A 222,763-nucleotide genomic window follows, 5' to 3' on the forward strand; every position below is an offset into this window, starting at 1 on the left:
CGAGCCGGGCCTCGACCAGCTGGTGGGCAGCAATGCGGCGGCCGGCCGCCTGACCTTCACCACCGATCTGGCAACCGGCGTCAAGGGCGCGGACGCGATCTTCATCGCCGTCGGCACGCCCTCGCGCCGGGGCGATGGCCATGCCGATCTGTCCTACGTCTATGCTGCAGCGCGGGAGATCGTCGAGGCGCTCGACGGCCCGGCGGTGATCGTCACCAAGTCGACCGTGCCCGTGGGCACTGGCGACGAGGTCGAGCGGATCGCCCGCGACCTGCGCCCCGATCTCGACATCCAGTGCGTGTCGAACCCTGAATTCCTGCGCGAAGGCGCGGCGATCGGCGACTTCAAGCGGCCCGACCGCGTCGTCGTGGGCACCACCGGCTCGGAACGCGCGATCGCGGTGATGAGCCAGGTCTACCGGCCGCTCAACCTCAACCAGGCGCCGCTCATGTTCACCGGCCGTCGCACCGCCGAGCTGATCAAATATGCCGCCAACGCCTTCCTGGCGACCAAGATCACCTTCATCAACGAGATGGCCGACCTGTGCGAAGCGGTCGGCGCCGAGGTGCAGGACGTGTCGCGCGGCATCGGCCTCGACAATCGCATCGGCTCCAAATTCCTGCACGCAGGGCCGGGCTATGGCGGCTCCTGCTTCCCCAAGGACACGCTGGCGCTGGTCAAGACCGGCCAGGATCATGACGCCCCCAGCCGCATCGTCGAGACGGTGGTGCAGGTCAACGACCTGCGCAAGCGGGCCATGGGCCGCAAGATCGTCAAGGCGCTGGGCGGCGACGCCCGCGGCAAGACGGTCGCGCTGCTCGGCCTCACCTTCAAGCCCAACACCGACGACATGCGCGACGCGCCCAGCATCGCCATCGTCCAGGCGCTCGAGGATGCCGGCGCGAAGATCGTCGCCTATGATCCCGAAGGCATGGAGGTCGCCGCGCCGATGATGCCCGGCGTCACCATGGCGAAGGACGCCTATGAGGCCGCCAGGGATGCCGACGCCCTCGTCCTCGTCACCGAATGGGATATCTTCCGCGCCCTCGATCTGAAGCGCCTCGCCGGTTCGATGAACGGCAACGCCCTCGTCGACCTGCGCAACATCTACCCCGTCGCCGAAGCCGCAGAGGCCGGCTTCTCCCTCTCCCGCGTCGGTGGCGCGGGGATTTGATCTGGCCATGGGAGGAAGGGTGCGGCCATGAACGCGCCCTTCCCCGCATCCGTCACTGGATGATGTCGGCGGCGATCCTTCTCATCATGGGGATCGCCGTTCCCCTTTTCGCGGGCTTCGCCTGACAAACAGGGACGGCAGGACGATGTCCGCCGTCCCCTTTCGGCCTATTGCGCGGCGACCGGCTGAGCCTGCGCCTCGGCCGCTGCGTTCGCCTCTGCAAGGACATCGGTGTAGAGCTGGCAATAATCGACATAGGCTGCCTTGTTCTTCTCCCACAGGCGCCGGATATTGTCGGTCAGCTGGTAATTTTCGATCGTCATCGCCCGGATCGCGACCGCCGGCTTGAGGCCATGGAAATGGACCATGCTCGCCGCCTCGTTCACGCCCCAATAGGGCTTCCAGTTCATCTCCAGCGGCAGGCGATCATATTTGTCGCCGAAAAAGTCGTTGAAGCTTTTCTGGTCATGTGGCGGCGTCTGGAAATTATTGGTCAGCCGATGCCGGATATTCTCGCGAAATTCCGAATGGATCGCCCGCATGTTCGCGACATTGATGACCATCACGCCGGAATTGAAATAGGACCAGTTGTCCTTCGAAAATTCCGGGGCCACCGCGATATAGGTGGGATAGTCCGCGACACTGATTTCCTTGCGGAACAGCACGTCGCAATCGGCATAGAGGACATATTCATCCTCCGTCTCGATCAGCGGAATATCCACCCGCAGCCAGTGCCCCAGGAATTTCCTGTACCGGTCGCCATAGCCGATCTGCAATTCCTTCTCGAACGAGACCTGGTGATGGACGATCGTGGCGCCCAGCCTTTCCAATATTTCCAGTTCGGGAACCGGATCGCCGGCATAGAGCAGGATGGGCTGGAGCCCGGCATAGCTGTAGCAACTGTGAATCGCGACCTTGAGCAGATCGAGATTGGCGCTGATGCCGCTTTGGTTGATGGAGAGATAGCATTTCCTGATCGTCATCTGCTGACCCTGTGCTGCCGCGATGGCGCTGCCCGAAGGGACATGGCCCGTCCAACGGCCGATCGACCGCAAGGCAGGCTTGAGCACCATGGTGAAGGGAAGCCCGCTCGATGGATCGCTACAGGCAGACGAAACGCTAACAGGCGCGCGCCATCTTTGCAAATCTGATCAGTAGAGAATATATTTCATGGAGAGCCGGCGCAGGCGAACCGCCGCCGGCCCCTCGACGGGATCAGGCCTTGATCTTCCAGCCCCGGCGCAACAGCGTGTAGCACAGGCCGCCAAGGACCAGGTTGAGCGCCAGCAGCACGATGCTGCCCGTCACGACATTGGTATCCGCCGCCGCGACGAAGCCGTAACGAAAGCCGGAGATGATGTAGAAGAAGGGGTTGGCGTGGCTGATCCCCTGAAAGAAAGACGGCAACCGATCGATCGAATAGAAGGTGCCCGACAGCAGGGCGAGCGGGCCGATCACGAAATTGGTGATCGCCGCGCCATGGTCGAACTTGTCCGCCCAGATCGACGTCAGGACACCGAGGAACGCAATGAAGCTGGTGCCGAGCAGGCCGAACCAGACCACCGCCCACAGATGCGCCGGGGCCACATGCACGCCCGGCCAGGCGGCCATGGCCAGCCACAGGGCGCAGCCCACCAACACCGCGCGCGTCACCGAGGACGCCGCCAGCGCGAACAGCAATTCGCCGACCGAGATGGGCGGCATCAGATAGTCGACCAGCGTGCCCTGCACCTTGCCCACCATCAGCGAGAAGCTGGCATTGGCGAAGCAGGCGTTGATCATCCCCATGATGATGAGGCCGGGCGCAATAAAGTCGGCAAAGGGCACCGCCTCGCCCCGCAGCGTCACGGTGCGCCCGCTGCCGCCCAGCGCGACGATGAAGATGATGAGAAACATCAGCGTCGTGATCGCGGGCGCCCAGACGGTCTGGAGCTGCACCTTCATGAAGCGGCGCACTTCCTTGCGGTAGAGCGCCCAGGTGCCGGCCCAGTTCACGTTGCGGATCTGCGGCACCCCCGGTTCGGCAAACAGCGATTCGGCGGCAATTTTGGGCTGGTCGTTCATGGGCAGATCGACTATCGGCTGGTCCGTTATGCTGCAAGGGGTCAGGTCCAAGGATTTGAACCTGCGTGGCGAGCTTCCCATATAGGAAGCCATAGACGAATTGTGAGGAGTTTTTCATTGTCCTGGACCGACGAGCGTATCGACCAGCTCAAGGCGATGTGGGAACGCGGCCTGACCGCCAGCCAGATTGCGGACGAACTGGGCGGCGTCAGCCGTAATGCGGTGATCGGCAAGGCGCATCGCCTGGGCCTGCAATCTCGCCCTTCGCCGGTGAAGGCGAACGAAGCGCCCAAGAAGCCCGCACCGCCGCGCAAGCCCGCCCCCGAAGCCGACACCCCCCGCGCCGCCGCGCCGATCGCGCCACCGCCAGCGCCGCCGCGTCCCGCCGCGCCCGTCGCGCCGGCTGCGCCCGCCGCGCCTGTCGCCGCAGCATCGGCCGATGCCCCCCCGCCACCGCCGCAGCCGCGCATCGTTTCGGTCGGCCCCGGCGGCTTCCTGCGCCAGGGTCCGGGCGACCAGCAGGCCCCGATTCCGCCCGCACCGCCGCGCCGCCTGGTTCCAGCCAAGCCCAGCCCGGAAATCGCCGACAAGACCAGCCTGCTCGACCTGACCGAGCGGATCTGCAAATGGCCGATGGGGCATCCGGGCGAGCCGGATTTCCATTTCTGCGGCGAGCAAGTGAATCCCGGCTTCCCTTATTGCGTCGAACATTGCGGCCGTGCCTATCAGGCGCAACTGCCGCGCGGCACGCGCCGCCCGCCCCCGCCGATGCCCTTCGGCGGCCCGCGCGTCCGCTGACGCCGTCCCCCGATCCAACAAAAAGGCCCGGCTTCCTATCGGAAGCCGAGCCTTTTTGTCGTACTTGATTTCGATCAGAAGCGGTAGCTGGTGGTAACCATCACGCTCTGCGTGTCGAACTTGTCGCCACGATTGATGCTCGCGCCGCCCGAGGGGGTGATGCGGAACGGATTGGTCGCTGCAGCCGTGCCTGCACCGACATCGACGCGATAATCGCCGACATTGTAGCGGGTCCACAGATAGCGCGCGCCGATCGAGAAGTGGTCCGAAACCTTGGCTTCGACACCGCCGCCCATGTTCCAGCCCCAACCATCTTCTTCCGCATTGTTGCGCGTGAAGCTGTTGGCGGTGTTGCTGGTGCGGAAATAATTCTGGACGCGGGCGTAGGACAGGCCGCCGGTGATGTAGGGCATGATGCCGCCGGGCGTGGTGTAACCCAGACGTGCGCGCAGATTGGCGTTCCAGTCGATCGAACGACGCATCGTATAATAGGCCGGCGTGGTCGAAAACTCGCTGACCTTGTCGTCGATAAAGGCGCGGCCGCCTTCTGCGACGACACCGGCGACGATGTTGCCGAACTGCTTGTCATAACCCACATGACCCATCCAGCCGATGGCGTTCTTGTCGGAATCGCAGCCGCTGGCCGGGGTGACGCCCCGTGCTGCACCGCCGCAGGTTCCCGGCGAAAAGGCGTTGGCGCCGCTCCCCGTGCGAACAACATCGTCAAATTCGCCATCCGCGTCCGTATCGAAACGCAGATGTTCGCCGCCATCCTTCTTTTGCCAGGTCTTGCCAAACGACACCCCGACATAGGGGCCGGTCCAGTCCACCCCTCCATTGTCCTGGGCAAGGGCCGGCGTCGCCAGGGCGAACGCCAGCGTGGCGCCAAGCGGCGCGATTGCGATCAACTTCATGGAAAATTCTCCTCACCTGCGCGGTCATTCATCCCGCAATCGGCAGGCCAACGACCCACGTCACAAATTTGTTGCAAACCAATTTGTTAGTTTTCATTGCCGGTGTAGTTTTCGCGCAACGCTTGCGCCTGCTGCACGCCCGCTTATAGCTTGGTTCCATGTCCGAAGACCTGTTCGCCGCCAACACCCCGCCCGCGCAGCAATATGACGCTTCCACCATCGAGGTGCTGGAGGGGCTGGAGCCGGTTCGCCGCCGCCCCGGCATGTATATCGGCGGCACCGACGAGCGCGCGCTGCATCACCTTGCCAGCGAAGTGCTGGACAACAGCATGGACGAAGCGGTCGCCGGCCATGCCACCCGGATCGAGGTGACGCTGGAAGCGGGCAATCGCCTGACCATCACCGACAATGGCCGCGGCATCCCGGTCGACCCGCACCCCAAATTTCCCGACAAGTCGGCGCTGGAAGTGATCCTCACCACCCTCCATTCGGGCGGCAAGTTCGAAGGCAAGGCCTATGCCACGTCGGGCGGCCTGCATGGCGTCGGCATTTCTGTAGTCAACGCCCTGTCGACCAGCACGATCGTTGAAGTCGCGCGCAACAAGGAACTGTTCCGCCAGAGCTTCAGTCAGGGTCTGCCGCAGACGGCGCTGGAGAAAGTCGGCGCCGCCCCCAACCGGCGCGGCACCTCCGTCGCCTTCGTCCCCGACATCGAAATTTTCGGCGAACAGAAGTTCAAGCCAGCCCGCCTCTACCGCCTTGCCCGGTCGAAAGCCTATCTGTTCGCCGGCGTCGAAATACGCTGGAAATGCGACCCCTCGCTGATCGGCGACGATACGCCGGCCGAGGCCGTGTTCCAGTTTCCGGGCGGCCTTGCCGATCACCTCAAGGAACAGGTTGGCGATCGCGACTGCGCGACCACGCAATTTTTTGCGGGCAGTCAGGATTTCCCCGGCATTGCCGGTCGCGTCGAATGGGCGGTCGCCTGGCCGCTCTGGTCGGACGGCTCCTACAGCTGGTATTGCAACACCATCCCGACCCCTGACGGCGGCACCCATGAAGCCGGCCTGCGCGCCGCCCTGGTCAAGGGTATCCGCGCCTTCGGCGATCTGGTCGGCCAGAAGAAGGCGAAGGACATCACCGCCGACGACATCATGACGTCGTCGGAGATCATGCTGTCGGTCTTCATCCGCGATCCTCAGTTCCAGAGCCAGACCAAGGATCGCCTGACCAGCCCGGACGCCGCGCGACTGGTCGAAAATGCCGTGCGCGATCATTTCGACCATTTCCTGACCGACCATATGGACCGGGGCAAGGCGCTGCTCGCCTATGTGCTCGACCGCATGGACGAGCGCCTCAAGCGCAAGCAGGAGAAGGAGGTCAAGCGCAAGACGGCCACGAACAGCCGCAAGCTGCGCCTACCCGGCAAGCTGACCGACTGCTCCAACGACGATCCCGAAGGCGCTGAAATCTTTCTGGTCGAAGGTGACTCGGCGGGCGGCTCGGCCAAACAGGCGCGCGACCGCAAAACGCAGGCGATCCTGCCATTGCGCGGCAAGATCCTGAACGTCGCGTCGGCGAACACGGCGAAGATCCTCGCCAATCAGGAAATCGCCGACATGATCCTGGCGCTGGGCTGCGGCACCCGAAAGGACTGCAATCCCGACAATCTACGCTATGAACGCATCGTCATCATGACCGACGCCGACGTCGATGGCGCGCATATCGCCACGCTGCTGATGACCTTCTTCTTTCAGGAAATGCCCGAACTGGTGCGGCGCGGCCATCTCTACCTCGCCCAGCCGCCGCTCTATCGCCTCGTCGCCGGCGGCAAGAGCCTCTATGCCAAGGACGACGCCCATCGCGAGCAACTGATGGCCAAGGAGTTCAAGGGCAAGAAGGTCGACGTCAGCCGCTTCAAGGGGCTGGGCGAAATGAACCCGATGCAGTTGCGCGAAACCACTATGGACCCCAAGACGCGGATGCTGATCCGCATCACCCTGCCCGACGATATCGAGGACCGGCAGCAGGTGCGCGACCTGGTCGACCGGCTGATGGGCACCAACCCGGCCCACCGCTTCGCCTTCATCCAGGAAAATGCCGCGGCGGTGGACGGAGAAGCGATCGACGCGTGAGGATAGCGGGCGCCCCCGTCCCTGGCGGCTTTGAGGGCGTTTAGCCTTGGCGCTCCGCTTCCTGGCCATGCTGCTGTTGGCTATGGCCTTCTTGCCTGCCCCTTCGCGCGCGACCTCAACGCCCGCCTACCAGAGCCGCGCCGAACAGTTGCTCCGCATCCTCGGCGGCCCGGGTGGCGAGGAAGACTTCTTCGCCCCGTTGTTTCTTGACGCCGTTCCCATCGACCGCTGGCGCGCCATCGCAGCGGGCCTGCGCACCGAACATGGCCGGCCCGTTGCCTTGGGCGCCGTTCGCACCGAGAGCGCAACCGCCGGCCAGGTCGAAATCCGCTACGAGCGCGCCACGATCGGCTTCACCCTGGTCGTCGCTCCCCAATCGCCCCATCGCGTGATCGGCCTGCACATTGTCGGGGCGCGCACCGCCAACGACAGTCTGGACAAGGTCATGGCCGACATCGTGGCCCTGCCCGGCACGGCCGCTTTCGCCGCCGCCCGACTCACCGACGCCGGGCCGCAATGGCTGCGCACCCATCGCCCCGATGCGCAGATGGCGACCGGCTCCAGCTTCAAGCTATTCATCCTCGCCGAACTGGCACGTGCCGTCACCGCGCGCGAACGACGATGGAACGACGTCATCCCGCTCGGCCCCAAGAGCTTTTCCGGCCGCCTGCTCACCTGGCCGGACAAGGCGCCCATGACCCTCCACAGCCTGGCCACCGCCATGATCGCCGAAAGCGACAACAGCGCCAGCGACACGCTGCTGCGCGCGCTGGGACGCGACAGGGTGGATGCGATGCTGGCCACGACCGGCCATGCCGATGCGAACAAGGCCTTGCCGCTGCTGGCCACCGCGGAAGCCTTCGCACTCAAGATGCCTGCCAATGCAGACCTGCGCCAGCGCTACGAAGCCGCTTCGCCGGAGGCGCGCCGCGTCCTGCTGCGCGAGGCTGAATCCCGTCTCACGGCAGCCAGCGTGGACGTGGGCAGCGTCGCCGAAGTGCCGACGGCAATCGACAGCATCGAATGGTTCGCCTCGCCGCAGGATATGGTCGGCCTGCTCGACTGGCTGCGCTTCCATGGCGGCGATGCGCTACCCATCCTTGCCGTCAATCCCGGTATCGCCCCGGCCGATGCGAAGCGCTGGCGCTATCTGGGCTACAAGGGCGGCAGCGAGCCGGGCGTCATGGCGATGAATTTCCTGCTACAGGCCCGGAACGGCGGCTGGTACGCTGTCAGCGGAAGCTGGAACAACCCGGCGGCGCGGGTCGACGAGGCTCGGTTCGTCGCCCTGATGACGCGGGCGCTCAATCTGCTGGCGGACTGACGCCCGCGATTGCGACCGCTCTGGCAAAGACGGCGTCGAACATCGCCGCCGTCAGTCGGCCGACATTCTGATTGTAGCGGGAGCAATGATAGCTATCGATCAGCATCCGCCCGTCGGGCATCCGATGTTCGGCCAGATGAGCGAAACGAGCCTTGGGCAGCTTGCCGCCCAGCACCTTCACCGCCGACTGATGCGCAATCTCGCCCAGGGCGATGAAGGTGCGCGCCCGCGGCAGGGCCGCCACCGCCTGCGCCAGGAAAGGCCGGCAGCTATGAACCTCCTGCGGAACCGGCTTGTTGTGCGGCGGCAGGCATTTGACGGCATTGAGGATGATGGCGTCCCGCAACCGCAGCCCGTCATCCGGCCGCCCCTCATATTGCCCCTCGGCCAGCCCGTGCCGGGCCAGCGTTGAGAAGAGCAACTCGCCGGCTTGATCCCCGGTAAAAGGTCGCCCGGTGCGGTTGGCGCCCTGCCGTCCGGGCGCGAGGCCGATGATGGCGATCCGTGCTTCCGGATCGCCGAAGGCCGGCACTGGCGCATTCCACCAGTCGGGATGCTCGACGCGGCAAGCCGTTCGCAAATCGACCAGGCGTGGGCAATGCGGGCAGTCGCGGGGCGGCTCGGTTTCGGGCAAGGGGCTTTCCAGGATCATCGGGAGCAGATAAGCGCTTGAGCATGGCGGACACAACCCATCTCTATGCGCTGACGCTCGGATCGAACCGCCCCCTTTCCGCGCGCCGCGCGCCCGCCAGACTGCTCGACGAAGCCGCGACGCTGATCGGCGAGCAGGCGCGGGTGATGGCGATATCGCCCACGATCCTGACGCCGCCGCTCGGTCCGTCGCTACGCGTCTTCGCCAATGGCGCAATGCTGATCGAGAGCGTGCTGCCCCCGCTCGCCATGCTGGCATTCCTCCAGTCGATCGAGAGACGGCTCGGGCGCCGCCGCCATCGCCGCTGGGGCGCACGCAGCATCGATATCGACATCATCCTCTGGTCGGGCGGGACCTGGCGCGATCGGGCGCTAACGATCCCCCATGCGGCGTGCCGCGACCGCAGCTTCGTCCTGACCCCGCTGATAGCCATTGCACCGGGCTGGCGCGATCCCGTTACCGGCCTTGCCGTGCGCCATCTTCATGCCCGTCTGCAAAAAGCGACACCAAAGCGCGCGACAAGAGGTTGACCATCCGCCCCGCCCCCTTTAGGGCGACCTCCACCTCCTCGGGGGCCCTTAGCTCAGTCGGTAGAGCAACTGACTTTTAATCAGTAGGTCGCTGGTTCGAATCCAGCAGGGCTCACCATCCATGGCAACATATGGCGTTGCCCTTGCGTGATGGATGGCGACTTCGGAAAATCGATACCAGGTGCGGCCCTATATTCGTAGGGGCTGGCCGTGGCGATTCGCTTGTTCCACTGAACGACTGGCCTATTTTGATCGCTTGCGTGACAGGAAGAAGCGCAGCATTTCGCGTGACGCATCCGGCCCTGCGGGATCGGCATGCGATCCGGCCGCACTGCCGCCAGACCAGCGATGGCCGCCGCCATGAATGGTCCAGTCTTCCAGCAGGGTTTCTCCCGCGGGATTGCGGTAGATCCGGCGCGTGTAATGGCGGCCTCCCTGCGACAGGCCGCTTTGGGTGCGCGACAGGAGCGGCCCTGCCGTCGAGCGTTCGAGATTAGTCAGGAAGCCCGTGGCATTGGAAGGATGGACGACCCGATCATTGTCGCCATGAAAGACGATCGTGGGCAGCTGGCGCGGCAGTTTGCCGGTGGGACCGGGACCATTCCTGCCCCGCATCGCGGCGATGGCGCCGCTGAGCGAGCGGACATTGCCCCTGGGCACGCCGGAATGGACACCGACTGCGACATAGAGGTCAGGATAGGCGGCGCCGATGATCGCCGCCGCTGCGCCGCCTGCGGAGATGCCCGCTATATAGACGCGCGCCGGATTTGCCCTACCCAGAGCAATGGCATGGCGGGTCAGCGCGGCAATGATGGCCGGCTCGCCCCGGCCGCGCTCCTGATTGGCGGGGTCGTGCCAGTTCCAGCAACGCCCGAAATTCGCGGCAGTCGATTGTTGCGGATAGAGTATGAGGACGCCCAATTCATCCGCCAGCCGGTTCATGTCGGTCCCCGCCGCAAAATCCGTCGCGGTCTGCGAACAGCCATGGAGCATCACGATGAGCGGCATCCGGCGTCGCGCCGACCCTCTGGGCGTATAAAATCGATAGCTGAGGGCGCCTTGGCGGCAGTTAAATTCCTCATCCAGAAATGTTCCGGGTGCGGGCCGTGGGAGAGTTTTCGACGAAGCCCTGACGCGGCCGGACGAACTCGCTGTCTTGGACCGTTTCGCGCTCGTCCTGGCCGGGGAAGGCACCAATGCCTTCTGCAGAGCAAGAGCGGCCGAGAGGGGACGCCGCTTTTTGACCAGTTTGCCGGCCTTGATCATCGCCCCGAACAGATCAGCCATTCATGCTCCATTGCCAAGACGACATCATGCACCACCAACGACCGCAAAACAGGATCGATCCGGAGAGGATCGCTGGAACGCGCAGCCGACAGCCGGAGGTTCGATAGCCCCCCGCCCATCGGTATCGCCTGATCCCGCCGGCAATGGGCGCCTTCGCTTCTTCGCGGCCCACTGCATGAAACTTGCCCGGCTTCATGACAATATCATGTCCTGCCCACACCGGGCGAATGGATTCCAGCTGCAACGGACGCACTGTGAATCGTGCGCGAGACGATCGGTCTGGGGAATTGCCTGTCCTGCCCTGCCCGGTTTATGCCCGAACCATCGATCCTTTTCAGACTGGAGGCCTTTATCCATCCGCTCGATCATCCCGTTTGGCACGCGCTTCAGTCCGGCTGGTCCGCATTGGCGCAAGGCGGCGACCAGGCCATGCGCCTTGACCCGCGCTACGGCCCCTTTGCTGCAACCGCCGAAGGCAATGGGGCGGCGTTGCACGCCCTTGTTCCGCAGGATGGCGAATTGTGGCTGGTCGGGCGGGATGCGGAGATCGCTCCGTCGCCGGCCCTGCATGTCGCGCGAACCGCATTGCTGGCGCAGATGGTCGCGCCCCGACCGGCGCCCGCCAGCGGCCCCGCCCCTGACTGGCATCCTCTTGGCGAGGAGGATGCGGTGGCAATGCAGGAACTGGCGCTGCTGACCAGGCCCGGTCCCTTTCGCCAACTCACCCATCGGCTCGGCCGATTCATCGGCGTTCGCGAGGGCGGCCAGCTGGTGGCGATGGCGGGAGAGCGGATGCGGATGCCGGGCTATACGGAGGTCAGCGGCGTGTGCACGCATCCCGACTGGCGCGGACGAGGGCTGGCAGGCACCCTGATGCGTATCGTGATGCAGGCCATGCTGGAGCGGGGCGAAACCCCTTTCCTTCACGCCTACGCGGCGCATGACAAGACGATCGCGCTCTACCGGACGCTCGGGTTCGAAGTTCGGGCGGAACTGCCGATGATTGTCATCACCCATCCCCCCACAGCCTGATACCAGCTGCCCCCGGATGGGCGGCACGCCACGATCCGGGGATGCTATCGCGCCGTGGGACAGAATAAAAAAGCCGGCGGATCGCTCCGCCGGCCTCTTCATTCCGATATGGAAGGCGAAGGATTTAGAAATCCATGCCGCCCATGCCACCCATGCCACCCGGCATCGCGGGCATAGCAGCCTTGTCTTCCGGCAGTTCCGAAACGGCGGCTTCGGTGGTGATCAGCAGACCAGCAACCGAGGCAGCGTTCTGGAGCGCGGTGCGCACGACCTTGGTCGGGTCGATGACGCCGGCGGCGACCAGGTTTTCATAGGTGTCGGTCGCAGCGTTGAAGCCGAACGAGGTGTCGTCCTGATCCAGCAGCTTGCCCGAAACGACGGCGCCGTCCTGGCCCGCATTGCTGGCGATCTGGCGAACCAGAGCGGTCAGCGACTTGCGGACGATGTCGATGCCGCGAGTCTGGTCGTCATTCTCGCCCTTCAGGCCGTCCAGGGCCTTGGTGGCATAGAGCAGAGCCGTGCCGCCGCCGGGGACGATGCCTTCTTCGACAGCCGCGCGGGTCGCGTGGAGAGCGTCGTCGACGCGGTCCTTGCGCTCCTTGACTTCGACTTCGGTCGCGCCGCCGACCTTGATGACGGCCACGCCGCCAGCCAGCTTCGCCAGACGCTCCTGGAGCTTCTCGCGGTCATAGTCCGACGTGGTGACTTCGATCTGCGCACGGATCTGCTCGGTGCGGCCCTTGATCGAGTCATGGTCGCCAGCGCCGTCGACGATGACGGTGTTGTCCTTGTCGATGGTGACGCGCTTGGCGGTGCCGAGCATCGCGAGCGTGACGTTTTCGAGCTTGATGCCGAGGTCTTCCGAGATCACTTCGCCCTTGGTCAGGACGGCGATGTCTTCCAGCATGGCCTTGCGGCGGTCGCCGAAGCCAGGCGCCTTGACCGCAGCAACCTTCAGGCCGCCGCGCAGCTTGTTGACGACCAGGGTCGCCAGCGCTTCGCCTTCGATGTCCTCGGCGATGATGAGCAGCGGACGGCCCGACTGCACCACGGCTTCGAGGATCGGCAGGATCGACTGCAGGTTCGACAGCTTCTTCTCATGGATCAGGATGAATGGATCGGCCAGTTCGACCGCCATCTTTTCCGGATTGGTGATGAAGTAGGGCGACAGGTAGCCGCGGTCGAACTGCATGCCCTCGACGACGTCCAGCTCGAATTCGAGACCCTTTGCCTCTTCGACGGTGATGACGCCTTCCTTGCCGACCTTTTCCATGGCTTCGGCGATCTTTTCGCCGACTTCACGGTCGCCATTGGCGGAGATGATGCCGACCTGGGCGACTTCGTTCGAACCCGAAACCGGCTTCGAGCGGCCCTTGATGTCCTCGACGACCTTGCCGACGGCGATGTCGATGCCGCGCTTCAGGTCCATCGGGTTCATGCCGGCGGCAACCGACTTCATGCCTTCGCGCACGATGGCCTGGGCCAGGACGGTCGCGGTGGTGGTGCCGTCACCGGCGATGTCGTTGGTCTTCGAAGCAACTTCGCGGACCATCTGGGCGCCCATATTCTCGAACTTATCCTTCAGTTCGATTTCCTTGGCGACCGAAACACCGTCCTTGGTGATGCGGGGCGCGCCGAAGCTCTTGTCGATGACGACGTTGCGGCCCTTCGGCCCCAGCGTCACCTTGACCGCGTCGGCCAGGATGTCGACGCCGCGCAGGATGCGCTCACGAGCGTCACGCGAAAACTTTACGTCCTTCGCTGCCATGATCTTTACCTCTCTTGAGAATTGCAAAACTTGCGAAGTTCACACCGTTGCAGGTGTTGAAAATCCGCCGAAATCTGGAATGGATACCCGGTTCGCAGCTTGGCCGATCAGGCCGAGCCGGCTGGCGTCAGCCAACGATGCCGAGGATATCCGATTCCTTCATGATGAGCAGGTCTTCACCGTCGACCTTGACTTCGGTGCCCGACCACTTGCCGAACAGCACGCGATCGCCGGCCTTGACGTCCAGCGGCGTGACCTTGCCGTCTTCGGCCTTCAGGCCGGTGCCGACGGAGACGATTTCGCCTTCCTGCGGCTTTTCCTTGGCGGTGTCGGGGATGATGATGCCACCGGCGGTCTTCTCTTCAGCCTCTACGCGGCGGACGAGAACACGGTCGTGCAACGGACGAAATGCCATGTTGATTGCCTTTCCCTTGGCGTTTGGGATCAGAGTGAGCGCATGGGAAGCCGGGATCCTGTCCCGAAATGCCCTGTCCGCCCGTCCTTCTCCCGATGAACCCTTCTCTGTTAGCACTCACTGACCGTGAGTGCTAGCGGCATGCATATGGAAAAGTCATTCCGCTGGTCAAGAGCGCAGGCGCGGAAAATTTTCAAGCTCCTGTGCCCGAATGCGACATGGCCAGCGGTGCGGCGCCATATAGGCATTTTCGTCCCCATGGTCATCGCCTGCGCGACGGGTTGCGCGGATATTGCGGTTGGTCCTGATAGAGGTCGTATGAAGAAGCCTTGATGACAACGACGCCGCGCGCTGCCGGCAAAGGCGTCATGACGGACGGAGTCGAGAGGATGCCCCACGCCGCGATCGCCGGGAGAAATAATCATCGATAGTTGAGGATGGCTCGGTTGCGGGTGGCGGAGCCGCTTCCTACCTGCGGGCGAGATTTCACCATCGGAGCCAGCCCGCATGACCGACAGCTATACACCGCCCAAAGTCTGGACCTGGGACAAGGAGAGCGGCGGCGCCTTCGCCAATATCAACCGTCCGATCGCCGGGCCGACCCATGACAAGGTGCTGCAGGTCGGCAAGCATGCGCTCCAGCTCTATTCGCTCGCCACGCCCAACGGGCAGAAGGTGACGATCCTGCTGGAGGAATTGCTGGAGGCCGGCATCAAGGATGCCGACTATGACGCCTGGCTGATCCGCATCAGCGACGGCGACCAGTTCGGCAGCGGCTTTGTCGACGTGAACCCCAACAGCAAGATTCCCGCGCTGATGGATCACAGCGTCTCGCCGCCGCAGCGCGTGTTCGAATCCGGCGCGATCCTGCTCTATCTGGCCGAGAAGTTCGGCAAGTTCCTCCCTACCGATCCGGCGAAACGGACCGCCGTGCTGAGCTGGCTGTTCTGGCAGATGGGCGCCGGCCCTCTGCTGGGCGGCGGCTTCGGCCATTTCTTTGCCTATGCGCCGGAAAAATATGAATATCCGATCAACCGCTACACGATGGAAGTGAAGCGGCAGCTCGATGTGCTCGACCGGCATCTGGCCGAGAATGACTATATGGCGGGCGACGAATATTCGATCGCCGACATGGCGATCTGGCCCTGGTATGGCGGCGTCGTGCTGGGCCGCGCCTATGACGCGGCGGAGTTCCTGGATGCGCAGAGCTATAAGCATGTGCTGCGCTGGGCGAACCAGATCGACGCGCGCCCGGCGGTGAAGCGCGGGCGCATGGTCAACAAGGCGAACGGGCCGCTGGAGTTGCAGTTGCACGAACGCCATGACGCCGGCGATTTCGAAACGAAGACGCAGGACAAGCTGGAAGGGGCGGCTTAAGACCATATTTGACTGCAAGATCCAACGTCATTCCGGCCTTGAGCCGGGATCCCGCTTCTTCCTTTTACGCCCCGAAGAAAAGCGAGACCCCGGCTCAAGGCCGGGGTGACGACATCGGATTACCGCCTCTCAATAGCCCACGGTGAACCGGGCGCGGCTGTGCCGGGACTGCTCGATCTCGTCGACGAGCGCGATGGCATAGTCGGCATAGGAGATGCTGCTGTTGCCATCCGCATCGACCAGCAATTCGTCCTTGCCGAGGCGGAAGCTGCCCTTGCGGTCGCCGACGAAGAAATAGGCGGAGGGAGAGAGGAAGGTCCAGTCGATATCCTCCACCCCGCGCAGATAGTCGAGGAAGGCCGCGCCCTTGCCCGCTTCGGCCTTGTAGGCATCGGGAAAGTCCGGCGTGGTGATGAGGGCGACGCCCGGCGCGACCTCAAGACTGCCGGCGCCGCCGACCACCAGATAACGGGACACGCCCGAGTCCCGCACCACGCCGACCAGCGACGCCGGGTCGGTGTCGGAGAACATGACAGCGCTCACCACGGCATCATGGCCGCGGAGGGTGTCAGCCAGCGCCGCCGGTTCGTTGACATCGCCCGCGACGGCCGTGACGCCTTCGACCGCGCTGGCATTTCCAGGATGGCGCGAAATGGCCGTCACCTGATGGCCGCGCCGGGCCAGTTCCGCGCCGATTTCCTTGCCCGCGCGGCCGCTGCCGCCGATGATCGCTACCTTCATGACTATGTTCCTTAGTGGTTACTGATGGAAACCAGATAGCGATTACGATATCAGGGTCGCAAGAAGGCACCTTGCCATCACCTGGTTACGCCGAGGATACCGCATCATGACCGCTCCCCAGTCGCTTCGCACGGGCGACGCCTATAATCCCGACTGTCCGACGCGGCAGATTCTCGACCGGATCGGCGACAAATGGGCGGTGCTGGTGCTGCTGACGCTGAAGGACGGGCCAGTACGGTTCAACGATCTGCGGCGGCGGATCGGCGCGATCTCGCAAAAGATGCTGTCCCAGACGCTGAAAAGCCTGGAGCGCGACGGACTGGTCAGCCGCGCCGCCTTCCCGACGGTTCCTGTGACGGTGGAATATGCGTTGACGCCGCTGGCGGGCGGGCTGATCGGCATATTGGACCAGATCACCCGCTGGGCCGAGGCGCATGTGGGGGATATCATGGCGGCACGGCGCGCGCATGATGGCGAGGATGCGCTGGCGGCATAACCCTGCTCCAAGACGCTGGACGAAGCGTTTCAAGGGCTTAAGACAGTGCGCGGTCAAGACATAAGGGAGTCGCCACCATGGACCGCCGCCAGTTTCTCTCCACCGCCGGGGCCGCCGCGATCGCCGGTGCTGCCCCCCGCGCCTTCGCGCAGGTCGCGGGCAATGACGATGCGCGCCTGTCGGCCGCCTTCGCCGCCATCTTCGAGCGCGCGTTGGACCTGTCGCCGGGCATGGTCACGAGCCTTGGCCTGGACAAGGGCGCGCGCGCCGGGGCGAAGAGCCTGCTCGACGACAACAGCAAGTCGGGCATGATGAAGAAGCTGGCCGCGACGCAGGCGGCGATCAAGGAATTGCAGGGCTATGAGGCGGCCAGCCTGTCCGACGCGCAGCGGCTGAACCTGGAGGTGGTGCTCTATTCGCTGGGCCAGCAGGCGATCGCGCCAGCGACCTTCGGCCTCAACAGCGTGCAGCGGCCCTATCGCATCTTCCAGCAGGGCGGCAGCTATTTCCAGACGCCCGATTTCCTGAACACCGCGCATGTGATCAACGCAGCCGCCGATTGCGAGGCCTATGTCGCGCGGCTCGACGCTTTTGCGCGCAACCTGCGGACTGACACTGCGCTCCAGCGGGACGAGGCGGCGCGCGGCTATCTGGCGCCGGGCTGGTCGCTGGACCTGACACTGGGGCAATTGAAGAAGCTGCGCGGACAGCCCGCAGCGGACAGTTCGATCGTTCAGTCGCTGGTAAAGCGCGCCGCCGCCAAGGCCATCGCGGGCGACTGGCAGGGTCAGGCGACGGGGATCGTCGAGAAGGCCATCTATCCCGCGCTGGACGAACAGATCGCGGCGATCGAGGCGCTGAAGGGCAAGACGGCGGCGGGCGACGGCGTATGGCGGACGCCGCGCGGTGACGAGATTTACGCCGCTGCGCTCAGCCAGGCGACCACCACCAACCTCAGCCCCGATCAGGTCCATGCCATGGGGCTGGAGCAGGTCGCGGACCTGAGCGAGCAGCTTGACGTGATCCTGAAAGGTGCGGGCCGCGCCAATGGGACGATCGGCGAGCGGCTGGCGGCGCTCAATGTCGATCCGGCGCAGCTTTATGCCGACAGCGCCAAAGGGCGCGCGGAATTGCTGGCGCAGCTCAATCGCGACCTCGATGCAATGAAAGCCAGGCTTCCCAATGCCTTCACTACCATTCCTGACACCGTGCTGGAAATCCGTGCGGTGCCGGTGGAGATTCAGGATGGCGCGTCGAACGGCTATTATAACCGGGCGGCGCTGGATGGATCGCGACCGGCCATCTACTTCATAAACCTCAAGGATGTCGGCGACTGGCCGAAATATGGCCTGCCGTCATTGACCTATCATGAGGGCGTGCCGGGGCATCATCTCCAGATCTCGACCGCGCAGAATGCAGGCGACGTGCCGATGCTGCGCAAGACCGCCTTCATGAGCGCCTATACCGAGGGCTGGGCGCTGTATGCCGAGCAGCTGGCCGACGAACTGGGCGGCTATGCGACGCCGATCGACCGGGCGGGCTATCTCCAGTCCTTCCTGTTCCGCGCGGCGCGCCTGGTGGTCGATACCGGCATTCATGCCAAGAAGTGGAGCCGCGCGCAGGCGACCGACTATATGGTCGAGAAGACCGGCTTCGCCCGCCCCCGTTGCCAGCGCGAGGTCGAGCGTTATTGCACCCAGCCGGGGCAGGCGACTAGCTACAAGGTCGGCCATGGCGTCTGGAGCAAAGCCCGCGCGGCGGCGCAGGCGGAGCTGGGCGATGCCTTCGATATCAAGCAGTTCCACGCCATTCTTGAGGAAGGCGCCATGCCGCTGTCGATGCTGGAGAAGCGGGTCGCCGCTCGGGCGAAGGCGGTGAAGGGCGCCTGATCGCACAACCACCGTTCGCTTCGAGCGAACGGTGGTCAAGTGGTCGGATTATTCGTAATCCAGATCCTGATAGCTGTCGTCCGCAATGTCGGAGAAGCGGGTGATCTTGGCGTCGAACTTCATGCGGATGCGGCCGGTGGAGCCATGGCGCTGCTTGGCGACGATCACTTCGGCCAGGCCGTAGATCCGCTCCATATTTTCCTTCCACGTGGCATAGGCAGCTTCGTCGTCGGGCTTGGGTTCCTTGGCGGCTTCGTAATAATCCTCGCGGAACACGAACCATACCATGTCCGCGTCCTGCTCGATCGAGCCGGATTCGCGAAGGTCGGACAATTGGGGGCGCTTGTCTTCGCGCTGTTCGACCGCACGGCTGAGCTGCGACAGGGCCAGAACCGGGACATGAAGTTCCTTAGCCAAGGTCTTCAAACCACGGGAAATTTCGGAGATTTCATTGACGCGATTCTCGTTTCCGCGCCCGGTGCCCTGAAGCAACTGAAGATAGTCGACCACGATGAAGCCGATGTCGTGGCGACGCTTCAGACGACGCGCCCGTGTGCGCAGCGCCGCGATGGTCAGGCCCGGCGTATCGTCGATGAAGAGCGGCAGTTCCTGAAGGTCGCGGGCGGCGCGGGACAGGTTCTGGAAATCCGCCCGGCTGATCTTGCCCATGCGGAGCGCTTCGCCCGAAATGCCCGACTGTTCGGCCAGAACGCGGGTTGCGAGCTGGTCGGCTGACATTTCGAGCGAGAAGAAGGCGGTCTTGGCGCCCATATTCTTTTCCGCCGGAATGCCGTCGGCATTGTCGCGCAGCCAGCGCGACGCGGCATTATAGGCGATGTTGGTGGCGAGCGACGTCTTGCCCATGCCAGGACGGCCAGCGAGGATCATCAAGTCGGAATTGTGAAGACCACCTATCTTGGCGTTCAGGCTGTTGATGCCGGTGGTGATACCCGACACATGGCCGCCGCTGTTGAGCGCGCGTTCGGCCACCTGCACGGCAGCGGTGGATGCGGTGAGGAAACTCTTGACCGAACCCGTCTCACCCTCGCCCTCGGACACCTTGTAAAGCGCGACTTCGGCCGCTTCAATCTGTTCGCGGGGATTAACATCCTCGCTGGTGTCCATTGCATTTTCAACAAGTTCACGTCCAACGCTGACAAGCTGTCGCAGCAACGCAAGGTCGTAGATCTGGCTCGCGAAATCGCGCGCCCCGATCAGCGCCGCGCCATTGCCGGTCAGCTGCGCCAGATAGGCCGCGCCGCCAAGTTCCTTGAGCGCCGGATCCTGCTCCAGCATCGGTTTCAGCGTCACCGGGTTGGCGACCATGTCCTTGTCCAGCAGGCGCATGATCGCGTCGTAAATGCGTCCATGGAGCGGCTCGAAATAATGTTCCGACTTGAGTTTGAGCTGCACGTCCTCGGCAATGCGGTTGTCGATCATGATCGCGCCCAGAAGCGCGGCTTCGGCCTCGACATTGCGCGGCAGTTCGGTTCCGCCGGTTTCGGCGGCATTGAGTTTCAACAGTTCGACCATGCGCCCTCTTTCCTCTCCCGCATCGTTCCATGCAAGGGGCCAATCCGAACCATCTGTGGATAAGTCCCCCTTGCATTTCAGCGCGCGCCGCCGCACTGACTGTTCGCTCCATCATGGCTGATCCGCGCATCATAGACATCCAGCTCGACCAGCGCACGATATTGTGGCGCAATGCCGACGTGGAGCAGGAACGACGCATCGCGATCTTCGACCTGCTGGAGGATAATCACTTCGCTCCGCAGCGCGAGCATGGCGACGGCTACGACGGCCCCTACAAGGTGCTGCTGCGGGTCGAGGAAGGCCGGCTGGTGATCGAGATCAACCGGGAGGATGACAGCCCGCTGGAAGCGATCATCCTGGGTCTGGGCCGGTTCCGTCGTCCGATCCGCGACTATTTCGCGATCTGCGACAGCTATTATCAGGCGATCAGCAATGCGTCGCCCCAGCAGATCGAGACGGTCGACATGGCCCGCCGCGCCATCCACAATGACGCTGCCGAAGTTCTGAAGGAACGGCTGGAAGGCAAGATCGAGGTCGATTTCGACACGGCACGGCGACTTTTCACGCTTATCTGCGTGCTGCATATCAAGGGGTAAGACGATCAGGGTTGTGACTTTGGGGGGCCTGCTGTTCCGTATCGGGGCGGGACTGGCGGTGATTGCGGCGCTTGCTTTGGGGCTTTGGCTCTACGCGCGCGCCTGGGCGCCGAGCCGCGACCAATTTCCGGTGCAGGGTGTCGCGATCTCCTCAGATAATGGCACGGTCGAATGGGGTACGCTGGCGGCGCAGGGGACCGATTTCGCCTATATCCGCGCGGCTTTCAACGGCACGCAGCGCGACCCCGCCTTTGCCGCCAACCTGCGCGGCGTTCGCACGGCTGGCATGCGCTATGGCGCGCTCATCGATTTCAGCCTCTGCCGTCGTCCGAGCGACCAGGCGACCGCCTTCATGACCACGGTGCCGCGCGACAATGCCGCCCTGCCCCCGGTCATCCGCCTCGCCTTTGAGCCGGGATGCAAAGCGCGGCCGGGGCGCGACCAGCTGCTGTCCGATCTCAATACGCTCATCAACCTGATCGAGGGTCAGGCCGGCAAGCCCGCGCTGCTGAACCTGACCGAGGATTTCGACAAGGCCTATGATATCGGGTCGGGCATCAACCGCACGCTCTGGCTGGATGGCAATTTCTTCCCGCCCGATTATGCCACCAAGCCCTGGGTGATGTGGACAGCCAGCGACATGCGGCATATCGACGGCGTCGATGGTCCGGTACGATGGAATGTGGTGACGCCCTGATGCCCGAAGACAATGACGTTCAGCAGCTGATCGCCGCCGCGCGCGCGGCGATGGCGAACGCCCATGCGCCCTATAGCCGCTTTGCGGTGGGTGCGGCGGTGCGGCTGACCGACGGCAGCATCGTCACCGGCTGCAATTTCGAAAATGCCAGCTACGGCCTGTCGCTGTGCGCGGAAACCGTGGCGCTGGCGAGCGTCAACGCGCAAGGGCGTTTTGCCGACGTGGCCGAGATCGCCGTCGTGGGCGGCGCGATGGACGCCGGCGAAGAGGCGCTCGTTACGCCCTGCGGCCGGTGCCGCCAGATCATGAACGAGGCGGAGCAGATGGCGGGGCGCACGCTCTCCATCTATTGCGCCACCCCCAGCGGCGACCGGGTGCTCGACCTGCGCGTAGCCGATCTCCTTCCCCATGCCTTCGGTCCGGCGGACCTGGGCATCGGCCCCACCCAGAAAAGCTGAGACCCATGGCCATTCTTTCCGACAAGTGGATTCGCGAGCAGGCGCAAAAGACGGGCATGATCGAGCCGTTCGTGGAGAGCCAGCGGCGCGAAGGCTGCATCAGCTACGGCCTGTCCTCCTATGGCTATGACGCGCGGGTGGCGGACGAGTTCAAGATCTTCACCAATGTCGACAGCACGATCGTCGATCCGAAGGATTTCGATCCTAAGAATTTCGTCGACCGCAAGACCGACTGCTGCATCATCCCGCCCAACAGCTTCGCACTGGCCCGCACGGTCGAATATTTCCGGGTGCCGCGCGACGTGCTGGTGATCTGCCTTGGCAAGTCCACCTATGCGCGGTGCGGCATCATCGTCAATGTGACGCCGCTGGAGCCGGGCTGGGAAGGCCATGTGACGCTGGAATTTTCCAACACCACGCCGCTGCCCGCCAAAATCTACGCCAATGAGGGCGCCTGCCAGTTCCTGTTCCTTCAGGGCAATGAGCCGTGCGAGGTCAGCTATGCTGACCGCGCCGGCAAATATATGGGGCAGCAGGGGGTGACACTGCCCCGCCTGTAAGTAACATAGGCGGAATGAGTTTCTGGCGCATTGGCAAATGGCTTGAGGCCGAGCCTGATGACCGCCCCCCGCCCCATGCGGGCGAGGATGTGCGCCTTTACGCCATAGGTGATATTCATGGCCGGCTGGACCTGCTGGAGCAGTTGCTGGGCCTGATCGCAGTCGACTGCCTGACACGCGGGCCGATGAAATCGCGTCTCATCCTGCTGGGCGATCTGGTCGATCGCGGCCCGGCTTCACGCCAGGTGGTCGAGCGGGTGATGGCGCTCGTCCGACAGGAAGACGCGCTCTGCCTCAAGGGCAATCACGAGGAACTGTTCCTCCATGCCGCCTATGGCGATGAGCGCGTGATCCCGACCTTCCGCCGCGCCGGCGGCGCACAGACGCTGGCCAGCTACGGTCTGGCGCAGCACCGGTTCGAGGAGATGGCGGATGTGGAGGTCGCCCAGTGGATGCTGGCCAATATCCCCCGCGCGCATGTCGATTTCCTGGACGACCTGCCCGATAGCCAGGTAATCGGCGACTATCTGTTCGTGCATGCCGGCATCCGCCCCGGCGTGGCGATCGCCGACCAGAGCGCGGCCGATTTGCGCTGGATCCGGCGCGAGTTTCTGGACCATTCGCGGCCCCATCCCAAGATGGTGGTCCATGGCCACAGCATCACCCAGGACGTCGATGAGCGATCGAACCGGATCGGCATCGATACCGGCGCCTATTTTTCCGGACGCCTGACCGCGATCGGGCTGGAAGGCAGCGCCCGCTGGTTCCTTCATACGGGCGACTGACGACGGCATGACGCCGGGCCGGCATGTTCTGACAATAGGCCTATTTCTCATAACAATATCAGTAATATTTTATGTCGCGATACTGTCATCTTGAGTAGCGGAATGTCGAACAAGCTTCGTTCGGAGCAATAGAGCGGCACCAACGCCGCCAGTTCAGGGGAACAGACAATGCGTATTCGCCATGCCGTGGCGGGGGCCGCCCTCGCCATATGCCTTGTTTCGCCTACTCAACTTGTTGCCGCGACGACAACAGACGCCTCATTAGTTCAGCGCCACAAGTTCGACATCCATGTCCAGCCGCTGAGCGGCGCGCTCCGGCAATTGTCCACCCAGTCAGGCGTGCGCATTCTCTTCCCCTATGACGAGGTCGCGGCGATCCGCAGCCGACGCATTCAGGGCTGGATGTCCACGCAGGAGGCGCTGGCCCGCCTGCTGGCCGGCACCGACCTCAAATCCTCCGAAGCGGGCGCGGGCGTGATCGCGCTGGCATCCCCCGCCAGTCGCAGCGCCGCGCGCCGCAGCCCCCTGGCCCTGCAATATGCGCAGGCGAGCATTCCGGGCGCGGGCGCCGACGCGCTGGCCATGGCGCCTGCGCCCGAACCGGTGGAAGACGCCACCCCGATCATCGTCACCGGCACCCGCACCACGACGCGGACGGTCGCCGAAAGCCTGGCGCCGATCGACGTGCTCGGCGCGAAGGATCTGGAAACCAGCGGCAAGCAGTCGGTGCGCGACCTGCTGGGCACGCTCGTTCCTTCCATCAACGTGTCGAACAATGGCGCGGGCGCCAGTTGGGCAGTGCGCACCCTGTCGCTTCGCGGCCTGGGCGGCGACCAGTTGCTGGTGCTGGTCAACGGCAAGCGGCGGCACAATACGGCGACGCTCTTCATCAACGGGTCGGTCCAGAACGGCCAGTCGCCGCCCGATCTCGACCTGATCCCCGGCAACGCGATCCAGCGTATCGAAGTGCTGCGCGATGGCGCATCGGCGCAATATGGGTCGGACGCGATCGCCGGCGTCGTCAACATCATCCTGAAGAACGACACGGCGGGCGGCGCGGCGCTGACCATGGGCAGCAGCGCCGACAATGGCGGCTGGCAGGGGCGCTGGCAGGTCGACAAGGGTTTTGCGATCGGGCCGGATGGCGGCTATATCCACCTGTCAGCCGACGGCGTGCTGCAGGACAACACGATCGTCGCGAGCAGCCCAATCACCTCCAGCCCCTTCTACCCGACCGGCGACCCGCGCAACGCGGACCCGAACCGCATCCGCGCCAAATATGGCCAGCCGCAGGTGATCGGCGGCAATCTGGGCTATGACGCGATGATGCCGGTCGGCAGCGGCGGACTGGAACTCTACAGCTTCGGCACTTACTCCAAGCGCCACGCCGCAGGCTGGCTGACCTATCGCAATCCGGCTGCGCTCAACAATATCTATGAGATATACCCTGAGGGCTATATTCCGCGCATCCATGTCTATGACGAGGATTTCCAGGTCGCGGGCGGCCTGCGCGGCGAGATTGGCGGCGGCGTCAAGTTCGACCTGTCCACCAGCTATGCGCAGGACGAGGTCAAATATTCGCAGACGACCTCGCTCAACCCGTCCATGGGCACGGCCAGCCCGACGCGCTTCTATCTGGGCAAGATCCGCTTCGACGAATGGACCAGCAATCTGGACCTCAGCAAGGCGTTCGACATTGGCCTGAGCGAGCCGATCGCGCTGGCGGTGGGCGCCGAATATAAGAAGAACTGGTTCCTGATCGGCGCGGGCGACCCGGAATCCTATATCGATGGCGGCTATCGGTCGCCCGCCGGCAGTTGGCTGGCCGGCGTGACCCGCACCGGCGTCGGGTCGCAGGGCGTCACCGGCTTCCTGCCCGAAGGGTCGGGCAAGTGGAGCCGCGACAACTGGAGCGCCTATGTGAACGTGGAAGGCGCGATCATCGACGGCGTCGAGTTCGGCCTGGCCGGGCGGCATGAGGATTATTCGGACTTCGGCACGACCGACACCGGCAAGGCATCGATCCGCATCGAGCCGACGCGCGGCTTCGCCATCCGCGGGACCGCCAGCACCGGCTTCCGAGCGCCGACGCTGCAACAGCAGCATTATGCGTCATCCTCGACCATCAATGTGCCGGTCAATGGCGTGAACCAGCTGCTGCCGGTACAGGCGCTGCCGGTCGATGGCGTGGCGGCGCGGGCGCTGGGCGCGGTGTCGCTGAAGCCCGAAAAATCGACCAACTTCTCCGCCGGTATCGTGCTGACACCCGCGTCAAACCTCAACATCACGGTCGATGCCTATCAGGTCAAGATCAAGGATCGCATCCTGCTGTCCGAGACGCTGAGCGGCGCCGTGGTCATGAACGCGCTGGCGGCGGCGGGCATTCAGGGCGTCGCAGGCGGCCTGATCTTCTCCAACGCGGCCGACACGCGGACGCGCGGCCTGGATATCGTCAGCACCTATCGTGCGGGGCTGGGCGACATGGGCACCGCGACGTTCAGCCTGTCGGCCAATTTCAACAAGACGGTCTTCACCCATATCGACCCGGTGCCCGCCGTGATCGCCGCATCGGGTCTGGCGCTGATCGGCCGCGCCAAGCAGGGCGACCTGTCCGAAGGCACGCCGCGCAACAAGTTCATCGCGAATGTCCTGTGGGAGAAGGACGCGTTCAACCTGAACCTGCGCGCCACCCGCTTCGGCAAGCTGTACCAGCGGGCCAGCGCAGCGGTCTATCACACCAGCGATTATGTGGCCTGCACCGCCGGCAGCGCGGGTTGTACGCTGGGGTTCGTCGACGAAAAGCTGACGCCCAAGATCATTCTCGATCTGGAGATCGGCTACAAGCTGGCGCAGGGCGTAAAGCTGTCGGTGGGCGCGAACAACCTTCTGAACACCTATCCTGACAAGCTGAAGCCGGTGAACCGGGCGGCGGGCAGCCTTTACAACGCCTATGCCCCCTACGGCATCAGCGGCGGTTTCTATTATGGGCGGTTCAATCTGGAGTTCTGATAGCAGGGCATAGCCGATCTCCGTTCGCGTCAAACGAACGGAGATCGCGCGTTTACCGCCAGCCCCCGGCCTGTGCCGCCTTTTCTCCAGCGGCATCGGCCGGGGCGCCTTCGATCAGCGCATCGACCGTGGCCATCACCCGCGCATCCGCCGAGGAAGCCTGCCGATATTCGGTTCCCGGCCACATCCCCGGAAGCGCCTGCTGCACCTGCCAGCCTTCGCCATGTCGGCAGGCGACGCCCGCCACCGCCCCATCGAAGCTGCGGCACCAGCCGCCGCCCTTGCGCTGGAAGCTGAGGCCGATGCGGATGGCTGCGCCCTGCTGCGCTGACGCCAATTGGGTGTCGAGCGCTTTCGCCAACGGCCCCTGCGCCACCATGACGCCATTGCGCATCCCGATCGGACCGGCATCGCCGCCCGACATGCGGCCGATGCCGAGGCCCAGCACGAGACTAGCCGCGATCGCGCCGCCCATCGCCCAGTTGCGCCAGCGCGGCGCGGGACGGGCGATCGGCACCACCGTCTCGCTTTCCTCCAGCAGCGCGCGAAGTCGATCCGGGACAGGCTCTTCCGCCACAAGCGCATAATGGCCCGTCAGGCGCGCGCGCAGGCTGCGATGCATCTCCAGCCGCTCGGCGAGCGCGGGATCGTCGGCCACGACCCGTTCGACCCGGCGGCGGTTCACCTCGTCCAGTTCGCCGTCGACCAGCGCGATCAGCATGGCTTCATCAATCTGGCTCATGCCGCTTCTCCCATCAGTTCGAGGAGCGCGCCGCGTCCGCGCACAAGCCGTGAGGTCAGTGTTCCCATCGGTACGCCCAAAATCTCCGCTGCTTCCCTGTAGGACAGCCCCTCCACCAGCACGAGGGCGATGGCCTCCCGCTGCTCATCCGGCAAGGCCTGCATCGCCCGGTCGACGTCAGACAGGGCCATATGCGCCTCCACGTCGCGATCACCGGCATGGCCCACATTCTCCCCGGCCTCTTCGGAGGCGAAGGTCTTCGCCGCACGCTGGCGCGCGCGAGCCTCGTCGATCCAGAGATTGCGCATGATCCGATACATCCAGCTGTCGAGACGGGTGCCCGGTTGCCACTGGTCGCGCGCCTTGAGCGCCCGCTCCACCGTCGCCTGGCACAGATCGTCGCCATCGGCGCGATCCCGCGACAGGCTGACGGCGAAGCGCCGCAGCCGGGGCAGGATTGCAAGCAGGTCACGCTCGAAGGACATCCAGTCTCCGTTTCTTGTTCGGGGATGAAACGTCCCATGTCGGTCGTTTCATCCCACATCAGTTGAAGACAGACGGAAATTTTTTCGCAATGGATGATTTTGCAGGCGAAAGGACCGGTGGGACCGACATGAAACTGACACGCCCGTGGATGATCGCCGGGCTGATCCTGATCGCACCGGGCGCACAGGCGCAATTGCTGCCCGGCGGTGGCGGCCTGAACGGCGTCGGACAGGTGGCGCCCGACCTGCTGGGCCGGGTCGACGGCGCGGTCGATGCGGCTGGTCTGGATCGTCTCTCCCCTGCCCGGCTGGCAGACCGACTGGCGGTGGCACGAGCGGCTCGCCTGTCCGGGCTGCTGCGTGCGCATGGCGACCGGATCGAACTGGACGACCGGCGCGAACCGGCGCGACGCGGCGTCATCATGCTGACCGGCGCGGATGCTGCCGCCATCGATGCCTTGCGAGCCGCAGGCTATGGCGTGGACAGCGAGGCCGTGGAAGGACTGGACCTGACCGTCGCGCAACTGACCCCGCCCAGGGGCCGCAGCCTGGCCAAGGCCCTGCGCGAGGTGCGCCGGATCGCGCCGCGTGCGCAGGCCAGCGCGGACAATCTCTATTTTCCGAGCGGACCCGTGTTGGCGCTGTCCACCGCCGCGCTGGCCGGTGGGCGGGCCGAAGGGCGTGTCGCCGGTCTGATCGACGGCGGGGTCGCGCGCCATCCCTCGCTGACCGCGCCGGTCGAACAGCGCGGCTTTGCCGAGGGTGCGCCGCGTGCGAGCGCGCATGGCACGGCGGTTGCTTCGCTCATCAGCGGCGACGGCGCGGTGAAGGGGGCGGCGCCCGGCACGCCTTTGCTGGTTGCCGATGTCTATGGCAGCGATCCGGCGGGCGGTGGCGCCTTCTCCATCGTGCGTGCGCTGGGCTGGATGGCGGCGCGCGGCGTGCGGGTGGTGACGGTCAGCCTGGTGGGGCCGGCCAATCCGCTGCTCGACGGCGCGATCCGGCTGGCGCGGGACAAGGGCGTGACGGTCGTGGCGGCGGTCGGCAATGATGGACCGGCGGCTCCCCCCGCCTATCCCGCTTCCTACCCCGGCGTCATTGCCGTCACCGGCGTGGACGGACGCGGTCGATTGCTGCCGGAGGCTGGGCGCGCGCTCCATGTCGATTTCGCGGCCCCCGGCGCGGACATGCAGGCGGCCGATGCGGACGGTGGCAGGAGCGCGGTGCGGGGCACCAGCTTTGCCGCGCCGCTGGTCGCGGGGCGGTTGTTCGTGCGCGGCAGCCTGGAGGCGCTGAAGGTCGAGGCGGCCAGGGGGAAGCCGCCGATCCTGTGCGGATCGTGCAGGAATCTGAATTGACTCTCAGTGGTTTGAAAAATTTTTCGCACCTTCGGGATTAAAGCGGCAGCGGCTCCCGTTCTCCTTGCATCACATCGACAAGCATCAAGGAGATGAGCTATGAAAACGAAGTTTCTGATTGCCGCCACCTGTTTCGCCGCGCTTACCGTAGCGCCCGCTTCGGCCCAATTGCTGGGCGGCGGAGGCGGCGGCGGCCTGGGCGGATCGCTCGGCGGCGCTCTGGGCGGTTCGGGTGGCCTGGGTGGATCGCTGGGCGGGACGTTTGGCGGTTCGGGCAGCCTCGATCGCAGCCTCGACCTCGACAATGGACGGGTGAGCGCCAGCGGATCGCGCCAGGGCCGCGCTTCGGGCGAAGGGTCGGCGACGCGCAAGGGCAAGACCCGCAGCGCATCAGGTTCGGCGGAAGGATCGGCCAGCGGCAGCCTGGGGGTGGACACGCTGGGCGTGAATGATGCCCGCAACGCGGCAAACGGGGCGCAGAGCGCGGCCGGCAATGTGCGTGACCGGGCGACCGACACGGCAGGTGCGGCCCGCGATCGCGCCACCGAAACGGCTGGGGCCGTCCGGGATCGCGCGGACACGACCGTCGCCAGCGCCCGCGATCGGGCCGGTACGGCGGTCAGTAGCGGTCGCGACCGTGCCTCCGCGATTGCCGGGCGGGCGGGCGGCGCTGCGGGCAATGCAGCCGGGACCGCATCGGGGGCGCTCGACAATGCCGCCTCGATCAATGCGAGCGGCCAGATTTCGGGAAGCGGCCAGGGTTCTGCATCCAGCGGTTCGGCCACACCCGGCTCCGATCAGGCGGGCAACTGACCAAGCAGGGCCGTAACGCACCCCGCCGTCGCGGTCCGGCCGTCTGACCCCAATTGCTGCATAGGGCCGGCGATCCTTCCCCAGGATCGCCGGCCCGTTTCATATCGCGCTGCCGACCATGGCGCGGGCGCGATCGGTTGCCGAGCGCGTGTCGCCCGCCAGTTTCTTGACCTCCGCAGCGACGACGGCGAAGCCACGCCCCGCCTCGCCAGCCCGCGCCGCCTCGATCGCCGCGTTGAGCGCCAGCAAATTGGTCTGGTTGGCGATCAGGCCGATCCCGTCGACGATGTCGACAAGACCATCGACCATAGTCTTCAGTTCGGCCCGCAGGGTTTTGGACGGCGTCGTGTCGGTCGCGATCTTCAGGATGCGCTGCACGCGCCCGTCCGCATCGAACACCGGATTATAGGTCGCCTGCAACCAGACTTCCCGGCCGGCCTTTCCAAAACGCTTATATTCGCCCGCATCAAAGTCTCCCGCCCCCAGCTTGCGCCAGAATTCGGCATAGACATGGCTCTGCGCATGGACCTCGTCGCAAAAGATGCGATGATGGCGGCCGGCAATCTCCTCCAGCCGATAGCCCATGGTTTCGAGGAACAGGTCGTTCGCCCACAGGATCACGCCCGTCGGATCGAATTCGATCACCGCCTGCGATCGACAGATCGCATCCCATGCGGCGTCCAGGCTATGTGCGGCTTGACCCAAGATAATGCTCCTTTCCCAACAGGATAGGCGCAATCGGTAAACACAGCTTTAAGGATGATGTCATTTCCCTTACGGAAAATGAGAAGGCCGGTGTTCTTGCGAACCCCGGCCTCCTCACATCCTTCGAAACATGCGTGGATCAGGCGACCTTGGCCTGTTCCTCCAGCACTTCGTCCGGATCGCGCAGCACATAGCCGCGGCCCCAGACCGTCTCGATATAATTGTCGCCGCCACAGGCCAGCGCCAGCTTCTTGCGTAGCTTGCAGATGAAGACGTCGATGATCTTGAGTTCCGGCTCGTCCATGCCGCCGTAGAGATGGTTCAGGAACATCTCCTTGGTCAGGGTCGTGCCCTTGCGGAGCGAGAGCAGCTCCAGCATCGAATATTCCTTGCCGGTCAGGTGAACGCGGTTGCCGTCCACTTCCACCGTCTTGGCGTCGAGATTGACCGACAGCTTGCCGGTGCGGATGACCGACTGCGAATGACCTTTCGACCGGCGCACCACGGCGTGGATGCGGGCGATCAGTTCCTCGCGATGGAAGGGCTTGGTCACATAGTCGTCGGCGCCGAAGCCGAACGACCGGACCTTGCTGTCCATTTCGCTGATGCCTGACAGGATCAGGACCGGGGTCTGCACCTTGGCCGCGCGCAGCTTCTTCAGCACGTCATAGCCATGCATGTCGGGCAGGTTCAGGTCGAGGCAGATGATGTCGTAATCATACAGCTTGCCGAGATCCAGGCCTTCCTCGCCCAGGTCGGTGGTGTAGACATTGAACCCCTCGGTCGTAAGCATCAGCTCAATCGCCTTGGCAGTGGTCGGTTCGTCCTCAATCAGCAGCACGCGCATGTGAAGCCCCTTGTGTTCGCAGTCCCGTTCACCCCACCAGAACGGCTTCCGCTTCAATTCATTAACCAAAAAACTTCTGAAGGACAAAGGTTAATTTTTCGCTAACCGGCGGAAATCCACGAGTCGCGGGAAACGAATCTGTTTACAAAGGGTTGAGGCCGCGGCGGCTGACAGCGAGTCAAGCTGGATTCGCCTGCGAAACGAGGCGGCAGACCGCGCCGACAGCCAAGCTTCGGAGGCGCTGGAAGAATTTTTTTACCGAGGTTGACGAGCGCGGTTAACAGCCATGATGGCGGGTCAGGAAGTCGAGCAGCGCGTCGACCCGCGCGGGCCGCAGGCGCGAAGGCGGCGTCACCAGATGCAGGCCGAAGGGCGCGGGGCGCCAGTCGGTCAATATCTCCTCCACCTCCCCCTTCGCCAGCGCTTCGCCCACGATGAAGTCGGGCAGGCGCGCAATGCCGACGCCCAGACGGAGCGCGGGCAGCATCGCTTCCCCGCTGTTGACGGTGATGCGGCTGCGCACCTGCACCACGACATTCTGCTGCCCTGGCCCCGAGAAACGCCACACGTCGGGCGTGGGAACGTTGGAATAGCAGAGGCAGTCATGGGCGCCGAGGTCGGAGGGATGCTGTGGCCGCCCGCGTGCGTCGAGATATCCGGGCGAGGCGATGACATGCATCGTCACATCCGCCAGCCTGCGCGCGCGCAAGCTGCTGTCGGGCATGTCCGCGATGCGGATGGTCGCATCCAGCCCCATTTCGACAATGTCGATCTTCGCATCGGACAGATGCAGGTCAACATCGACCAGCGGATGCTCCTTGGTGAATTGCGCCACCAGCGGCGCGACGCGCAGCAGGCCGAAGGTCATGGGCGCGCCCAGCCGGACGACGCCGGACAATTCCGCCGTCTCGTCGCGCGCAGCCTCCTCCGCCGCCTGCCCCTCGACCAGGATGCGCTGCGCATGATCGGCCAGCCGCTTGCCGCTTTCGGTGAGCGCAAGGCGGCGGCTGGTGCGGTTGAACAGGCTGGTGTCGAGATGCTCCTCCAGCCGCGTCACCGCCTTCGACACGGTCGCCTTCGACACGCTCAGCGCCTTGGCCGCGTCGGTGAAACTGCGATGTTCCACCACGGCGGCGAACATCGCCCAAGCCTCGAAATCAGGTAGTCGCATCGGGAAACAATCCGTTTCAAAGCTGCCGGTTTAAGAAACGACACTGATGGCTAGATTATCGGAAAGCAAGCGGAAGCATCCGCCTCCGCAACGAAAGACCCCTCGAACCTTCAGGTTCGAAAACCCAAAGGTAAGAATCATGACCACGACCACAGCGAGCCGCATCGAGCGCCGCCCTTTCGCGTCGCTTGGCCATGCCGACCATGGCTGGCTCAATGCACGCCACCATTTTTCCTTCGCCGAATATCATGACGAAGAGCGCATGAACTGGGGCGCGATCCGGGTGTGGAACGACGACGAAATCGGCCCGCGTTCGGGCTTTCCGCCGCATCCGCACAGCGACATGGAAATCATCACCTATGTCCGCACCGGCGCGATCACCCACCAGGACAGCCTGGGCAACAAGGGCCGCACCGAAGCGGGCGACGTTCAGGTCATGTCGGCCGGCACGGGTATCCGTCACGCCGAATATAATCTGGAGGATGAAACCACCACCCTGTTCCAGATCTGGGTCATTCCCCGCGCTCGCGGCGGCCAGCCCAGCTGGGGGGCCAAGCCCTTCCCCAAGGGCGACAGGTCCGACAGGCTGGTGGTGCTCGCCAGCGGCTATGACGGGGACAAGGAAGCGCTGCGCATCCGCGCCGACGCCCGCCTTCTGGGCGGCACGATCAGGGCGGGGACAAGCGTGACCTATGACAGCGGGGAAGGCCGCCACCTCTATCTGGTCCCGGCGACGGGCCGGATCGAGATTAACGGCCAGCCTTTCGAGGCCCGCGACGGTGCGGCGATAATGGGCGGCACGCCCATCACCATCACCGCCCTGGAGGACGCCGAAATCGTCCTGGTGGACAGCATCTGACCCAGAGCGCGCTGCGTTAAACCGGACGCATGTTGCGCGCTCCAACTTCTTGTTGTCGCATCGCCTATTGCGCAAAGCCGGCACCCACTTTTGCGCGCAAGGCTTTAATTGGCCCGTCCTTTCCCCTCCCCTCGGACGGGCCGGGCCGCCTGCATACCCTCTCTTGCAGGCGGCCACTCCCTCTTTCTTTCAGCTTTCAGGTAAGGAGACTTCGCAATGGCTAAGGTTCTGGTTCTCTATTATTCGTCCTACGGTCATATCGAAACCATGGCGAAGGCCATGGCCGAGGGCGCGGCGGCTGCCGGCGCTCAGGTCGACATCAAGCGCGTGCCCGAAACCGCGCCGCTGGAAGTCGCGAAGAACGCGCATTTCAAGCTGGATCAGGACGCGCCGATCGCGACCGTCGCCGAACTGGCGGATTATGACGCGATCATCATCGGTACCGGCACGCGCTTTGGCCGCATGTCCAGCCAGATGGCGACGTTCCTCGATCAGGCCGGCGGCCTGTGGGCGCGCGGCGCGCTCAACGGCAAGGTTGGCGGCGCCTTCACCTCGACCGCGTCGCAGCATGGCGGCCAGGAAGTCACGCTCTTTTCGATCATCACCAACCTGCTGCATTTCGGCATGACCATCGTCGGCCTGGACTATGGCTTTGCCGGGCAGATGGGCGTGGACAAGGTGCGCGGCGGTTCGCCCTATGGCGCGACCACGCTGGCCGACAGCGACGGCAGCCGCAGCCCAAGCGACGAAGAACTGGACGGCGCGCGCTATCAGGGTCGCCGCATCGCCGAAACCGCGATCAAGCTGCACGGCTGATCGCTTCGCGCGACGTCTTCATCGCGAGCAGCATGGAGACGGCCTTCGGGTCGCATGAAGGCACGAACACATGCTGCGGGGCCGGTGCATCGGGACTATGCGCCGGCCCCATAGCGTTCCGTAAAGCCTAGTCGGTCGGGATGTCGCCCTGCAATTGGTAGAGCAGGCGGCCTAGGCGCGCGAGCATCCGGTCGCGATCGGCCAGCAACGGCGCGGAGTTTGTCGCGCGTTCCCGCTGCGCCTCAGCCACGGCATCCCAGCATTGCTTCGCCGCAACCGGCCGATGGGGAGCGAATGCGTCCTCCGCCATGCCATAGCGCGCGGCGAAGGCCCGATTCTGGGGCCATAGCAGCGTGTCGACGCAGGCCTTCAGCATCGCCAGCAGAGGCTGATCCCTGCTCTCCGCCTTTCCGAGCAAGGCGCTCGCGCGTTCAAGATGGTCATTGTCCCGGTGCGGCGGGGGCGCGAATCCTTCCGCCAGCACCGCCATATGGACGGCCTCGATCAGGTCCATGTCGAATTGCCGGTTGGATGCCCGGCGCCCGGCCATGTCCGGCGGCAGGGCGATGGCGCTCCGCTTCAGAAAGTCTTCCATCAGCGAGAAGGGACGCTCCGCCGTCGGCAGCGTACCGACCGACAGGCGCGCGCCCAGCGGCCTGATCCGCGCCTCGATATCGTCATAGACCGGCGCCCATTTCAGGATGAGGCGGCCCGACAATTGCCGCGCTGAATGGAAATCGGTCGCGATGGCGGCGATGAAATGACGCTCCAGCCCGCTGAAAAGCGATGGGTCCAGGCCGCGCAACAGGGCGGCGTCCCAATTTTCCTGCGCCCGGTCCGGTGAGCGGAATATCCACTGGCAGAAGGCCGATTGCAGGAAGGCCGACGGCCGTCGCGAATAGCCGATGACGGCGATGTCGTCCGCTCGCTCCGCCGCCAGCCGAACCATCGCCGCGATCCCGGCAGGGCGCTGGAAGAACATTTCATGGCTATAGACAGCGACGGCATGACGGCGAAGATCATGGTCCAGCAGGGCCGAGAATTTGGTGCGGGCGGCATGGTCGTCCGGTTCCTCCAGCGCGCGCACCAGATGCGGATCGACCATGCGATAGGAAAGCGGGTTGCCCGCGTCGACCAGCGCCGACAGACCATGCTGGATCGAGGATGATCCGCATTTGCCCGGCCCGATATGGAAGATGACCTTCTTCATTCCGCCTTCCTGACAGAAGCCCATGCCCGATCAAGACCTGTTGTCGCGGCGTCCATATGGAGGTGGCGAAAAAGAATTTTTGTTTTTTCCGCCCGCCATGTCACATCCGGCACGGCCGTCTCGTCATGTCTGCAATACCAACCCAAGGAGTTGCATCATGACCGACAAGATCAATCCCTACGCCGCCGCGCCGCAACTGATGAAGAGCTGGACCGCGTTGTCCACCGCCATTGCCGACAGCCTGGAACCGAGCCTGATCGAACTGGTGAAAATCCGTTCGTCGCAGATCAACGGCTGCGCCAACTGCATCAACATGCACACCTACGAGGCCCGCGAAAAGGGCGAGACGGAGCAGCGCATTTACCTGTTGTCCGCCTGGCGCGAAGCCCCCTGCTATACCGATCGTGAGCGCGCCGCGCTGGCCTGGACCGAGGCGCTGACGGAAATCGCCAAGGGTCACCATCATGAAGCCGCCAAGGAAGCGCTGAACTGGGAGTTTACCGAGGAAGAGCAGGTGAAGCTGACGCTGATGATCAACATCATCAACGGCTGGAACCGGATCGCGGTCGGCTTCAACCTCTGGTACGACATGCCGATGAAGGCAGCGGCCTGATGGAGCGGGGGACGCAGATGGACGCGGCGGCGAGCTTCGACCCGCTGCGTCCCCGCCTGATCCGCGTCGCCTATCGCATGCTCGGATCGGTCGCCGATGCCGAGGATGTGGTGCAGGAGGCCTTCATCCGCTGGATGGGGACGGATCGCGGCGACGTGCGCGAACCGGAGGCTTTCCTGCGCCGCACGGTCACGCGCCTCTGCCTCGACCAGCTCAAATCCGCGCGGGTCCAGCGCGAAACCTATGTCGGCCCCTGGCTGCCCGAACCGATGGTCGAGGAAGAGGAGGAAGTGGATGACGTCGCGTTGCCACTGATGCTCGCCCTCGAACGGCTTTCCCCGCTGGAGCGGGCCGCCTTCCTGTTGCACGACGTGTTCGGGCTGGGTTTCGAGGAGGTCGCCGCGACGGTGGGACGCGATCCCGCCGCTTGCCGCCAGTTGGCCGCACGCGCCCGCACCCATGTGCGCGACGCCCGTCCGCGCTACAGGCTAGAGAAAGCGCGCGGCATGGAGATAGCCTCTGCCTTCTTCGCCGCCTCGCGCAGCGGAGACATGACCGCGCTGGGCGCGATGCTGGCGGCCGATGTCAGCTTCCACAGCGATGGCGGCGGCAAGCGGCCTGCGGCGATACGGCCGGCGATCGGCTTCGGCCAGGTCATGCAAGTGCACAAGGCGCTGGCGGTGCTGTTCGGCAAATATGGGTCGACCTTGCTGCGCACCTGCATCATCAACGGCCTGCCCGGCTTCGTCACCCGCGAGGCCGATGGCGAGGTCCAGACCACGGCGCTCGACATCGAGGATGGCAAGGTCACGGCCATCTACATCATGCGCAACCCCGACAAGCTGCGCCACCTGCATTGAGGATGTTGGGTGGCCGGTGCGCACCAGAAGCGGACCTAATTTCTCCCCTCCCTTTCAAGTGAGGGGCTTTTGTCTCCTACCCACCCATTCCCCCGATCCCTCAGCCTATAGAAATATCCGCCGCAGCGGCGTTGCGCGGATCAGGTGGAAGGCGAGGAACGGCAGCAGCAAGGCCAGCGCGAGCAGCGCCGCCTTGCCGATATAGGGCGTCAGATAATGGATCACCGCGACATGGAGATACATGATCGCCAGCGATGCCCGGCCGATCGCCGCCACCGGCCCGGCAAAGGGCGCGATCAGGGCTGACAGGCGGAAGATCAGGAGCAACGTCGCCACCGCCGCGCCGATCGACAGCAGCGGCCAGCCATAATGCGCGACCTTCATGTTGAGCGTGGGAACGCCTCCCGACAACCCCAGCAGCGCCAGCAAGCCGAGCGGCAGGAGCATGGCATTGTGCCAACGGACGCGCGGCCAGATCGCCCCGACCCAGAGCAGCACGAAGGCCATCGGGACACTTAGCAGCCCCAGCGGCGACGCCTCCGTCCACCATCCCAGCGCATAAGCGATAAACAGCATGGGCAGCAGGATCAGCCCCCAGCGCGCGTCGGCCGGATCGGGCCAGCGGTGCAGCATCCAATTGAACAATATCCGCGCCATCATCAGGCAGGGCACGAACCAGAAGATGGTGAACGGCCCGCGCAGCCAGAAGCCGCCGAGCAGGATCGGCACCATATCCTCCGGCCATTGGTGGAAGATCGGCAGATGCCCTTTCGCCCGCTCGATGATCTGGTCGGCGACGATCAGCAGGATCAGGAAGGCGGCATAGGGCCGCATCTGGCTGACAAGCTGACGCCGGGTGAACGCGCCCACGTGATGCGGCCGCGACAACAGGCCCGACAGCAGGAAGAAAAGCGGCATATGGAAGCTGTACATGGCGTCGCGCAGCGGCCCGCGCGTCCAGACATGGCCGACCACGACGGCGATGATGCCGATCCCGCGCGCCACATCGACCCAGTCGAGCCGATATTGCGCCTGTGGCTGCCCCCTTTTATCCATCGTCCTCACGCCCTATAGGATGCGGCGCGCGCGTCAATCGCCCCCCCATTTTACTTCGATCGGATTTCTCCACTTGGCCCTGCTCACCGACCATGTCCTGTTCCTCGATGGCGAGGCGCTGATCCTCGACAAGCCCGCCGGCCTGCCGGTGGACGCGCCGCGCGACGGGTCGATCGCGCTGGAAAATCATCTCGCCTCGCTGACCTTCGGCTTCCAGCGCTGGCCGTTGCCGGTGCACCGGCTGGACCGGGACACCAGCGGCTGCCTGCTGCTGGCGCGCAACCCCAAGGCGCACAAGCGCTTCGCCGCCGCATTCGAGGCGGGGACGGTCACGAAACGCTATGTCGCGGTACTGGAAGGCGTACCGGCCGAAGATGAGGGCACGATCGAATTGTCGCTCAAGAAGGTCAGCACCGCCGCGCAGGGATGGCGCATGATCGCGGCCAAAGCGGGCAAGCCCGCCGTCACCCACTGGCGCAAGCTGGCGGAAAAGGATGGCCGCGCGCTGATCGCCTTCACCCCCGAAACCGGCCGCACCCATCAGATTCGCGTTCATGCCCAGCATGGTCTTGGCTTCGGCATCGTCGGCGATCCGGTCTATGGCGATGGCGTCGGCGCGATGCTGCTCCACAGCCGTTTCCTGAGCGTGCCGCGTGGCGACAAGCCGCCGGCGGAAGCGACCGCTCCGCTGCCCGCCACCTTCGTCGCGGCCGGCTTCGGGCCGGAGATACTGGACGATGCCGGACTTTGAGATTCCCGATGACGCGCTGGAAGAGCGTTTCATCACCGGCGGCGGCCCCGGCGGCCAGAATGTGAACAAGGTCGCGACCGCGGTGCAACTGCGCGTCAACCTGTTCCGGCTCGGCCTGCCGGTCCATGCCTATCGCAAGATCAAGGAACTGGCCGGATCTCGGCTGACATCGGCGAATGAGATACTGATCCAGGCCAATCGCTTCCGCACGCAGGAGGCGAACCGGCAGGATGCGCGCGAACGGCTCATGGAACTGATCGCCAGGGCGCATGAACGCGACGCCCGCCGCATCGCCACCAAGCCCGGCAAGGCCGCCAAGGCCCGCCGCGTCGACGCCAAGAAGGCGCGCAGTTCGGTGAAGCAGGGGCGCGGCAAGGTGCAGATGGATTGACGCGGTTCCTCTGGTCAGAACCGTACCGAGCGCCTACATCGCGCCCATGTACGACTTTACCCCCGCTGCCGACGCCGACAAGGCGACCCTTTATGCCGATCTGCTGTCCGCCGCCGATGCGCTGACGCGCGACGAGCCGGACGGAATCGCCAATATGGCGAACCTGTCCGCGCTGATCTGGCAATATCTGCCCGATCTCAACTGGGCCGGATTCTATCGCATGGTCGATGGCGAACTGGTGCTCGGGCCGTTTCAGGGCAAGGCCGCCTGCATCCGCATTCCGCTGGGCCGAGGCGTGTGCGGAACGGCAGCGCAGACCGGGGAAACCCAGCTCGTTCCCGACGTGCATGCCTTTCCGGGCCATATCGCCTGCGATGCAGCAAGCGCGTCCGAGATCGTCGTGCCGCTGATCGTCGAGGGCCGCGTCGTCGGCGTTCTGGATCTCGACAGCCCGCGCATCGCCCGCTTCGACGCCGAGGATGCCGAAGGTCTGGAAGCCTTCGCCACGCGGATCGCCAGCCGGATCGCCTGACGCCCCATCCCCGCCGCCGCCCACCCGCCTTGCCCGCCCCGTTTCGGGACAGGGCAAGGCGGCCGGACGCGTGGATGCAGGCGGATCATCATGCTAAACAGCGCGTTAGCTTTTTGATTGCGCCCTTCCATGGGGCGTTCTGTGGCAACGGGGAGACAGGATATGCGGATGCCGACTCTGGCCTTGATCGGCGCCGGTCTGGCGCTGATCGGTGCGGGCACGCCGGCCTTTGCGGGTGGCCGGCCGGGCATGCAGGGGCCGCGCCCCGGCATGAGTTGGAACGGCACCCATCGCTGGGGACCGCGCCACAATGGCCGCTGGTATGCCGGCTGGCGTGCGCCCGGCGGCTGGGCCGCCTATCGGCGTCCCGTCCATGGCTATGTCCTGCCGCGCTACTGGATCAGCCCCAGCTATTATATCGCCAATTACGGCGCATACGGCCTGCCGGCGCCCACCTATGGCTATGGCTGGTCGCGCTATTATGACGATGCGGTCATGACCGACCGGTACGGCCGGGTCTATGACTATCGCAGCGATGTCGACTGGGGCCGCTATGAGGGCGGCTATGACGATCGCCATGACGCGCCTCGACGCGACGATGGCGTCGGCGGCGCGGCGATCGGCTCGGTCGTGGGCGGCGTCGCGGGCAATCGCATCGCCGGACGCGGCAACCGGACCGCCGGCACGCTGGTCGGTGCCGGGGTCGGGGCGGTCGCCGGCATGGCGATCGACAAGGCGGAGGATGCGCCGCGCCATGCCCCGCCGCCGCGTCGCCCCGGCGTGGGCTATGACGACGGCTATGGGTATGAAGACGATGTCGTGACCAGCCGTGACGCATATGGCCGTGACGCATATGGCAGCAACGAATATGATGGCCGCTGGACCGGCACCTGGACCACCGACGACGGCCGCAAGGTCAGCGGCACCTATGAAGGGCGGTTCGAGGGCGATGTCCGCGGCGCCGGCGTCGATTATGATGCGCCGCCTTATGGCGGCCCGCATTGGGGATATGGACCGGGACCGATGCCGGGTCCGGCCGGCGGCTATATTTCGGGCGGCTATTATTATCCGGCGCCGACCGTGACCACCGTGACGGTACAACCGGCCGTGACCACCACGACGACAACGACATATGTGACCGAGAAGGTCGCTTACCGGAAACCGGTGCGCCGGGTCCGGCCCGCCTGCCGCTGCAAATGACCGTGGCTGAAGGCCTGGACGTCCAGGCCTTCAGCGGTGCGGAAGGATCGAGGAAAAGGGTTGTGGTCGCCCGAGGTGGAAGCCCTGGCCGATGATGCAGCCCCGGCGGAGCAGCAATTGCGCCTGCTCTTCCGTTTCCACTCCCTCGGCGACCACTTCCATGCCGAAATTCTTTCCCAGCCGGACGATGGCGTCGACGATGGCCGCGTCGCCCTCATCCTCGACGATATTGCTGACGAAGCTCCGGTCGATCTTGAGCACATCCACCGGATAATGTTTCAAATGGCTGAGCGAGGCATAGCCGGTGCCGAAATCATCCAGCGCGACCCGGACGCCCGCCATCGCGAACTGGCGCAGCGCACTTTCCACCTGATCCGCGCCACGGCCCAGAAATACCGTTTCCGTGACCTCAATCTCGATATGCACGGTGGGAATGGCGAAGCGCCTCAACTGCTCCAGCACGCCCTCGGCAAAGCCAGCCTGGGTGAAGTCGGCAGCGGACGCATTGATCGCGACCCGCCCCGGATCATATCCCTGCTCCAGCCATTGCCGCACATCGTGCAAGACGGTGTCGAGCATCCGCTGGGTCAACGCCACGGCGATCTCGCCATGGTCGAACGCGGCCGCGATGCTGCCGGGCAATTGCACGCCCAGACGCGGGTGGCGCCAGCGCAGCAGGGCTTCATAGCCCAGCACCCTGCGGCTGCGCAGGTCGACCTTGGGCTGATAATAGGGCATCACCAAATCGTCGGCGATCACCTGCCGCGCCATGCGGATCATCGAACCGCGCTGCTGCGCCTCGGCGCGCAGGTTGGAATGGAACAGCGTCAGCCGCCCCCGCCCCGCCGCCTTTGAGGCATAAAGGGCCAGGTCCGCAGCCTTGAACAGTTCGTCAGCGGCATCCCCGTCCCGTCCGAACAGGGCTGCCCCCATGCTGACGCCGCAATCGAGCGAGCGCCCCTCATGCATGTGCGGCTTGCGTAACTGTTCGGCCAGCTCATTGCCCCAGCGTTCGAGCGCCGGCCCGTCATTGAGCGACGGCGCGATCAGCCCGAACTCGTCACCGCCCAGCCGACCGATCACCGCGTCGGCCGGCGCCACGGTCGCCAGCCGCACCGCGAAGGCACGAAGCAAGGCATCCCCGGCATCATGGCCGAGCGAATCATTGGTGCGTTTCAGATCGTCTATGTCGAGCAGCAGCATGCCGAAGCGCATGTCTCGCTGGATCGCATCGGCCGCCATTTCCTCCAGCCGGGCCTGCCAGCGCGCGCGGTTGGGCAGGAGCGTCATCGGATCATGCGTCGCTGCCCAGCGGATCCGCTCCTCGGCATCATGTTGTTCGGTGACGTCCAGAAAGGTGACGATGATCCGCTGTGGCCGGGCCGCCTCGTAGCGGGTGGTCCAGCCCGTGCTCTTGATCCAGCGCAATGCCCCGTCATTCGCGCGGTGGATCCGCAGCGTCGCCTCGAAATGCGGCGGCACCGTGCCCGCCGCCACCGCCTCCAGCATGGCGCGCAGATCGTCCCGGTCCTCCGGATGCACGAGGGAAAGCGCGAGGGTGTTGGTGGCGGGCGCATCGTCCGGCACGCCCAGCATCGCACGCAGTTCCGGCGACCAGTTGCGCGTGCCGGTGGCCGCATCGAAATCCCAGATGCCCAGCCGCGCCGACTGGACCGCGAGCCGGAACCGCTCTTCGCTGTCGGCCAGGTCACGCTGCGCCAGGCGGCGCGCATGCACATCCTCCAGCGTCCCGTACCAGCGGATGATCTTTCCCTTCGAATCGCGTCGCGCCGCTGCGCGGGCGCGCATCCAGTGGAAATTGCCGTCTCGCAACCGGATGCGATAATCGACATCGACCGGCTCCCCGCTGGCAAGCCGGTCGGCCCAGAGCGCGCCCACCCGCTCGACATCCTCTGCATGCAGGGCAGCCATCCACCCCGTCCCGCGCGCATCGTCCACCGCCATGCCGGTCAGATCCTCGAAGCGCGGCCCCACTTCCTCGATGCCGCCGTCCGGCGCCGCGGTCCAGGGCACCTGGGGGCTGAGATCGACCGACCAGCGATAATGTTCGCGGCTTTCCGCCAGCGCGGATTCCAGCGCGAGCGCGTCGGATTCATGGCAATCTTGGATGTCCTCGACCGTTCCGAAGACAAATATCCGGCCGTCGGTCGCGCGGGTCCGGCGCAGGCGCAGACGGCACCAGCGCCGGCCGCCATCGGCACAGTGCAAGTGCACCGTCAGGGGATCAGGGCGATCCAGCGCCGCCGCCGCCAGCAATCTGCGCACATCCGCCCGGTCGAAGGCCTCTCGCCAGGACAAGCCGGAGGGCTGCCCGGCGAATCGCAGCGGAGGACGACCGGCTTCCGCACGCCAGGCCAGCATGCGGCCACGATGATCGGCTATCCAGCGAAACAGGGCAGGCGAAAGCGGATCGAAAAGCGACGAAGACAGGAGGTCATTCTGGAAGGAGAGCAGGTAGCGCGCAGCATGATCCCACCAGGGGATCAGCCGCGCGTCGTCGAAACGGTGATCAGCAAAGCGATCCACCGCCCCCCCCTGGTCCAGCTGCCTTCATCATGTCCATGAAAAGCGGCTACCAAGAAAAGTTAAAGAATTGGCCCACTCGCCCGCCATGACGGAGCGAGCAAATCGCTTCCGATAGAATTATTTGCGCAGGATCGCCGCCAGTTCGACCGGCAAGGGCGGCTCGTCGCGGCGCGGCACATCCCGCATGGCCTGCTCCTGCTCGTCGGGATCGAAACGGACCCAGCCGTTGCGCCCCAGCTTTTCGAGCGGGCGATAGCGGACCTTATATTGCATCCGCGCCGACCCGTTCACCCAATAGCCGAGATAGACATAGGCCAGCCCAGCGCGCGCCGCGCGCAGGATATGGTCCATGATGATATAATTGCCCAGCCCCTGACGATGCGGCAATTCGGTGTCGAAGAAGCTGTAGATCATCGACAGACCGTCGCCCTGCCGGTCGGTCAGGCAGGCGCCCACGAGCTTGCCGACGCGCCCGTCGATGCCCGGTTCGCGATATTCGATGACATGGCTGTCGACCGGGGTCTGTTCGACCATGTCGGCAAAGTCCATCTCGTCCATTTCGGTCATGCCGCCGCCGGGATGACGGGCATTGAGATAGCGCTGCAGCAGCGCGAACTGCTCCTCGGTGGACCAGGGCTTGCAGGCCGTGGCGATCAGGTCGTTGTTGCGGCGGATCAGCTTGCGCTGGGTCGCGTTGGGCTGAAATTCATTGGCGACGACGCGGACGGACACGCAGGCGGTGCAATCGGCGCAGCTCGGCCGATAGGCGACATTTTGGCTGCGGCGGAACCCGATCCGGCCCAGGGCATCATTGAGTTCGGCCGCATTTTCGCCGCTTAGTTCGGTAAACACCTTCCGCTCACTCTTGCCCGGCAGATAGGGGCAAGGGCTGGGATTGGTGACAAAGAAGCGAGGGAATCGAAAGGCCGCCGTCATGTTGCCCCCCCTGGTCCCACGCTGTACCGTTGCTGGTTCATGAATGAATTATGCCGCGACGCTGCCCGCCTGAAAAGGGCATTTACTACGAATTTTCGGGGGCGGCACGTCCCATTATGCGACCTCGATCGGTGCGACCTCATAGCCTGCTTCACGCAGCGCCGCTATCAGCCGTTCGAGATGCGCGCCGTCGCGCGTCTCGCACTCGACGTCGAGGCTGAGTCCCTTGGCCGGCAGGTTGGTGAAGATGCGCTGGTGCGACAGTTCGAGGATGTTGACCGCTTCCTGGTCGAAGATGCGGGCGACATGGAACAGCGCGCCGGGACGATCCTGAAGGATGATGCGCAGGCGCGCGAGTCGCCCCGACCGGGCCAGATCGCGCAGCAGCACATTCGCCAGCAAGCGCGTGTCGATATTGCCTCCGGTCAGGATCAGGCCGACATTGCGGCCGGCAAACTGTTCGCGATGGCTCAGCAGCGCGGCAAGGCCGGCGGCGCCCGCTCCCTCGACCACGGTCTTCTCGATCTGCAGCAGCAGGCTCACCGCCTCTTCCAGACGACGCTCGTTGACCAGCACGACATCGTCCGCCAGCCGCTCGACGAAGCGGCGGGTAAGTTCGCCCGGCTGCTTGACCGCGATGCCCTCGGCCAGCGTATCGCCGTCGCAGGCAAGGTCCGCGCCCTTGATGAAGTCATACATGGACGGATAGAGTTCGGCCTGCACGCCGATCAGCCGGATATCGGGCTTCATCGCGCGCGCCGCCGTCGCCATGCCGGAAAACAGGCCGCCACCGCCGATCGGAATGACCAGCGTATCGATTTCCGGCGCATCCTCCAGCATTTCGAGCGCGACCGTGCCCTGCCCGGCCATGATGTCGGGTTCGTCGAAGGGGTGGATGAAGGTCAGCCCCTGCTCCACCTCCAGCTTGCGGGCGTGGGCATAGGCGTCGTCGAACTTTTCGCCATATTGCACGACGGTCGCGCCATGGCCGCGCGTCTGCGTCACCTTCACGATCGGAGTCGTGGTCGGCATGACGATCGTCACCGGCACGCCCAGACGCTTGCCATGATAGGCAAGGCCCTGTGCGTGATTGCCGGCGGACGCGCCGATCACGCCCTTCGCCTTCGATGCTTCATCCAGTTGCAGCAGACGATTGAGCGCGCCACGTTCCTTATAGGCGGCGGTGAATTGCAGATTTTCGAACTTCAGATAGACCTTGCAACCAAGCATGTCGGAAAACGTCTGGCTAATCAGCGTTGGCGTCTTGACGATCGCGCCCGAAATTCGGGTGCGCGCGGCAAGGATATCGTCGACGGTGACAGGCAGCGGCAGTGCGCTTTCGATCTTGGCTAGCGTGTTCATGGCCACGCCCCCTAAACGAAAATTGCGGGTGAAGAAACTGGCACTGTCGGAAAACTGGCCTTATGGCGGGGGTGCACGCACGAAATGTACGAGGCTTGATGGCTAGGATCGCGTTTATCGGCTTGGGAATCATGGGTGGACCGATTGCGGGCCATCTGGCGCGGGCAGGCCATGATCTGACGGTCTACAACCGCTCCATCGGCAAGGCGAAGAGCTGGGCGGAGGCCTATGGCGGGCAGGTGGCGATCAACCCGGCGAAGGCGGCCGAGGATGCCGAGATCGTCATCAGTTGCGTCGGCACCGACGATGATCTGGCGCAGATCGCTTTGGGCCGGGAAGGCGCGTTCCGCGCCATGCAGCCGGGCACTCTGTTCATCGACCATACCACCGTGTCGGCGCGGATCGCCCGGCAATTGTTCGTCGAGGGTGAGAGCCGGGGCATCCACAGCGTCGATGCGCCGGTATCCGGCGGGCAGGCCGGTGCGGAAAATGGCCGCCTCTCCATCATGTGCGGCGGCAGCGAACCCGCCGTCGCGGCGGCCAATCTGGTGATGCAGGCCTATGCCGCGCGCATCGTCCATGTAGGCGGCGCGGGCGCGGGGCAAACCACCAAGATGGTGAACCAGATCTGCATCGCCGGCGTGATCCAGGGTCTGGCGGAGGCGATGCGCTTCGCGCAGGCGGCGGACCTCGACCTCGACGTCGTGTTTCAGGCGATATCGGGCGGTGCGGCGCAAAGTTGGCAGATGGACAATCGCTGGAAGACGATGGCGCAGGACGAGTTCGACTTCGGTTTCGCCGTCGACTGGATGCGCAAGGATCTGGGCTTGGCGCTGGAGGAAGCGCGGGCCAATGGCTCCACCCTGCCGGTGACGGCACTGATCGATCAATATTATGCCGATGTGCAGGCCATGGGCGGCCATCGACAGGACACCAGCGCACTGGTGCGGAGAATTACCCGAGCATGACCCGATTTCTGTCTTCGAGCGCGCTGAAGAGCGCCGCCCTAGCTCTTGCGCTGGCGCCCCTGCCCGCGCTTGCGTCGGGCGTGATCGACAATGTGAACGGCATCGCGCTCGATGCGAATGGCAGGATCGTCCATTTCGGCGCGCTGATGATCGACGATGACGGCAAGGTCGAGAAGCTGCTCCCCGGCCGCTACGAAGAACCCGAATACAAGCCCAAAAAGCCCAAGCGCGGCCAGCCCTGGCCCGAACGGCCCAAGGGACCGACGTTCAAGCTGGACGCGGGTGGCAAGACGCTGATCCCCGGCCTGATCGACGCGCATGGCCATGTCATGGGCTACGGCCTGTCGCTCATCACGCTGGACCTGTCGGACACGACGTCGCTAGCGCAGGCGCAGGAGAAGATCCGCACCTATGTCGCCGCTAATCCGGGGCGCAAATGGATCATCGGCACCGGCTGGAACCAGGAATCCTGGGGATTGGGCCGCTTTCCCACCGCCGCCGAACTGGATGCGGCCGTCAGCGACATTCCGGTCTGGCTGGAGCGAATAGACGGCCATGCCGGCTGGGCCAACAGCGCCGCCATCCGCGCGGCGGGCGTCACTGCCGCGACCAAGGCGCCGGCGGGCGGCCGGGTCGAGATGGCCGCGGGCAAGCCTTCGGGCGTTTTCGTGGACAAGGCGATGGACCTGATCCAGAAATTCGTGCCGCCGCCTGCGCCGAAGGATCGCGACCTCGCGCTGGAAAAGGCGCAGCGAGCACTGCTGTCGATGGGCATCACCGGCATCGCCGACATGGGCACCAGCATCGATGACTGGCAGGCGTTCCGCCGGTCGGCCGATCGCGGCGCGCTCCGTGTGCGGATCATGTCCTACGCCTATGGCCTGGACAATATGGTGCTGATCGCCGGGCCGGAGCCGACCCCTTGGCTCTATGACGATCATCTGCGCATGGGTGGGATCAAGCTGCTGCTCGACGGCGCGCTGGGATCGCGCGGGGCGTGGCTGAAGGCTGACTATGCCGACGCGCCCGGCCAGCGCGGCCTCACCATGATTCCCGGCACGCAGTTGCGCAACATCATGAGCCGCGCGGCGATGGACAATTTCCAGGTCGCGGTCCATGCTATCGGCGACGCGGCCAATGGCGAAATACTGGACGCAATTCAGGAACTGAACGACACCTATAAGGGCGACCGGCGCTGGCGCGTCGAGCACGCGCAGATCGTCGACCCTATCGATCTGCCGCGCTTCGGCCCGCTGGGCGCGATCGCGTCGATGCAGCCGGTGCATGAGGCGTCGGACTGGCGCATGGCGACCGCGCGCATGGGCGAGGCGCGGCTGAAGGGCGCCTATGCGTGGAAGTCGATGCTCGACAATCGCGTGCCGCTGGCCTTCGGCTCGGACGTGCCGGTGGAAAGCCCCAACCCCTTCCCCGGCATCGCCGTCGCCATGAGCCGCGAGGATGCGAAAGGCGAACCGTTCGGCGGCTGGATGTCCGAACAGCGCGTGAGTTTCGAGGCCGCGCTGGACGGCTTCACCCGGCAGGCGGCCTATGCGGGCTTTGCCGAGAAGAAGTTCGGCAGCCTGATCCCCGGCCAGCGCGCCGACTTCCTGCTGATCGACCGCGACATCAGCGCCGCGCGCCCGGCGGATATCCGCCAGACCCAGGTGCTGGAAACCTGGATCGGCGGCAAGCGGGTCTATGTGAAGGGGCAATGAGCATCGTGCGGAAAAGTGGGCACCGGTTTTCCGCCTAAAACGATGCGATCACAAAAACTTGGAGCACGCTACATCCGAGCAGATAGAGCGTGCTCCAACCCTTCGCTTACATCGCATTATCCGCCGCGTTCAAAGCGTCCTCGAACGTTTCGGGCAACGGCGGCTGGACCGGCTTGTCGCAGCCCGCTTCCTTCATATGGGCGCGCAGCGTGTCCATACGACTGAGGTTCCAGCGCGCCAGCGGCACGCCCAGCGGACGGAATTCGGCACGGTCGAACAGTTCGACCACATAGGAGCCACAGAGCATATCGACCTGATCCAGCGTCAACATGCCAAGGTTCATCACCATCGGCTTGCCCGGCACGCCATTGCGGCCGCGCACCAGATCGGTGACGTAGAGGCCGCCGCGCGGATCGATCAGCACGACGTCCGCCTGGCTCGAGTCGATCAGCTTGTGGCTCGCCGCATAGGGCGCGACGAACTCATGCGTCCGCCAGACGAGGAAGGCGCTCGACAGTGCGGTGATGACGAGGCCAATGAAGATCGGTCGCATCGCACCTTCGGGCCGGAAACGCGCCCAGCCTAACCCCGCAAGCAGGCAGAAGGGCCCGATGAAACCATGGGCGTAGCGGAAGCCCCAGCCATAGCCCTGCGCCAATGCCAGCACGCACCCCGCCAGACAGCCGAGCGCCAGCGGCAACGCTATTTCCTGTCCCCGGATCATGGCGCGGAATCGCATCGCCGCCATGCCCAGCACCGCCAGCGGCACCATCAGGATGTTGTTCCAGGCGACATAGCGGCTGATGTTCACCAGCGGCTGCCAGCGATCGCCAAGTCGCTCGAACAGGCTGCCCACCTTGTCGGCGACGCCTGCCGAAGGACGCACGTCGGCCGGCGCGCCCAGCGCGTGGAGCAGGAAGCCCGGCCACAGCTTGGCCCAGACGATAACGATCGCGACCAGGGTCAGCGCATGGAAGGCCGCCACCGTCCAGCGCCGCGCCAGCAGCATCCACAGGATAAAGGGCGCGATGAAGATGGGCGGGAAATGCCATTGATGCAGCCCCGCCGCGATCAGCGCGACGACGCCCGCGCTCAGATGCCCGACCACGCCGCCGCGCAGCACCAGCGCCAGCCAGATCATGTTGAGCGCGAAATGGCCGGTCATGGCATAGGGGGTCATGGCCGTGACCCAGAGCTGGCTGGACGAGAAGCCAAGCAGCACCGTCACCCATACCGCATCCGGCCGGTCGGGCATCAGGTGCAGCGCCACGCGCCACAGCGCGAACAGGCCCGCCATCAGCAGCACCGGCCCGGCCAGATTGGGATCGCCCAATTGCCAGAAGATCGCCTGGATCGCGCTGTTCACCGGCAGATAGGCCGCCGTCCAGTAATCCGCCGCGCCGAAGGGCGAGAAGAATTCCGGCATGATCGCCCGCCGATAGGGTTCCCATTCGATCGGGATCGGCCGCGCGAACAAGCCTTCGCGCATATAGGCGGCGGCGAAGCGCGCCACTTCCTCGTCTCGGCTGATCGCATAATCCTGGAACAGCGCATAATGGCCGGCCCAGGCAGCCATGCCGAGCAGCAGGATCAGCGGCACCACGATCCGCGCGGTTGGTCGGGGCAACGCAAAGCCCTTTCCTTCCGCCCATGGCGCGGCCAGAGCCAGCAGCAGCAGCGATCCGAGCAGCGCCGGGAAATCCTGGTCCAGCAGCAGGATGACGGCAAGGCTGACCCCCTGCCGATAGGTCACATGCCAGAGGAAGGTCGCCCCCAGCCACAGCGCCAGACCGATCGCCCCCGCCAGAAACAGGCGGCGCGCGGAAACATGGCGGGCGAGCGTGGTCACGCTCAATCCTCGACCAGTGTCCGGTTGACGAAAATACCGTCCATTTCGACCAGCCGCGGGAAATGCCCCTTATTATTGGCGAAGAAGGCGGAGGGCACGAAGCCGCGCACCTCCAGCCAGTCGATCATCGCGCGATAGCCGGTGCCGCCTTCATAGATGGGGCGGACGCCCAGTTCCGTCTGCACGCCCAGCATCTTGCCCAGCACATCGCCCGCGCCTTCGCAGACCGACAGGTCATGGCCCTGCGTGTCCATCTTCAGGAAAGGCCGGGCAAAGCCATGCTGCGCCGCCAGTTCGGGCAGCATGCTGTCGAGGCGGCGGCACTGCATCTCCACCGTCTTCGTCACCTTGTTGCGATCGGCGAAGATGGCGTCCTGTTCGCCGGACGGCTTTTTCAGCGAACTGAACTGGTCTGCGGCCATGATATTGAAGCTGGCGGTACCGTCGAAGTCGGACAGAGCCATATTGAACACATGCCAGTTGCGGTCGGACGCGGCGGCTTTCTGCAATTCGGCGAACACGTCCGGGTTCGGCTCGAACGACAGGATCAGCCCCTTATAGCCCGCATCCTTGCGCACCATCGTCGCATATTGGCCGCGATTGGCGCCGACGTCGAACAGGCAGTCGACCGCGAAGGCCGACAGGAAGCGCTTCAATGCCTGCACTTCGGGATATTGATGGACGCGGCCCGAAAGGGCGAGGCGCACCGCCAGCCTGCGGTCGGCGAGTTCGCGCAGATAGCGGTTCATGCGCGCCCGGCCAGCACATGTTCGTAGATGCCGATCGTCGCCACCGCCATATCCTTCCAAGACCCCATTTCGTCACCATAGGCCCGCGCCCGCGCGCCATGCTCCTGCCTGATGGCCGCGCTTTCGATCAGCGGCAAGAGGGCTTGGGCAAGGGCGGGCGCATTTCCCGCCGCCGCGCGCACCGCGACGCCGTCGGGCAACTGGCCGAACATGCCGGCGTCGGACGTCACCATCGCCTTGCCATGGTGGAGCGCCGACAGGAATGCGCCGCTCGAATCAATATGGCGATAGGGGAAGACCAGCATGTCGGCACGCGTCATATGCGCGTCGAGCCGGCCTTCGGTCAGGAAGCCGAAATCGGTGATGAGCCGGTCGGCAAAACCGGCTTGCGCAACGGCGTCGGTCAGCGGCGCAACATCCATGAAGGGCTTGCCCGCCAGCGCCAGTTCAAAACGATAGCCCGCACGCCAGAGCTGGAGGCAGGCCTCGATGAGCAGGTCGACGCCCTTATAGGGGCGGATCGTGCCGAAGAAAAGCAGGCGCGGCAGGGTCGGCGTGGCGATGGCCGCGAGGTCTTGCGAGGATGCGGACGCAAGACGCATCGGCGGGTGCGGCGTCACATGGATGCGCGCCGGATCGACGCCCTGCCCGACCAGCGCATCGCGGGTCGTGTCGCCATGCACGACCAGCGCGTCGAACAGATCGAGCAGTGCGCGATAGCCCCGGCCCTGAAGCCCTGCATCGGCATGATAGGCGTCGGCATTATGGACGGTGTGGACCAGCGCAGTCCGGCCCTTCAACCGCTGGAGCATCAGGCGATCGGCGGGCGCGAGCGGGAGCCACTGGACATGGACCAGATCGGCGGAGAGCAGCGGACGGATGTCGCCCAGCGCGCAGGCCAGCCCATATTCCGCCGCCTTGGCGAGGCGGAAGGCGCGGCCCTCGCCCAGTCTGTCGCGCAGCGCTTCACTATGGCGGAAAAAGTGCGGGAGATAGGCATAGCCCTGCGGTGTGATGGCGTCGGTTGCGCGCATCGGGCGGCCAAGCAATGTCACCTCAGCCCCCTGCCCGGCCAGCGCCGCGCAAAGGCTGTCGTCATAGCGCCCGGTGAAGAGCGACGGATCGAGCATCGCGACCTTCATGCGCGCAGCAGCCGCTTGAGCGACAGGAGATGCAGCCCCGCCACGCCCAGCAGCGTCAGGGCGTAGAGCGCAAGGAAAGCGAGGTCGAAGCGGTCGGGCCAGAGCAGCAGCGCCAGCGGCGCACTCGCCAGCGACCCGGCGAGGAAGGGCAGCGAGCGCGCCAGCAACTGACTGAACCGTCCCAGCGCCGCCTGCACATAGACCGAGACGCAGAGAATGGTGAGCGCCGCCAGCGCAAGGATGATGAGGCCGATATCCGCCCGGTCGACCGCCGCGCGCCCGTCGAACAGGATCGCGAACAGCCGGTCGCCTGCCACCAGCAGCACCCCCGCGAGGGCTACCGCGAAGACCATCGCCGCGCCCAGTGCCCGCCGCAGCAATTGCCGGAGCCTTACCCGGTCCCCGGCATGAAAGGCGCGGGTGATGCGCGGCAGCGCGGCCTCGACCATCGCGCGCACCAGCATGGACAGCGATCTGGACATCTTGAAGAAGAAATCGAACACCAGCATCGGCCGCGCATCCGACGTCATCGCCGCGATGGTGAAATAGGGCGCATTATAGGCGATGATGTCCGACACGGTGAACGCCGCCGACGCGCCGATATCGCGCAGATAATGGGCGCGAACATGACCTCCCCCGACCCGGAAGGCGAGCCAGTGGCGGTGGGTCATGTTCAGCCGCCGATGAACATGGGCGATGGCATAGCCGATCACCACGATGCTCGCGATGAGTTGCAGCGCCACCGACAGGCGCGGGTCAAGTCCCGCCAGGATCGCCAGCAGCAGCCCGATCGTCACGACGCGGCGCGCGCAGTCCAGCCCTTCCCACAGGAAATTGCCATCCACCGCCGCCAGCGCCCGCTTGGCGAGCAGGCCCGGCAGGTTGAGGCAGGCCGACAGGAAGAAGAGCAGGAATAGCAGGGGCATCCCCGTCGCCAGCCATCCCATCAGGAGAGCGGCGATCAGGATCAGCGTTCCGCCTGCGACCAGCAGGCCGAGGAAGAGGAACAGCACGCCCATCTCCTCCAGCCGGAAGCCACCATCGGTCGCGCCTTCGCCGCTGTCACCGTCTCTGGCCAGCCAATGCTGGCGCAGCCGGGCGTAGATGATGCTGGTCAGGCCGAACTCGGCCGAAATGGTGAAATTGCCGAAGGCGACCAGTAGCAGGAAGGCCTGAAACTCGGCGATCGGCAGGACGCGCACGAAGACGAAGGTGACGGCAAAGCCCCAGATCAGCACCAGCCCGACATTGGCGAGCTTCACCAGGGCCAGGATGCGGGCGCTGCCCTCCATCCGTGCGAGACGGTTCATGCGGGCTTGCGCGCCCTGAACAGCCGATCGTCGAGGGCGTAGAAATGGCGGGTGGCGACGTCGATCGAGGCGGCGTCGATCTCCTCCAGTTCGAAACCGGCAGCGCGGATACGGTCGGCGAAATCAGGGCCGTACTGGCGGACATGGTCCCACTGGCCGAAGCGGCGTTCGCGTTCGCGCGGCGGGATGTCGAAGCTGCCATCCTCGGTCGGCTTGCCCCACAGCGGCACGATCAGCCACGCCTCGCCGCCGGGCTTGAGCGCCCGGAGGATGTTGCGCAGCACGGCCATGTCGTCTGGCACATGCTCCATCACATGGCTGGCGTAGAACAGGTCGTACCGGTCCGCGTCGTTGAGGTCCATCAGGTCGACGCGGTGCATGTTCGGCACGGTATAGCGCGCGGGGTCGAGATCGGCGGGCGCATAGTCGGCGGCGGCGGAGAAGCGCTTCACTAGGCTGCCCTCATTGGGCGCCATGTGCAGGATCGCGCCCTGCGCCGGTACGGTCAATGTCCCTTGCTGGATCAGCCAGTTCATCAGTCGCTCGCGCGGGGAGGCGCCGCATTGCGGGCATCCCCATTCGCCATTGTCGCCATAGCGGAAGAAACCGACCACGGTTGCGCCGCAGGCCGGGCAGCCGCGTGTTGCGCGCGCGCCCAGCGCCTTGCGGACTTTGAGCGCCGCCTTGGTCAGATGCTTGCCGGCGGCCTTGGCCACCCGCTGGACAGTAATCACGTCATTCTCCGCTTGGGGTCAGGATCGGCCTATACAATATCGCGCGGCCTTGGCGAGAGGGTCAGCGCGACTTGGCAGGGTTCCATGTCGTGACGGTGCGTCCGCTCATCGCCTTGAGTACGCCCTGCAGGGTGGCGGCATAGGCGATCAGCACGTCGACCAGCGCCGCGAGCGGGCCGCTTTTTGAGCGGACGCCGATCCAGACAGCGAAGACGACAATCAGCGCACCGGCCATGTAGAGCATGGGCGAGATGCGCAGCGCCAGCGCGCCAGCCGCCACCGCGCCGGTCAGGATGAAGACCCCGCCGAACCAGCGGACGATCTTCCGCGAGGCATATTTGAAACGGTCGATCGCCGCCATCTGCCGCAGTTGCGGGCGCAGGTGGTTGTGCGTGTGCCAGGCGCGCGCGGCGATCCGCACCTTGCGGCGATATTCGTCCTTGCGCGCCGTCACCAGCCGTTCGCGGGCGATGACGTCCTTCGCCTTGACCAGCCGCCTGCCCGCAAAGACCACCGCCATCGACACGGTGAGATCGTCCAGGACGCTGTCGGGAAAATCGGGATAGAGGCTGCGCCGGATCGAGAAGATGGAGCCATCCGCCCCCAGCACATTGCCGGTGCGCGATTCCTCGTCCTTCAGCTTCTCTTCCAGCCGCCAGTAGAGCGACCCGACCGAGGCGGTGGCGCTTTCGTCCGCGCCGATATAGTGGAGCGAGCCGAGTACGCCGCCGATCTGCGGATCGGCATAGCGGGCCAGCAGCCGCTCGACCGCTTCCTCATCCAGCAGCACATTGGCGTCCGTGAAGATCAGCACGTCGCCCCGCGCCCGCGCAGCGAGTTGCTTCATGCCGTGCGCCTTGCCGCTGCGACCGGGGCCGCGCAGCAGCGTGACGAGGTCGCCCTGTGCCGCGATCAGGTCTCCGGTGCCGTCGGACGATCCATCGTCGAAGGCGAGAAACTCCAGCGTAGGATAGCGACGCTTCAGCATCGCCAGATTGGCGAGCTTTTCCGGCATGGCGTCGGCTTCGTTATAGGCGCAGAAGAGCAGCGACGCGCTGGGCAGCGACCCCGCGACCGGCTGCTCCGGCCGTGTGGACAGCACGCGCAGGATCAGCGGGTAGAAGAGGAAGGGCCAGACCACCGCAATCAGGCAGCACAGCAGGACCGCGGCGAGGATCAGGTTGGTCGCCATCGGCTCAATAGGCCTTGTGGTGGACGAGCACGCCCAAGGTCGCCACGATGATCCGCATGTCGCGCCAGATCGACCAGTCGCTGACATATTCAAGGTCGGAGCGCAGGCGGTCGATCAGATCCTGATGATGGTCGGTCGCCCCGCGATGGCCGCGCACCTGCGCCAGTCCGGTCATGCCCGGCTTGATGCAATGCCGTTCCCAATAGCGGGCATCGACCTCCCAATAGAGGCTGTCGCCCGCCTTGGCGGCGGCGGCGTGGGGGCGCGGGCCGACGATGCTCATCTCGCCCTTCAGCACGTTGAACAGCTGCGGCAGTTCATCGATGCTGGTCTTGCGCAGGAAGGCGCCGACGCGGGTCACGCGATCATCGTCGCGCTTCGTGAGCGTCGCCGCCTTGTGATCGCTCGCCTCGGTGCGCATCGACCGGAACTTGTAGATGGAGAAGGGCCGCGCATCCTTACCGATGCGGGGCTGGCGGAACAGGATCGGACCGGGGCTGGTCAGCTTCACCGCAAGCGCGGCACCGATCAGGATCGGCGACAGGGCGATGGTGGCGATACTGGCGACGATCAGGTCGAACAGCCGCTTGATCAGGCGCGCACGGAACTGAAGCGGGCCTCCGGCGACGATTATGGTGGGCTGGCCGTCGAATTCGTCCACCCGCGCCGGGGCGAAGCGCAGCAGTTCGGGCACGACGATCTCGCCACGGGCGGAGAGCGACTTGAGCGCCGCCGACCAGTCGTCCATCCGTTCGAGCGGACAGGCGACGATCACCCGCTCCGCCATGCCGACCGCCGCCGCCAGCCGCGCGGCCATGTCGGCGTCATGCCGTTCGGGATGGAGATTGGCGTCATCGGCCTGGATGATGTCCATATGCGGGCCGGTCTCGATCGCGACCCCGTCCATGATGACGGCGGTCAAATGCGGCACATCGCCCAGCAGGCTGACCGCCAGCCGCGCGACGGCGATGCGGACGATCGCCAGCGTCGCCGCGCCCAGCAGGAGGCCGGTCAGGAAGGTCAGACGCGACAGCTGCTCGGCGATCTTGCCCAGATAGACGATCAGCAGCATCAGCAGCGCCGCCTGCGCCAATGCCAGCAGCGCGCGGGAAATGCCGCGCCGGACATGGTCCAGCGTGTTTATGCCATAGGCGCCGCCCTGCACCGCCAGCAGCGCGTAGAGCGGCGCGACCATGGCGAACATCACCAAGCCATGCGGCTTGCCTGGCTCACCCCAAAGCGCGCCCAGCACGAACCAGTTGGCGGCGAGAAAGGCGCAGAACAGCCCCGCCATGTCCCCCGCTAGGCACAGCGCATAGAGCCGCAGCCGCACGATTTCCTTGGAGACTGTCACTGATGCGCCCTGATTGTCGTCATGCGTCCCGTTGGCACCGGCGCGCGCGGGTTGCAAGGGGGCACGCTTATGCGGGCTGTGCCTAGACCCCGAACAATCGCGTCAGCGCCTTGTCCAGCATCAGCAATTGCCAGAGCAGCCGGCCATGATCGGACAGGCCGGCGCGATGATCGGCCGCGACCTTCGCCAGCATCTTCGTGTCGAACCAGCCGGTCTTCGCCAGCGCGGAGCCGCCCGCGATCGCGGTCGCCTCGCCCGCCAGCGCGCCGCGGAACCAGGCGCTGATGGGGGTCACGAAACCCATCTTCTGGCGATAGAGTATGTCCTGCGGCAGGAACGGCTCCATCGCCTTCTTCATGAGATATTTGCCGCTATTGCCGCGAATGCGCTGGGCGACGGGCAGACGCGCGGCGAACTCGACCAGCCGATAATCCAGCAGCGGCTCGCGCGCTTCCAGGCTGACGGCCATGCTCATCCGGTCGGTCTTGGTCAGGATGTCGCCGGGCAGCCAGATGCGGATATCGGCATATTGCGCCTGGTCGAGCGCGTCGCGCGCGGGTGCATCCGCCATCGCCTTGATATAGCGATCCTCGGCCCGATAGGCGCCAAGGCGGCTCTTCATCTCCTGGCTGAACAGGCGCTGGCGCAGGGCTGGCGGCGTCACGCCAACCGAGGCGGCATAGGCCTCGCCGCCCTCGCCCGCCAGTTCGAGGAAGGTCGATTTGGCGCGCAGGAAGCGCGGCGCCCAGTCGGCCTTGGGATAGTGGCGGCCGAGCGTGCCGAACAGCGGCTGGCGGACTGACGCCGGGATCATCGACCGCAGCCGTTCCCCCTGCATCTGGAAACGGTGGCGGCGATAACCGGCGAACGCCTCATCGGCGCCGTCGCCGGACAGGGCCACCGTCACCTGCTCGCGCGCCAGTTCGCAGACGCGATAGGTGGGCAGCGCGGAGGCATCGGCGAAAGGCTCGTCGAAATGGAAGGCCAGCGTGTCGATCAGCCCGTAATCGTCAGGCGACACGACCCGGCTGCGATGATCGGTGGCGAAGCGGCGGGCGACGCGATCGGCATAGGCCGTTTCGTCCAGGCTGGCGACGTCGAAGCCGATGGTGCAGGTCTTGACCGCGCGGGTCGAGGCTTCGGCCATCAGCGCGACGACGCTGCTGCTGTCGACACCGCCCGACAGGAAGGCGCCGAGCGGCACGTCCGACACCATGCGGGAACGCACCGCCTGCCGCATCAGCGCGACCAGTTCCTCCTCCAGCGCTTCGGGCCTGGCCTTGCTGCGGTCGGCGAAACTGACGTCCCAATAGCGTTGCGGCTGCGGCAGGGGGCGACCGCGCACCAGCCGCAGAGTCTCGCCCGCGCCCAGCTTGCGCACGCCCGCGACCAGGCAGGCGTCGTCGGGCACATAGCCGTAGGCCATATAGTCCTCGACCGCCGACAGGTCCGGCGCGCGGCGCAGCAGCGGATGGGCAAGCAGGCTTTTCAGTTCCGATCCGAAGATCAGGCTGCCATCGGACAGCAGGGCATAATGAAGCGGCTTCACCCCCAGCCGGTCGCGCGCCAGCCAGAGCGATTGCGCGCGCGCGTCGAACAGGGCGAAGGCGAACATGCCGTTGAAGCGGCTGACGCATTCCTCGCCCCATTGGCGATAGCCATGCAGGATGACTTCGGTGTCGCTGCTGGTGCGGAAGACATGGCCCTTCGCCTCCAGATCGGCGCGCACCTCCGCGAAATTGTAGATTTCACCGTTGAAGACGACCGCGAGGCTCTCGTCCTCGGTCAGCATCGGCTGCGCGCCGCCGGCCAGATCGATGATCGACAGGCGCAGATGGCCAAGGCCGACGCCCGGCGCGGTCCAGATGCCGCTGCCGTCCGGGCCGCGATGCGGCATCACGTCCAGCATGGCGCGGACCCGCGCGGGATCGACCGGCTTGGCCGTTTCGAGGTGGAAGATGCCCGCTATGCCGCACATGCGAAAGACCTCTAGCGGATACTGATGCTGCGGTCAGCCAAAACCCGCACGTCGCCCAGATCGGTCAGGAAGGCGGATATGGCCTTGTCGGAGGGGCGGCCTTCCACCTCTTCTGCCGATACGAGGATGGCGACGGCGCGCTGGTCCTGTCCCAGCAGGCGAGCCTTCATCGTTTCCAGCTTGACCGTCGGTTTGCTGCCGGTCGGCATACCGTCGCCCACGACATAGAAGCTCACCACATGGCGGACCACCGGGCCGGGCGCGGTGATCTGCTCGCCGCGCGCTTCGACGGGCGCGCGAGCGGGCGAAGACCAGACCCATTCGCTGTCGGGATCGGCCGCCCCCTGACCGAAGCCGACCAGTTCGCGCTGATCCTCCTGCCGGTCATAGGTGGCGATGGCGAGGTCCACCACCTGCCCATTACTGTTGGTGTAGCGGCCGCTGACGAAATGATCCGCCCCGTCGAAGCGAGGTTTCCACGGATAGGCCTGCGGCGCGCCGGTGCGGCTCCAGCCCTCGACCGACGGCATTTCCAGCACCGGCGGCAAGGGATCGGCGGCGGCGGCGGTGGCGGCGAGCCAGAGCGGCGCGGCGATGACCAGCGTCAGTGCGCCGCCCACGACCTTGCCCACCGGGCCGCCACCCTCGTCTTCCCGCTGGAGCGCACGCGGGTCGAACCAGGGATCGCCGGGCTTGCGGTCGAAAAAGGGCCAGGCGGTCGCCATGACGACGATCATGATGATCGCGAAGAAAACCCAGCCATAGACGACATGGTCGAAGCCGACCGCTGCGTCGACCGTTGTCAGATGCGCGACGAGGATGGTGGCGAAGGCGCGGACGCCATTGGCCAGCACCGACAGGCCGAGCGCACCGGCCATGAAGAGGATGCGGCGCGACCAGCGGGTGAAACAGACATTGCAGACCAGCGCACCATAGGCGGTCATGGCGATCAGGAATTTCGCGCCGGAACAGGCTTCGGCCACCTCGAAATAGCCGGTCGGCGTGGTGATGAAGATGCCCTCCATATGCGCCGGCACGCCCGACAGGTCGAGCAGCAGCATGGCGAGCCGCGCCGTCACCAGTTGCAGCGGCGGCACGATCTCCTCGCCGAAGGGGACCATGAAGAAGGCGTAGAAGAGCGGAAAGAGCAGCGCGCGGGCGACCGCCGGGCCGAGCAATGCAATGGTCGCGCCCTGAAGCATGACGATCAGCGCGCCATGCCGGATCATCGCCACGCCCGCCGCCGCGCCCAGCAGCCAGGCAAAGGCGCCCGCGCCCAGCCAGAGCAGCCCCGGCGCCCAGGCCATCGGTTGCAAGGCGCGCAGCCCCTGCAGGCGCTGCTGCACCAGCCAGGCGATGAGAAAGGGAATGAAGAGGCAATGGCCGAAGGTGGAAGCGTTCCACCAGATCGACAGCATCGTCCCGACATCGTCGAGGAAGAGCGACAATATGACGAACGCAACGACGCCCAGTGCCGTCAGATGACCGCGCCAGCCGGTCAGGTCGATGAGCGGCAGGCGATCGGGTGCGATGGCGCGATCGGTCATGCGACCAGCGCCTCACCCAACAGCAGGTCGGGCAGACGATCGAGCGTCGCCGACCAGCGATAGCGCTGCTCCATCCGCGCCCGCGCTGCCCGCCCCAGCGCTGCCGCGCGGGTCGGGTCGGCGAGCAGGGCGATGATCTTTTCCGCTTCCTGCGCGGGGTCGTTGGCGACCAACAGATGCGCGTCGTGGCTGGCGTCAATGCCTTCGGCGGCCTGCGACGAGGCCACCACCGGACGCGCCATCGCCATCGCTTCCAGCACCTTGTTCTGGATGCCGCGCGCGATCCGCAGCGGCGCGACAACCACGTCCGCTGCCGCCAGCCAGCCGCGCACGTCGGGCACGCCGCCAGTCACGATCACGCCGGGCAGGTCTGCCAGCGCCCCCACCGATTTGACCGGGTTGCGACCGACGATGGCGAAGCGGGCTTCGGGATGGGCGGCGCGGATCGCAGGCAAGGTGTCGCGGGCGAAGCTCTCTACCGCCTCGACATTGGGGCGATAATCCATCTGCCCGGTGAAGACGAGTAACGGCCCCTGTCCCAAATCAAGCTCCGCATCGACCGGCGCGAAATCGGCGGCGGCATCGAAATAGTCGAGCGCAACGCCATTTTCGATCGCGACCACGCGGCGCGCATCAAGGCCGGTGGCGGCGCGAAACATCTGTGCTTCGGCCTCGCTCACGAAACTGGAGACGGCGGCGCGATCGGCGATGCGCCGTTCGAAATCGAACAGCAGCCGTCCCTCGCGCCGGTTGATCCAGGCCATGGGACCGCTGCCCTGCGCGCCATAGGTCGCATATTTGGCCGAATCGAAGTCGACGAAATCCATCATGAAGCGGATGTCGCGCGGGAGTATGGGCACGAAATGCGCCATCTGCGCCGAATAGGCGAAAACCGCGCGGATCGGCCGATCCGCGAGCGTGCGGGCGACCCACTGATGCAGGCCGGGATGATCGAACAGCGAAATCAGCAACGACTGGTGTTTTGCAAGGCCGGTAAGGCCGGCGACGATCTTCGACCGATCGCGCATCAGCACGCACTGGCTGGCGGCGACCTGCGCCAGTTCGCCGGCAAAGCCCATGTCGCGATCGTCGTCCGCGAAGCAGCCGACATGAACCGGCGCCACCTCCGCCAGCCTTTTCAGGATATGGCAGGAGCGGATCTTGTCGCCACGATCCGGCGGGAAGGGGATGCGGTGGCAGAGGAAGAGTATCTCGCCCGTCACCCCAGCCCTCGCGCGATATGCGGGCCGATCAGGTTGGCGATCGGCTCGGGCAGCTTCTTCCACAGCTCGACCTTGCGCCGATATTGAGGCGAGAGCGGATTGACGTCGCGCGTCTCATGTCCCGGCGCGGTGCGGAGGTGATAGCCGAGCGGTTCGCCTTCGAAACCCCATGTCTTCTTCCACGCCGCGGGACCGGTGCCGACCTTCGACCGGCCGAAATCGAATGTCGTGCAGCCGCGTTCCCGCGCGCTGCCCATCAGCTGGAAATAGAGCGCCTCATTCGATCGCATCGTCCGCGCGCCTTCCGCCGCACCGTGCCAATAGGGCATGCAGGCGCCGCGATGATAGAGGCTGATGACGGCCGAGAGCGGCTTTCCGTCCTTCGACACCATGGCGATGTCTGCGCCATCGCCAAACCGATCCAGCACAGCTTCGAACAGGCCGCGCGGGAAGACCGGGGTGCCCAGATTGTGCACGCTATGGGCGTAGAGCCGATAGTGGATGTCGCGAAGCCTCCTGTCGCGGCCGATCTCGAACGACAGATCATTGGCCAGCCCCTTGCGGATTTCCGCGCGGTGCCGCTTGGGCACGCCCTTGAGTTCCGCTTCGTCATCGACAGCGAGCGGTCGGGAAAAGCCGAGATAGGCATCGGCCTTGTTTTGCCAGACGGCGTCGCCGGGCGCTTCGCCGCCGCGCAGTTCCAGGGTGGTGCAACCCAGCTTTTCCGCCAGCGTCCAGGCGGCATCAGCCAGCGCCGTCCCGGCCCGGCGATGATCGGTCAGCAGGCCGCCGTCGACGGCGAAGCCGCTGCTTACCAGCGCCCGGCCGAACAAAGCCGACCGGATATGGGTGAGCGGCAAAATGCCCGCGATCGCGCCATAGGGCTTGCGCGCGACCAGCATCTTCGCCTTCTGCCCGGTCCCTGCTTCGACGCCCATGATCCAGCCGGGGCGATGAAAGGGCGTCGATTGCGGATGCGCCAGCACCCATCGATCAATCTCCCCGACCACCACCGGATCGGACAGACGGGCTTCTTCGACGATGACGGACAGGTCAACTATGGCGTTCATGCGCAGTCCCTCCCCTCAACCAAGGCCGCGGGCGATCAGGGGACCGACCAGATTCGCGACCGGCAGAGGCAATTTCTTCCAATATTCGATTCGACGTTGATATTTGGTGCTGCCGGGGTCGATGTCGCGCTCGCGGCCATCCGCCGACCAGCTATGATAGACGATGGGGCGCGGTTCGAAGCCGAAGCTCTTCTTCCAGCCCGCCTGCCCGCTGCCAGCCTTTGACCGGCCGAAATCGAACAGGGTCATACCACGCGCCCGGCCATGTTCCATCAGCCGGAAATACATGAGTTCATTGGATCGCAACCGCCGCGCATCGCCGATACCACCGCCCCAATAGGGCATGACCCGCCCGTTATGATACAGGCTCAGCACCGCCGAAACCGGTCTTTCCCCTTCCCGCACGACCAATATGTCGGCATCCGCCGCGAACCTGTCGAGCACGGCACGGAACAGCCGCGCCGGAAAGACCGGCGTGCCGAGGTTACGGACGCTGGTCGCATAGACATGATGATGGTCGCGCAGGTGGCGCGCTTCACGGCCGACATCGACCGTCAGGTCCGGATTGGCCAGCGCCTTGCGCAGTTCGGCGCGATGCTTGCGCGGTACGGCCAGCAATTCCGCTTCCGTATCGCTGGCGATCGGGCGGGTGAAGCCCACATGCTGGCCTTCCCGGCGTTGCCAGCCCGCGCCGGGATCCGCGCCGCCGCGTAATTCCAGCGACAGCTTGCCCCGCGTGCGCGCCAGTTCCTGCGCCGCCACGGCGAGCGCCGCCACGACATTCTCATCATCCGCCAATATGCCGCCATCGACCGCGAAACCGGTCGATACCAGCGCCTGCCCGAACAAGGCGCTTTTGATATGATGCAGCGGCAGAAAGCCGATGATCCTACCCGAAGGCCCGATCGCCGCCAGCGGCAAAGCCCGGTTCCCGGTCGCTTCCTCGATCGCGCCGAGCCAGGCGGGACGGTGGAAGGGGGTTCCGGCGGCCTGGCCCATCACATAGGCATCGACCGCCCGCGCCTGCACCGGGTCGCGCAGGTCGAGCATGGTTATCGACAGGTCGCCGCCATTGCCTCCGCTCATGCAGTGCGCGCCGCTTCGGCATCGGCCAGCGCATCGACCCGCGTCCAGGCGAAATCCTGTGTCAGGCGGCGCAGCTTGGCCGCCATCACCGACAGATTGCTGTAATGGCGCAGGCGCGACCGCAGCGGCGCATCGGCGACGCGCGGCTGATCGGGATCGATCTCCCAGGGATGGAAATAGATGATCGCGGGTCGCCCTGCCTGCTGATTGACCTGCCGGATCGCCCAACGCGAAAAGCCATAGGGCAACAGGCGGAAAAATCCGCCGCCGCCCGCCGCCAGCGTGCGCCTGCCCCATTTGGCGGTCGTCACGGGCAATTCCACCAGCGGCGAATCCTTCACCGGCTTCCAGGCGAAGCGCGGGGAATCGGGCCAGCCATAATGATCGTGCCGGATCGGCGCGACGCTGGAGGAATAGCGATAGCCCTCCTCCGCCAGAACCATGTGCGCCCAGGGCGTGCGCGGATCGATGGAGAAGCTGGGCGCGCGATAGCCGGTTACGGCCTGCCCGCTCGCATCCTCCAGGATAGCGCGGGCCTTGCGCAGGTCGGCGCGGAACTGGTCGGCGGTGAAGGTGAAGACGCGGGCATGATCATAGCCATGGCTCGCCACCTCATGCCCGGCCTCGGCAATGCGCCGCATCAGCGCGGGATAGCGTTCCGCCACCCAGCCCAGCGTGAAGAAGGTCGCCTTCACGCCCGCCTGCGCGAACAGGTCGAGCACGGCATCGGTATTGCCTTCGACCCGATGGATCAGCCCGTCCCAGTCGACGCGATCGATCGTACGCTCGAATGCGCCGACCTGGAACCAGTCTTCCACATCGACGGACAGGGCATTTTGCATGCTTGCCTCGCTCAGCGTCGATCAGTGGGCGCGGGCGACGGCCGCGTCCTGATCGGCATCGGCCATCCGGTCTTCGCGCTCGACCCATTCGACCAGCATGGTCAACACCCGCCGCAACGCCGTATCCTGCTCCTCGGCCCGGAATTCCAGGGTGGACAGGCGTTCCTCTACCAGGGTGAAACAGTCCTTGAGCGCTTCCGGATCAACCGTCGGGACCGGCGCGCCAAAAGGCACATGGGACTGCATCGCCCGCAGCGAAGCGATTTCGGCACGGAGCGCGGCGATTTCATCCTGCATGTCACGACGAAGGGCATCGAGCGTTTCCTGCGGTTGCATATCATCGACAGGTTCGACCGGCGCATCGAAGGCGTCGACGACGTCCATGGTCGGCGCGGCGGGCTCCGCTGCGGCAAGCGTTTCGGCCTCCTCCGGCGCGTCAGTGTCCGTGCCCGTATCCGTCTCGACGAACTCCTCCGTCACATCCTGATCTGCGACTGCATGGTCGGTGGCAGGTTCGGCGAAAGGCGCCGCGAACCGCGCGAACGGGACCACCCGCTCGTCTCCCGCTTCTTCCACGCTGTCAACGGCGCTGGCGAAGCGTGCACTGGAAAGGAAGCGTGGCGCATGGTCCGGCTCTTCCAGGGCCAGCGGCTCGTCCTCATCCTGATCCACGACCGGCCAAGGCGCCGGCGAATCGGCGACCGTTTCGGATTGCTCTGCTTCGGCCGCTTCCAACGTCCCGTCGGCTTCCGTAGCCTCGAGCGGCACAGCCTCGACAAGCACAGTCTCTTCCGACGCAGCCTCTTCAGGCCCAGTCTCTGCAAGACCAGTCTCTTGCAGTTCCGCCGGCTCATCGACCCGGTCCAGCACGGACGGCTCGATCGGTTCGGGGAGCGCATCGACATCCAGTCCCATGTCGGCGACCACGGCCGCCACGACATCGGCATCGATCTCCTGCAGTTGCTCGATCGCGCCGAGCAGCAGCACGCGGCTGACCAATGCGTTGAGACGCCGCGGCACACCGCCCGTCGCGGCATAGAGGGCGGCAAAGGCCGCAGGGGTGAAGGACGGATTGCCGGTCCAGCCCGCCACGCCCAGACGGTGCAGGATATAGGGTTCGACCTCGCGCGGCATCATCGGTTCCAGATGATGGGTGGCGATGACGCGCTGGCGCAGCTGTTCCAGTTCGGGCGACTTGAGCAGGTCGCGAAATTCGGGCTGGCCTAGCAGGAAGATCTGCAGCAACGACTGCCCGCCCAGCTGGAAATTGGACAGCATCCGCAGTTCCTCGATCGCCGAGATGCCGAGATTCTGGCCTTCGTCGACGATCAGCAGGCTGCGCCGTCCGGCGCGGGCCTGCGTGTGCAGGAAGCTTTCGATCCGCTGAAGCGTCGCGGCCTTGGTAAGGCCTTCCGTTTCAAGCCCGAAGCTTTGCGCGGCGAGGCGCAGCATGTCGTCGCCCTCGACCTGGGTCGATACGATCTTGACTGCGGTCAGGCGCGAGGGATCGATCGTCTGCATCAGATGGCCGACCAGGGTGGTCTTGCCCGCGCCGATATCGCCGGTGATGACGATGAAGCCTTCCCCCTGCGCCAGGCCATAGCCGAGATAGGACAGCGCCTTGCGGTGCGTCGCGCTCTCGAAATAATAATGCGGGTCGGGCGTCAGCTGGAACGGGCGGCCCTGCAATCCGTAGAATTGATCGTACATTTCTTCGTCTCCCGGGTGCCAGCTAGAAGCTGTAGCGCAGGCCGACCTGCCCCATGGCGCTGATGACAGTGTCGAGATCGTCGGCTTTGGCCCCGTCGATGCCGACGGAGGCCGATGCCGACAGGCGGCGGCTCAAACCCTTGAAATAGCTGGTGAACGCACCGTAGTTCAGGATATCTGGCCGGGCGTCGCTGGCGTCGAAATAATTGACGTAGACGACCGTATCGAGGCTGTCGCTGTCGCTGAATCTGTAGTTCGCCGACGCATTGCCGAACCAGTTCTCGTCCCTTGAGCCACGGATGAACACGGCCTGCCCCTGCGGCGTGATGAACTTGCGCTGCGAATAGCCTGCGCCGAGGCCCCAGCCCCATGGGCCGCGCTGCAACGCATATTGGGCCGACACGCCGCGATAGCGGAAATTATTGCCGGTTATGCCCGACAGCGCATCGTTGAAGCATTGCCCCCCGCCGGTCGCCGAGAAGGCGCAGCCGGTCAGGTCGCCGGTGAAGGGATTGCGCACGACGTTGAGGTTGCTACCCGACAGGGCGGCGACGTCGCCCATGATCATCCGGCCGAAACTGTCGATGCCATCGAACACGACCAGCGAGAAATTGCTGTCGCGGCCCTGCCAGAGGAAGCTGCCCTGATAGGTCATGCCGCCATAGCGTTCGCCGACCCGCGCCTGAAGCGAGGTGCGGTGGCTGGGCCGCCAGAGCACGCCCACATCCCAGATGATGTCGTCAAATTCGTAGACCAGCGCGCGCGGCGAGCTTTTGTCGGTGACATAGCGGCCATTGCGGACGACAGGCACGCCGGTCGTGTCGAGCACCGGCGAGCGCTGGCTGATCTCGATATTCTCATAGCCGATGCCGCCGAGCAGCGCGACGGTGCGCGACACGGGCAGCGTGGCGTCCAGCCTGCCCCAGCCATCCTCGAACCGCTGGTCGAGCTGGCTCGCATCCTCCCGGTCGTAGCCGGCGCTGGCGGTGAGGCCCGCCGGCAGCACCGTGCCGGGCGCGAAGCCGACCGAGCCGAGCAGGTTGTGGCTCCAGCTGTCAGCGAAGGAGCCGCTGGGCAGCGCACCGGGGATATCCGAATTGACGTCATCCTCGACCCGCGCATAGCCGAGGCGATAGGAGCCGTTGACGGTGAAGTCGCCGAGCTGCGTCGTATAGGATGGCCCGACATAGCCGGCATAGACCTGGCTGGTGAAGCTGTCGTTGAGCGCGGTGGCGCCCGACAGGCCATCGGTCCGCACCCGCGTCGCGAGGCCGCCGGCATTGAGCGACAGGCCGCGCGCGACATTGACGCGCGTGCTCAATATGCCGCTGATGACGTCCTGATCGGTTGCCTGACTGCCCCAGCCGAAACTGTGATTATATTGGGCGTCGATGGTCGCTTCGACCCGGCGATTGCGCACCTCCGCCGTCACGCCTGCCGTGACATTGGTATAGGTCAGGACGTCGCCATCCCCCTTGAGCGGCGCCATGACGACCTGATCGATGCCCAGATAGGGCACGACGTTGAGGCGCTGGTCCTGACGCGACGATTGGGCGAGCGCCGGCATGGTCATGGTCGCCAGCGCAATAAAGGACGTACCCGAAATCCAGTGGCGCACGCTCATGGCTGCGCTTCCCCCTTGGTATAATAGCTGCCGAAACGACGGCCGCCGGTAAAGCGGACGGCGTTGAGCAGCAGTTGCACCTGCGCGCCGCCCTTCAGCATCGAAGCGGCTTCGCGCACGGCGCTCTCACTCGTCCTGTCGGCGCGCACGACCAGCAGCGCGATCGCGGCATGGCTGGCGAGCACGGCGGCGGGCGACGCCGCAAGCAACGGCGGCGAATCGAAGATCAGGATGCGGTCGGGCCGCCCCTCGGTCAGACGCGCGAGCAGTTGCTGGGTGCGGGCCGAAGCCAGATATTCGGTATCGTTGTTGCTGCGTTCGCCGGCAGGCAGGACCGACAGCGACGGCAAGTCGGTGCGGATGATGATATCCTCGATCGCGATCGAGGGATCGGCCAGCGCATCCATCAGCCCCGGCCCGCCGGTCAGCCCCAGCTTCGCCGGAATGCCGGGCTTGCCGAAGTCGGCGTCGACCAGCAGGATCTCCCGGTCCTTTTCCGCCGCAAGGCTGAGCGCCAGATTGATCGCGCAGAAGCTCTTGCCGTCGCCGCTATGCGCGGAACAGACGAGGATGCGGTTGCCGCGCGGATTGGCCTGCAACTGGGACAGAAGGTCACGCTTGAGCAGGCGGAACTCTTCGCTCATCGCGGTCACGGGGCCGTCAGGTTGCAGATAGCCCGCCTCGCTGAGCGCCGCACGGTCGATCGGCTGGACCGGGCCGGTCCAGGCGGGCGCACGGAAGGCCGGTGCAGGAGCAGGGGTTGCAGGCACAGCCGGCTCGACCGGCGCAGCTGGCGCCGGTGGCAGGTCCGCCGACACATCGACCTTCGGCGCGGCGCGGCCTTTCAGCGCGGCGCCGAAATCATAGATTTCGGTCGCGCGCTCGATCAGCGATCCGCGGCCCTTCATGGAACTATGCTGGTTCATGGGGTCGCGCTCCTTCACGCCATGCCACGCTGGACAAATTCGACGACGATCAGCAGCAGGCAGACGGCCGCCAGACCGCCGCTTGCGCCCGCAAACCATTTGAGCCGCTGCTTTTCCACCGCGGTCTGCGCGGCGTTGCGCATCTGGCTGATTGATCCGGCGACGGGCAGGCCCACCGCCTTTTCCAGCCGCGCGGCGGTCGGGAACGTGCCCTTGAGCTGGCCAAGGGCAAAGGCGACGCCGATCCCCGCGCCGATGCCGACGATCAGCACGCCCAGCAGCAGCAGCGGCCGATTGGGTGCGGACGGCGCGGTCGGGGCGCTGGGCGGCTGGATAACGCGGAATTGGACGGAGCCGGTTTCGGTCTTCACCTCGCCGCGCAGGCGGATTTCCTCGCGATCGCTTGCCAGCTTGTCATATTGGGTCTTGAGCGCCGCATAATCGCTTTCGATCTTTTCCTGCTCGGACGCGATGCCCGGTTCGTCGACCTGCTTCGACATCATGATGTTGAGGTCGCTCTGCAACTGCGCCTTGCGGGTCTGGAGCGCCTGCACGGTCGCGGCGCGCTCCGCCTGCATCGACTTGATCGACAGGTAGGCGGGATTGGGCGTGCCGCCCGCTCCGCCCGCACTGCCACCACCGGCCCGGCGCAGGGCGTCGACCTCGCGCTGGGCGGCGATCACGTCGGGATGGCTCGCGGTCCAGCCGCGTGCGCGCATGGAGGCGAGATTGGCCTGCGCCTGCGCCAGCGGCGAAGCGCCGCCCGATGCGCTGACGCCCGGCAGCGATTGCGGCGTGCCGGCCAGCTGGCCATTCATCGCCGACAGCGCGCTCTGCGCCTGTACAAGCTGCGAATCGATATTGCTGATTTCCGCACGCGCCGCGTCCATGCGCTGGCTGATCGATCCCGCGCCCGGCAACAGGCCGATATAGCGCTGGGTAAATTCGACACGGCGCTGGTCGGCCGCTTCCAGTTGCTTGCCACGTGCGGCGATCTGCTGGTCGAGGAAAGCGAGGCTCTGCTTCGTCTCGTTACGATCGCCCGACAGATTTTCTTCCTGGAAGATGTCGATCAGCTTCTGCACCACCTGCTGGGCGATGCGCGCGTTGGCGCCGTCCGACAGGCCCGAATCGGCCGACACGGCGCTGATGTCGATCATGCTGGGATCGGCCTGCGCCATGACGGTGATATTCTCGCGCAGGGTCGTGATCTTCGCGGCGATGTCGCGAGGGCCGGACACGCTCTGCGACAGATCGGTTTCGCGCACGACCTTTTCGAGATTTTCCGCGCTGGCCAGCGTGCTGCGCACCCGGTCCAGATCCTGCTGCGACTGGACCTGGGTGATGCCCATCTTGTCTTCCAGCAGCGACTGGGTGTTCACATAGACCCGCGCCTTGGACTGGTAGCTGTTGGGGATCAGCGCCACGCCCAGCCAGCCGAGCATGCACAGGCCCCAGGCCACGCCCAGCGCGATCCAGCGCCGGCTCCAGATGCCGTGCAGCAGCACCAGCAATTCGTCGTACAGTCCCGCCATGGTCAGAACATGCTTTCCGGAATGATGATGACGTCGCCGGGCGCCAGCATGACGTTGGCCTTGGTGTCGCCCTTCTTGAGCAGATCGTTCAGGCGAACCTGATATTCCTTCTGCTTGCCGCTATCCTTGTCGAAGCGGACCAGACGCGCACGATTGCCCGCAGCATATTCGCTGAGCCCGCCGACGGAGATCATCGCGTCGAGCAGCGTCATGTTCGCGCGATAGGGAATGGAGGCCGGCTTTTCCGTCGCCCCCACGATCCGCACCTGCTGGCTGAACGTGCCGCTGAAATTGTTGACGATCACCGATACCAGCGGATTTTCGATATATTGGGTCAGCGCCAGCTTGATATCGTCGGCCAGCATCTTGGGCGTCTTGCCCACGGCCGGCATGTCGGTGATCAGCGGCGTGGTGATGCGTCCGTCGGGGCGCACCTGTACTTTCGCGCCCAGTTCGGGATTGCGCCAGACGAAGATGGTGAGATCGTCGAGCGGGCCGATAATATATTCCTCGCCCGGCCCCTCCTGCGTCGACACGAAGGATGCGGGGGGCAATTGCGGCCCGGACGGCGCGGAAGCGCAGCCCGACAAGGCCAAAGCGGGCAATGACGCACCGATCAGAAGCCTGGAAACCGACACGAAACGCATAATCTCACCCCTTATCGTCGCCCCGAACGACCCACCGCCAAGGAGGTGCAGGCGGTCGATCGTCACGGTGCTTTGGGGTCTTCTTTGCCGTGAAAGGGTAAAAATAGCGTTAGGAGTCAAGTCGCGCGTAAATCAGCCAAGTAAAACTTCCCTTGGCGCTGGATGACCGAGAAAGGCCGCAGGGCTGGCGGATGCGCCATAGGCGCCGGCCTGGAAGATGGCGATCAGGTCGCCTTCCTCCACCGATGGTAATGCCACCTTGTCGCCCAGCCGGTCGATCGGGGTGCAAAGGCATCCCACCACCGTCACCGGATCGGCGATCGGCTGAGAGCCGAAGCGGTTGGCGACTGCGATCGGATAGTTGCGCCGCACGACCGTGCCGAAATTGCCGCTGGCGGCGAGCTGATGATGCAGGCCGCCATCGACCACGACGAAGGTTTCGCCCTGACTGACTTTCACATCGATGACGCGAGTCAGGTAGACGCCCGCTTCGCCGACCAGCCAGCGGCCGAGTTCGATCGCGAAGTCGCTGCCACGCAAAATGTCGGGGCGTTCCTCCAGCGCGGTGTCTAGCGCCATGCCGATCGAGCGGATGTCGAGCGGGACGTCGCCGGGGAAGTAGGGGATGCCGAAACCGCCGCCAAGGTTGACCAGCGGCGGAGTCGCGCCGACCTCATCCGACAGCCGCGCGGCGAGCGCAATCGTGGCTGCCTGCGTCTCGATGATCGCCGCGGCGTCCAGATTCTGGCTGCCTGCAAAGATATGCCAGCCCTGCCATGACGCCCCGGCGTCGATCACCATCCGCGCCAGCGCGCCAGCCCTGTCGGCATCGACGCCGAAGGGCTTCGCCCCGCCGCCCATGCGCATGCCGGAGCCTTTGAGGTCGAAGTCCGGATTGACCCGGACCGCGAGGCGCGGCGTCTTGCCGATCGCCTCGGCCACCGCCAGTGCGCGACGCGCCTCCCCTTCCGATTCGAGGTTAATGGTCACGCCCGCGAAGATGGCGGCGGACAGTTCGTCATTGCGCTTGCCCGGCCCGGCAAAGCTGATCCGGTCGGGCGCCATGCCGGATTCCAGCGCCATCTCAAGCTCGCCACCCGATGCGATATCGAAACCGTCGACCTGATGCGCCATGCGCGCCAGCAGCGGCGCATAGGGGTTTGCCTTCACCGCATAATGAAGGTGGAGCGCAGCGGGCATGGCTTCGCGGAAGCGCCTGACCTGCGCCGCGACGATATCCATGTCGTAGACGAAGAGCGGCGTGTCGCCTGCCTCGTCGACCAGGCTCTCCGCACCGCAGCCGCCGATCAGCAGCATCTCTTCCTCGCCCGTGGCCCAGGACGGTATCGGCCCCATTGGTTTCATGCGCCATACTCCCCGGCAAGCGCCACCCGATCGATCTTGCCATTGGGATTGCGAGGAAATTCGGGGAGCACGATGATATCCTTGGGCTGCATGAAATTGGGCAATTCGGTCTTGAGATGGGCCGCGACAGTGTCTGCGACGGCGGGATCGTCGGCGCGCAGCAGCAGGCGCACCGCCTGCCCCAACCGATCGTCCTTGACCCCCAGCGCCACCGCTTCGGCGATGCCCGGCACGGCGACGGCGGCTTCCTCAATTTCGGTCGGGCTGATGCGGTTGCCCGCGGACTTGATCATCGCATCGTCGCGGCCGACGAAATAGAGCAGCCCTTCCCCATCGCGCCGCACTGTATCGCCGGACCAGACCGCCATGCCGCCATAGCGCGACGCAGCGGGTGCGGGCTTGAAGCGTTCGGCAGTGCGGGCCGGGTCGCGCCAATAGCCCTGCGCCACCAGCGGGCCGCAATGGACCAGTTCGCCCGGCTCGTCGGCATCGGTCAGGCTGCCGTCCGGGCGCACAACTAATATCTCCGCAAAGGGAATGGCGCCGCCCATCGAATCGGGATGGCTGTCGACCAGCGCGGGCGGCAGATAGGTGGAGCGAAACGCCTCGGTCAGGCCATACATGGGGTAGAGGTTGGCCTGCGGGAATAGCGCGCGCAGCTTCGCCACCAGCGGACGCGTCAGCGCGCCGCCGCTGTTGGTCAGACGCCGGAGCTTCGCCGCGACCTCTTCCGGCCAGTCCAGCTCGGTCAGTTGCACCCAGAGCGGGGGCACGCCGGCCAGCGTCGTGATGTCCCGCCGATCAACCAGCTTCATGACGTCACGCGGCGTCAGATAGTCGAGCGGATAGACGCAGCCGCCGGCATACCAGGTGGAAAGCAGCTGATTCTGGCCGTAGTCGAAGCTGAAGGGCAGGACGCAGGCGGTGCGGTCCTGCGGCGTCAGCCTGAGATAATCCGCGACCGCCACCGCGCCCAGCCAGAGATTGGCATGGGTCAGCACCACCCCCTTGGGTCGGCCAGTCGAACCGCTGGTATAGAGGATCGCCGCCAGATCATCAGGCTGCGCGCTCGATGGGCCGATCGCCTGCCCGCCGCTCATGGCGCAGGCGGCGTCATCCTCGCGGAGCAGGCGACAGGACGCAGGCACATCGCCGGGCTGAAGACTATCGAGCCGCGCCGATGTGCCGATCAGCAGCATCGCCCCACTGTCCGACAGGATATGAGCGACCTGGCGATGTTTCAGCAGCGGATTGATCGGCACATGGACGAGACCGGCGCGCGGCGCGGCGAGCGGCATCAGCGCGGCGACCGGCCCCTTGGCCATCCAGCTGGCGACGCGCGCGCCCGGCTCCAGCCCGAACCCCGCCAGCCAGCCGGCAAGGCGGCCCAGCGTTTCTTCCAGTTCGGCATAGCTGTAGCTGCCCGCACGCCCGTCCAGCGCCGGGTGTGCGGGATCGCCGCGCAGCAGCAGATGATCGAGCGGTCGCACCTGCGCTCCGTCGATCATGGGGAAATTTTCAGTCACGGCCGCTTAACTCCATATGCAGATTCTTCCCCTATGCGTATCGTGACGGACGCGGAGATAGTCGGTTGCGGGCGCCAAGGGAATATCACAGCCTCAAGGAAGTGCGGCAGGCGCTCGCCGGTCGGCTGGATCGCGCCCATGTGCCTGCCCTGTTCGACCGTCTCGACTGGTTCGACGCGCTGCATCGCTATTGCTTTTCCGATGGGTCCGTCCATGTCGTCGCGGCGGATGATGACGGCGCGGAGGCGTGGCTGTTCCTGCTGTCCCCTGCTCCGCGAAGGGTCGGTTCGCTGGCCAACTGGTACAGTTTCTCCTGGGCGCCGGTTTTTCTGGGCGCACCCGATAGCGCCGTTCAGCAACGTTTGCTGGAGGCGATCACCGGTACCTTGCTCACCCATTATGCGCAGATCGACCTCTATCCGCTGGAGGATAGCGCGCCGCTCGCCGCTGCCTTGCGGCGCATGGGCTGGTTCACGGTGCAGCGACCCATGGGTGGTCGCCACCTGCTGCCCGTGGAAGGCCGCAGTTTCGCCGATTATTGGACCGCCCGCCCCGGTCGCCTGCGCAGTCTGATCCGGCGCAAGGGGCGGAACAGTCCCTATTTCCTGTCGATCAGCCACGCTCTCACCGACGATCTGTGGTGCGACTATGTCGATGTCCATGCGCGCAGCTGGAAGGATGCGGAGCCGGCGAACGGCCTCGATTTCCTGCACGATCTCGCCGAACGGGAGAGCGCGGCGGGCACGCTGCGCCTGGGCTTTGCCCGGCTGGATGGACGTGCCGTGGCGACCCAGTTCTGGACGATCGAAAATGGGACCGCCCTGATCCACAAGCTCAGCCATGACAGCGCTCATGACGGCGGATCGCCGGGCACGCTGCTGAGCCATGCCATGTTCGCGCAGGCGATTGATGGGGATCGGGTCGCGTTGATCGACTATGGCACGGGCGACAATGGCTACAAGACCGACTGGATGGAACGGCGCATTCCGCTCCACCGGATCGACGCCTTCAACCCGCGCTTTGCGTCGGCCTGGCTGCCTGCGGCACGGACCGCCATTTCCGCGCTTGTAGGTTAGGCCGCACCCCTCTATTTAGGCGCGCATCATGCGGGCGCAAAATTCTCAGCCGGTCGACCGGACCATCGATGTGGAAAGCCAGATGCGGGCGCTGCTGCGCGACGTGCTCGGCCTGTCTCAAGACCGTGTCGATGCCTTCGACGCCGACACGCTGCTGTTCGGCGCGCTGCCGGAACTGGACTCCATGGCCGTTGCCGGCCTGCTCACCGAGATCGAGGATCGCTTCGACATATTGATCGAGGATGACGATATCGACGGCGACACGTTCGAGACGTTCGGATCGCTCGTGGCGTTCGCGCGGGGGAAGATCGGCTAAAAGCCGACCTTCGCAGCGGAGGCTCAAGCCTCCACCAGTTCCTCGAAATCCACCTCGGCCAGGAACTTCTCGACGTCGAGCGCGGCCATGCAGCCCATGCCGGCGGCGGTCACGGCTTGGCGATAGATCTTGTCGGTGACATCGCCCGCCGCGAAGACGCCGGGGATGGCGGTGCGGGTCGTGCCCTTTTCCACCAGGATATAGCCCTCGTCGAGCGGCAGCTTGCCTTCGAACAGCTCGGTCGCGGGGTGATGGCCGATCGCGACGAAGCCGCCATCGGTCGGCACATGCGACTTTTCGCCCGTGACCGTGTCGATCAGGTCGACGCCGACCAGACCTTCCGGCGCGCCGCCACCGACAAACCTGTCGACGGCCTTGTTCCACAACACCTTGATGTTCGGATGCGCGTGTAGACGCTGCTGAAGGATCTTCTCCGCGCGCAGCGTGTCGCGACGGTGGATCAGCGTCACGTCATGGCTGTGGTTGGTTAGGTAGAGCGCTTCCTCCACCGCGGTGTTGCCGCCGCCGATCACCACGACCTTCTTCCCGCGATAGAAGAAGCCGTCGCAGGTCGCGCAAGCGCTGACACCCTTGCCCTGAAGATGTTCCTCGCCCTCGACGCCCAGCCACTTGGCCTGGGCACCGGTGCAGATCACCAGCGTGTCGGCGACATAGAGCGTGCCGCTGTCGCCGGTCAGCAGGAACGGACGCTCCGACAGATCGATGTCGACGATCTGGTCATACATCATCTGCGCGCCGACATGCTCGGCCTGCGCCTGCATCTGCTCCATCAGCCACGGCCCCTGGATCACGTCCTTGAAGCCGGGATAATTTTCCACGTCGGTGGTGATGGTCAGCTGCCCGCCCGGCTGCATGCCCTGCACGACGATCGGCGCCAGACCCGCGCGCGCGCCATAGATGGCGGCGGACAGGCCGGCCGGGCCGGAACCGAGAATGAGCATACGGGTGCTGTGGGTGGCGGTCATATCAGGCTTTCAGCTGTGATTCGTGTTGGCGACAGAGATAGGCGGCGAGGCAGCGCGTGCAAGCGAAGGATTTGCTTGGGCGGGAGGAAGTCAGGCTGCGGGCGCCTCATGGGAAAATAGGAAATGGGTCGCTTAACTTCGCATATGTCCCGCACATTCTGACATTTTATTGCCGGCTGACGATCCTATCGAAAAGTCGCGGCGCAAACGAGACCATGGCCTCTCCCGACCGATAAAGGTCAGTATCGCATGATCGGACGGTGTAGGACAGGCGGACGGATCGCGGATCGCCCGCTCAATCCAGGACGTTGGGCAGATCCTCGAAACTCTTGCGCAGCGCTGCGCTCCAGCCCTGGGAGATCAGGGCGAACTCCTCATTGTCCGTCTCGATCCGGGTGCGGACGCGGAAGTCGTAGGCGTCGGTCGGGATCACCGTCAGGTCCAGCGGCATGCCGACCGACAGGTTGGAGCGAAGGGTCGAATCCATCGACAACAGCACCGCCTTAGCCGCATCCTCCAGGCTGGTTTCGCGGGTGATGATGCGGTCGAGGATCGGCTTGCCATATTTATGCTCGCCGATCTGGAAGAAGGGCGTGTCCTCGGTCGCCTCGATGAAATTGCCGGCGGAATAGATGAGATAGAGGCGCGGCTTGCCGCCCTTGCGCTGGCCCGCGACCATGATCGAGGCGCCGGAGCCGGAGCCGCCCATCTCGATATTCTCGCGATAGCGATGCTGCATCTTCTGCATCGCTTCCCCGACGATCTGCGCCACCCGGTGCATCGTGTCGCAGTTGCAGATCGTCTCGATATCCGGGTTGAGCTGCGATTCCTTGATCGCCTTGCTCAATACCGCCTTCACCCCCTGGGTGATGGACAGATTGCCCGAACAGAGCAGCGTGATCGCCCGCTCACCGGGGACATGATAGGTGAAGCTCTTCCGAAAGCGCGCAATATTGTCCATGCCCGCATTGGTGCGGGTGTCGGACAGCATGACCAGTCCCTGGTCGACGCGCACGGCCACACAATAAGTCACGGCCCCCCGGCCTCCTGCTTTTTCTCTGTCGCGATGCCCGAGTCGTCCGGTGGGCAGTCGCGTTGTTCAACCCGCAGAGCCGGGCGGCGGGGTGCTTTGCTGTTGCTGCTTTTGCAGCTGCCGTTCCTCAACTCCATCCTCCGCCTGCGCGATCCGGACGTCGGCGTCAATCCATATGTCGCCCGCCACCGTGACCGAGCCACGGATCGGCGCGGCTTCATCTGCATCAAGTCCGCTGGCGACGCGGAGATAGCGTTCGGTCACGCAGACGCGGTTGGACGGGTCGAAACCGATCCAGCCAAGGCTGGGCACATAGGCTTCGGCCCAGCCATGGGTTTCGTGGAGCGCATCCCCGTCCCCCGCGAGCAGATAGCCCGAAACATAGCGGGCGGGAACACCGATCGTGCGCGCGGCGGCGATGAACACCTGCGCATGGTCCTGACAGACGCCGGCGCCGAGCGCGAAGGATTCGGCGGCGGTCGTTTCGGATGTGGTGACGCCGGCGCGATACTGGACCGCGTCGCTGACGGCGGCGGACAGGGCGTGGAGCGTGGCGAGGGGGCCGTCCTGCGGCGGCAGGTCGCGCGCCAGGGCGGCGATCCCGTCCGACGCGCGGGTCAGGCGGGTATCGCGCAGGAAATAGCGCGGATCGACGCTGTTTCGCAGATGGCCGACCACGCCATGGCTCTCCCGCGTCTCGACCAGCCCTTCCGCCACGATTACCGCATTGTCGAGCCGGTCGTGGCGAATCCAGATCGCCTCCCTCTCGCCATAGCTGTTGGGACGGAAACAGGTGAGCGGCTCGTCATTGATGCTCACCTGCCATTCCAGCACCTTCTGCGCGGGCGTATCGACCGGCATCAGCTTCAGGCGCATCGCGACCCGGCCGGCGGACGCGGCATAGCGGTAGACGGTCTGGTGGCGAACGAGCAGCTTCATGGCTTCAGCCTCCCCTCCCCGCCTCAGCCGAAATGATAGGTCTGGGCGATTTCCGCCCCCAGCCTATTGGTCATCATCAGGCCGTTCTGGACGGTTTCGTGAAGGCCGCGCCGGAAGATTTCGCCGCTGTCCTGGCTTTCGAGGCCGGCGACCAGTTCCTGCACCGTGTCATGGCAGGCGCCGCGCGCGTCATGCCAGCCCGCGAGCCGGTTCAGGCGGTAGGCCAGCTGATCGTAGCAATAGGCGACGCTGCGCGGGAAAAGCCGGTTCAGCATCAGGAAGTCGGTGATCTGCCAGGGCGTATAGGTGCCGCCATAGACATGATGATAGGCGCGCGCACCCGACAGGGCGTAGAGCACCGAGGTCCATTGATAATGGTCGCGATTGCCGCCGATCACTTCGGTTTCGGGCAGCAGGACATAATATTTGACGTCGAGCAGGCGCAGGGTCATCTGCGCCCGCTCCAGCGCGGAGCCGGTGCGCAGGAAATCGTGCCCCTCATTGCGCAGCTGACCCGAATGGGCGGCGCCGCGGAAGGTCATCACGCGGGTCTTGACCCAGTCGATCAGGGTCGGAAGCTGCTGCCGCGCCTCGCCGACATCATAGCTGTCGAGCTTGCGCCAGCCTTCGTTCAGCGCTTCCCACATGTCCTGCGTCAGCATGGTGCGCGCCGACTTGGCGTTGGCGCGGGCCTTCAGCAGGCAGGAGCGGATCGAACTGGGATTATCCGCATCCAGCATCAGATAGGCGACGGCGTCGCTTTCGGTGACGATCGTGCCTTCGGGAAACTGGTGCCCCGCGCCGGTGGCGCGCACGACCGAGCGCCATTCGTCGCGGTGATGCGCGCCGGGCAGGATCGCCATGCGCTGCCCCATGGTGAGGAGACGTGCAGTGGCCTCGGCCCGCTCCATATAGCGCGCCATCCAGTAGAGATTTTCGGCGGTCCGGCTCAGCATGGGTTGGCCTCAATATTCGTCATTCCCGCGGAGGCGGAGATCCATCTCCCACCCCTTCCGCTTGGTGAAATGGCAGGAGATGGATTCCCGCCTGCGCGGGAATGACGACAAAAGGGATGAGAGTGCGCGCGCATCAATCCTGCAACACCCAGGTATCCTTCACCCCGCCGCCCTGGCTGGAGTTCACCACCAGCGAGCCTTCGGTCAGCGCGACGCGGGTGAGGCCGCCGGGGACGAGGCGGATCTGCTTGCCGACCAGGCAATAGGGCCGGAAATCGGCGTGGCGGCCGACCACCGCCGCCGGGCCGAGGGTCGGCACCGTGGACAGGTCCAGCGTCGGCTGGGCGATGAATTCGCCGGGATTGGCCTTGATCCGTTCGGCATAGGCGGCGACTTCATCCTTGGTCGATTTCGGCCCGATCAACATGCCGTAGCCGCCCGAACCATGCACTTCCTTGGCCACCAGTTCGTGCAGATTTTCCAGCACATAGGCCAGTTCGTCCGGCTTGCCGCACTGCCAGGTCTGGATATTGTCGAGGATCGGCTTCTCGCCCAGATAGAAGCGGATCATGTCCGGGACATAGATATAGACCGCCTTGTCGTCGGCGATACCCGATCCCGGCGCGGACGCCAGCGTCACACCGCCATTGCGGTAGACGTTGAAGATGCCCGGCACGCCCAGCAGGCTGTCGGGCCGGAAGACGAGCGGGTCGATATATTCGTCATCGATGCGGCGATAGATGACGTCGACCGCCTTCGGCCCCAGCGTGGTCTTCATCCAGACGCGGTCATTGTCGACGAACAGGTCGGCCGGCTCGACCAGCTCCACGCCCATAAGGTCGGCGAGGAAGCTATGTTCATAATAGGCGCTGTTGAGCGAACCGGGGGTCAGGACGACGACGACCGGATCGCCCTTGCAGGCCGGGGGCGCGACTTCCTTGAGGCTTTTCAGCAGTTCGGCGGGATAGTCGTCCACCGGCGCGACCACGCCCTGCGCGAACAGTTCGGGGAACATGCGCGTCATGATCTCGCGATTTTCGAGCATGTAGGACACGCCCGAGGGGGTTCGGCAATTATCCTCCAGCACCTCGAAACTGCCCGGCCCCGTCCGCACGATATCGATGCCGACGATATGGCTGTAGACCTTCCCCGGCGGGGTGAAATCGGCCATTTCCGCGAGATAGGCGCTGTTCCTGTAGATGATGTCGGCGGGCATGATGCCGGCCTTCACGATCTCGCCGCGATGATAGACGTCGTGGAGGAAGGCGTTGAGCGCGCGGGCGCGCTGGCGGATGCCCTTGTCCAGGATGCGCCATTCGTTGGCGGTGAAGATGCGCGGCAGCAGGTCGAAGGGGATCAGCCGCTCCGGATCGCCGCCCTCGCCATAGACGGCGAAGGTGATGCCGATGCGGCGAAAGATCGCCTCCGCCTCGTCCATGCGGCGATTGAGCCCGGCTATGCCCGTTCGCTCCACCCATTTCTGCACTTCGTCATAACAGGGGCGTATCGAACCATCGGGTTCAAACATTTCATGGAAGGGCAAGTGGACGATCCTCCCTCGGCCACGCGGCCGGTTGTGCATTGCAATATTAGTGCGCCGCGCCGTGGCGATTGCAAGGCAAAAATGGCAACTAGCCAAAAGGTTTCCGCGCGGTTCACCACTATGGCGGAAAAGCCGCGCTGCTTCGTTGATGCAGCACGGCTTCGACGGCGGAGCATGCCGCGCCATTTTTTTCGATTTTGATCGCTCAGCCCCGTTGACCGACCTGCATTGCCTGCGTATAGCGCCGCCTCACCGCAGGGCGAGCCGCCCGGCGAGGCCCATGGGGCGGAGTAGCTCAGCTGGTTAGAGCAGCGGAATCATAATCCGCGTGTCGGGGGTTCAAGTCCCTCCTCCGCTACCATTTTTATCACGATATAGATGCATATCCTCCTTGCCTCCCCCGGCAAAGCGCGCCAACAGCGTCGCAAACAGGGCTGAAGAGGATATCGGGCGGATGAGTTATTATGACGTTTTGATCGTGGGTGCGGGCCATGCCGGGGCACAGGCTGCGATCTCGTTGCGGCAGCTGGGCTTCGAGGGGTCGGTCGGCATGATCGGCGACGAGAAGGATCCGCCCTACGAACGTCCGCCGCTCTCCAAGGAATATTTTGCCGGCGACAAAAGCTTCGACCGCATCCTGATCCGTCCAGCCGCCTTCTGGGATGAGCGCAAGGTCGACATGCTGTTGGGCAAGCGCGTGAAAGGCGTCGATCCCGAAGGCAAGTTCGTGACCGTGGGGGAAGAAGAGATCGGCTATGGCAAGCTGATCTGGTGCACCGGCGGCTCGCCCCGCATGCTGACCTGCAACGGGGCGGACGCGCATAATGTCCATGCCGTGCGCCGCCGCGACGATGTCGATGCGATGATGGCCAAGATCGACAGCATCACCCATGTCACCATCATCGGCGGTGGCTATATCGGGCTGGAGGCGGCGGCCGTGCTGTCCAAGTTCGGCAAGAAGGTCGTGCTGCTGGAGGCGTTGGACCGGGTGCTGGCGCGCGTTGCGGGCGAGGAATTGTCGCGCTTCTACGAGGCCGAGCATCGCGCCCATGGCGTGGACCTGCGCACCGGCGCGCGGATGGACTGCATCGAGGTGCATGAGGGCCCTAACGGCAACAGGGCGACCGCCGTGCTGATGGCCGATGGCGAGCGGATCGAAACGGACATGGTGATCGTGGGCATCGGCATCGTGCCCGAGACCGGCCCGCTGATCGCGGCCGGCGCGGCAGGCGGCAACGGCGTCGATGTCGACGAATATTGCCGCACCTCGCTGCCCGACATCTATGCGGTGGGCGATTGCGCATCCCACGCCAACCGCTTTGCCGGCGGCGCGCAAATGCGCGTCGAATCGGTACAGAATGCGAACGATCAGGCCAAGACCGCCGTCTCGCATATTCTGGGCAAGGAAGAACCCTATGATGCGGTGCCCTGGTTCTGGTCGAACCAATATGACCTGAAGCTCCAGACGGTGGGGCTGTCGACCGGCTTCGACCAGACGGTGCTGCGCGGCGACCCCGCCAACCGCAGCTTCTCCGTCGTGTATCTGAAGGGCGGCAAGGTTATCGCGCTCGACTGCGTCAATGCGGTCAAGGATTATGTCCAGGGTCGGGCGCATGTCCTGTCGGGTGCGGCGCTGGATGTGGCGCAATTGGCGGATGCGAGCGTGCCGCTGAAGGAAGTGGGACTGGCTTAAGGCGAGGCGTCTCGGGGGAGGTGGCTGTCTTCGGCCAATGGCGGACCTTAATTCAACGTTATCCCGGGCTTGACCCGGGATCCCGCTTCCTCTTCCAGGCCCAACGTTGAAAGGCAGCTGGACCCCGGCTCAGGGCCGGGGTGACGAGCGTTGGGAATGTCCGCTCACCACCCATCCCTGCAAATCCACAATCGGATGAGATGCTCGCCCATTGGGCGATGAACTCGTAGCCATCACCCCCTGAACATCGCCTTCATCGCCAGTTCCCAAGGTCCGCCGCGATAGTGCCAGGCGGCGAGGCCCGCTAGCGTCAGCGGGCGGGGGCGGAAGCCCTTTCGCAACGCCGCCAGAAGCGCCCTCGCCTCTTCCGGTGCAACCTTGTTCTGGACGGTGATATGGAGGCGCGGCCGGGCCTGATCCTGCGGCGTCAGCAGGCCGGCGAAGGCGTCGGCCAGTTCATCCCGCATCGCCATCAATGCGGGGCTGTCGATACGATAGGCGACGCCCCGGCCCAGCGACATGACGTCCACTAGCCGCGCATCCGGCTGCGGCCCGGCGCAGAGCCGTTTCAGCCGCATCGCCAGTTCCTCCAGCACCGAAGGCGGCAGATGGTGGAAGAGCGTCACATGCGCCGGCAGGACGTTGCGGTCGGGCGGGAAATGGGCGCGGCGCAGGCCATCCGCCCAGGCAAAATCGGCGGCGCCCATCAAGGCCGTGACGATGATCGGCGCATTCACGAGCGCTGTCCCGCGATAGGCCATATGCGCCGGACACAGCGCTTCCGCCGCAGCGGAACAGGCTGTATCATCCCGACAAGACGGCTACGCCATGTCGGGCCGTACTTATGGGAGGGAAACATCATGTCGGCACCGCGGTCCTTCATCCTTATCGCCATCCTGTTCCTGCTGTGGAACCTGATGGGCGTCGCGTCCTTCATCATGCAATATACGATGGACATCAACGAACTGGCGAAGACCGATCCGGCGGGCGCCAAAGCCTTTGCGTCAATGCCTACATGGCTTTGGCTGGTCTATGCCTTTGCCGTGCTGGGCGGCACGGCCGGGGCCATTGCCCTGCTGCTCCGCCGGCGCAGCGCGGTGTCGCTGTTCCTGCTGTCGCTGATCGCGGTGGTGGTCCAGTTCGGTTTCGTCTTCCTCGCCACCGACCTGATCGCGGCGAAGGGCGTCGTGGTGGCGATGGCATTCCCGATCGTCATCTTCGTGATCGCGATCATCCAATGGCGCTATGCCAGCGTGCAGACGGCGAAGGGAATTCTCCGCTGAAATCCGTTCGAGATCAGGTCAAAGCTCGCCGCGGGCGCGCCTGATCTCGAACCACTTCCGCACATTTTCATTATGCTGCTGGTAGGTGTCGGCGAAGATATGGCCGCCCTTCCCGTCCGCGACGAAATAGAGCGCGTTCGTTTCCGCCGGATGCAGCACGGCAAGGATGGAGAGCCGTCCCGGATTGGCGATCGGCCCCTTGGGCAGGCCAGTCATGGCGTAGGTGTTATAATCATTCACCGCCGCGATTTCCGACTTGCGGATGCGGCGACCCAGCGGCTTGCCCTTCGTGATGGGGTAGATGATCGTCGGGTCGGCCTGGAGCATCATATTCTTGCGCAGGCGGTTGCTGTAGACGCCCGCCACCGTCGGCCGCTCGGAAGGAACGCCGGTTTCCTTCTCCACGATGCTGGCGAGGATGATCGCTTCCCTCGGCGTCTTCGCGATCGTGCTGGAGGCGCGATCGGCCCAGAGCTGGGCCAGCAGCTTGTCCATCGCGCCCTGCATGCGCCTGAGCACGGCGGCGCGCGGTTCGCCCTTTTCGAAGGCATAGCTGTCGGGCAGCACGCTGCCCTCCTCCGGCACCTGGATGTCGCCCGTCAATTCCTCATTCGCCATCAGCCGCTCGTAAACCAGGATGGAAGGCATGCCTTCGGGTATGGTCACGAGCCGGGTGAGCGTCTTGCCGCCCTGAAGGATGGCGAGGATGGCGCTGTTGCTGGCGCCGGCGGGGATGATGAATTCGCCCGCCTTGATCGACTTGCTGCCCCCGAAGACTTTCGCGCGGGTGAGGAAGGCGTCGGCGGATCGCACGGCACCCGCCTGTTTCAGCAGCACCGCCGCATCGGACAGGGTAGCCCCTTCGGGCACCGTAATGGCGATCTTTTCGGTCGCCGGCCCCTGCTCCGTCCAGCCATGGACGAAGCGGAAGGCGACGAAGGCGGCGACGGCCAGGCCGATCAGGAGAATGATACAGCCAAGCCGCCGCATGAGGATGTCCTCAGATCGCCTTCATGATGAGCGAGGCGTTGGTGCCGCCAAAGCCGAACGAGTTGTTCAGCACCGCGCGCACCTTGCGCTCCTTGGCGACGTGCGGGACGAGGTCCACGCCCTTGCAGCTTTCGCTCGGCTCGTCGAGGTTGAGCGTCGGCGGGACGATCTGATCGCGCATGGCGAGGATGCAGAAGATGCTCTCCACCGCGCCTGCACCGCCCAGAAGGTGGCCGATGGCCGACTTGGTCGACGACATCGACATGGTCGACAGATTGTCGCCGAACAGACGCTTCACCGCACCCAGTTCCAGCTCATCGCCGAGCGGGGTCGAGGTGCCATGGGCGTTCACATAGTCGATGTCTTCGAGGCTGAGGCCTGACTTCTTGAGCGCCATCTGCATCGAGCGGAAGCCGCCATTGCCCTCCGGATGGGGCGCGGTGACGTGATAGGCGTCGCCCGATAGGCCGTAGCCGATGACTTCGGCATAGATTTTCGCGCCGCGCTTCTTGGCATGCTCATATTCTTCGAGCACGACCACGCCCGCGCCTTCGCCCATGACGAAGCCGTCACGGTTGACGTCATAAGGACGCGACGCCTTTTCCGGCGTGTCGTTGAAGCCGGTCGAGAGCGCACGCGCCTGAGCGAAGCCGGCGATGCCGATCGGGCAGATCGCGCTTTCCGCGCCGCCCGCCAGCATGACGTCGGCATCGTCCATCGCGATCATGCGCGCGGCGTCGCCGATCGAGTGGGCGCCGGTCGAACAGGCGGTGACGACCGCATGGTTCGGACCCATTAGGCCGTACTTGATCGACACCTGACCGGAGATCAGGTTGATCAGGCGGCCGTGGACGAAATGCGGCGAAACGCGGCTCGGCCCCTTGTTTGCCAACACCAGCGATTCGCTTTCGATGCCCGGCAGGCCGCCGATGCCCGAACCAATCGAGCAGCCAGCGCGCAGACGCTCTTCTTCCGACATATTGTCGAGGCCCGCGTCGCGCAGCGCTTCGCTGGCGGCGGAAATGCCGTAGACGATGAAGGGATCGACCTGGCGCTGGATCTTGTGATCGACGTCCAGCGAGGCGTCATAGCCATATTCATGGTCGGCCGGCTTCACTTCGCAGGCGATGCGGCATTTATATTCGCTCGCGTCGAAGCGGGCGATCGTCGCCGCGCCCGATTTGGAGGCGATGATGTTCTTCCAGCTGGTTTCGACATTCCCGCCCAGTGGGCTCACCATGCCTAGGCCGGTTACGACGACACGACGCATATCCTAGCTCCGAAATATATGGGCTTTGTGCCGCCCATGTAGCCATTTGAAACGCGCTTGTGAACGGCGCGCCAGATACGAAAAGGCTCCCCACGCTCGGCGAAGGCCGGACAGGAGGAGCCGTCTCTTATGCGTAAGCGCGGCCTTTCCCTGACGGGATCAGGCCGGAACGCGCTTTACTGCTTGCTGTCGATATAATCGATGGCGTCCTTGACGGTGGCGATCTTCTCAGCCGCGTCGTCAGGGATTTCGACGCCGAATTCTTCTTCAAACGCCATGACGAGTTCGACGATGTCCAGGCTGTCCGCGCCCAGATCGTCGATGAAGCTGGCGTCCTCGGTCACCTTCTCGGCTTCGACGCCCAGATGCTCGACGACGATTTTCTTTACGCGATCCGCGGTCTCACTCATGAGTGGTCCTTCTTACTGGGTATCGTTGATGGTTCTGAACAACCGTTAAGGCAGCCCTAGTGCCAAGCCCCGATAGAGGCAAGAGGCAAGGCCGCCAAGCCCCTTCCTTCGGTCGTGACCGGGATTAAGCAACAAAAGCAGGCCGAAACAAGGTGGATAATGGGCCATTTACCGAAATTTCAGCCGGTTGCGCTAGGCCTTCGCCATGAGCGCACCTTCCTTCACCGACCGGCTTGTCACGCGCGAGCGCGCGCGGATCGCCGCGATTTGCGTCCTCGCCGCGACGATCATCGGACTGCTCTATCTGGTCGGAACCGCCCATGGCACGGTGGATTCGCTGGGCCGGCCGCTCGGCACGGACTTTTCCAACGTCTGGACCGCAGGCTGGATGGCGGATCACGGTCAGGCGCCCCTGGCGTGGGACTGGCCGAGACAGCATGAGGTGCAGAAGCAGGTTCATCATGATCCGGCCATCCCCTTCTATTGCTGGCCTTATCCACCCCCTTTTTTGATGATTGCGTCCCTGCTCGCGAAGCTGCCCTACACCGCCGCGCTGTTCCTGTGGCAGGCCGTAACGCTGGCGCTGGCGTTGCTGCTGGTGCGGCGCATCCTGCCGCAGGACCGCGATGCGATGCTCGTGGCGGCGGGGGCGCCGGTGGTGATGGTGTGCCTGGGACATGGGCAAAACGCCTTTCTCACCGCCGGCCTGCTGGGCGGGGGCATGATGTTGATCGACCGGCGGCCTTGGGCCGCAGGCCTGTTGCTGGGGGCGCTGGTCTACAAACCGCAATTCGCGGTACTGATTCCCGTGCTGCTGGCCGCGCGCGGCAACTGGCGCGCCTTTCTGTCCGCCGGACTGACCGCCAGCGCGCTGTGCCTGCTGACGCTGGCCATCTGGGGCTGGCCGGTATGGCAGGCCTTTTTCGATTCGCTGCCCCTGACCCGTCAAATCATCATCGAAGCCGGCGCGACCGGTTGGGAGAAGATCCAAAGTCCGTTCGCCACGATCCGCCAATGGGGCGGCTCCATCCCGCTGGCCTATGCCATGCAGGGGCTGGTCACGTCCGTCGCGATCGTCACCGCCGCGCTCGTCGCCCGGAAGGGATCGATGGCGTTGCGGGGCGCGGCGGCCCTCTCCGCCGCCCTGCTCTGCACGCCCTATGTGCTGGACTATGACCATGTACTGCTCGGCGTCGCCATCGCCTTCCTGATGGCGGATATGAAGGCGCGCGGCGCGCTGCGGTGGGAACCCACCTGGCTGGCCTATGCCTGGATCGCACCGCTCTGCGGCCGGACCGTGTCGGAATGGACGCATTTCCCGGTCAACCTGATCGCCGCCATGGCCATATTGGCGCTGGCGGCACGGCGCGCAGCACTGTTCGACGGACTGCGCCTGTCGCCACTACGCCACAGCCCTACACTGCCCGCTTAACGGCAATAGCCTTCCTGTCCTGGCACGACGATCAGGCAATCCTGCTTGCCGGCCAGATATTTGAAGCCGGTCTCGTCGCCCTTGCCCGGACGGATCGCCAGATCCTTGCCATCGCGCACGAAACGGATGGTAGATCCTTCGGCCACGCCATTATAATCGGCCTGCCGATCCAGATTATCCTTGTTGGCGATCGCATAATGGCCGGGCTTGCCGTCTGGCGCGGGCTGTATGTCGAGGAACAGACCCTCCGGCCCGGTCCAGCGGCCGACCCAGTCGTCGGTCGGAGGTCCGGCCGTTTCGTTGCCGGCCGCCCCGATCGCATCGGGCTCCTCGATATTCTCGACCGTCGTCGGCGGAGCGGCGGCATTGTTCGCGGCATTGCCATCCTCGGTCGATTTGGCGCAGCCCGCCAGCAGCAGCATGGCCGCCATGCCGGACAGGCCAATGACGGGCGAAGGGAAGCGCTTCATCCATAATCTCCTTTGTCGATCACAGGACCGAACCGATAAGCTGCCGCTTCGATCCCCTTTAGCAGACGACAACTTGCCAGTTGCGCCGTCTGCGGCCAAAGGTCGATCCCGAGGGGAAGAAGATGAACGCAGCACGGGGGAAGAATGGTGGGGCCGCGCGGCCAAGGGCACGCTTCGTGCGAGAGGCCCCGGACGTGCGGCGACAGGCGCTAATCGAGGCGACCGCGCGTTGCCTTGCGGAAAAGGGCGTTGGCGGCACGTCGGTGCGCGCCATCTGTGCGCTGGCGGGCGTTTCTTCGGGGCTGCTGACTCATTATTTCGATGGCGTCGACGCGCTGATCCTGGCGACCTATGCCGATGTGGGTACGCGCGTTTCGGCGGCGCTGGACGCCGCGGTCGAGGCAGCGGGCGACGATCCACGCGACCGGCTGCGCGCCTGCCTGCAAGCCAATTTCCGCGATCCCATTCTCGATCCGGACCTGCTGGCCACCTGGATCGCCTTCTGGAGCCTGGTGAAGTCCGATCCCAAGATCGCCGCCGTACATGCCGAGGTTTATGGCGGCACGCGCGCGCAACTGGAGGAACTGCTTCAGGCTGCTGCACCTGCGCTATCCCCTTCGCAGACGCGGATTGCAGCGATCAGCCTGACGGCGCTGGTGGACGGCCTCTGGCTGGAACTCTGCCTCGATCGATCGACTTTCTCACCGGAAGAGGCACAGGCCATGGTCGAAGAGGCCATGATGAAAGCATTGCAGATTTAAGGCGATATCGCCGATCAATGAGACAGGCTCTGATCGCTTTTCTCACTTAACACATCCGAGAAAAGCAATTTCCCCCGAATCGACCGCATCCCTACATGGGTCTTCGCAAACGCAATATTCTCAAGCAGGAAAAGGACAGCCTATGGCTCTCATCAACACCCCCCTGAAGCCCTTCTCGGCCACCGCTTACAAGCAGGGCAAGTTCGTCGACGTCACCGACGCCGACGTGAAGGGCAAGTGGGCCGTCTTCTTCTTCTACCCGGCCGACTTCACCTTCGTCTGCCCGACCGAACTGGAAGACCTGGCCGACATCTACCCGACCCTTCAGGGCATGGGCGTGGAAGTCTATTCGGTGTCGACCGACACCCACTTCAGCCACAAGGCCTGGCACGACACCTCGCCGGCGATCGGCAAGATCAACTATTATATGGTTGGCGACCAGAACCACGCGCTGGCGACCCAGTTCGACGTTCTGCGTGAAGGCGTTGGCCTGGCGGACCGTGGCACCTTCGTGCTCGATCCCGAAGGCGTGATCCAGCTGGTCGAAATCACCCCCGAGGGCGTGGGCCGCAACGCTGCCGAACTGCTCCGCAAGGTGAAGGCTCTGCAGTACTGGGCCAGCCATCCGGGTGAAGTGTGCCCGGCCAAGTGGGAAGAAGGTGAAGCCACCCTCGCCCCGTCGCTGGACCTCGTCGGCAAGATCTAAAAGCGATTTCAAGTCAGATGGAACATCTGACGACTTGGAAATCGCGCTGACGGGTGAATGGGTTATGGGGCGGCACAGCCGGCACATAACCCATATCCTGAGAAGGCACCTGCCGGACCGGGTCGAGAATACTCCCTGGCCTGGCAGGATTTTATACGGATTTTCATCGCTATGCTGAACGCCGGGCCTTCGGGTCGCACCATCCCGGCGATAGTATGGTAGCGTGCCCCGAGCCGGCGCGCCCAACCCATGGAGATAGACAAGATGTTGGACGCAAATCTCAAGGGCCAGCTCAAGGCCTATATGGCGAACATCACCCAGCCGATCGAACTGGTGGCGTCGCTGGACGATGGCGCGAAGTCGCGTGAACTGGGCGAACTGCTGAACGAAATCGCCGAACTGTCGGACAAGGTGTCCGTGGTGAGCGGTGCCGACCAGCGCAAGCCCAGCTTCCTGATCCGCCGCACGGGCACCGATATCGGTGTCAGCTTCGCCGGTATTCCGATGGGCCATGAGTTCACCTCGCTGGTGCTCGCCCTGCTCCAGGTCGGCGGCCATCCGTCGAAGGCGGCGCAGGATCTGATCAGCCAAGTCAAGGATCTGGACGGCGACTTCGCCTTCGAAACCTATTTCTCGCTGTCCTGCCAGAACTGCCCCGACGTGGTGCAGGCGCTGAACCTGATGAGCGTGCTCAATCCCCGGATCAGCCATGTCGCGATCGACGGCGGCCTGTTCAAGGAGGAGGTCGAGGCGCGCAAGATCATGGCCGTTCCGACCGTGTTCCTGAATGGTGAGCCGTTCGGTCAGGGCCGGATGGAGCTGGAGCAGATCGTCGCGAAGATCGACAGCGGCGCCGAAGCGCGCGCCGCTGAGAAGATCAAGGCGCAGGATCCTTTCGAAGTGCTGGTGATCGGCGGCGGTCCCGCCGGCGCGGCGGCCGCCATCTATTCGGCGCGCAAGGGCATCCGCACGGGTGTCGCGGCGGAACGCTTCGGCGGCCAAGTGCTCGACACCATGGATATCGAGAATTTCATTTCGGTATCGCGCACGGAAGGACCGAAGCTGGCTTCGGCGCTGGAGGCGCATGTCAAGGATTATGACGTCGAAATCATGAACCTGCAAAAGGCGGCGAAGCTGATCCCGGCCAAGACCGAGGGCGGCTATCATGAGGTCATGCTGGAAAATGGCGCGTCCTTGAAGGGCCGCACCATCATCCTGTCCACCGGCGCGCGCTGGAGGCAGATGGGCGTGCCTGGCGAGGACGAATATCGCAACAAGGGCGTCGCCTACTGCCCGCACTGCGATGGCCCGCTGTTCAAGGGCAAGCGCGTGGCGGTTATCGGCGGCGGCAATAGCGGCGTCGAAGCGGCCATCGACCTGGCCGGCATCGTCGCCCATGTAACGCTGATCGAATATGACAGCCAGCTACGCGCCGACGCGGTGTTGCAGCGGAAGCTCGCCAGCCTGCCGAACGTCAAGATCATCACCTCGGCGCTGACCACCAAGGTGGACGGCAATGGCGAGCGGGTGACGGGCCTCAGCTACAAGGACCGCAACCACGGCACCGAGCATGACGTCGAGCTGGAAGGCATTTTCGTCCAGATCGGCCTGGTGCCGAACACCGAATGGCTGAAGGACAGCATCGCGCTGTCCAACCGGGGCGAGATCGAGATCGACGCGCGTGGCGAAACCAGCCAGCCGGGCATCTTCGCGGCGGGCGACTGCACGACCGTGCCCTACAAGCAGATCGTGATAGCCATGGGTGCGGGATCGACGGCGGCGCTGTCCGCCTTCGATTACCTCATCCGCTTGCCGGAGAGCGAGGAAAGGGCGGAGGCAGCCTGATCCGGTTGGATTTAGGGTAGATCGATCGAGCGGCCGGTCCGGGGACGGATCGGCCGCTTTTTGCGTGGGTGGGAAACGGACTGTCCGCTATTTTCTCGCAAGGTGGATGATATGTTCCCATCCAAGTGCCAGATTGAAAACCACAAAACTCATCAGGACAAGCGACCAGTTGCCCGTAAATCCTCCTTCGAGGCGTTGAAGCCCAAGGCTTGCGAACAGGCCCGCATAAGAAAGCAGCAGCAACCAGCGCATCATTTTAGGCAGACCAGCCATTATCATCTCCTCGGCATGCGCAACGGTAGTTTCAATGGCTGCGTGTCTGCAAGTGGTCGATATTAGCCACCCACTTTGACAGCGCCGCCGCCGAGGGGCAAAGCCATCCCGGCCCCTTCACCACAATCGCGAGTATCCATGCAGCTTTCCGATTTCGACATCGACCTCTTCCTGCGCGACTATTGGCAGAAGAAGCCGCTGCTGATCCGCAACCCGTGGAATGATTGGCGCAATCCGCTGGAACCGGACGAACTGGCGGGCCTGGCGTGCGAGGAAGGCGTCGAAACGCGGCTGATCGTCCAGTCGGGCGGCAGCTGGGCGCTGGAGCATGGCCCCTTCCCCGAAGATCGGTTCGGCAATCTGGGCGCCGCGCCCTGGACCCTGCTGGTGCAGGCGGTCGATCATTATGCGCCCGATGTCGCGGCGCTGCTCGATCCGTTCCGCTTCATTCCCAACTGGCGGATCGACGATGTGATGGTGAGCTATGCCAGCGACGGCGGCGGCGTGGGGCCGCATTTCGACCAATATGACGTGTTCCTGATCCAGGGGCTGGGCAAGCGGCGCTGGCGCGTCGGGCAGCGCTGCGACGATAGTACGCCGCTGCGACCGCATGCCGACCTGCGGCTGCTCGCCGATTTCGAGGCGACGGGCGACTGGGTGCTGGAGCAGGGCGATATCCTCTACGTCCCGCCGGGTTTTGCTCATGATGGCGTGGCCGTGGGTGAGGATTGCATGACCTATTCGATCGGTTTCCGCGCGCCGTCGCGCCACGACCTGATGGTCGAATGGACCGAACATCTGGTTGCGGACATGGCCGACGATGACCGCTATGCCGACCCGGACCTGACCCGCGCCGTCCATTCCGGTGAGATTGCGCCGGCGGCCATCGACCGGCTGCATGCCATGGCGATCGAAAAGCTGCTGGACCGCGACGCCTTTGCGCGCTGGTTCGGCCAGCATAGCAGCATGCCCAAATATGCCGAGGCGGACTGGCGCCCCGAGGAACCGGTGACGGTCGCGGAGATGCAGGCGCTGGCGGAGGAAGGCGCGGTGCTGCTGCGCAATCCGGCGAGCCGCTTCGCCTTTCTGCGGGAAGCGGACGGGGTGCTGCTGTTCGCCGATGGCAACGCTTTTCCGTGCCGCAGCGTTGCTGCGGCGCTGGCGGAACGGATTTGCGCGCAGGATCATATCGTCCTCGACCCGTCCCTCTCGGACGCGATCGAGTTGCTGGCGGCGCTGGTCAATCAAGGCAGCCTGATGGCCGATGATGAAGAGGAGGACTGACGCCATGTCCCGGCTGATCCTGTTCAACAAGCCGTTCAACGTGCTGAGCCAGTTCACCGACCGCAGCATCGGCGCGGACCGGTTGACGCTGTCCAACTATATCGACGTGCCCGGCGTCTATCCGGCCGGACGGCTCGACCTCGACAGCGAGGGGCTGATGCTGCTGACTGACGATGGGCGTTTGCAGGCGCGCATCTCCAACCCGCGCTTCAAGACGCCCAAAACCTATCTGGCGCAGGTGGAAGGCGACGTGCAGGAGGATGCCCTTGCCCTGTTGCACAAGGGCGTAATGCTGAAGGACGGCCCTACCCTGCCTGCTGAGGCGGAACGGATCGACGATCCGGCGCTCTGGCCACGCGATCCGCCGGTGCGGTTCCGCAAGACGGTGCCGGACTGCTGGATCAGCCTCACCATCCGCGAGGGCCGAAACCGGCAGGTGCGGCGCATGACGGCGGCGGTCGGCCATCCGACGCTGCGGCTGGTCCGCTGGCAGATTGGTGACTGGAGCGCGGACGGCCTGAAGCCCGGCGAATGGCGCGAGGTGCGGGTTTAGGCAGCGAGCCGCCGCCCCGGCGCGGTTTCCGGCAGCGCCAGCAGCACCGGAAGCACGCACAGCGCCACCAAAGCGATCATCGCGCCGGGAATCAGGGTCCAGCCTGTTCGCTCGATCAGCAGATGCGCCAGCCAGGGCGTGAGACCGCCGAACAGCGCGGTCGCGGTCGTGGCGCCGAGCGCGAGGCCGGTCAGCCGCCCCTCGCCGGGAAACTGCTCGGCGGTGGTGACGGCGCCGACCGCACTCACCCCGCCACCAAGGCAGGCGAGCAGGACCGCGCCCATCAAGGCCGCGCCATGCCCCTGCCCCATCAGCAGGAACATCGGGATCGGCAGTGCAGCGCCGAACAGGCTGAGCGCCAGCAACACCGGTCGCCGCCCGATCCGGTCGGCCAGCAGGCCGGTGACGGGCGTCACCAATATCACCGCCAGCGCGGCGATCGTCGACAGCCAGAGCGCCGCCCCCTCCGCCATCGCCCCGGTGCCGGTCAGGAAACTCGGCACATAGGTGATGCCGACATAATAAGTGATCGACCCCAGCGCCGAGATGGCGAAGCCGCGCAGGATCGGCAGGCGATGGCTGCGCAGGCTCTGGCGCAGAGGATGGCTTGGGACGCTCCCTTCCGCCTCCTGCCGCAGGAAATCGGGCGATTCCTCCATGGTCGACCGGGCGAGCAGGATCAGGCCCGCCATGGCCGCCCCCACGAAGAAGGGAATGCGCCAGCCCCAGTTTTCAAGGGCAACATTGTCGAGCGAGGCGACCGTAAGCGCCGCGATTCCGGCGGCAAGCAGTGCGCCGACTTCGCTCGCCGCAGACGCCAGCGAGGTGACGAAGCCGCGCCGCCGGGCGCTCGCGCCCTCCATCAGATAGGCGACGACGCCGGTATATTCACCGCCGACCGAAAAGGCCATCAGGCAGCGCAGCGCCAGCAGCATCCAGCCCGCCGCTGGCCCCGCCTGCGCATGGGTGGGGAGCAGGGCTGTCGCCAGCATCGCGGCGGTCATCATTCCCATCGACAGCAACATGGTCAGCCGGCGGCCATGGCGATCCCCGATATGACCGAAGACGATCGCACCCAGCGGCCGCATCGCATAGGCGACGGCGAATCCCGCCAGCGCCTCCCCCAACCCCGCCGCGCCGCCGCCGAAGAAGGTGCGCGACAATAGCGTCGCGAGATAGAGATAGAGGGTGAAATCATACCATTCGACGATGGTGGAGAGCGTCGCCACGGCCAGCGACCGGTTGGACATGCGGCTGGCCTGCATCGACGCTCCCTTCCCGGTTCCGATCGGCTATCCTGCGGAGAAAGCCGGAAAAGGGCAAATGTTTCGGTTATCGGCGCAAGCGCGGCGTGAAGATGGCCGGGTCGATCTCCAGCATCGGCACGCCGTCTTCCTGCGCGTCGGGCGGCGGCAGGGCGATGGCCGGACCCTTCCCCGCGCTGAAGCTCACGACCGTGCTGCCCGGATTGCCCAGCACCAGCGGATCGAGCTTCAGCGCGGCGTTGAGCCGGGCCTGCGTCACCTCGACCAGAGTGCCGATGCTCGTCATCGCGAACAGCTGCCGCGCAAAAGCATAGGGCAGGCGGATGCAGCCATGGCTGGCGGGATAACCCGGATTATGCCCGGCATGGAGCGCGATCCCATCCCAGGTCAGCCGCTGCATGAAGGGCATGGGCGCATTGCTGTAGAGGTTGGAGCGGTGCCATTGCCGCTTCTGCAGGATCGGATAGTCACCGGTCGGGGTGCGGTGGCCCTTCATGCCGGTAGACACGCTGGCGATGCCGATCAGCCGGTCGCCGCTGTAGACATGGACCCGCTGCTTTTCGATGCTGATGACCATGTAGAGCGGGCCATCGCCCGTTCCCTTCGCCAGCCAGCGATAGCCGCCAGGCGCCAGCACGATATCCGTCTCGACGGCCGCCTGCGCCGGCACGGCCAGGACGAACAGGGGCGCGAGCAAGGATAGCAAAGGCTTATGCATAAGCCTTTCTTAACCATGATCCGCGCCAACGCCAGCCTGTCCGCACGGTCAGGCTGATGCGGTCCCGGCTTGGGACATGCCAGCGAATGAGAAGGTTACAGCAGGCTGAGTTGCGCCACCGGCGCGAAGCTGCGGCGATGGAGCGGGGTCGGGCCATGTTCGCGGAGCGCCGCCAGATGCCTGGCGCTGCCATAGCCCTTGTTGGTTTCCCAGCCATAATGCGGGTGATCGAGCGCCGCTGCGATCATCATCCGATCGCGCTCTTCCTTGGCGAGGATGGAAGCGGCCGCGATCGACAGGCATTTGGCGTCGCCCTCGACGATCGCGGTGGAGGCCCAGCGCCATGCCGGACAGCGATTGCCGTCGACCAATATATGCGCGCAATCATGGCTCAACGCCTCGACCGCGCGGGTCATGGCCAGCATCGTCGCCCAGAGGATGTTGATCTCGTCGATTTCCGCAACACTGGCGATACCGACGCCCCAGCAGAGAGCGCGCGCCTTGATCTCGGTTTCCAGCGCGGCGCGTCTTTTGGCGCTCAATTGCTTGCTATCGTTGAGGCCGTCGGGACAATCTTCGGCGCGCAGGATGACGGCGGCGGCGACCACCGGTCCGGCGAGCGGTCCCCTGCCCGCCTCATCCACGCCGGCGACAAGGCCGGGATGATGCAGACGTTCGTGCGAATAATCAGGCATGATCGGAATAGCGCGCGGCAAAGGCGGCTGCGTCCCAGCCGGTCTGGTCCTGCGCCGCCAGCAGGTGATAAAAAGGTGTCAGGCCCAGCGCATGGCCCATCGGACCATGGCCCCGACCAAGGCCCGGCGCTGCCGAAAGAGCAGATGCGACGAATGCTTCGGCCCGGTCGACGGCATCGGCCAGTGACAGCCCCCCGCCAAGCCCGGACGCGATGGCGCTGGCAAGCGTGCAGCCGGTGCCGTGGCTGTTGCGCGTTTCGATCCGTTCGACCGAATATTCGGCGACCATATCCTCATCGACCAGCAGGTCGTGGATCAGCGGCCGATCATCCTCGGCCTGCTGCGGCAGATGCCCGCCCTTGGCGAGGATGACAGCGCCGGTGCGATCGTGCAGGGCCTGCGCCGCAGCTTCCAGCGCGTCCAGATCGGCGATCGTCATCGCCGTCAACGCCTGCAATTCCGGTACGTTGGGCGTGATCACCGTGGCGACCCGCATCAGTTTCTCGAAGGCGGCGATGGTCGCGTCGTCCGCCAGCACCGATCCGCTGGTCGCGACCATGACGGGATCGAAGACGATAGGGACATTATCGAGCTGCGCCAGCCGATCGGCGACGGCGGTGGCGGTTTGCGCCGATCCGATCATGCCGATCTTCACCGCGTCGACGCCGATATCGCTGATGCAGCTTTCCATCTGCGCCAGCACCATGTCGGTCGGAATCGGATGGACGCCCTGCACGCCCAGCGTGTTCTGCGCGGTAATGGCGGTGATCGCGGTCATCCCGAAGCCGCCCAGCAACGTCACGGTTTTCAGGTCGGCCTGAATGCCTGCGCCGCCCCCGCTGTCGGAGCCGGCGATGATGAGGATGCGGGCCGGAATCATGCCTTATATTTACGCTCGGTCGAGGCCGGGTTGTTCGCCAGCGCTTTCCCGACGCGGGTCGGGCGGTCCATCAGTTCGCCGCCGCAATTGGGGCAGCGATCGTCCAGCGCCTCGGCGCAGGGCGCGCAATAGGTGCATTCGAACGAACAGATGAACGCGCCGGGCTCATCGGCGGGCAAGTCCGTGCCGCAGCGTTCGCAGTCGGGGCGCATTTCAAGCATGTAACATCTCTTCCCGTTCGGTTCGAGCAAGACCGGTCAAGCCGCCGCCTTCTCCACCGCGGCGCAGATGCGGTCGACCACGTCGCGCACCTGATCCTCGCGGTCGCCTTCGGCCATGACACGGATCACCGGTTCGGTGCCAGAGGGGCGGATGACGAGGCGGCCCGCGCCGTTCAGCTCCGCTTCGGCCTGGGCGATGACGCGCTTCACTTCGTCATGCTCCAGCGGCTTGCCGCCGGAGAAACGGACATTCTTGAGCAATTGCGGCACCGGGTCGAACTGATGCAGCGTCTCGCTGGCGGGCTTGCCGGAGCGGACCAGCGCGGCCAGCACCTGCAACGCCGCGACCGTACCGTCGCCGGTGGTCGCATAATCGCTGAGGATCATGTGGCCGGACTGTTCGCCGCCGACATTGAAGCCGCCCTCGCGCATCCGTTCCAGCACATAGCGGTCGCCCACCTTGGTGCGTTCGAGCGCGATGCCCTTGCCGGTCAGGAAGCGTTCGAGACCGAGATTCGACATAATCGTCGCGACCAGCCCGCCACCGCGCAGCGTGCCTTCGCGCGCGAAATTGGCGGCGATCAGCGCCATGATCTGGTCGCCGTCGACGATCTTGCCCTGTTCGTCCACGACGATCAGACGGTCGGCGTCGCCATCCAGCGCGATGCCGATGTCCGCGCCCGAGGAGACGACGGTTTCCTGCAACAGCAGCGGCGAAGTGGAGCCGCAGCCGTCATTGATGTTGGTGCCGTTGGGCGTGACGCCGATCGCGACCACGGTAGCGCCCAGTTCCCACAGGGCGGAGGGCGCGACCTGATAGGCCGCGCCATTGGCGCAGTCGACGACGATCTTGAGGCCGTCGAGACGCAGGTCGGCGGGGAAGCTGGACTTGACCGCGTGGATGTAGCGACCGCGGGCATCCTCGACCCGGCGGGCGCGGCCGATATCCTTGGAGGCCGCGAGCGCGATATCCTGCGACAGCAGCGCCTCGATCTTCAGCTCATCCTCGTCCGACAGCTTGTAGCCGTCCGGGCCGAACAGCTTGATGCCATTGTCATAATAGGGATTGTGGCTGGCCGAGATCATGACGCCAAGGTCCGCGCGCATCGAATGGGCGAGCAAGGCCACGGCGGGCGTCGGGATCGGGCCGAACTGGACCACGTCCATGCCGACGGCGGTGAAGCCCGCGACCAGCGCATTTTCGACCATATAGCCAGAAAGCCGCGTATCCTTGCCGATCACGACGCGATGGCGGTGGCTGCCGCGCTGAAAATGAGTGCCGGCGGCCATGCCGACCTTCATCGCCAGTTCCGCCGTCATCGGCCATTGGTTGGTGCGCCCGCGAATGCCGTCGGTGCCAAAATATTGCCTGCTCATATCCCTCCCATGCACCTATCGGCCATTGCCTCGCAACCCATTATCCGTTTGTCCTGAGCCTGTCCAAGGACGTAACGCACGCCCCCTTCGATGCCGCCTGCGGCGTTGCTCAGGACAGGCTTCGACAAGCTCACGGCGAACGGGGTGGGGATAAGAAATCTTTAATCGACTTTCCGTCAATCCGGCGGCATCCGGGCGTGATGGAAAATTTCAACGCCTTTGTCGACGGCCTGTCGAATGCCGTCTTTTTCAAGGTGCCGCTGTTCGGAGCGCAGATCGAACTGATCGTACTCTATCTGGCGCTGCCGATGCTGTTCTTCACCCTGTGGCTGGGCTTTCCCAATGTCCGCCATGTCGGCCGCGCGATCCGCATATTGCGCACCCAGCCGCATGAGGGCGAGGCGAAGGGCGATGTCAGCCAGTGGGCGGCGCTTTCCACCGCGCTGTCGGGCACGATCGGCCTTGGCAATATCGCTGGCGTCGCGGTGGCGCTGACGATGGGTGGACCGGGCGCGATCCTGTGGATGTTCATTATCGGCTGGTTCGCCATGACGGTGAAGATGGCAGAGGTGACGCTGGGTCTGAAATATCGCGTGTTCGACAGTCGCGGCCATGTTCATGGCGGGCCGATGTACGTGTTGAAGGCCGTAGGCGCGGCGCGCGGCTGGCCAAAGCTGGGGCTAATATTGGGCGGCAGCTATGCCTTCTTCGCATTGTTCGGCGCGATCCCGATGGTGCAGGTCAACCAGAGCTTCGCGCAGGTGAAGGTCGTCACGGGTCTCACCAATGGCTGGGCCTATGGCGTCTTCCTGGCCAGCGCCGTCGCCCTCGTGACGCTGGGCGGCGCGGCCTGGCTGGGCGAGGTGTCGAAGCGCCTCACCCCGCTCAAGGTCGCGGTCTATCTGGGCGGCGTGGCGGCGATCCTGATCCTGCATATCGGCGAAATACCAGGGGCGCTGGCGCTGATCTGGAATGGCGCATGGTCGGGCGATGCGGCGACCGGCGGCGCGATCGGCGCTTTCGTCGCGGGGATGCGCCGCGCGGTCTTCGCCAGCGAGGCCGGCGTCGGGTCGGCGGTCATGGCGCATAGCCTGGCGCGCGCCAAGCATCCTGTGTCGGAGGGTCTGGTCGCGCTGCTGGAGCCGTTGCTCGGCACCATGATCGTCTGCGCGCTGGGCGGACTGGCGCTGGTGGTTGCGGGGACATGGAATACGGGGCTGGAGGGGATCGCGATCACCTCGGCCGCCTTCGCCAAGGTGTCGCCCTGGTTCCCCTGGCTGCTGGCGGTGGTGGTGTTCCTGTTCGCCTATTCGACGCTGGTGGCGTGGGGCTTCTATGGCTTGCAGGCCTGGGGCTATCTGTTCGGCAACGGGCCAAGGGCGCAATGGACCTACAAGATCCTCTATGTCGTCGCCCTGCCCCCGGCCGCCGCGATCGATCTGGGCCGGGTGGTCGGCATCGTCGATTCCAGCTTCTTCCTGATGGCGATCCCCAATGTGATCGCCCTCTATCTGTGTGCGGGTGAGTTGCGCCGGGACGTGAAGGCGTATCTGGCGGAGGAGGCTTAACTTCGCATATTTCCCGCAGATTCTGACATTTTGTTACGGTCGGTTGATCCTATCGTAAAATGTCCGCGCCTCCGGCATCCTTTCAATAGCAAAGTGACCGCCTGTAGGACAGAAAAGCAAAAAGGCCCCGCTCTTGCCGAGCGAGGCCTTTTTCATGTCCGGGCTAGCGATCAGATCTTGTCGCCGAGCGCACCCTTGACCGAGCCGGCAATGTCCTGCGCGGTGCCCTTGGCCTTCTGCGCCTTGCCTTCGGCTTCCAGACGTTCATTGTCGGTCGCCTTGCCGATGCCTTCCTTGACGGAACCCGCCGCCTTGTTGGCAGCAGCCTTCACCTTGTCGGTTGCTTCACCCATGAAACATCTCCTTTGGTTGCAGTTGCAGGATCAACCAACCAGCCGGAGCAAAGGTTGCCGCCAATACGCAGGCGCAACGAAAAAGGGACCGGAAAACCGGCCCCTTCTCCAAATTCGCATGTCGCGAAGCGATTAGCGCTTCGAGAACTGGAAGCTGCGGCGGGCCTTCGCCTTGCCGTACTTCTTACGCTCGACAACGCGGCTGTCGCGGGTCAGGAAGCCTTCGGCCTTGACCGCGCTGCGCAGCGCTGGCTCATACTTCGACAGAGCCTGGGCGATGCCGTGCTTCACAGCGCCGGCCTGACCCGACAGACCGCCGCCCTTGACGGTGGCGATCACGTCATACTGACCTTCACGCTCGGTCACGCCGAACGGCTGGTTGATCACCAGACGCAGGGTCGGACGGGCGAAATAGATTTCCTGATCGCGGCCGTTGACCGTGATCTTGCCGGTGCCGGGCTTCACCCACACGCGGGCAACGGCGTCCTTGCGGCGGCCGGTGGCGTAGGCGCGGCCGAGACCGTCGATTTCCTGATCGCGCAGCGGAGCCGAAGGCTGAACCGGAGCGACGGGCGCGTCGACGGCGTCCGAAACCGGAGCAGCGGCGGCCGGAGCGGCGGCAGCTTCAGCGGCGATCGACGCGAGGTCGGACAGGGACTGGCGGTTATCGGTCATTATGCACCCACCTTGTTCTTGCGGTTGCGCGACGCGAAGTCGAGCACTTCGGGGTTCTGGGCTTCATGGGCGTGTTCGGCACCAGCGAAGATACGCAGGTTGCGCATCTGCTGACGGCCCAGCGGACCACGGGGGATCATACGCTCGACGGCCTTTTCCAGGACGCGCTCGGGGAAACGACCTTCCAGAATCTTCTGGGGGGTGGTTTCCTTGATGCCGCCGGCATAACCGGTGTGCTTATAGTAAACCTTGTCGGTCAGCTTGCGACCGGTGAACTTCACCTTGCCGGCGTTGATGATGATGACATTGTCACCGCAATCGACGTGGGGCGTAAAGCTGGTCTTGTGCTTGCCGCGCAGGATATTCGCGACGGTCGAAGCGAGACGGCCCACGACGAGGCCTTCGGCGTCGATCAGGATCCACTTCTTTTCGACCGTTGCCGGGGTCGCCGGCTTGGTGGTCTTCATCAGCGCCTTCATGGTGCCAATACTCCAGAATGAAAAAATGAAACCGGACGCCGTTACCGACGCCCGGAAGTGGGGCGCTAATGACGGTAGAGGCGCTGGAAGTCAAGAGATGCGCGGCTTTCCTGGCGGGTAAAATAATACCTTCCCTCTGAAAGATGCGCGGAAGGGCGCATCTTTGGACGGTACCGGCCTGCTTCCCCGTCCGGCCGCCTACAGCATATCCTTAATGGGTAGCCGGGCGGAGGAGCGGGCCTCGGGATCAGATCGCGCTCAATCCCGCGTCCGCCAGGCCGCGCCAGAGGTGCAGCGCCTGCACGCTTTCCTTCACGTCATGGACGCGCACCATCTGCGCACCAAGCTGCGCCGCGCGGAAGGCCAGCGCGACCGATCCGCCCAGCCGTTCGGGCGCGGGCGCTTCGTTGGAGAGTGCGCCGATCAGCCGCTTGCGGCTGCCAGCGAACAGCAAGGGCACGCCCAGTGCCTGGAAGGTCGCGACATTGTTCACCAGCGCCAGATTGTCGGCCAGGCTCTTGCCGAAGCCGAGGCCGGGATCGACCATGATCTTTTCGCGGGGGATGCCGGCGGCGAGGCACGCGGCGATCCGCGCCTCCAGATGATCGTAGACGTCGGCGACGACATCGCCATAGCCGGCAGGATTGTCGTGCGGATCGTCCCCGGCCGAGGGCGCGTGCATCAGGATTACCGGGCAACCCGCCGCAACGACCACCTCCATGGCGCGGGGGTCATGCTGGAGCGCGCTGACATCGTTGATGACATGCGCGCCGGCAGCCAGCGCCGCCTCCATCACTGCCGCCTTGCGGGTGTCGATCGACATGGCGACGCCGGACGCGGCGAGCCGCTCCACCACCGGCACGATGCGGGCGATCTCATCCCCTTCCCAGAGGCGTGGCGCCTTGGGCCGGGTGGATTCGCCGCCGACATCGATCAGCGCCGCCCCCGCCGATGCCATGGCGAAGCCCGCATCGGCGGCAGCCTGCGGATCGTCCATATGCTTGCCGCCGTCGGAAAAACTGTCGGGCGTGATGTTGAGGATCGCCATCACCTGCGGCGCGTCGAAACGGATGGTGCGGTCGCCAAGGGCGAGCGGCTGGCGCTGAGCGGAGATATTGGCGGCGAGTTGCCGGGCGCGCTCGGCCAGAATGGCGGGCAAGGCCGCGATGGCATCGGCGAAGGCGGCGACCGGGATCGTGACCCGCGCGATCCGCTGGGCACCACGGAGCACGGTCAGTTCATAGGCCTGGAACCAGATCAGCCCATTACCCATCCGCGCCGCCGCGCCATCGTCCAGGCCGATCGGGGTCGGCACATACCAGGTCGGCTTGAGATAGAGGCGTGCGTCGGCGGGGATGTTCGAGAGAATCGTCATGACAATCCCCTATCCGTTCGTGTCGAGCGAAGTCGAGACAAGTGAAGCGCAAAGGCCTCTCGACTTCATCCGCATTGCGGATGAAGTTTATCCTGAGCGCCTGCCTTAGCAGGCAGGCGAAGGGCTCGACACGAACGGTGACTGGTTATCAGGTTAGTGATTACGGCTCGTTGGCGAGCAGATAGGTCTGGCGCAGCGTGTCGATGGGCTGGAGCTTTCCTTCCGTCTCGACATGCCAGAAGGTCCAGCCGTTGCAGCTCGGCGCGCCTTGCAGCGTCGCGCCCATCTTGTGGATGGAGCCGGTGTCGGCGCCCACGGCCAGCGAGCCATCCGCGCGGACCTGCGCCTGCCAGCGGCGCTTGGTGTCGGTCAGCATCGTGCCGGGCTTCAGATAACCGGTCTCGACCAGCGTGCCGAAGGCGACCTTAGGCTGGCTCTTGGCGCTCTGCATGATGCTGAGCGCGGATTCATCAAGGGGCAGCGCCTCGGCGATACGCTCCAGCGCGACCTCGATATAATCCTCCTCGCGCTCGATACCGATCCAGCGACGGCCAAGGCGCTTGGCGACCGCGCCGGTGGTGCCGGTGCCGAAGAAAGGATCGAGCACCACGTCGCCCGGCTTGGTGCAGGACAGCATCACGCGATAGAGCAGGGATTCCGGCTTCTGCGTAGGATGCGCCTTGGTCCCGTTGCGCTTGAGCCGCTCCTGCCCGCTACAGATCGGCAGCACCCAGTCGGAGCGCATCTGCAACTCGTCATTGAGCGTCTTCATCGCCTTGTAGTTGAACGTATATTTCGCATCCTCGCCCTGGCTGGCCCAGATCAGCGTCTCATGCGCGTTGGTGAAGCGCGTGCCCTTGAAATTGGGCATCGGGTTCGCCTTGCGCCAAATGATATCGTTGAGGATCCAGAAGCCTTCATCCTGCAACGCCGCGCCGACGCGGAAGATATTGTGATAGCTGCCGATCACCCAGATGGAGCCGTTGGGCTTGAGGATACGGCGCGCCTCGCGCAGCCATGCTTTGGTGAAGCGGTCATAGGCGCCCAGCGTGTCGAACTTGTCCCAGTCATTGTCGACCGCATCCACGCGCCCGCCTTCGGGACGGAAGAGGTCGCCGCCCAGCTGGAGATTATAGGGCGGGTCCGCGAAGATCATGTCGATGCAATTGTCGGGCAGCGAGGCCATCTGCGCGATGCAATCGCCACGCAGCAGGCGATCGGCCTCGATCTCGACCGATTCGATCGCCTTCTTCCGCCGCGGCGATGCGACGCGTGTCATGACACCCATAAATGCTGAACCCCCTTTTGTCTTGAGACGCACCGATGAGTCCTCCGGAGTCCGGCGTCAAGTGTAGGGGACTCGCGGATTCAGCGCGAGTCGCAAGGTGCAAAAGGGAGAACGAAAGGTGGACCCACAAGATGTTGAGTCAGCGGAGTCGACATGGACTCAATATGGGGCGGTGTGACTCAAAAGACTCAGCCCTCTGGAGCGACTGACTTTTTTTGGTTAACCCCGCTGAAAGTCGTTTCGGCGCAGCAAGGCTTGCCCCATTCATAACCATTTGGTTATGACGTAGCGATGACGGAACCATTACAAGATGATCGCAACCCCACCATCGACGCCCAGTTCAAGGCGCTGTCGGACGGTACCCGCCGCGCCCTGCTCGAATATCTGGTGCGCGAGGGCGAACAGAGCGTCCATGCGCTGACGGCGATCGCGGGCGTATCGCAACCCATGGTGTCGCGCCACCTGGGCAAGCTCAAGCGGGCGAAGCTCGTGACGGCGCGTCGTGCCGGGCGCGAAACCTATTATTCGGCGCGTTCCAAGGGGCTGGCGCCGGTGGTCCAGTGGATGGCGGTCTATGGCGCGCTCTGGTCGCAGCGCTTCACCGCGCTGGAGGGGATGGAGGCGTGAGGTGGGTCGCCGCCCCTCTCCTTGCGGCGACGCTGCTGGCGGCGCCGGCGAGCGCACAGGAGGATGCGGCGCATGCGGCCAGTGTGCAGCACCGGGCGGCGCAGCGACTTGGACTTGCAGCGGATGCGGTCAACGTCACGCCCGCGACATGGAATCGGCGCGGACAGGTCTTCGCCGACTATCTGAGCGGGAAAGAGGGGGAGGAGGAACGGCAACTGGTTATGCTGGCGGAGACGATGGACGGCCCGCCGGTTCGTGTCACCGTCGGCGAACAGAAAGGCGGCGCACCCCGGATCGCCGCCATCGGTTTCGCCAATGCGGATCGGGACAAGGCGAAGGAACTGATCGTCATCCTTGCCTGGGACATTCGCCATTATGACGTCAGCGGCACCCTATATGACGTGCGCATATTGGACGACTGGAAGCCCGGCCAGCGTGCGCTCAGCCCCGTGAAGGCCGCCGGGCGGCTGTTCAAACATTATGAATGCGACTGCGGCCGCCGCGACGGGCCGGATATGATCGCGAAGTTCCAGACGATCGCGGCGGTGAAGCAGGCGCTGAAACGCGCCGGATATTGAAAAGGGCCGGAACGCACACGCCCGGCCCCTTTTCGTTTCGCGCCAGGAAGCGCGATCAGATCATCGCCATGCCGCCATTGACGTGCAGCGTCTGGCCGGTGACGTAACCGGCTTCCTTGCTCGCCAGATAGACGACCGCCGCGCCGATATCGTCGCCGCTGCCGAGGTCGCCTGCCGGGATCTTGGTCAGGATCGCGCCCTTCTGCGCATCATTCAGCGCATCGGTCATGGCCGAGCGGATGAAGCCGGGCGCGACGCAGTTCACGGTGATGCCACGGCTCGCCAGTTCCTGGCCCAGCGACTTGGACATGCCGATGATGCCCGCCTTCGACGCGCAATAATTAGCCTGACCCGGATTGCCGGTGACGCCGACGACCGAGGTTATCGAGATGATGCGGCCGAAGCGCGCCTTCATCATTGGCTTGGCGGCAGCGCGGACGAGGCGGAAGGCGGCTTCCAGATTGACCTGGATGACCTGCGACCATTCCTCATCCTTCATGCGCAGGATCAGATTGTCGCGGGTGATGCCGGCATTGTTGACGAGGATGTCGATCTTGCCACCCAGCGCTTCCACCGCCTGCGGCACCAGCGCATCGACCGAGGCCGGGTCGCTGAGGTTGCAGACGACGGTCTTGTGGTCGCCACCCAGTTCGGCGGCGAAGGCCTTCAGCTTTTCCTCATTGCTGCCCGACAGGGCGAGCGTCGCGCCGCGCGCGGCCAGTGCCTTGGCGATCGACGAACCGATCCCCCCAGAAGCGCCAGTCACCAGCGCGGTCATGCCTGTGAGGTCAAACATATTCAGTCTCCCTTGAATGTTGGCGGCCGGCGATCGAAGAAGGCGTTGATCGCCTCGTCATGATCGGCCGTCGCATGGGCGAGCGCCTGCATCGCACCCGCCATTTCCAGTATCTGTGATAATTCCACCGCCTGCGCGGCGCGCAGCAGCCGCTTGGTCATGCGCGTGGCATGGGGCGGGTTGGCGGCGATGGCGTCGGCCTGCGCCCGCGCCGTCGCCATCAGGTCTGCGTCCGCCACGACATCGCCGACCAGCCCGATCGCCAGCGCCTCGGCCGCATCGATCGTCTCGCCCGTGAGCGACAGCCGCGTCGCGCGCGAAAAGCCGATAATGCGCGGCAGCAGCCAAGCGCCGCCGTCGCCGGACACTATGCCCAGTTTCACGAAACTTTCGGCAAAGCGCGCCGATTGCGCCGCGATGCGCAGGTCGCACATGCAGGCGAGGTCGAGCCCCGCGCCGATCGCCGGGCCGTTGATCGCAGCGATCACTGGTAGCTCGAGCGCCTGGAACAGCAACGGCAGACGCTGGATGCCCGCGCGGTAATTACGCCGCGTCTGCGCCGGCAGCCCCGCGCGCAGGCCGCCGGCATCGGGCCGCATCGCATTGAGGTCGCCGCCCGACGAGAAGGCGCTGCCAGCCCCCGTCAGGATCGCGACATGAATGGACAGGTCGCGATCCGCCGCCTCGAATATGGCGCACAGCGCATCGACCATGGCCGGATCGGAAATCGGGTTTCGCCGATCCGGCTGGTTGAGCGTGACCGTCAGGACGGCCCCGTCGCGTTGCGTCAGGACGGGCGGCGGGGTGCTCACATCGCCCCCAGCGCCGTTTCGATATCGTCCATCGTCACGATGCTGCGCACGGTCGCGTCTGGGGCGATGCGCTTGACCATGGGGCCTAGCACCTTGCCGCCGACTTCCACGAACTCGGTGACGCCCGCGTCCCACATCGCCGCGACGGATTCGCGCCAGCGGACACGGCCCGTCACCTGCTCGACCAGGCGCGCCTTGATCTCTTGCGTGTCGGCGATCGGCGCGGCGAGGACGTTGGCATAGACTGGCAGCAGCGGCGCATTGATCGCGGCCTTGGCCAGAGCCTCCTCCATCGCTTCGGCAGCGGGCTGCATCAGCGGGCAGTGGAAGGGCGCCGACACCGGCAGCAGAACGCCGCGCTTGATGCCATGGTCCTTGACCAGCGCGACCGCGCGCTCGATCGCGCCGCGATGGCCCGAGATGACGACCTGCGAGGGGTCGTTGTCATTGGCAACGGTGCAGACTTCGCCTTCGGCAGCCGCATCAGCCAGCGCCTGCGCCTTTTCGATGTCGGCGCCGAGCAGCGCCGCCATGGCGCCCTCGCCCACCGGCACGGCCGCCTGCATCGCCTGGCCACGCAGCTTCAGCAGGCGCGAGGTGGTGCCAATGTCGAACGCCTCGACCGCGCAGAGCGCGCTATATTCGCCCAGCGAGTGACCGGCGACATAATCGCCCTTTTCGGCGAGGCTGAAGCCGCCTTCGCTCTGCATCACCCGCAGCGTGGCGATAGCGTTGGCCATGATTGCGGGCTGGGCGTTTTCGGTGAGCGTGAGGTCGCTGTCCGGACCTTCCACCATGATGCGGAACAAATGCTGTTTCAGGGCGTCATCGACCTCCTGAAACAGCTCCCTCGCCGCCGGGCTGGCATCCGCCAGCGCCTTGCCCATGCCAACCGACTGGCTACCCTGCCCCGGAAAGAGAAATGCCCGCATCATCCAACTCCAAGCCCAAGCGCGTGCCGAAAAGCGCTGAAATCCAAAACCGTTACACTTTGAGACATAAATGTCATTGAGACGTACATATCCCTGCGGCAGTCAGGGCATGGACGTCTGCCTCTCCATCCGGGGATGGCGCGTGGCGGTCCCTTTAACGATGACGGAGTGCAAGGAAAAGGTGCGTTATCGCTTTGCATGGATCAGCGGGACCGCGCTTATGCTGTCCGCCTGCGCCGCCGGCCCCGATTATCACGCGCCGCAGACGGGCGCATTGGGCGTTCCTGCGGCCTATAGTCAGGGCGATGGCGGTGCGCTGAACGATGCGGACCTCGCCCAGTGGTGGACGCGCCTCAACGACCCGGCCCTGACGGGACTGATCGACGCGGCGGTGGCGAACAATCTGGATATCGTGCAGGCACAGGCACGGTTGCGGCAGGCGCGCGAGAGTTTGCGTCAGGCCAATGCCAGCTTCCTGCCGCAGGTGAGCGGATCGGGAACGGGCGGTCGCAACTATAGCAGCCAGGATGCCGGCGGCCGCCTCGACAGCAGCGGCAATCCGATCGGCGGCGGCTCCAGCAACTGGTCGAGCAGCTATTCGATCCGCGCCAACGCCAGCTGGCAGGCGGACCTGTTCGGCGAACTGGCGCGCACGTCGGAAGCCGCCCGCGCCGACCTCGCCGCGTCGGGCTATGACCTCGCCAATGTGCGGATGACGATCGTCTCCGAACTGGTGACGAACTATGTGCAGGCGCGGCTGGCGCAGGAGCAGTTGCGCGTCGCCCGCGAAACGCAGGCGGTCCAGAAGGACAATTATGATATCGCCGGCTGGCGCTTGCAGGCGGGCCTCGTCTCCTCGCTGGACGAGCAGCAGGCCAAGGCGCAGCTGGCCCAGACCAATGCAAGCATTCCGCAGTTGGAGGCCAGCTTGCGCGGTAGCCTGAACCGCATCGCCGTGCTGACGGGGCAAGCGCCGGGCGAGGCGACACGCGCGCTGGAGACCCCTGCCCCCATCCCCACCGCATCGACGCAGATCGCGACCGGCATCCCGGCCGACACGCTGCGCCAGCGGCCCGATGTGCGCAGCGCCGAACGGGCGCTGGCCGCCGCCACCGCGCGGATCGGCGTGGCGCAGGCGCAGCTCTACCCCTCGCTGGGGATCAGCGGCAACATCGGCACCACGTCGAACAGCTTCAGGGAGCTGTTCAGCCTGATCACCGGCGGCATCTTCGCCAATGTGGCGCAGACCATTTTCGACGGCGGCCGCCTCGCCTCACAGGTCCGGTCGCAGAAGGCCGCGACCGACGCCGCCTTTGCCGCCTACAAGCAGAGCGTGCTGACCGCGCTGGAGGATGTCGAGAATGCGATGGCGTCGCTGGTCAGCGCCCGCGCGCGCAAAGCCGAGTTCGCCACCGCCATGCAAGCGTCGAACAACGCCACGATCCTGGCGCGCAGCCAGTATCAGGCGGGCCTGACCGACTTCCAGACGCTGTCGACCAGCGAAACCACCCTCTTGAACGCCCGCAACAGCCTCGCTTCGGCTGAATCCGACGAGGTTCTGGCCATCGCCCAGCTTTACAATGCGCTGGGCGGCGGCTGGCAGAGCATGGACAATCGCCCTAATGAGCAATGATGTGAGCACCGATAAGGATTTGAGCGACTTCCTCGGCGAGAAGCCGCAGAAACCCTGGCGCAAATGGGCGATCCGGGGCGGTATCGGGGTCATTTTGCTGATCCTTATATTGCTCGTCGCCCGCTGCTTTTCGGGCGAGGACAAGGCCAATTACGCGACGCGCGAAGTGCGGCAGGGCGACCTGACGGTCAGCGTGTCGGCGACCGGCAATCTGAAGCCGATCAATCAGGTCGATGTCGGGTCCGAACAATCGGGCAAGATCACCGCCGTCTATGTCGACGTGAACGACCGCGTGACCAAGGGGCAGAAGCTGGCCGAACTGGACACCCGCCGTCTGGTCGACACGGTGAACCAGAATCAGGCGCAGGTCGCCTCTTCGCAGGCCAGTGTCGCGCAGGCGCAGGCGCAGGTCGCGCTGGCCAGGGCGACGCTCGACCGGCAGGAAAATGTATTCAGGCTATCGGGCGGCCGCGTGCCGGCGAAGACCGAACTGGATTCGGCCCGCGCCGACTATCAGAGCGCGCTTGCCAATCTGCGGTCGGCGCAGGCGCAGGTGCGCGTATCGCAGGCGGGGCTGTCCACGGCGCAGACCAACCTGTCGATCGCGCAGATCGTGTCGCCGGTGAACGGTGTCGTCCTGTCCCGCGATATCGAGCCGGGTCAGACCGTCGCCGCGTCGCTCAATGCGCCGGTTCTCTTCACGCTGGCCGAAGACCTGACGCAGATGGAGGTCGAGGTGTCGGTGGACGAAGCCGACGTCGGTCAGGTGAAGGAAGGCCAGACCGCCAATTTCGCCGTCGACGCCTTCCCCGGCCGCACCTTCCCGGCGAAAGTCACGCGGGTGAATGTCGGGTCGAACGCTTCGAGCAGTTCGTCCTCCTCGTCCACCAGCAGCAGTTCCACCAGCACATCGACGGGGACGGTCGTCGCCTATACCGCGGTGCTGTCGGTCGACAACAAGGATGAAACGCTGCGCCCCGGCATGACTGCGACGGCCGATATCATCACGCAGGAACTGCATGACGTGCTGCTTGTCCCCAACAGCGCGCTGCGCTTCAAGCCCAGCACGCAGGCGCAGGGCGGCGGCATCACCAGCGTCCTGCCCGGCCCCGGCCGGATGCGGCGCGGTGGCGGCAATCGTCAGGTCAGCTTCGGTGCGGGCAGCAGCCAGACCGTCTATGTCGTGGGTGAGGATGGCGATCCCAAGGCGGTTCAGGTGACGGTCGGCGCGAGCGACGGATCGCGAACGGTCATCACCGGCGGCGATTTGAAGGCTGGAATGCGCGTCATCACCGGCCAGCTCGCCAAGGGCCAGCAGGCGCCCGCCGAGGACCAGAATGGCGACGCGAAAAAGGATCAGGGCGCGCGCGACCGCCAGCGCAACCCGTCGGCCGACGGCACGCCCGCGACGGTCGGCAAGCTCGGCAATTCGGGCGACGCCGCGCCCGAAACCGCGCCGGTCGCCCCCAGCAATAGCCAGCCCGCCCCGTCCGAAACGCGCGGCACCGGCCGCCAGAACGGCAGCTGATCCGTGTCCGTCAATCCCATCATCTCGCTACGCGGCGTGACGAAAGTCTATGGCGAGGGGCCGACCGCGTTTCAGGCGCTGAAAGGCGTCGACCTCGACATCCAGCAGGGCGATTTCGTCGCCGTCATGGGTCCGTCGGGTTCGGGCAAGTCGACCACGATGAACATTCTCGGCTGCCTCGACGTGCCGACTGGCGGAACCTATCTGTTCAAGGGCCATCATGTGGAGACGCTGGACCGCGATCAGCGAGCGTTGTTGCGCCGCCGCTATCTCGGCTTCGTGTTCCAGGGCTTCAACCTGCTGTCGCGCACGACGGCGCTGGAGAATGTCGAACTGCCCCTGCTCTATCGCGGCGAGGACAAGAAGCTGCGCTACGACATGGGCATGGCCGCGCTCGACAAGGTAGGCCTCAAGGACTGGTGGGACCATACGCCCGCCGAACTGTCCGGCGGCCAGCAGCAGCGCGTCGCCATCGCCCGCGCCATCGTCACTCAGCCCGACGTGCTGGTGGCGGACGAGCCGACCGGCAACCTCGATTCCCAGCGCTCGATCGAGATCATGGAATTGCTGACCGATCTCAACCGCAACAGCGGCATCACCGTGCTGATGGTGACGCATGAACCCGACATGGCGGCCTATGCCCGCACCATCGTCCATTTCCGCGATGGGCTGGTCGAAAGCATCGAGGAAGGGGTGAAGGCGTAATGCTGGGCACCACCGTCATCCTCGCCTTTCGCGCGATCAACCGGCACAAGCTGCGCAGTTTCCTGACGACGCTGGGCATCATCATCGGCGTGGCGGCGGTCGTCACCATGGTGACGCTGGGCAATGGCGCGACCGCAGCCGTGCGCGAGCAGATCAGTTCGCTCGGCGCCAATGTGCTGCAACTGCGGCCGGGGCAAGGCTTCGGCCGTGGCGGCGGCGGTCCGCGTCCACCCGATTTCAAGCCCGCCGACCTTACCGCGATCGAAAACCAGCTGACCGGCGTGCGCGCCGTGGCGCCGGTGGTGCAGTCGAGCGGCACCGCCATCTATGAAGGCAATAACTGGTCGACCACCGTCTATGGCACGACCTCAGCCTATTCGGAGGTGCAGCAGTGGAAGGTGCAGGATGGCCGCCTGTTCCTGCCCGACGAGGAGGAAGCGGGGAAATCCGTCTGTATCATCGGCAATACGGTGCGCACCAACCTGTTCCAGGGCGCAGAACCGGTCGGCAAGCGGATGCGGATCAAGGGCGTGTCCTGCCAGGTCGTCGGCGTGCTGGCGACCCGCGGCCAGGGCGGTTTCGGCGATCAGGACGACGTCGTCGTCATGCCGATCAAGTTCGTGCAGCGTCGCTTCACCGGCGACCGCGACATCAGCCAGATCATGGTCGCGGTGGACGACGCCTATGACAGCGCCACCGTTCAGAGCAGCCTTGAGGAACTGATGCGCGAGCGGCGCAAGATCAAGGCGGGCGATCAGGACAATTTCAACGTCTTCGACACCAAGCAGATCAGCGACACGCTGACCGGCACGACCACCATCCTGACCCAGATCGTGGGCGCGGTGGCGGCGATATCGCTGCTGGTCGGCGGCATCGGCATCATGAACATCATGCTGGTGTCGGTGACGGAGCGGACGCGGGAAATCGGCATCCGCCTCGCCATCGGCGCAGTCGCGCGCGAGGTGCTGATGCAGTTCCTGGTCGAGGCGATCGTGCTGTCCTGCCTCGGCGGCCTGATCGGCCTGTTCCTCGCCCTCATCGCCTCCGTCGCCATCGCCCCGCTGATGCAGGTGCCCTTCCTGTTCGACGTGAAGGTGAATGCGATCGCCTTTCTGTTCTCGGCGGCGATCGGGGTGGTGTTCGGCTATTTCCCGGCCCGGCGCGCGGCGGCGCTCAATCCGATCGACGCGCTGCGGCATGAGTAGATGAGCACAAACGTCATCCGTGCTTGGTCCTGACCCCGCTTCTTCATGGGCGCTTGCGAAGAGAAGCGGGATGCCGGGTCAAGCCCGGCATGACGAGAGGCGACCAGAAGTTGCCGTCGACAGACCTCTACACAATTCGTCATTGCCGACGTTCGATGAACGGTGCAGTTTGGTCGGATGCAGCATTCCTCAATAGTCGGATTTTTGTCGGGCACCATTTCGCCTGAGACATTAGCTGTAGAAATAGCTGCTGAGGTGGCCGCCTTCAGAGCATCGCTCAAGGCAACCGCTAATGGGCGTATTGTCATTTCTGACGGACCATCATTTATAGTGACCAAGGAGGGCGCGCGGAGATTGTTGGAAGCGTTAGCCAACGAGCAGCTACCCTTCGACGCGGCTAACTACATTGCTGACTGCATTGTCATGAATGATGATTTCGAGTTCGCAGACGATGCTACGCGAGATGCGATATTTTTCGTGGAAGACGATAGCGGACGCTTTACTGCGAGAGATGATGACTGGCGGCCAACGCGTAAAGACACTCTTGCAGCGTTGGCGCTGCTCGATTGAATCCCGCCTGATACAATTTCCGACAAAGACGACCCATGCCCGGCACAGTCCTGCGACATCCCGCGCCTAAAGCTCCTTCCACGCCGTCACCTCGGCGCCAAGGAAGGAACCCCCATCATGAAGACCATCGCTCTCAGCTTTGCTAGCAGCGCGCTGGTCCTTGGCGCCAGCCTGTCTGCACTGGCCGCTGCCCCTGCTGCCCAACCCGCACCGATGATCGACGGCAAGGACAGGCCGATCCTGCTCCAGCGCATGGTGGTGATAGCGACGCCGCTGCCGAACTGACCGGCCTTCCCGCCGCAATTCCGACGCCTCGCAGCGATGCTGCGGGGCTTTTTTGTTCGCGCGAAGGTGCGGAACGGTCATGCTGAAGGCGGGGTTGCTCTCCGAACGTCAGGCAGCGCCGGATGGCGATCAGCATGCGTTCATCGCGCCCTCCACGTCTCCGTGACAAGCATAACCTACTGTAATTTTAGCTTTTATGAACATCTGTTCAGGCTAAATCGCATAGTGTTACACTTTCCGACAATCTTCCTCGTTCCCTGGCACAGGCTTGCGACAAGTGCCGCCTATCTCTGTCTTCGACGCCACGGAATGGCGCCCGATACACAGGTAAAGGAGCAAGACATGTTCAAGAAGATCATCATGGCCCTGACCGCCACGACGCTGGTCGCCAGCCCGATCGTCACCGCGCAGGCGCAGGCCGCGCCCGGCCGTCACGAAGTCACCCGCACCACCGTCCAGCACAAGCCCAATGGCCGCACGGTCGTGAAGAAGCAGACCGTCGTGCGCAAGGACATGCATCGCGACAATGGCCGCCGCTGGGCCAAGGGCCAGCGCTTCGACCGGCGCTATGCCACCAATTATCGGGTGGTGAACAATTATCGGGACTATCGCCTGTCGGCACCACCGCGCGGCTATCAGTGGGTCCGCTCGGGCAATGATGCGGTGCTGATCGCGATCACCAGCGGCATCATCGGCGCGGTCGTCGGCAGCGCCATTCGCTAAGCCTGAAACATATATCGAAATACTCCCGAAGGTTCGCCTTCGGGAGCATTTTTCTGCGCAGAAGCGTTATATTTCAGACAAGGCCGGTCAGATAATAGACGGCGATCACGACAAAGACCGTCATCGTCTTGATCAGCGTCAGGACGAATATGTCCTTGTATGCCTGCCGGTGAGTCAGGCCCGTCACCGCCAGCAGGGTGATGACCGCGCCATTATGCGGCAGGCTGTCCATGCCCCCCGACGCCATGGAGGCGACCCGGTGCAGCACTTCGCGCGGGATGCCCGCCGCGTCTCCCGCCGCCGCGAACTGTTCCGCCATGGCCGCCAGCGCGATCGACAGGCCACCCGATGCCGATCCGGTGATGCCGGCGAGCGACGTCACCGTCATCGCTTCGTTGACCAGCGGATTGGGAATGGCGCGCAGCGCTTCCTTGACCAGCAGGAAGCCCGGCAGCGCCGCGATCACCGCGCCGAAGCCATATTCGACGGCGGTATTCATCCCCGCCAGCAGTGCCCCGCCGACCGCTGCCTTGGATCCGTCGGCAAAGCGCCTCGCCACGGTCGGGAAGGCGAAGAGCAGGATCGTCCCGATCCCCAGCAGCAATGCGCCCTCGACCGCCCAGAGCGCGGAAACCTGCGCCACCTTGACCGCAACCGGATCGGCCATGCCGGGCAGCGACAGCGTCACCTCCTCCCCGCTCACCCAGCGCGGGATCGCCAGCGTCAGCAGCAGATTGCCCAGCCCGACCACCAGCAGCGGCAGCAGCGCGATCAGCGGATGGATGCGCGCATCCTCCTCATGCCGTTCCGGTTCGTTGACCAGCGTTTCGAGCGCGCCATAGCCCTCCCCCGCCGCCATCAGGCTGCGCCGCCGCCAGCCCAGATAGGCGAGGCCCAGCGCCACGATGCAGGCCGATCCGACCACCCCCAGCAGCGGCGCGGCCCATGTGGTCGTGCCGAAGAAGCTGGTCGGGATGATATTCTGGATCTGCGGCGTGCCGGGCAGCGCATCCATGGTGAATGTCAGCGCGCCCAGCCCGATGGTCGCCGGCACCAGCCGCTTGGGAATGTCGGCGCGGCGGAACATCTCGGCCGCGAAGGGATAGACGGCGAACACGGCGACGAAGACCGAAACGCCGCCATAGGTCAGCAGCGCGGTCACGATCATGATCGCCGGGATTGCCCGGCTCGCGCCGATAAAGCCGATCACCGCGGTCACGATCGCGCGGGAAAAGCCGGAAATCTCCACCAGCTTGCCGAACAGCGCGCCCAGCAGGAAGACCGGGAAATAGAGTTTCAGGAAACTCGCGACCCGTTCCATGAACAGGCCGGAAAAGGCGGCGGGAACGGCCGTCGGGTCGGTCAGGAACACCGCCAGCATGGCGAGCAGCGGCGCCATGACGATGACGCTCATGCCGCGATAGGCGGCGATCATCAGCAATATCAGCGACAGGGCGGCGATCGCTACGGCCATGAACTCTCCCAGATTAATCTTCTCGCTTGATCTAAGAGGAAAAACAGGACTGCGACAAGCGCAGGGCAAGTGGCATGTTTGCACGGCCATGGCGCACCGATGCGCCCTTGCTTTCCCCCCGCTTTTCCGCCATAGGCGCGCCTTCGCATCGGCTCCGGGGTGACTCGGCGTCACCGCGAAGCATTGAGACGACAGCCGGAGGGGCGTTCCACATGGGGTGGGCGTCAGCGATCGGCCAACATGATGAGGCTTACCCATGGCTCTTTACGAGCATGTGTTCCTTGCGCGCCAGGATCTGGCACAGGCGCAGGTGGACGCCCTGGCGGAAACCGCCACCAAGATCGTCGAGGAAAATGAAGGCAAAGTCACCAAGGTCGAGACCTGGGGCCTGCGTTCGCTCGCGTACAAGATCGCCAAGAACCGCAAGGCTCACTATGTGATGCTGAACATCGATGCCCCCGCCGGCGTCGTTGCGGAACTGGAGCGCCAGACCCAGATCAACGAAGACATCATCCGCTACATGACCGTCAAGGTTGATGAGCTGGAAACCGGTCCGTCGGTGATGATGCGCAAGCAGGAGCGTTCGGAACGTGGCGACCGTGGTCCCCGTGGCGATCGTGGCCCCCGTGGCGATCGCGAAGATCGTGGCCCGCGCCGCGACCGCGAAGAAGCCCCGGCTGCTGAATAAGGAGATCTGAAACATGGCACGCCCGTTTTTCCGCCGCCGCAAGAGCTGCCCCTTCGCCGCCAAGGATGCGCCGAAGATCGATTATAAGGACGTCCGTCTGCTGCAGGGCTTCGTGTCCGAACGCGGCAAGATCGTCCCCAGCCGCATCACGGCTGTGTCCGCCAAGAAGCAGCGTGAGCTGGCTTCGGCCATCAAGCGCGCCCGCCATCTGGGCCTGCTGCCCTACATCGTGAAGTAAGGGGAAAGACCCATGGAAATCATTCTCCTCGAACGCATCGAGAAGCTGGGCGCGATCGGCGACGTCGTCACCGTGAAGGACGGCTATGCCCGTAACTTCCTGCTGCCCAACAAGAAGGCGCTGCGCTCCAACAACGCCAACAAGAAGGTCTTCGAAGCCAACCGCGCGAAGATCGAGGCCGACAACGCTGCTCGCCGCACGGACGCCGAAAAGGCTGCCGAAGGCGTCAACGGCAAGCAGATCGTCCTGATCCGCCAGTCGTCGAACGCCGGCCACCTCTATGGTTCGGTCGCCGTCCGCGACGTGGTGGAAGCGCTGCACGCCGAAGGCATCACCAACGTCACCAAGGCGATGGTCGTGCTGGAACGCCCGATCAAGACCCTGGGCGTCTTCGACGTCAAGGTCGCGCTGCACCCGGAAGTGGCCGTCACCATCACGGTGAACGTCGCCCGCTCGCCGGAAGAAGCCGACCTGCAGGCGCAGGGCGTCGACGTGATGGCCGACCTGTTCGAAAAGGACGAAGCCGGCTTCACCGAAGATTATGATCCCAACGCGGAACCCGGCGAAATCGCCGTGGAAGCCGAAGAAGCGCCGGCTGAAGAAGCCTGAGCCTTCTGACAGGATCGAACAAGAAAGCCGCCCCGAAACGGGCGGCTTTTTTGTTGGTTGCGGGAGGGGGAATTTGGACGGGAAGCCGGACTTTCCGCCTTCCCCATCCTCATTTCGCGCCACACGCAAGCCGGGTCCTCAGATGGAGAGAAGGTCGTAGCATGAAATCCCGGTTTTCGCTGGGATGACGGGATGTGACCGCCGGAAGGTCAGGCGCTTTGCCCAACTGGCCGGCGGCAGCTGCGCGCGTCAACCCTGCGCTCGCTTCCGCCGGGTTTCCCAGCCTTTCTTCGCCGCAGCGGAACGATCGGCGGCCGAACGGCGGGCGGAGGCCGCGCCGCCCTTTCGCACACCCTTGCGCGACGAAACATGGGTGTCGGGCCTGCCGCGACCCGAGCCGGACTTGTTGCCGCCGCCCGATTCCCTGTTCACCGTCGCCCAGGCGCGGCGCTCGGCCTCCTCATGGCCGACCCCCCGCTCCTCATAGCCCTTTTCGATATGCCGCGCCTTGCGCTTCTGCTTGTCGGTATAGCTGCTCTTGTCACCCTGGGGCATGGCCGATCTCCTCTGCACCTCGCTCCGGTTCAACACGCCGCACGGCCCGCGGTTCATATCGGTGCGATATCGTCACGACGGGACGGAACGGGCTGCGTCGACGTGCGTTCGGTCTTCATGGAAGACCGCTCCCTGATTGAACGGCTCGCGCGCCATCTCGCTGCGGCCGAACCGGCCGATTGGCCCGTCCGGGTGGAGGATGCCGCCAGCATTCTCGCCCTGATCAAGGAGCCGGATGCCGCCATGCGCGCCGCGGGCGACGCGGGCATATGGCACGCGATGATCGACGCGGCGCTGCGCGAACGCTGGGGCGTCGGGCGGCTTGCCGCCGATGAGGATGCACCGCCAGGATCGGACGAAGAAGGCGAGATTCGCCTGACGCCGGATAGCGTCGGTGGCGACCGCGCCGACTGGGTTCATCTGCATCCCGAGCAGGAGAAGCGACCATGAAGGGGCTGTTTAAACTGGCCATCGTCACCGGCCTTGGCGCGATGGCGTTCAAGGGCTGGCGTGAATGGATGGGCGATGACAAGGCGCCCGACGATCGCGGACCGGTCGGCTCGTCCGGCATCGTGCGCGACGCGGGGCCGCAAAATGGCATTTCGCCCGATCAGTGGGACAAGGTCGACGAACAGTCCGACGAAAGCTTCCCCGCCAGCGACCCGCCCGGAAACTTCTGAATTGCCTGATAGGCAATGCGCTGTTCAGCGATTGGCGCCGTACTGAAAATGCGTACTTCCCTGCATTTCAAACCAACCTGACTTCGATTTTCCGAACCGATACAGTCCATTGCTCCCCCGATGCGCGCCCTCTATGAGGCTGACGCACGGGCGTTTTCGCCCGCAACAGGGGAAACAAAGACTATGCCTTCGGGTCTGATCGCGCTGCTCGACGATGTGGCGGGCATTGCTAAGCTGACTGCGACCTCGCTGGACGATGTCGCGGCCGCCGCCGGCCGCGCGGGTTCCAAGGCCGCCGGCGTAGTCATCGACGACGCTGCCGTCACGCCCAAATATGTGATGGGCCTGACCCCCGACCGTGAATTGCCGATCATCTGGAAGATCGCCAAGGGTTCGCTGCGCAACAAGCTGCTCTTCCTGCTGCCGGCCGCGCTGCTGCTGAGCGCCTTTGCCCCATGGCTGCTGCCGCCGCTGCTGATGCTGGGCGGGGCCTTTCTCTGTTTCGAAGCGGTGGAAAAGCTGCTGGAGGCGTTCGAGGGCGGACATGATGTTGCCGAGGAGGCGATCGAGACGCATAGTTCGCGCGAGCTGGAAAACCAGAAGGTATCGAGCGCGATCCGTACCGACTTCATCCTGTCGGGCGAAATCATGGCGATCGCGCTGGGCACGGTCGCGACCGAACCGGTATGGGAACAGGCGATCATCCTCCTCGTGGTAGCCATCCTGATCACAGCGGGCGTCTATGGCGTGGTCGGCCTGATCGTGAAGATGGACGATATCGGCCTGCATCTCGCCAAGAAGGAATCCGCCGGCACGAAGGCGCTGGGCCGCGCGCTGGTGAAGGCAATGCCGATCCTGATCTCGATCCTGGCCGTGGTCGGCACCGCAGCCATGCTGTGGGTCGGCGGCGGCCTGATCGTCCACGGCCTGCACGAATTCCATCTGGACCTGATCCCCGGTGCGATCCACCATGTGGCGGAAGGCGCCGCCCATGCCGTACCCGCGATCGGCGGCTTCCTCGACTGGCTGGTCAACGCCATCGGCGGTGCGATCGTCGGGCTGGTAGTCGGCGGCGTCATCGTCGGCGTGCTGCACCTGTTCAAGAAGCACTGAGGCCATTATGAACGCCGTGCTCCTGCGGAAGCAGGAGCCCAGGGCGTCGATAAGCGCCCAGCATCCTGGGCTCCTGCTTCCGCAGGAGCACCGTATCTTCTCGTCTGGACCATCAACGTGACCCACCCTTCCCCCTGGCGCATCGAGGCAGGCGCGCTGATCGCGCTCGCTTTGCCGATGATCGCGGGCAATATCGCCTGGTCGGCGATCGCAGCGACCGATCTGCTGTTGCTCGGCCGCCGGGGCGCTGAAAGCGTGGCGGCAGGCGCACTCGCCATCAACCTGTTCCATGCGCTGCTGATCTTCGGCATGGGCCTCGTCACCGCGGCGTCGCCGCTGATCGCCAGCGAACGGGGCCGGCGTCGCCATAGCGTGCGCGACGTGCGCCGCACGGTCCACCAGACATTGCGCGCCGCCATCTTCTTCGTCCTGCCTGCCTGGGCGATCCTGTGGGAATGTGAGACGATCCTGCTCGCCATGGGGCAGCAGGCCGATCTTGCCCATGAAGCCGGGCAATTGATGCGCGGCCTGCAATGGGCGCTGTTGCCCTTTCTCTGCTTCACCACGCTGCGCAACTTCATCGCCGCGCTGGAGCGGCCGATCTGGGGCCTCGTCGTGATGCTCGCCGCAATCCCGCTCAATGTGGCGGCGGGATGGGCATTGATCTTCGGCCATCTGGGTTTCCCCGCGCTCGGCCTGTTCGGCGCGGGACTGGCGAGCAGCCTGTCGTCCAGCTTCCTCTTCCTGGGGCTGATGGTCGTCATCCTGGTGGACCGGAGATTCCGCCGATACAGGCTGATGGGCCGTTTCTGGACCCGCGACCGCGAGCGGCACCGGCAGGTCTGGGCGCTGGGCCTGCCGATCGCGATCACGCTGGGGTTCGAAACGACGGTGTTCAACGCATCGGCCTTCCTCATGGGGCTTATCAATCGCGACTCGCTGGCCGCCCACGCCGTCGCGATCCAGATCGCCGCCCTCGTCTTCATGGTGCCCATGGGCATCGGCCAGGCGGCCACGGTGCGGGTGGGCATCGCTTATGGGCGCAAGGACCGCGCCGGGATCGGCCGCGCCGGCTGGCTGGCGCTGTTGATCGGCACCGGTTTCGCTTTCTGTTCGGGTGCACTGCTGATCCTGATGCCGCGCACGCTCGTATCGGCCTTTCTCGACCTGTCGGATCCCGCCAATGCCCGTACCGCGAGCCTTGCCGTCAGTTTCCTTGCAATTGCCGCCCTGTTCCAGTTGGTGGATGCAGCGCAGGCGGTAGGCGCCGGGGTGTTGCGCGGCGTGCAGGATACCAAGGTGCCGATGATTTTCGCCCTGGTCGGCTATTGGATCGTGGGCATCGGTGTCGGCACATTGCTCGCCTTTCCCTTCCATATGGAAGGGGTCGGCATCTGGCTGGGCCTTGCCAGCGGCCTCGGCGCGGTCGCGGTGCTTCTGATCGCACGGTGGAGCCTGCGCGAACGGCTGGGCCTGGTCCCGGCCTGAACCGTTCATCCCGGCGATTGCACGGAAGGGATATGGTGCGGCGCACAAAGCAATTGAAAGAATCACGAAAATCGGTCAGGGAAAACCGATCATGCAAGCCCCGACCGAGATTTTTGAAGCGATAGCGCTCCAGAAGTGCCTGAAGGTGACCTACAACAAGATGGTCGTCACCCTGGCGCCGCACATCCTCTATACGCGTCATGATGAGATGTTCATCGATGCCGTGACTACGGATCGCGACGGCCGCCCGCCGCGCGAGCTGAAGCTCGGCACGTTCAAGCTGGTCGGCCTGTCCGACATTCAGGTGCTGGATGAAGCGTTCGAGGCGATGTACGGCCTCTATAATGACGGCGACGACAAATATAAGGGCGTGACCCTCTTTGCCGTGACGCCCGAAAGCCAGGCTGCCTGATTTCCTGCGGTTTTCGGTCCCGTAATTTCCTCATTGCGAGCACAACGAAACAATCCGTGGCCAGGCCGTGGATCGTTTCGCTGTGCTCGCAACGCAATTGCCGCGGAGCGTTTTCACGCCCCGCTCATTTCTTCAATCGATAGCCCGTTCGGAACATCCAGCCGATGATGGCGATGCAAACCGCCAGCATGCCGGCGACGAAGATCAGGCTGAACTCGATCCCCACATCCCCGCGACCGAAGAAGGTCCAGCGGAAACCCGAGATCAGATAGACGATCGGGTTGAACAGGGTGATGGTGCGCCACGGTTCGGCCAGCATGTGCACCGAATAGAAGGCCCCGCCCAGGAAGGTCATGGGCATGATGAGCAGCAGCGGGATCACCTGCAACTGCTCGAAACTCTGTGCCCAGATGCCCAGGATGAAGCCGAACAGGCAGAAGCTGACCGCGATCAGCACCATGAAGCCGACCATGGCGACAGGATGCGCCACCGGCACGTCGACGAACAGATGCGCCGTCAGGAAGATGATGGCGCCGACGATGAGCGACTTGGTCGCCGCCGCGCCGACATAGGCGACGATCGTCTCGGCCGCGGAGACCGGCGCCGATAGCAGTTCGTAAATGGTGCCGGTGAATTTGGGCATGTAGATGCCAAAGCTGGCGTTGAAGATACTCTCCGTGAACATCGCCATCATGATGAGACCCGGCACGATGAAGGCGGCATAGGGAATGCCGTCCACTTCCGTCATCCGCGACCCGATCGCCCCGCCGAACACGACGAAATAGAGCGAGGTGGTGATGACCGGGACCAGCAGGCCCGTCAGCAGGGTGCGCCGGAAGCGATGCAGCTCGAACCTATATATGGACGCGATGGCGCGCAGGTTTCGGAGGCTCATACGGCCTTCTCCTGATGGACCAGGCTCACGAAAATATCCTCCAGGCTGCTCTGCCTTGTGTTGAGATCCTTGTAGGCGATGCCGAGATCGCCCAGCTTGCGCAGCAGCGACGACACGCCGGTCCGTTCGGCCTGGGTATCGAAAATATAGTCTATCTCATGGCCGTCGGCGCCCAGCGTGACGGCCCATTCGGCGAGTTCCGCCGGCACCGCGTCGATCGGATCGGCCAGCACCACGGTCAGCGCCTTCTTGCCAAGCTTCTTCATGAGGGTGGTCTTTTCCTCGACCAGCATCAACTCGCCCTTGTTGATGACGCCCACCCGATCGGCCATTTCCTCGGCTTCCTCGATATAATGGGTGGTCAGGATGATGGTGACGCCGGTCTGGCGCAGTTCGCCGATCAGCTTCCACATGTCGCGGCGCAGTTCGACATCGACGCCGGCGGTGGGTTCGTCGAGGAACAGCACCCGCGGTTCGTGGCTGAGAGCCTTGGCGATCATTACGCGGCGCTTCATGCCGCCGGACAGTTCGAGAATCTTGGCGTTGCGCTTGTCCCACAGCGACAGGTCGCGCAGGATCTTCTCGACATAGGCGTCGTTGCGCGGCTTGCCGAACAGGCCACGGCTGAAGGTCACGGTGTCGATCACCTGTTCGAACTGGTCGGTGCTGAGTTCCTGCGGCACCAGCCCGATTGCGGTCCGCGCGCCGCGATAGTCGCGCACGATATCGTGCCCCGCCACGGTGACGCTGCCGACGGTCGCGCGGGCGATGCCGCAGATGATGGAGATCATCGTCGTCTTGCCCGCGCCATTCGGCCCCAGCAGCGCGAAAATCTCGCCTTCCTCAATGGTCAGGTCGACGCCTTTCAGCGCCTCGAAACCCGACGCATAGCGTTTCGTCAGGCCTTTGATTTCAATGATGGATGCCATGGATGGCTCTGCCCCTTTTGCGTTGCCGCGAAGATAGGGCCGCGACGCCACGATACAACCGCTCAAAAAACATTGCTCCGGCAATATGATGAGCATAGCTTCCGCATCCCATATGCGGAGAAGGCCCTATGAAAAAGGCAGTCCTCTTTCTCTCTATCGCGCTGATCGTCACACCCGACATAGCGCTGGCCCAGCAACAGCAGGACCGGATGCAAAGGCCGTCCCAGCCCACCACGCGACCGACGCCGCCTTCCCGACCCAATCCCCCCAAACCTCAACCGCCCCGGCCCGGTGGTCCGGCCGTTCAGCCCGTTCGTCCGGGCGGCCCGTCAATCCAGCCGCCCCGCCCCGGACCTGGCGGCCCTGCCATTCAGCCGCCACGCCCCGACAAACCGCAACCGCCTCGCCCAGTCAGGCCGCTGCCGCCGCATCGTCCCGGCGCGGGCCGTCCACCGCATTTCACGCCGATTCATCGGCCCGGCTTCCTCTATCCGCACGGCTACCGCTATCGCCGCTGGAGCATCGGCCTGCTGCTGCCGACGATCTTCCTGTCGACCCAATATTATTATGATGACTATGCCCATCTCGGCGTTGGCGCGCCGCCGCGCGGCTATCGCTGGGTCCGCTATGGACCCGATCTCCTGCTGGTCCGCACCCGCGACCGCAAGATCGTCGACGTGATCTACGGCGCCTTCTACTAAGGCAAAGAGAAAGGGGCCGCATCACCCGATGCAGCCCCTTTTCTCACACTCTGTCGCTATTCGCCCCGGCGAAAGAAGCGGAAGACGGTGGCTGGCGGGAAGTTGCGCACCGTCTGGCCGGCGCGCACCACATCCAGATCCAGCGCTTCCAGCAGCTCGCGATTGACCGGCGGACGCATCGAATAGGTGAACTGCACGAAGCTGCCGCCCGGCTTCAGCATGCGGAAGGCTTCGGACAGGATGTCGACATGCATGCGCCGGTCCATCGCCAGCAGCGGCAGGCCACTCACCACCGTCTGATAGTCGCCCGGCTCGCCTGCAGTCGCGGTCGACACGATCTGCGCCGGGGTTTCCAGCACGGATACATGCGGGAAATGGCGGCGCAGGCCACGGGCGAATGCGGGATTGATCTCCACCACCTCCAGCTTTTCAGGCGGCAGGCCGGTTTCCAGGATCGCGCGGGTGAAGACGCCGGTGCCCCCGCCCAGTTCCAGCACGCGGCCATCCTGCGGATCGATCTGCGCCACCATCAGCCGGGCGAGATAACGGCTAGACGGCACCACCGACGCAGTCTGCCGCGGCTTCTTCACCCAGGCGGCGAGGAAGTCCAGATATTCGGTCGCGCGCGCGCGAAACTCGTTGCCTTGCAGGGCTATGGCCCGGCTGCGCTTGGGCTTATGCTGCATGGGCGAAATGCGACCGCTCTCTATCCATCGCGACTCCCTTAGCGATGTCGAGAGGCCACGTCGATTGACTTTAAGATATCGACCCTTTCCTGCAACCAATCAGCAACCGCTCCAATGCGCGCCAGCCGCCGCATGTCGCCATGCATGACCAGCCAGAAACTGCGGACGATCTCCACCCGATCCGCCATCAACGGCATCAGGCCGGGATCGCGCCGGCCGATAAAGTCGGGCAGCACGCCTATCCCCGCGCCCTCCGCGATCATCCTCTGCTGCATGGTGATGCTGGTCGATCGCAGATGCGCCTCCAGCCCCGCCTCCACCTCGTCCAGATAGTCGAGTTCGGGAGAGAAGATGAACTCCGGCACATAGCCAACCAGCGTGCAGTCGCGTAGATCCGCCGGCTTGCCCGGCCGGCCGACCCGCTCCAGATAAGCGGGCGAGGCATAGAGGTGCAGTCGATAATCCCCCAGTCGCCGCACCGTCAGCCGTCCGCGCTGGGGCCGGGCGAGCATCACCGCCATGTCCGCTTCGCGCTTGGAGGGGTTGAGGAAACCCGACGCGGTGATGAGGTCGAGGCGAATGCCCGGATGCCGCCGGTTGAAATCCCCCATGCCTGGCGCGAGCACCCAGGTGCCGAAGCCCTCCGCTACAGACAGCCTTACCTGCCCGCTGAGCTTGCTTTCCTGCCCGCTCATCTGCTCGACCGCCGCCAACGCCGCGCTTTCGGCCGCCTCGGCATGGCCCAGCAATTCCTGCCCCCGCAATGTCAGCGACCGGTCGCCCGCCCCCATCTCGAACAGTTCGGCATCGAGCGCCTTTTCCAGCCGCGCCAGCCGTCTCGCTATGGTCGTCGCGTCGATCCCCAACGTCCGGGCCGCTGGCGCAACCTTGCGCGCGCGCGCCACCGCCAGAAATACCCTGAGATCGTCCCAATCGAACATGCCGCCCCTTCTCGCTGCATTATTGCAGCATCGTCATGCGATATTCCGCTGTTGCTTGCAATAACGCCGCAGCGCTACAAGGCGGCAACCAAGGAGAGGATCCCCCAATGCGTGAGATTTCGCACAAGCTCGCCTTCGCTCATGACGTCGCGCCGACGCGCTACAGCGACGTGTTCGATCCCAATAATGGCAGCGTGCAGGCCCGCGTCGCGCTGGGCGACGCCGCTTTGCTCGACAAGGCGGTCGAGGCCGCCAAGAAGGCGCAGCCGGCCTGGGCCATGGTCAATCCGCAGCGTCGCGCCCGCGTCATGTTCAACTTCAAGGCGCTGGTCGAAAAGAATATGGACGAACTGGCGCATCTGCTCAGTTCCGAACATGGCAAGGTGATCGCCGACGCCAAAGGCGACATCCAGCGCGGCCTGGAAGTCATCGAATTCTGCTGCGGCATCCCCCATGTCCTCAAGGGCGAATATACCCAGGGCGCGGGTCCGGGCATCGATGTCTACAGCTTCCGCCAGCCTATCGGCATCGGCGCGGGCATCACGCCCTTCAATTTCCCCGGCATGATTCCGCTGTGGATGTCGGGCGTCGCCATCGCGACCGGCAATGCCTTCATCATGAAGCCATCCGAACGCGATCCGTCGGTGCCCGTGCGCCTTTGCGAACTCTTCCTGGAAGCCGGCCTGCCCGAAGGCATCCTTCAGGTCGTGCAGGGCGACAAGGAAATGGTCGACGCCATTCTCGACCATCCGGATATCGGCGCGATCAGCTTCGTCGGATCGTCGGACATCGCCCATTATGTCTACAAGCGCGGCGTCGACAACGGCAAGCGCGTGCAGGCCATGGGCGGCGCCAAGAACCACGGCATCGTCATGCCGGACGCGGACCTCGACCAGGTGGTGAATGACCTCTCCGGCGCCGCCTTCGGGTCGGCGGGTGAGCGCTGCATGGCGCTCCCCGTCGTGACCCCGGTGGGCGAGAAGACAGCCATCGCGCTCCGCGAAAAGCTGATCCCCGCGATCGAAGCGCTGCGCGTCGGCGTTTCCACCGATCCCGACGCCCATTATGGCCCGGTCGTCACCGCCGCGCACAAGGCGAAGATCGAAAGCTATATCCAGATGGGCGTTGACGAAGGCGCGGAACTGGTGGTCGACGGTCGCGGCTTCACGCTCCAGGGGCATGAGGAAGGTTTCTTCGTCGGCCCGACGCTGTTCGACCATGTGAAGCCGACCATGCGCTCCTACCAGGAGGAAATCTTCGGCCCCGTACTCCAGATGGTGCGCGCCGAAAGCTTCGAGGAGGCGCTCGCCCTCCCCAGCCAGCATCAATATGGCAATGGCGTCGCTATCTTCACCCGCAACGGTCATGCGGCACGCGAATTCGCCGCTCGCGTCAATGTCGGCATGGTCGGCATCAACGTACCGATCCCGGTGCCGGTCGCCTATCACACCTTCGGCGGCTGGAAGCGGTCGGCCTTCGGCGATACCAACCAGCATGGCATGGAAGGCGTGAAGTTCTGGACCAAGGTCAAGACCATCACCCAGCGCTGGCCCGATGGCGGCGTGGGCGATGCGGCCAACGCCTTCGTCATCCCGACCATGGGGTGAGAGGATTGGGGGGAGAGGCTCGGCCTCTCCCTCTTTGGTCATCCTGACGAAAGTCAGGATCCAGAGTTCCCGGCGCAATGCGCGACACTCTGGATGCCGGATCAAGTCCGGCATGACGCCGTTGAGGAATGAGGCTGCCATGACCCAATTCGACCTGACCGACGACCAGCGCGCGATCCAGGAGATGGCGCAGCGCTTTACCGCCGACGCGATCACCCCGCATGCCGGCGAGTGGGATGAGAAGCATATCTTCCCCCGTGATACGATCCGCGCCGCCGCCGAACTAGGCTTTGGCGGCATTTATGTGTCGGAGGAAGCGGGCGGCATCGGCCTGGGCCGTCTCGAAGCCGCGCTGATCATGGAAGCGATGTCCTATGGCTGCCCGTCCACCAGCGCTTTCATCTCCATCCACAATATGTCGGCCTGGATGATCGACCGTTTCGGCGGCCAGGCGGTGAAGGACAAATATCTCCCCGACCTCGTCCCGATGGCGCGCATGGCGAGCTATTGCCTGACCGAGGCGGGCGCAGGCTCCGACGCGGCCAGCCTCAAGACCCGCGCGGTCCGGGAAGGCGACCATTATGTCGTCACCGGCTCCAAGCAGTTCATCTCCGGCGGCGGCGAGAATGAAGTCTATGTCGTCATGGTTCGCACCGGAGAGGATGGCCCCAAGGGCATTTCTTGCCTCGTCATCGAAAAGGACATGGAGGGCGTCAGCTTCGGCGCGCAGGAGCGCAAGCTCGGCTGGCATTCCCAACCCACCGCGCAGGTCAATTTTGACGGCGTGCGGGTGCCGGTGGAAAATCTGGTCGGCGGCGAAGGCGAAGGCTTCCGCATCGCGATGATGGGTCTGGACGGCGGCCGCCTCAATATCGGCGCCTGTTCGCTCGGCGGCGCGCAGCGCTGTATCGACGAGGCGGTCCAATATACCAAGGATCGCAAGCAGTTCGGCCAGTCGATCGCCGACTTCCAGAATACCCAGTTCACGCTCGCCGACATGCAGACCGAACTGGAGGCGGCGCGCACCCTGCTCTATGCCGCCGCGGTCAAGGTGACGGAGAATGCGCCCGACAAGACCCGCTTCGCCGCGATGGCGAAACGGCTTGCTACCGACACGGGATCGTCCGTGGCCGATCGCGCACTGCAACTTCATGGCGGCTACGGCTATCTGATGGATTATCCGATCGAGCGCTTCTGGCGCGACCTCAGGGTCCATTCGATCCTGGAGGGCACCAATCAGGTGATGCGGATGATCGTCGCGCGGGACATGCTACGGCAATAGTCGCCTCCCCCACCGGATTTGAGGAGCAGATATGACGGACCAGGTTCTGACCTTCATCGAAAATGGCGTCGGCCGTATCCGGCTCAACCGGCCCAAGGCGATCCATGCGCTGACGCCGGAGATGTGCGAAGCGATCAACCACGCGCTGCTGGAATGGGCGCAGGATGACGGCGTGCTGGCCGTCATGATCGATCATACGGAAGGTCGCGGCTTCTGCGCCGGCGGCGACATTGCGCTGATCGCCAACAGCGCCAAAGCGGACTGTGTCGAGGCGGAGCGCTTTTTCCACGTCGAATATCGGATGAACCATCTGCTGTTCGTCTACCCCAAGCCGATCGCCGCCTTCATCGACGGCATCGTCATGGGCGGCGGTGTCGGCATTTCGCTTCCCGCTCGCTTCCGCGTCGCGACCGAACGCACCACCTTCGCCATGCCCGAAACCGGCATCGGCCTGTTCCCGGACGTGGGCGGCGGCTGGTTCCTGCCACGCCTGCCCGGCCGGGTCGGCGCCTGGCTGGCGGCGACCGGATCGCGGATCGATGGGGCGGACTGCGCCGCGATCGGCATCGCCACCCACTATATCCATTCGGACAAGCTCGACGCGATCAAAGCCCGTATCATGGCCGATCCGCTGGGTATGGGCGAGATACTGGACGAGAATGCGGAAGTGCCCCCGTCCTCGAAACTGGAGGCGTACCGCGCGGAGATCAACCAGTTGTTCGCCTCCGACAAGGCCGAGGCGATCGTCGCCGCGCTCACGGCCGATGGCGGCGAATGGGCGGCCAAGCAGTTGGCCGTGCTGGCCACCAAGTCCCCCCAGACGATCAAGGTCGCGCTGCGCCAGCTGGTCGAGGGTGGCAAGAAGACCGACTTCGCCGACAATATGGCGATGGAGTTCGGCCTCGCCTGCGCGATCATCCGTCGTCCCGATTTCGTCGAGGGCGTGCGTGCGGTGATCTTCGACAAGGATAATGCGCCGAACTGGAATCCGGCGACGCTGGAGGAGGCGACCGACGCAATGATCGATGCGATCTTCGCGCCCCTGCCGCCGGAGAAGCAATGGACCCCGCTGCCCGAGGCGGCGTCCCACATCTGACACATAATCGAAAGAGGAAGCCCGGAACATGACCCAAACGATCGCCTTCATCGGCCTTGGCAATATGGGCGGCGGCATGGCCGCCAACCTGCTGAAGAATGGCTATGCGGTGCGCGCCTTCGACCTGTCGGAAGAGGCGCTGGCCAAGGCGGAAGGCCATGGCGCGGTCCGCGCGACCAGCGCCGCCGATGCGGTCGCTGGCGCGGATGCCGTCGTCACGATGCTGCCCGCCGGCAAGCATGTCGAAGGCGTTTATGGTAGTGAGGTCTTCGGCGCAGCAAAGGCGGGCGCGTTGTTCCTCGACTGCTCCACGATCGATGTCGCCACCGCCCGCCGCGTGGTCGAGGCGGCAACGGCGCAAGGCTTCGAGATGGTCGACGCCCCCGTGTCCGGCGGTATCGCGGCGGCCAATGGCGGCACGCTGACCTTCATGGTCGGCGGCACGGACGCGGCATTCGGCAAGGCCAAGCCGATCCTGTCAGCCATGGGCAAGGCGGTGATCCATGCCGGCGGCGCGGGCAATGGCCAGGCCGCCAAGATCTGCAACAACATGCTGCTGGGCGCGACCATGGTCGCCACCTGCGAGACATTCGCCATGGCGAAGAAGCTCGGCCTCGATCCGCAGACCTTCTATGACATCAGCAGCGTGTCGTCGGGCCAGAGCTGGTCCATGACCAGCTATTGCCCCGTCCCCGGCGTCGGCCCGCAGACGCCCGCCGACAATGGCTATCAGGGCGGTTTCGCCGTCGGCCTGATGCTCAAGGATCTGAAGCTGGCGACCGAAGCCGCCGCTTCCGTGAGCGCGTCGGTGCCGATGGGCAATGCGGCCGAAGCGCTCTACCAGTTGCTCGCCAACCAAGGCGAGGCCGGTCGCGACTTCTCGCTCATGATCGAGATGCTGGAGGGGAAATAATCCCCTCCCCAATCTGAACCGCTGTCGATCAGCGGCCCTTCCAGACGCCGGGCCGCTTTTCGACGAAGGCGGTCATGCCTTCCTTCTTGTCCTGGGTCGCGGTCAGGATCTGGAACAGGCGGCGTTCGGTCAGCAGACCCTGCGCCAGGCCAGTCTCGAAGGCGATGTTGATCATTTCCTTGTTCATCATGCTCGCCATGGGCGGCATGGCGGCGATGGCCGCGGCGGTCTTGAGCGCTTCATCCAACAGGTCCGCGGCAGGAACGATGCGGCTGACGAGACCCGCACGCTCGGCTTCGGCCGCATCCATAATGCGGCCGGTCAGGCACATTTCCATCGCCTTGGCCTTGCCCACGGCGCGGGTCAGGCGCTGCGACCCGCCCATGCCCGGCGCGACGCCCAGCTTGATTTCGGGCTGGCCGAACTTCGCCGTGTCGCCCGCGAGGATGAAGTCGGCCATCATCGCCAGTTCGCAGCCGCCGCCCAGCGCGAAGCCCTGCACCGCCGCGATCCACGGCTTGCGGGTCGCGACTACGCCGGTTTGCCAGCCGGAGAAGAAATCCTCCAGGAAAAAGTCGGCCGACTCCTTGTCGACCATTTCCTTGATGTCGGCGCCCGCAGCAAATGCCTTTTCGCCGCTGCCGGTCAGGACCGCGCAAAGCTGGGTCGGGTCCGCATCATAGGCGGCGAAAGCGGCGCTCAGTTCACGCAGCACCTGACTGTTGAGTGCGTTCAGCGCCTGCGGCCGGTTGAGCGTGATCAGCGTCACCGCGTCACGCTGTTCGACCAGGATCATTTCATAGGTCATCGCCATCTCCCATATTTCAGTCGGGAACCGCTTTATGGGGATGGCCCACGCTTCGCCAGTCCCCGACACATCGCATTTGTGCGAATGCTATCGGCACAGATGCATGAAATCCCGTTCATAGCTTTTGAGATGCGCGCCGCCGTCGATATAGAGGGTCTGCCCGGTCACGGCGGTGGCGTTCGCCAGATAGACTACCGCCTGCGCAATTTCCTCCGCCTGCGGTAGCCGGCCAAGCGGCATCATCGCACCCAGCTTCTCCATCTGCGCCTCGTCATAATCGGGCGTCGCGATAGTCAGGCCCGGCGCGACCGCATTGACCCGGATCTTGGGCGCCAGGCTGTTGGCGCTGGTGCGGGTCAGGCCGGCAAGCGCCAGCTTGGAGAGGGTATAGGCCAGTTGGTCGGCATGGGGATGATCGATGCGCTGGTCGAGAATGTTGATGATGCAGCGATCACCCACCCCCGCCGGCACGGTTGCGAACGCCTTTGTCAACATGGTCGGCGCCGCGCAGTTCACCGCGTAATGACGCATCAGATCGTCCGCGCTCACCGTTTCCAGACGGTCCTGACCGAAGATGGCGGCGCTGTTGACCAGGATGTCGGGTGGGCGGCCGAAACGCTCCGCCACCATCGCCACCAGTTCCTCCGCACCTTCCGGATCGGCGAAGTCGACGACGAAACCATCCCATTCCGTCCCCTCCTCCTCCAGCGTCAGCGCCAGATGGGAATCGAGCCGCGTGTCATGGCTGCCATGGATGGCGAGCGAATGGCCAGCTTTCGCCAAAGCCGACGCGATGACGCCGCCCAGCCGCCGATGTCCGCCGGTGACGAGTGCAAGACGCTTCTGCGCCAAGGGCGCACCGACCGGCTTTGCATCGCCGCGCGCCTTGCCCAGCGGTCGATAGGCGGGTTCGTCCCCTTCGTTCATGAGGCGATGAGCTTCAGCACTTCCTCGCGCGACTTTTCATCATCGCGGAACACGCCCAGCATGCGGCTGGTCTTCATGATGACGTTGGGCGTGCGCACGCCGCGCCCCGTCATGCAGCCATGGGTGGCCTCGATGACGACGGCAACGCCCTGGGGTTTCAGATTTTCCCAGATGCAGTTGGCGACTTCGGAGGTCAGCCGTTCCTGCACCTGCAAGCGGTTGGCGTAAGCATGAAGCACGCGGGCAAGCTTCGATATGCCCACCACATATTGGCCGGGCAGATAGGCAATGTGCGCGCGGCCGACGATCGGCGCCATATGATGTTCGCAATGCGACTGGAAGGGTATGTCCTTCAACAGCACGACATCATCATAGCCGCCCACTTCATGGAAGATGCGCGAAAGATGATAGGCCGGGTCGTCGCCATAGCCGCGGCAATATTCCTTCCACGCGCGCGCCACCCGCTCGGGCGTTTCGAGCAGTCCTTCGCGTTCGGGCGCGTCACCGGCCCAGCGGATCAGCGTGCGGATCGCTTCGCTGACGTTGGCGGGAACCGGCTCCTTGCCTTCGCCAACGGTTTCGGCATCGAGGTCATATGCCATGGACAGGGCCACTCCTTATGCTGTTGGCCCCGCATATGGCGACTCGGTTCCGCTATGGCCAGCCCTTTTGGCCCCGCTGGACACAAGATCGCGGTGGTGGCAAATCGGAGCAAAAGGGATCGCAAAGAAAATAATGCCAGTCCGTTTTATACGTCATGCGTACTGAACGTATCGCGGCCGTCCTGCTCGCCGCCGGTACCTCGTCCCGTTTCGGCGAGGAAGACAAGTTGATGGCGGAGCTGCGCGGCAAGCCGGTGGCGGCCCATACGCTCGAAACGGTGGCGTCGATGGCCTTCGCCGAACTGGTCGCGGTCGTGCGCCCGATCGAACTGGCGCCGGTGATTCATCGCAAGCTCGATCGGCGCGGCTATACCATATTGGTGAACGACCAGCCCGAAGACGGCATATCAGGCAGCATCATCCGCGCCGTCGAACATGTCATGCCCAATAACAGGATACGCGGGATCCTGATCTGCCTGGCCGATATGCCCGATGTGCCACCCAGCCATTACAACCGCATCTGCCTGGCGGCGGAGGACATCCGTTCCGTGGTGGCCAGCACCGACAGCTTCTCCTCCTCCCCGCCCGCCTTCATCGGCCGCAAGCATTTCCCCGAACTGTTGGCGCTGAAAGGCGATCAGGGCGCGCGGGCGCTGCTGAGCCATGGCATCCAGATCGAGACGACCGGCGCGATCCTTCACGATATCGATACGCCCGAGGATCTGACGGGCGGCCGGCCGGTGACACCGGCCTAGCAGCTTAGCTGGATCGGGTGGGATCGGTCAGGCCGTCGCCCATTTCTCGGGCGTCGGGAGCGCGGCTGATCGGCAGCGATCCGGTCTGCCGTTCCAGGCGGCGGTGCACCACCGGCGCATCGGGGCCGGCATGCAGCGCGTGAATCGCCTCGCTGTTGGCGATGTCGGCGATGGTCCGCCGCTGATTGTGGCGCACATAGTCGAGCCAGGTCGACACATGATAGCGCTCGACCCACAGGTCCGCTTCGCCAAGGTCGCGCAGCAACTGCCAGCCATGGGCGCCGTCGCGGCGGCGGATGCGGCGGCGCTCGCTCATGGCGGTGAGGAAGGGCACGACCGATCCGGGCGGGATGCGATATTCGATGGTGATGACGATCGGTCCGCTGCGCGGCTCGACCGGGACGGCAGTGTCCGGCTCATGCCAGTCGTCGCGCGGATCGAGATTGTCGTTGCCGGTCTGCGGCAGCGGACGCCAGAAGCCCAGCATCGCCGCGACGAACTGGGCCGAGGCGGCGGCATAGAGGCCAGCGACGACGCCATGATGTTCCGCCACCCAGCCGAACAGCCAGGCGCCGCCGGCCATGCCGCCAAAGGCGATCATCTGGTAGAGCGCGACCGCGCGCGCCACGACCCAGCGCGGCGCGGACATCTGGACGGATACGTTGAAGGTGGAGAGCGCCAGCACCCAGCCCGATCCGGCCAGCATATAGCCCAGGATCGCCAAGGCCAGCCAATGGCTGGCGCCCGTAAGAGCCGTCCCCAGCGCGAGCGCCAGCGCAGCACAGCGGACGATCGTCTCGATCGAGAAGCGCGCGCGCAGATTGCGGCTGGACAGCGCGCCCAATACCGCACCGATGCCGAACGCCCCGCTGGTAATGCCGAAGGTCAGCGCCCCTCCACCCAGCACGTCCCGCGCGACCAGCGGCATCAGGGCGGACACGGCAGCGGCGCCGATGCCGAAGGCGCCGGCACGCAACAGCACCAGCTTGATCTTCGGCGACGCGGACACATAGCCGACGCCCGCGACCATGGCGACGCCGAGCCGCTCTCGCGGCAACAGCTTGGGCGGCAGGTTCGGCCGCCAGCGCGCCAGCACGACGAGCAGGCCGACATAGCTGAGCGCATTGGTCAGGAACGCCGCCGCCGCACCCGCCGCCGCGACGATGACGCCGCCCAGCGCCGGACCGACGCTGCGCGCCAGATTGAACCCCATCGAGTTCATCGCGACCGCGCTGGGCAGGAGCGTGCGGGGCACCATGTCGCCGACCGAAGCCTGCCATGCCGGGCCGTTGATCGCCGTCGCGCAGCCGAGCAGGAAGGTGAAGCCCAGCAGCAGCCAGGGCGTCATCAGCCCCGTCCAGGCAGTGATCGCGAGCAGCGCCGACGTCAGCAGCATCGCGCACTGGCAGGCGATCATCACCTTGCGCCGGTCGAGATTGTCGGCGACCGCCCCGGCCCAGAGCGACAGCAGCATGATCGGCAGCGTCGTCGCCGCCGGCACCAGCGCGATCAGCAGCGGCGAGGCCGAGAGCGACGTCATCATCCAGGCCGCACCGACCGACTGGATCAAGCCGCCGAAGTTGGACGCAAGGCTGGCGGTCCAGATGGCGCGAAAGGTGGGAATGGAGAAAGGTGACGGGGATTTCTGGGTCGGGGCTTGGGTCACGCTGTCCATAGGGGGGATATAGACCCCATGACCGAAGGCGCAACGCTTCTATACGGTGCCGGTTCGCAATGCCTGCGCCCAGTCTGGGCGTCCGCGCATATCCGCAAGCCGCGCCGCCGCTTCCCCGTCATAGCGGATTGCGACGATCTCCGCCGTCCAGCCGGTCGCGCCCTGTTCCACGATCGCATAGCGGGCATGGGGCGATCCGGTCTCCACCTTGTGCGGGACTGGCTTGTCGTCATCATAGGCAGGCAGGCCGACGCTGCCCGGATTGACGATCAGGCCGCCGCCCGGCCGGCTATGGATGCGTGGGACATGAGTATGGCCGCACAGGATCAGCGGCGCGTCGACGCCCCCTGCCCGGTCCTCCACCTCCGATGCCGTGGCGGCCCGCAGCTTGTCGCCCTCGATGGTTTCGAGGAAATAGACGAGATCGCTGTCCGGCGATCCATGGACCATAAGCAACTCTTCGGTCAGCCAGAGTTGATCCGGCAGACCGGCGATCCAGTCGCGATGACGGGGTTGCAGGACGGAATGCGCATAGGCGTCGGACTGACCCATCGCTTCCGGCGCAAGGGTCAGCAGTTGGCGCTCATGATTGCCGCGGATTGTCGGCAGGTCGAGCGCCATCAGCCGGTCGGCAGTTTCGCACGGAAGCAGCGGTCCCGAAAGGATATCGCCCAGATTGACGATGCGGTCGACAGCATGCGTCGCAATGTCCGCCAGCACGGCGTCAAGAGCAATCAGATTGCCATGAATGTCGGACAGGACGGCGATGCGCATGGCCCTGAATGCCATGGGGATTCGCGCGATAAAAGAGGGTAAAGCCGACAACGATCTGGACAGTCGCGGCGCGTTTTGCATCAATGGCTTGCGACTGCCGCTACGGCAGGGCTGACGCGGCGAACGGATCGCAATAGAGACTTGCACTTTACGTAAACGTAAATACATTCACGGCAGCATCTCATGAATGTGGCGAAACGCCGGAATGACCCCCACGGAGAGGGAATGAACATGGAAGCCTATATTTACGACGCCGTCCGGACGCCCCGTGGCCGGGGCAAGGCCGACGGGTCGCTGCACGAAATCACCCCGATCCAGCTGGCGACACAGGTGCTGGAGGCGGTGCGCGATCGCAGTCAGATCGACACGGCGGACGTGGACGATGTAATTCTGGGCTGCGTAAGTCCGGTGGGCGAACAAGGCGCGGACATTGCTCGCGTCGCCGTGCTGAACGCCGACTATGCGCAGACCGTGCCGGGCGTGCAGATCAACCGTTTCTGCGCTTCGGGTCTGGAAGCGGTGAACATGGCTGCCGCCAAGGTCTATTCGGGCGAAGCGATGTTCGCGATCGGCGGCGGCGTCGAATCGATGAGCCGCGTGCCGATGGCGTCGGACGGCGGCGCCTGGGCGATGGACCCGGCGGTCGCGTACAAGACCTATTTCGCGCCGCAGGGCATTGGCGCCGACGTGATCGCCACCAAGTTCGGCATCAGCCGCGACGACGCGGACGCTTACGCCGTGGAAAGCCAGAAGCGCGCCAAGCAGGCCTGGGACGAGGGCCGGTTCAGGAAGTCGATCGTGCCGGTGAAGGACGTGATCGGCAGCATCGTGCTGGACCATGACGAACATATGCGCCCCGATGCGACGATGCAGTCGCTCGGCGCGCTGAAGCCGAGCTTCACCGCACTGGGCGAGGAGATGCCGGGCTTCGACACCGTCGCCCTGCTCCGCTATCCCGAACTGGAGAAGGTCAACCATATCCACCATGCCGGCAACAGCAGCGGCATCGTCGACGGCGCGGCGGCCGTGCTGGTCGGCAACAAGGAGATGGGCGAGAAATATGGCCTGAAGCCCCGCGCGAAGATCAAGGCGATGGCATCGATCGGGTCGGAGCCGCTCATCATGCTGACCGGGCCGGAGTTCGTCGCGGGCAAGCTGCTGGCGCGGGCGGGCATGACGCAGGCCGACATCGACCTGTGGGAACTGAACGAGGCCTTCGCCTCGGTCGTGCTGCGCTACATGCAGGCGATGGACCTCGACCATAGCAAGATCAACGTCAATGGCGGCGCGATCGCCATGGGCCATCCGCTGGGCGCGACCGGCGCGATGGTGCTGGGCACGGCGCTGGATGAACTGGAGCGTTCCGGCAAGGGCACCGCGCTCATCAACCTGTGCGTCGGCGCGGGCATGGGCACTGGCATCATCATCGAGCGCGTTTGAAACAAAAATAAAATCCGTTCGTGCTGAGTAGGGACTGAGCTTGTCGAAGTCCCGTATCTAAGCACCCTTCGATACGCCATTTCGGCTTCGCTCAATGGCTACTCAGGACGAACGGATGTTGGGAAAGGTAGCCATACCAATGAATACCATCAACTTCGACATCGACGCCGACGGCATCGCCACCCTGACCATCGACGTGCCCGACCAGTCGATGAACGTCATCGGCCCCGACTTCCTGGCCGACCTGGATGCCGCGATCACGCGCATCGCGTCGGAAGAGGCCATCAAGGGCGCGGTCATCGCATCGGGCAAGGACAGCGGCTTCATGGCCGGCATGGACCTCAAATATTTCGGCTCGATGCTGGCGAGCGAAGGCGGCGAGCGCCCTGCTCCGGCCGCGATCTTCGACAAGCTGTTCGTGCTGAACGCCCTGTTCCGCCGCCTTGAAACCAGCGGCAAGCCCATCGCCTGCGCGATCGAGGGCACCTGCGTCGGCGGCGGGTTCGAACTGGCGCTGGCCTGCCATCGCCGCTTCGTCGGCGACAGCCCCAAGACGCAGTTGGGCCTGCCCGAAATCCTGATCGGCCTGTTCCCCGGCGGCGGCGGGTCGCAGCGCCTGCCGCGCATCATCGGTGTGCAGGCCGCGCTGATGTACATGCTTCAGGGCAAGCTGTTCCGCCCGGCCGAAGCCGCGATGCTGAAGGTCGTGGACGGCGTGGTGCCGCAGGGCACGGCTGTTGCGGCGGCGAAGGAATGGGTGAGAGCAAATCCGACCGCTTATGCCCAGCCATGGGACGTGAAGGGCTATAAGGTGCCGGGCGGCGCGGGCGGTTTCAATCCCGCTTTCGTGCAGACTATGGCGGGCGCGCTGCCGATGACGCTGAAGCAGACCCAGCGCAACATGAACGCACCCATCGCTTTGCTGTCGGCGGTCTATGAAGGCATCACCCTGCCGATGGACCGCGCGATCCGGGTGGAGAGCAAATATTTCGCCAAGGTCGCCGCCGACCCGCAGGCGTCGAACATGATCCGCACCCTCTTCGTCAACAAGCAGGCCGCCGAGCGCGGCGCGCGCCGTCCGAAGGATCAGCCCAAGGCGCCGACGACCAAGCTGGCCATGCTGGGCGCGGGCATGATGGGCGCGGGCATCGCCACCGTCGCGGCCCAGGCCGGGATCGAGGTCGTGCTGTTCGACCGCGATCAGGCCTATGCCGAAAAGGGCAAGTCGCATGTCGAGGAGGTGCTGAAAAAGCGGCTCGGCAAGGGCATGACGCCCGAGAAGATGGCCGCCACCCTCGCCCGCGTGACGCCGACCACCGACTATGCCGCGCTGGCCGGCGCCGACTTCGTGATCGAGGCGGTGTTCGAGGATGTGAGCATCAAGGCGGAAGTCACGAAAAAGGTGGAAGAAGTGCTGGGCGCGGACACCATCTTTGGGTCCAACACCTCCACCCTGCCTATTACGAAGCTGGCGCAGGCATGGAGCAAGCCCGAAAATTTCATCGGCGTCCATTTCTTCTCGCCGGTCGAGAAGATGCCTCTGGTGGAGATCATCCTGGGTGAAAAGACCGGCCCTGCCGCCATCGCCAAGGCGCTGGATTTCGTCGCTCAGATCAAGAAAACGCCGATCGTCGTCCATGACAGCCGCGGCTTCTACACCTCGCGCAGTTTCGGCACCTATGTGCAGGAAGGCGCGGAACTGGTCGGCGAAGGCGTCAATCCGGCGCTGATCGAAAATGCGGGCAAGCAGCTCGGCATGCCGACCGGCCCGCTCGCCGTCAGCGACGAAGTGTCGATCGAACTGGGCGTCAAGATCATGACGGCGGCCAAGAAGGAACTGGACGACGCCTATGTGCCGCAGGGATCTGACGACATCATGGTCAGGATGGTCGACGCCGGACGGCTGGGCCGCAAGAATGGCAAGGGCTGGTATGACTATCCCGAAGGCGGGAAGAAGCATCTGTCGCCGGTGCTGGGCGAAATGTTCCCCCGCGCAGCGGAGCAGCCCAGCGTGGAAGCGGTCAAGGAGCGCCTGCTCTATCGCCAGCTGATCGAATGCGCCCGCTGCTTCGAGGAAGGCGTGCTGGAAACGCCCGAGGATGGCGACATCGGCGCGATCTTCGGCTGGGGCTTTGCGCCCTATACCGGCGGCCCGTTCAGCCATATGGACACGGTCGGCATCGCCCATGTCGTGACCGTGCTGGACAGGCTGGCGGCGGCGCATGGTCCCCGCTTCGCACCCACAGCACAGCTGCAAGAGATGGCTGCCAACGGCGCGACCTTCTATCGCCCCGTTCCGTCCCGCGCCGCAGCATGATCGATTTGTAAATCGTAACGCTTCTGTATTAGGTCTTCCCGGACATCTCCGGGGAGACCTTTTTCTTATGAGCAAGCCTATAGTCCTGGTTACGGGCGGCGCCGGCTATATTGGCAGCCATGCGGTGCTGGCGCTGAAGGACGCGGGCTACGGCGTGGTGGTGATCGACAATCTGGTCACGGGCTTCCGCTTTGCCGTGCCGGACGGCGTTGCCTTCGTGCAGGGCGACATTGCCGACCAGCCGCTGGTGCAGGCGACGCTGCGCGAGCATGGCGTGAAGGCGATCATGCATTTCGCAGGTTCGGTCGTAGTGCCGGAATCGGTCGAGAACCCGCTGAAATATTATCACAACAACAGCGCCAAGACCCGCGACCTGATCGAGAGCGCGGTGGCCGTGGGCGTGCCGCACTTCATCTTCTCCTCCACCGCCGCGACCTATGGCATTCCCGAAGAAAGCCCGGTCAGGGAAACGACGCCGCAGCGGCCGATCAATCCCTATGGCATGTCGAAGCTGATGACCGAATATATGCTGCGCGACGTGGCCGCGGCGCATCCGATCAACTTCTGCGCGCTGCGCTATTTCAACGTCGCGGGCGCTGACCCGGAAGGGCGCACCGGCCAGTCGACGGCGGGCGCGACCCACCTGATCAAGGTCGCGGTCGAGGCGGCGCTGGGCAAGCGGAGCCATGTGTCGGTGTTCGGCACCGATTTCGATACGCCCGACGGCACCGGCGTGCGCGACTATATCCATGTCAGCGACCTCGCCAACGCGCATGTGCTGGCGCTGGAAGCGCTGATCGCCAAGCCGGAGCAGAATTATCTACTCAACTGCGGCTATGGCCGGGGCTTTTCCGTTCTGGAGGTGCTGGACGCCGTCGATCGCGTCACCAACATGACCATCGACCGCCGTCTGGAAGGCCGCCGCGCGGGCGACCCGGATTCGCTGATTTCGGACAATCGCGCGATCATGGCGGAATTTCCGTGGGAGCCGCGCTATGCCGATCTGGAGCAGATCGTGACCCATGCGCTGGCCTGGGAACGCAAGCTGAGCGATTTGCAGGGCGCATGAGCGAGGCCAGCGTCCGCGCCTTCTTTGCCGAAAAGGCGCCCGATGTCGCGATCATCGACCAGGGCGTCAGCACCGCGACGGTGATCGAGGCGGCCGCCGCGCTGGGTGTCGAGCCGGCGCGGATCGCCAAGACATTGTCGCTGCGCGTGGGGGATGCGGTCGTGCTGGTCTGCGCGCGTGGAGACGCCCGCCTGTCGAATGGCAAGGCCAAGGCGGCGCTTGGCGCCAAGCCCCGCATGCTGGGCGGGCATGAGGTGGAGGAACTGACCGGCCATCCGGTGGGCGGCGTCTGCCCCTTCGGCCTGCCCTCTCCCCTACCCGTTTATTGCGACGTGTCGTTGAAGGATTTCGCGACCGTCTTTCCGGCGGCGGGATCGCGAACGACATCGGTCGAACTGACGCCGGACCGGCTTGCCGCCTTGACCGGGGCGCAATGGATAGACATCTGCACGCTTCCTGAAACCGTCGAGGGATAGCCATGCCGACCGAACATCTTTTCGCCACCGGGGCGCAGGCCGCCGCCGACATTGCCACCCGCATCGCGACGATCCTGTCCACCGCCATTGCCGAGCGCGGCGTGGCGAGCATCGCCGTGTCGGGCGGCCGTTCGCCCCGGCCGGTGCTGGAGGCGCTGTCGAAGGCGCCGCTCGACTGGACGAAGCTGGTCGTGACCCTGGTCGACGAGCGCTGGGTCGAGCCGGTGAGCGCCGACAGCAACGAGCGGCTGGTTCGCGAGACGCTGTTGCAGGGAGCGGCGGCAGCGGCGCGCTTCGTGCCGATGAAGACTGACGCTGCCGACGCTTATGCCGGTCAACCGGCGGTCGAAGCGGCGTTCGCAGACCTGCCCTGGCCGCTTGACATCATCCTGCTGGGCATGGGCGATGACGGGCATACGGCATCGCTGTTTCCGGAAGGCCAGGAATTGGCGGAGGGCCTGTCGTCTACGGCGCTGACCATCGCCGCGACGCCGCCCGTCGCGCCGCATCAGCGTATGTCGCTGACGGCGAATGCCATTCTCCAGAGCCGCCATGTCTTCCTCCAGATCGGCGGCGCGGAAAAGAAAGCGGTCTATGATCGCGCTTTGGCGGTCGGCGCGGTCGAGGAACTGCCGATCCGCTTGGCGCTGTTGCAGGACAAGGTGCCGGTCGAGGTGTGGATCAGCGAAGCCTGATTCAACTTCCGTTCGTTTCGAGCGCGTCAAGAAACGAGGAGCGCTGCGCTAGCTGTTTCTCGACGCAGTTTATCTTGAGCGCCTGCCTTGGCAGGCAGTCGAAGGACTCGAAACGAACGGAGGATTTTTAGCTGGCTGGCTCATGCTTCGAGATCAGGTAGCGCCACACGCCCACGACGTTGATCGCCAGCATGGCGACATTCTGCCAGCCGATCCCTTCGCTATCCTTATCGAGAAAGCCCCAGCCGATCAGCGCGATGGAACTGGTGACGAACAGGACGAAGGCCCAGCCCGTGACGCGTCGCCCCAGGTTCAGCGACACGATGAGGGCGGCCAGCGCCGCGGCGCCGGCGCCATAATATTGCAGGGCGGTGAGCAGCGTCGGGTTCATGCCGGCAGGAACGCGGCGGCCATGGACATGGTTGCGGCACAGTTATAGGCACGCGCCCATGGTTGCCGAGATAGACCCCTTCCACGCCATCGCGATCAGTCGCGAGGCCCACGCCCTTGAAGCCGAGGGGCGCTCCATCCTCCATATGGAGTTCGGCCAGCCGTCGACCGGCGCACCGGCCGCCGCCATCGCGGTAGCGCATGAGGTGCTGGACACCGACCCCATGGGCTATTGGGAAAGCCCGGCGCTCAAGGAACGGATCGCGCGCCATTATGCCGATCGGCACGGCGTTGCGGTCGACCCGGAACAGATATTGCTGACCTGCGGCGCTTCGCCCGGCCTTGTGCTGGCGCTCACCTGCCTGTTCCGGCCCGGCGCCCGCGTCGCCACCGCGCGGCCGGGCTATGTCGCCTATCGCAACAATCTGAAGGCGCTGTATCTGGAGCCGGTCGAGGTCGCCTGCGGCCCCGCCGAACGCTACCAGATCAGCGCCGATGCGCTCGCGGCGCTTGATCCCGCGCCGGATGGCCTGATCCTCGCCAGCCCGGCCAATCCGACCGGCACGATCATCCCGGCGGACGAGCTGGCGCGCATCGCGAAGGTCTGCGCGGAGCGCGGCATCCGTATCATTTCCGATGAAATCTATCACGGCTTGAGCTTCGGCGAGCCGGCGCATTCCATGCTGGAATATGCGTCTGACGCGGTGATCGTGAACAGCTTTTCCAAATATTACAGCATGGCCGGGTGGCGGCTGGGCTGGATCGTGGTGCCCGAAGAGCTGATCGGCGTGGCGCGGGCGCGGATGGGCAATCTGTTCCTGACGCCGCCGGTACTGGCGCAGCGCGCGGGGCTGACCGCGTTCGACTGCACCGAGGAACTGGAGGGGCATGTCGACAGCTATCGGCGCAACCGGCAATTGCTGCTCGACGCCCTGCCCGCGCTGGGCCTCGCCAGCATCGCGCCGCCCGACGGCGCTTTCTACATCTATGCCGACATCAGCCACCTTACCAATGACAGTTTGAGCTTCTGCCAGAAGCTGCTGCGCGAAACCGGGGTGGCGACCGCGCCGGGGATCGATTTCGATCCGGTCGACGGCCATCGCTTCATCCGCTTCAGCTTCGCCGTGTCGACCGACCGGGTCGAGGACGCGATCGCGCGGATGATCCCCTGGTTTCAGGCGCAGGGTGGGCGCTAACCCCGCGTCCGGTCGAACTCGTCCATCTCATAGGCGATGGAGGCTTCGACCAGTTGCTCCCACAGGTCGGCGATGACGGACGCGGGCGCCCCCAGCCGTTCGGCTTCGACGCGGGCATTGTCGATCACCTGGGCCTTGCGCGCCTCGTCACGGACGGCGCCGCGGTCGGGCTTGATCCGCGCGGCGGCGCGCATATGGGCGAAACGAAGGTCGAGCAGGGCGACAAGCTGGCGGTCGATCTCGTCGACACCGGCGCGCACCTGCGCCATGCTGCTATAGCTATCGGGGTTCATGGCGCATGGAATTAGGCCGCCTACCCTGCCCTGTCGAGGCTTGACATCGCCCCCCCTTGTCGCCATAGGCCCGCCTTCGCGATTGGCTCCGCATCCCGGTGAAGCGGCGGCCCTGTCCCTGAAACATGGAAAACAGGCGATACCGGGAAAAACATCCTCCCTCCCGAAAGCTGGGTGGATCAACGTTGTTAGCATATCGAAGGACAGATCATGTCGAAGCGTTCCAGCGCAAAGTATAAAATCGACCGCCGCATGGGCGAGAATATCTGGGGTCGCCCCAAGAGCCCGGTCAACAAGCGTGAATATGGTCCCGGTCAGCACGGCCAGCGCCGCAAGGGCAAGATGTCGGACTATGGCATCCAGCTGCGCGCCAAGCAGAAGCTGAAGGGCTATTATGGCGACATCACCGAAAAGCAGTTCAAGAAGAACTATTTCGAAGCCAGCCGCATGAAGGGCGACACCGGCCAGAACCTGATCGGTCTGCTGGAGCGCCGCCTGGACGCCGTCGTCTACCGCGCCAAGTTCGCGCCGACCATCTTCTCGGCTCGCCAGATCGTTTCGCACGGCCACATCTATGTGAACGGCGTGAAGTGCAACATCGCCTCGCGTCTGGTGAAGCCGGGGGACGAAATCACCTTGGGCAAGAAGGCGCAGGAAATGGCGCTGGTTCTGGAAGCGCAGAGCCTGCCCGAGCGCGACATCCCCGACTATGTGTCGCCGGACGGCACCGCCAAGATCACTTATGTCCGCGTTCCGACGCTGGACGAAGTCCCTTACCCGGTGAAGATGGAACCGAATCTGGTCGTCGAATTCTATTCGCGCTAATCGGTTTTCCGAACAGAGTTACAGAAAAGGGCGGCCCCGCAAGGAGCCGCCCTTTTTGCTGCGCGCAACATTCTTGCGCGGCCGGTCTCGCGGTGGCATCACCTGCGCATTCGTAAAATAAAGGGACACATCATGCGCAGTTCCATCGCAGCGATCGCCGCCATTCTTGCCCTGTCCGCGCCTGCCGCGGGCATCGCCGCGCCCGCCAAGTCCGCCGCCGCCAAGAGCGCCGAACCGTCGATCGAGACGATGAAGCGGCTGGTGAAGGAGCTTTCGTCCGATGCGTTCGAAGGCCGCGCGCCCGGCACCGCCGGCGAGGAGAAGACGCTCGCCCTGCTCGCCGCCGAGTTCGGCAAGCTGGGCCTGAAGCCCGGCAACAAGGGCAGCTGGTTCCAGGACGTGCCGCTGGTCGAGATCACTGCGAAGAATGTCTCCGCGCTCAGCTTCAGCGGTGGCAAGACGCCCGTCACCGCCGCCTATGGCCCGGAAATGGTGATCGGCACCTACCGCACCACGGAAAAGCATATCGATCTGAAGAACAGCCCGGTCGTCTTCGTCGGCTATGGCATCAATGCCCCGGAAAAGGGCTGGAACGACTATGCGGGCCTGGACGTCAAGGGCAAGACGGTCGTCATCCTGGTCAACGACCCGGACTATGAGACGCAGGGGCTGACCGGTCCCTTCAACGGCCGCGCCATGACCTATTATGGCCGCTGGACCTATAAATATGAGGAAGCCGCGCGGCAGGGCGCGGCCGCCGCGATCATCGTGCATGACACGGCGCCGGCTGCCTATGGCTGGAACGTCGTCCAGTCGAGCTGGACCGGCGCGCAGCATGTCGCCGACAGCGCCGACGGCAATGCGGGCCAGTCGTCCGCGATCGGCTGGGTCACGAAGGACAAGGCGGCGGCGCTTTTCGCCAGCGCCGGGCTGGACCTCGACGCGCAGATGGCGGCCGCGAAGAAGCAGGGCTTCAAGGCGGTGCCGCTGACCGGCGTGACCGCGAATGTTTCCTTCGACAATGAGTTGCGCAAGCATAGCTCGAAAAATGTCGTGGCGCTGCTGCCGGGCAAGACGCGGCCGGACGAATATGTACTCTACAGCGCGCACTGGGACCATCTGGGCCACTGCCAGGCGGCGCCCGACGGCGACGACATCTGCAACGGCGCGGTGGACAATGCCACCGGCACCGCCGCTCTGGTGGCGTTGGCGCAGGCCAATGTGAAGGCCGGCCCCACCGACCGCAGCCAGGTCTTCCTGGCCGTGACCGGTGAGGAATCCGGCCTGCTGGGATCGGACTATTATGGCAGGAACCCGGTCTTCCCCTTCGCCAGGACGGTCGGCGGCGTGAACATGGATGCGCTCAGCGTCGCGGGCCTCGCCAGGAATGTCGTCGTCATCGGCAAGGGCAAGTCGCAGCTCGACGCCTATCTGGATCGTGCGCTGACGGCACAGGGGCGGGTCGCGACGCTCGAACCGACGCCGGAAAAGGGCTATTATTATCGCTCCGACCATTTCAGCTTCGCCAAGCACGGCCTGCCGATGCTCTATTTCGAGGGCGGCGAGGATCTGGTGAAGGGCGGCACCGCCGCAGGCATGGCCGCGGCGGAAGATTATACCAAGAACCGCTATCATGGTCCCAAGGACGAATATGATCCCAATTGGGACTGGACCGGCGTGCTGGCGGACCTGAAGCTCTATTATGGCGTCGGCCGCGAGTTGGCGTCCACGAGCGACTGGCCCAACTGGGTAGAGGGCGACGAGTTCCGCGCCATCCGCGACAAGGACCGGGCCGGGAAGTGAAGAGCAGGCTGGCGACGGGAAAATCTGTCGCCAGCCCTTCATCTTCCTGCTTATAAAGACCGCATGAGCCAGAAATTCGACCGGCGCGTCCTGCCGATCACTTCCGCAGTCGCCGCCGCCCTTCTCGCCACCGGCTGTTCGCGCAGTCCCGACACTGCCGATTCCGACCTGCGCGTGTGCAAGGATGCGCAAGGTCGTCGGGTCGAGGACAGCAATTGTCATTCGCGTAGCAGTGGCGTCGGCACGGCGGCATTCGCCTGGTATTTCCTCAGTCGCGGCAGCCCGGTCGCGCGGGTCGGCCAGCCCTTGAGCGGCGGATCGATCGCGCCGACCTTCGGCAAGATCTATCGTCAGGCGTCGCCCGCCACGGTGACGCGCGGCGGACTGGGCGGCTCCGGGCGCAGCAGCCTCAGCTGATGGAGCGGATCGATTGCACGCCTCGCCCCGACTGGCAGCATCGGGTCGAGGAACTTGGCCTCGTCTGGCACGGTGCGAACGCCCAGCCCTATTGGGACGAAACCGCCGCCTATCGCTTCACGCCTGCGCAGATCGAGGAAATCGAGACGGCGACGGCGGAACTCTATCGCCTCTTCATCGACGCGGGCCAGCATGTGCTGGATCACGGCCTGCTCGGCGATTTCGGTATTCCCGATTTCTGTCATGAGGCGATCCGGCAAAGCTGGGACGGAGAGCCTGCCGCGCTCAACTATGGCCGGTTCGACCTCGGCTATGACGGGGCCGGGCCGCCCAAATTGTTCGAGTTCAACTGTGATACGCCGACCAGCCTGCTGGAAGCCTCGGTCATACAGTGGGACTGGAAGGAAAGCGCCTTTCCGGACGCCGACCAGTTCAACAGCCTGCATGAGCGGCTGGTCGCCCGATGGCGCGCCATCGCGCCGCCGCGTGGCACGTCCATGCTCCATCTCACCTATGTCGACGGCAATATGGGCGAGGATGCGGTGACGGTCGCCTATATGGCGGATCTGGCGCGGGAGGCGGGGATCGATACCCAGTTGATCCTGACGACGGATCTTGGCTGGGACAGCGCCAGTCGCCGCTTCGTCGACCTGGACTATCGCCCGATCGATGCGCTCTATCATCTCTATCCATGGGAATGGATCGTGCATGAGCCATTTGGCCGCGAGGTGATCGAAAGCCTGTCCTCGACGCTCTGGATCGAGCCGATCTGGAAGATGATCTGGAGCAACAAGGCGATCCTGCCGATCCTATGGGAGCTATTCCCCGGCCATCCCAACCTGCTGGAGGCGAGCCGCGCTCCGATAGCGGGCGATCATGTGGCAAAGCCGCTGCTCGCGCGCGAGGGCGCCAATGTCCGCATCGTCAGGGACGGCATGACTGTGGCGCAGAGCGGCGGAGACTATGGCGAGGAAGGCCATGTGTATCAGCGCCTCTTCACCCTGCCCGGCGAAGGCGAACGGCGGCCCGTGCTGGGCAGTTGGGTGGTCGATGGCGAACCGGCCGGCATGGGCATCCGCGAAGACGGCCCCATCACCGGCAATGGCGCTCGTTTCGTACCGCATATCATCGCCTGACGCCTATTTCCCCGCGGGCGCGTAGGTCCAGTTCTGCGCCGAACTGCCGTCCATCTTCGACGTTTCGGCCATCAGCAGGCGGCCTTCGCGCCAATAGCGGATGCGCTGCGGATAATCATGGCCCGCGTTGGCGAAGGTGATATCACGGACCCCTTGCTCGACCACGGGGAAGATGGTCGCTGGACCGCCTTCGGGCGCGCCATGGAAGGACAGCGATCCATCGGCGGCCCGCACGATGCGCATCACTTCCCAGGAGCGCAGGCTTTCGCCCCGTCCCGTCCGACCCACGCCGATCATCGTCCCGCCGCGCGGCAGGGTCCAGACTTCCTCGCTCCAGCGATCGCCATTTTCCTGCGTCCATTCGCCGGTCAGCCAGTCGGGCAGTTCGCCTGCCCCCGCGCCGCCGGACAGGGCCAGCAGCAGCGCAGCCGCGATGGTGGAAACTCTCTTCTTCATGGCTTGCGCCCCTGTCCAGACCCTATCGAGCGCGCTATGGAGCCCGCAACACTCCCGCACTTTACGGATCGGCCTTCCCGCCGAGCAAGGACAAAAGCCATGACTTTCCGCATGCCTGCCGAATGGGCCCCGCACGACTGGACCTGGATCGGTTTCCCGACCAACCCCGCCGAATGGCCCGGCGCGTTCGAGGAAGCCCGGCAGCAGATCGCGGCCTTCGCCAGCGCGCTCCATGCCGACGGCAAGGGCGAGGAAGTCCGGCTGGTCGTCGCCAATGAAGGCGATGCGGAGGCGGCGCGCGCGCTGCTGGCGCCCGGCGTTCAGATCGCCGTCCACAAGCTGGGCGATGTATGGCTGCGCGACACCGCGCCGATCGCGGTGCTGAACGGCTCGGGAGGCCGCGCGCTGGTCGATTTCGGCTTCAACGGCTGGGGCGGCAAATATCAGATGCCGGGCGACGAGGATATCGGCGCGCGGCTGGCCGCGACCACCGGCATGGCGACCTCCACCCAGCATTGGGTGTTCGAGGGCGGCGCGATCGATACCGATGGCGCCGGCCTGTTCGTCACGACCGAACAATGCTTGCTCAACCCCAATCGCAACCCCGATCTGGATCGCGGCAAGATCGAGACGCTGCTGGCCGGTGCGCTGGGCCTGTCGGACATGCTGTGGCTGGGCGACGGATTGCTGAACGACCATACCGACGGCCATGTCGACAATCTCGCCCGCTTCGTGGCGCCGGGCAAGCTGGCGCTGCCGATCGCGACGACGCAGGACGATCCCAACGCCGCCCTCTATACCGACGCCCGCGCCCGCGCCAAGGCGTTCGGCGTCGAGGTGGTCGACATCCCCTCCCCCGGCCTGGTGCTGGTGGATGGCGAGGCGATCCCGGCCAGCTACATGAACTTCTATGTCGGCAATGCCGCCGTCATCGTGCCGATCTATGGCCAGCCCAACGATCAGGCGGCGCTCGACGCTTTCCGCCCCTTCTTCCCCGATCGCGACATTGTCGGCCTGCGCAGCGACGCGATCCTGTCGGGCGGCGGCAGCTTCCATTGTTGCAGTCAGCAGATGCCGTCCATCGGCTGACGAACGGCGTTGCGCATCGGCGCGGATGGGATCAGGCTTCGCCCCGACCCGGCCGGAGTCGCCGGGCAGGGAGAATGCCCATGACCCGCATGCCCATCCGCGCCGCGCTGACGCTCGCCATCCTCAGCGGCGCGACCGCCTCCTCCGCTCAATTGTCTAACCTTGGTGGGCTGATGGGTGGCGCGCTGCCCAATATCGCCTCGGTCGGAGCCGGCAATGCGGCGGGCGTCCTCAGCTATTGCGTGAAGAACAAGCTGGTGAACGCCACCAGCGCCAGTTCCGTGCTGGGCAAGCTGACCGGAAAGCCCGGCGTCGCCGAATCGAGTGGCTTCAAGCTGGGGCAGAGCGGCACGATCCAGACCGACCAGAATGTGCTGTCGATCGGCGGCCTCAAGGCGAAGGCCAAGAGCAAGCTGTGCGACCTGGTGCTGAGCCACGCGACGTCGCTGCTCTGATCACAAGCCCGGTGGCATGTCCGGCGGACATTCCCTATATGGCGCGCTGTTCCCCGCCATGGAGTGAAGAATGACCCGCGTGACCGTCGCCGCCCTGCAACTCGCCTTTTCGGACGACATGGCCGACAATATCGCGCTGGTCGCCGACCATGTGCGCAAGGCCGCCATGCGCGGGGCGAAGATCATCCTTCCGCCCGAGCTGTTCGAAGGCCCCTATTTCTGCCGCGTCGAGGATGAAGCGCTGTTCGCCACCGCCCAGCCGACCGACGAGCATCCGGCGGTGCAGGAAATGCGCAAGCTGGCGAAGGAACTGGGCGTCTATATTCCGACCAGCTATTTCGAGCGCGACGGCCATCATTATTACAACTCGCTCGCCATGATCGACGATGAGGGTGAGATCATGGGCGTCTATCGCAAAAGCCATATTCCCGATGGTCCCGGCTATGAGGAAAAATATTATTTCCGCCCCGGCAATAGCGGCTTCAAGGTGTGGAAGACTAAGTACGGCACGGTCGGCGTCGGGATATGCTGGGACCAATGGTATCCCGAAACCGCGCGCTGCATGGCGCTGATGGGCGCGGAGATGCTTTTCTATCCGACCGCGATCGGTTCCGAACCCTATGACGCGGAACTCGACACCAGCCGCATGTGGCGTCGTGCGATGATCGGCCATGCCGTCAGCAACTGCATGCCGGTGATCGCCGCCAATCGCATCGGGGATGAGGATGGCCAAAGATTCTACGGCCACAGCTTCATCAGCGACGAATGGGGCGACTATCTGGCCGAGGCCGACGCGAAGGATAATGGCGCGCTGGTCGCGACGCTGGATCTTGGCAAAGCGAAGATCCACCGCGCCGGCATGGGCTTCTTCCGCGATCGCCGGCCGGAACTCTATGGACGGATCGCGCAGGACATCTGAACGGAGCATCGCATGGCGGATCAGGAAGCGAGCAACCCATCGGCCCTTATCGATGCGCGGATCGCCGAATTGGGCGACTGGCGCGGCGAAGCCCTGGCCAAGGTCCGCGGTCTGATCCACCAGACCATCCCAGATGTAGTCGAGACATGGAAATGGCGCGGCGTGCCGGTGTGGGAGAAGGACGGCATTCTCTGCACCGGCGAAAGCTACAAGAGCGCGATCAAGCTGACCTTCGCCAAGGGCGCGACGCTGGATGATCCGGCCCGCCTGTTCAATGCCAGCCTGGACGGCAATGTCCGCCGCGCGATCGATATCCACGAAGGCGATGCGATCGACGATGCGGCGTTCATGGCGCTGATACAGGCTGCGGCGGAATTGAATGCCGCCAAGCCGCGCAGGCGTTAGGCCGTCAGCGCCTCGACCAGTGCCTTGACCTTTTTTTGCCGCCATTGGGGCAGCGGCGCGATCAGCCAGTAGGCGAGCAGGGTCGGCGTCGTGTCGCCCACCTGCCGCACCCGGCCTGCCGCCAGATCGGCCTGCGCCAGCAGCAGCGGAACGCGCGCGCGACCGAAGCCATTCGCCGCCGCCTCGATCGCCAAGCCGCCGTCGGCGACGCGGATGGTCGCAGGTTTGTCTCCGGCCGGGCAGCCGGGCCAGTCGATGCGATGGTCGGGACCGCCCGCCGCCGCCTCGACCGTCACATAGGCGGCCTCGCCGATCTTGATGCCTTCATGCTCGCCCGCGCTGTCGGTGAGGCGCAGGGCGATGTCCAGATTGGCCTCGGTAAAGTCCAGCGCTTCGTCTGCGGCGATCAGCTGGAAGGTCAGGTCGGGCTGCCCCGTCGCATAGGTCGCAAGGCGCGGCTGGAGCCATTTGGCGCTGATGTCGCGCGGCGCGGCGATGGTCAGCGCATGGCTGGACTGGCCCGCCTGCATCGCGCGAACCGCTTCCTCGAACTCCAGGAAACCGGCGCGCAGGGCATCGAGGCCGGCTTCGGTTTCGGGCGTCAGTTCCAGCCCCTTGGGCGTCCGGCGGAACAGGACCACGCCCAGCATATCCTCCAGCGCGCGGATCTGCTGGCCAACGGCCGCCGGCGTCACCGCCAGTTCGTCCGCCGCGCGGGTGAAGGACAGGTGCCGCGCCGCCGCATCCAGCACGCGCAGGCCGTTCAGCGGCAAATGGGTGCGCTTCATTCGGCCACCGCCGGGGCGATGAGGGCAAAATGGGGAATGGCCACGTCGAACGTCTCGCCGCCGATACCGATCATGCGATAGCTGCCCTGCATCGAGCCGGTCGGCGTGTTGAGTGGGCAACCCGAAACATAGTCATAGCTTTTTCCCGGCTGCACCACCGGCTGCTCGCCCACGACACCGTCGCCATCGACCCGATGCTGCGACCCGCGCCCATCGGTGATGACCCAGTGCCGGGTGAGCAGTTGCACCGGCTGGTCGCCCATATTCTCGATCCGGATATGATAAGCCCAGAACCAGCGACCCCGATCCGGCTCCGACTGTTCGGGCAGATAGGTGACAGCCACATGGACGCCGATATCGCGCGTCGTCGCGTGGAAGGGGAAGAGCGCAAAAGTGGTCGTCATGGTTCAGAAATGCGCCTTAACCCCCATGTCCGTCAACGGCCTATCGCGCGCAGAGCCTGGTCGAAATCGGCGATGACATCGTCCGCATCCTCCAGCCCGACATTGAGGCGCAGCATGTCTTCCGTAATGCCGACTTCCAGCCGCGCTTCTTCCGCCATGCCGAAATGGGTGGTGGACGCCGGATGGGTCATGAGCGAGCGCGAATCGCCGATATTATTGCTGATATCGACCAGCTCCAGCGCGTTGAGCAGGCCATGCGCCTCCGCCCGGCCGCCACCGACATAGAGGGAGAAGATCGGCCCGGCTGCTTCCATCTGCTTCATGGCGAGCGCATGCTGCGGATGGCTTTCGAGGCCCGGATAGAGAATCTTGGGCAGGCGGGTTTCAAGGAAGCGCGCGACCTTCAGCGCATTATCGCTCTGGCGGCGGATGCGCAGGTCCAGCGTCTCCAGCCCCTTGAGCACCACCCAGGCATTGAAGGCGCTGAGCGTCGGGCCGGTGTTGCGGTGGAAGGGCAGCAGGACATTGTCGATCCAGTCGCGCGTGCCGCAGACGGCGCCAGCGAGCACGCGGCCCTGCCCGTCCATCATCTTGGTCGCGCTATAGGCGACAACGTCCGCGCCGAACTCCATCGGCCGCTGGAGCGCGGGCGAGGCGAAGGCATTGTCGACCACGGTGGTGATGCCATGCGTCTTGGCGACGGCGCAAACGGCCGCGATATCCACCACGTCCATGGTCGGGTTGGCCGGCGTTTCGAAGAAGAAGACCTTGGTATTGGGCTTCACCGCCGCTTCCCAGGCCGCGACATCGGCGCCGTCGATCGTGGTGGTCTGAATGCCGAACTTGGGCAGCAGTGTGTCCACCAGCCAGCGGCAGGAGCCGAAGGCCGCCTTCGCCGCGACGACATGGTCGCCCGCCGACAACTGGCAGAGCAGAGCCGCCGTCATCGCCGCCATGCCGGTGGCGGTGGCGCGGCACGCCTCCGCCCCTTCCAGCAGGGCGATGCGCTGTTCCAGCATCTCGACGGTCGGGTTCTGGAGGCGGCTGTAGGTCATGCCGACCTGATCGCCGGCGAAGCGCGCGGCGGCGTCCTCGGCCCGGTCGTAGCAATAGCCGCTGGTCAGGAAGAGCGCCTCCGACGTCTCGCCATATTCGCTGCGGGCCGTGCCGCCGCGAACGGCCAGCGTCGCCGGCTTCCAGTTCCTGGTGATTTCAGGGTTCTGCCCGCTCTTCCGCTTCATATCGCCTTCCGCAATTCTACCCGCGGGGTAGCCCCGCTCAATATCTCGGCCATCTGGCTCCTGTCGCCATTACCGCCCGAGAGAATAACCGCAACCTTCTTGCCGCGCATCGCCTCTTTTTCCTGCATCAGCGCTGCCAGCGCGACAGCACCCGCGCCTTCGGCCAGATTGTGCGTATCCTCCCAATAGATGCGGATCGCTTCGGCCACTTCACCGTCGGTTACGGCGACGAACCGGTCGGCACGCGACCCGAAATAATCGAGCGCCGCCTGAACAGGGGTGCAGACCGCGACGCCATCGGCAAAGGTATAGGCAGTGGGGCTGGAGATGAGGCGTCCGGCCTCGAAACTGCGCTTGGCGGCGTCGACATGGGCGGAGACGACGCCGACGACCTTCGTTTTCAGGCCCAGCGCATCACGCGCCGCGATCGTGCCGCAGAGGCCCGATCCGCAGCCGACCGGGACATAGACGGTGTCGAGGTCCGGCACCGCGTCGAACAGTTCCAGGCCATAGCTCGCCACGCCGCGCACCAGTTCACCATGATAGGCCGGGACCATGAACAGCCCCTGCTCCTGCGACAGCCGCAGCGCTTCCGCCTTGGCGCTGTCGAAGTCATGGCCATGTTCGATCAGGTTGGCGCCGAAGGCGCGCATCGCGCGGTTCTTTTCCAGCGCATTGCCATGGGGAACGACGATGGTGACGGACAGGCCCCCCGCCTTAGCCGCACGCACCTGCGCCTGACCGTGATTGCCGCGGGTGGCGGTGATGATGCCCTTCACCTGCGGATGGGTCGCCCGCAACCAGTCGATATAGGTAATCGCGCCGCGCACCTTGAAGGCGCCGGTCGGCGTATGATTCTCATGCTTGACCCAGAGGTCGCAGCCGCTCCGCTGGCCGAGCAGCGGCCAGGCATATTGCGGCGTCGGCGGCACCTGCGCATGGACCATGGCGGCGGCGGAACGGAGCGAGGCGAGCGAAAGATCGGTCATCCTGCGCCTTTATCGATCGGGCGCAGGATAGGACAGGACCGATGCGCAGGGATTGGCCCCGTCCTGCCCTGAACCTCAGGCCGCCCGGAGTGTCGGGCCTTCCAGCAGCGGATGGAGATGCTGTTCTTCCCAAGCCATCCGGTCATGGAAACCGTTCTGCAATGCCCGCACCGCGTTGCGATAGCCGGCGAGGTCGGCATTGATCTGCGCCGGAGCCCAGTCCTTCACATGGTCACTGTAACGCAGGAACAGGGCAACCATCGCCCGGCCATGCTCCCGCACCACGCCTGTCGCCTGCGGCGTCGGAGAGCGACGGCCGAGGTCGCGCACCATCGCATCCTCACGCCCCATATGTTCCCGAAACGCCTGCGAAAAGGCGATCCGGCGGCGTGCCAGATCCGGCATATCCCTTATGCTGGCGACGGCCAGCAATTGCGCAAATTCCCGCATCAACAGGCGCAGACCATCATGATCCTGCCTCAACACCATCACCATAGTTGCGACCCCATTTTTCGATTAGATCGGCATGGGGCCGCAAAACTTAAATCTTTCCGTCGCTTATGCGACGAACCGAGACATCAGAGGACGGCGAGGACCGCGTCGCCCATTTCCACCGTGTTCATCGTGCCACCAAGGTCCGGTGAGCGCGCGCCGCCCGCCAGCGCCTTCGCCACGGCAGCCTCGATGCGGTCGGCCTGTTCGGGCAGGTTCAGCGAGTAGCGCAGCATCATCGCCGCCGACAGGATCGTCGCCAGCGGGTTGGCCTTGCCCTGCCCGGCGATATCGGGCGCGGAACCATGGATCGGCTCATACAATCCCTGCCCGCTGCCGTTCAGCGTCGCCGACGCCAGCATGCCGATCGACCCTACACACATGCTCGCCTGATCCGACAGGATATCGCCGAACAGGTTGCCGGTGACGATGACGTCGAACTGGCCGGGGTTGCGGACGAGCTGCATCGCGGCATTGTCCACATACATGTGGGTCAGGGCGACGTCGGGATAGTCGGCCGACACCTCGATCACCACGTCACGCCAGAGCTGGCTGGTTTCCAGCACATTGGCCTTGTCCACTGAACAGAGCTTGCCGCGACGGGCGCGGGCGGCCTGGAAACCGGCATGGGCGATGCGCCGCACTTCGGCTTCGTTGTAGGACATGATGTCATAGCCTTCGCGCAGGCCGTCGGCGGTGGTGCGGAAGCCCTTTTCGCCGAAATAGACGTCGCCATTGGTTTCGCGGACGATCAGCAGGTCGATGGAACCGGCGACTTCGGGCTTCAGGGCCGATTCATGGGCCAGTTCGGGGAAGACCTTGGCCGGGCGCAGGTTGGAGAAGAGGCCCAGTTCCTTGCGCAGGCCCAGGATCGCCTGTTCGGGGCGCAGGTGGCGTTCGAGCGAGTCGCAGTCGGGATCGCCGACCGCGCCGAACAGGATGGCGTCGGCGCGCTTCGCAATGTCGAGCGTTTCGGGCGGCAGCGGATGGCCGACCGCCTTGTAGGCCGCGCCACCGACGAGGCCGTCTTCATAGGTCAGGCCGTCGATCGCCAGTGCATCGAGCACACGCTTCGCCTGAGCGACGATCTCGGGGCCGATACCATCTCCGGGAAACAGGGCGATCAACATGGCGAGACTCCTTATATTAGGTGGCTGCCCCTTATGGAGACAGGAGGTTTCACGCAACCGCCCTTTTGAGCCGCTCGACCAGTCTTTCCCGCGCCGCCAGCACATCAGCGCGCCGGTCGGTCAGGACCGAGCGTTCGAGGAAGAAGCCGGTGAGGCGCAGGCCGTCCATTATTTGCGTCCAGTCGCCCGTTCCGCCTTCCAGCAGGAAGGGCGGCAGGGGCAGCAGGCGGTTTTCATAGCCGACCGCCGCCGCCCGGCTGACCGCCGCGGCGCTGCGCGGGCTGACATAGGCGAGGTCGTCGGCCTGCCCCAGCGCGGCGCAGCGGGTGAGGTCGAGGCCGAAGCCCAGTTCGGCGAGCAGCAGCAGTTCGTAGCGGACCAGCGCGACCGCCCAGCCCCGCGCGGCCGGCGCCGCTTCCACGGCGTCGAGCAATCCCTCCAACGCCTGATGCAGCGCCGGATAGGGCGTCGCTTCGGGCAGGGTCGCGGCGGTGAGCGCGCAGCTCCAGTCGATCGCGGCGGCGGGCAAAGGCTCGGCATGGAGGGGCGCGCGGCTGTGGGCGAGTTCGACGGTGAGGCCTGCCAGCTGGTCCTCGGTCCGGGCGCGAAACTCCGCCTTCACCACATTGCCCGGCAGCAGCACCGGCCGCAGCGCGCGCGATCGCCCGCCCCGGACATAGCCCGGCATCAGGCCATGATCGGGCGTCAGCAACCGCGCGATCGCGCCATGTTCGCCATGCGGGCGAAGGGCGCAGACGATGGCGGAGGTGGTGAAGCCGGGCATAGTTCCTCTTCTAGGGGCAGGCGCGGCTGGCTCCAAGTCCGGCGCCGGGTCACGGCTGGATCACAGCGCCGAAGTTCACACCGTTGCAGACCGCCGGAACCTAGCGATTTCAGGCGGTTTGCGCCAGGAAAGTGACTGCAACGCGCCGCGCACGCGACGGGGACGCGCCATGTGGATCATGGCGACGCCCCGCCGACGCACCGGTCAGGTCACGGATGCGCTCCATCCGGGTCACGGTCGGGTCACTATTCTGGCGGCGGGGTCGGCAGGACGGGCGTGTGGGACGGAACGGCTCATTTGACAGGGTAGATCAGAGAAAATCCTACATTGATAGCAAGATGTTACGCGGCGGGCAGAAAGGCAGCGGGATGCCGGGTCAAGCCTGGCATGACGAAGAAGGGGAATGGCGGGAGGCGACCATTTTTTGTCACTCCGTTAAATCATCCGCGCCTCTGGAACCGGATGCTCATTCGTATGGCAAGTGGAGGGCTGAATGAAAAAATCGGGTGGTTAGTTGCCCTTTGAAGCCGTTCGACGTTGCCGGAACCAAGAAACGGACAGGAAGATCGCAGCGAGTGAGCCAGTCACGAACGAACCGTAATAGAATGCTCTCCAATTAACGGCTAATCCCGTGAAAGCGGCTGCGCAATGTGCTCCACAGGAGGCATATAGGATGCGTTCGGCTATCTTCATTCCAACAGAATGACTGTGATATTCAACTTCTGCAATGGGGCGATTGAGGCCGACTGATTTTTACCACGAGACGTCAGCTATAGCCGGTCATCTCTCCAAAAGCAGACAGCCTCCTAACCACCCTTCTTCGTCATTCCCGCGCAGCCGGATCGACGGCACAAAAGAAGGCAGTCCTCCGACGACCGCCCCCTCACCCGTGGAAATAGTCGTAGACCTGCTGCGCCACGGCCTTCGACACGCCGGGCGCGCGTTGGAGGTCTTCGAGCGCGGCGTCGCGGACGGCGCGGGCGGTGCCGAAGTGCATCAGCAGCGCCTTCTTGCGGGCGGGGCCGATGCCGGGGACTTCGTCCAGCGAACTGACGGTGATCGCCTTGCTGCGCTTGGCGCGATGGGCGCCGATGGCGAAGCGATGCGCTTCGTCGCGCAGGCGCTGGAGGTAGAAAAGCACCGGATGGTTGAGCGGGAAGGTGATTTCGCGGCCGTCCATCAGGTGGAACACCTCCCGCCCCTCGCGGCCATGATGCGGCCCCTTGGCGACGCCGATCATGCAGACATCCTCTATCCCCATTTCCTCCAGCATGGTGCGGGCGGCCGATAGCTGCCCCTTGTCGCCGTCGATCAGGACGAGGTCGGGCCATTCGCCGCTGTCGCGATCGGGGTCTTCCTTCTGGGCGCGCCCGAATCGGCGTTCGAACATCTCGCGCATCATCGCGAAATCGTCGTTCGAGATTTCGGGGTTCTTCATGTTGAACTTGCGATAGGCGTTCTTGCGGAAGCCTTCCGGTCCCGCGACCACCATCGCACCCAAGGCGTGCGCGCCCTGGATATGGCTGTTGTCGTAGATCTCTATCCGGTCGGGGACGCCCTCCAGCCCGAAGGCCTCGACCATGTCGTCGAGGATGCGACCCTGGCTGGTCGTTTCGGCCAGCCGCCGGTCGAGCGCTTCCACTGCGTTGCGCTGCGCCTGTTTGATGAGGCGGGTGCGGTCGCCGCGCTGGGGCACCTCGATCCGCACCTTGCTGCCGATTCGTTCCGACAGGGCCAATGCCATGAGTTCGCATTCGGCCGGTTCACGATCGGTGAGGATCAGCTTGGGCGGCGGCACTTCCTCGTAAAATTGCGCCATGAAGCTTTCGAGCACCTCCTCCGTCGCGACGTCGGCGGTGTGGACCGGGAAGAAGCTGCGATGGCCCCAATTCTGGCCGCCGCGGATGAAGAAGGCCTGGATGCACATCGCTCCGCCCTTTTCCGCCAGCGCGAAGATGTCGGCATCGCCCAACCCCTCGGCATTGATCGCCTGCGACCCCTGGATGAAGGTCAGCGCCTTCAACCGGTCGCGCAGCACGGCGGCCTGCTCGAAGTCGAGCGATTCCGCCGCCGCCTCCATGGCCGCGCCCAGTTTCTTCTGCACGGCGGTCGATTTGCCGCCGAGAAAATCCTGCGCGTCCTTGACCAGTTCGGCATAGCCACCCTCATCGATGCGATCGACGCAGGGGGCCGAGCAGCGCTTGATCTGATAGAGCAGGCAGGGACGCGAGCGGTTGGAGAAGAAGCTGTCGGTGCAGCTGCGCAGCAGGAACAGCTTCTGCAGCGCGTTGATGGTGCGCGTCACCGATCCGGCGCTGGCGAAGGGACCGTAATAGCGCCCCTTATATTTGCGCGCGCCGCGATGCTTCTGGACGCGGGGGAAGGCATGATCGTCGCGCAGCAGGATGAAGGGAAAGCTTTTGTCGTCGCGGAGCAGGACATTGTAGGGCGGGCGGTAGCGCTTGATGAGTTGCGCCTCCAGCAGCAGCGCTTCCGCCTCGCTGTTGGTGGTGACGATCGTCATGCTGCGGGTCTGGGCGACCATGCGCTGGAGCCGTTTGGGCAGGCGGTCGACCTGGGTGTAATTGGCGACGCGGTTCCGGAGCGCGCGCGCCTTGCCGACATAGAGAACATCGCCGCGCGCATCGTGCATGCGATAGACGCCGGGGCGGGTCGGCAGGGTCTTCAGCGTCGTGCGGATCGCCTCCACGCCCGTATCGATATCGGGCTGGCTGCCGGTGACGGTGTAGGTCGCCTTGTCTTCGTTGAAACGGTCGGGGGATTGCGGGCCGGACATGGGGGCAGAGATAGCGCCCCCCGCTCCTTTCGCAATGGCCGGGCTTGATCGCGGCGATATCCGGTTTATCTATACCGGACCGTACAGAAAGATACGGCCTCTCCCTATCCTTGTTCGCCAGCCCCCTGGCGACCCCATCAGCATCAAAGGGACCACCCAATGAGCGTAAGAGCCTATGGCGCGCATGCCGCCGACAAACCGCTGGAATCCATCGATATCGAACGACGCGCGGTCGGCGCGCACGATGTGCAGATCGCCATCGCCTATTGCGGCGTGTGTCATTCGGACCTCCATCAGGTCCGCTCCGAATGGGACGGCACCCGATATCCCTGCGTCCCCGGCCATGAGATTGTCGGCCATGTCACGGCGGTCGGCGGCGACGTGACTAAGTTCAAGGTCGGTGACACGGTCGGCGTCGGCTGTCTGGTCGACAGCTGCCAGCATTGTTCGGCCTGCGACGAGGGGCTGGAGCAATTTTGCGAAAATGGCTTTACCGGCACCTATAATGGCCGGACGGCCGACGCCCCCGGCCATACGCTGGGCGGCTATTCGCAGAGCATCGTCGTCAAGGACGATTTCGTGCTGAAGATCAGCCATGCGCCTGAGCAGCTTGCCGCCGTGGCGCCGCTGCTCTGCGCCGGCATCACCACCTGGTCGCCGCTGCGTCACTGGAAGGCCGGGCCGGGGCAGAAGGTCGGCATCGTCGGCATCGGCGGGCTTGGCCATATGGGCATCAAGCTGGCCCATGCCCTGGGCGCACATGTCGTCGCCTTCACCACGTCCGATGCCAAGCGTCAGGACGCGCTCGACCTGGGTGCGGACGAAGTGGTGGTGTCGCGCAACGCCGAGGAAATGGCTGCGCATGCGAACAGCTTCGACTTCATCCTGAACACGGTCGCGGCCAGCCACGACCTTGACGCCTTCACGACGCTGCTGAAGCGGGACGGGACGCTGACGCTGGTGGGCGTGCCGGAACATGCGCACCCCTCGCCCAATGTCGCAGCGCTGATCTTCAAGCGCCGGGCGATCGCCGGATCGCTGATCGGCGGCATTGCCGAGACGCAGGAAATGCTCGATTTCTGTGCCGACAAGGGCATCACTGCCGAGATCGAGATGATCGCGATCCAGGAGATCGACGCCGCCTATGAGCGGATGCTGAAGAGCGACGTGAAATATCGCTTCGTGATCGACAACGCCACGCTGGCGGCGTGAATGCAGGAAAACGGGCGGCTCCTGAACGGGGCGCCCGTTTTCCTACCCGTTGCGGTGCGGGCCGAAGAAGATCACCGCTGCGCCGACGAGCGAGAGGGTCACGCCGGCCATGTCCCAGCGATCGGGCCGGACCCCCTCGACCAGCCAGAGCCACATCAGCGCGGACAGGATGTAGATGCCGCCATAGGCCGCATAGGCGCGGCCCGCCTGCGACGTGTCCACCAACGTCAGCAGCCAGGCGAACAGGATCAGCGACGCGCAGCCGGGCAGCAGCCACAGCGCGGATTGCCCCGACCGCAGCCAGGCCCAGAAAGCGAAGCATCCGGCGATTTCCGCAACGGCAGCGCAGAGATAGATGAGAGCGGACAACATGGTCCGGCTGTATCAAGCCGATATGACCCTGTCCAAGGCGGGGTCAGTCCTCCACGAGGCGCAGCAGCTTGCGCTCGACCGGGGCCAGCACATTCTGCAGATCCTGCCCGCGCTTGAGGATATGGCCGCCTTCCCCCACCAGCGCCCACATGCCCTGCCGATGGCGCAGCGCGGGGCGTTTTTCGATGCGATATTCGGGCCGCTCGGCGGAGCGGCGGAAGGCGCTGAAGATCGCGGCATCCCGCCCCATGTCCATGGCATAGTCGCGCCAGTGGCCAGCCGACACCATCCGGCCGTAGAGATCCATGATCCGCTGCAATTCCAGTCGGTCGAAGCCCACCTGTCCGGGCGAAACCGCAGGGAACGGCGTTATATTGGTCATCAGGCCCGGCCGCGCTCCTTGAACAGCGCAGCTTGATCGACGAGGTCAGGCTTGCCCTGCTCCGCCATCAGTTCGGCAAGACGCTTCTGCAATTGCTCGACCTCGCACTGAAGCATTTCCAGCTTCTGCTTTTCCGGATCGAAACAATCCGTGCAGGGCGTCCCATAAGGCACGAATTCGCGCTGATAGGCGGTGACGTCCACCAGCATCTGCCGCGCCGGGATGCCCACCATCGTCGCCCCTTCGGGCACGTCCTTGGTCACGACCGCATTGGCGCCGACCCGCGCCCGCGCACCGACCTGGACCGGTCCCAGAACCTGCGCGCCGGACCCGACGATCACGCCGTCGCCGAGAGTCGGGTGCCGCTTGCCGGCGATGCCGTTGGCCGGATCGGTCCCGCCCAGCGTCACATTCTGGTAGAGGGTGACGTCATCGCCGATCTCGGCGGTTTCCCCGATCACGGTGAAGCCATGGTCGATGAAGAAACGCCTGCCGATCGTCGCGCCGGGATGGATGTCATTACCGGTCAGAAAGCGCGACAAATGATTCACCGCCCGCGCGAGAAAGAACAGGCGGGCGCCATACAGGCGATGCGCCACACGGTGGAAAGCCAGCGACCAGACGCCGGGATAGAGCAGGATTTCGGCGCGGGATCGGGGCGCGGGGTCGCGTGCCTTCACCGAATCGAGATAAGCAACAAGATTGCCCAGCATGCCCGCGTCCCTGAATATTCTTTCCTGACGCAGTCCTACATAATGCCATGGCTGGATTTTTTCCAGACCGGCAGGAATATCCGCTTTTCCGCCAGAAAGGGAATCTTGCTTTGCAATCCGACATATGCCTATCACTGAGGTAGACAATCAAACCAAAGGACAACGGATGATTGACGCCTTCATCGCCAATTTCGGCGACATTCTGCCCTTCATCCTGATCGGTTTCGGCGCCCAGATGATCGACGGTGCGCTCGGGATGGCCTATGGCGTCATTTCCAGTACCCTGTTGCTCGCCCTGGGGGTGCCGCCAAGCCGCGCTTCGGCCAGCGTCCATGCGGCCGAAACCTTCACCACCGGCGTATCGGCCATCAGCCATATTCTCCATCGCAATGTCGATTGGACATTGTTCGCCAGGCTCATCATTCCGGGCGTGATCGGCGGCGTGGCCGGCGCCTATCTTCTGTCGAACATCGACGGCGCGGTCGTGAAGCCCTTCGTCCAGGCCTATCTCGCCGCGATCGGCGTCTATCTCATCTGGCGCGGCTTCCATCTGCCGCCCAAGCCGCGCGACCCGAAATGGGTGACGCCGCTGGGCCTGTTCGGCGGCTTCATGGATGCCAGCGGCGGCGGCGGCTGGGGACCGATCGTCACGTCGAACCTGCTGTTGCAGGGGGCCAGCCCGCGCCACACGATCGGCACGGTCAACACGGTCGAGTTCATTCTCACCCTGTCGATCAGCCTGACCTTCCTCATCCATCTGGGTTGGGAGACGTTCACCACCTACACGGTCGGACTGCTGATCGGCGGCGTCGTGGCCGCGCCGTTCGGCGCCATGCTGGCCCGCCATGTCGCGCCCCGCCTGCTCTTCTCGGCCGTGGGCGTCATCCTGACCCTGACGTCGATGTTCGGCGTGGCCAAATGGCTTGGATATATTGGCTGAACCGCTTATATTCGGCTTTCTGATCGAGGAAGCCGATAAATGTCCAGTTACCTGCCTACCCTGAAACAGCTGCAATATCTGGTTGCGCTCAAGGAGCAGGGCCATTTCGGCAAGGCGGCCGAAAGCTGTTTCGTGACCCAGTCGACGCTGTCGGCGGGCATCCGCGAACTGGAATCGCTGATTGGCGTCACGCTGGTGGAGCGCACCCGCCGCGTGGTGCGCTTCACGGCGCTGGGCGACCGGATCGTGGAGAAGGCGCACCGCGTCCTGCGCGAGGCGGAGGAACTGGCGGCGATCGCCGAAGCCTCAGGCAAACCGCTCACCGGCGAATTGCGCATGAGCGTGATCCCGACCATCGCCCCCTTCCTGCTGCCCCGCCTGCTGCCCCGGCTGCGGGCCGAGCGACCGGAGCTGAAGCTCTATCTGCGCGAAGAAACCAGCCAGGCCGCGATCGAATCGCTGCGCCACGGCAATGTCGATTGCGTGCTGCTGGCGCTGCCCTTTCCCATGGGCGAACTGGACAGCGAGATATTGTTCCAGGACCGCCTCTATGTCGCCTTCCCGAAGGATGAGCCGACCAATCCGCCCGAATGGATCAAGCCCGGCATGATCGACGAGAGCAAGCTGTTGCTGCTGGAGGACGGCCATTGCCTGAAGGACCATGCGCTGGCCGCGTGCAACCGGCCGGACCTGCGCGCCAATGCGACGATGATGGGGACGTCGCTCCACACGTTGATCCAGATGGTCGACAATGGGCTGGGCGTGACGATGATACCGGAAATGGCGATTGCGGGCGGCATATTGGAGCATACCAAGATCACCGCGCGACCGCTGGAATCCGAACGCTCGTCCCGCGACATCGCGCTGGTGTGGCGCAAGAACAGCCCGCGCGAGAAGGAATTCCACATGCTCGCGGAAATCTTGCGGGATGCGGCGGAGATCAGTTGCCGATTGCCGGAAGCCGCCTGACTACGGAACCGCCGCAGCGATCCCGATCCGTTTCATTGCGCAGCGGCGATCCGACCGTCAGTTCCCGTAGGTTGCTTGTCCGATCGACATGAGTTGCTGTTTACGCTGCTCCATTTCCTGGTCGGGGGAAACTTGATCGCAGATGGCGCGCAGAACTTGCGTGACGAACCCGGCCGTGGATTGCAGATCGCCCAGATGCACATGTGGCTCCATGTTGAAATGGCGCAGGATGGAGCTCATTGACGCCTGATCGTTGATGATGATGCTATCCCAGCTCGACGCCTGGCGATAATCATCCATGCTGTATAAATCGGTGTAAATTCCGCGCCATGCACGCACGGCATTCTGAGCCAGCGCCGATGACAAATCTATGGCGAAAGCGCCATTGTTGATGTTCCACCAATCATATCGCGGATCATCTTTCTGATAGACGGAATGCAGCGCCATGATTTTCCCATCGTCGCGCAACGATGCAAGATAGGAGCGGATCGGGAAATCGGGGCGGGAGAAAATCGCATCCGCATCGACATAGACGACCCAACCGGAAAAGCCCTCATCGATCAGGTCGTTAAGCATGTAGATGCGATTATACATCGCGTGGTGGGGAAAGGCGCCGCGCTTCACACCCACATAGCTTTGGTAGCCCAGCCCATGGATATCCGCATATTTTCTGTTGAATTGCGATGAAATGGCCAAAAGACCACTATATCGTTCGGCATCGGCGGTCTGGACGACCATGATCTCGCCGCTGGCACCCTTATCGTTGATCGTGCTGAATTTCTCGATCGCACATTTCAGATAGGACGATATCATCCTGTCCTGTACTTGCTGGTTGATCGTGCATGCCCACTCAGCGCTTTGCATCACGTCATGACGCAGCTGGCGGATATTCCGCTCAAAGGCAGCGCCATTCTGAACCACCGCTTCATTTTCGGGATTGCGGCCAAGCAGATACATATAGGCGAAACGCACGGCCGTTTCGTCGACGCGAGAATCTAAACTATGCACGGATCCATCCTGATTAGCCCGGCGGCCACTGCCGCTCCGGACTCTGCCATTGCCCCAACGGGACCGGCTTAATGGTGCTCCCACCCGCTGTAAAGCAGGCGCAAATATCCGCCTGACGATCAGTCGCTTAATCCGCCCGCCAAGACTCACTCACGCCCTCGCTCTTCACCCCACTCCTTCGCCTTCGCCTCATCCTCGGCGCGGGCTTCGACCCACTGGGTCGCGCCGTCGGCGAAATGCTCCTTCTTCCAGAAGGGAGCGTGCGATTTGAGCCAGTCGATCAGATAGGCGCAGCTTTCCAGCGCCGCGGTGCGATGGCGCGAGGCGGCGCCGACGAAAACGATGCGCGCGCCCGGCTCCAGTCGCCCGAAACGATGGATGATGCTGACGCCCAGCAACGGCCAGCGCGCCAGCGCTTCCTCCACGATGCGCTCGACCTGCGCCTGCGTCATCGCGGGATAATGTTCCAGTTCGAGCGCGACCAGCCCGCCCTCGCCCCGCACTATGCCGGTGAAGCTGGCCACGCCGCCTCCGCCGAGCGCCTCCAGCGCGGCAAGCTCGCCTGCGACGTCGAAATCGTCCGACTGGATCGCGATCCGCTTCATCCGCCCGTCACCGGGGGGAAGAGCGCCACTTCGCGGGCGTCGCCGATTGCCGTGTCGAGCGGCACGAATCGCTGGTCGAGCGCCGCGCGCAGCCGGGCCGAATCGCCCAGCGCCTCGGCATATCCGCCGCCGCGCGCCGCCAGTGAGGCGACGAGGTCGGCGACCGTGGTGTCCGGGCCGGGCCTCTCCACCTGCTCCTCATCGCGACCTACGCCCTCGCGCACCCAGGCGAAATAGATGATGATCAGCGGCGCCATCGCATCAATCCATATGCTTGATGCCGACGCGCAGATAATCCCAGCCCGTGACCAGGGTCAGGATGGCGGCGGCCCAGAGCGTCGCGATCCCCACCATCTGCACGAAGGGGAATTGCGGCACGGCGCCCGCCAGGATCAGCGCGCCCAGGGCGATGATCTGGAAGGTAGTCTTCCATTTGGCGAGGCGCGACACCGGCACGGAAACCTGAAGCCCCGCGAGAAATTCGCGCAGCCCGGACACGGCAATCTCGCGCAGCAGGATGATCATCGCCGCGACGATGTGCATGCCGGCAATGTCGCGTGTCGCCGCCAGCATCAGGATGACCGCGCCGACCATGATCTTGTCCGCGATCGGATCGAGAAAGACGCCGAGTTTCGACACCGTTCCCTGCGCGCGGGCCAGATAGCCGTCGAAATAGTCGGTGATGCCCATCAGGCAGTAAAGGCCGAAAGCCAGCGCATAACCGGTGATCCAGCGGGCGCCGACATCGGCCGGCCAGAGCAGGGCGACGAGCAACGGCACGGTCAAAATGCGCGAAAGCGTCAGCAAATTGGGGAGCGTCAGCATGGGCGCGAACTGCCACAGACCGGCGCTGCGCACAAGCGAAGCATGTCGGCGGGTGCAACGGCATTGGACAGGGCCGCCGCCAGCCGCTAGACCCCGCCCCGGTCGCTAACGGGAAAGAAGACCCCCTTATCCATGCAAGCCTCTCTCAGGCTCCTGAACAAGCGCCGTTTTCTGCCGCTTTTCATCACCCAGCTGCTGGGCGCGTTCAACGACAATCTGTTCAAGAACGCGATGGTGCTGTTCGTCGTCTACCAGGTCTATAATGACGAACGGTCGGAAACCTGGTTCAGCGCGCTGGCGACGGGCCTGTTCATCCTGCCCTTCTTCCTGCTGTCGGCCTTGTCGGGCCAGCTGGCCGACCAGCGCGACAAGGCGGTCATCATCCGCTGGGTGAAGGCGGCCGAAATCGCCATCATGCTTGTGGGTGCGATAGGCCTTGGGCTGATCTGGAGCGGCATCGCCATCCATACGCTGGCGATCCCGCTGCTGCTGGTGGCGCTGTTCGCCATGGGCATCCATTCGACCTTCTTCGGCCCGATCAAATATGCGATCCTGCCCCAGCATCTGCACGACGATGAAGTGCTGGGCGGCACCGGCCTGGTCGAGGCAGGCACCTATATCGCGATCCTGGCCGGCACTATCCTGGCCGGCATCATCCCGGTGGAGATGGCCGCGATCGGCATCATCGTCACCGCGCTGATCGGCTATGTCGCCGGGCGCAAGGTGCCCTCCGCGCCGTCGCTGCTCGAAAAGCAGCCGATCGATTTCCACATCATCCGGTCCTCGATCACACTGGTGCGCGGGACGATGCATATCCGCCGCCTGTTCCTGGCGATCATGTCGATCAGCCTGTTCTGGGCGGTGGGATCGATCCTGTTCATCCAGTTTCCGCCGCTGGTGAAGAATGTGCTGACCGCCGACAAGCCGGTCGCCAGCCTGTTCCTCGCTATCTTCTCGATCGGCATCGCCATCGGGTCGATCGCGATCAACCGACTGTTGCAGGGCCATGTGTCGGCCAAATATGCGCCCGCATCGGTGATCGGCATGGGGGTGTGCATCATCGCCTTCCATATCGTATGCGACCTGTGGACGCCCGCGCCGGAGGGACAGATGCTCTCGCTCGGCGGCTTCTTGGCGCATCCGCTGGCGGTGCCGCTGTCGCTCTGCCTGCTGGGTGTCGCGACCTTCGGCGGCATGTTCGTGGTGCCGCTCTACGCCTTCCTCACCACCACGGTCGAGAAGTGTGAGGCGGCGCGCACGGTGGCGGCGAACAATATCGTCAATTCCGGCGCGATGGTGGTGGGATCGCTCTGCGCGATCGGGCTGAGCATCGCGGGCATGTCGGTGGTGATGCAGCTATTGCTGGTCGCGATCCTCACCCTGCCCTGCGCGGCGATGGCGTGGAAGCTGCACAAGGCCTGCGACGGCCCCCTGTGCCACTGAAGGGCACGCGGATCGGCGCCTTAATAGATGAAGCTGTAGAAGGCCGTGAAGAAGGCGCAAAAGCTGAGGGCGAACAGCTTCCAGTCGCTGTCGTCATCGACCGGGCGCTTGCGGCGCGCCGTGCGATCGTCGACCACCCGGAATATATGGGCGGGCAACCGCTGGCGGAACGGATGCCGGGCCGATTCGGTGGTAAGGACGAGAGGTCGGTTTCGCATGATGGCTGGTTAACGAAATATTTACCATTTTGGCCATTGGCATTCAGGGTTAATCTTCAGCTGTCCCGGTGCGGGACATGCTTGACTGTATGATGTGAACAATACAGCATGACCGAACCGATGCACGAGTCCGTCCCTCCCCACGCTCCCGAAGCGGTGCCGCAGCGTGAATTCGGCGCGGGACCGCCCAGCGCCTTCGCGCCGCCCACGCCCTGGCGTCGCCGCTTCCAGATTTTCGGCTGGGTCGTCGCCGCCGGCCTGGCCGTACTGATGCTGCTGATCGCCTGGCTGGCGGTCACGGCGCCTTTGTCGCGGTCGTTGAAGCCGATCGCGCCGCCCGCAATCAGCCTGATGTCGGCGGATGGCCATCTGATCGCCCGGCGTGGCGCGGTGATCGACAAGCCGGTGACGATGGCGGAACTGCCCGCCCATGTGCCGCAGGCCTTCATGGCGATCGAGGATCGGCGTTTCCAGAGCCATTGGGGCGTCGACCCGCGTGGCGTCGCGCGCGCCATGTGGCATAATCTCTGGTCGGACGGGTCGTCGCAGGGCGGCAGCACCATCACCCAGCAGCTGGCCAAGGGCGTGTTCCTGTCCGCCGACCGCACCTTCGGCCGCAAGGCGCGCGAGGCGCTGATCGCGATCTGGCTGGAAGCCTGGCTGACCAAGGACCAGATCATGGAGAGATATCTCTCCAACGTCTATTTCGGCGACAATGTGTATGGCCTGCGCGCCGCCGCGCGCCATTATTTCAACCGGTCGCCCGAACGGCTGACCATCCCGCAGGCGGCGATGCTGGCGGGGTTGCTCAAAGCGCCCTCGCGGCTGGCGCCTACCAGCAATTTGAAGGGCGCACGCACGCGCGCCGCGCTGGTGACGCAGGCGATGGTCGAAGCGGGCTATATTACCCAGGCGGAGCGCAACGCCCTGCCGCCCGCGCGCCTCAACGTCCATGACGATCCCGATCCGACCAGCGGCACCTATTTTGCCGACTGGGTGCTGCCCCATGCGCGCGACCGGGCGGGCGCGGTCTATGGCGAGCAGGAAGTGCCGACGACGCTCGACTGGCGCATCCAGCGACTGGCCGAAGCGGCGATTCGCCGCGCGCCGCTGGGCAATGCGCAGGCGGCGCTGGTGGCGATGAAACCCGATGGCAGCGTCGTCGCCATGGTCGGCGGGAAAAATTACGAGAAGAGCAGCTTCAACCGCGCGGTGCAGGCGAAGCGCCAGCCGGGATCGACCTTCAAGCTGTTCGTCTACCTCGCCGCCTTCCGCGCGGGGATGACGCCCGACGACATGATCGAAGACACGCCGATCACGGCCGGCACGTACCGTCCGGCCAATCATGGCGGGAAATATCGCGGCCGCATAACCCTGCGCCAGGCCTTCGCCGCGTCGAGCAATGTCGCCGCTGTGCGCCTGACCCAGAAGGTGGGTGTCGACAATGTCATCAAGGTCGCGCGCGACCTGGGCGTCACCGCGCCACTGACCGAGGATCTGAGCCTCGCGCTCGGTACATCGGAAATTCCGCTGGTCGAACTGGCGGAAGCCTATGCGTCGGTTGCCGCGGGCGCCTATCCGGTCGTCGCCCATGGCCTGCCGCCCGAGGAACAGGGCTGGTTCGAGAAGCTGATGCAGCGCCAGCGCCATTTCAGCGACGATCAGCTGGAAATGATCCGCGACCTGCTGTCCTCTGCCGCCAATCGCGGCACCGGCAGCGCCGCCGCGCTGCGCACCAGCACGTTCGGCAAGACCGGCACGACGCAGGACAGCCGTGACGCCATCTTCGTCGGCTATGCCGGTGGCCTCGTGACGGCGGTATGGATCGGCAATGACGACAATGCCCCCCTGCCCGGCGGCGCGGCCGGCGGTGGCGTGCCCGCGCGCATCTGGCGCAATTTCATGAGCGGCGCGATCAACGAGCCGGTCGAAAAGGTACCCGAGGAAGAACAGGATCCCGATCTGGTCAACGCCATCGCCAATGTCACGGTCGAAACGGGAATCGGCAATGTCGGCGTGGGCGTCGATCAGGACGGAATGACGGTCAATATCGGCGGCAACCAGCTGCGGATTCCGTCCGATCAGCCCCTGCCGCTGCCGCCGCAGGGCACGCCGCCGCCCCGCATTGCACCGACCCAGCCGGAGGGCGAGGACAGCGGACCCTAATCGCTTCAAGGACTAAGATGGTTAAGCCCGATATCGATGCCATATTGGACATATGACTTGCACGTCATGCGACAAAGTGTTGACGATCCCCCATTTCCTTACGGCTATACTTCGATGCTATAGAGAAACGATGTCCAATTCTGAGGTCACGCGATGGGTGGGGGAAGAAACGGCGATTTGAACTCCGAGCAGAAGGCTCTGGCGGCGCGCTGGAGCATGGCGGCGGAGACGATGGAAGCGCTGGCGGGCGCGCGGTCGATCGACGCGATCACCGCCGTGCTGCGTGCCTTTGCGCGCCGGGTCGTGGGCGCGGACGGCATCACCATCGTGATGCGGGACGGCGACCAGTGCCACTATATCGCCGAGGATGCGATGGAGCCGCTCTGGGCCGGGCAGCGCTTCCCGATGGTGAATTGCGTGTCCGGCTGGGCGATGATGAACCATCAGACGGCGGTCATTCCCGACGTGTTCGATGATGAACGCGTCCCCGTCGAAGCCTATCGCCAGACCTTCGTGCGCAGCATGTTGATGGTGCCGATCGGCCGGGTCGATTCGATCGCGGCAGTCGGCGCCTATTGGTGCGAGGCGGAGGTGCCGACCGACAATCAGATCGCCCTGCTGGAAGCGTTGGCGCGCGCGGCATCGACGGCGATCGAAAATAGCCGCCTCTTCGCATCGCTGGAGGCGCTGAACGGCCAGCTCGATCAGCGCGTTCGGGAAAAGAGCAGCGAACTGGAACAGTCGCAGGACAAGCTGCGCCAGTTGCAGAAGATGGAAATGCTGGGCCAGCTGACCGGTCATGTCGCGCATGATTTCAACAATCTGCTGACCCCGATCATCGGCAGTCTGGACCTGATCCTGTCGGGCAACGGATCGGTGGCGGCAGCCGGCCGGACCGCCGGGATCGCGATGCAGGCGGCCGAAACCGCACAAACTCTGGTGCAGCGTCTGCTGACCTTCGCCCGACGCCAGCCGCTCCAGCCGACGGCGGTCGACCTCCCCGATCTGCTTGCGGGGATGCAGGCTCTGCTCGCCAGCACGCTGGGGCCGCGCGTGACGTTGTCGGTGGACGCCCCCATATCCCTGCCCGCCGTGCATGCCGACGCGCATCAGCTGGAACTGGCGATCCTCAATCTGGCGATCAACAGCCGCGACGCCATGCCCGAGGGCGGCGCGCTGGCCATTACGGCGGAGGTGAATGAGTGGCGCCGGCCCGCCCAGCTTGCGCCCGGCAAATATGTGCGGCTGACCATCGCCGACACCGGTGTCGGCATGACGCCGGCGGTCAAGGCGTCTGCCATGGAGCCTTTCTTCACGACCAAGCCGGTCGGCCATGGCACGGGCCTTGGCCTGTCGATGGCGCATGGCCTGGCCAGCCAGTTGGGCGGCGCGCTGGAAATCGACAGCGAAGTCGGCAAGGGCACGCAGATCCAGCTCTGGCTGCCGGTGGAGAAGGTGAAGCGCGCGCCCGCCAGCCCGGCCGCGGGCAGCGAGGCGAGCGGCGCCAATCAGGGCAAGGCGCTGCTGATCGACGACAATGCGCTGGTCCGCAGCAGCACGCGCGAGATGCTGACCGAAATGGGTTACGACGTGGTCGATATCGAAAGCGCCGAGCTGGCGCTGGGCATGATCGAGGCCGGACACCGCCCGGATATCGTCATCACCGACCATATCATGCCCGGCATGACCGGCGTGGAGCTGGCGCTGCAGCTGCGCGTCGATCATCCCGACATCGCGGTGCTGATCATCTCCGGCTATGAGGGGGTAGATCTGATCGCGCCGCATATCGCGCGCCTGTCCAAACCCTTCCGCCAGAAACATCTTCAGGCAAGCGTCACCGCCGCCCGCGCGCAGGTAGCCTGATCTACAGCGCCTGTCCGGCGGCCACGCCGCTGGCCCAGGCCCATTGGAAATTATAGCCTCCGAGCCAGCCGGTGACGTCCACCGCCTCGCCGATCGCATACAGGCCCGGCACTTTGGCGGCTTCCATGGTGCGGGACGAGAGGCCGGCGGTGGCGATGCCGCCGACGGTCACTTCGGCCTTGGCATAGCCTTCGGTGCCCGATGGGGTGAAGGGCCAGTCGGACAGGCGCGCGCCGGCCGCGCGCAGGAATTTGTCGGTCAGATTGCCCAGTTCGCCCTGCGCCTCGATCCGCTCCAGCAAAGCGTCGGCAAGGCGCTCGGGCAAGGCCTGCGTCAACAGTTTGCGCAATTGGGTGCGGGGACGCGCCTTTTTCTCCTCGATCAGCCAGTCGGCCGCGCGATCGGGCAGGAAATTCACGTTGATCGAGGTGCGATGCTGCCAATAGCTGCTGATCTGGAGCATCGAAGGCCCGGACAGGCCGCGATGGGTGAAAAGCGCCGCCTCGCGAAAGCGGGTCTTGTTCCAGCGCACCTCGACTTCGGTGGACACGCCCGACAGGGACTGGAAAAGCTGTTCGTCCGGTCCCAGCGTAAATGGCACCAATGCCGGACGGGGCTGCACCACCGACAGGCCGAATTGCCGCGCGACATCATAGGCGAAGCCGGTCGCGCCCATTTTCGGGATGGACGGGCCACCGGTCGCCAGCACCAGCGCGGGCGCGCGATGCTCCCGGTCGCCCAGCCGGACGCGATACAGGCCGTCGCCATGGGAGACGTCCGTGACCGGATGGCCCAGCGCCATGGTGACGCCGCCCTTCGCGCATTCCTCTTCCAGCATGGCGACGATCTGCTTCGCCGATCCGTCGCAGAAAAGCTGGCCCAGCGTCTTTTCATGCCAGGCAATGCCGTAGCGCTCGACCAGCGCGAGGAAATCCTGTGCGGTGTAGCGGCCCAACGCCGACTTGGCGAAATGCGGATTGGTCGACAGATACCGGTCGGGCGCGGTGTGGATGTTGGTGAAATTGCACCGCCCGCCGCCGGAAATCAGGATCTTCTTGCCCGGCGCATCGGCATGGTCGACGAGCAGCACCCGCCTGCCCCGCTGCCCCGCGACGCTGGCGCACATCATGCCGGCCGCGCCAGCACCGAGGATGATCGCGTCGAAATCCGTCATCAGCGGCCTCGCTTCAGGCGCACCAGCGCCTCGTCGAGCGACGACAGGAAGCGTGAGCGATCCGCCTTGGAGAAAGGCGGCGGTCCGCCGATCGCGTCACCCACCGCGCCCGCGCGCAGATCGGCCATGATCGCCCGTGTCGCGACTGCCGCGCCGATCGAGCTGGTGGTGAAGGGCTTGCCATTGGGCGCGATCACCACGGCGCCGGCCTTCAGGCAGCGGTCGGCGAGCAATATGTCGGCGGTGATGCAGATGCTGTCCTTGTCCGCCCGCTCCGCGATCCAGTCGTCGGCAGCGTCGAAACCGTCGCTGACCACCACCCGATCGAGTAGCGGATGGGCGGGAATGCGGATCGGGCTGTTGCTGACGATCGTCACGGGGACTTCATGCCGCCAGGCGACCTTGTAGATCTCCTCCTTCACGGGGCAGGCATCGGCATCGACCAAAATCTTCATGGGGCCGGGCGATAGGCGGGCGGACGCGATGAGGCCAGCTTATTTCGGCGGTTATTTCGGTCGGGGACCAAGTGCCGCCTTCACCCCGCGATGTTCCTGCCCTACATGGTCGGCATGAGTGCCCCCCTGTATAACAAGGACATATTGCGGCTCGCCGCCAGCATCCCGCATCACCAGCGCCTGCCCGACCCGCAGGCGACCGTCGAGAAGCGCTCCCCCACCTGCGGATCGCGCGTCACCGCCGACGTCAGGATGGCCGATGGACGGCTTGCGGAAATGGGGCTGGACGTGAAGGCCTGCGCGCTGGGGCAGGCATCGGCGGCGCTGATGGGATGCCATGCGATCGGCCTGACGGCGGAGGAACTGGCCGACGCGCGTGACCGGCTGACTGCCTATCTGGCCGGGGAAAGCGACGATCTCGATTTCTGGCCGGGCTTGGCAGTGCTGGCGCCGGCGCGCGGCTATCCCGCACGCCACGCCTCGATCCGCCTTGGTTTCGAGGCGATCGCGGAAGCCGCGCGGATGGCGGACGCCTGATGGAGCCGCATGCTGCCGTGAGCGCGACCGACGTGCTGCTGTCCGAAGGCGTGATCCTGCTGGGCGCGGCCGTCGCCTTCGTCATGCTGTTCCGCCGCTTTGGCCTGGGCGCCGTGCTGGGTTATTTGGTCGCGGGGGCGCTGGTCGGGCCGCAGGGGCTTGGGCTGGTCGGCGGCGGCGAATCGAAGCTCGCCATCGCGGAGATCGGCATCGTCCTGCTGCTTTTCCTGGTCGGGCTGGAACTGCATCCCGCGCGGCTATGGCGACTGAAGCGCGACATTTTCGCGCTGGGCGCGGCGCAGGTCATATTGTGCGGCTGCGCGCTGACGGCGCTGATCTTCTATTCGACCGGCTTCAGTTGGGGCGCGGCGATCGCGCTCGGCCTCCCCCTCGCCCTTTCCTCGACGGCGCAGGTGCTGCCGAGCCTCAAGTCGAGCGGGCGCATCAATTCGCCCTTCGGCGAGAAGGTCTTTTCGATCCTGCTGTTCCAGGATCTGTCGATCGTTCCCCTCATCACCATCGTCGCCGCCCTATCGCGCAATCCCGCCGATGCGGGCGGCCCGCCGGGATGGATGATGGCGGGCTATACCGTCGCCGCCATCGCCGGGCTGGTGCTGGCCGGCCGGTTTATCCTGCGCCCGCTGCTGGCGCTGGTCGGGCGGATGGGCGAGCGCGAACTGTTCGTCGTCGTCGGCCTGTTCACCGTCCTCGCCGCTGCCGCGCTGATGCATGCACTGCACCTGTCGACCGCGCTGGGCGCCTTCGTCGCGGGCGTGATGCTGGCCGATTCGCCCTATCGCCATGAGATCGAATCCGACGTGGAGCCGTTCCGCTCCATCCTGCTCGGCCTCTTCTTCCTGGCGGTCGGCATGGTGCTGGACCTGCGCGCCGTTGCCGCCAATCCGCTATTCGTGCTGTCGATGGCGGCGATGCTGGTCGTAACCAAGGCCGCGATCATCACCGGCCTCGCCCGGCTGTTCGGGATGAACGGACAACAGGCGCTGGGCGCGGGACTGCTGCTGAGCCAGGGCGGCGAATTCGGCTTCGTCCTGTTCGCGCAGGCGCAGAATGCGCTGCTGATCGCGCCGCAGGCCGCCAGCCTGTTCAGCGCCATCGTCACCTTCTCCATGGCGACGACGCCGTTCCTGATGCTGTTCGCCCGCCGGTTCGAGTTCGCCAAGCCCAAGGATGACGGCAGCCTGCCCGGTCCCGAGGATGCGCCGCGCGGATCGGCCATCGTCGTGGGCTATGGCCGCTTCGGTCAGACGGTGGCGCAGATGCTGATGGGCCATGGCTTCGGTGTCACGCTGATCGACAAGAAGCCGGCGCAGATCGAGGTGTCGAGCCGCTTCGACATGAAGGTCTATTATGGCGACGGCACGCGCATCGACCTGCTCCGCCGGTCGGGCGCGGAGGAGGCGCGGCTGATCGCCTTCTGCATCGACGATCCCTCGCTCGACAGCCGGGCGCTGGAGCCGATCGCCGAAGCCTTCCCGCAGGCGGCGCTGATGGTCCGCGCCTTCGACCGGCGACAGGTGCTGGCGTTGCAGGAGATGGATTTGGCCGGCGTGGTCCGCGAAGTCTATGAATCGGCCATCTGCATGGGCGTGCAGGCGATGCAGTCGCTGGGCGTGCCGCAGGAGGAGGTCGAGGAGGTCGAGCGCCAGTATCGCGCCAATGACGAGCAGCGGTTCGCGCTCCAGATCGAACATGGCACGCTGCTGGCGGCCAAGGATCTGATGTATCGGCCGGGCAAGGCCATGCGGCTGCTGAGCCGGGGAGAAAAGGAAGACATATGATCGCGATACTGGCCTGCCTGTCCGCCGCGCTCGCCATCGGCGCGGGCGCGTTCGGAGCCCATGGCGTCACAGACCCGAAGGCGGCCGAATGGCTGCGCACCGGCGGCCTGTACCAGCTGATCCACGCCGTCGCGGCGGTGGCGATCCTGGGCGTGGCGCGCGGCGCCGCCGCGCTGCTGCTGATCGGCGCGGCGATCTTTGCCGTTTCGCTCTATGTCATGGCGCTGGGCGGTCCGCGCTGGCTCGGCGCGGTCACGCCGATCGGCGGCACGCTGATGATCGCGGGGTGGCTCTGGGCCGCATGGTGCTTCTCCCGCGGCTGATCCGCCCCATCTTGCCCGGAACCGCCGTCACGCCTAGATAAAGTCCATGGCCCACGCGCATCACCACCATCAGGAACCCACCGGCACCAAGCTGGCCGACGCTGCCCGCGCGACGCTGGAGGCGCAGAACGAGCAGTGGACGCCGATGCGCGCGGCCATTTTCGATGCGCTGGCGGCGGAAGAAAAGCCGGCATCGGCCTATGATATCGCCGACAATGTGTCGAAAGCGCGCGGCAAGCGCGTCGCGCCCAACAGCGTCTATCGCATCCTTGACCTGTTCGTGGCGAACAACATCGCCATGCGGGTGGAAAGCGCCAACGCCTATATCGCCAATGCGCATCCGGGCTGCCATCATGACTGCATCTTCCTGGTCTGCGACGAATGCGGGCAGGTGACGCATATCGATGACGATCCGATCACCAGCGCCCTGCGCACCGCCGCCGAAAAGGCCGGCTTCAAGCCCAAGCGCGCAGTGATCGAGATGCGCGGCACCTGTAGCGCGCACTGACGGCACGCCTGCGTTGAACATGCTGGAATGGGTCGCGGCGGCGCTCGGCCTCGTCAATATCCTGTTGGTCGCGCGCCGGTCGCTGTGGAACTATCCCTTCGGCCTAGCGATGGTGGCGCTCTATTTCTTCGTCTTCTTCGAGGCGAAGCTCTACAGCGACGCGCTGCTCCAGATCTTCTTCTTCGTCATCAACATCTATGGCTGGTGGAACTGGGTCCGCAGCGAAAAACAGGATGATGGCGGCATCGTAGTGGAGCGTCTGGGCAACCCTGCCCGCCTCTTCTGGCTGGCGGGCACGGCGGTCGCCGTCCTCGGCTGGGGCAGCATGATGGGCCACTTCACCGACGCCGCCGCGCCCTTCGCCGATGCAACCGTGGCGGGTATGAGCGTTGCGGCGCAGATCCTACAATCGCAGCGCAAATATGAAAGCTGGCTGCTGTGGGTCGCGGTCGACGCACTTGCCACCGGCCTGTTCTGGAGCCGGGGGCTGATCGCCACATCGGTCCTCTATGCCGTCTTCCTTGCGATCGCGCTCTACGGGCTGGTCGCCTGGCGCCGGACCATGGCGGGCGCAAAGGCATGACGTTCCGCGTGGTCCTGCACGGTGTCGAAAGCACCGGAAAATCGGTGCTGGCGGAGCGGCTTGCGCGGCATTTCGGCACAATCTGGGTGCCCGAATATGGCCGCACTTATGCCGAAACCCATGGCGTCGACATGGGCGAAGAGGATCTGCTGACGATCGGCCGGACGCAGGCGGCGATGATCGAGGCGGTACTGCCCGGCGCGCACCGCTTCCTGTTTGCCGACACCGATTCGCTGATGACCGCCGCCTGGGCGGAGATGATGATCGGCCATGTTCCCGATGTACTGCTGACCTATCCCAAGGCCGATCTCTACCTCCTCATGGAACCGGATGTCGCATGGGTGCCCGACGCCGTGCGCATCTACGGCGACGATTCGGTCCGCACACGCTTCGCGGCAATCAGCCGGAACATGCTGGAAAAATCAGGCGTTGTCTGGGCTTCGGTCGGCGGCGACTGGGACGCGCGCCTTGCCCGCGCGGTCCGGCTTGTCGAGGCGCTGGAGCGGCCAAAACCATCGTCAGGGTTCGACTTGGCGCAGGAAAACGAGTAGGCACTTCTTCATGTCCAATCCATCCACGCCGTTGCTCGATACCGTTCATACCCCCGATGACCTGCGCAAGCTGGAGCCGGATCAGCTCCGCCAGCTGGCCGACGAGCTGCGCGCGGAAACCATCGCGGCGGTCGGCGTCACCGGCGGCCATCTCGGTTCCGGCCTTGGCGTCGTCGAGCTGACGACCGCGATCCATTATGTGTTCGACACGCCGCGCGACAAGCTGGTGTGGGACGTCGGCCACCAATGCTATCCGCACAAGATCCTGACCGGCCGGCGCGACCGCATCCGCACGCTGCGCCAGGGCGGCGGCCTTAGCGGCTTCACCAAGCGCGCCGAATCCGAATATGACCCGTTCGGCGCGGCGCACAGTTCGACCTCGATCAGTGCGGCGCTGGGCTTCGCCGTCGCCAACAAGATGCAGGACAAGCCGGGCAAGGGCATTGCCGTGATTGGTGATGGCGCGATGTCGGCGGGCATGGCCTATGAGGCGATGAACAATGCCCGCGAGGCGGGCAACCGCCTGATCGTGATCCTGAACGACAATGACATGTCGATCGCGCCGCCGGTGGGCGGCCTGTCCGCCTATCTGGCGCGCCTGGTATCCAGCCGCGAGTTTCTGGGCCTGCGCGACCTCGCCAAGAAGCTGGCCCGCAAGCTGCCCCGCCCGCTGCACAAGGCGGCGAAGAAGACCGACGAGTTCGCCCGCGGCATGGCGACCGGCGGCACCCTGTTCGAGGAGCTGGGCTTCTATTATGTCGGCCCGATCGACGGCCATAATCTGGACCATCTGATCCCGGTGCTGGAAAATGTCCGCGACGCAGCGGAAGGACCGTGCCTGATCCATGTCGTGACGCAGAAGGGCAAGGGTTACGCCCCGGCCGAGGCGGCGGCGGACAAATATCATGGCGTGCAGAAGTTCGACGTCATCACCGGCGCCCAGGCCAAGGCGCCGCCGGGGCCGCCCAGCTACACCAACGTCTTCGCCCAGGCGCTGATCGCCGAAGCGGAGCGCGACCCCACCGTCTGCGCGATCACGGCGGCGATGCCGTCGGGCACGGGTCTCGACAAGTTCGAGCTGGCCTTTCCCGACCGCATTTTCGACGTCGGTATCGCCGAGCAACATGCCGTGACCTTCGCGGCGGGGCTGGCGGCGCAGGGCATGCGCCCCTTCTGCGCCATCTATTCGACCTTCCTCCAGCGTGCCTATGACCAAGTCGTCCATGACGTGGCGATCCAGAATCTGCCCGTACGCTTCGCCATCGACCGCGCGGGGCTGGTCGGGGCGGACGGGTCGACCCATGCCGGCAGCTTCGACGTCACCTATCTCGCCAGCCTGCCCAATTTCGTGGTGATGGCCGCCGCCGACGAGGCGGAGCTGGTGCATATGGTTCATACCTGCGCCGTGCATGACAGCGGCCCGATCGCGGTGCGTTATCCGCGCGGCAACGGCATCGGCGTCGACATGCCGGTCGTTCCCGAAGCGCTGGAAATCGGCAAGGGGCGCATCGTGCGCGAAGGACGGCAGGTCGCGATCCTGTCGCTCGGCACAAGACTGGAGGAAGCGCTGAAGGCCGCCGAGGCGCTGGAGGCGAAGGGCCTCAGCACCACCGTCGCCGACCTGCGCTTCGCCAAGCCGCTGGACGAGGCCATGATCCGCCGCCTGCTCACCACCCATGAAGTCGCGGTGACGATCGAGGAAGGCGCGATCGGCGGCCTTGGCGCACATGTGCTGACGCTGGCGAGCGACCTTGGCCTGATCGATAATGGGCTGAAGCTGCGCACCATGCGCCTGCCCGACATCTTCCAGGACCAGGACAAGCCCGAGAAGCAATATGCGCAGGCGCGACTGGATGCGGACGCGATCGTCGAAACGGTGCTGACTGCGTTGCGCCACAACAGCGTCGGCGCGGAGGCGCGGGCCTGATATCAGTGGCCAAGCTGGCTTCGGACGAAGGCGATGCGTTCCGACAGCGGCACAAATGGGAGGTCTATGACCTCATAGCCCAGTTCAGCGTAGACCCGGCGCATGATCGCGCAGGTTGCAGCGGCTTCCGCCTCGGACTGGGTTCGCTCGTCGTCGCCATGATAGATTGACGGCCAGTGAGGCGCGAGAAAGATGCGTCGCGCATATCGATGCAATCTGGCGGCCGTCAGCACATGATCCGGAACGGGAAGCGAGCAAAGCCTGAGATGCCCGATGATATCCGGAATGCCGCGATCGAACAGCGTCAGTTCCGGACGATCGGCCGCTTCTGCATAAGACCGCAATTCCCAACCCAGCATCTGTTCGGCAAACGCAATGGGATCACGCGAAGGAAGCGCCGGTCCCCCGATCGCATGCTGCGCGCGGATGATCGCTCGCCCTGCTTCGGGCATGGTACGAATTCCCTGCATCGCAAGTCCTTCGACCAAGCTCGTTTTTCCTGACCCCGGCCCGCCCGTAATCACCACAAGGCATGGATCCATCATATGGTCCTTTCATGCAACTATTTGGTTGCGTTAAATGGGGAGAATGACTATCAAGCAACCAGGAGGTTGCCTATATGACCGATTCCATCATCAAGACCGTCGAGATCGCCGCCCCGGTTGCCAAAGTCTGGAACGCGCTGGTCGACCATGAGAAGTTCGGCGCCTGGTTTATGGTGGCGCTCGACCGGCCGTTCGTCGTCGGCCAGACCACGACCGGCCGCATGACCTATCCCGGCTATGAACATTTTCCCTGGGAATCGCGCACGGTAGCCATCGAACCAATGACCCGCTTCGCCTTCGAATGGCCCGCTACGGGCGGCGACGAGGAAGCGATCAAAAATGGCGTGCCGGAATGGACGCTGGTCGAGTTCCTGCTGGAACCGAGCGCGACCGGCACGACGCTGACCGTGACCGAAAGCGGCTTCGACAAGGTGCCCGAGCCACGGCGAGGCAATGTGCTGCGCTCCAATGACGGCGGTTGGGCCGAGCAGATGGAGAATATCAGGCGCTATGCCGAGCAGTGAGCCGGCGCACCTGTTCGCGGCGCTGGGCGATCCGACGCGGCTGGGGCTGGTGACGCGGCTCTCGGACGGCAGCGAACGGTCGATCGTGCAGTTGGGCGAAGGGCTGCCGATGAGCCGGCAGGCGGTCGCCAAGCATCTGGATGTCCTGCACGGCGCGGGACTGCTTCACCGCCGCAAGAGCGGGCGCGAGGTTCATTATGCGCTGCGACGCGACGCCATAGAGGCCGCGCGCGGCTGGCTCGACCAGGTGAACGCCCAATGGGACGGCACGCTCGCCCGGCTCAAGGCCATGGTGGAGGAAGGGGACGGTTAACCCCCTTCCCGCCTATGCGATCATTATTGCGGGACGGACGCGCGCGCGTTCTGGCCGTCGCCTTCGGGCGCGGCGATGATGTCGCGCGTGGTGGCGCCCTTGTCGACGACCTGCGTGTCGGGATCACCCGCGGAGGAGCGGATGCCCGCGGCGGCATTGGCGCGGCCGGCGGCGTTCAGCGTGGCGCTTTCGCTGGCGCTGCGCGGCGCGGGACCGCCGAACATGGCCTGCATCGCTTCGCTGCGCGAATCGACCGCGGCTGCGGCAGGGGTGCCCGGCGCGGGCGGGACCAGCGCGAAATCGGGCGGGATCACCAGCGGGGCCTGACGCGAGACGGCGAATTCGTCGGGACGGCCGCGGTTGAGCAGGCCGCCGCCACCGCCGCCGCACGCCGACAGGGTAACGACAAGGCCAGCGGCGAGGATCAGATTACGCTTCACTTCAAAGTCTCCGTCTTTGCGCTCTTGTCGCGCAGCAGCAGCGCCCGCGCAAGCAGGATCAGCACGCCGATGGTGATGGCGGCGTCCGCCAGGTTGAAAATCAGAAAGGGCCGCCATTCGCCGAAATGCAGGTCAGCATAATCGACCACATAACCCAGCCGCACGCGATCGACGATATTGCCGATCGCACCGCCCAGGACGAGGCCAAGCGCCGCGACATCCTGCCGTGCGCGCTCGCGCCACATCCATATGCCGACGAAGCCCGCGATCAGCATCGTCATGCCGACCAGCGCCCAGCGCATGACATTGGTGTCCGCGTGGAAGAAGCCCATGGATACGCCGCGATTTTCCAGCCAGCGCAGGCGGAAGATGGGCAGGATATCGATCCCCACATCCGCCCGGCTCTTGAGCGCGAGCGGATAGGTGACGGTATATTTGACCAGCTGGTCGAGCGCGAGCGTCACGATCGCGACGGTCAGGCCGAGCGGGCGGTGATTGAGGGGTGTGGGCATGGTGAAGCTATGTCAGCCTTATGGAAAGTAGGAAAGGGTGAGGGATCACCCTTTCAACACCTCGTCGCAGCGATTGCAGAGCGTGCCGTCTTCCTCGACCTCCGGCAGCAGACGCCAGCAGCGGCCGCATTTGTGCCAGTCGCTGGGCTTGACGACGATGCCGTCGCCTACGCCCATCTCGATCCGGGCGACGATGGCGATTTCGGCGAAGTTCACACCGTCGCTGGGCAGCAACTCGCCCATTGTCACGTCCGCTTCCAGGCTGGAGCGGATCACCTTTTCGCGGCGGAACGGCTCGATCGCCTCGTTCACCTGCTCGCGCTGGTCGCGCAGTTCGGCCCATTTGTCGTTCAGATGGTTGTTGATCCAGTGATGGTCGACTTCCGGCCATTCGAGGAAATGGACGCTATCCTCGTTACTTGGGAAGCGGCTCTGCCAGACTTCCTCAGCGGTGAAGGGGATGATCGGCGCGACATAGCGGACCAGCGCATGGAAAAGCGTATCGAGCAGCGTGCGATAGGCGCGACGCTTGGGGTCAGACTTCGCATCGCAATAGAGGCAGTCCTTGCGGATGTCGAAGAAGAAGGCGGAAAGGTCGCTGTTCGCGAAGTCGAAGATGGCGCGAGTGTAGCGGCTGAATTCCAGCCAGTTCTCACTCTTCGCCGCCTTGTCCACCACGGCGCGCAATTCCGCGTCGAGCTGGGCCAGACGATGGAGCATATAGCGCTCCAGTTCCGGCATTTCCGCGTAGCTGACCGCTTCCGTTTCCTCATCATAGTCGGAAAGAGCGCCGAGCATGTAGCGGAAGGTATTGCGCAATTTGCGATAGGCGTCGGACGAACCGGCCAGCACTTCCTTGCCGATGCGCACGTCATCGAAATAGTCGGTGCTGGCGACCCAGACGCGGAGAATGTCCGCACCGCTCTCGCTCATAATCTTGAGCGGGTCGACCACATTGCCCAAGGACTTGGACATTTTCTTGCCCGAACCGTCAAGCGCGAAGCCGTGGGTGAGGACCGCCTTGTAGGGTGCCTGGCCGCGCGTGCCGCAGCTTTCGAGGAGCGAGGACTGGAACCAGCCGCGATGCTGGTCCGACCCTTCGATATAGAGGTCGGCGCGCGTCCCTTGGCCATAGCGCCCCTCGACCACGAAGCTGTGGGTCGATCCGCTGTCGAACCAGACGTCGAGAATGTCGTTCACGACTTCATAGTCGGCCAGATCATAGTCGGGGCCGAGCAGCGCCTGATGATCGGCGCCGAACCATGCGTCCGCGCCGGCGCCCTTGAACGCTTCGATGATGCGGGCATTGACCGCCGGATCAACCAGATAGTCGCCGCTCTTGCGATGGACATAGAGGGCGATCGGCACGCCCCAGGCGCGCTGGCGGCTGATGACCCAGTCGGGACGGCCTTCGACCATGGAGCGGATGCGGTTGGTCGAGCGCTCCGGCACCCAGCGGGTATGCTCGATCGCGTCGAGCGCTATTTCGCGCAGAGTCGGGCCGTTGCCGCTGACGATCGGGGTCGGCATCACGCCGCCCTCGACATCCACCACCGCACCTTCCTGCGGCTTATCCATGGGGATGAACCATTGCGGGGTGCAGCGGAAGATGATTTTCGCCTTGGACCGCCAGCTATGCGGATAGCTGTGCCTGAAGTCGTCCGACGCGGCGAGCAGCCCGCCCGCTTCGCGCAGGTCGGTGCAGATCGGGCCGTCCTTGCTGACGAACTTCGGGTTGATGACCGACCCCTGCCCGCCCAGCCAGAGCCAGTCGGCGCGATATTTGCCGTCGCCCTCGACCGCGAAGACGGGGTTCAGGCCATTCGCCTTGCACAGCGCAAAGTCGTCCTCGCCATGGTCGGGCGCCATGTGGACCAGGCCGGTGCCCGCCTCGGTCGTGACGAAATCGCCCGCGAGAAACGGACGCGGCTTGGCGAAGAAGCCGCCAAGCGCGTGCATTGGGTGACGCGCGACGGCGCCGGCGAGGTCGGAGCCTTTGAAACGTCCGCGCTCCGCGACGCTCCAACCAGTGCGGCGCTCAAAATCCTCAACCAAGTCGGCTGCGACAACAACAAGCCGCTCTTCCTTGATCATCGGCATATCATCGCCGGGATTAATAAACTTTGCTTCGCCAGAATGAGCCTGGCCAACCAAATACTCAATCTCCGGCCCATAAGCCAAAGCCTGGTTCACCGGGATCGTCCAGGGCGTGGTCGTCCAGATCACCGCATGGGCGCCGACCAGTTCCGGCGCGTTCGGCGCTTCCACGATCTCGAACGCCACGTCGATCTGGGTCGAGGTGATGTCCTCATATTCCACTTCCGCCTCGGCCAGCGCGGTCTTTTCGACCGGGGACCACATGACGGGCTTGGCGCCGCGATAGAGCTGGCCGCTTTCCGCGAATTTCAGCAGTTCGCCGACGATCGTCGCCTCGGCGTCGAACTTCATGGTCAGATAGGGGTCGGACCAGTCGCCCATCACGCCCAGGCGCTTGAACTGGTCCTTCTGCACGCCCACCCACTTGTCGGCATAGGCGCGGCACTGGGCGCGAAATTCGGACGCGGGCACCTCGTCCTTGTTCAGCTTCTTCTTGCGATATTCCTCCTCGATCTTCCATTCGATCGGAAGGCCGTGGCAGTCCCAGCCGGGCACATAGGGCGCATCCTTGCCGAGCAGCGACTGGCTGCGGACGATGATGTCCTTCAGCACCTTGTTCATCGCATGGCCCATATGGATGTCGCCATTGGCGTAGGGCGGGCCGTCATGCAGGATGAAGCGTTCGCGGCCGGCGCGCTTTTCGCGCAGCTTGCCATAGAGGTCCATCGCCTCCCACTTCGCCGCGATGGCCGGTTCCTTCTGCGCGAGGCCGGCCTTCATCGGAAAGTCGGTGACGGGAAGGAAGACGGTGCTCTTATAGTCAGGTGCGTCGGTCATGGGTGTCCGGTATCTGCAAACATCCGTTCGTTTCGAGCGCAGTCGAGAAACGCAAGTGCGGCGCTGGACGCTTCTCGACTTCGCTCGAAGCGAACGGGATTAGGAATAACTGCGCGGCATTAAGCGACGTGGGGCGTTCCCGCAAGGATTTGCCGTGCATCGGCGCAGTCCTGCGCGATCTGCGCGATCAGCGGGTCGAGGCCGTCATATTTCGCCTCCGGCCGCAGATATTGGATCAGTTGCACTTCGATGCGCTTGTCGTAGAGGCTTTCGGCGAAATCGAAGAAATGCGGTTCCAGCAATTCCTTGGGCGGATCGAAGCTCGGACGGATGCCGAGATTCGCCGCGCCATCGAGGACGCGGCCATCGGACAGCAGCCCGCGCACGGCATAAATGCCATAGGCCGGGCGCACATAGGGGCCAAGGTCGATATTGGCGGTGGGGAAGCCGATGGTGCGGCCGAGCTTGTCGCCATGCTGGACCACGCCCTCGATCGCGAAGGGCCGGGTCAGCAGGCGGGTGGCGGCGGCGCAATCCCCGGCGCGCAACGCGTCGCGGATACGGCTGGAGGAGATGACGCCCTCCCCGTCCGTAACCGGCGCGACCGCCTCGGCAGGCAGGCCCAGTTCGCCGAAGCTGGCGATCGTGCCGCTGCGTCCCTTGCCGAAGGTGAAATCCTCGCCCGTGACGACGGCGGCGACGCCGAGATCTTCGGTAAGAAGGCGAACATAGGCGGCGGGATCGAGCGCGGCGAGTTGCGGCGTGAACTGGAAGATCAGCATCGCATCCGCCCCCGCCTTGCCAAACAGCGCCTGTCGCTGGTCCAGCGTGGTGAGGCGGAAACTGGGCGTGCCGGGCTGGAACAGCCGCATCGGATGGGGATCGAAGGTGGCGACGATCGCAGGACGCCCTTCGGCGCGGGCGCGATCGATCGCGCGGCCGACCACCGCCTGATGGCCCGCGTGAAACCCATCGAAATTGCCGAGCGCCATGACGCTCCCGCGCAGATGGGCGGGGATCGGGGCGCTGCTGAGGAGCCGTTCCATCGCGCGGGCTATAGGGGCGTGCGCTGGGCGTGGCAATTGGGGATGCCCCACCGGGTGGTCATCGCCGTGCGAAGGTCACGAAGCTGTAGGCCGGACGCCCGTCCAGAGCCGGATGATCCTCACGCGCCGTTTCCCGCCACTCCGCTGCGTCGGGATAGGCGATGGCGGCGTCGCCCTCCGCCTCCAGATGCACTTCGGTCAGTTCGATCCGGTCGGCCTGACCCAGGAACAGGCGGTAGATTTCCGCCCCGCCGATCACCATGACGGTCGGCGCGTCCGCGAGCGCGATGGCGCTTTCGACGTCATGGGCTATCTCCGCCCCCTCCCCCGTCCATGCCGTATCGCGGGTCAGCACGATATGGCGGCGACCGGGCAGCAGGCCGGGCAGGCTGTCGAAGGTCTTGCGGCCCATCACCATCGGATGGCCGACGGTGATCGCCTTGAAGTGCCTGAGGTCCGCCGGCAGCCGCCAAGGGAGGTCGCCATCCTTGCCGATCACGCCATTGTCGGCGCGGGCGAGGACGAGGACAATCCCGCTCACAGGCTGAGCCGCGTCACATGCCCCATCTTGCGGCCGGGGCGCGCCTCATGCTTGCCGTAGAGGTGCAGATGGTTCGCCGGATCGGACAGGATCGCCTGCCAGTCATTGGCGTCGTCGCCGATCAGGTTGCGCATCTCCACGCGCGGCGCGGCAAGGCCGGTGTCGCCGAGCGGCAGGCCGCAGATCGCGCGCACATGATTTTCGAACTGGCTCGTCACCGCGCCCTCGATGGTCCAGTGGCCGCTATTGTGAACGCGCGGCGCCATCTCGTTGAAGACCGGGCCGTCGGCGCTGGCGAAAAATTCGCAGGTCAGCACGCCGACATAGTCCAGCGCGTCGGCGATCTTTGCCGCCATGGCGCGGGCCTGCTCCGCCTGCCCCTCGATCAGCGGCCCGGCGGGCGCGGTCGAGGTCGCAAGAATGCCGTTCACATGGACATTGGCGGGCGAATCCCAGAAGCGCACCTCGCCATCCGCGCCGCGCACCAGGATCACCGAAAATTCCTCGGCGAAGGTGACGAAGCCTTCGAGGATCGCGCTCTGGCGGCCAATGGCGTTCCAGGCGCCCACGGCGTCGCCCGGCTCCGACAGACGCGCCTGCCCCTTGCCGTCATAGCCCATGCGGTTGGTCTTGAGGATCGCGCGGCTGCCGACCTGCTCTATCGCGCTTTCGAGGTCGTCGAGGCTCTCGACCGGCGCGAAGGGCGCGGTCAGCCCGCCAAGGTCGCAGACGAAGCGCTTTTCCGCGAGCCGGTCCTGCGCCACGCGCAGCGCCTGCGCGCCGGGGCGAACGAGGCCATGGGCGCCCAGCACCTCGACCGCGGCGGGATCGATATTCTCGAACTCATAGGTGACGACATCGACGCGATCGGCAAAGGCGGCCAGCGCGGCGGCATCCTCATAGGCGCCGCGCGTCCAGCAGGGCGAGACATCGGCGGCGGGGCCGCTTTCCTCCGGCGCGTAGATGCAGGTACGATAGCCCAGCTGCGCCGCCGCCATGGCGATCATCCGGCCGAGCTGGCCGCCGCCGATGATGCCGATGGTGGAGCCGGGCGCGATGATGGTCATGTCTCTCTTATCTATCAGTCTTCGACGGTTTCGGCGACAGCGTCGGTCTGGCGCGCGCGCCAAGCATCGAGCCGTTCGGCGAGGTCAGGATCGTTGATGGCGAGGATCGCGGCGGCCATCAGCCCCGCGTTGATCGCGCCGGGCTTGCCGATCGCCAGCGTGCCGACGGGGATGCCGCCGGGCATCTGGACGATGGAGAGCAGCGAATCCATGCCCTTCAGCGCTTTGGATTCGACCGGAACGCCCAGCACCGGCAGGCGCGTCATCGACGCCGCCATGCCCGGCAGATGCGCCGCGCCGCCCGCGCCGGCGATGATGACCTTCAGGCCCCGCGCCGCTGCGCCGGTGGCGTAATCATAGAGGCGCTGCGGGGTGCGGTGGGCCGACACGACCTTGCATTCATGGGCGACGCCCAGCGTTTCCAGCGTTTCGGCGGCGTGGCGCATGGTCTCCCAATCGGACCGCGACCCCATGATGATACCGACGTCGATTGCGCTCATGACCGTGCTGCTTTCCCCTGATGCCCGGAAAGCAAAGCCCCTTAGCGGCCGGGCCGCCAGGGGGCAATGTGGATTCGGGCGAAAGGCGGGGCTTTTACCGCTCCGACAGATAATAACGGTCGATCGCGCTCAGATCGTCCGCCAGTTCATAGACGATCGGCTGGCCGGTCGGGATTTCCAGCTCGGTGATCTCGTCGTCGGGAATGTTCGACAGATGCTTCACCAGCGCGCGCAGCGAATTGCCGTGGGCGGAGATCAGCACGCGCTTGCCGGCCTTCAGGTCGGGGGCGATGGTCGATTCCCAATAGGGCAGCACGCGGGCGATCGTGTCCTTGAGGGATTCGGTCGACGGGATGGCGATGCCGGCATAGCGACGGTCGGCCGACAGGTCGAACTCGCTGCCCGCTTCCAGCACCGGCGGCGGAATGTCGAAGCTGCGGCGCCAGACCTTGACCTGATCGTCGCCATGCTTGGCTGCGGTCTCCGCCTTGTTGAGGCCGGTCAGGCCGCCATAATGACGTTCGTTGAGGCGCCAGTCCTTCTCCACCGGCAGCCAGAGCCGACCCATTTCCTCCAGCGCGAGGTTCAGCGTCTTGATAGCGCGGCTCTGAAGCGAGGTGTAGCACTGGTCGAAGTCCAGTCCCTTTTCCGCCATCAGGCGGCCGGCGGCGCGCGCTTCCTCCACACCCTTTTCCGTCACATCGACGTCCCACCATCCTGTGAAGCGGTTTTCCAGGTTCCAGGCCGACTGGCCGTGACGAATGAGGACGAGAGTGGGCATGGGGCGCGTCTCCTGCACGATAACGGCAAAATGATGCGCATCCCATAACGGGCAAAATCGCGGGCGCAAGCTTGTCGCCCATGCGTTTCGCCCCACATTGCAGTCAGGCCGTCCTTGCGATAGCCAGTCAGGGTCCAGCGGAGGAAGAAGATTTGGCATTTGTGAAGGGCGCCTGGCGCATTTTGGTCGCGATCAAGGACGGCCTCGTCCTGCTCTTCCTGCTGCTCTTCTTCGGCGCGCTCTATGCCGCCCTCTCCTTCTCGCCCAAGCCGGGCAAGACCGTGTCGTCGGGGGCGCTGCTGCTCGACCTGGACGGCAGCATCGTGGAACAGCCGACCGAAGTCAGCCCCATGGCGCTGCTGAGCGGTTCCGGCCCGGAGGCGAAGGAATATCGCCTGTCCGACATCGTCGCCGCGCTCGACGCCGCGAAGACCGACGGCAAGGTCAAGGCCGTGGTGCTGAACCTCGACGGCTTCATCGGCGGCGGTCAGGTCGCGATGGCGCGCGTGGGCAAGGCGCTGGATGGCGTGCGCGCCGCGAAGAAGCCGGTGCTGGCCTATGCCACCCTCTATAGTGACGACAGCTATCAACTGGCGGCCCATGCCAGCGAAGTGTGGAGCGATCCGCTGGGCGGCGTCGCGATACTCGGTCGGGGCGGCTCCAACCTCTATTATAAGGGGCTGATCGACAAGCTGGGCGTCAACACCCATGTCTATCGCGTCGGTACCTACAAGAGCTTCGTTGAGCCGTTCATCCGCACCGACCAGTCGCCCGAAGCGAAACAGGCCAATCAGGCGCTGGCCGGCGCCCTGTGGCAAAACTGGCAGGACGATGTGGCCAAGGCGCGGCCCAAGGCGCAGATCGCGGCCTATGCCGCCAATCCCCTCGCCGCTGCTCAGGCAGCGGGGGGCGACATTGCCAAGGCGGCGCTGGCCGCGGGCCTTGTCGACAAGTTGGGCGACGAAGCCACTTTCGGGGATCGGGTGGCGGACATTGCGGGCGAAGCCACCAGCGACAAGGCCGGCGCGTTCGCCTCAATCGACCTCAACACCTATGTGAAGGCGCGCAAACCCGCCAATGATGGGCAGATCGGCGTGCTGACCGTGGCAGGCGACATTGTCGATGGCGAGGCCGGTCCCGGCACGGCGGCGGGCGACACTATTTCCGACCTGCTGCTGACCGCGCTCAATGAGAAGAAGCTGAAGGCGCTGGTCGTCCGCGTCGATTCTCCGGGCGGTTCCGTCATGGCGTCGGAAAAGATTCGCGGCGCGATCATGCAGGCCAAGGCCGCCGGCATGCCGGTGGTCGTGTCCATGGCCAATGTCGCGGCGAGCGGCGGCTATTGGGTGTCGACGCCGGGCGACGTCATCTTTGCCGAGCCGGACACCATCACTGGCTCCATCGGCGTGTTCGGCATCATCCCCAGCTTCGAGGGCACGCTGGCGAAGATGGGCATCACCACCGATGGCGTGCGCACCACGCCGCTGTCCGGCCAGCCCGACGTCACCGGCGGCACGACGCCCGAGTTCGACCAGATCATGCAGTTGGGTGTCGAGGATATCTATCGCCGCTTCGTCGGCCTTGTCGCGCAGTCGCGCAAGAAAACCCCGGAAGCGATTGACGCCATCGCGCAAGGCCGCGTCTGGGACGGCGGCACCGCGCGCCAGATCGGGCTGGTGGACCGTTTCGGCGGGCTGGAGGACGCCATCGCCGAAGCCGCGCGCCGGGCGAAGATCGACCCCGCCAAGGCCAGGCCCTATTATATCGAGAAGCAACCCGACAAGTTCGCCGAATTCATCCAGTCGATCGCCGACCGCGAACAGGATGACAGCAGCGCCCCGCGCGACATGCTGGCACGTCAGGCGTGGATGCAACGCGGCTGGGCGATGCAGGCCGTGTCGGACGTCAAGTCACTGGTTATGGGCGCTGGCGTGCGCGCGGATTGCCTGGAATGCCGCGGCTATGGCGCACCGAAACAGCGCAATACGGCGGAAGAGCGCGGTGTGTTGGCGATGCTGGCGGGATGGTTGCGATAGGGAGCCTGCTGACGGCCAGCAACTTCCCTTTCCCGCTTTTGAAAGGAAGGCGCATGTTTGTGATGACCATCAGTGGATGGTCAAAGTTATTGCCGTAACTCCCGAAACCCGCCATTCAACAAGCCGTGCTCACTAAACTACATAAGTGCGAAGACGGCGTCCGCCCTTACACCTCTTCTGATCGGGCCAGATGTCTAGCTTTGTTCGACGGAAATGTGCCCGTCTTTTTTGCCGCATCCGAACGACAGGATTTCGTTCGATTTCTGGAGCAGGACGCGATAAATTCGTCCTATCTTGTAATAGAGCGAAATGGCCGCGTCGTTGCCTGCGGAGGCTTGGCCTTTGAGAAAGACGGCAAGACTGCTAGCCTGTGCTGGGGCATGGTGGATCGTGGGCTTCAGAAAACAGGCCTCGGCAACGCTTTAACCCAAGCGCGCCTGACTGTTGCTGCTGCCAAACCGGGAGTGATCCAAATCAGGCTCGATACCAGCCAGCATACGCAGGGATTTTACGCGCGCTTCGGCTTTCAAACCGAGCGGATCACTCAGGAGGGATACGGGCCGGGTTTGGATCGATGGGACATGCTGCTGTCCCTTTGACGGCAAGCAACGGCCTTGGTGATCTCGGCCCAAAGGTGGTCGGTTGCCTTTTACCCGTGAGCGTCCAAAATCTGCCAGTCCGCCACCCACCAAATCACCCTCTACTCCCCCTCCCCTCGATAGCCCGGCAGTCCCAGCCCGCGCCAGATCGCCATGGCGCGCAGGCCGAAGCCGAGCAGCGCCGCGATCACACCGGCGACCGGCACGTCCAGACCGATCCAGCGTAATGCCACGAACAGGCCCGAGGCGAAGGCGGCCGCCGTCACATAGAGTTCCGGCCGCAACAGGATCGACGGCTCGCCCGCCAGCAGGTCGCGCATGATGCCGCCGACGCAGCCGGTGACGACGCCCATCATGCCCGCGACGAAGGGGGGAACGCCAAAGCTCATCGCCTTGGCCGCGCCGAACACGGCGAAGGCGGCAAGGCCGATCGCGTCGAGCCAGTCGAGCGCGCGGTCACTCCACCAGCGGCGCGGGGTGAACCAGACGAGCAGCGCCGCGCCCATGCAGGCGATCGCCGGCACCGCGTCCACCACCCAGAAGACCGGCGCGCCGATCAGCAGGTCGCGCACCGTGCCGCCGCCGACCCCCGTCAACAGCGCGAAGAACAGGAAGGTAACGAGCGTCTGCCCCAGCCGCGCCGCCGCGAGCGCGCCTGACGCGGCGAAGACGAAGGTGCCGCCGATGCTCAATGTTTCGAGTACCGGGCCGATCGAGGTGGCGAGAGAGGGGGTGGGTGGGAGCATGACCATATCCCTAGCCGTTCGCTTCGAGCGAAGTCGAGAAGCGGATGGAATCGCGCTTCCCTATTAGCTTCGCTGAACTCGGCTTTGCCTCGTTTCTCGACACGCTCGAAACGAACGGAGGTTATTCAGCAAACACGAAATACGTTATCCCCGCCTGCGCGGGGATAACGAAGAGAAATTACTTCCGCCCCTTCTCCCCCGCCAGCCGGCTCATCAGCATGGCGGCGCGCTTGGCTTGGCGCTTCATGGTGGACAGGTCCGCCTTTTCCGCCGGGCTGTGATCGCCGCTGGAGGCAAGGCCGAGGCCAACATAGCCGTCCGTGTCCGCCGCGACGAAGGCGATGTCCCCTGCTCCGCGCTTCAACGGATCGAGCGCGGGCATTTCGGGCAGGCCGAGATCCCTGTTGATGCTGTTCAGCTTCGTCAGCAGCGCCCGGTTCCCCTCGGTCGGCGCCATGGACGGATAGCCGAGGTCGAAGGCGATGCTGGCCGAGGTGCCGTTGAGGTGCCCGGCATCCACGATCGCCTGCATCTTCGCCTGAACCCGCTTCGTCTGCTCCTCGCTGAGCGTCCGGAAATCGCCCTTGGCGACGGCGATCGGCGGGATGATGTTGGTCTTGCCGGTTACGGCGATGCGCACGCCGTCCTTGTCGACCTCCGCGCTCTGGCCGCCGCCGATCAGGCCGACGTTGAAGGTCAGATTGGGTTCGGGCAGTTCCTTGCGGAAAGCGGTGATGATGCGGGCGAGTTCGTAGACCGCGCCGTCGCCCGCCGCAGCGGAGAAGATGCCCGAACTATGGCCCGACTTGCCGGTCGCGGTCAGCGTCCAGCTGTTGGAGGAACGGCGGGCGATCGACCCCATGTCCTTGCCATTTTCTTGGGCCAGCCCCTCGAAATCGAGCGCCACGTCGGCGCGCTTTCCCGCTGCAACCAGATCGGCGCGCGCGATGGAGACGGGATCGCCCGAATCCTCCTCGTCGCCGGTCAGCACGACTTCGATATTCGCGGTCTTCAGCGTGCCGGCGGCCTGCATCGCCTTGAGCGCCAGCAGCATCGTCGCCACGCCGCCCTTGTCGTCGGCGACGCCGGGGCCGGTCGCGAAATCGCCTTCGCGCCTGAAGGTCTGGAAGGGCGAATCCGGCTCGAACACGGTGTCGAGATGGCCAATCAGCAGCATCTTCGTCGTGCCGGCCCTGCCCTTGTGCACCGCGATCAGATGGCCGGCGCGCTTGGCCGCGTCCATCGGCTTCCATGTCACGGTGAAGCCCAGCGCCTCGAACTCCGGTCGCAGCATGTCGGCGACGGCCTTCACCCCCGCGAAGTTCATCGACCCGCTATTCTGGTTCACGAGGCGTTCGAGCAGCGCGACGGACGGTTCATAGCCCGCTTCCACGCTCACGCCGATCTTCCGTTCGGCCGGGCTGAGCGCCGCATGGGCTGCGGACGCGCCGCCCCATAACAGGGCGGCGGCAATCACGGGACGAATCACCTCTTGTCGATTCACTTCGCGAGTTCCGCCTCGATCGCGGCGACCAGCGCCGGGTCGTTGGGCGCGGTGGTTGGCGCGAAGCGAGCGGCGACACTGCCATCCTTCGCGATCAGGAACTTCTCGAAATTCCAGAGGACTTCGGGGACCGGATTGGGGGTCATGCCATAGCCCTTCAGCTTCTCGCGGAAGGCATCGCCATCCCCCTGCGCTTCGGGCTGCGCGCTGGTCAGCGCGGCATAGAGGGGATGCTTGTCCGGGCCGGTGACGACGATCTTTTCGAACATCGGGAAATCGACGCCGAAATTGGTGGTGCAGAAGGTTGCGATCTCGTCGTTGCTGCCCGGCTCCTGCGCGCCGAAATCATTGGCGGGGAAGCCCGCGACCACTAGCCCTTTGTCCTTGTACCCGGCATAGAGCGCCTCAAGCCCTTCATATTGCGGGGTCAGGCCGCATTTGGAGGCGACGTTGACCGCCAGCACGACCTTGCCCGCATAGTCGGCCAGGCTGGCGTCCGCGCCCTTGATGGTCTTGAGCGGAATCTGCTGGATATCGGTCATTGAAGCATCTCCTTGGATTGAGGTCGCGGCGGACCTTGGCATCAAATCGCCGCGCCGAACAGATGTCCCGCACCAGCCGTGATCGCCATCGCCAGCGCTCCCCAGAATAGCGTGCGCACGATGGAGCGCGCAGGCTTCGCGCCACCGAGCCGCGCGCCGACATGGCCGAGCAGGATGAGGCAGAGCAGGCAGGTGCCGACGATCGCCGGGACGGCGTTAGACGACGCAAGCGCGGCCGCAAGCACGGGCGGCGTCGCGCCTGCGGCGAAGCTGGCGGCGGACGCCAGCGCCGCCTGCACCGGCCGCGCCGTCGCGAGATCGGAAATGCCCAGTTCGTCGCGGGCATGGGCGCCAAGCGCGTCGGCGGCCATCAGCTGCTCCGCCACCTGGCCCGCCAGATCGGGCGTCAGGCCGCGCTCGACATAGATGTCGCGCAATTCCACCCATTCGGCATGGGGCTGGGTGGCGAGCGCCTTCCTTTCCTTGGCGAGGTCCGCGCGTTCGGTATCGGACTGGGCGCTGACGGACACATATTCGCCCGCCGCCATCGACATGGCGCCCGCCACCAGCGCGGCGATGCCCGAGAGGATGATGGATTGCGACGTGGCACCGGACGCCGCAATGCCGGTCATCAGGCTGGCGGTGGACACGATCCCGTCATTCGCCCCCAGCACCGCCGCGCGCAGCCAGCCGACGCGGTTGACATAGTGGACGGCGTGATGGGGTTGCGGCGTGGTTTGCGTGTCCATCATATGCCCCTCAGTTTGATGTCGCGCCCACCCTGCCGTTCGTTTCGAGCGAAGTCGAGAAACGAAGTCCAACACCATCGCCTACCATGGTTCTCGACACGCTCGAACCGAACGGGCTTGGATACTAGCCCGCCAGCCCTTCGGCCTTTTCCGCCAGTTCCAGCCAGCGTTCCTCGGCCGCATCCTTCTCGGCCCGCGCCTTTTCGATCGCAGCGGTCAGCGCGGCGAATTTCCTGGGGTCGCGGGTGTAGAGCGCGGGATCGTGCAGGGTTTCCTCATCGCGCGCGATCGCGGCTTCCAGTTCCTCGATCCGCCTGGGTAACAGGTCGAGGTCGCGCTGGTCCTTATAGGTCAGCTTGGCGGACACGGGCCTGGGCGGCGGAGGCGGTGCGACTTCCTTCTTCTCCGCCCTGGGCGCACGACGCGGATCGCGCTTGGCGACCCAGTCGGCATAGCCGCCGACGATCACGTCGACCGTGCCCGACCCGTCGAGGCCAAGCGTCACCGTCACGGTACGGTCGAGGAAGTCGCGGTCGTGGCTGACGATCAGGACCGTGCCCTCATAATCGGCGATCACTTCCTGCAACAGGTCGAGCGTTTCGAGGTCGAGGTCGTTGGTCGGTTCGTCCAGCACCAGAAGGTTGGATTCGCGGGCAAATTCGCGCGCGAACAGCAGGCGCGAACGCTCGCCGCCCGACAGGGTGCCGACCTTCGCCTCGGCCAAGGACGGATCGAACAGGAAGTCCTTGAGATAGCCATGGACATGCTTGCGCACGCCCCGGACGTCGATCCAGTCGCCGCCCTCGGCCAGCACGTCGCGGACGCTCTTGTCGCCCTGCATCAAACTGCGCTGCTGGTCGATGAAGATCATGTCGAGCGTCTTGGCCTGGCTGACCTCGCCGCTGTCGGGAGCAAGTTCGCCGGTCAGCAACTTCAAGAGCGTCGACTTGCCCGCGCCGTTGCCGCCGACGATGCCGATCCGGTCGCCGCGCTGCACACGCAGGCTGAAATCGTTGATGATCGTGCGGTCGCCGAAAGTCTTGGTGACATGCTCGGCCTTGATGACGCTCTTGGTCTTGCTGTCGTCGCTGGCTACCGCGATCTTGGCCGTGCCCTGCGGCCCTTGCATCGCGGCGCGCTGGGCGCGCATTTCCCAGAGTTTCGCCAGACGGCCCTGATTGCGCTTGCGCCGCGCGGTGACGCCGCGCTCCAGCCAGTGCGCCTCGATCTTCAGCTTGGCGTCCAGCTTGTCGGCGGCGCGCGCCTCCTCGGCATAGACGGCTTCCATCCACTGTTCGAAGCCGCCAAAGCCGACCTCGTTGCGACGCATCTGCCCCCGGTCGAGCCACAAAGTCTGGCGCGTCAGCCGCGTCAGGAAGGCGCGGTCGTGGCTGATGACGATGAAGGCGCCATTATAGCGCGCCATCCAGTTCTCGATCCAGTCGATCGCGGCGATGTCCAGATGGTTGGTCGGCTCGTCCAGCAACAGCAGGTCCGGCTCGCTCGCCAGCGCGCGGGCGATGGCGGCGCGGCGGCGCTCGCCCCCGCTCGCGGTCTTCGCTTCGCGGCTGAGGTCGATGCCCAACTGGTCGGCGATCGCCTCCACCTCATGCGCGGGCGGCGCGAACTCGCCCGCCAGCGCGAAATCATGCAGCGTGGCATAGGGGGTGACGTCGGGATCCTGCTCCAGCGTGATGACGCGCGCGCCCGGCTGGACCGAGCGGATGCCTTCGTCCGGCTCGATCTGCCCGCCGATCAGCTTGAGCAAGGTCGTCTTGCCCGCGCCGTTGCGACCGATCAGCGCCAGCCGGTCGCGCTGGCCGACATGGATGTCGATGCCGCGAAACAACCAGTGGGTGCCCTGCGAGAGGCCGAGATTTTCGAAGGAGAGGATGGGAGCTGCCATGGCGGTGCAGCTAGAGCATTTTCTTGGACGGTGGAACACCTGTCGGCTCGGAAAATGCGGAAACGAAAACCGCCTTCCTACCTTCTCGTAGCAAGAGCGGAACCGGAAAGCTGTCGGACGGCTTTCAACGCATGTCAGCGTCCATTCATCGCACCCCGGCCAAATGGGGTGCAGGACTTACAGAGGAGAAACGTCCATGAAATCCGCTCTCGCCCTGATGGCGCTCGGCGCCGCCGCACTTCCCGTAGCGGCGATCGCCCAGACCAGCGTCACCATCGCCGAGACTGCGCCGGTGGTGACATTGAACGTCACCGAAAGCGTCGAGGCCGCGCCCGATGTCGCGACCGTCGGCACCGGCGTCCAGACCCGCGCGCTGACCGCTCAGGCAGCGATGCAGGACAATGCCGCCAAGACCGAAAAGCTGATCGCCGCCCTGGCCAAGGCCGGCATCGCCAAGAAGGATATCCAGACCAGCGGCATCAACCTTTCCGCCCAATATGACTATAGCAACCGCGACGGCCAGCCCGAAGGACCGCGCTTCATCGGCTATGAGGCGTCCAACCAGCTGACCGTGAAGCTGCGTGACATCAAGAAGGTCGGCGCGTCGCTCGATGCGATGGTCGCGGCGGGCGCCACCAACATCAACGGCCCGACCTTCTCGATCGAAGACCCCTCGCCACTGATCCAGCAGGCCCGCGGCACCGCGCTCAAGAGCGCCAAGACGCAGGCCGACTATTATGCGCAGGCGGCGGGCTATCGCTCGGCGCGGCTGGTATCGATCAGCGAAAGCAACAGCGGCGGGCAGCCCCCGATGCCGATGATGCAAAGCGCCCGCTTCAAGGCCGATGCGGTCGCCAACACGCCGGTCGAACCCGGCCAGGTCAGCGCATCGGTGACGCTGACGGTCCAGTACGCGCTGGACAAGTAAGACGTCGGAAAGGCGGCGAAGCGATTGTGCGGCGCCGCCTTTTCTGTTCATCTTCGCGCCATTCACCACCTGTTCAATGCTATTCACCTATGCCATGCGGATGATGATGAAGTGGAAAAGCCTGATAGCCGGGACCGGCGTGGCCATGACCGTCCTGATGTTGGCGCCGGCCGCCGATGCCGGTGGACGACGCGACGAGCAGGACGCCGCACGCCGGGCGATGCTGGACGGTCAGGTCATGCCCTTTTCCATGATCAAGCGCCGGGTCGACGCGGCCGTCGGCGGCGCCACCTATGTCGGCAGCGAATTCAACCCCTCGTCCAACCGCTATCGCCTCAAATATGTGAAGGATGGCAAGGTTGTGTGGGTTGATGCCGACGGCCGGACAGGCGATATTATCGGCATGGCGCGCTGACCTGCGTGCGCTTCAACCCTATGCATAACAGAAACGGACTAGCCCCATGCGCCTGCTGATCGTCGAAGATGAACCGAATCTGGGCCAGCAGCTCAGGAACACGCTGGAGGGTGCAGGCTATGCCGTGGACCTCGCCACCGATGGCGAGGACGGCCATTTTCTGGGCGCGACCGAAAGCTATGATGCGGTGGTGCTCGACCTGGGCCTGCCCACGATCGACGGGCTGACCGTGCTCGATCGCTGGCGCAAGGAGGGCAAGAGCTTTCCTGTGCTGGTTCTGACCGCGCGCGATAGCTGGTCGGACAAGGTCGCGGGCCTCGACGCGGGCGCCGACGACTATCTGGCCAAGCCCTTCCAGAGCGAGGAACTGATCGCCCGGCTTCGCGCGCTGATCCGCCGTGCGTCGGGCAATGCGTCGAGCGAACTGACCGCCGGAGATGTCCGCCTCGACACGCGATCGGGCAAGGTGACGCTGAAGGGCGACCCGGTGAAGCTCACGGCGCAGGAATATAAGCTGCTGTCCTACCTGCTCCACCACAAGGGCAAGGTGGTCAGTCGCACCGAGTTGATCGAGCATATTTACGACCAGGATTTCGACCGCGATTCCAACACGATCGAAGTGTTCGTGACGCGCATCCGCAAGAAGCTGGGCGCCGACGTCATCACCACCATCCGCGGCCTTGGCTACAGCCTGGACGAGCCGGGGCGGTAATCTGTCACCGTTCGTGCTGAGTAGGATCTGAGCGATGTCTAAGACCTGTATCGAAGCACCTCGCACGAACCCTTCGATACGCCACTTCGACTTCGCTCAGTGGCTACTCAGGGCGAACGGCCTTTAGTGACCGATGTAACAAGTCCTCCCCCTGTCCGCTCCACCGGCTCGATCAGCCGGCGGATGATGGGCATTGCCGCGCTGTGGATCAGCGTGTTGCTGATCGGCGGCGGCGTGGCGCTGGACCGGGTGCTGGCCGACGCGATCACGCGCAATTTCGACGATGGCATGAATTATGTGCTGACCGCGATGATCGCCGCGTCGGAAATCGGCCCGGACGGCGAAGTGCTATTCAACCGCGAACTGGCCGACCAGCGCTTCCTCGAACCCAATAGCGGCCTCTATTACCAGATCAGCGCCAAGGGGCATGAAGACTGGCGGTCCCGATCGCTCTGGGACCGCGCGCTCAACGTGCCGGCGGAGCATCATGACCGCCATCTTCACGTCTATGACAGCAAGCAGTTTCCCGGCGAGGATCTGCGCATCATGGAACGGACCGTCATCCTGCCCGGCTCCAACGCTCGCTGGATGTTCATGGTGGCGCAGGCGCGCGAAGGGCTGGACGGACAGATCCGCACGCTTCGTTCGACCCTGTTCAAGAGTTTCGCGCTGCTGGCGCTCGGCCTGTTCGTGCTGGCGACGCTCCAGACCATCTATGGTCTGCGCCCACTGCGCAAGGTGCGGCTGGAGATCGTGCGGATGCGCGGCGGCGAGAAGAATCGCGTCACCGAACCCATGCCCGCCGAAGTGTTGCCCATGGTCGAGGAACTGAACGCCCTGCTCGCGCATAATGAGCGGCAGGCGGAAGAAGCGCGGACCCATGCCGGCAACCTCGCCCATGCGCTCAAGACGCCGCTGACCGTCATCATGAACGCCGCCACGGCGCAGGCGCCCGACCTTGGCGACGCAGTGATCCGCGAGGCGACGACGATGCGCCGGCAGGTCGACCATCATCTCGCCCGCGCCCGCGCGGTAGGAAGGCGTGGCGCCGCCCAGAGCCGGGCCGAACTCTGGTCCAGCCTGGAAGCCGTCGAACGTGCTGTGCAGCGCCTCTATCCCGACGTCCGCGTCGACATGGATGGCGACAAGGCGGCAGCGGTCAGGGTCGAACGGCAGGATCTCGACGAAATGCTCGGCAACCTCATAGAAAACGCCGCCAAATATGGCGGTGGCAGCGTTTTTGCGACGGTCGGCCGGGCGGCGGGCATGGTGGAGATACTGGTCGAGGATGACGGCATGGGCATTCCCGAAGCCGACCGCATTCGCATCTTCGATCGCGGCGTACGCCTCGATTCCGGCAAGCCGGGCACCGGCCTTGGCCTCGCCATCGTCCGCGATGTGGCGGAAATCTATGGCGGCACGGTCGCGCTGGAGGAAAGCGAGGATCTGGGCGGGCTGCTGGTGCGGCTGCGGCTGCCATCAGCCTGAACGGCAATCCGTCCCTCCGACGCACGCCTACCATTGTGATTCGCCCTCGCCCTCGCTAAAGGCGCGCACATGTCCAGCACCGCACCCCAGATCACCCCGGAAGTCGTCGCCGAACATGGCCTCAGCCCGGAAGAATATGACCGCGTCCTGAAGGCGATCGGCCGCGAGCCGAACCTGACCGAACTGGGCATCTTCTCGGTCATGTGGTCGGAGCATTGCTCGTACAAATCCTCCAAGATCCACCTGATGAAGCTGCCGACCAAAGGCCCGCAGGTCATCTGCGGCCCCGGCGAAAATGCCGGCGTGGTCGACATCGGCGACGGTCAGGCCGCGATCTTCAAGATGGAAAGCCACAACCACCCGTCCTACATCGAACCCTATCAGGGCGCGGCGACCGGCGTCGGCGGCATCCTGCGCGACGTGTTCACCATGGGCGCGCGTCCGGTGGCGAACATGAACGCGCTCCGCTTCGGCCGCCCCGATCACCCCAAGATGAAGCATCTGATCGCCGGCGTGGTGCATGGCATCGGCGGCTACGGCAATTGCGTCGGCGTGCCGACCGTGGGCGGCGAGGTGAATTTCCACCCGGCCTATGACGGCAACATCCTGGTCAACGCGATGACCGTGGGCGTCGCCGACACCGACAAGATCTTCTATTCGGCGGCATCGGGCGTCGGCAATCCGATCGTCTATGTCGGGTCGAAGACCGGCCGCGACGGCATCCATGGCGCGACCATGGCGTCCGCCGATTTCGGCGACGATGCCGACGCCAAGCGCCCCACCGTGCAGGTCGGCGACCCCTTCACCGAAAAGCTGCTGATCGAAGCCTGCCTGGAACTGATGGCGTCCGACGCCATCGTTGCTATTCAGGACATGGGCGCGGCCGGCCTCACCTCCTCCAGCGTCGAAATGGCGTCGAAGGGCGGCGTTGGCCTCCACCTCAAGATGGACGACGTGCCGCAGCGTGAAACCGGCATGACGACCTATGAAATGATGCTGTCGGAAAGCCAGGAGCGTATGCTCATGGTGCTCAAGCCCGGCCGCGAAGCCTTTGCCGAAGCGATCTTCCGCAAGTGGGAACTGGACTTCGCCGTCATCGGCCATGTCACCGACACCGGTCGCATGGTGCTGGAGCATAAGGGCGAAATCGTCTGCGACATCCCGCTTGCCCCCCTGGCCGACGATGCGCCGCTCTATGACCGTCCGTCGATGCCAAAGGATGAATACAAGGTCTGGTCGAAGGTGGAGCCGCTGGGCGAGATCGCCGAGAGCGCCGACATCGGTGCCGATCTCGTCACGCTGATGGGTTCGCCCGACATCGCCAGCCGTCGCTGGATCTGGGAACAATATGACCATATGGTCGGCGCCGACACGGTGCAGCGCCCCGGCGGCGACGCGGCCGTTGTGCGCGTGCATGGCAGCCAGAAGGGCATCGCCATCAGCACCGACTGCACGCCGCGCTATTGCTATGCCGACCCCTATGAAGGCGGCAAGCAGGCGATCGCCGAATGCTATCGCAACCTGAGCGCCGTTGGATCGACTCCGCTGGCCGTCACCAACTGCCTCAACTTCGCCAATCCGCAGCGCCCTGAGATAATGGCGCAGCTCACGGGTTGCCTGGAAGGCATGGGCGACGCCTGCCGCGCGCTCGACTTCCCGATCGTGTCGGGCAACGTCTCGCTCTACAACGAGTCGAAGGCGACCGGCGGCGGCTCGGCGATCCTGCCGACCCCGGCGATCGGCGGCATCGGCCTGCTCAAGGACGTGGATGTGATGGCGACCGTGGCCTTCAAGAATGAAGGCGACGCCATCTGGCTGATCGGCGGAGAAGGTACGCATCTCGGCCAGTCGATCTGGCTGCGCGAGATCGCCGGTCGCGAAGCCGGCGAAGCGCCCAAGGTCGACCTGACCGCCGAGCGCGCCAATGCCGACATCGTCCGCGCGCTGGTCGCGGCAGGCAAGGTAAATGCGGTCCACGACATCGCCGATGGCGGCCTGATCGTCACCGTCGCGGAAATGGCGCTGGCCGGCAAGATCGGCGCGACACTGGACATCGCCCTGACCACGGCTTCGGCCTTTGGCGAAGACCAGGGCCGCTACGTGGTGGCAGCGCCCGCAGGCGTCGAGATCGCCGGCGCGGTGAAGATCGGCACGACCGGCGGCTCCAGCGTTGCGGGCGTTGCGCTCGACACGCTGCGCACCGCCCATGAAGGCTTCTTCCCCGCCCTGATGGACAACGAACTCTGATCATCTTCCCCGCCGGGATGCCGACGCATCCCGGCGGGACAATCCTCTTCCGATCTGCCATGATCCGCCCCACAAGAGAGGGGAGCGCCATATGCGCGAGAGGATCATCCGGGCGACGCTGATCGCCGGCACGCTCGACATCATTTCCGCCTTCGTCTTCGCCGGCATGGCTGGCATGAAACCGCTGCCCGTGCTGGCCTTCGTCGCAAGCGGACCGTTCGGCGATGCCGCCAAGGGCAATCCCGTCTGGCTCTGGGCCGCGATCGGCCTTGCCGTCCACTTTGCGATCATGGCGTGCATGGCCACCGTTTATATGCACGCGGCGCGGCATATCCCTGTGCTCAGGCGCCGGCCGGTCGCCGCCGGCTTGCTCTACGGGCTGCTGCTCTGGATCATCATGTACTGGCTGGTGCGGCCGTGGCGCTGGCACGCGCTCTGGCTGCCCGACGCCTATGCGGGACGGCCGATCGGCAAGATCGCCTGGGGCATCGGCAACCAGCTTTTCTCGCATTGCATCCTTGTCGGCCTGCCCATCGCCTTTGTCGCGGCCCGGCGCGGGAGGCGGCGATGAACTCCGGTTATTCCGGCACTCCACTGGCGAAGAAACTGAGCCTTAAACCCGGCCTGCGCGCCTGGTGGGAGGATATGCCCGCCAGCGTCGCGGCGGAGATCGGCGACAGCGGCGTCATCCCCCTGCCCGCGCCGCAAGCGCCGATCGACGCCGCCCATATCTTCGTCACCGACCGCGCGACGATGGAGGCCCGCATCGCGGCGCTCCGTCCCTTGCTGGCCCCCACCGGCTTCCTGTGGATAAGCTGGCCCAAAAAGGCATCTAAAGTGCCGACCGACATCAGCGAGGATGTTATCCGCGCGGTCATCCTGCCCGCGACCGATCTGGTCGACGTGAAGGTCTGCGCGGTCGATGCCACATGGTCTGGTCTCAAGCTGATGATCCGCAAGTCGGCCCGCTGATCGCCCGATATTTTTGATAGCGCTATCAAATCCGCTCTCCTATGCTTGTCAAAACAGGGAGGAGAGGGATTATGCGCCCAGCGTCACGCGCCACTTTCTGGCTGCTCGCCAGCGTCATCGGGCCGCTGGCTCCGGCACTGGCCGGCCCTGCCCGCTTCGAAGACTTCCGCTATGACGGCCGCGCGCAGGAACAGGCGACGCCCGGCCCCGGCGACTATCGCAACCCGATCCTGTCGGGCTATTATCCCGACCCGTCGATCACCCGCGTCGGCGACGCCTATTATCTCGTTAACAGCTCTTTCGCCCATTATCCGGGTCTGCCCATCTTCACCTCGACCGACATGGTCCACTGGCGGCAGATCGGCAATGCGATCGACCGGCCCGGCCAGTTCGACTTTTCCGGACTTCGCACCTCGCGCGGCATGTTCGCGCCCGACATCAGCTGGCATGATGGGCATTTCTATCTGGTCGGCACCTGCGTCGATTGCCGGGGCAATTTCGTCATGACCGCGCGCGATCCGGCCGGGCCATGGTCCGACCCGACCTGGCTGCCGTTCGAGGGGATCGATCCGTCCCTCTACTGGGAGGGTGATCGCGCGTTCATCGTCAACAACCGCGCGCCCGATGAGCCGCCCCGCTATGACGGGCATCGCGCCATCTGGGTGCAGGAGTTCGACTGGCGCACCCTCAGGATGACCGGTCCCTCTACCCAGATTGTCAATGGCGGCGTCGACATCGCGCAAAAGCCCGCATGGATCGAAGGGCCGCATCTGCTGAAGCGGGAGGGCTATTATTATCTGATCGCGGCCGAAGGCGGCACCGGCGACCAGCATAGCGAAGTCGTCTTCCGGTCCCCCGACCTGCGCAGGCCGTTCACGCCCTATCTAAGCAATCCGATCCTCAGCCAGCGCAGCCTCGATCCGGCCCGCCCCAATCCGGTGACGTCAGCCGGCCACGCCAAGCTGATCCAGACGCAGGCGGGCGACTGGTGGGCGACCTTCCTCGCCACCCGGCCCTATGGTCCCGACCTCTACAATATCGGGCGCGAAACCTTCCTGCTGCCGGTCGAGTGGCGCGACGGCTGGCCTCACATATTGGACGCCGGCAAGCCCATTCCCTTCACCGCCCCGCGCCCGGACCTGCCCAGCGGACCGACCGAAATCCCGTCGACAAGCGGCGACTTTTCCTACCACCGCAACGATTTCACCGGTACGCGGCTCGATCCGGCCTGGATCGGCATCCGCACCCCGGCCAGGCCCGTCTATCGGCTGGAGCAGGGCGCGCTGGTGCTGGACGGTGCGACCGCGATCGGCGACCTGTCCGGCGCGCCGGCCTTCATCGGCCGGCGCCAGCAGCACCATGTCGCCACCGTCTCCACCACGCTCGACTACCGCCCCGAAGTCGATGGCGATCGCGCGGGGCTGGTCGCGATCCAGTCGGACCGGTCCTTCCTCTTCTTCGGCCTGATCCAGAACGGCGGCACGCCGCGGATCGCCCTGATGGCGCGCGAGGGATCGGACAGCGACCGACTCATTGCCTCCACGCCGATCGATCCGGCACGGCCCGTAACCCTCACCCTTGCCCTGGACGGCGGCCGGATGCGCGCCAGCTATGTCAGCGGCGGCGCAGAGCGGGTGCTGGCGTCCGATGTGGATATAGACTTCCTCAGCACGAAGCAGGCCGGCGGCTTCGTCGGCACCATCATCGGTCCCTATGCCTGGGCGGCGCGCGTCACCCGGCCCAGCAGCAACTGATAGACGTCCCGGCCGCCCGCCGCGTCATAGGTCGCCATGACCCGGCGCAGCGCGGACGGACCGAGCGGCCTGCGCCCCTCGCCCGGCACGACCGCGCCGATGCCCTTGAGGTGGGCGATCAGCGCCCGCGCGCCCTTCCCCTCCATCGCCACCGTTTCCTCAAAGGCAAAGGCGTCCGCATGGCCCGCCAGCATGGCGCGCAGCGCGTCGAGCGAGGGATAATCGGGCACGCCGCTCGCTTCGCCACAGGCGGCATGGGCGGCGCGCCAGGCGGCGAAGCTGCCCTGCCCCATGGTCGAGAAGATGAGGCTCCCACCCGGCCGCAACAGCCCGGCCAGCCGCGCGATCGCCGCCGGCAGATCGTCGAACCACTGGAAGGTCAGACTCGACAGGATCAGGTCGAACCATGGCCCGTCAAAAGGCGGCGCTTCCCCGTCCATCGTCAGGAAACGGCCCGCGACCCGGCCGTGTGACGCCGCCTGCTCCAGCATGCCCGGCGAAATATCGGTTGCGATCAGGTCTGCGCCGGGCCAGCGCGTCTGGATATCGCGAGTGAGGAGGCCGGTGCCGCAGCCAATCTCCAGGACGCGCGCGACCCCGCCCGGCATCTGCCGCTGGGCAATGTCGGCCACCAGCGTCGCCGCCAGCCGCTGCGGCCCGGCATGCGCCTCATAATGGCCGGCCGCCGCGCCGAAGGCATCGCTTATCCGTTGCTTGCGCGCGTCATTCATGGCTAGGCGGATGGCAGAGCCTTGCCTTTCTGGCCAGCCCTTTCAAGGAACGTCCATCGCATGACCGCATCCCCCCGCATCCCCGCCATGGACGTGCTGCGCGGCTGCGCGGTGATGGGAATCGTGTGGATGAACATCACCGCCTACGCCCTGCCGCAAAATGCCTATTTCAACCCGGCGGTCGCGGGGCCGCTCTCGGCCGGGGACATGATCTTCTGGGCAATCAGCCTGATCTTCGTCGACGGCAAGATGCGCGGCCTGTTCGCCCTGCTGTTCGGCGCGTCGATGCTGCTGCTGATCGACAAGGAGGAGATGGCGGGCCGCGACGGGCGCCGGACCCAGATGATCCGCCTGGGCTGGCTGTTCGTCATCGGTTGCCTGCATTTCTTCCTGCTCTGGTGGGGCGATATCCTGCGCGTCTATGCGATCGTTGGCCTGTTCGCCCTGCTCTTCGTCCGGTTTGAGCCGCTCGATCTGGTCAAGCGCGCCTTCCTCTTCTTCCTCTTCCAGTTTCTGCTGCTCGCCGCCTTCATCGGCAGCCTCTATCTCTGGGGCCATGCCGCCGGGGAGGCCAATGTCGGCGCCGCCACGCGCGACGGCTTCCTGCACTTCATGGCCGCCCTGTCCGATCCGACCAGCCCGACCACGCAGATGGAAATCGCGACCTATCGCAGCAGCCTGTCCGCCATCATCGGCATGAAGCTGGCAGGCTTTCCTGGCGACTGGCTCTGGGGCTTGTTGTTCAATGCATTCGAGACGCTGGGCTTCATGCTGCTCGGCATGGCGATGCTGAAGGGTGGCTTCCTGACCGGCAACTGGGACGCGGAGCAATATCGCCGCACCGCACGCCATTGCTTCCTGATCGGCGTGCCGCCCATGGCGGCACTGGGCCTGTGGGTGTGGTGGAGCGGCTTTGCCCCCCTCCCCACTTATGGCGCGGCTTTGGTCTGGTCGCTGCCCTTCCGCATCCCGCTGACGGTCGGCTGGGCGGCGTTGATCCTCTGGCTGCTCGCCCGGCACAAGGGCAGCCCGATGGTCGGCCGGATCGCCGCGGCGGGGCGGATGACGCTCAGCAACTATCTGGGCACCAGCCTGGTGATGACGACGATCTTCTACGGCTGGGGGATTGGCCTCTTCGCCCATGTCGACCATGCCACGCTTCCCCTCTTCGTTTTTGCCATCTGGGTTGTCATGCTCCTCTGGTCGCAGCCCTATGCCGTCCGATTCGCTATGGGTCCGGCCGAATGGCTGTGGCGCAGCCTCAGCCATGGTGCGGTGCAAAAGATTCGCAGAAGCAGCTAAAGACTATTGCGACCCATTATCAGGCGCGCTATCTCTCCTCTGTCAGGAGAAGAGCCTCGATGGTTGTCTGCGTCTGTAATGCGATTCGTGAAAAAGACTTGCGGGAAGCTGCGCGCGACGGCGCGGACACGCCGTGCAATGCCTATGCCCGTTTCGGTCGCCGCCCCAAATGCGGCCAGTGCGTGCCCTACGCGCGGACGATCATCGCCGCGGAGCGCGCATCGGCCTGATAAAATTGCAAATCATGCGCACGAAACAATCGCGAAGCCGACGCAATAGCGCAGTAAAAAAGCCCTGATTTTCAAGGGTTTTCGACTTAACAGACGGGTGCATTGCGCCTATAATTCCGGCGTTCCAAAAACAGCCGGAGTATAACGCCATGAAGGGCGACCCGAAGGTCATCGATTTCCTGAACGAGGTCCTCAAGAATGAGCTGACCGCGATCAACCAATATTTCCTCCACTATCGCATGCTCAATCACTGGGGCATCGAGAAGCTGGCCAAGTTCGAATATTCCGAATCGATCGACGAGATGAAGCACGCCGACAAGGTGGCGGAGCGCATCCTGTTCCTCGACGGCCTGCCCAATTTCCAGCTGCTCGGCCGCCTGAAGATCGGCGAGACGGTGGAAGAAATCCTCAAGTCCGACCTTGAGCTGGAATATGAGGCGCTGCCGGTGCTGAAGGACGCGATCGCCTATTGCGAGTCGATCCGCGACTATGTCAGCCGCGACCTGTTCCAATATATCCTCGAAAGCGAGGAAGAACATGTCGACACGCTGGAAACCCAGTTCGAGATGATCGAGCGCATGGGCATCCAGAATTATATCCAGCTGCAAAGCAAGGCCGCCGAAGAATAAGGCGCCCGCAACGGCATATATCGGGCGAGGCCAACCCTCCGGCGGCGGCCTCGCCTTTTTCTTTCTACAACAACGCCTCAAGAATCCCGATCAGCGGCAGGTCCGCGGGCGGCATCTCCACCCCATACATTTGCGTTGGCCGCATCCATTGCAGCGCGGTCGCATGGCGCGCCTCGGGCACCCCCTGCCACTTGCGGCAGACATAGAGCAGCAGCAGCAAATGCCTGTCGCCCAGCGGCTCGCTGGCGAAGGTGGCGGGCGCCAGGCAGCTTTCGTGCGTGCGGATGCCCAGCTCCTCCTCCAGCTCGCGCACCAGCGCGGCCTCCGGCGTTTCGCCCGGTTCCACCTTTCCGCCCGGAAATTCCCACATCCCCGCCATCGATCCGCCCGGCGGGCGTTGCTGCAGCAGGACGCGGCCATCGGCATCGATCAACGCGACGGCGACGACGAACAGGGGGGACATTGGCGGCATATCTTTCCAGTCAGGAGGGCTTTGTTAACCGTGGCTGCTTTACATGTCCGACGACGACTGTCTGTAGCGAAATGGGGTGATGATGCGCGGGCTTATCGAAATCATAGCCCGTCGGGGCCTGCTGCGATGCGAGCGAGGCGCAACGGCGGTGGAATATGCCCTCATTCTTGCAATGGTCGTACTGGCGATCATCGTGGCGCTCACCAATGTCGCGAACAAGACCATCACCATGTGGAATAACGTCGCGACCGAAGTAACGAAGTATTAACCATCAAAATCTGACACTTCCTTCCGCCATTAAACATTTTTCAACTCAGCGGCCCTAATTCGATCCTAGCTGACCACGAATTACCAAGCGGGGCGGCCGGGTAGTTTAACGGATAATCCAATCAAGGAGACGTCACATGCAGTTCATCCGCAAGATGCTGAAGAATGAAGAAGGTGCCACCGCGATCGAATACGGCCTGATCGCCGCTCTGATCGCCGTCGCCGCGATCGGCGCCATGACCAGCATCGGCACCAAGCTGAACACGACCTTCAACAAGGTGTCGCAGAACCTCCAGTAAGGTTCGGCTTCTTGTCGAATGAAGGGGCGGCGAACGCAGGTTCGCCGCCCTTTTTCGTGCCTTACCAGGTGACGATCTTCACCCGCTGCCCCGGTCGCAGCACCGCATTGTCGCTCAGCGCATTGATCGTCAGGAACCGCTCCAGCGGAAAGTCGCTATAGGCCATGCGCTTCGCCAGCGACTGGACGGTGTCGCCGGGCTTGACGGTCAGCACCTGCACGCGGCGCGGCTTGATCGCAGCCGCCTCCTGCGCCGACAGGGGCTTGAGCGACTCCACCATCGAGGTGAAGGGGCCGACGCCCTGCCCGGCCGGTGTCAGCAGCAGGAAATGATAGGCCTTCCCGCCCCCGAAATCATAAGCGAAGACGGTCGCATCGACCTGGCTCGACTTGCTGGACGCGCGCACCGTGCGCCATGCGGCCGGCAGGCCGTTGATGGTCGTGCGACTGACCTCTCCCGCCGGGACGCCGCCATTCCCTCCGCCAAGCTTGGCGAACACGCTGTTGATATAAGTCGCCAGATTGCCCGAATAGGGGGCCGCGCCGAACTGCGCCTGCCCGCCCGACCCGGTGATCGACACCGCGTCCGTGCCATTTTCCATGCCGAAGCCGCTGGGTGCGGCGAAGCTGAGGCGCAGGTCGGGATGCAGGAACCGGCTGCCGTCGATCACGCCCTGCTTGGGATCATCGCCATAAAGGACGCCGTTCAGCGCATTGAGGAAGGCATCGCGGTTGCGCACCGTGCTGGTGACGCGAGTTGCTTCGGCCGCCCGCGCCGCCCGGTCGACGCGCGAAGCGGGATCGGGGTGGGTGCTCGCCCATTCGGGCATGGATCGCGCGTTGCCCGCCACCTGCGAATCGAGATCGCTCTGCGCCGCCAGCGAGGCGAGCATGTCCGACAGCGCACGTGGATCATAGCCGCCCGACGCCAGATAGCGGATGCCCAGATCGTCCGCCTCATATTCCTGGCTGCGCGAGAATTTGAGGGTGAGCAACTGGCTGCCCGTGCCGATCCCCTTCTGCACCAGTCCGGCAAGGCCCGAATCGCCCAGTAAGGCTCCCGCCAGCGCGCCCAGCAGCGCGCCGCCGATCGCATTGCGCTGCGCCGCCTGCTGGCGCCGCTGGCCATGCTGGGCCGCGACATGGCCGACTTCATGCCCCAGCACGCCCGCCAGTTCGGCCTCGTCATTCATCAACGCCATCAACTGGCGCGTGACATAGACATAGCCACCGGGGATCGCGAAGGCGTTGTTGACCGGGCTGTTGAGCAGGGTGACGGTAAAATCGCCCTGCGCGTTGGACAGGCCGGACTGGACCGCAATCCGTCGTCCAACCCCCTCGACATATTTCGCTTGCGCGCCCGCATAGGCGCCGCCGAATTCCTTGAGCAATTCGGGATGCTGTTTGGCGCCGCTCGCCTTGTCCTGCTGGCTGATCGAGGACACCGTGCGTATCGCCCGCTGCTGCCCGATCACCGCCGGTGCAGCCAGCGCAACCGCCAGCGCCGCCCCCGTGCAGCCCAGCGACATCTTCCAGTTCATAAACCCTCATCCTCCGCCGTTACCGCCACGTAACGAACGATCATGGCGGCGCGTTCCCGGAAAAGCGAGCGCCGAACCGTCAGCCTGGGGCCTTTTCGGCCGGATCAAGCCGTCCGACCGACGGAATCAGGCACCGATGGCGAGGAACTTGTCGGCACGATCGGTACGCAGCGCCTGCGCGCTCAACCCGTCGAGCGCATTCAATTCCGCCTCGATCGCCGCCCCCAGATTGGCGATGGCCTGTACCGGCTCGCGATGGGCGCCGCCCACCGGCTCAGCCACGATGTGATCGATCACGCCCAGCTTCTTGAGATGCTGTGCGCTCACCTGCATGGCCGTCGCGGCGTCGCTCGCCTTGTCGGCGGTGCGCCACAGGATCGAGGCGCAGCCTTCGGGCGAGATCACCGAATAGACGGCATGCTCGAACATCAGCACGCGATTCGCCGCAGCCAGCGCAATCGCCCCGCCGGAGCCGCCCTCGCCCACTACCGCCGCCACCATCGGCACGCCCAGCGCCAGACAGGCTTCGGTCGACCGGGCGATCGCTTCGGCCTGGCCGCGCTCTTCCGCCTGCACGCCGGGGAAGGCGCCCGACGTATCGACCAGCGTCACCACCGGCAGGCCGAAGCGATCGGCCAGTTCCATCAGGCGGATCGCCTTGCGATAGCCCTCCGGCTTCGCCATGCCGAAATTGTGGCGCACGCGGCTGGCGGTATCGTCGCCCTTTTCATGGCCGATCACCATGACTTTTCGGTCGCCCAGCGTCGCGAAGCCGCCGATGATCGCCTGATCGTCGGCAAAGGCGCGGTCGCCGGCCAGCGGCATGAAATTGTCGAACATGCCCGCGACATAGTCCTTGAAATGCGGACGGTCGGGGTGCCGCGCAACCTGGGTCTTCTGCCAGGGCGTCAGCTTCGCATAAGTGTCGGTCAGCAGCTTGGCCGCGCGCTGTTCCAGCGTCGCGATTTCGCCGTCGATGTTGATGTCGCCCACGCTGGCGGTGGCGCGCAATTCGACGATGCGCGCTTCCAGCTCCGCGATCGGCTTTTCAAATTCCAGAAAGCTTACCATGGCGCAAGGCGTTAGGGCGATGGCGCGTCGCCGTCAACGCGGTGATGCGGTATCTTGGCCTGCATCGTGGCCAGCGGATGCCGTTGATTGACCAGTTCGACCAGTCGCCGGCTGTCGACATGGGTATAGATCTGCGTCGTCCCGATATCGGCATGGCCCAGCATCGCCTGCAATGCGCGCAGGTCCGCTCCACCCTCCAGCAGGTGCGTGGCGAAGGCGTGGCGCAGCACATGGGGACTGACCCGTTCCGGCGCGATGCCGACGGCGGCGGCCAGCGCCTTCACCAGCTGATAGAGGCGGATGCGGCTCAGATGGCTCTTGCCCGACGGAAAGAGCCAGGCGCTGTCCCCCGGCACATGCGGCAGCCAGGCGGCGACGGCGGCGCGCGCGCGGTCGGAAATCGGCACCAGCCGTTCGCGCGCGCCCTTGCCCTTCAGGATCAGGAATGGCCGGTCATGCGCCAGCGCCCGGCGCGGCAGCGACACCAGTTCGGTCGCGCGCAGGCCCGAACCGTAGAGCAGCTCGATCAGCGCCGCCAGCCGCAGGTCGAGCGGTACGGGATGCTCGACGTCGATCCGCTCGGCGATCAGCGTGAAGAAACGATCGACCTCCGCAGTGGAGAGGATCTTGGGCAGCGGCCGGCGCGTTGTCGGACGCGGCAGGGCTGCGGAAGGATTGTCGGCACGCAGCCCTTCCTCCTCCAAAAAGCCGTAAAAAGCCCGCAACGCCGACGTCTTGCGCGCCACCGAAGATGCCGCCAGTTCCGCCCAAGCCGTCGCCAGCGTGCCCAGCCCTTCCTTGGTCGCGCTGCAAAGCCCGCCCAGCAGCTCGCCCGCGCCGGCAAGGTCTGCACGATAGGCCAGCAGCGTGTTGCGCGACGCGCCGCGCTCCGCCGCCATCATTTCGAGGAAGCGGTCGACCAGGGCGGCGTCTTCCTGCCCCATGGTCAGCCGCGGCTGATCGCCTCGGCCGCGATCATCCGCGCCTCGGGGTCCAGGCCGACCCGATGCAGCGCGGCCACGACATGATAGAGATGCGCGGCCGGCAGGCGGCTCCAGTCGCTACCCTGCATGCCCACGGCCGCCAGTAGCGCCACCGTCGCCTTCTCGCCCCGCTGCGCCGCCGTGCCGATGGCGCGCGCCCAGCGGCTGTTGGCGGCGAGCGTCACGCCATTATCCTGCGCCAGAGACGCGGCATCCTGCGGCGACAGGCGGGACAGGCCAGCCAGTGCGGCAATCAGCATCCGGCCCTTTTCCGCGCCCGCATCACTGACATAGGCCGACACGCGGCTGCTGTTGATCTCCACCACCGGGCTGGGCGCGCCGACCGCCAGCAAGCCCCAGAATTGGGAGGCGCCCTCGCCATCGAGCTGGCCGATCGCCTGCGCCCAGCGGGCGGCGTTGCGGTCGTATCCGGCGGTCAGCATCGACGCGACGAGGTTCGACGCATCCTGCGCCGACGCCTGCGCCACCGGCAAGGCCGCCGCGGCGCGGGCGGTCGCGATCAGGCCGACATAATCGGGCTTCGCCTCATCCTGCCACCAGCTGCGCATCCCGCCCAGCCGATCGCCCACGGTCGCGCCCGAATAGGCCGTGCGCAGCGCATCGACCTTGTCCGCGATATCGTTCGGGGCGTCGCCATCGGTGCCGATCTGGCCATAGAAACCGACCAGCGCCGCATTGGAAAAGACGCCCAGCCGTGCCGCGATATCGACGCCCGGCCGGCGGCGCACCGCCGTCAGCGCCGGCGCGCGCGCTTCCCAGGCGCGGACATGCTGTCCCACCGTAGCGTAGAGGTCATCGGGAATTTCGACATTCAGCGCCGTCGCCAAGCCAAAGCGCCAGGCGGTCAGGCGATCGACGCCATCCCATTCGATCTTGACCGATCGGCGGGCGTTGAAGCCGGTGCCGACGACCTTTTCCGCCAGTCGATAGTCAACGCCGCGCACCACGCCCTTGCGCTGCGCCTGGTTGAGCGCGCCGCTCGAAGTGCCCTGATCGCCCGACAGCGCGGGGCAGATCGCCCGTGTCATGTCCCAGCCCGGCTCCTTGCTGAACCGTAGCGCGCCGGCCGACAGCGGACACAGGCCCGCCGGATCGGCGGCCGCCAGATAGGTCTGCATCGCGATGGCGTAGAGGCGTGGGGAATACCGGTCCGGGTCGACGCTCTGCACCATCAGGCGCGCGCTGTCCGCCTCACCCATGCGCAGCAGCAGCCAGGCGCGTTCGGCCGCCCAGTCCGCCCCGTCGATATCGCGCGGCGTGTCGGTCGCGCTCAGCAGCGCCCGACGCAGCAGGATGGACGCCCAGCGCGACAGGATCGGCGCATGGGTTTCCTTCATCAGCGTGGCGAGGAACTTGCCCGACTGGTTGCCGAATGCGTCCGGCTCGAACCCGCGTGTTTGCGGCGTCAGCGGGCCGATCCGGTCGAGCGACCGGCGCGCCGTGTCGGGCAGGTCATATTTCGCCTTCTGCGCCGCCAGTTCTTCCGGCGTCAGTTCCTCTTCGGCCGCATTCTGCGCCGCCGCGATCGCCGTCAGGTCAGGCGGGGTCGCCGGGTTGAGCGGCTGCACCATCGGCACGGATGGCGATGCCGGGGTCGTCTGGGCGGGCCGCGACGGCTGCGGCGTCGGCGTCGGCGCTTCGGGCGCGTCGCCGAATCCGGGCGGCAGCAGCGATTCGGGCGCCTGCTGCGCCACCACGGGCAAGGTCAGGGCAAGCGCGAAGCTGCCCAGCGCCCATTTGGCATTCGCCCGCGACCAGCGCATCCGCCTTACTGACCCAGCTTCTCGGCGGGGATGATCTTTTCGACGCGCTGCTGCGGCTTTTCGCCGCCGCGCGACCAGAAAAAGGCGAGCAAAGCAGCGACAAGGATCACCAGGATGATCGGGACGAGAGGCAGCCGGCTGCCGCGGCGACGCGAACTGCCTTCGAAACTGCTGAAGTTGCGATTATTCTTCATAGGTCTTTGACTTGGCTTTCCGGGGCTTGGCTTTCCGGGCCTGAAAGGCCGGGTGACAAAGAAAAGATGCGATTTGCCTCTGTGACGGCTGGCTGTATAGCCCCCCTCGCCATGCAGCGAAACAGCAAAATCCCGGAGAGCCAGGCCAGGCGTGGTCCCATCGTATTGGTGGGCATGATGGGCGTGGGCAAATCGACCGTCGGCCGCCGCCTTGCGGCGCGGCTGGGCCTTAGCTTCGTCGACGCCGACGAGGAGATCGAAAAGGCCGCCGGCATGACCGTGGCGGAGATTTTCGAACGCTATGGGGAATCCTATTTCCGCGACGGCGAGCGCCGCGTAATCGCTCGTCTGATGGACGGCGCGCCCAAGGTGATCGCGACCGGCGGCGGCGCCTTCATGCAGGATGAGACGCGCAAGCTGATCCTGGAGCAGGCGACCGCCATCTGGCTGGACGCCGATATCGACATATTGGTCGACCGCGTCGGCCGCCGGGAAAGCCGGCCGCTGCTGAAGAACCGCGATCCGCGCGTCGTGCTGACCGAACTGGCGGCGGTGCGCAACCCGATCTACGCGCTCGCCCCCATTCATGTGAAGAGCATCGCCGCACCGCATGAAGTCGCGGTCGAGCGCATCATGGAGCAATTGACGGCATGGCATTAGTCCGCGTCGCGCTGGACGCGCGCAGTTACGATATCGTCATCGAACAGGGCGCGCTCGATCGCGCGGGCGAAACGCTGCGCGGCTTTGCGCGCAAGGGCCGGCTGGTGGTCGTCACCGACGCCAATGTCGCCGCGACCCAGCTACCCCGCCTCGAAGCCAGCCTGCGCGCCGCCAATGTCGCGGTCGAACCCATCATCCTGCCGCCGGGCGAGCAGACCAAGAGCTGGCGGCATCTGGAGCAACTGCTCGACGCGCTGCTGGCCCAAGAGATCGAGCGCGGCGACCATATCGTCGCGCTGGGCGGCGGCGTGATCGGCGATCTGGTCGGCTTCGCCGCCTCGATCCTGAAGCGTGGCTGCCATTTCGTCCAGGTGCCGACCACCCTGCTGGCGCAGGTCGATTCGTCGGTCGGCGGCAAGACGGCGATCAACGCGAAAGCCGGCAAGAATCTGATCGGCGCCTTCTACCAGCCCAGCCTCGTCCTCATCGACCCGTCGACGCTCGACAGCCTGCCGCCGCGCGAAACCCGTGCCGGCTATGCGGAGGTTGTCAAATATGGCCTGATCGACGATCCCGCTTTCTTCGGCTGGTGCGAGGCGAATGCCGACGCGCTGCTGGCGGGCGACCCGGACGCGCGCACCTATGCGATCGAACACAGCGTCAGCGCCAAGGCGGCGATCGTCGCCGATGACGAGCGCGAGACGTCGGGCCGCCGCGCGCTGCTCAACCTCGGCCATACCTTCGGCCACGCGCTGGAGGCCGACACCGGCTTTTCCGACACGCTGCTCCATGGCGAGGGCGTCGCGGCGGGCATGGCGCTCGCCTTCCGCTATTCGGCGCGGCTTGGCCTGTGCCCCGTGGAGGATGCCGAGCGCGTCACCGCCCATCTCAAGGCCGTGGGCCTGCCCCACGACCTCGCCACCGCCCATGTGACTGCCGACGGTACGGCGCTGGTCGGCCATATGCTGCACGACAAGAAGATGGCGGCGGGCACCCTCCCCTTCCTCCTGGCGCGCGGCATCGGCCAGACCTTCCTGTCGAAGGATGTGGTGCTGGACGATGTGGCGGCGTTTCTGGATGAGGAACGGGCGGGCTGAGGTCTGCGACGGGTGGTTAGGCGACGGTCTGATATCAGGACCGTTTCTGACCTTAGCTGACATTCCCGTCATAACGGTGATTTCAGCAAATCGAGACGTTGATGGATCGGTAGTGGTGTCGGCATCCACCGCGATCACGTCAACATCGTGTGCCTGTGCCAAATGCCGCACCCGCTCGATAAGCGCCACGATGTCACCTGCTGAGTTTGGGACGGGCAGTTTCGGATACAGAAATCCGCCCTCTCCATCATCGAGATTTACCCCCTGCAATTTACGCAATTCATCGGCAAGCGCATCAAGGTTCTGAGGTGCTGCCGCAAGATAAAACGTCAACCACATATTGGGTGCGTCAAATCCCGGTTCGGACTGAATGTTTGCTATTCGCTGTTCGATATCGGCGACGCTCATGGCTCTAGCTTTATCCCATTTTCGACAGTGAGCTAACAGAGATCGGCAATGGCAATTTCATGCTATGGTCGATGGCCGACTATATCATCATCCGTCCGCCCCACGCGAAAGCGACAGCATAGAAGGACAAGGCGACGAGGAGAAAGGCCGCTTTCGATAGACGGCTAGGGCGGGTTTCTGCCTTCGAGGCAACCCATGTGTACCATGCCCCTGACGCCAGCAGAAACCATGCAGCGACCAGTGCGGCAGCAGCGATCTGGGTCTGCCAACCTCGCTCTGAAGCAGTGATCCATAGGATGCCGATATAGGCGAGGAATGACGCCGGGAAGAGCAGCGCAACATAAACTGACCAGCTTCCCATTAGCCAATGGCGTGGCGACGGCTCAGAGGTTGGACTCTTCATATCCCGACTATCGATGATCAGACCAATGTCTGCAATCGGGATCATTTTGAAGTATGTAGAACGGCAAGGAATGGTCGATAACCGCCACGGCCCAGACCAACAAAAAGGGCGCCCTTGGGCGCCCTTTCCGTTCGTACCATTTCCGGTGCGATTACTTCTTCAGCGTCAGGCCGCCGAAACGCTTGTTGAAGCGCGCCACCTGACCGCCGGTGTCCAGCTGGCGGTTGCCGCCCGTCCAGGCCGGGTGCGACTTGGGGTCGATGTCGAGCGCCAGCGTGTCGCCTTCCTTGCCCCAGGTCGAGCGGGTCTGGAAGGTCGTGCCGTCGGTCATCTGGACGGTGATCAGGTGGTAGTCGGGGTGGGTATTGGCCTTCATGGCGATATGCTCCTTTGATGGCCGGTTTCCGACCGGCCGGATGCGGTAAAATACGAAGGCGCGCCGTTAGCGGGTTCGGCGCGCCTTTGCAAGAATAAAGCCGTCGCATCGCGATCCGCGACGCGACGGCAGGATATCAATCCTTCGGCGGATCGGTGATCATGGCGACGAAATTGGCTTCCGACGCCAGCTTGCCGTCGATCATCGCCTTGCCGCTGAACTTGCAGATGGCACCGCGATTCTGCGTTACCTCGACATGCAGGTCGAGCAGGCATCCCGGCTCCACCGGCGAACGGAACTTCGCGCCGTCGATGCTCATGAAATAGACGAGCTTGCCGCTGTCGGCGAGGTTCATCGATTCCACCGCCAGCACGCCGGCGGCCTGCGCCATCGCCTCGACGATCAGTACGCCGGGCATGATCGGCCGGGTGGGGAAATGCCCCTGGAAGAAAGGCTCGTTCACCGACACCGCCTTGATCGCGTGGATCGACTGGTTGGGCACCAGCGACACCACACGGTCGATCAGCAGCATCGGGTAACGGTGCGGCAGCGCAGCCATGACCCGACGGATATCCATCGGGCCACGGGCGGTCGATTCAGTCTCGGCCGTCATTCGGATCAGCGCGACTTGGGCGCCTGCGCCGGGGTCGCCGGAGCGGGAGCAGCGGCCGCAGCGGCCTGGCCCTGACGGCCCGGCTGCCAGCCGGCCGGCGGGGTGATGCCGACGCTGGGAACCAGCGCGTTGAGTTCGGTCACGACCGACTGGGTGATGTCGACGGCCGGCTGATAGGACACGGTGGCCTCCGGATTCAGAACCAGATCGACCTTCGCCTTGGTCATCGCGGCTTTGAGCGCGTCGGAGAGCTTCGCCGTGATCTGCTCCTCGACATAGGCGTTGGCGAGCGCGATCGGCTGGCCCAATCTTTGCAGTTCGGCCTGGGCGGTCTGCTGCGACTGCTGGAACTGCTGATACTGGGTCTCGATCGCCGGGGTCGGCTTGCCGCCGGCCGCCTTCAGGGCAGCCTGCAGGGCGTCGCCCTTGGTCTTGAGGTCGGTGTCGATCGCCGTCTTGCGTGCGTTGAACGCGTCGATCTGCGGCTTGTAGGTGGTCTGCATCTGCGTGCGCGCCGTGGTGTAGGCGGCGCTGGTGCCGACAGCGCCCTGCAGGTCGGCGACGGCGATGCCGGTCTTCGACTGGGCAGCGGCCGGAACCGCCGTCAGGGCCAGGGTGGTCATAGGCGCCAGGATGAGCGCGGCTGCTTTAACGATGGTCTTCATTAGAACTGAGTCCCCACATTGAAGGTGATGAGCTTGTTGTCGTCCCCTGGTTCCTTGAGCAGGGCCTTGGCGATGTCGATCCGGAACGGGCCGAAAGGCGAGTTCCAGTTGACGCCAAAGCCCACCGACAGACGCGGCTTGAGCGTGTCGCCGAGATATTCTTCTTCGAACGCGCCGCCCGCATAGGCGGCGGTCGAACCGACTGCAGGCGTGTCGCAATTGCCGACCGACGGCGCCCGAACGGTCGTGGACGTCGATCCCGTGGTGACTGTGCAATAGCCGGCGAAGTTGATCGTGCCCGGATTCTTCAGCCCGGCAACCGCGCCGGCATCCATGAAGATCGACGGGCGCAGGCCCATTTCACGCGCACCCGAACCCAACGGAATTTCCACTTCGGCGCGGGCCAGATAGTAGATCTTGCCGCCCAGCGCGTCGTCCGAGACATTGTTGTTGCTGTTGTCGCGCGTATAAACGCCGTCACCATCGGCATCCGTCAAGTAGAAGCGCTTCACGCGCGGGCCGACGCCGCGAATGTCGAAGCCGCGGAACTGCGGTTCACCGAGGAAGAAGCGGTCGACCAGGCGGACCTTCTCGACCAGTTCGCCGGTGGCGTCGCGACGCTCGCTTTCCAGGCTGTGGATATAGCCACCCTCGCCCGACAGCGAGAAGATGAATCCACTGCCCAGCGGAACATATTTGGACGCCGCGATGCGCGTCTTCACATATTTGACGCTGCCGCCCAGACCCGCGAAATCCTGGCTCAGCGTGATGCTGTTGCCGCGGGTCGCACGGATGCGGTTGTCGCGGGTGTCATAGATCAGCGAGTAGCCGACCGACGAGGTGGTGCGCTTGCCGATCGCGTCGCAGAGATAGCGGCCGGCCAGCAGCGGATCGCAGACGCCGTTGGTATAATAGGTGCTCTTGTCCAGCGTGGTATCGTCGAAATTCAGCTGATAGCGCAGCGCCAGCGACATATATTCGGTAATCGGCACGCCCGCGCGCAGCTGGAAGCCGGTCGACGTATTTTCATAGGTCGTATCGCGGGTGTTGCTGGTCAGGTAGCGGAAGCTGTTGAGGTCGCGGCGATAGATGTCGCCGCCCAGCGCGATATTCTTGTCCATGAAATAAGGCTCGGTGAAGCCCACTTCCACCGACTTCGAATAGGCCGAATAATTGACCGAGGTGCGCAGTTCCTGACCCTTGCCGCGGAAGTTGCGCTGGGTGATCGACGCCGCGACGATGAAGCGTTCCAGCGACGAGAAACCGGCCGACAGCGACAGCTCGCCGGTCGACTTTTCCTGCACGTTGGTTTCCAGCACGATGCGGTCGGGCGCGGAACCGGGCTTCTGCTCGATGTCCAGCTTCTCCTGGAAGAAGCCGAGCGAGTTGATGCGGTCCTTCGAGCGCTTGACGAGGAAGCTGTTGAAGGCATCGCCTTCGGCCAGACGGAATTCGCGGCGGATGACCTTGTCCTGCGTCAGCGTATTGCCGTTGATGTCGACCCGCTCGACATAGACGCGCGGCGCGTTGGCGATGCGGAAATTGATCCCCATCGTCAGCGAATCCTTGTCGCGGTTGAAGTCCGGCGACACGTCGGCAAAAGCATAGCCGAACAGGCCCGCGGTCTCGCTCAGCGTGTCGACCGTGTCCTCGACCTGCTTGGCATTGTACCAGTCGCCCTTCTTCATCGGCAGACGCTTGGTCAGGCTGTCGCCGGACAGGTCGCGAATGTCGGATTCGACCTTTACGTCGCCGAACTTGTAGCGGTCGCCTTCCTCGACGACATAGGTGATGATGAAGTCCTGCTTGTCGGGCGTCAGTTCCGCCACCGCCGAAATGACGCGGAAGTCGGCATAGCCCTCGGTCAGGTAGAACTGGCGCAGCTTCTGCTGGTCATAGGCCAGGCGGTCCGGGTCATAGCTGGTGCCCGAGGAGAAGACGCGGAACCAGCGCGACTGCTTCGTCACCATCTGGCTGCGCAGCTCGCCGTCCTTGAACTTCTCGTTGCCGATGATGTTGATCTGGCGGACCTTGGATTTCGGCCCTTCCGAGATTTCGAACACGATGTCGACGCGGTTCTGATCCAGCTGGACCATCTTCGGCTCGATCGTCGCGGCGAAGCGG

Annotated in this window: 228 protein-coding genes, 2 tRNA genes and 1 pseudogene (1 of these 231 cut by a window edge); 110 read left to right on the forward strand and 121 right to left on the reverse strand. The window is 64.8% G+C overall.

Features of this window, described 5'->3' with window-relative positions:
• Positions 1-1,174: UDP-glucose dehydrogenase family protein (locus tag DM806_RS07560; protein ID WP_179042625.1), on the forward strand; the 1,174-nt coding region annotated here is incomplete at its 5' end.
• The gene (locus DM806_RS27180) at positions 1,171-1,299 is read left to right on the forward strand and encodes a hypothetical protein (protein ID WP_256869160.1); all 129 of its coding nucleotides are present in this window, start codon (positions 1,171-1,173) and stop codon (positions 1,297-1,299) included. The genes DM806_RS07560 and DM806_RS27180, both read left to right, overlap by 4 nt.
• A gap of 42 nt (positions 1,300-1,341) precedes the next feature.
• Here DM806_RS27180 and DM806_RS07565 read toward each other — a convergent pair whose 3' ends face one another.
• Complete coding sequence (locus DM806_RS07565; protein ID WP_179042626.1) at positions 1,342-2,247, reverse strand: hypothetical protein; 906 nt, start codon at positions 2,245-2,247, stop codon at positions 1,342-1,344.
• 142 nt (positions 2,248-2,389) lie between these two features.
• Positions 2,390-3,238 carry an ABC transporter permease gene (locus DM806_RS07570; RefSeq protein WP_179042627.1) on the reverse strand — a complete coding sequence of 283 codons (849 nt, stop codon included), beginning with the start codon at positions 3,236-3,238 and terminating at the stop codon, positions 2,390-2,392.
• Between the two features lie 117 nt (positions 3,239-3,355).
• Here DM806_RS07570 and DM806_RS07575 point away from each other — a divergent pair, with 117 nt between their 5' ends.
• Complete coding sequence (locus DM806_RS07575; RefSeq protein ID WP_179042628.1) at positions 3,356-4,036, forward strand: GcrA family cell cycle regulator; 681 nt, start codon at positions 3,356-3,358, stop codon at positions 4,034-4,036.
• Positions 4,037-4,110: 74 nt separating this feature from the next.
• Here the strand turns inward: DM806_RS07575 and DM806_RS07580 are convergent, their stop codons facing one another.
• Positions 4,111-4,950 carry an outer membrane protein gene (locus DM806_RS07580; RefSeq protein WP_179042629.1) on the reverse strand — a complete coding sequence of 280 codons (840 nt, stop codon included), beginning with the start codon at positions 4,948-4,950 and terminating at the stop codon, positions 4,111-4,113.
• Positions 4,951-5,108: 158 nt separating this feature from the next.
• On the opposite strand from DM806_RS07580, the gene parE reads away from it, so the two are divergent.
• Positions 5,109-7,085: a DNA topoisomerase IV subunit B gene (gene parE, locus DM806_RS07585; protein ID WP_179042630.1), complete on the forward strand. Its 1,977-nt coding sequence runs from the start codon at positions 5,109-5,111 to the stop codon at positions 7,083-7,085.
• Between the two features lie 46 nt (positions 7,086-7,131).
• Positions 7,132-8,409 carry a class A beta-lactamase-related serine hydrolase gene (locus DM806_RS07590; RefSeq protein ID WP_256869161.1) on the forward strand — a complete coding sequence of 426 codons (1,278 nt, stop codon included), beginning with the start codon at positions 7,132-7,134 and terminating at the stop codon, positions 8,407-8,409.
• Here DM806_RS07590 and DM806_RS07595 read toward each other — a convergent pair.
• A complete protein-coding gene (locus DM806_RS07595; protein WP_179042631.1) occupies positions 8,390-9,061 on the reverse strand; it encodes a uracil-DNA glycosylase in 672 nt (223 codons plus the stop codon). The genes DM806_RS07590 and DM806_RS07595 overlap by 20 nt on opposite strands.
• A gap of 23 nt (positions 9,062-9,084) precedes the next feature.
• On the opposite strand from DM806_RS07595, the gene folK reads away from it, so the two are divergent.
• The gene (gene folK / locus DM806_RS07600) at positions 9,085-9,591 is read left to right on the forward strand and encodes a 2-amino-4-hydroxy-6-hydroxymethyldihydropteridine diphosphokinase (RefSeq protein WP_179042632.1); all 507 of its coding nucleotides are present in this window, start codon (positions 9,085-9,087) and stop codon (positions 9,589-9,591) included.
• A gap of 42 nt (positions 9,592-9,633) precedes the next feature.
• Positions 9,634-9,709 (forward strand) — tRNA-Lys (locus DM806_RS07605).
• A gap of 125 nt (positions 9,710-9,834) precedes the next feature.
• On the opposite strand, the gene DM806_RS07610 is transcribed toward DM806_RS07605, so the two are convergent.
• Positions 9,835-10,878, reverse strand: coding sequence for an extracellular catalytic domain type 1 short-chain-length polyhydroxyalkanoate depolymerase (locus DM806_RS07610; protein WP_179042633.1), 1,044 nt, complete (start codon positions 10,876-10,878; stop codon positions 9,835-9,837).
• A 351-nt stretch (positions 10,879-11,229) separates the two neighbouring features.
• Here DM806_RS07610 and DM806_RS07615 point away from each other — a divergent pair, with 351 nt between their 5' ends.
• The gene (locus tag DM806_RS07615) at positions 11,230-11,910 is read left to right on the forward strand and encodes a GNAT family N-acetyltransferase (RefSeq protein WP_372859403.1); all 681 of its coding nucleotides are present in this window, start codon (positions 11,230-11,232) and stop codon (positions 11,908-11,910) included.
• 124 nt (positions 11,911-12,034) lie between these two features.
• On the opposite strand, the gene groL is transcribed toward DM806_RS07615, so the two are convergent.
• Together groL and groES are read right to left on the reverse strand one after the other, a co-directional pair.
• Positions 12,035-13,678 (reverse strand): chaperonin GroEL, encoded by a 1,644-nt coding sequence (gene groL / locus DM806_RS07620; RefSeq protein WP_179042634.1) that lies wholly within the window; start codon positions 13,676-13,678, stop codon positions 12,035-12,037.
• A gap of 127 nt (positions 13,679-13,805) precedes the next feature.
• Positions 13,806-14,093, reverse strand: coding sequence for a co-chaperone GroES (groES, locus tag DM806_RS07625; protein WP_179042635.1), 288 nt, complete (start codon positions 14,091-14,093; stop codon positions 13,806-13,808).
• A gap of 507 nt (positions 14,094-14,600) precedes the next feature.
• On the opposite strand from groES, the gene yghU reads away from it, so the two are divergent.
• On the forward strand, positions 14,601-15,470 hold the full coding sequence (gene yghU, locus DM806_RS07630) for a glutathione-dependent disulfide-bond oxidoreductase (protein ID WP_179042636.1): 870 nt from the start codon (positions 14,601-14,603) through the stop codon (positions 15,468-15,470).
• Positions 15,471-15,599: 129 nt separating this feature from the next.
• Here yghU and DM806_RS07635 read toward each other — a convergent pair whose 3' ends face one another.
• The gene (locus DM806_RS07635) at positions 15,600-16,211 is read right to left on the reverse strand and encodes an NAD(P)-dependent oxidoreductase (protein ID WP_179042637.1); all 612 of its coding nucleotides are present in this window, start codon (positions 16,209-16,211) and stop codon (positions 15,600-15,602) included.
• Between the two features lie 106 nt (positions 16,212-16,317).
• On the opposite strand from DM806_RS07635, the gene DM806_RS07640 reads away from it, so the two are divergent.
• Both DM806_RS07640 and DM806_RS07645 read left to right on the forward strand, forming a co-directional pair.
• Positions 16,318-16,707, forward strand: coding sequence for a winged helix-turn-helix transcriptional regulator (locus DM806_RS07640; RefSeq protein ID WP_179042638.1), 390 nt, complete (start codon positions 16,318-16,320; stop codon positions 16,705-16,707).
• A gap of 77 nt (positions 16,708-16,784) precedes the next feature.
• Positions 16,785-18,596, forward strand: a complete 1,812-nt coding sequence (locus DM806_RS07645; RefSeq protein ID WP_179042639.1) for a DUF885 domain-containing protein — start codon at positions 16,785-16,787, stop codon at positions 18,594-18,596.
• Positions 18,597-18,644: 48 nt separating this feature from the next.
• Here DM806_RS07645 and DM806_RS07650 read toward each other — a convergent pair whose 3' ends face one another.
• Positions 18,645-20,129 (reverse strand): replicative DNA helicase, encoded by a 1,485-nt coding sequence (locus tag DM806_RS07650; protein ID WP_179042640.1) that lies wholly within the window; start codon positions 20,127-20,129, stop codon positions 18,645-18,647.
• 113 nt (positions 20,130-20,242) lie between these two features.
• On the opposite strand from DM806_RS07650, the gene DM806_RS07655 reads away from it, so the two are divergent.
• The 6 genes from DM806_RS07655 to DM806_RS07680 all read left to right on the forward strand — a co-directional run bounded on the left by DM806_RS07655 (position 20,243) and on the right by DM806_RS07680 (position 26,234).
• Positions 20,243-20,725, forward strand: coding sequence for a UPF0262 family protein (locus DM806_RS07655; protein ID WP_179042641.1), 483 nt, complete (start codon positions 20,243-20,245; stop codon positions 20,723-20,725).
• 13 nt (positions 20,726-20,738) lie between these two features.
• Positions 20,739-21,422 carry a GH25 family lysozyme gene (locus DM806_RS07660; protein WP_372859365.1) on the forward strand — a complete coding sequence of 228 codons (684 nt, stop codon included), beginning with the start codon at positions 20,739-20,741 and terminating at the stop codon, positions 21,420-21,422.
• Positions 21,422-21,880 carry a cytidine deaminase gene (locus DM806_RS07665; protein WP_256869162.1) on the forward strand — a complete coding sequence of 153 codons (459 nt, stop codon included), beginning with the start codon at positions 21,422-21,424 and terminating at the stop codon, positions 21,878-21,880. Before DM806_RS07660 ends, DM806_RS07665 begins: the two co-directional genes overlap by 1 nt.
• A 5-nt stretch (positions 21,881-21,885) precedes the next feature.
• Positions 21,886-22,440, forward strand: a complete 555-nt coding sequence (gene dcd / locus DM806_RS07670) for a dCTP deaminase (protein ID WP_179042643.1) — start codon at positions 21,886-21,888, stop codon at positions 22,438-22,440.
• A 14-nt stretch (positions 22,441-22,454) separates the two neighbouring features.
• Positions 22,455-23,225, forward strand: coding sequence for a metallophosphoesterase family protein (locus tag DM806_RS07675; protein WP_179042644.1), 771 nt, complete (start codon positions 22,455-22,457; stop codon positions 23,223-23,225).
• A 168-nt stretch (positions 23,226-23,393) separates the two neighbouring features.
• A complete protein-coding gene (locus tag DM806_RS07680) occupies positions 23,394-26,234 on the forward strand; it encodes a TonB-dependent receptor (RefSeq protein WP_179042645.1) in 2,841 nt (946 codons plus the stop codon).
• Positions 26,235-26,286: 52 nt separating this feature from the next.
• Here the strand turns inward: DM806_RS07680 and DM806_RS07685 are convergent, their stop codons facing one another.
• Both DM806_RS07685 and DM806_RS07690 read right to left on the reverse strand, forming a co-directional pair.
• On the reverse strand, positions 26,287-26,976 hold the full coding sequence (locus DM806_RS07685) for an anti-sigma factor family protein (RefSeq protein ID WP_179042646.1): 690 nt from the start codon (positions 26,974-26,976) through the stop codon (positions 26,287-26,289).
• A complete protein-coding gene (locus tag DM806_RS07690; RefSeq protein WP_179042647.1) occupies positions 26,973-27,461 on the reverse strand; it encodes a sigma-70 family RNA polymerase sigma factor in 489 nt (162 codons plus the stop codon). Before DM806_RS07690 ends, DM806_RS07685 begins: the two co-directional genes overlap by 4 nt.
• Before the next feature lie 89 nt (positions 27,462-27,550).
• Between DM806_RS07690 and DM806_RS07695 the strand changes: the two genes are divergently transcribed.
• Together DM806_RS07695 and DM806_RS07700 are read left to right on the forward strand one after the other, a co-directional pair.
• On the forward strand, positions 27,551-28,819 hold the full coding sequence (locus tag DM806_RS07695) for a S8 family serine peptidase (RefSeq protein ID WP_179042648.1): 1,269 nt from the start codon (positions 27,551-27,553) through the stop codon (positions 28,817-28,819).
• A gap of 99 nt (positions 28,820-28,918) precedes the next feature.
• Complete coding sequence (locus tag DM806_RS07700) at positions 28,919-29,632, forward strand: hypothetical protein (protein ID WP_179042649.1); 714 nt, start codon at positions 28,919-28,921, stop codon at positions 29,630-29,632.
• 99 nt (positions 29,633-29,731) lie between these two features.
• On the opposite strand, the gene DM806_RS27590 is transcribed toward DM806_RS07700, so the two are convergent.
• The 3 genes from DM806_RS27590 to DM806_RS07715 form a co-directional block, all read right to left on the reverse strand.
• The gene (locus DM806_RS27590; RefSeq protein WP_179042883.1) at positions 29,732-30,343 is read right to left on the reverse strand and encodes a methyl-accepting chemotaxis protein; all 612 of its coding nucleotides are present in this window, start codon (positions 30,341-30,343) and stop codon (positions 29,732-29,734) included.
• 133 nt (positions 30,344-30,476) lie between these two features.
• The gene (ctrA, locus tag DM806_RS07710; RefSeq protein ID WP_179042650.1) at positions 30,477-31,184 is read right to left on the reverse strand and encodes a response regulator transcription factor CtrA; all 708 of its coding nucleotides are present in this window, start codon (positions 31,182-31,184) and stop codon (positions 30,477-30,479) included.
• 277 nt (positions 31,185-31,461) lie between these two features.
• On the reverse strand, positions 31,462-32,355 hold the full coding sequence (locus DM806_RS07715; RefSeq protein WP_179042651.1) for a LysR family transcriptional regulator: 894 nt from the start codon (positions 32,353-32,355) through the stop codon (positions 31,462-31,464).
• Positions 32,356-32,494: 139 nt separating this feature from the next.
• Between DM806_RS07715 and DM806_RS07720 the strand changes: the two genes are divergently transcribed.
• Complete coding sequence (locus tag DM806_RS07720; protein WP_179042652.1) at positions 32,495-33,214, forward strand: pirin family protein; 720 nt, start codon at positions 32,495-32,497, stop codon at positions 33,212-33,214.
• Positions 33,215-33,430: 216 nt separating this feature from the next.
• A complete protein-coding gene (wrbA, locus tag DM806_RS07725; protein ID WP_179042653.1) occupies positions 33,431-34,030 on the forward strand; it encodes an NAD(P)H:quinone oxidoreductase in 600 nt (199 codons plus the stop codon).
• 127 nt (positions 34,031-34,157) lie between these two features.
• On the opposite strand, the gene DM806_RS07730 is transcribed toward wrbA, so the two are convergent.
• On the reverse strand, positions 34,158-35,240 hold the full coding sequence (locus DM806_RS07730) for a hypothetical protein (protein ID WP_179042654.1): 1,083 nt from the start codon (positions 35,238-35,240) through the stop codon (positions 34,158-34,160).
• Positions 35,241-35,397: 157 nt separating this feature from the next.
• Here DM806_RS07730 and DM806_RS07735 point away from each other — a divergent pair, with 157 nt between their 5' ends.
• Complete coding sequence (locus DM806_RS07735; protein ID WP_179042655.1) at positions 35,398-35,853, forward strand: carboxymuconolactone decarboxylase family protein; 456 nt, start codon at positions 35,398-35,400, stop codon at positions 35,851-35,853.
• Entirely contained in the window at positions 35,853-36,713 is an 861-nt protein-coding gene (locus DM806_RS07740; protein ID WP_179042656.1) for a sigma-70 family RNA polymerase sigma factor, read from the forward strand. The genes DM806_RS07735 and DM806_RS07740 overlap by 1 nt, the downstream gene beginning before the upstream one ends.
• Before the next feature lie 105 nt (positions 36,714-36,818).
• Here the strand turns inward: DM806_RS07740 and DM806_RS07745 are convergent, their stop codons facing one another.
• Complete coding sequence (locus DM806_RS07745) at positions 36,819-37,769, reverse strand: acyltransferase family protein (RefSeq protein ID WP_179042657.1); 951 nt, start codon at positions 37,767-37,769, stop codon at positions 36,819-36,821.
• A 73-nt stretch (positions 37,770-37,842) separates the two neighbouring features.
• On the opposite strand from DM806_RS07745, the gene DM806_RS07750 reads away from it, so the two are divergent.
• From DM806_RS07750 to DM806_RS07765, 4 genes are all read left to right on the forward strand, one after another.
• Positions 37,843-38,520, forward strand: coding sequence for an RluA family pseudouridine synthase (locus DM806_RS07750; protein ID WP_179042658.1), 678 nt, complete (start codon positions 37,843-37,845; stop codon positions 38,518-38,520).
• Complete coding sequence (gene arfB, locus DM806_RS07755) at positions 38,507-38,911, forward strand: alternative ribosome rescue aminoacyl-tRNA hydrolase ArfB (protein ID WP_179042659.1); 405 nt, start codon at positions 38,507-38,509, stop codon at positions 38,909-38,911. Before DM806_RS07750 ends, arfB begins: the two co-directional genes overlap by 14 nt.
• A gap of 46 nt (positions 38,912-38,957) precedes the next feature.
• A complete protein-coding gene (locus DM806_RS07760) occupies positions 38,958-39,443 on the forward strand; it encodes a GAF domain-containing protein (RefSeq protein ID WP_179042660.1) in 486 nt (161 codons plus the stop codon).
• Between the two features lie 162 nt (positions 39,444-39,605).
• Positions 39,606-40,643 carry an RcnB family protein gene (locus DM806_RS07765; protein WP_179042661.1) on the forward strand — a complete coding sequence of 346 codons (1,038 nt, stop codon included), beginning with the start codon at positions 39,606-39,608 and terminating at the stop codon, positions 40,641-40,643.
• Between the two features lie 30 nt (positions 40,644-40,673).
• Here DM806_RS07765 and DM806_RS07770 read toward each other — a convergent pair whose 3' ends face one another.
• The 3 genes from DM806_RS07770 to DM806_RS07780 form a co-directional block, all read right to left on the reverse strand.
• Entirely contained in the window at positions 40,674-43,190 is a 2,517-nt protein-coding gene (locus tag DM806_RS07770; protein WP_179042662.1) for a putative bifunctional diguanylate cyclase/phosphodiesterase, read from the reverse strand.
• Positions 43,191-43,307: 117 nt separating this feature from the next.
• Positions 43,308-44,126: an arginyltransferase gene (locus DM806_RS07775; protein WP_179042663.1), complete on the reverse strand. Its 819-nt coding sequence runs from the start codon at positions 44,124-44,126 to the stop codon at positions 43,308-43,310.
• A gap of 114 nt (positions 44,127-44,240) precedes the next feature.
• Positions 44,241-45,488, reverse strand: a complete 1,248-nt coding sequence (locus DM806_RS07780) for a threonine ammonia-lyase (protein ID WP_179042664.1) — start codon at positions 45,486-45,488, stop codon at positions 44,241-44,243.
• 98 nt (positions 45,489-45,586) lie between these two features.
• On the opposite strand from DM806_RS07780, the gene DM806_RS07785 reads away from it, so the two are divergent.
• Together DM806_RS07785 and DM806_RS07790 are read left to right on the forward strand one after the other, a co-directional pair.
• Entirely contained in the window at positions 45,587-46,456 is an 870-nt protein-coding gene (locus tag DM806_RS07785; protein WP_179042665.1) for an NAD(P)-dependent oxidoreductase, read from the forward strand.
• Complete coding sequence (locus DM806_RS07790) at positions 46,453-48,171, forward strand: amidohydrolase (protein ID WP_179042666.1); 1,719 nt, start codon at positions 46,453-46,455, stop codon at positions 48,169-48,171. The genes DM806_RS07785 and DM806_RS07790 overlap by 4 nt, the downstream gene beginning before the upstream one ends.
• Positions 48,172-48,277: 106 nt before the next feature.
• On the opposite strand, the gene DM806_RS07795 is transcribed toward DM806_RS07790, so the two are convergent.
• The 20 genes and pseudogenes from DM806_RS07795 to DM806_RS07890 form a co-directional block, all read right to left on the reverse strand.
• Positions 48,278-50,020 carry an MFS transporter gene (locus DM806_RS07795; RefSeq protein WP_179042667.1) on the reverse strand — a complete coding sequence of 581 codons (1,743 nt, stop codon included), beginning with the start codon at positions 50,018-50,020 and terminating at the stop codon, positions 48,278-48,280.
• 2 nt (positions 50,021-50,022) lie between these two features.
• Positions 50,023-50,769 (reverse strand): FkbM family methyltransferase, encoded by a 747-nt coding sequence (locus tag DM806_RS07800; protein ID WP_179042668.1) that lies wholly within the window; start codon positions 50,767-50,769, stop codon positions 50,023-50,025.
• Positions 50,766-51,911 carry a glycosyltransferase family 4 protein gene (locus tag DM806_RS07805; protein ID WP_179042669.1) on the reverse strand — a complete coding sequence of 382 codons (1,146 nt, stop codon included), beginning with the start codon at positions 51,909-51,911 and terminating at the stop codon, positions 50,766-50,768. The genes DM806_RS07800 and DM806_RS07805 overlap by 4 nt, the downstream gene beginning before the upstream one ends.
• A complete protein-coding gene (locus DM806_RS07810) occupies positions 51,908-53,221 on the reverse strand; it encodes a hypothetical protein (protein WP_179042670.1) in 1,314 nt (437 codons plus the stop codon). Before DM806_RS07810 ends, DM806_RS07805 begins: the two co-directional genes overlap by 4 nt.
• Positions 53,218-53,955: a class I SAM-dependent methyltransferase gene (locus DM806_RS07815; protein ID WP_179042671.1), complete on the reverse strand. Its 738-nt coding sequence runs from the start codon at positions 53,953-53,955 to the stop codon at positions 53,218-53,220. The genes DM806_RS07810 and DM806_RS07815 overlap by 4 nt, the downstream gene beginning before the upstream one ends.
• Positions 53,956-54,016: 61 nt before the next feature.
• Entirely contained in the window at positions 54,017-55,147 is a 1,131-nt protein-coding gene (locus DM806_RS07820; RefSeq protein WP_179042672.1) for a glycosyltransferase family 2 protein, read from the reverse strand.
• Positions 55,148-55,151: 4 nt separating this feature from the next.
• Positions 55,152-56,558 carry an exopolysaccharide biosynthesis polyprenyl glycosylphosphotransferase gene (locus tag DM806_RS07825; RefSeq protein WP_218647406.1) on the reverse strand — a complete coding sequence of 469 codons (1,407 nt, stop codon included), beginning with the start codon at positions 56,556-56,558 and terminating at the stop codon, positions 55,152-55,154.
• A gap of 25 nt (positions 56,559-56,583) precedes the next feature.
• Complete coding sequence (locus tag DM806_RS07830) at positions 56,584-58,479, reverse strand: XrtA/PEP-CTERM system amidotransferase (protein WP_179042673.1); 1,896 nt, start codon at positions 58,477-58,479, stop codon at positions 56,584-56,586.
• 11 nt (positions 58,480-58,490) lie between these two features.
• Entirely contained in the window at positions 58,491-60,026 is a 1,536-nt protein-coding gene (gene xrtA, locus DM806_RS07835; RefSeq protein WP_179042674.1) for an exosortase A, read from the reverse strand.
• On the reverse strand, positions 60,023-61,249 hold the full coding sequence (locus DM806_RS07840; RefSeq protein WP_179042675.1) for a TIGR03087 family PEP-CTERM/XrtA system glycosyltransferase: 1,227 nt from the start codon (positions 61,247-61,249) through the stop codon (positions 60,023-60,025). Before DM806_RS07840 ends, xrtA begins: the two co-directional genes overlap by 4 nt.
• Entirely contained in the window at positions 61,246-62,319 is a 1,074-nt protein-coding gene (locus DM806_RS07845; RefSeq protein ID WP_179042676.1) for a FemAB family XrtA/PEP-CTERM system-associated protein, read from the reverse strand. Before DM806_RS07845 ends, DM806_RS07840 begins: the two co-directional genes overlap by 4 nt.
• 15 nt (positions 62,320-62,334) lie before the next feature.
• Positions 62,335-63,405 (reverse strand): FemAB family XrtA/PEP-CTERM system-associated protein, encoded by a 1,071-nt coding sequence (locus DM806_RS07850; protein ID WP_179042677.1) that lies wholly within the window; start codon positions 63,403-63,405, stop codon positions 62,335-62,337.
• Positions 63,402-64,247 (reverse strand): XrtA system polysaccharide deacetylase, encoded by an 846-nt coding sequence (locus DM806_RS07855; protein WP_179042678.1) that lies wholly within the window; start codon positions 64,245-64,247, stop codon positions 63,402-63,404. The genes DM806_RS07850 and DM806_RS07855 overlap by 4 nt, the downstream gene beginning before the upstream one ends.
• Before the next feature lie 762 nt (positions 64,248-65,009).
• A pseudogene (locus DM806_RS27195) lies at positions 65,010-65,957 on the reverse strand (XrtA/PEP-CTERM system-associated ATPase); the annotation flags it as partial.
• A 22-nt stretch (positions 65,958-65,979) separates the two neighbouring features.
• Complete coding sequence (locus tag DM806_RS07865) at positions 65,980-67,581, reverse strand: hypothetical protein (protein ID WP_179042680.1); 1,602 nt, start codon at positions 67,579-67,581, stop codon at positions 65,980-65,982.
• Positions 67,578-68,507 carry a P-loop NTPase gene (locus DM806_RS07870; RefSeq protein ID WP_179042681.1) on the reverse strand — a complete coding sequence of 310 codons (930 nt, stop codon included), beginning with the start codon at positions 68,505-68,507 and terminating at the stop codon, positions 67,578-67,580. Before DM806_RS07870 ends, DM806_RS07865 begins: the two co-directional genes overlap by 4 nt.
• A 14-nt stretch (positions 68,508-68,521) precedes the next feature.
• A complete protein-coding gene (locus DM806_RS07875; protein WP_179042682.1) occupies positions 68,522-70,042 on the reverse strand; it encodes an XrtA system polysaccharide chain length determinant in 1,521 nt (506 codons plus the stop codon).
• Positions 70,043-70,044: 2 nt separating this feature from the next.
• A complete protein-coding gene (locus tag DM806_RS07880) occupies positions 70,045-70,689 on the reverse strand; it encodes an XrtA/PEP-CTERM system exopolysaccharide export protein (protein WP_179042683.1) in 645 nt (214 codons plus the stop codon).
• Between the two features lie 132 nt (positions 70,690-70,821).
• Positions 70,822-72,054, reverse strand: a complete 1,233-nt coding sequence (locus DM806_RS07885; protein WP_179042684.1) for a pyridoxal-dependent decarboxylase, exosortase A system-associated — start codon at positions 72,052-72,054, stop codon at positions 70,822-70,824.
• A complete protein-coding gene (locus DM806_RS07890; protein WP_179042885.1) occupies positions 72,051-73,562 on the reverse strand; it encodes an acyl-CoA ligase (AMP-forming), exosortase A system-associated in 1,512 nt (503 codons plus the stop codon). Before DM806_RS07890 ends, DM806_RS07885 begins: the two co-directional genes overlap by 4 nt.
• Before the next feature lie 83 nt (positions 73,563-73,645).
• Here DM806_RS07890 and DM806_RS07895 point away from each other — a divergent pair, with 83 nt between their 5' ends.
• Both DM806_RS07895 and DM806_RS07900 read left to right on the forward strand, forming a co-directional pair.
• A complete protein-coding gene (locus tag DM806_RS07895) occupies positions 73,646-74,656 on the forward strand; it encodes a GNAT family N-acetyltransferase (protein ID WP_179042685.1) in 1,011 nt (336 codons plus the stop codon).
• A gap of 28 nt (positions 74,657-74,684) precedes the next feature.
• Positions 74,685-74,972, forward strand: coding sequence for a phosphopantetheine-binding protein (locus DM806_RS07900; protein ID WP_179042686.1), 288 nt, complete (start codon positions 74,685-74,687; stop codon positions 74,970-74,972).
• Between the two features lie 23 nt (positions 74,973-74,995).
• On the opposite strand, the gene trxB is transcribed toward DM806_RS07900, so the two are convergent.
• The 5 genes from trxB to DM806_RS07925 form a co-directional block, all read right to left on the reverse strand.
• Positions 74,996-75,958, reverse strand: coding sequence for a thioredoxin-disulfide reductase (gene trxB, locus DM806_RS07905; RefSeq protein ID WP_179042687.1), 963 nt, complete (start codon positions 75,956-75,958; stop codon positions 74,996-74,998).
• Positions 75,959-76,253: 295 nt separating this feature from the next.
• Positions 76,254-76,991, reverse strand: a complete 738-nt coding sequence (locus tag DM806_RS07910) for a peptidase (RefSeq protein ID WP_179042688.1) — start codon at positions 76,989-76,991, stop codon at positions 76,254-76,256.
• 66 nt (positions 76,992-77,057) lie between these two features.
• Positions 77,058-77,930 carry a transglutaminase family protein gene (locus DM806_RS07915; protein ID WP_179042689.1) on the reverse strand — a complete coding sequence of 291 codons (873 nt, stop codon included), beginning with the start codon at positions 77,928-77,930 and terminating at the stop codon, positions 77,058-77,060.
• A 23-nt stretch (positions 77,931-77,953) separates the two neighbouring features.
• Positions 77,954-78,886, reverse strand: coding sequence for an alpha-E domain-containing protein (locus tag DM806_RS07920; RefSeq protein ID WP_179042690.1), 933 nt, complete (start codon positions 78,884-78,886; stop codon positions 77,954-77,956).
• A gap of 133 nt (positions 78,887-79,019) precedes the next feature.
• Complete coding sequence (locus tag DM806_RS07925; protein WP_179042691.1) at positions 79,020-80,429, reverse strand: circularly permuted type 2 ATP-grasp protein; 1,410 nt, start codon at positions 80,427-80,429, stop codon at positions 79,020-79,022.
• A gap of 284 nt (positions 80,430-80,713) precedes the next feature.
• Here DM806_RS07925 and DM806_RS07930 point away from each other — a divergent pair.
• Positions 80,714-80,790, forward strand: a tRNA-Met gene (locus DM806_RS07930).
• 93 nt (positions 80,791-80,883) lie between these two features.
• Entirely contained in the window at positions 80,884-82,122 is a 1,239-nt protein-coding gene (locus tag DM806_RS07935) for an NAD(P)/FAD-dependent oxidoreductase (RefSeq protein WP_179042692.1), read from the forward strand.
• 233 nt (positions 82,123-82,355) lie between these two features.
• On the opposite strand, the gene DM806_RS07940 is transcribed toward DM806_RS07935, so the two are convergent.
• The gene (locus DM806_RS07940; protein ID WP_372859373.1) at positions 82,356-82,859 is read right to left on the reverse strand and encodes a 2'-5' RNA ligase family protein; all 504 of its coding nucleotides are present in this window, start codon (positions 82,857-82,859) and stop codon (positions 82,356-82,358) included.
• Positions 82,860-82,982: 123 nt separating this feature from the next.
• Between DM806_RS07940 and DM806_RS07945 the strand changes: the two genes are divergently transcribed.
• Positions 82,983-83,405, forward strand: a complete 423-nt coding sequence (locus DM806_RS07945; RefSeq protein ID WP_179042694.1) for a sugar transporter — start codon at positions 82,983-82,985, stop codon at positions 83,403-83,405.
• A gap of 18 nt (positions 83,406-83,423) precedes the next feature.
• Here the strand turns inward: DM806_RS07945 and mltG are convergent, their stop codons facing one another.
• The 3 genes from mltG to DM806_RS07960 form a co-directional block, all read right to left on the reverse strand.
• Positions 83,424-84,395: an endolytic transglycosylase MltG gene (gene mltG / locus DM806_RS07950; RefSeq protein WP_179042695.1), complete on the reverse strand. Its 972-nt coding sequence runs from the start codon at positions 84,393-84,395 to the stop codon at positions 83,424-83,426.
• Positions 84,396-84,405: 10 nt separating this feature from the next.
• Positions 84,406-85,665, reverse strand: coding sequence for a beta-ketoacyl-ACP synthase II (fabF, locus tag DM806_RS07955; RefSeq protein WP_179042696.1), 1,260 nt, complete (start codon positions 85,663-85,665; stop codon positions 84,406-84,408).
• 176 nt (positions 85,666-85,841) lie between these two features.
• Complete coding sequence (locus tag DM806_RS07960; RefSeq protein WP_007689016.1) at positions 85,842-86,075, reverse strand: acyl carrier protein; 234 nt, start codon at positions 86,073-86,075, stop codon at positions 85,842-85,844.
• A gap of 205 nt (positions 86,076-86,280) precedes the next feature.
• Here DM806_RS07960 and DM806_RS07965 point away from each other — a divergent pair, with 205 nt between their 5' ends.
• Positions 86,281-87,507, forward strand: a complete 1,227-nt coding sequence (locus tag DM806_RS07965; protein WP_179042697.1) for a glycosyltransferase family 87 protein — start codon at positions 86,281-86,283, stop codon at positions 87,505-87,507.
• Here DM806_RS07965 and DM806_RS07970 read toward each other — a convergent pair.
• Entirely contained in the window at positions 87,504-87,977 is a 474-nt protein-coding gene (locus DM806_RS07970) for a hypothetical protein (protein WP_179042698.1), read from the reverse strand. The genes DM806_RS07965 and DM806_RS07970 overlap by 4 nt on opposite strands.
• Positions 87,978-88,099: 122 nt before the next feature.
• Here DM806_RS07970 and betI point away from each other — a divergent pair, with 122 nt between their 5' ends.
• The 3 genes from betI (at position 88,100) to ahpF (ending at position 91,289) form a co-directional block, all read left to right on the forward strand.
• Positions 88,100-88,738 carry a transcriptional regulator BetI gene (betI, locus tag DM806_RS07975; RefSeq protein WP_179042699.1) on the forward strand — a complete coding sequence of 213 codons (639 nt, stop codon included), beginning with the start codon at positions 88,100-88,102 and terminating at the stop codon, positions 88,736-88,738.
• Positions 88,739-88,880: 142 nt separating this feature from the next.
• A complete protein-coding gene (ahpC, locus tag DM806_RS07980; protein ID WP_179042700.1) occupies positions 88,881-89,444 on the forward strand; it encodes an alkyl hydroperoxide reductase subunit C in 564 nt (187 codons plus the stop codon).
• Positions 89,445-89,708: 264 nt separating this feature from the next.
• On the forward strand, positions 89,709-91,289 hold the full coding sequence (ahpF, locus tag DM806_RS07985) for an alkyl hydroperoxide reductase subunit F (RefSeq protein WP_179042701.1): 1,581 nt from the start codon (positions 89,709-89,711) through the stop codon (positions 91,287-91,289).
• An 87-nt stretch (positions 91,290-91,376) separates the two neighbouring features.
• On the opposite strand, the gene DM806_RS07990 is transcribed toward ahpF, so the two are convergent.
• Positions 91,377-91,562 (reverse strand): hypothetical protein, encoded by a 186-nt coding sequence (locus DM806_RS07990; protein ID WP_179042702.1) that lies wholly within the window; start codon positions 91,560-91,562, stop codon positions 91,377-91,379.
• 138 nt (positions 91,563-91,700) lie between these two features.
• Between DM806_RS07990 and DM806_RS07995 the strand changes: the two genes are divergently transcribed.
• On the forward strand, positions 91,701-92,846 hold the full coding sequence (locus DM806_RS07995; RefSeq protein ID WP_179042703.1) for a cupin domain-containing protein: 1,146 nt from the start codon (positions 91,701-91,703) through the stop codon (positions 92,844-92,846).
• Positions 92,847-92,850: 4 nt separating this feature from the next.
• Positions 92,851-93,399: a pseudouridine synthase gene (locus DM806_RS08000; protein WP_179042704.1), complete on the forward strand. Its 549-nt coding sequence runs from the start codon at positions 92,851-92,853 to the stop codon at positions 93,397-93,399.
• Here the strand turns inward: DM806_RS08000 and DM806_RS08005 are convergent.
• The 6 genes from DM806_RS08005 to glmM form a co-directional block, all read right to left on the reverse strand.
• Positions 93,396-94,664: an MFS transporter gene (locus tag DM806_RS08005; protein WP_256869164.1), complete on the reverse strand. Its 1,269-nt coding sequence runs from the start codon at positions 94,662-94,664 to the stop codon at positions 93,396-93,398. The genes DM806_RS08000 and DM806_RS08005 overlap by 4 nt on opposite strands.
• Positions 94,665-94,731: 67 nt before the next feature.
• Positions 94,732-95,382 carry a L,D-transpeptidase family protein gene (locus DM806_RS08010; RefSeq protein WP_179042705.1) on the reverse strand — a complete coding sequence of 217 codons (651 nt, stop codon included), beginning with the start codon at positions 95,380-95,382 and terminating at the stop codon, positions 94,732-94,734.
• A gap of 95 nt (positions 95,383-95,477) precedes the next feature.
• Entirely contained in the window at positions 95,478-96,077 is a 600-nt protein-coding gene (locus DM806_RS08015) for a ribonuclease HII (protein ID WP_179042706.1), read from the reverse strand.
• Positions 96,070-96,957, reverse strand: coding sequence for a bifunctional hydroxymethylpyrimidine kinase/phosphomethylpyrimidine kinase (thiD, locus tag DM806_RS08020; protein WP_179042707.1), 888 nt, complete (start codon positions 96,955-96,957; stop codon positions 96,070-96,072). Before thiD ends, DM806_RS08015 begins: the two co-directional genes overlap by 8 nt.
• Positions 96,954-97,178 (reverse strand): DUF1272 domain-containing protein, encoded by a 225-nt coding sequence (locus DM806_RS08025; RefSeq protein WP_179042708.1) that lies wholly within the window; start codon positions 97,176-97,178, stop codon positions 96,954-96,956. Before DM806_RS08025 ends, thiD begins: the two co-directional genes overlap by 4 nt.
• Positions 97,179-97,214: 36 nt before the next feature.
• Complete coding sequence (gene glmM / locus DM806_RS08030) at positions 97,215-98,555, reverse strand: phosphoglucosamine mutase (RefSeq protein ID WP_179042709.1); 1,341 nt, start codon at positions 98,553-98,555, stop codon at positions 97,215-97,217.
• 200 nt (positions 98,556-98,755) lie between these two features.
• Between glmM and DM806_RS08035 the strand changes: the two genes are divergently transcribed.
• A complete protein-coding gene (locus DM806_RS08035) occupies positions 98,756-100,123 on the forward strand; it encodes an alanine/glycine:cation symporter family protein (protein WP_179042710.1) in 1,368 nt (455 codons plus the stop codon).
• A gap of 170 nt (positions 100,124-100,293) precedes the next feature.
• Here DM806_RS08035 and DM806_RS08040 read toward each other — a convergent pair whose 3' ends face one another.
• The 5 genes from DM806_RS08040 to DM806_RS08060 all read right to left on the reverse strand — a co-directional run bounded on the left by DM806_RS08040 (position 100,294) and on the right by DM806_RS08060 (position 104,293).
• Positions 100,294-100,476, reverse strand: a complete 183-nt coding sequence (locus DM806_RS08040; RefSeq protein ID WP_179042711.1) for a CsbD family protein — start codon at positions 100,474-100,476, stop codon at positions 100,294-100,296.
• 132 nt (positions 100,477-100,608) lie between these two features.
• Complete coding sequence (gene rpsI / locus DM806_RS08045) at positions 100,609-101,151, reverse strand: 30S ribosomal protein S9 (protein WP_179042712.1); 543 nt, start codon at positions 101,149-101,151, stop codon at positions 100,609-100,611.
• A complete protein-coding gene (gene rplM, locus DM806_RS08050) occupies positions 101,151-101,630 on the reverse strand; it encodes a 50S ribosomal protein L13 (protein ID WP_084438944.1) in 480 nt (159 codons plus the stop codon). Before rplM ends, rpsI begins: the two co-directional genes overlap by 1 nt.
• Before the next feature lie 247 nt (positions 101,631-101,877).
• On the reverse strand, positions 101,878-103,005 hold the full coding sequence (gene folP, locus DM806_RS08055) for a dihydropteroate synthase (RefSeq protein ID WP_179042713.1): 1,128 nt from the start codon (positions 103,003-103,005) through the stop codon (positions 101,878-101,880).
• Positions 103,006-103,165: 160 nt separating this feature from the next.
• Positions 103,166-104,293, reverse strand: coding sequence for a site-specific DNA-methyltransferase (locus DM806_RS08060; protein ID WP_179042714.1), 1,128 nt, complete (start codon positions 104,291-104,293; stop codon positions 103,166-103,168).
• Between the two features lie 291 nt (positions 104,294-104,584).
• Between DM806_RS08060 and DM806_RS08065 the strand changes: the two genes are divergently transcribed.
• Together DM806_RS08065 and DM806_RS08070 are read left to right on the forward strand one after the other, a co-directional pair.
• Positions 104,585-104,920, forward strand: a complete 336-nt coding sequence (locus DM806_RS08065) for an ArsR/SmtB family transcription factor (protein ID WP_179042715.1) — start codon at positions 104,585-104,587, stop codon at positions 104,918-104,920.
• Complete coding sequence (locus tag DM806_RS08070; RefSeq protein WP_179042716.1) at positions 104,917-105,498, forward strand: hypothetical protein; 582 nt, start codon at positions 104,917-104,919, stop codon at positions 105,496-105,498. Before DM806_RS08065 ends, DM806_RS08070 begins: the two co-directional genes overlap by 4 nt.
• A 55-nt stretch (positions 105,499-105,553) precedes the next feature.
• Here the strand turns inward: DM806_RS08070 and fabG are convergent, their stop codons facing one another.
• The 3 genes from fabG to fabD are packed head-to-tail and all read right to left on the reverse strand — an operon-like array spanning position 105,554 to position 108,038.
• Positions 105,554-106,294, reverse strand: coding sequence for a 3-oxoacyl-[acyl-carrier-protein] reductase (gene fabG / locus DM806_RS08075; RefSeq protein ID WP_179042717.1), 741 nt, complete (start codon positions 106,292-106,294; stop codon positions 105,554-105,556).
• Positions 106,295-106,296: 2 nt separating this feature from the next.
• Entirely contained in the window at positions 106,297-107,106 is an 810-nt protein-coding gene (locus tag DM806_RS08080; RefSeq protein WP_179042718.1) for a crotonase/enoyl-CoA hydratase family protein, read from the reverse strand.
• Positions 107,103-108,038, reverse strand: a complete 936-nt coding sequence (gene fabD, locus DM806_RS08085; RefSeq protein ID WP_179042719.1) for an ACP S-malonyltransferase — start codon at positions 108,036-108,038, stop codon at positions 107,103-107,105. Before fabD ends, DM806_RS08080 begins: the two co-directional genes overlap by 4 nt.
• Before the next feature lie 160 nt (positions 108,039-108,198).
• Between fabD and DM806_RS08090 the strand changes: the two genes are divergently transcribed.
• The 7 genes from DM806_RS08090 to DM806_RS08120 all read left to right on the forward strand — a co-directional run bounded on the left by DM806_RS08090 (position 108,199) and on the right by DM806_RS08120 (position 114,687).
• Entirely contained in the window at positions 108,199-109,671 is a 1,473-nt protein-coding gene (locus tag DM806_RS08090) for an efflux transporter outer membrane subunit (protein ID WP_179042720.1), read from the forward strand.
• Positions 109,661-111,199, forward strand: a complete 1,539-nt coding sequence (locus DM806_RS08095) for an efflux RND transporter periplasmic adaptor subunit (RefSeq protein ID WP_179042721.1) — start codon at positions 109,661-109,663, stop codon at positions 111,197-111,199. The genes DM806_RS08090 and DM806_RS08095 overlap by 11 nt, the downstream gene beginning before the upstream one ends.
• 3 nt (positions 111,200-111,202) lie before the next feature.
• Positions 111,203-111,904: an ABC transporter ATP-binding protein gene (locus DM806_RS08100; RefSeq protein ID WP_179042722.1), complete on the forward strand. Its 702-nt coding sequence runs from the start codon at positions 111,203-111,205 to the stop codon at positions 111,902-111,904.
• Positions 111,904-113,109, forward strand: a complete 1,206-nt coding sequence (locus DM806_RS08105) for an ABC transporter permease (RefSeq protein WP_179042723.1) — start codon at positions 111,904-111,906, stop codon at positions 113,107-113,109. Before DM806_RS08100 ends, DM806_RS08105 begins: the two co-directional genes overlap by 1 nt.
• 177 nt (positions 113,110-113,286) lie before the next feature.
• Entirely contained in the window at positions 113,287-113,679 is a 393-nt protein-coding gene (locus tag DM806_RS27200) for a hypothetical protein (RefSeq protein ID WP_256869167.1), read from the forward strand.
• A 117-nt stretch (positions 113,680-113,796) separates the two neighbouring features.
• A complete protein-coding gene (locus DM806_RS08115) occupies positions 113,797-113,964 on the forward strand; it encodes a hypothetical protein (protein ID WP_179042724.1) in 168 nt (55 codons plus the stop codon).
• A gap of 342 nt (positions 113,965-114,306) precedes the next feature.
• Positions 114,307-114,687, forward strand: a complete 381-nt coding sequence (locus DM806_RS08120; RefSeq protein ID WP_179042725.1) for an RcnB family protein — start codon at positions 114,307-114,309, stop codon at positions 114,685-114,687.
• 73 nt (positions 114,688-114,760) lie between these two features.
• Here the strand turns inward: DM806_RS08120 and DM806_RS08125 are convergent, their stop codons facing one another.
• On the reverse strand, positions 114,761-116,161 hold the full coding sequence (locus DM806_RS08125; RefSeq protein ID WP_179042726.1) for a GntP family permease: 1,401 nt from the start codon (positions 116,159-116,161) through the stop codon (positions 114,761-114,763).
• Positions 116,162-116,417: 256 nt separating this feature from the next.
• Here DM806_RS08125 and rpsF point away from each other — a divergent pair, with 256 nt between their 5' ends.
• The 3 genes from rpsF to rplI are packed head-to-tail and all read left to right on the forward strand — an operon-like array spanning position 116,418 to position 117,696.
• Entirely contained in the window at positions 116,418-116,849 is a 432-nt protein-coding gene (gene rpsF / locus DM806_RS08130; RefSeq protein ID WP_179042727.1) for a 30S ribosomal protein S6, read from the forward strand.
• Between the two features lie 13 nt (positions 116,850-116,862).
• Complete coding sequence (gene rpsR, locus DM806_RS08135; protein ID WP_009821298.1) at positions 116,863-117,087, forward strand: 30S ribosomal protein S18; 225 nt, start codon at positions 116,863-116,865, stop codon at positions 117,085-117,087.
• Positions 117,088-117,099: 12 nt separating this feature from the next.
• Positions 117,100-117,696 (forward strand): 50S ribosomal protein L9, encoded by a 597-nt coding sequence (gene rplI, locus DM806_RS08140; protein WP_179042728.1) that lies wholly within the window; start codon positions 117,100-117,102, stop codon positions 117,694-117,696.
• A gap of 249 nt (positions 117,697-117,945) precedes the next feature.
• Here the strand turns inward: rplI and DM806_RS08145 are convergent, their stop codons facing one another.
• Complete coding sequence (locus tag DM806_RS08145; RefSeq protein WP_179042729.1) at positions 117,946-118,251, reverse strand: plasmid stabilization protein; 306 nt, start codon at positions 118,249-118,251, stop codon at positions 117,946-117,948.
• A gap of 117 nt (positions 118,252-118,368) precedes the next feature.
• Between DM806_RS08145 and DM806_RS08150 the strand changes: the two genes are divergently transcribed.
• The 5 genes from DM806_RS08150 to DM806_RS08170 all read left to right on the forward strand — a co-directional run bounded on the left by DM806_RS08150 (position 118,369) and on the right by DM806_RS08170 (position 121,944).
• Positions 118,369-118,701, forward strand: coding sequence for a hypothetical protein (locus DM806_RS08150; RefSeq protein WP_179042730.1), 333 nt, complete (start codon positions 118,369-118,371; stop codon positions 118,699-118,701).
• On the forward strand, positions 118,698-118,931 hold the full coding sequence (locus tag DM806_RS08155) for a hypothetical protein (RefSeq protein ID WP_179042731.1): 234 nt from the start codon (positions 118,698-118,700) through the stop codon (positions 118,929-118,931). Before DM806_RS08150 ends, DM806_RS08155 begins: the two co-directional genes overlap by 4 nt.
• A 183-nt stretch (positions 118,932-119,114) precedes the next feature.
• Positions 119,115-120,044 carry a DUF808 domain-containing protein gene (locus DM806_RS08160; RefSeq protein WP_179042732.1) on the forward strand — a complete coding sequence of 310 codons (930 nt, stop codon included), beginning with the start codon at positions 119,115-119,117 and terminating at the stop codon, positions 120,042-120,044.
• Between the two features lie 177 nt (positions 120,045-120,221).
• Positions 120,222-121,532 (forward strand): MATE family efflux transporter, encoded by a 1,311-nt coding sequence (locus tag DM806_RS08165; RefSeq protein WP_179042888.1) that lies wholly within the window; start codon positions 120,222-120,224, stop codon positions 121,530-121,532.
• Between the two features lie 91 nt (positions 121,533-121,623).
• Positions 121,624-121,944 carry a hypothetical protein gene (locus DM806_RS08170; protein ID WP_179042733.1) on the forward strand — a complete coding sequence of 107 codons (321 nt, stop codon included), beginning with the start codon at positions 121,624-121,626 and terminating at the stop codon, positions 121,942-121,944.
• 124 nt (positions 121,945-122,068) lie between these two features.
• Here the strand turns inward: DM806_RS08170 and DM806_RS08175 are convergent, their stop codons facing one another.
• A complete protein-coding gene (locus DM806_RS08175; RefSeq protein ID WP_179042734.1) occupies positions 122,069-122,839 on the reverse strand; it encodes an ABC transporter permease in 771 nt (256 codons plus the stop codon).
• Positions 122,836-123,768, reverse strand: a complete 933-nt coding sequence (locus DM806_RS08180) for an ABC transporter ATP-binding protein (RefSeq protein WP_179042735.1) — start codon at positions 123,766-123,768, stop codon at positions 122,836-122,838. Before DM806_RS08180 ends, DM806_RS08175 begins: the two co-directional genes overlap by 4 nt.
• Before the next feature lie 128 nt (positions 123,769-123,896).
• Between DM806_RS08180 and DM806_RS08185 the strand changes: the two genes are divergently transcribed.
• A complete protein-coding gene (locus DM806_RS08185) occupies positions 123,897-124,469 on the forward strand; it encodes an RcnB family protein (RefSeq protein WP_179042736.1) in 573 nt (190 codons plus the stop codon).
• Between the two features lie 56 nt (positions 124,470-124,525).
• On the opposite strand, the gene DM806_RS08190 is transcribed toward DM806_RS08185, so the two are convergent.
• On the reverse strand, positions 124,526-125,155 hold the full coding sequence (locus tag DM806_RS08190; RefSeq protein WP_179042737.1) for a class I SAM-dependent methyltransferase: 630 nt from the start codon (positions 125,153-125,155) through the stop codon (positions 124,526-124,528).
• Positions 125,156-125,193: 38 nt separating this feature from the next.
• Positions 125,194-126,096 carry a LysR family transcriptional regulator gene (locus DM806_RS08195; protein WP_179042738.1) on the reverse strand — a complete coding sequence of 301 codons (903 nt, stop codon included), beginning with the start codon at positions 126,094-126,096 and terminating at the stop codon, positions 125,194-125,196.
• 107 nt (positions 126,097-126,203) lie between these two features.
• On the opposite strand from DM806_RS08195, the gene DM806_RS08200 reads away from it, so the two are divergent.
• The 4 genes from DM806_RS08200 to mmsB all read left to right on the forward strand — a co-directional run bounded on the left by DM806_RS08200 (position 126,204) and on the right by mmsB (position 130,994).
• Complete coding sequence (locus DM806_RS08200) at positions 126,204-127,703, forward strand: CoA-acylating methylmalonate-semialdehyde dehydrogenase (RefSeq protein ID WP_179042739.1); 1,500 nt, start codon at positions 126,204-126,206, stop codon at positions 127,701-127,703.
• A gap of 139 nt (positions 127,704-127,842) precedes the next feature.
• A complete protein-coding gene (locus DM806_RS08205; RefSeq protein ID WP_179042740.1) occupies positions 127,843-128,985 on the forward strand; it encodes an acyl-CoA dehydrogenase family protein in 1,143 nt (380 codons plus the stop codon).
• A 31-nt stretch (positions 128,986-129,016) separates the two neighbouring features.
• The gene (locus tag DM806_RS08210; RefSeq protein WP_179042741.1) at positions 129,017-130,081 is read left to right on the forward strand and encodes an enoyl-CoA hydratase/isomerase family protein; all 1,065 of its coding nucleotides are present in this window, start codon (positions 129,017-129,019) and stop codon (positions 130,079-130,081) included.
• A gap of 28 nt (positions 130,082-130,109) precedes the next feature.
• Entirely contained in the window at positions 130,110-130,994 is an 885-nt protein-coding gene (gene mmsB, locus DM806_RS08215) for a 3-hydroxyisobutyrate dehydrogenase (protein WP_179042742.1), read from the forward strand.
• 28 nt (positions 130,995-131,022) lie between these two features.
• Here mmsB and DM806_RS08220 read toward each other — a convergent pair whose 3' ends face one another.
• The 3 genes from DM806_RS08220 to folE form a co-directional block, all read right to left on the reverse strand.
• Positions 131,023-131,802, reverse strand: coding sequence for an enoyl-CoA hydratase-related protein (locus DM806_RS08220; RefSeq protein ID WP_179042743.1), 780 nt, complete (start codon positions 131,800-131,802; stop codon positions 131,023-131,025).
• Between the two features lie 87 nt (positions 131,803-131,889).
• Positions 131,890-132,729: an SDR family oxidoreductase gene (locus DM806_RS08225; RefSeq protein WP_179042744.1), complete on the reverse strand. Its 840-nt coding sequence runs from the start codon at positions 132,727-132,729 to the stop codon at positions 131,890-131,892.
• Positions 132,726-133,331: a GTP cyclohydrolase I FolE gene (gene folE / locus DM806_RS08230; protein ID WP_179042745.1), complete on the reverse strand. Its 606-nt coding sequence runs from the start codon at positions 133,329-133,331 to the stop codon at positions 132,726-132,728. Before folE ends, DM806_RS08225 begins: the two co-directional genes overlap by 4 nt.
• A 155-nt stretch (positions 133,332-133,486) precedes the next feature.
• Here folE and DM806_RS08235 point away from each other — a divergent pair, with 155 nt between their 5' ends.
• Entirely contained in the window at positions 133,487-134,086 is a 600-nt protein-coding gene (locus tag DM806_RS08235; RefSeq protein ID WP_179042746.1) for a nucleotidyltransferase family protein, read from the forward strand.
• 4 nt (positions 134,087-134,090) lie between these two features.
• On the opposite strand, the gene DM806_RS08240 is transcribed toward DM806_RS08235, so the two are convergent.
• Positions 134,091-135,752 (reverse strand): MFS transporter, encoded by a 1,662-nt coding sequence (locus DM806_RS08240; RefSeq protein WP_372859380.1) that lies wholly within the window; start codon positions 135,750-135,752, stop codon positions 134,091-134,093.
• A gap of 48 nt (positions 135,753-135,800) precedes the next feature.
• On the reverse strand, positions 135,801-136,535 hold the full coding sequence (locus DM806_RS08245) for a metallophosphoesterase family protein (protein ID WP_179042748.1): 735 nt from the start codon (positions 136,533-136,535) through the stop codon (positions 135,801-135,803).
• Between the two features lie 231 nt (positions 136,536-136,766).
• On the opposite strand from DM806_RS08245, the gene DM806_RS08250 reads away from it, so the two are divergent.
• From DM806_RS08250 to pgl, 5 genes are all read left to right on the forward strand, one after another.
• On the forward strand, positions 136,767-137,975 hold the full coding sequence (locus DM806_RS08250) for an acetyl-CoA C-acetyltransferase (RefSeq protein WP_179042749.1): 1,209 nt from the start codon (positions 136,767-136,769) through the stop codon (positions 137,973-137,975).
• A gap of 139 nt (positions 137,976-138,114) precedes the next feature.
• Positions 138,115-140,292, forward strand: a complete 2,178-nt coding sequence (locus tag DM806_RS08255; protein ID WP_179042750.1) for a 3-hydroxyacyl-CoA dehydrogenase NAD-binding domain-containing protein — start codon at positions 138,115-138,117, stop codon at positions 140,290-140,292.
• Between the two features lie 67 nt (positions 140,293-140,359).
• Entirely contained in the window at positions 140,360-141,361 is a 1,002-nt protein-coding gene (gene galE, locus DM806_RS08260) for a UDP-glucose 4-epimerase GalE (RefSeq protein ID WP_179042751.1), read from the forward strand.
• The gene (locus tag DM806_RS08265; protein ID WP_179042752.1) at positions 141,358-141,837 is read left to right on the forward strand and encodes a YbaK/EbsC family protein; all 480 of its coding nucleotides are present in this window, start codon (positions 141,358-141,360) and stop codon (positions 141,835-141,837) included. Before galE ends, DM806_RS08265 begins: the two co-directional genes overlap by 4 nt.
• A 2-nt stretch (positions 141,838-141,839) precedes the next feature.
• Entirely contained in the window at positions 141,840-142,532 is a 693-nt protein-coding gene (pgl, locus tag DM806_RS08270; RefSeq protein ID WP_179042753.1) for a 6-phosphogluconolactonase, read from the forward strand.
• A 127-nt stretch (positions 142,533-142,659) separates the two neighbouring features.
• Here the strand turns inward: pgl and DM806_RS08275 are convergent, their stop codons facing one another.
• Complete coding sequence (locus DM806_RS08275; RefSeq protein WP_179042754.1) at positions 142,660-142,923, reverse strand: hypothetical protein; 264 nt, start codon at positions 142,921-142,923, stop codon at positions 142,660-142,662.
• Positions 142,924-142,981: 58 nt separating this feature from the next.
• Here DM806_RS08275 and DM806_RS08280 point away from each other — a divergent pair, with 58 nt between their 5' ends.
• A complete protein-coding gene (locus DM806_RS08280; RefSeq protein WP_179042755.1) occupies positions 142,982-144,118 on the forward strand; it encodes a pyridoxal phosphate-dependent aminotransferase in 1,137 nt (378 codons plus the stop codon).
• Here the strand turns inward: DM806_RS08280 and DM806_RS08285 are convergent.
• Complete coding sequence (locus DM806_RS08285; RefSeq protein ID WP_179042756.1) at positions 144,115-144,411, reverse strand: chorismate mutase; 297 nt, start codon at positions 144,409-144,411, stop codon at positions 144,115-144,117. The genes DM806_RS08280 and DM806_RS08285 overlap by 4 nt on opposite strands.
• Before the next feature lie 210 nt (positions 144,412-144,621).
• Between DM806_RS08285 and rpsD the strand changes: the two genes are divergently transcribed.
• From rpsD to DM806_RS08305, 4 genes are all read left to right on the forward strand, one after another.
• Positions 144,622-145,236: a 30S ribosomal protein S4 gene (gene rpsD, locus DM806_RS08290; RefSeq protein ID WP_179042757.1), complete on the forward strand. Its 615-nt coding sequence runs from the start codon at positions 144,622-144,624 to the stop codon at positions 145,234-145,236.
• Between the two features lie 132 nt (positions 145,237-145,368).
• Positions 145,369-147,039: a M28 family peptidase gene (locus DM806_RS08295; protein ID WP_179042758.1), complete on the forward strand. Its 1,671-nt coding sequence runs from the start codon at positions 145,369-145,371 to the stop codon at positions 147,037-147,039.
• Between the two features lie 63 nt (positions 147,040-147,102).
• Positions 147,103-147,456, forward strand: a complete 354-nt coding sequence (locus DM806_RS08300) for a hypothetical protein (RefSeq protein ID WP_179042759.1) — start codon at positions 147,103-147,105, stop codon at positions 147,454-147,456.
• A complete protein-coding gene (locus DM806_RS08305) occupies positions 147,456-148,592 on the forward strand; it encodes a glutathionylspermidine synthase family protein (RefSeq protein ID WP_179042760.1) in 1,137 nt (378 codons plus the stop codon). The genes DM806_RS08300 and DM806_RS08305 overlap by 1 nt, the downstream gene beginning before the upstream one ends.
• Positions 148,593-148,595: 3 nt before the next feature.
• Here DM806_RS08305 and DM806_RS08310 read toward each other — a convergent pair whose 3' ends face one another.
• On the reverse strand, positions 148,596-149,048 hold the full coding sequence (locus tag DM806_RS08310; RefSeq protein ID WP_179042761.1) for a DUF6265 family protein: 453 nt from the start codon (positions 149,046-149,048) through the stop codon (positions 148,596-148,598).
• A 99-nt stretch (positions 149,049-149,147) separates the two neighbouring features.
• Here DM806_RS08310 and DM806_RS08315 point away from each other — a divergent pair, with 99 nt between their 5' ends.
• The 4 genes from DM806_RS08315 to DM806_RS08330 all read left to right on the forward strand — a co-directional run bounded on the left by DM806_RS08315 (position 149,148) and on the right by DM806_RS08330 (position 151,916).
• Positions 149,148-150,137 carry an agmatine deiminase family protein gene (locus tag DM806_RS08315; RefSeq protein ID WP_179042762.1) on the forward strand — a complete coding sequence of 330 codons (990 nt, stop codon included), beginning with the start codon at positions 149,148-149,150 and terminating at the stop codon, positions 150,135-150,137.
• An 80-nt stretch (positions 150,138-150,217) separates the two neighbouring features.
• The gene (locus tag DM806_RS08320) at positions 150,218-150,592 is read left to right on the forward strand and encodes a DUF2501 domain-containing protein (RefSeq protein WP_179042763.1); all 375 of its coding nucleotides are present in this window, start codon (positions 150,218-150,220) and stop codon (positions 150,590-150,592) included.
• Positions 150,593-150,662: 70 nt separating this feature from the next.
• On the forward strand, positions 150,663-151,511 hold the full coding sequence (aguB, locus tag DM806_RS08325; protein ID WP_179042764.1) for an N-carbamoylputrescine amidase: 849 nt from the start codon (positions 150,663-150,665) through the stop codon (positions 151,509-151,511).
• Between the two features lie 12 nt (positions 151,512-151,523).
• Complete coding sequence (locus tag DM806_RS08330) at positions 151,524-151,916, forward strand: DUF1801 domain-containing protein (RefSeq protein WP_179042765.1); 393 nt, start codon at positions 151,524-151,526, stop codon at positions 151,914-151,916.
• Here DM806_RS08330 and DM806_RS08335 read toward each other — a convergent pair.
• From DM806_RS08335 to uvrC, 8 genes are all read right to left on the reverse strand, one after another.
• Positions 151,913-152,704 (reverse strand): LysR family transcriptional regulator, encoded by a 792-nt coding sequence (locus DM806_RS08335; RefSeq protein ID WP_179042766.1) that lies wholly within the window; start codon positions 152,702-152,704, stop codon positions 151,913-151,915. The two genes, DM806_RS08330 and DM806_RS08335, sit on opposite strands and share 4 nt — an antisense overlap.
• The gene (gene apaG, locus DM806_RS08340) at positions 152,701-153,108 is read right to left on the reverse strand and encodes a Co2+/Mg2+ efflux protein ApaG (RefSeq protein WP_179042767.1); all 408 of its coding nucleotides are present in this window, start codon (positions 153,106-153,108) and stop codon (positions 152,701-152,703) included. Before apaG ends, DM806_RS08335 begins: the two co-directional genes overlap by 4 nt.
• A gap of 32 nt (positions 153,109-153,140) precedes the next feature.
• Complete coding sequence (locus DM806_RS08345; protein WP_179042768.1) at positions 153,141-154,349, reverse strand: trans-sulfuration enzyme family protein; 1,209 nt, start codon at positions 154,347-154,349, stop codon at positions 153,141-153,143.
• Positions 154,346-155,338, reverse strand: a complete 993-nt coding sequence (locus DM806_RS08350; protein WP_179042769.1) for a threonine dehydratase — start codon at positions 155,336-155,338, stop codon at positions 154,346-154,348. Before DM806_RS08350 ends, DM806_RS08345 begins: the two co-directional genes overlap by 4 nt.
• A 75-nt stretch (positions 155,339-155,413) precedes the next feature.
• The gene (locus DM806_RS08355) at positions 155,414-155,833 is read right to left on the reverse strand and encodes a hemerythrin domain-containing protein (RefSeq protein ID WP_179042770.1); all 420 of its coding nucleotides are present in this window, start codon (positions 155,831-155,833) and stop codon (positions 155,414-155,416) included.
• Positions 155,834-155,916: 83 nt separating this feature from the next.
• A complete protein-coding gene (gene leuB, locus DM806_RS08360; protein WP_179042771.1) occupies positions 155,917-156,960 on the reverse strand; it encodes a 3-isopropylmalate dehydrogenase in 1,044 nt (347 codons plus the stop codon).
• 49 nt (positions 156,961-157,009) lie between these two features.
• Positions 157,010-157,744 carry a DNA repair protein RecO gene (recO, locus tag DM806_RS08365; protein ID WP_179042772.1) on the reverse strand — a complete coding sequence of 245 codons (735 nt, stop codon included), beginning with the start codon at positions 157,742-157,744 and terminating at the stop codon, positions 157,010-157,012.
• Between the two features lie 883 nt (positions 157,745-158,627).
• Positions 158,628-160,541: an excinuclease ABC subunit UvrC gene (uvrC, locus tag DM806_RS08370; RefSeq protein WP_179042773.1), complete on the reverse strand. Its 1,914-nt coding sequence runs from the start codon at positions 160,539-160,541 to the stop codon at positions 158,628-158,630.
• A 159-nt stretch (positions 160,542-160,700) separates the two neighbouring features.
• On the opposite strand from uvrC, the gene DM806_RS08375 reads away from it, so the two are divergent.
• Positions 160,701-161,753, forward strand: coding sequence for an NAD(P)-dependent alcohol dehydrogenase (locus DM806_RS08375; RefSeq protein WP_179042774.1), 1,053 nt, complete (start codon positions 160,701-160,703; stop codon positions 161,751-161,753).
• A gap of 42 nt (positions 161,754-161,795) precedes the next feature.
• On the opposite strand, the gene DM806_RS08380 is transcribed toward DM806_RS08375, so the two are convergent.
• From DM806_RS08380 to epsC, 3 genes are read right to left on the reverse strand one after another with little or no spacing between them, the layout of a single operon-like run.
• A complete protein-coding gene (locus tag DM806_RS08380; RefSeq protein ID WP_179042775.1) occupies positions 161,796-162,125 on the reverse strand; it encodes a YnfA family protein in 330 nt (109 codons plus the stop codon).
• 43 nt (positions 162,126-162,168) lie between these two features.
• Complete coding sequence (locus tag DM806_RS08385; protein WP_179042776.1) at positions 162,169-162,507, reverse strand: DUF2794 domain-containing protein; 339 nt, start codon at positions 162,505-162,507, stop codon at positions 162,169-162,171.
• Complete coding sequence (gene epsC / locus DM806_RS08390) at positions 162,507-163,220, reverse strand: serine O-acetyltransferase EpsC (protein ID WP_179042777.1); 714 nt, start codon at positions 163,218-163,220, stop codon at positions 162,507-162,509. The genes DM806_RS08385 and epsC overlap by 1 nt, the downstream gene beginning before the upstream one ends.
• A 166-nt stretch (positions 163,221-163,386) precedes the next feature.
• Between epsC and DM806_RS08395 the strand changes: the two genes are divergently transcribed.
• Positions 163,387-164,160 carry a sulfite exporter TauE/SafE family protein gene (locus tag DM806_RS08395; protein WP_179042778.1) on the forward strand — a complete coding sequence of 258 codons (774 nt, stop codon included), beginning with the start codon at positions 163,387-163,389 and terminating at the stop codon, positions 164,158-164,160.
• A 39-nt stretch (positions 164,161-164,199) separates the two neighbouring features.
• The gene (locus tag DM806_RS08400) at positions 164,200-165,129 is read left to right on the forward strand and encodes a hydrogen peroxide-inducible genes activator (protein ID WP_179042779.1); all 930 of its coding nucleotides are present in this window, start codon (positions 164,200-164,202) and stop codon (positions 165,127-165,129) included.
• A gap of 57 nt (positions 165,130-165,186) precedes the next feature.
• On the opposite strand, the gene DM806_RS08405 is transcribed toward DM806_RS08400, so the two are convergent.
• From DM806_RS08405 to pgsA, 4 genes are all read right to left on the reverse strand, one after another.
• Positions 165,187-166,101 carry a hypothetical protein gene (locus tag DM806_RS08405; protein WP_179042780.1) on the reverse strand — a complete coding sequence of 305 codons (915 nt, stop codon included), beginning with the start codon at positions 166,099-166,101 and terminating at the stop codon, positions 165,187-165,189.
• A 182-nt stretch (positions 166,102-166,283) separates the two neighbouring features.
• Positions 166,284-166,742 (reverse strand): molybdenum cofactor biosynthesis protein MoaE, encoded by a 459-nt coding sequence (locus DM806_RS08410; protein ID WP_179042781.1) that lies wholly within the window; start codon positions 166,740-166,742, stop codon positions 166,284-166,286.
• Positions 166,739-166,999, reverse strand: coding sequence for a molybdopterin converting factor subunit 1 (gene moaD / locus DM806_RS08415; RefSeq protein WP_179042782.1), 261 nt, complete (start codon positions 166,997-166,999; stop codon positions 166,739-166,741). The genes DM806_RS08410 and moaD overlap by 4 nt, the downstream gene beginning before the upstream one ends.
• A 4-nt stretch (positions 167,000-167,003) precedes the next feature.
• Complete coding sequence (gene pgsA / locus DM806_RS08420) at positions 167,004-167,567, reverse strand: CDP-diacylglycerol--glycerol-3-phosphate 3-phosphatidyltransferase (RefSeq protein ID WP_179042889.1); 564 nt, start codon at positions 167,565-167,567, stop codon at positions 167,004-167,006.
• Between the two features lie 132 nt (positions 167,568-167,699).
• Here pgsA and DM806_RS08425 point away from each other — a divergent pair, with 132 nt between their 5' ends.
• Complete coding sequence (locus DM806_RS08425) at positions 167,700-169,010, forward strand: MFS transporter (protein WP_179042783.1); 1,311 nt, start codon at positions 167,700-167,702, stop codon at positions 169,008-169,010.
• 20 nt (positions 169,011-169,030) lie between these two features.
• Here the strand turns inward: DM806_RS08425 and DM806_RS08430 are convergent, their stop codons facing one another.
• Complete coding sequence (locus DM806_RS08430) at positions 169,031-169,228, reverse strand: hypothetical protein (RefSeq protein ID WP_179042784.1); 198 nt, start codon at positions 169,226-169,228, stop codon at positions 169,031-169,033.
• Between the two features lie 108 nt (positions 169,229-169,336).
• Here DM806_RS08430 and DM806_RS08435 point away from each other — a divergent pair, with 108 nt between their 5' ends.
• Positions 169,337-171,394, forward strand: coding sequence for a transglycosylase domain-containing protein (locus DM806_RS08435; RefSeq protein ID WP_179042785.1), 2,058 nt, complete (start codon positions 169,337-169,339; stop codon positions 171,392-171,394).
• 216 nt (positions 171,395-171,610) lie between these two features.
• On the forward strand, positions 171,611-173,257 hold the full coding sequence (locus DM806_RS08440; RefSeq protein WP_372859405.1) for an ATP-binding protein: 1,647 nt from the start codon (positions 171,611-171,613) through the stop codon (positions 173,255-173,257).
• Between the two features lies 1 nt (position 173,258).
• Here DM806_RS08440 and DM806_RS08445 read toward each other — a convergent pair whose 3' ends face one another.
• Together DM806_RS08445 and DM806_RS08450 are read right to left on the reverse strand one after the other, a co-directional pair.
• Positions 173,259-174,431: an NAD(P)/FAD-dependent oxidoreductase gene (locus DM806_RS08445; protein ID WP_179042787.1), complete on the reverse strand. Its 1,173-nt coding sequence runs from the start codon at positions 174,429-174,431 to the stop codon at positions 173,259-173,261.
• Positions 174,431-174,886, reverse strand: coding sequence for a YaiI/YqxD family protein (locus DM806_RS08450; RefSeq protein ID WP_179042788.1), 456 nt, complete (start codon positions 174,884-174,886; stop codon positions 174,431-174,433). Before DM806_RS08450 ends, DM806_RS08445 begins: the two co-directional genes overlap by 1 nt.
• A 114-nt stretch (positions 174,887-175,000) precedes the next feature.
• Here DM806_RS08450 and DM806_RS08455 point away from each other — a divergent pair, with 114 nt between their 5' ends.
• Genes DM806_RS08455 through dxs form a run of 7 tightly spaced genes read left to right on the forward strand, consistent with a single transcriptional unit; the run spans position 175,001 to position 181,114 of the window.
• On the forward strand, positions 175,001-175,423 hold the full coding sequence (locus tag DM806_RS08455; protein ID WP_179042789.1) for an iron-sulfur cluster assembly scaffold protein: 423 nt from the start codon (positions 175,001-175,003) through the stop codon (positions 175,421-175,423).
• Complete coding sequence (locus DM806_RS08460; RefSeq protein WP_179042790.1) at positions 175,423-177,222, forward strand: cation:proton antiporter domain-containing protein; 1,800 nt, start codon at positions 175,423-175,425, stop codon at positions 177,220-177,222. Before DM806_RS08455 ends, DM806_RS08460 begins: the two co-directional genes overlap by 1 nt.
• A complete protein-coding gene (locus DM806_RS08465; protein WP_179042791.1) occupies positions 177,219-177,545 on the forward strand; it encodes a DUF423 domain-containing protein in 327 nt (108 codons plus the stop codon). Before DM806_RS08460 ends, DM806_RS08465 begins: the two co-directional genes overlap by 4 nt.
• 46 nt (positions 177,546-177,591) lie before the next feature.
• Entirely contained in the window at positions 177,592-178,053 is a 462-nt protein-coding gene (locus DM806_RS08470) for a Fur family transcriptional regulator (RefSeq protein ID WP_179042792.1), read from the forward strand.
• Positions 178,054-178,066: 13 nt separating this feature from the next.
• Complete coding sequence (gene pnuC / locus DM806_RS08475) at positions 178,067-178,636, forward strand: nicotinamide riboside transporter PnuC (protein ID WP_179042793.1); 570 nt, start codon at positions 178,067-178,069, stop codon at positions 178,634-178,636.
• Positions 178,633-179,187 carry an AAA family ATPase gene (locus DM806_RS08480; protein ID WP_179042794.1) on the forward strand — a complete coding sequence of 185 codons (555 nt, stop codon included), beginning with the start codon at positions 178,633-178,635 and terminating at the stop codon, positions 179,185-179,187. The genes pnuC and DM806_RS08480 overlap by 4 nt, the downstream gene beginning before the upstream one ends.
• Before the next feature lie 10 nt (positions 179,188-179,197).
• Positions 179,198-181,114 carry a 1-deoxy-D-xylulose-5-phosphate synthase gene (dxs, locus tag DM806_RS08485; protein WP_179042795.1) on the forward strand — a complete coding sequence of 639 codons (1,917 nt, stop codon included), beginning with the start codon at positions 179,198-179,200 and terminating at the stop codon, positions 181,112-181,114.
• A gap of 2 nt (positions 181,115-181,116) precedes the next feature.
• Here dxs and DM806_RS08490 read toward each other — a convergent pair whose 3' ends face one another.
• Positions 181,117-181,659, reverse strand: a complete 543-nt coding sequence (locus DM806_RS08490) for an AAA family ATPase (protein ID WP_218647407.1) — start codon at positions 181,657-181,659, stop codon at positions 181,117-181,119.
• Positions 181,660-181,733: 74 nt separating this feature from the next.
• On the opposite strand from DM806_RS08490, the gene DM806_RS08495 reads away from it, so the two are divergent.
• Both DM806_RS08495 and DM806_RS08500 read left to right on the forward strand, forming a co-directional pair.
• Positions 181,734-182,183 carry an SRPBCC family protein gene (locus DM806_RS08495; RefSeq protein ID WP_179042797.1) on the forward strand — a complete coding sequence of 150 codons (450 nt, stop codon included), beginning with the start codon at positions 181,734-181,736 and terminating at the stop codon, positions 182,181-182,183.
• The gene (locus tag DM806_RS08500; protein ID WP_179042798.1) at positions 182,170-182,496 is read left to right on the forward strand and encodes an ArsR/SmtB family transcription factor; all 327 of its coding nucleotides are present in this window, start codon (positions 182,170-182,172) and stop codon (positions 182,494-182,496) included. The genes DM806_RS08495 and DM806_RS08500 overlap by 14 nt, the downstream gene beginning before the upstream one ends.
• 23 nt (positions 182,497-182,519) lie before the next feature.
• On the opposite strand, the gene DM806_RS08505 is transcribed toward DM806_RS08500, so the two are convergent.
• From DM806_RS08505 to gpmA, 8 genes are all read right to left on the reverse strand, one after another.
• Entirely contained in the window at positions 182,520-182,936 is a 417-nt protein-coding gene (locus DM806_RS08505) for a DUF3035 domain-containing protein (RefSeq protein WP_179042624.1), read from the reverse strand.
• On the reverse strand, positions 182,933-183,448 hold the full coding sequence (gene lspA, locus DM806_RS08510) for a signal peptidase II (RefSeq protein WP_179042799.1): 516 nt from the start codon (positions 183,446-183,448) through the stop codon (positions 182,933-182,935). The genes DM806_RS08505 and lspA overlap by 4 nt, the downstream gene beginning before the upstream one ends.
• 45 nt (positions 183,449-183,493) lie before the next feature.
• Positions 183,494-186,382, reverse strand: coding sequence for an isoleucine--tRNA ligase (gene ileS / locus DM806_RS08515; protein ID WP_179042800.1), 2,889 nt, complete (start codon positions 186,380-186,382; stop codon positions 183,494-183,496).
• A 119-nt stretch (positions 186,383-186,501) separates the two neighbouring features.
• On the reverse strand, positions 186,502-187,428 hold the full coding sequence (locus DM806_RS08520; RefSeq protein ID WP_179042801.1) for a bifunctional riboflavin kinase/FAD synthetase: 927 nt from the start codon (positions 187,426-187,428) through the stop codon (positions 186,502-186,504).
• Between the two features lie 58 nt (positions 187,429-187,486).
• Positions 187,487-187,969: a dihydrofolate reductase gene (locus DM806_RS08525; protein ID WP_179042802.1), complete on the reverse strand. Its 483-nt coding sequence runs from the start codon at positions 187,967-187,969 to the stop codon at positions 187,487-187,489.
• On the reverse strand, positions 187,966-189,036 hold the full coding sequence (locus DM806_RS08530) for a 5-(carboxyamino)imidazole ribonucleotide synthase (protein WP_179042803.1): 1,071 nt from the start codon (positions 189,034-189,036) through the stop codon (positions 187,966-187,968). The genes DM806_RS08525 and DM806_RS08530 overlap by 4 nt, the downstream gene beginning before the upstream one ends.
• A 14-nt stretch (positions 189,037-189,050) precedes the next feature.
• Complete coding sequence (gene purE, locus DM806_RS08535) at positions 189,051-189,536, reverse strand: 5-(carboxyamino)imidazole ribonucleotide mutase (RefSeq protein ID WP_179042804.1); 486 nt, start codon at positions 189,534-189,536, stop codon at positions 189,051-189,053.
• 94 nt (positions 189,537-189,630) lie between these two features.
• A complete protein-coding gene (gene gpmA, locus DM806_RS08540) occupies positions 189,631-190,317 on the reverse strand; it encodes a 2,3-diphosphoglycerate-dependent phosphoglycerate mutase (RefSeq protein WP_179042805.1) in 687 nt (228 codons plus the stop codon).
• A 152-nt stretch (positions 190,318-190,469) separates the two neighbouring features.
• Between gpmA and sppA the strand changes: the two genes are divergently transcribed.
• Together sppA and DM806_RS08550 are read left to right on the forward strand one after the other, a co-directional pair.
• Complete coding sequence (gene sppA, locus DM806_RS08545) at positions 190,470-192,353, forward strand: signal peptide peptidase SppA (protein ID WP_179042806.1); 1,884 nt, start codon at positions 190,470-190,472, stop codon at positions 192,351-192,353.
• A 200-nt stretch (positions 192,354-192,553) separates the two neighbouring features.
• On the forward strand, positions 192,554-192,952 hold the full coding sequence (locus tag DM806_RS08550) for a GNAT family N-acetyltransferase (protein ID WP_218647408.1): 399 nt from the start codon (positions 192,554-192,556) through the stop codon (positions 192,950-192,952).
• 101 nt (positions 192,953-193,053) lie between these two features.
• On the opposite strand, the gene DM806_RS08555 is transcribed toward DM806_RS08550, so the two are convergent.
• The 5 genes from DM806_RS08555 to DM806_RS08575 all read right to left on the reverse strand — a co-directional run bounded on the left by DM806_RS08555 (position 193,054) and on the right by DM806_RS08575 (position 198,399).
• Positions 193,054-193,698 (reverse strand): trimeric intracellular cation channel family protein, encoded by a 645-nt coding sequence (locus tag DM806_RS08555; protein WP_179042808.1) that lies wholly within the window; start codon positions 193,696-193,698, stop codon positions 193,054-193,056.
• A 178-nt stretch (positions 193,699-193,876) separates the two neighbouring features.
• Complete coding sequence (locus DM806_RS08560; protein ID WP_179042809.1) at positions 193,877-195,187, reverse strand: M20/M25/M40 family metallo-hydrolase; 1,311 nt, start codon at positions 195,185-195,187, stop codon at positions 193,877-193,879.
• Positions 195,188-195,198: 11 nt separating this feature from the next.
• Entirely contained in the window at positions 195,199-195,744 is a 546-nt protein-coding gene (locus tag DM806_RS08565; RefSeq protein WP_179042810.1) for a glutathione peroxidase, read from the reverse strand.
• A gap of 41 nt (positions 195,745-195,785) precedes the next feature.
• Positions 195,786-196,493 (reverse strand): VIT1/CCC1 transporter family protein, encoded by a 708-nt coding sequence (locus DM806_RS08570; RefSeq protein ID WP_179042890.1) that lies wholly within the window; start codon positions 196,491-196,493, stop codon positions 195,786-195,788.
• 124 nt (positions 196,494-196,617) lie between these two features.
• Complete coding sequence (locus tag DM806_RS08575) at positions 196,618-198,399, reverse strand: ABC-F family ATP-binding cassette domain-containing protein (RefSeq protein WP_179042811.1); 1,782 nt, start codon at positions 198,397-198,399, stop codon at positions 196,618-196,620.
• Positions 198,400-198,595: 196 nt separating this feature from the next.
• On the opposite strand from DM806_RS08575, the gene DM806_RS08580 reads away from it, so the two are divergent.
• The 8 genes from DM806_RS08580 (at position 198,596) to DM806_RS08615 (ending at position 206,915) form a co-directional block, all read left to right on the forward strand.
• Entirely contained in the window at positions 198,596-199,327 is a 732-nt protein-coding gene (locus DM806_RS08580; RefSeq protein WP_179042812.1) for an SIMPL domain-containing protein, read from the forward strand.
• Positions 199,328-199,403: 76 nt separating this feature from the next.
• A complete protein-coding gene (locus DM806_RS08585; protein WP_179042813.1) occupies positions 199,404-199,742 on the forward strand; it encodes a hypothetical protein in 339 nt (112 codons plus the stop codon).
• 46 nt (positions 199,743-199,788) lie between these two features.
• Positions 199,789-200,454, forward strand: coding sequence for a response regulator transcription factor (locus tag DM806_RS08590; protein ID WP_179042814.1), 666 nt, complete (start codon positions 199,789-199,791; stop codon positions 200,452-200,454).
• A 183-nt stretch (positions 200,455-200,637) separates the two neighbouring features.
• On the forward strand, positions 200,638-201,942 hold the full coding sequence (locus DM806_RS08595) for a sensor histidine kinase (protein ID WP_179042891.1): 1,305 nt from the start codon (positions 200,638-200,640) through the stop codon (positions 201,940-201,942).
• Between the two features lie 69 nt (positions 201,943-202,011).
• On the forward strand, positions 202,012-204,189 hold the full coding sequence (gene purL, locus DM806_RS08600; protein ID WP_179042815.1) for a phosphoribosylformylglycinamidine synthase subunit PurL: 2,178 nt from the start codon (positions 202,012-202,014) through the stop codon (positions 204,187-204,189).
• A gap of 91 nt (positions 204,190-204,280) precedes the next feature.
• Positions 204,281-204,760, forward strand: coding sequence for a hypothetical protein (locus DM806_RS08605; RefSeq protein WP_179042816.1), 480 nt, complete (start codon positions 204,281-204,283; stop codon positions 204,758-204,760).
• Positions 204,757-205,161, forward strand: a complete 405-nt coding sequence (locus tag DM806_RS08610) for a hypothetical protein (protein ID WP_179042817.1) — start codon at positions 204,757-204,759, stop codon at positions 205,159-205,161. The genes DM806_RS08605 and DM806_RS08610 overlap by 4 nt, the downstream gene beginning before the upstream one ends.
• Before the next feature lie 71 nt (positions 205,162-205,232).
• Entirely contained in the window at positions 205,233-206,915 is a 1,683-nt protein-coding gene (locus DM806_RS08615) for a glycoside hydrolase family 43 protein (protein WP_179042818.1), read from the forward strand.
• Here DM806_RS08615 and DM806_RS08620 read toward each other — a convergent pair.
• Complete coding sequence (locus DM806_RS08620) at positions 206,873-207,646, reverse strand: methyltransferase domain-containing protein (RefSeq protein ID WP_179042819.1); 774 nt, start codon at positions 207,644-207,646, stop codon at positions 206,873-206,875. The two genes, DM806_RS08615 and DM806_RS08620, sit on opposite strands and share 43 nt — an antisense overlap.
• A gap of 60 nt (positions 207,647-207,706) precedes the next feature.
• Here DM806_RS08620 and DM806_RS08625 point away from each other — a divergent pair, with 60 nt between their 5' ends.
• From DM806_RS08625 to bfr, 3 genes are all read left to right on the forward strand, one after another.
• Positions 207,707-208,948 (forward strand): DUF418 domain-containing protein, encoded by a 1,242-nt coding sequence (locus tag DM806_RS08625; RefSeq protein ID WP_179042820.1) that lies wholly within the window; start codon positions 207,707-207,709, stop codon positions 208,946-208,948.
• A 59-nt stretch (positions 208,949-209,007) separates the two neighbouring features.
• Complete coding sequence (locus DM806_RS08630; RefSeq protein WP_179042821.1) at positions 209,008-209,178, forward strand: (2Fe-2S)-binding protein; 171 nt, start codon at positions 209,008-209,010, stop codon at positions 209,176-209,178.
• Between the two features lie 149 nt (positions 209,179-209,327).
• Positions 209,328-209,807 (forward strand): bacterioferritin, encoded by a 480-nt coding sequence (gene bfr / locus DM806_RS08635; protein WP_179042822.1) that lies wholly within the window; start codon positions 209,328-209,330, stop codon positions 209,805-209,807.
• Positions 209,808-209,871: 64 nt separating this feature from the next.
• On the opposite strand, the gene DM806_RS08640 is transcribed toward bfr, so the two are convergent.
• On the reverse strand, positions 209,872-210,279 hold the full coding sequence (locus DM806_RS08640; protein ID WP_179042823.1) for a (deoxy)nucleoside triphosphate pyrophosphohydrolase: 408 nt from the start codon (positions 210,277-210,279) through the stop codon (positions 209,872-209,874).
• 82 nt (positions 210,280-210,361) lie between these two features.
• Between DM806_RS08640 and DM806_RS08645 the strand changes: the two genes are divergently transcribed.
• Complete coding sequence (locus DM806_RS08645; protein WP_179042824.1) at positions 210,362-210,547, forward strand: Flp family type IVb pilin; 186 nt, start codon at positions 210,362-210,364, stop codon at positions 210,545-210,547.
• A 136-nt stretch (positions 210,548-210,683) separates the two neighbouring features.
• A complete protein-coding gene (locus tag DM806_RS08650; protein ID WP_179042825.1) occupies positions 210,684-210,845 on the forward strand; it encodes a Flp family type IVb pilin in 162 nt (53 codons plus the stop codon).
• A gap of 61 nt (positions 210,846-210,906) precedes the next feature.
• Here DM806_RS08650 and DM806_RS08655 read toward each other — a convergent pair whose 3' ends face one another.
• The 5 genes from DM806_RS08655 to DM806_RS08675 all read right to left on the reverse strand — a co-directional run bounded on the left by DM806_RS08655 (position 210,907) and on the right by DM806_RS08675 (position 216,417).
• Complete coding sequence (locus DM806_RS08655; protein WP_179042826.1) at positions 210,907-212,385, reverse strand: M48 family metalloprotease; 1,479 nt, start codon at positions 212,383-212,385, stop codon at positions 210,907-210,909.
• Between the two features lie 126 nt (positions 212,386-212,511).
• Entirely contained in the window at positions 212,512-213,456 is a 945-nt protein-coding gene (locus DM806_RS08660; protein ID WP_179042827.1) for an acetyl-CoA carboxylase carboxyltransferase subunit alpha, read from the reverse strand.
• A gap of 11 nt (positions 213,457-213,467) precedes the next feature.
• Positions 213,468-214,400, reverse strand: coding sequence for a tyrosine recombinase (locus tag DM806_RS08665; protein WP_179042828.1), 933 nt, complete (start codon positions 214,398-214,400; stop codon positions 213,468-213,470).
• 2 nt (positions 214,401-214,402) lie between these two features.
• On the reverse strand, positions 214,403-216,223 hold the full coding sequence (locus DM806_RS08670) for a hypothetical protein (RefSeq protein WP_179042829.1): 1,821 nt from the start codon (positions 216,221-216,223) through the stop codon (positions 214,403-214,405).
• Positions 216,224-216,228: 5 nt separating this feature from the next.
• Positions 216,229-216,417 (reverse strand): hypothetical protein, encoded by a 189-nt coding sequence (locus DM806_RS08675; protein ID WP_179042830.1) that lies wholly within the window; start codon positions 216,415-216,417, stop codon positions 216,229-216,231.
• 111 nt (positions 216,418-216,528) lie between these two features.
• Here DM806_RS08675 and DM806_RS08680 point away from each other — a divergent pair, with 111 nt between their 5' ends.
• Positions 216,529-217,077, forward strand: coding sequence for a shikimate kinase (locus tag DM806_RS08680; protein ID WP_179042831.1), 549 nt, complete (start codon positions 216,529-216,531; stop codon positions 217,075-217,077).
• Complete coding sequence (gene aroB / locus DM806_RS08685) at positions 217,068-218,174, forward strand: 3-dehydroquinate synthase (RefSeq protein WP_179042832.1); 1,107 nt, start codon at positions 217,068-217,070, stop codon at positions 218,172-218,174. Before DM806_RS08680 ends, aroB begins: the two co-directional genes overlap by 10 nt.
• Positions 218,175-219,136: 962 nt before the next feature.
• On the opposite strand, the gene rpmE is transcribed toward aroB, so the two are convergent.
• The 4 genes from rpmE to bamA all read right to left on the reverse strand — a co-directional run.
• Positions 219,137-219,361: a 50S ribosomal protein L31 gene (gene rpmE, locus DM806_RS08690; RefSeq protein ID WP_066861944.1), complete on the reverse strand. Its 225-nt coding sequence runs from the start codon at positions 219,359-219,361 to the stop codon at positions 219,137-219,139.
• A gap of 136 nt (positions 219,362-219,497) precedes the next feature.
• Entirely contained in the window at positions 219,498-219,938 is a 441-nt protein-coding gene (gene fabZ, locus DM806_RS08695; RefSeq protein ID WP_372859407.1) for a 3-hydroxyacyl-ACP dehydratase FabZ, read from the reverse strand.
• 41 nt (positions 219,939-219,979) lie between these two features.
• Entirely contained in the window at positions 219,980-220,639 is a 660-nt protein-coding gene (locus DM806_RS08700) for an OmpH family outer membrane protein (RefSeq protein ID WP_179042834.1), read from the reverse strand.
• Positions 220,639-222,763, reverse strand: partial view of an outer membrane protein assembly factor BamA gene (bamA, locus tag DM806_RS08705; RefSeq protein WP_256869170.1) — the 3' portion only. It continues 488 nt past the right edge of the window; the window shows 2,125 of its 2,613 coding nt (coding positions 489-2,613); its start codon lies off the right edge, out of view; it ends in the stop codon at positions 220,639-220,641. Before bamA ends, DM806_RS08700 begins: the two co-directional genes overlap by 1 nt.

Origin of the sequence: Sphingobium lactosutens, from assembly GCF_013393185.1 — a bacterium.
In the GTDB taxonomy this organism is placed as follows: domain Bacteria; phylum Pseudomonadota; class Alphaproteobacteria; order Sphingomonadales; family Sphingomonadaceae; genus Sphingobium; species Sphingobium lactosutens_A.

What these genes read in the sequence shown, in the direction of transcription:
- DM806_RS07565 (WP_179042626.1), bottom strand. Translation starts at nt 2,247, where the DNA reads ATGGTGCTCAAGCCTGCCTTGCGGTCGATCGGCCGTTGGACGGGCCAT.
- DM806_RS07570 (WP_179042627.1), bottom strand. Translation starts at nt 3,238, where the DNA reads ATGAACGACCAGCCCAAAATTGCCGCCGAATCGCTGTTTGCCGAACCG.
- DM806_RS07580 (WP_179042629.1), bottom strand. Translation starts at nt 4,950, where the DNA reads ATGAAGTTGATCGCAATCGCGCCGCTTGGCGCCACGCTGGCGTTCGCC.
- parE (WP_179042630.1), top strand. Translation starts at nt 5,109, where the DNA reads ATGTCCGAAGACCTGTTCGCCGCCAACACCCCGCCCGCGCAGCAATAT.
- DM806_RS07595 (WP_179042631.1), bottom strand. Translation starts at nt 9,061, where the DNA reads ATGATCCTGGAAAGCCCCTTGCCCGAAACCGAGCCGCCCCGCGACTGC.
- folK (WP_179042632.1), top strand. Translation starts at nt 9,085, where the DNA reads ATGGCGGACACAACCCATCTCTATGCGCTGACGCTCGGATCGAACCGC.
- DM806_RS07610 (WP_179042633.1), bottom strand. Translation starts at nt 10,878, where the DNA reads ATGGCTGATCTGTTCGGGGCGATGATCAAGGCCGGCAAACTGGTCAAA.
- groL (WP_179042634.1), bottom strand. Translation starts at nt 13,678, where the DNA reads ATGGCAGCGAAGGACGTAAAGTTTTCGCGTGACGCTCGTGAGCGCATC.
- groES (WP_179042635.1), bottom strand. Translation starts at nt 14,093, where the DNA reads ATGGCATTTCGTCCGTTGCACGACCGTGTTCTCGTCCGCCGCGTAGAG.
- yghU (WP_179042636.1), top strand. Translation starts at nt 14,601, where the DNA reads ATGACCGACAGCTATACACCGCCCAAAGTCTGGACCTGGGACAAGGAG.
- DM806_RS07635 (WP_179042637.1), bottom strand. Translation starts at nt 16,211, where the DNA reads ATGAAGGTAGCGATCATCGGCGGCAGCGGCCGCGCGGGCAAGGAAATC.
- DM806_RS07640 (WP_179042638.1), top strand. Translation starts at nt 16,318, where the DNA reads ATGACCGCTCCCCAGTCGCTTCGCACGGGCGACGCCTATAATCCCGAC.
- DM806_RS07645 (WP_179042639.1), top strand. Translation starts at nt 16,785, where the DNA reads ATGGACCGCCGCCAGTTTCTCTCCACCGCCGGGGCCGCCGCGATCGCC.
- DM806_RS07650 (WP_179042640.1), bottom strand. Translation starts at nt 20,129, where the DNA reads ATGGTCGAACTGTTGAAACTCAATGCCGCCGAAACCGGCGGAACCGAA.
- DM806_RS07655 (WP_179042641.1), top strand. Translation starts at nt 20,243, where the DNA reads ATGGCTGATCCGCGCATCATAGACATCCAGCTCGACCAGCGCACGATA.
- DM806_RS07665 (WP_256869162.1), top strand. Translation starts at nt 21,422, where the DNA reads ATGCCCGAAGACAATGACGTTCAGCAGCTGATCGCCGCCGCGCGCGCG.
- dcd (WP_179042643.1), top strand. Translation starts at nt 21,886, where the DNA reads ATGGCCATTCTTTCCGACAAGTGGATTCGCGAGCAGGCGCAAAAGACG.
- DM806_RS07675 (WP_179042644.1), top strand. Translation starts at nt 22,455, where the DNA reads ATGAGTTTCTGGCGCATTGGCAAATGGCTTGAGGCCGAGCCTGATGAC.
- DM806_RS07680 (WP_179042645.1), top strand. Translation starts at nt 23,394, where the DNA reads ATGCGTATTCGCCATGCCGTGGCGGGGGCCGCCCTCGCCATATGCCTT.
- DM806_RS07685 (WP_179042646.1), bottom strand. Translation starts at nt 26,976, where the DNA reads ATGAGCCAGATTGATGAAGCCATGCTGATCGCGCTGGTCGACGGCGAA.
- DM806_RS07690 (WP_179042647.1), bottom strand. Translation starts at nt 27,461, where the DNA reads ATGTCCTTCGAGCGTGACCTGCTTGCAATCCTGCCCCGGCTGCGGCGC.
- DM806_RS07695 (WP_179042648.1), top strand. Translation starts at nt 27,551, where the DNA reads ATGGATGATTTTGCAGGCGAAAGGACCGGTGGGACCGACATGAAACTG.
- DM806_RS07700 (WP_179042649.1), top strand. Translation starts at nt 28,919, where the DNA reads ATGAAAACGAAGTTTCTGATTGCCGCCACCTGTTTCGCCGCGCTTACC.
- ctrA (WP_179042650.1), bottom strand. Translation starts at nt 31,184, where the DNA reads ATGCGCGTGCTGCTGATTGAGGACGAACCGACCACTGCCAAGGCGATT.
- DM806_RS07715 (WP_179042651.1), bottom strand. Translation starts at nt 32,355, where the DNA reads ATGCGACTACCTGATTTCGAGGCTTGGGCGATGTTCGCCGCCGTGGTG.
- DM806_RS07720 (WP_179042652.1), top strand. Translation starts at nt 32,495, where the DNA reads ATGACCACGACCACAGCGAGCCGCATCGAGCGCCGCCCTTTCGCGTCG.
- wrbA (WP_179042653.1), top strand. Translation starts at nt 33,431, where the DNA reads ATGGCTAAGGTTCTGGTTCTCTATTATTCGTCCTACGGTCATATCGAA.
- DM806_RS07730 (WP_179042654.1), bottom strand. Translation starts at nt 35,240, where the DNA reads ATGAAGAAGGTCATCTTCCATATCGGGCCGGGCAAATGCGGATCATCC.
- DM806_RS07735 (WP_179042655.1), top strand. Translation starts at nt 35,398, where the DNA reads ATGACCGACAAGATCAATCCCTACGCCGCCGCGCCGCAACTGATGAAG.
- DM806_RS07740 (WP_179042656.1), top strand. Translation starts at nt 35,853, where the DNA reads ATGGAGCGGGGGACGCAGATGGACGCGGCGGCGAGCTTCGACCCGCTG.
- DM806_RS07745 (WP_179042657.1), bottom strand. Translation starts at nt 37,769, where the DNA reads ATGGATAAAAGGGGGCAGCCACAGGCGCAATATCGGCTCGACTGGGTC.
- arfB (WP_179042659.1), top strand. Translation starts at nt 38,507, where the DNA reads ATGCCGGACTTTGAGATTCCCGATGACGCGCTGGAAGAGCGTTTCATC.
- DM806_RS07760 (WP_179042660.1), top strand. Translation starts at nt 38,958, where the DNA reads ATGTACGACTTTACCCCCGCTGCCGACGCCGACAAGGCGACCCTTTAT.
- DM806_RS07765 (WP_179042661.1), top strand. Translation starts at nt 39,606, where the DNA reads ATGCGGATGCCGACTCTGGCCTTGATCGGCGCCGGTCTGGCGCTGATC.
- DM806_RS07775 (WP_179042663.1), bottom strand. Translation starts at nt 44,126, where the DNA reads ATGACGGCGGCCTTTCGATTCCCTCGCTTCTTTGTCACCAATCCCAGC.
- DM806_RS07780 (WP_179042664.1), bottom strand. Translation starts at nt 45,488, where the DNA reads ATGAACACGCTAGCCAAGATCGAAAGCGCACTGCCGCTGCCTGTCACC.
- DM806_RS07785 (WP_179042665.1), top strand. Translation starts at nt 45,587, where the DNA reads ATGGCTAGGATCGCGTTTATCGGCTTGGGAATCATGGGTGGACCGATT.
- DM806_RS07790 (WP_179042666.1), top strand. Translation starts at nt 46,453, where the DNA reads ATGACCCGATTTCTGTCTTCGAGCGCGCTGAAGAGCGCCGCCCTAGCT.
- DM806_RS07800 (WP_179042668.1), bottom strand. Translation starts at nt 50,769, where the DNA reads ATGAACCGCTATCTGCGCGAACTCGCCGACCGCAGGCTGGCGGTGCGC.
- DM806_RS07805 (WP_179042669.1), bottom strand. Translation starts at nt 51,911, where the DNA reads ATGAAGGTCGCGATGCTCGATCCGTCGCTCTTCACCGGGCGCTATGAC.
- DM806_RS07810 (WP_179042670.1), bottom strand. Translation starts at nt 53,221, where the DNA reads ATGAACCGTCTCGCACGGATGGAGGGCAGCGCCCGCATCCTGGCCCTG.
- DM806_RS07820 (WP_179042672.1), bottom strand. Translation starts at nt 55,147, where the DNA reads ATGGCGACCAACCTGATCCTCGCCGCGGTCCTGCTGTGCTGCCTGATT.
- DM806_RS07830 (WP_179042673.1), bottom strand. Translation starts at nt 58,479, where the DNA reads ATGTGCGGCATAGCGGGCATCTTCCACCTCGAAACGGCCAAGCCGGTC.
- xrtA (WP_179042674.1), bottom strand. Translation starts at nt 60,026, where the DNA reads ATGACCGATCGCGCCATCGCACCCGATCGCCTGCCGCTCATCGACCTG.
- DM806_RS07845 (WP_179042676.1), bottom strand. Translation starts at nt 62,319, where the DNA reads ATGAACGCCATAGTTGACCTGTCCGTCATCGTCGAAGAAGCCCGTCTG.
- DM806_RS07850 (WP_179042677.1), bottom strand. Translation starts at nt 63,405, where the DNA reads ATGAGCGGAGGCAATGGCGGCGACCTGTCGATAACCATGCTCGACCTG.
- DM806_RS07855 (WP_179042678.1), bottom strand. Translation starts at nt 64,247, where the DNA reads ATGCAAAATGCCCTGTCCGTCGATGTGGAAGACTGGTTCCAGGTCGGC.
- DM806_RS07865 (WP_179042680.1), bottom strand. Translation starts at nt 67,581, where the DNA reads ATGAGCGTGCGCCACTGGATTTCGGGTACGTCCTTTATTGCGCTGGCG.
- DM806_RS07870 (WP_179042681.1), bottom strand. Translation starts at nt 68,507, where the DNA reads ATGAACCAGCATAGTTCCATGAAGGGCCGCGGATCGCTGATCGAGCGC.
- DM806_RS07875 (WP_179042682.1), bottom strand. Translation starts at nt 70,042, where the DNA reads ATGGCGGGACTGTACGACGAATTGCTGGTGCTGCTGCACGGCATCTGG.
- DM806_RS07880 (WP_179042683.1), bottom strand. Translation starts at nt 70,689, where the DNA reads ATGCGTTTCGTGTCGGTTTCCAGGCTTCTGATCGGTGCGTCATTGCCC.
- DM806_RS07885 (WP_179042684.1), bottom strand. Translation starts at nt 72,054, where the DNA reads ATGAAACCAATGGGGCCGATACCGTCCTGGGCCACGGGCGAGGAAGAG.
- DM806_RS07890 (WP_179042885.1), bottom strand. Translation starts at nt 73,562, where the DNA reads ATGATCGACGGAGCGCAGGTGCGACCGCTCGATCATCTGCTGCTGCGC.
- DM806_RS07900 (WP_179042686.1), top strand. Translation starts at nt 74,685, where the DNA reads ATGCGGGCGCAAAATTCTCAGCCGGTCGACCGGACCATCGATGTGGAA.
- trxB (WP_179042687.1), bottom strand. Translation starts at nt 75,958, where the DNA reads ATGACCGCCACCCACAGCACCCGTATGCTCATTCTCGGTTCCGGCCCG.
- DM806_RS07915 (WP_179042689.1), bottom strand. Translation starts at nt 77,930, where the DNA reads ATGAAGCTGCTCGTTCGCCACCAGACCGTCTACCGCTATGCCGCGTCC.
- DM806_RS07920 (WP_179042690.1), bottom strand. Translation starts at nt 78,886, where the DNA reads ATGCTGAGCCGGACCGCCGAAAATCTCTACTGGATGGCGCGCTATATG.
- DM806_RS07935 (WP_179042692.1), top strand. Translation starts at nt 80,884, where the DNA reads ATGAGTTATTATGACGTTTTGATCGTGGGTGCGGGCCATGCCGGGGCA.
- DM806_RS07945 (WP_179042694.1), top strand. Translation starts at nt 82,983, where the DNA reads ATGTCGGCACCGCGGTCCTTCATCCTTATCGCCATCCTGTTCCTGCTG.
- mltG (WP_179042695.1), bottom strand. Translation starts at nt 84,395, where the DNA reads ATGCGGCGGCTTGGCTGTATCATTCTCCTGATCGGCCTGGCCGTCGCC.
- fabF (WP_179042696.1), bottom strand. Translation starts at nt 85,665, where the DNA reads ATGCGTCGTGTCGTCGTAACCGGCCTAGGCATGGTGAGCCCACTGGGC.
- DM806_RS07960 (WP_007689016.1), bottom strand. Translation starts at nt 86,075, where the DNA reads ATGAGTGAGACCGCGGATCGCGTAAAGAAAATCGTCGTCGAGCATCTG.
- DM806_RS07965 (WP_179042697.1), top strand. Translation starts at nt 86,281, where the DNA reads ATGAGCGCACCTTCCTTCACCGACCGGCTTGTCACGCGCGAGCGCGCG.
- DM806_RS07970 (WP_179042698.1), bottom strand. Translation starts at nt 87,977, where the DNA reads ATGAAGCGCTTCCCTTCGCCCGTCATTGGCCTGTCCGGCATGGCGGCC.
- betI (WP_179042699.1), top strand. Translation starts at nt 88,100, where the DNA reads ATGAACGCAGCACGGGGGAAGAATGGTGGGGCCGCGCGGCCAAGGGCA.
- ahpC (WP_179042700.1), top strand. Translation starts at nt 88,881, where the DNA reads ATGGCTCTCATCAACACCCCCCTGAAGCCCTTCTCGGCCACCGCTTAC.
- ahpF (WP_179042701.1), top strand. Translation starts at nt 89,709, where the DNA reads ATGTTGGACGCAAATCTCAAGGGCCAGCTCAAGGCCTATATGGCGAAC.
- DM806_RS07990 (WP_179042702.1), bottom strand. Translation starts at nt 91,562, where the DNA reads ATGGCTGGTCTGCCTAAAATGATGCGCTGGTTGCTGCTGCTTTCTTAT.
- DM806_RS07995 (WP_179042703.1), top strand. Translation starts at nt 91,701, where the DNA reads ATGCAGCTTTCCGATTTCGACATCGACCTCTTCCTGCGCGACTATTGG.
- DM806_RS08000 (WP_179042704.1), top strand. Translation starts at nt 92,851, where the DNA reads ATGTCCCGGCTGATCCTGTTCAACAAGCCGTTCAACGTGCTGAGCCAG.
- DM806_RS08005 (WP_256869164.1), bottom strand. Translation starts at nt 94,664, where the DNA reads ATGCAGGCCAGCCGCATGTCCAACCGGTCGCTGGCCGTGGCGACGCTC.
- DM806_RS08010 (WP_179042705.1), bottom strand. Translation starts at nt 95,382, where the DNA reads ATGCATAAGCCTTTGCTATCCTTGCTCGCGCCCCTGTTCGTCCTGGCC.
- DM806_RS08015 (WP_179042706.1), bottom strand. Translation starts at nt 96,077, where the DNA reads ATGCCTGATTATTCGCACGAACGTCTGCATCATCCCGGCCTTGTCGCC.
- thiD (WP_179042707.1), bottom strand. Translation starts at nt 96,957, where the DNA reads ATGATTCCGGCCCGCATCCTCATCATCGCCGGCTCCGACAGCGGGGGC.
- DM806_RS08025 (WP_179042708.1), bottom strand. Translation starts at nt 97,178, where the DNA reads ATGCTTGAAATGCGCCCCGACTGCGAACGCTGCGGCACGGACTTGCCC.
- glmM (WP_179042709.1), bottom strand. Translation starts at nt 98,555, where the DNA reads ATGAGCAGGCAATATTTTGGCACCGACGGCATTCGCGGGCGCACCAAC.
- DM806_RS08035 (WP_179042710.1), top strand. Translation starts at nt 98,756, where the DNA reads ATGGAAAATTTCAACGCCTTTGTCGACGGCCTGTCGAATGCCGTCTTT.
- DM806_RS08040 (WP_179042711.1), bottom strand. Translation starts at nt 100,476, where the DNA reads ATGGGTGAAGCAACCGACAAGGTGAAGGCTGCTGCCAACAAGGCGGCG.
- rpsI (WP_179042712.1), bottom strand. Translation starts at nt 101,151, where the DNA reads ATGACCGATAACCGCCAGTCCCTGTCCGACCTCGCGTCGATCGCCGCT.
- rplM (WP_084438944.1), bottom strand. Translation starts at nt 101,630, where the DNA reads ATGAAGGCGCTGATGAAGACCACCAAGCCGGCGACCCCGGCAACGGTC.
- folP (WP_179042713.1), bottom strand. Translation starts at nt 103,005, where the DNA reads ATGACGATTCTCTCGAACATCCCCGCCGACGCACGCCTCTATCTCAAG.
- DM806_RS08060 (WP_179042714.1), bottom strand. Translation starts at nt 104,293, where the DNA reads ATGGGTGTCATGACACGCGTCGCATCGCCGCGGCGGAAGAAGGCGATC.
- DM806_RS08065 (WP_179042715.1), top strand. Translation starts at nt 104,585, where the DNA reads ATGACGGAACCATTACAAGATGATCGCAACCCCACCATCGACGCCCAG.
- fabG (WP_179042717.1), bottom strand. Translation starts at nt 106,294, where the DNA reads ATGTTTGACCTCACAGGCATGACCGCGCTGGTGACTGGCGCTTCTGGG.
- fabD (WP_179042719.1), bottom strand. Translation starts at nt 108,038, where the DNA reads ATGCGGGCATTTCTCTTTCCGGGGCAGGGTAGCCAGTCGGTTGGCATG.
- DM806_RS08090 (WP_179042720.1), top strand. Translation starts at nt 108,199, where the DNA reads ATGACGGAGTGCAAGGAAAAGGTGCGTTATCGCTTTGCATGGATCAGC.
- DM806_RS08095 (WP_179042721.1), top strand. Translation starts at nt 109,661, where the DNA reads ATGAGCAATGATGTGAGCACCGATAAGGATTTGAGCGACTTCCTCGGC.
- DM806_RS08105 (WP_179042723.1), top strand. Translation starts at nt 111,904, where the DNA reads ATGCTGGGCACCACCGTCATCCTCGCCTTTCGCGCGATCAACCGGCAC.
- DM806_RS27200 (WP_256869167.1), top strand. Translation starts at nt 113,287, where the DNA reads ATGCAGCATTCCTCAATAGTCGGATTTTTGTCGGGCACCATTTCGCCT.
- DM806_RS08115 (WP_179042724.1), top strand. Translation starts at nt 113,797, where the DNA reads ATGAAGACCATCGCTCTCAGCTTTGCTAGCAGCGCGCTGGTCCTTGGC.
- DM806_RS08120 (WP_179042725.1), top strand. Translation starts at nt 114,307, where the DNA reads ATGTTCAAGAAGATCATCATGGCCCTGACCGCCACGACGCTGGTCGCC.
- DM806_RS08125 (WP_179042726.1), bottom strand. Translation starts at nt 116,161, where the DNA reads ATGGCCGTAGCGATCGCCGCCCTGTCGCTGATATTGCTGATGATCGCC.
- rpsF (WP_179042727.1), top strand. Translation starts at nt 116,418, where the DNA reads ATGGCTCTTTACGAGCATGTGTTCCTTGCGCGCCAGGATCTGGCACAG.
- rpsR (WP_009821298.1), top strand. Translation starts at nt 116,863, where the DNA reads ATGGCACGCCCGTTTTTCCGCCGCCGCAAGAGCTGCCCCTTCGCCGCC.
- rplI (WP_179042728.1), top strand. Translation starts at nt 117,100, where the DNA reads ATGGAAATCATTCTCCTCGAACGCATCGAGAAGCTGGGCGCGATCGGC.
- DM806_RS08145 (WP_179042729.1), bottom strand. Translation starts at nt 118,251, where the DNA reads ATGCCCCAGGGTGACAAGAGCAGCTATACCGACAAGCAGAAGCGCAAG.
- DM806_RS08150 (WP_179042730.1), top strand. Translation starts at nt 118,369, where the DNA reads ATGGAAGACCGCTCCCTGATTGAACGGCTCGCGCGCCATCTCGCTGCG.
- DM806_RS08155 (WP_179042731.1), top strand. Translation starts at nt 118,698, where the DNA reads ATGAAGGGGCTGTTTAAACTGGCCATCGTCACCGGCCTTGGCGCGATG.
- DM806_RS08160 (WP_179042732.1), top strand. Translation starts at nt 119,115, where the DNA reads ATGCCTTCGGGTCTGATCGCGCTGCTCGACGATGTGGCGGGCATTGCT.
- DM806_RS08165 (WP_179042888.1), top strand. Translation starts at nt 120,222, where the DNA reads ATGATCGCGGGCAATATCGCCTGGTCGGCGATCGCAGCGACCGATCTG.
- DM806_RS08170 (WP_179042733.1), top strand. Translation starts at nt 121,624, where the DNA reads ATGCAAGCCCCGACCGAGATTTTTGAAGCGATAGCGCTCCAGAAGTGC.
- DM806_RS08175 (WP_179042734.1), bottom strand. Translation starts at nt 122,839, where the DNA reads ATGAGCCTCCGAAACCTGCGCGCCATCGCGTCCATATATAGGTTCGAG.
- DM806_RS08180 (WP_179042735.1), bottom strand. Translation starts at nt 123,768, where the DNA reads ATGGCATCCATCATTGAAATCAAAGGCCTGACGAAACGCTATGCGTCG.
- DM806_RS08185 (WP_179042736.1), top strand. Translation starts at nt 123,897, where the DNA reads ATGAAAAAGGCAGTCCTCTTTCTCTCTATCGCGCTGATCGTCACACCC.
- DM806_RS08190 (WP_179042737.1), bottom strand. Translation starts at nt 125,155, where the DNA reads ATGCAGCATAAGCCCAAGCGCAGCCGGGCCATAGCCCTGCAAGGCAAC.
- DM806_RS08195 (WP_179042738.1), bottom strand. Translation starts at nt 126,096, where the DNA reads ATGTTCGATTGGGACGATCTCAGGGTATTTCTGGCGGTGGCGCGCGCG.
- DM806_RS08200 (WP_179042739.1), top strand. Translation starts at nt 126,204, where the DNA reads ATGCGTGAGATTTCGCACAAGCTCGCCTTCGCTCATGACGTCGCGCCG.
- DM806_RS08205 (WP_179042740.1), top strand. Translation starts at nt 127,843, where the DNA reads ATGACCCAATTCGACCTGACCGACGACCAGCGCGCGATCCAGGAGATG.
- DM806_RS08210 (WP_179042741.1), top strand. Translation starts at nt 129,017, where the DNA reads ATGACGGACCAGGTTCTGACCTTCATCGAAAATGGCGTCGGCCGTATC.
- mmsB (WP_179042742.1), top strand. Translation starts at nt 130,110, where the DNA reads ATGACCCAAACGATCGCCTTCATCGGCCTTGGCAATATGGGCGGCGGC.
- DM806_RS08220 (WP_179042743.1), bottom strand. Translation starts at nt 131,802, where the DNA reads ATGACCTATGAAATGATCCTGGTCGAACAGCGTGACGCGGTGACGCTG.
- DM806_RS08225 (WP_179042744.1), bottom strand. Translation starts at nt 132,729, where the DNA reads ATGAACGAAGGGGACGAACCCGCCTATCGACCGCTGGGCAAGGCGCGC.
- folE (WP_179042745.1), bottom strand. Translation starts at nt 133,331, where the DNA reads ATGGCATATGACCTCGATGCCGAAACCGTTGGCGAAGGCAAGGAGCCG.
- DM806_RS08235 (WP_179042746.1), top strand. Translation starts at nt 133,487, where the DNA reads ATGCGTACTGAACGTATCGCGGCCGTCCTGCTCGCCGCCGGTACCTCG.
- DM806_RS08245 (WP_179042748.1), bottom strand. Translation starts at nt 136,535, where the DNA reads ATGCGCATCGCCGTCCTGTCCGACATTCATGGCAATCTGATTGCTCTT.
- DM806_RS08250 (WP_179042749.1), top strand. Translation starts at nt 136,767, where the DNA reads ATGGAAGCCTATATTTACGACGCCGTCCGGACGCCCCGTGGCCGGGGC.
- DM806_RS08255 (WP_179042750.1), top strand. Translation starts at nt 138,115, where the DNA reads ATGAATACCATCAACTTCGACATCGACGCCGACGGCATCGCCACCCTG.
- galE (WP_179042751.1), top strand. Translation starts at nt 140,360, where the DNA reads ATGAGCAAGCCTATAGTCCTGGTTACGGGCGGCGCCGGCTATATTGGC.
- DM806_RS08265 (WP_179042752.1), top strand. Translation starts at nt 141,358, where the DNA reads ATGAGCGAGGCCAGCGTCCGCGCCTTCTTTGCCGAAAAGGCGCCCGAT.
- pgl (WP_179042753.1), top strand. Translation starts at nt 141,840, where the DNA reads ATGCCGACCGAACATCTTTTCGCCACCGGGGCGCAGGCCGCCGCCGAC.
- DM806_RS08275 (WP_179042754.1), bottom strand. Translation starts at nt 142,923, where the DNA reads ATGAACCCGACGCTGCTCACCGCCCTGCAATATTATGGCGCCGGCGCC.
- DM806_RS08280 (WP_179042755.1), top strand. Translation starts at nt 142,982, where the DNA reads ATGGTTGCCGAGATAGACCCCTTCCACGCCATCGCGATCAGTCGCGAG.
- DM806_RS08285 (WP_179042756.1), bottom strand. Translation starts at nt 144,411, where the DNA reads ATGAACCCCGATAGCTATAGCAGCATGGCGCAGGTGCGCGCCGGTGTC.
- rpsD (WP_179042757.1), top strand. Translation starts at nt 144,622, where the DNA reads ATGTCGAAGCGTTCCAGCGCAAAGTATAAAATCGACCGCCGCATGGGC.
- DM806_RS08295 (WP_179042758.1), top strand. Translation starts at nt 145,369, where the DNA reads ATGCGCAGTTCCATCGCAGCGATCGCCGCCATTCTTGCCCTGTCCGCG.
- DM806_RS08300 (WP_179042759.1), top strand. Translation starts at nt 147,103, where the DNA reads ATGAGCCAGAAATTCGACCGGCGCGTCCTGCCGATCACTTCCGCAGTC.
- DM806_RS08305 (WP_179042760.1), top strand. Translation starts at nt 147,456, where the DNA reads ATGGAGCGGATCGATTGCACGCCTCGCCCCGACTGGCAGCATCGGGTC.
- DM806_RS08310 (WP_179042761.1), bottom strand. Translation starts at nt 149,048, where the DNA reads ATGAAGAAGAGAGTTTCCACCATCGCGGCTGCGCTGCTGCTGGCCCTG.
- DM806_RS08315 (WP_179042762.1), top strand. Translation starts at nt 149,148, where the DNA reads ATGACTTTCCGCATGCCTGCCGAATGGGCCCCGCACGACTGGACCTGG.
- DM806_RS08320 (WP_179042763.1), top strand. Translation starts at nt 150,218, where the DNA reads ATGACCCGCATGCCCATCCGCGCCGCGCTGACGCTCGCCATCCTCAGC.
- aguB (WP_179042764.1), top strand. Translation starts at nt 150,663, where the DNA reads ATGACCCGCGTGACCGTCGCCGCCCTGCAACTCGCCTTTTCGGACGAC.
- DM806_RS08330 (WP_179042765.1), top strand. Translation starts at nt 151,524, where the DNA reads ATGGCGGATCAGGAAGCGAGCAACCCATCGGCCCTTATCGATGCGCGG.
- DM806_RS08335 (WP_179042766.1), bottom strand. Translation starts at nt 152,704, where the DNA reads ATGAAGCGCACCCATTTGCCGCTGAACGGCCTGCGCGTGCTGGATGCG.
- apaG (WP_179042767.1), bottom strand. Translation starts at nt 153,108, where the DNA reads ATGACGACCACTTTTGCGCTCTTCCCCTTCCACGCGACGACGCGCGAT.
- DM806_RS08345 (WP_179042768.1), bottom strand. Translation starts at nt 154,349, where the DNA reads ATGAAGCGGAAGAGCGGGCAGAACCCTGAAATCACCAGGAACTGGAAG.
- DM806_RS08350 (WP_179042769.1), bottom strand. Translation starts at nt 155,338, where the DNA reads ATGACCGATCTTTCGCTCGCCTCGCTCCGTTCCGCCGCCGCCATGGTC.
- DM806_RS08355 (WP_179042770.1), bottom strand. Translation starts at nt 155,833, where the DNA reads ATGGTGATGGTGTTGAGGCAGGATCATGATGGTCTGCGCCTGTTGATG.
- leuB (WP_179042771.1), bottom strand. Translation starts at nt 156,960, where the DNA reads ATGTTGATCGCCCTGTTTCCCGGAGATGGTATCGGCCCCGAGATCGTC.
- recO (WP_179042772.1), bottom strand. Translation starts at nt 157,744, where the DNA reads ATGCCCGGCTTCACCACCTCCGCCATCGTCTGCGCCCTTCGCCCGCAT.
- uvrC (WP_179042773.1), bottom strand. Translation starts at nt 160,541, where the DNA reads ATGTCCGGCCCGCAATCCCCCGACCGTTTCAACGAAGACAAGGCGACC.
- DM806_RS08375 (WP_179042774.1), top strand. Translation starts at nt 160,701, where the DNA reads ATGAGCGTAAGAGCCTATGGCGCGCATGCCGCCGACAAACCGCTGGAA.
- DM806_RS08380 (WP_179042775.1), bottom strand. Translation starts at nt 162,125, where the DNA reads ATGTTGTCCGCTCTCATCTATCTCTGCGCTGCCGTTGCGGAAATCGCC.
- DM806_RS08385 (WP_179042776.1), bottom strand. Translation starts at nt 162,507, where the DNA reads ATGACCAATATAACGCCGTTCCCTGCGGTTTCGCCCGGACAGGTGGGC.
- epsC (WP_179042777.1), bottom strand. Translation starts at nt 163,220, where the DNA reads ATGCTGGGCAATCTTGTTGCTTATCTCGATTCGGTGAAGGCACGCGAC.
- DM806_RS08395 (WP_179042778.1), top strand. Translation starts at nt 163,387, where the DNA reads ATGATTGACGCCTTCATCGCCAATTTCGGCGACATTCTGCCCTTCATC.
- DM806_RS08400 (WP_179042779.1), top strand. Translation starts at nt 164,200, where the DNA reads ATGTCCAGTTACCTGCCTACCCTGAAACAGCTGCAATATCTGGTTGCG.
- DM806_RS08410 (WP_179042781.1), bottom strand. Translation starts at nt 166,742, where the DNA reads ATGAAGCGGATCGCGATCCAGTCGGACGATTTCGACGTCGCAGGCGAG.
- moaD (WP_179042782.1), bottom strand. Translation starts at nt 166,999, where the DNA reads ATGGCGCCGCTGATCATCATCTATTTCGCCTGGGTGCGCGAGGGCGTA.
- pgsA (WP_179042889.1), bottom strand. Translation starts at nt 167,567, where the DNA reads ATGCTGACGCTCCCCAATTTGCTGACGCTTTCGCGCATTTTGACCGTG.
- DM806_RS08425 (WP_179042783.1), top strand. Translation starts at nt 167,700, where the DNA reads ATGCAAGCCTCTCTCAGGCTCCTGAACAAGCGCCGTTTTCTGCCGCTT.
- DM806_RS08430 (WP_179042784.1), bottom strand. Translation starts at nt 169,228, where the DNA reads ATGCGAAACCGACCTCTCGTCCTTACCACCGAATCGGCCCGGCATCCG.
- DM806_RS08435 (WP_179042785.1), top strand. Translation starts at nt 169,337, where the DNA reads ATGACCGAACCGATGCACGAGTCCGTCCCTCCCCACGCTCCCGAAGCG.
- DM806_RS08440 (WP_372859405.1), top strand. Translation starts at nt 171,611, where the DNA reads ATGGCGGCGGAGACGATGGAAGCGCTGGCGGGCGCGCGGTCGATCGAC.
- DM806_RS08445 (WP_179042787.1), bottom strand. Translation starts at nt 174,431, where the DNA reads ATGACGGATTTCGACGCGATCATCCTCGGTGCTGGCGCGGCCGGCATG.
- DM806_RS08450 (WP_179042788.1), bottom strand. Translation starts at nt 174,886, where the DNA reads ATGAAGATTTTGGTCGATGCCGATGCCTGCCCCGTGAAGGAGGAGATC.
- DM806_RS08455 (WP_179042789.1), top strand. Translation starts at nt 175,001, where the DNA reads ATGAGTGCCCCCCTGTATAACAAGGACATATTGCGGCTCGCCGCCAGC.
- DM806_RS08460 (WP_179042790.1), top strand. Translation starts at nt 175,423, where the DNA reads ATGGAGCCGCATGCTGCCGTGAGCGCGACCGACGTGCTGCTGTCCGAA.
- DM806_RS08465 (WP_179042791.1), top strand. Translation starts at nt 177,219, where the DNA reads ATGATCGCGATACTGGCCTGCCTGTCCGCCGCGCTCGCCATCGGCGCG.
- DM806_RS08470 (WP_179042792.1), top strand. Translation starts at nt 177,592, where the DNA reads ATGGCCCACGCGCATCACCACCATCAGGAACCCACCGGCACCAAGCTG.
- DM806_RS08480 (WP_179042794.1), top strand. Translation starts at nt 178,633, where the DNA reads ATGACGTTCCGCGTGGTCCTGCACGGTGTCGAAAGCACCGGAAAATCG.
- dxs (WP_179042795.1), top strand. Translation starts at nt 179,198, where the DNA reads ATGTCCAATCCATCCACGCCGTTGCTCGATACCGTTCATACCCCCGAT.
- DM806_RS08490 (WP_218647407.1), bottom strand. Translation starts at nt 181,659, where the DNA reads ATGATGGATCCATGCCTTGTGGTGATTACGGGCGGGCCGGGGTCAGGA.
- DM806_RS08495 (WP_179042797.1), top strand. Translation starts at nt 181,734, where the DNA reads ATGACCGATTCCATCATCAAGACCGTCGAGATCGCCGCCCCGGTTGCC.
- DM806_RS08500 (WP_179042798.1), top strand. Translation starts at nt 182,170, where the DNA reads ATGCCGAGCAGTGAGCCGGCGCACCTGTTCGCGGCGCTGGGCGATCCG.
- lspA (WP_179042799.1), bottom strand. Translation starts at nt 183,448, where the DNA reads ATGCCCACACCCCTCAATCACCGCCCGCTCGGCCTGACCGTCGCGATC.
- ileS (WP_179042800.1), bottom strand. Translation starts at nt 186,382, where the DNA reads ATGACCGACGCACCTGACTATAAGAGCACCGTCTTCCTTCCCGTCACC.
- DM806_RS08520 (WP_179042801.1), bottom strand. Translation starts at nt 187,428, where the DNA reads ATGGAACGGCTCCTCAGCAGCGCCCCGATCCCCGCCCATCTGCGCGGG.
- DM806_RS08530 (WP_179042803.1), bottom strand. Translation starts at nt 189,036, where the DNA reads ATGACCATCATCGCGCCCGGCTCCACCATCGGCATCATCGGCGGCGGC.
- purE (WP_179042804.1), bottom strand. Translation starts at nt 189,536, where the DNA reads ATGAGCGCAATCGACGTCGGTATCATCATGGGGTCGCGGTCCGATTGG.
- gpmA (WP_179042805.1), bottom strand. Translation starts at nt 190,317, where the DNA reads ATGCCCACTCTCGTCCTCATTCGTCACGGCCAGTCGGCCTGGAACCTG.
- DM806_RS08555 (WP_179042808.1), bottom strand. Translation starts at nt 193,698, where the DNA reads ATGCTCCCACCCACCCCCTCTCTCGCCACCTCGATCGGCCCGGTACTC.
- DM806_RS08565 (WP_179042810.1), bottom strand. Translation starts at nt 195,744, where the DNA reads ATGACCGATATCCAGCAGATTCCGCTCAAGACCATCAAGGGCGCGGAC.
- DM806_RS08570 (WP_179042890.1), bottom strand. Translation starts at nt 196,493, where the DNA reads ATGGACACGCAAACCACGCCGCAACCCCATCACGCCGTCCACTATGTC.
- DM806_RS08575 (WP_179042811.1), bottom strand. Translation starts at nt 198,399, where the DNA reads ATGGCAGCTCCCATCCTCTCCTTCGAAAATCTCGGCCTCTCGCAGGGC.
- DM806_RS08580 (WP_179042812.1), top strand. Translation starts at nt 198,596, where the DNA reads ATGAAATCCGCTCTCGCCCTGATGGCGCTCGGCGCCGCCGCACTTCCC.
- DM806_RS08585 (WP_179042813.1), top strand. Translation starts at nt 199,404, where the DNA reads ATGCTATTCACCTATGCCATGCGGATGATGATGAAGTGGAAAAGCCTG.
- DM806_RS08590 (WP_179042814.1), top strand. Translation starts at nt 199,789, where the DNA reads ATGCGCCTGCTGATCGTCGAAGATGAACCGAATCTGGGCCAGCAGCTC.
- DM806_RS08595 (WP_179042891.1), top strand. Translation starts at nt 200,638, where the DNA reads ATGATGGGCATTGCCGCGCTGTGGATCAGCGTGTTGCTGATCGGCGGC.
- purL (WP_179042815.1), top strand. Translation starts at nt 202,012, where the DNA reads ATGTCCAGCACCGCACCCCAGATCACCCCGGAAGTCGTCGCCGAACAT.
- DM806_RS08605 (WP_179042816.1), top strand. Translation starts at nt 204,281, where the DNA reads ATGCGCGAGAGGATCATCCGGGCGACGCTGATCGCCGGCACGCTCGAC.
- DM806_RS08610 (WP_179042817.1), top strand. Translation starts at nt 204,757, where the DNA reads ATGAACTCCGGTTATTCCGGCACTCCACTGGCGAAGAAACTGAGCCTT.
- DM806_RS08615 (WP_179042818.1), top strand. Translation starts at nt 205,233, where the DNA reads ATGCGCCCAGCGTCACGCGCCACTTTCTGGCTGCTCGCCAGCGTCATC.
- DM806_RS08620 (WP_179042819.1), bottom strand. Translation starts at nt 207,646, where the DNA reads ATGAATGACGCGCGCAAGCAACGGATAAGCGATGCCTTCGGCGCGGCG.
- DM806_RS08625 (WP_179042820.1), top strand. Translation starts at nt 207,707, where the DNA reads ATGACCGCATCCCCCCGCATCCCCGCCATGGACGTGCTGCGCGGCTGC.
- DM806_RS08630 (WP_179042821.1), top strand. Translation starts at nt 209,008, where the DNA reads ATGGTTGTCTGCGTCTGTAATGCGATTCGTGAAAAAGACTTGCGGGAA.
- bfr (WP_179042822.1), top strand. Translation starts at nt 209,328, where the DNA reads ATGAAGGGCGACCCGAAGGTCATCGATTTCCTGAACGAGGTCCTCAAG.
- DM806_RS08640 (WP_179042823.1), bottom strand. Translation starts at nt 210,279, where the DNA reads ATGCCGCCAATGTCCCCCCTGTTCGTCGTCGCCGTCGCGTTGATCGAT.
- DM806_RS08645 (WP_179042824.1), top strand. Translation starts at nt 210,362, where the DNA reads ATGCGCGGGCTTATCGAAATCATAGCCCGTCGGGGCCTGCTGCGATGC.
- DM806_RS08650 (WP_179042825.1), top strand. Translation starts at nt 210,684, where the DNA reads ATGCAGTTCATCCGCAAGATGCTGAAGAATGAAGAAGGTGCCACCGCG.
- DM806_RS08655 (WP_179042826.1), bottom strand. Translation starts at nt 212,385, where the DNA reads ATGAACTGGAAGATGTCGCTGGGCTGCACGGGGGCGGCGCTGGCGGTT.
- DM806_RS08660 (WP_179042827.1), bottom strand. Translation starts at nt 213,456, where the DNA reads ATGGTAAGCTTTCTGGAATTTGAAAAGCCGATCGCGGAGCTGGAAGCG.
- DM806_RS08665 (WP_179042828.1), bottom strand. Translation starts at nt 214,400, where the DNA reads ATGGGGCAGGAAGACGCCGCCCTGGTCGACCGCTTCCTCGAAATGATG.
- DM806_RS08670 (WP_179042829.1), bottom strand. Translation starts at nt 216,223, where the DNA reads ATGCGCTGGTCGCGGGCGAATGCCAAATGGGCGCTGGGCAGCTTCGCG.
- DM806_RS08675 (WP_179042830.1), bottom strand. Translation starts at nt 216,417, where the DNA reads ATGAAGAATAATCGCAACTTCAGCAGTTTCGAAGGCAGTTCGCGTCGC.
- DM806_RS08680 (WP_179042831.1), top strand. Translation starts at nt 216,529, where the DNA reads ATGCAGCGAAACAGCAAAATCCCGGAGAGCCAGGCCAGGCGTGGTCCC.
- aroB (WP_179042832.1), top strand. Translation starts at nt 217,068, where the DNA reads ATGGCATTAGTCCGCGTCGCGCTGGACGCGCGCAGTTACGATATCGTC.
- rpmE (WP_066861944.1), bottom strand. Translation starts at nt 219,361, where the DNA reads ATGAAGGCCAATACCCACCCCGACTACCACCTGATCACCGTCCAGATG.
- fabZ (WP_372859407.1), bottom strand. Translation starts at nt 219,938, where the DNA reads ATGGATATCCGTCGGGTCATGGCTGCGCTGCCGCACCGTTACCCGATG.
- DM806_RS08700 (WP_179042834.1), bottom strand. Translation starts at nt 220,639, where the DNA reads ATGAAGACCATCGTTAAAGCAGCCGCGCTCATCCTGGCGCCTATGACC.